Source organism: Streptomyces sp. WMMC1477 (genome assembly GCF_027460245.1).
Classification (GTDB): Bacteria; Actinomycetota; Actinomycetes; order Streptomycetales; family Streptomycetaceae; genus Streptomyces.
In genome coordinates, this window is the sequence record NZ_JAPZBD010000003.1 from 584889 (window position 1) to 814855 (window position 229967).

Here is a 229967-nt window from a genome sequence, read left to right on the forward strand (position 1 = left end):
GAACCGGTAGGCCCCCATCTCCAGGTTCTCCTTGACCGTCATCCGCGCGAAGACCCGACGGCCCTCGGGCACATGGCCGATCCCGAACTGCACCAAGTCGTGCGACTTGATGCCGTCCACCCGCTCGCCGTGCAGCAGCACCTGCCCCGAACGCGGCGACAACATCCCCGACGCCGTCCGCAGCGTTGTCGACTTCCCGGCGCCGTTGGCGCCGAGCAGCGCCACGACCTCACCCTCGTGCACCGTCAGGTCGATGCCCTTCAGCGCCTCGATCGCGCCGTAGAACACCCGCAGGTCACGCAGCTCCAGCACGGGACTGCCGTCCGGCACGTCCTGCACCGGTTCCTTGGTCAACTCCGTCGTGCCGCTCATTCGTCATCCTTCCGCGGCCGCTCGTCGGCCTTCCGCAACCGGCCGTCGGCCTCCTCGCCGTCACGCGCCCGGGGAACCTCCGCGGAGCCCTCCGGCTCTCCGCCGTCCTCCTCGGACGCCGGGCCCGAACCGGTCTCCGGCTCCGCGTCCGGCTCCGCGTCCGCGTCCGGCTCCGCCGGAGCACCGAGATAAGCCTCCACCACCGCCGGGTCACGCTGCACGTCGGACGGCGTCCCCTCGGCGATCTTCTTGCCGAAGTTCAGCACCATCACCCGGTCCGCCACCGACATCACCAGGCGCATGTCGTGCTCGATCAGCAGCACGCTCACCCCCAGCTCCCGGTTGATCTGCCGGATCAGCTCCTCCAGCTCCAGCTTCTCCGTCGGGTTCGTTCCCGCCGCCGGCTCGTCCAGCAGCAGCACCTGCGGGTCCGTCGCCAACGCCCGGGCGATCTCCAGCCGCCGCTGGTCGCCGTAGCTCAGCGACCCCGCCAGCTCGTTGATCTTCCCCAGCAGGCCCACGAACTCCAGCACCTCGTGTGCCCTGCGGTCGCTGGCCCGCTCGGCCCGCCGAGCGTTCGGCAACCCCAGCATGATCGACACCGGATCAGCCTTCAGCCGCGTCTCCGCCGCGATCTTGACGTTCTCCAGCGCCGTCAGCGCCCCGAACAGCCGGATGTTCTGGAACGTCCGCGCCAGCCCCAGATGGTTCACCAGATGCGGCTTACGCCCCCGCAACTCGTGCTCGCCACCGGCCGCGGGCCGGTACGTGATCCGGCCCTCCTGCGGAACATACGCACCCGTCAGCGAGTTGAACAGCGACGTCTTCCCGGCACCGTTCGGCCCGATCACCGCCAGGATCTCGCCCCGGCGCATGATCACCTCAACCCCGTCCAGGCTCGTCACACCGCCGAACCGCAGCGTGACACCACTCGCGTCCAGCACCAGGTCCCCGGCATCCGGCTCCGGCCGGCCCCCGGGCCCACGGTCCTTGATCACCTCGGTCGTCATGACTGCTCGCCTCCCACCGGCTTCAGCGCCGGCGCCGCGTCCGCGTCGCCGCTCTGCGCCAGCTTCAACTCACGCGAACGACGCCGCGACGGAATCACACCCTGCGGCCGGTAGATCATCATGATCACCAACAGCACGCCCAGGTACATGTACCGGTCCTTCGGGTCCACGACGTCCCGCAGCGCCTCCGGCAGCCACACCAGGAACGCCGCACCGAACAACACACCGACCAGCGAACCCATACCGCCGAAGATGACGTACGCGAGCACCAGCACGGACAACAGGATGATGAAGTTCTCCGAGTTGATGTAACCCACCTTCGAGGCATAGGCCACACCCGCCACACCCGACGTCGACGCGCCGATCGCGAACGCCATCAGCTTGTAGCGCACCGTGTCCACACCGGTCGACGCCGCCGCGATCTCGTCCTCACGAATCGCCGTCCACGCCCGGCCGACCTTCGAGTGCTCCAGCCGGACGAAGAAGTACACCGTGACCGCGATGAACCCCAGCAACAGGTAGTAGTACGGCATCGGATCGATGACGCCCCACTCATACGACCAGAAACCCAGGTCCAGCGAGAAACGCTCCACCTTCGCGCCACCGGTACCACCCGTGACGTCGTCCAGGTTCTTCGCCGTCAGATACACGATCTCGTGGAAGCCCAGCGTCACGATCGCCAGATAGTCACCGCGCAGCCGCAACGTCGGCGCACCCAGCAGCACACCCGCCACCAGACACGTCACGATCGCCACCGGAATCACCGCGAAGTTGTTCAACTCCATCGGCGGCGCCACCGGCAACGCACCCGTCCAGTACGCGGCGCTGTACGCCCCGATCGCGAAGAACGCGATGAAGCCCAGGTCCAGCATCCCCGCCCAGCCGATGACGACGTTCAAACCGATCGCCACCAGCACGTAGATCGCGATCTGGTCCACCAGCACCGTCTGCCAGTACCGGTCCAGACCCGACGGCACGAACACCGCCAGCGCCGCCAGACCACCCAGCACGCCCCAGCGCACCCGCCGGTCGCGCCAGTACCGCTGCACCCACGCCCGCGGACCCTGCCCCGCGGCCTTCGCTCCCTCGGTCGCCGCCTTCACCTGCGGCGCCGCGAACTCGCGGACCGCCCACACACCGACCGTCACCGCCAGCCAGATCCACGGCGCCGGACCCGTGAAGTCCTCCTCCAGCGCATAGAACAGATCACGCTGACTGCCCTGCACCCCGGTGACCATCGTCGCCAGCAGCGCCAACGCGATCATCGCGCCCAAGCGCTTCCACCGCGGCTGCTGGTACCAACGCACCGTACGCAACCGCTCCGCGACACCGCCGCGGACCATCGCCTCCGCGCTCATGCGGTCCTCCCAAGACGCTCACCCAGCAGACCCGTCGGCCGGAACATCAACACCACGACCAGCACGGCGAAGCCCGCCACATAGCGCCACTCCTCGCCCCAGAAGTACACGGTGAGCGTCTCCACGATGCCCAGCACCATGCCACCGAGCATCGCCCCGCGCACATTGCCGATACCACCGAGAACCGCCGCCGCGAACGCCGTGATACCCGGAAGAAAGCCCATCGTGTACACGACCTTGTTGTTCACCCCGAAGAGGAACCCCGCCGCACCACCGAGCAGACCGCCGATCACGAACGTGCGCGACACCACCTTGTCGATGTCGACACCCATCAACGAGGCCACCTCCGGGTCCTGCGCCACCGCGCGGATACCCGACCCCAGCTTCGTCCGGTTCACCACGTAGTCCAGACCGATCATCATGCCCACAGCGGACACCACGATCAGGACCATCGTCACACTCAGATCCGCACCGAACAGCGAGAACACCGTGTCGTTCTCGTACAGCTTCGGCATGGCCAGCGAATTGCGGCCGAACAGCTTCCCCGCAAGGTTGTAGAGGAAGAACGACGCACCGATCGCCGTGATCAGGAACACCAGCCGCGGCGCTTTGTGCCGTCGGAGCGGCCGGTAGGCGACCTTCTCCAGGCCATAGGCCACCACGCCACCGAACGCCGCACCCGCGAGCATTCCGACCACGACGTACAGCACGGACGTCGCACCCGACGGGTCCGCGGGCGGAGCCCACACCGTCAGCGCCAGCAGACCACCGAAACCACCGAACATGAACACTTCGCTGTGCGCGAAGTTCAGAAGCTGAAGCACGCCGTAGACCAGCGTGTAACCAATGGCGATGACGGCATAAAGACAGCCGAGCACCACCCCTAGGACCAGGAAGTCCCAGAACTCGTTGAGGGACATCGAACGACTTCCTTATGGGAACGAGCCACCGCCCCGCACGTTCAGCACGGCCCCGGCAGCAGCGGAAGAAAAACGCGGACGGGCGAAACCCACACCCGAACCGTGGAACACCGGTCGGCGCAATGCTCGAGCGCATCGCGCCGACCGGATACCGGCCGAGAGACCGGCACAGAACGCGAACCCGTCATCGGGCCCGCAGCCGAGGACTTACTCAGCGCCCAGCTCGTCGATGTTCCCGACGTACCCGATCTTCTGGTCCTTGACCTCGTACAGGTAGATCGTCTGGTTCTTGAACTCGCCCTTGTCGTCGAACGAGAACGTCTTCGTCAGACCCTTGTACTCCACACCGCGCAGCGCCTCCATCAGCTTCTCGCTGTCGGAGTCCGCACCGCCCGTCTTCGCGACCTGCTCGATGATCATCTTGGCGACGTCATACGACTCGGCCGAGTAGGTGCCCGGAGCCTGCTTGAACTTCTTCTCGTAGTCGGTGGCGAACTTCTTCGTCGCCTCCTCCTGCGTCGGGTCCGTGCAGGGGCAGGTCAGCTTCCAGTCGTTGGCGGCCTCACCGGCCAGCTTCACGAAGCCCATGTCGTTCGAGCCGTCACCCGACATCGCGATGCCGTCGAAGCCCTCGCTGGCCAGCTTCTTCGCGAACGGACCCGCGTCCTCGTAGTAGCCCGCGTAGATCAGACCGTCGGCCTTCTGGCCCACCACGCTCTTCGCCGCGGCCGTGTAGTCCGGAGCCTTCTGCGGAACCGACTGGCGGACGACGTCGATCCCGACCGCCTTCAGTTCCTTCTCGGCCACATCCGCCAGGCCCACGCCGTAGTCGGTCTTGTCGTCCACGACGACGACCTTCTCGGCATCCGTGGCCTGGTCGAAGTACTTCGCCATACCCGCGCCCTGCGCCGAGTCGTTCGGCACCGCGCGCAGGAAGGTCCCATAACCCTTCGTGGTCAGGTCCGGACGCGTCGCCGACGAGGAAACCGCCGGAATACCCGCCTCCGCGTAGACCTCACCAGCCGTGTCGGCTGCACCGGAGAACGCCGGGCCGATCACCGCGATGGCACCCTCGGATATCGCCTTCTGCGCGGCGGCCGTCGCCTTGTCCGGCTTACCCTGGTCATCCGCCGGCAGGTACTCGACCTCGAAGTCGTAGTCACCCGAGGCATTCGCCTCCTCGATGGCCAGCTTGATGCCGTTCTCCATGTTGGTACCAAGCTGGACATTGTCACCAGAAAGCGGACCCTGGAAGGCAATCCGGACGGTGTCACCGCCACCGCCGCCGCCACTGTCACTCCCGCAGCCCGTCAGGGCGAGAGCACCAACCGCCAGCGGCGCGGCAAGCTTCAGAAAAGTCTTGTTGAGCACGTGTGGGAACCCCCTGGATCCGGCCCAGAACAGTTGGCAACCGCCGGAACACGCCCGGCGGGAGCAAGACCGCACGAACGTACGGCTGGCCCGGAATCTATGCCTCGCAGACGCAACCAAACAGAGAACCGCCACAGATGTGATGCGGCTGTGACCTGTGCCATGCGCCGAATTCAGGACGGTCCTTACCGCTCACCGAACGAACCAGGAAGATCTTTTCAACGCACACCCGAAGGGTGAAAGAGAAGAAAGGGGCAAAACGGACGAGCCATCGCCGCTCCGCACCCTCTCCGCCACCGCTACTGCTCCTGCTACTGCTACTGCTTCTTCGCCTGCCGCTGCGCCTGCTTCTCCGCCGCATCCTCGATCACGGCCTCCGCCACCTGACGCATCGACAGCCGACGATCCATCGACGTCTTCTGAATCCACCGGAACGCCGCCGGCTCCGTCAGCCCGTACTCCGTCTGCAACAGCGACTTCGCCCGGTCCACCAGCTTCCGCGTCTCCAGCCGCTGGGTCAGATCCGAGACCTCCGACTCCAACTGCCTCAACTGCGCGAACCGCGACACCGCCATCTCGATCGCCGGCACCACGTCGCTCTTGCTGAACGGCTTCACCAGATACGCCATCGCACCCGCGTCCCGCGCCCGCTCCACCAGCTCACGCTGCGAGAACGCCGTCAGCATCAGCACCGGCGCGATGCTGTCCTCCGCGATCTTCTCCGCCGCCGTGATGCCGTCCATCTCCGGCATCTTCACGTCCAGGATCACCAGATCCGGGCGGTGCTCCCGCGCCAGCTCCACCGCGGTCCGGCCGTCCCCGGCCTCCCCCACCACGGTGTAGCCCTCCTCCTCCAGCATCTCCTTCAGATCCATCCGGATCAGCGCCTCGTCCTCCGCGATCACCACACGGGTCGTCGCAGGGGGCACATGCGCGTCCGCACCCTCGGGGGTGTCAGCCGGTGTGGGGTTCTCCGGGGCGTCAGCGGCGCTCACTGGTGCTCCTCGCATATCGAGCAGGTCGGGCCCCACGAGACTACCTAGGTCATGTAGTTTTGAGTCACAGCGGGTATCCGCTAACCTTCCTTTCGAAGGAAAGCCCCGGTAGCCCAGCGGTAGAGGCAATGGTCTCAAACACCATCCAGCGTGGGTTCGAATCCCACCCGGGGTACTTCACCTAAGAATCGAAGGTTTTCAAGGGTTGGAGATCTTCACGCTTTCGAGGGTGTCGACAGCCAACTCGCCTCCAAGCAGGCATCTGGTGGAGCAGCGTCGCTCGCGTGTACGACATCGAATCGCGGCGGGCTGCTCTCGAACTCTGCGCAGCAGGCCACAGCCTCAACTCGGTCAGCAGACACACTGGCATCTCCCGGTCAACACTTCGGGCGTGGCGCGCTCGTCCACAGCCCCTCACGCCCCGGACCGGATGCTGGCGCTGCGCACGTGATGCGGCTCCCCATGCTTCTGCCTACTCGTACCTCCTGGGCCTGTACCTCGGCGACGGCTGTATCAGCGCCCAGCCAAACGGTGTACACAGGCTACGGATCTTCTGTTCGGACGCCTGGCCCGGGCTTGTCAACGCTTGTGAGTCCGCGCTCCGCGCCACGATGCCGTCCTGCTCCGTGAGCCGCGTACACAAGCAGGGCTGTCAGGAGGTCGCCAGCTACAGCAAGCACTGGACGTGCCTCTTCCCGCAGCATGGGCCAGGCAGGAAGCACGAGCGGCGGATCGCACTGGAGCCGTGGCAGCGGGACATCGTCGACGCACACCCGTGGGAGCTGATCCGCGGGCTCATCCACTCGGACGGGTGCCGGATCACCAACTGGGCGACGCGCCAGGTGGGCGGCGTCCGGAAGCGGTACGAGTATCCGCGGTACTTCTTCACCAACACCTCGGCGGACATCATCCGCATCTACACGGACACGCTCACGCGCGTCGGGGTGGAGTGGCGTGCGTCTGCTCGCCATGGAGGGAGTGGCGGCAACGTCTCCGTCGCACGTAAGGCGTCCGTCGCGTTGATGGACGCGCACGTGGGGCCGAAGTACTGAGCGTCGGCCTGGGCCGGGCGGCCGGAGCCTCAGTCCTCCCCGATGTGGTGGACGCGGACGAGGTTGCTGGTACCGGGGACGCCGGGCGGGGAGCCCGCGGTGATGACGACCATGTCCCCGCGCTCGCAGCGGCCGAGCTTGAGGAGCTGCTCGTCGACCTGGTCGACCATCTCGTCGGTCGTGGCGACGGTGGGGCCCAGGAAGGTCTCGACGCCCCAGCTGAGGCAGAGCTGGGCGCGGGTGACGGGGTCGGGGGTGAAGGCGAGGAGGGGGATGGGTGAGCGGTAGCGGGAGAGGCGGCGTGCGGTGTCGCCGCTCTGGGTGAAGGCGACGAGGAACCTGGCGCCGAGGAAGTCGCCGATGTCGGCGGCGGCGCGGGCGACGGAGCCGCCTTGGGTGCGGGGCTTGGTGCTGGGGCTGATGGGTGGGAGTCCGCGGGCGAGGATGTCCTGTTCGGCGGCGGTGATGATGCGGGAGGCGGTGCGCAGGGTCTCGACGGGGTGTTTGCCGATGCTGGTCTCGCCGCTGAGCATGATGGCGTCGGTTCCGTCGATGACGGCGTTGGCGACGTCGGAGGCCTCGGCGCGGGTGGGGCGGGAGTTCTCGATCATGCTGTCCAGCATCTGGGTGGCGACGATGACCGGTTTGGCGTTGCGCTTGGCGAGCTTGATGGCGCGCTTCTGCACCATGGGGACGTTTTCGAGGGGCATTTCGACGCCGAGGTCGCCGCGGGCGAGCATGAGGCCGTCGAAGGCGTGGACGATGTCCTGGAGGTTGTCGACGGCCTGGGGTTTTTCGATCTTGGCGATGACGGGGCGGTGGATGCCTTCGTCGCGCATGATGCGGTGGACGGGGCGGAGGTCGTCGGCGGTGCGGACGAAGGAGAGGGCGATGAGGTCGGCGCCGTGGTGGAGGGCCCAGCGGAGGTCTTCTTCGTCTTTGCCGCTGAGGGCGGGGACGGCGACGGCGACGCCGGGGAGGTTGAGGGTCTTGTGGTCGGAGACGAGGCCGCCCTGGATGACGGTGGTGTGGACGCGGGGGCCGTCGATGGCGGTGACGTGGAGGGTGACACGTCCGTCGTCGATGAGGATGGTGTCGCCGGGGTTGGTGTCGGTGGCGAGGCCGGGGTAGGTGGTGCCGCAGAGGGTGTGGTCGCCGAGGGTGTCGTCGGTGGTGATGGTGAAGGGGTCGCCGCGTTCGAGGAGGACGGGGCCGTGGTGGAAGGCGCCGAGGCGGATTCTGGGGCCTTGGAGGTCGACGAGGATGCCGATGCTGCGTCCGGCGTGTTCGGCTGCTTCGCGGGCGTGGTTGATGAGTTGTTCGTGGTGTGCGTGGGTTCCGTGGCTGAGGTTGAGGCGGGCGATGTCCATGCCGCTCTCGACGAGGGAGCTGATCTGCTCGTAGGAGTCGGTGGCCGGTCCCAGGGTGCAGACGATTTTCGCTCGGCGCATGCGGGTGAGCCTATGGCTTACCGGCTGGTAGCCCGCGGGGGCCGGGTGGCGTGTGAATGGCGTTGGGGGTAAGGCTTGTTGACTTTTCCGGGTGGGGCGGGGGGTGGTCAGAGGCGTTCGAATCCGCGTCGGCGTTCCCAGTCGGTGATGGCGCGTTCGAAGGTGGTGAGTTCGGTGCGGGCGGCTTGGGCGTAGTGGGTGGTGATGGTGTCGCCGAAGGTCTTGGTGACGAGTTCGCTGGTTTCCCAGTGGTGGAGGGATTCGGTGAGAGTGGAGGGGAGTCGGGGGACGGTGGGGTCGGCGAGGGCGTTGTCGGGGTGGGGTTCAGGGAGGGGGAGCTGGTTTTCGATGCCGTGGAGGCCGGCGGCGATGAGGGCGGCGAGGGCGAGGTAGGGGTTGGCGTCTCCGCCGGGGACGCGGTGTTCGATGCGGAGGGAGTGGCCGCTGCCGATGACGCGGATGGGGCAGGTGCGGTTGTCGGTGCCCCAGGTGATGCCGGTGGGGGCGAAGGCGCCGGGCTGGAGTCGTTTGTAGCTGTTGATGTTGGGGGCGAGGAGGAGGGTGAAGTCGGGGAGGGCTGCGAGTTGTCCGGCGATGAAGTGGCGCATGAGCGCTGACATGCCGTCGGGGGCGGTGGGGTCGGCGAGGACGGGGGTGCCGTCGGTGCCGCGGAGGGAGAGGTGGATGTGGCAGGAGTTGCCTTCGCCTTCGTCGTATTTGGGCATGAAGGTGATGGCGTGGCCCTCTTGGGCGGCGATGGTCTTGGTGCCGTGTTTGAAGAGGGTGTGGTGGTCGGCGGTGGTCATCGCCTCGTCGTAGCGGAAGACGATTTCGTACTGGCCGGGGTGGACTTCGGCGCGGGCGGTTTCGAGGGTGAGGCCGGCCTGGACCATTTCGCGGCGGATGCGCCGGAGCATGGGTTCGAGGTGGGTGGTGCCCTGGAGTGCGTAGTCGACGTTGTGCCGGGTGGCGGGGCGGAGCCGGTGGTAGTCGGCTTCGTGGGCCTCGGCGTAGGTGTCGTGGAAGGCGAGGAACTCGAGTTCGGTGCCGGCGTGGGCGGTGAGGCCGTGGGCGGCGAGGCGGTCGAGTTGCCGGCGGAGGATGTGGCGGGGGGCGATGGGGACGGGGGTGCCGTCGGGCCAGGTGGCGTCGGCGATGACGAGGGCGGTGGCTTCGTCCCAGGGGAGGGTGGTGTAGGTGGTTGCGTCGGGGTGGAGGAGGAAGTCGCCGAAGCCGGTGTTCCAGGCGTCGATGGCGTAGCCGGGGCCGGTGTTCATGTCGACGTCGGTGGCGAGGAGGTAGGTGCAGGCGCTGAAGCCGTGGGTGGCGGCTTCGTCGAGGAAGTGGGGGACGGCGAGGCGGCTGCCCTGGAGGCGTCCTTGGAGGTCGGGGAGGGCGACGATGACGTTGTCGATCTTCCCGGCTGCGTGGTCGGTGCGGAGCTGTTCGTAGGTCATGCCTGGTCCTGGGCGGTGGCGAGGGGGTTGGGGATGCGGCCGTGGGTGACGTCGAAGCCTTCGTCGCGTTCGGCGCGGTCGTGGAAGGCGCCGCCGAGCAGTTGTTCGCGGTTGAGGGCGACGCGGTCGAAGTCGGGGGCGAGGAGGCCGTAGGCGTCGGCGTTCTGGGTGTGCTGGGGGAAGCGCTGGTGGTAGTGCTCGATTTCGTTGCGGACGAGGGTCCAGAAGCGGGTTTCGGGGATGTGGAGGTGGTGTTCGAGGAGGGGGGCGAAGTAGCGGAAGTGGCCGGCGAAGACGGCGCCGAGGAGGGAGTGGGCGAGTTCGCCGGCGGGCCAGCGGAGGAGGACCTTGTCGGCGCGTTCGGTGAGGGTGGCGTAGGCGGGGTGGGGTTCGGGGAGGAGGTTGACGTCTTCGGCGAAGTCCTTGACGGCGATGCCGATGGGGGTGTCGGTGTGGTCGTAGAGGATGACGGTGTTCTCGCCGTGGGGGCAGAAGGCGACGCCGTAGGCGTAGAGGTGGTGGAGGAGGCCGGGGAGGAGGGCGTGCAGGAGGTGGCGGAGCCAGTCCTCGGGGTGGCGGCCTGAGCGGTGGACGAGTTCGGTGACGAGGGCGCGGTCGTCGCTGCCGGTGGTGAGGAGGGCGGCCATGGTGCGGGCGCGTTCGCCGTCGTTCAGGTGGGTGTGGACGGGTTCGCGCCAGACGGCGCCGAGGAGTTCGTGGTAGCGGTAGGGGGCGTCGTGGACGGCGTGGTAGAGGGGGTGGTGGACGGAGACGGCGGCGACTTCGCCGAGGGGGTGGAAGCGGAGTTCTTCGCTGAGGTAGGGGTCGTCGGCGCGGAGGGTGTGGAGCCAGTGGCTGATGTCGGGGGCGGCGTGGGTGGGTTCGGTTGAGAGGCCGCGCCAGACGAGGGTGTTGCGGATGAGGAGGGGGACTTTGACGTTGCGGCGGTGGGGGTGGTCGAGGTTGGCGAGGGTGCGGATGGACTGGAGGGGGCGGTAGCGGTCGGGGCTTTCGCCGAGGCGGACGATGCGGCCGTCGGCGCGGTAGGGGGCGAAGAGGGTTTCGACGGCTTCGTCCCAGTGGAAGGGGTGGACGGGGAGCCAGGTGTAGTCGGCGGGGTCGTGGCCGGTGGCGGTGCAGGCGTTCTCGAGGGTGGCGGTGTACCGGCTGCGGGTGTGGGGGTCGAGTTCTTCGGTGAGGAGGGTGTCGGCGTCGAGGCCCGGGGTGCCGCTGTAGGCGGCGAGGCTGGTGTGGATGGCGGCCCAGACGAGGCGTATCTCGCCGGCGGCTTCGGGGGTGTAGGTGGCGGCGTCGTGGGCGGAGAAGCCGAGGCGTCCCTTGTTGAGGAGCATGCAGGGGTGGCCGTCTTGGTGGGCTTCGAGGTCGAGGTGGTCGAGGTCGGCGAGGTGGGCGGCGGTGTGGCGGCGGGTGAGGGCGGTGGCGTCGGCCTGGCGGGTGGCGGTGAGTTCGCGGAGGATCTCGGCGGTGGTGGGGCCGTCCCAGCCGAGGGTGGGGCGGGCGTCGAGGAGGAGTTGTTCGGGGCCGGTTTCGCCGTCGGGCTGGGGGTGGCGGGTGGGGGTGCTGGTGAGGTGCCAGGTGCCGAAGGTGCCGCGGGTGGCGGTGAAGGTCCAGTGGATGCCGTCGTCGAAGGTGAGGCGGTAGGTGTCGGGCTGTTCGCCGACGGGGTGGGGGGTGAGGAGTTCTTCGTAGGCGAATTCCTCGATGGCCTTGGTGAGCAGCCTCTGTCCTGCCTGTGCCCAGGTGGCGGGGGTGGGGCGGTTCATGCGTGGGTGTCCTTCGGCTCGTGGGTGGTGGTGCGGCTGCGGGTGAGGAGGGTGAGGAGGGCGGCGGCGGCGAGGGCTGCGGCGGCGATGCCGAGGGGGAGGGCGAGGTCGTGGCTTGCGGCGGTCGCGGCGGTGAGGGGGGCGGCGATGAGGGCGGCGGAGCGGAAGGTCTCGACGGCGGTGAAGGCGGGGCCTGCGGTGCCGGTGGCGCGGAACATGCGCAGTTCGACGGCGATTTGGGCGAGGCCGAGGCCGAGGCCGAAGAGGATGCGTCCGGCGGCGAGGGTGGCCAGGCCGGGGGCGAGGTATTGGACGGCGAGGCCGGCGGCGGTGACGGCGAGGGCGGCGGGGAGGAGGTGGGGGCCGTAGCGGCCGAGGCAGTGGCGGGCTGCGGGGAGGGTGGCGAGAGCGGCGAGGGAGGGGAGGAGGAAGAGGGCGGCGGCGATGGTGGTGCTGGTGCCGAGTTGGGTGGCGTGGGTGGTGAAGAAGGGGCGGGAGACGCTGATGGCGAAGTCGAAGGCGATGCCGATGAGGGCGGCGGTGGCCAGGAGGAGGAGCCAGGCGCGGCGGGGGGTGTCGCGGTGGGCGCGTTCGCCGGGTTCTGGGTCGGGTAGGTGGCGCAGGGTGCGCAGGAGGAGGGCGAAGAGGAGGAGGTCGAGGAGGGCGAAGGCGGATATGCCGAGGCGGGGTTCGGGGAGGGCGAGGACGGCGGCGCCGGTGGCGGTGGCGGCGATGGAGGCGAGGTGGAAGACGGCGACGATGGCGCGGATTCCGGCGAGGCGGGCGGTGTCGCTGTCGGGTTGGCCTTCGGTGGCGTGGCGGCTGTATTCGCTGATGAGGGCGGGGTAGGCGAGGAGAAGGGAGCAGTTGGCGGCGACGGAGGCGGCGGAGAGTGCGGTGAAGGCGGTGTAGGTGGGGGCGAGGCCGAGGGCGAGGTCGCAGGCGGCGGAGGCGAGGAGGCCGATGAGGACGAGGCGTTGGGGTGGCCAGCGGCGGGCGGCGAGGCCCCACAGGGGGAGGGCGGCGAGGCCGATGATGCGGCAGATCCACAGGTAGTAGCCGGTGGCGCTGGTGTCGGTGATGTCGTAGAGGCGGGTGAAGAGTTGGGGGAGGAAGGGGGCGAGGGCGGTTTCGGCGACGAGGTAGAGGGCGATGACGGCGATGAGGATGCCGCGGAGGTGCCGTGCCGGGGCGGCGGGTGCGGGTTTCCCGGTGGGTGCGCCGGTGGATATGGGGGCGGCCCCCGCCGCGTGGGCGGCGGGGGCGGTGGGTGCGGGGTCGGCGGAGGGGGTGGGGGCGCCGCTGGTGTCGATGCTCATGGGCGGGTGGTGGTGACGGGGGCCGTCGGGGTGGTGGGGGTGTGGGGGGTGGTGGGGGCGCCGAAGGTGGTCCAGGAGGTTTGCCGGGGTACGGGCAGGGTGGGGCGGCCGGTGGCGGCGTTGAGGATGGTGGCGGCCCGCCAGGCGCCGAGGGTGAGGTCGGGGGCGCCGACGCCGTGGGTGTGCATTTCGGCGTTCTGGACGTAGAGGGCGCCGGTGACGCGGGGGTCGAGGGCGACGCGGTAGTCGCCGTCGATCTGGTAGCGGCCCTGGGTGTCGAGGTCGATGAGGTCGAGGAGGGGGTCGAGGAGGGCGGGGCGCTGGGGGGTGTAGCCGGTGGCGGCGACGATGGCGTCGGTGTGGATGGTGAAGTCGCGCTGCTGTTCGGTGTGGTGGCAGGTGATGGTGTAGCGCTTGCCGTCGTGGTGGGCGGCGGTGATCTCGACGCCGGGGTGGAGGTCGGCGCGGGGGCGGCCGCCGCCGATGGTGCGTTCGTAGAGTTCGTCGTGGATCTCGCCGAGGGTTTCTTCGCTGACGCCCTTGTAGAGCTGCCACTGCTGGCGGGTGAGGCGCTTGCGGGTGGCGTCGGGCAGGGCGCGGAAGTAGTCGATGTAGTCGGGGGTGAAGTGCTCCAGGCCGATCTTGGAGTACTCCATGGGGGCGAAGGCGGGGGTGCGGGCGAGCCAGCGGGTGTGGGGGCCGCCGTGGCCGTTGCCGTCCTGGTGGCGGATGAGGTCGAGGGTGACCTCGGCTCCGGACTGGCCCGCTCCGATGACGGTGACGTCGTCGAGGGTGGCGAGGGTGGTGCGGTGGGTGCGGTAGTCGGCGCTGTGGAGGACGCGGCCGGTGTGTTCGGGGGTGGCCAGGTGCTGGAGGGCGGGGGGCAGGGTGGGCTGGGTGCCGGTGCCCAGGACGAGCTGGCGGGCGGAGACGTGGCTGGTGGTGCCGTCGGCGGCCTGGTGGGTGACGGTGAAGGTGTGGTCGGTCTCGTTCCAGGTGACGGCGGTGACGTGGGCGTCGAAGCGGGTGTTGGGGAGGTTGTCGGCGACCCAGCGGCAGTAGTGGTCGTATTCGCGGCGCGGGATGTGGAAGCGCTCGGAGAAGAAGAAGGGGAACATCCGCTGGTGGTGGCGGAGGTAGTTGAGGTAGGACCAGGGGTTGGTGGGGTCGGCCATGGTCACGAGGTCGGCGAGGAAGGGCACTTGGAGGGTGGTGCCTTCCATGAGCAGGCCGGGGTGCCAGGAGAAGGCGGGCTTGCTGTCGAGGAAGAGGGCGCTGAGGGTGGGGACGCGGTCGGCGAGGGCGGCCAGTGACAGGTTGAACGGGCCGATGCCGATGCCGACCAGGTCGTGGGTGGGGTGTTGGGCTGTCACGGCTGGGCCTCCGCGAAGGGGTTGGGTAGGTCGATGTAGACGGACTGGGTGTGGACGTCGCCGACGAGTTCGTCGAGGCCGTCCACGCAGGTGAGGTAGTTGCCCTTGCAGCGCAGGGTGGGGGCGTCGAGGAGGAGGCCGAGGAGGCCTTCGGCGCCGGGGTGGGCGCGGCGCAGAGCGGTGAGGCGGGTGCGGAGGGTGGTGAGGAGGTCGGTTTCGTCGGCGAGGCCGAGGGCGCCGAAGGCGCCGACGAGGCCGAGGAGGTTGTTGATGCCGAGGTAGTAGGCGACGCGTTCGTCGACGAAGGCGTCGTCGAAGACGAGGTCGACGTCCCGGGTGGCACCGGGCAGGAGGCGCTCGATGGTGTCCGTGTGGGAGGCGGCGAGGTAGTAGCCCTGGCTGTCGCGGGTACCAGCCGGCGCGGGGCAGGCCGGTGTCGTCGAGGGCGACGAGGGTGTTCTGGTGGTGGGGTTCGAGGGCGATGCCGTAGTGGGCGTGGAGGGCGATGAGGGGGACGGCGAGGACGTCGAGGTAGCGGGTGAGCCACAGGTCGGCGGCGCGGGCGGTGGTGAGGTGGTGGGCGCGGGCGGCGCGGTGGACGGCTTCGGCGAGCTGGGCACGGTGGGCGGGCGGGGTGCCGTCGCCGGGGCCGGTGCGTTCGGCGAGGAGGCCGGCGACGCAGAGGGCGTCGTCCCGGCCGCCGTCGAAGGGGTTGTCGCGCAGGGCGGTTTCGAGGCCGGTTTCGGTGTCGCCGGTGCCGGCGGAGATCCAGCCGTGGTCGCGGAGGATGCCGAAGGCGGGGTGGTGGGCGGTGAGCCAGTCGGTGGGCCCGGCGGCCAGGAGGCGGGCGGCGCGGACGCCGAGGCGCATCTCGGCGCGCAGGTTGTTGCGGCGCGAGTTGGTGATGCGCATGCCGAGGGAGAGTTTGAGCTGGTAGGGGGCCTCGGGGCGGTGGACGGTGCGCACGGAGGAGGTGGGGTGCCAGGGGTCGCCGTGGGGGCCGAGGGGGGTGAGGAGGCCGGCGTCGATGAGCCGGCGGACGTCCGGGCGGTCGAGGATGTCGCGGGCCTGCCAGGGGTGGGCGGGGACGGGGAGGGTCCCGGCGGGGAGCTTCAGGCCGTGGGTGAGGGGGCGCAGGAGTTCGGCGGGGTGGGTGCCGTCGAGGGTTTCGCCGGTGACGATGTCGGGATGGGCGGCGAACCAGTGGAGGGGGAAGGCGCCGCGCAGTTCGGGTGAGTAGACGGCGAGTTCGGCGTCGGAGGCTTCTTCGCGGCTCTTGGGCGCCGGGTGGAAGGGGTGGCCGAGGAGGAGGGCTTGTTCGGCGTCGAGGAAGGGGGTGGGGCCGGTGGTGCCGGCGGGTTCGGCGCGCCGGGCGGTGAGGTGGGCGGCGGTGCGCCGGGCGGAGCCGAGGACGCGGGCGGCGGCGTCGGCGCCGAGGTGGGGTGGCAGGCCGCGGCCGAGGGTGGTTTCGCGGATGGCGGCCGCGGCGACGAGGGCGGCGTCGGCGGGGAGCGCCGCGGTGCCGTCGGCGTGGGTGCCCTCGGTGCCGGTGCCGTCGGTGGTGTCACCGTCGGCGAGGGTGGCGGGGCCGAAGCGGTGCCAGCCGGTGGCGGAGTGGTGGCGGACGGGCACGGTGAGGGTGATGCCGGTGGCGGGCAGCGGCAGGCGGAGTTCGTGCCCGGTGGGGGGCACGGAGGTGCCGGTTTCGCGGACGTAGGCGCGCAGGAGGGTCTCTGTGGCGGCGTGGTCGGCGGCCTGCTGGGCGTCCGGGTGGTCGAGGGGGTCGGGGGTGCCGGGGGTGTCGCGGGTTTCCGGGGCGTTCGGGGTGGGCGGCATGGCGGGCTCCTGGGGGTCGGGGTGCGGCCTGGTCACAGGACGTGGCGTTCGGCCGCGGGGTGCCCGAGGAAGTTGGGCATGGCGAATTCCCAGCCGTAGGAGCCGGAGTTGGGGAAGACGACGAGGTCGCCGGCGCGGATACGGTCGACGCGGACGTCGCGCAGGAGGGTGTCCTCGGGGGTGCACAGTTCGCCGACGACGGTGAGGGAGGCGTTCTCGGCGGTGGGGCGGGGAAGGCCGGCCGGCCAGGTGTCGACGGGCAGGACGGTGATGTTGTGGACGATGCCCCAGGAGGTGGGGAGCTGGAAGTGGTTGATGCCGCCGCGGAGCATGGCGAACCAGTGGCCGTAGGAGTTCTTGAGGTCGGTGACCTCGGCGGCGTACCAGCCGCAGTCGGCGGCGAGGTAGCGGCCGGGTTCGAGGATGACGCGGGCGCCGGCGGGGGGCGGGGTGTCGGCGATGAGGGCGCCGAAGCGTTCGACGTCGAAGGGCTTCTCGTCCTCGAAGGCGACGCCGATGCCGCCGCCGGTGTCGATCTGGCGGAGGTCGATGCCCGCGGTGCGGGCGGTGTCGGTGGCCCAGTTGACGCACCAGCGCACGTAGGCGGCGTGGGTGTCGGCGTCGAGGTTGCCGGAGGCGGCATGGATGTGAAAGCCGACGATGTCCAGGGCGGGGAGGGTGGCTGCCTGGGCGAGGACGTCGGGGACGTCGGGTTCGGGGACGCCGAAGGCGGAGGGTGCGCCGCCCATCTGGAGGGAACCGGTGATGGGTATGTGGGCGGGGTTGACGCGCAGGGCGACGCGTGCGGTGGTGCCGAGCCGGGCGGCGATGGCGTTGATGCGGTGGAGCTCGAGGAGGCTTTCGGCGTTGATGGACTCGGCGTCGGCGCGTATGAGTTCGGTGAGGACGGCGGTGGTCTTGGCTGGTCCGGCGGCGAGGACGGGGGTGGGCGTGCCGTCGGTGTGGTCCGGGCGCGCGGGGGGCGGCGCCGTCGAGGGCGGTGCGGGCGAGGGCGAGTTCGCTGACGGAGGCGACCTCGAAGCCGTCGACGTGCTGGGCGAGTGCGGCCAGGACGGCGGGGTGGGAGTTGGCCTTGACGGCGTAGTAGACGGCGGCCCAGTCGGGCAGGGCGCCGCGCAGGTCGCGGGCGCGGGCGGCCGCGGTGTCCGGGTCGTAGAGGTAGCCGGACAGGGGCGCGTGCTGGTGGGCGAGTTCCGTGAGCCGGGCGCGGACGCGCTCGGGGAGCGTGGTGAGGGGGTAGGCGGCGCGGTGCTCGGCTGAGGGCGGGAGCTCGATGGACACGAATCTGCCTTGACTGGGTCGGGGGCGGGGCGGGCGGGGCCGCACGGTGGGCGGTGCCCGGCGGTGTGGCCGGGGGCCGGGTCCGCGCACGGCTGTGTGGCCCGGACACGGTGGTGTGGCCGGGCGGGGTGGTGTGGCCGGGCGGGGTGGTGCGTTCGTTCAGCGCAGGTCGGCGACGACCATGGTGTGGGGCCGCCAGCCGGGGTAGGGCTCGAGGGTGCCGACGCGGTGGAAGCCGTGGTCGGCGTAGCGGTCGAGGACGACGTCGTTGCCGTCGGCTATGAGCGCGGCGGCGCGTTCCTCGGTGCGTTCGGCGAGGAACGCGGCGACGAGCGAGATCCCGATGTGGCCGCGGCGCCAGCGGGGTGCGACGAGGAGTTCGCACAGACCGACGGTGCGGCCGGGGTGTTCGCGGGTGAACTCGGGGCTGGGCTCGGGGGTGAGGCCCTCCCACCAGAGGCTGTCGGTGGGGAGGGTGTAGCCGTAGAGGTAGCCGGCGATCTCGTCGTCGGCCCGGGCTGCGACGAGGGCGAAGCCGGGGCGGCCGGCGTGCCGGGTGAGGCGTTCGGCGATCGGCGGGTCGCAGTGGTCGCTGAGGTCGATGGCGTGGGCGTAGACCTCCTCGTAGACGCGGGCCCAGGAGTGGGGGTCGGCGGCGACGGCGGCCCCGGTGTGGTGTTCGAGGCGCAGGCCGTCGGGGAGCCGGGGGTGCTCGGGTCTGGTCCTCGTCGGGGTGGCTGCGTGGGCGCTCATGCTGCCTCCTGGCTGCTGTCGGTGGGTGCACCACGGAACGAATAAGTTAGGCGAGCCTAAGCTAATTCATAGTGCGGTGCTTTCCAAGCGGGTCTGCTGCGCGGGCAGCGTCACGACCTCTGCGGTGGGGGCGGGTTCGGCGCGTTCGGCGACGAGCTTGAGCAGGTCCTCCAGGTCGGTGGCGGCCGTCTGCGGGTGCAGGAGGGTGGCCTTGAGCCACAGCTTCGCCGTGCCGTCGTGGTCGGGGGCCTGGGCGCGGCCGAGGACGGCCAGGCCCTCGTTCAGGAGCTGGCGGCGGATGTCGGCGACGAGGGCGTCGCCCTCGTCGCCGGGCAGGCCGTCGGCGGCCAGCGGCCGGAACAGGACGGTGGAGATGCCCACGGGGCCGGGGCGGCGGCGCAGCGCCGGGTGGGCGTCGATCGTCTCGCCGAGCTGCCGCGCGGTGCGCACGCAGTGCTCGACGATGCCGCCCATTCCGGTGCGCCCCAGGGCGCGCAGGGTGACGGCGATCTTCAGGGCGTCCGGGCGGCGGGAGGTGCGCAGGGAGCGGCCGAGGAGGTCGGGCAGGCCGGCCTCGGTGTCGTCGTCGGCGTTGAGGTAGTCGGCGCGCAGGGACAGGGCGTTCAGGAGCTCGGCGTCGGGGACGGCGAGGACGCCGGCGGCGACGGGCTGCCAGCCCATCTTGTGCAGGTCGAAGGTGACGGAGACGGCGTGCTCGATGCCGCGCAGCGCTCCGGCGAGCTGCTCGCTGAAGAGGAGGGGGCCGCCGTAGGCCGCGTCGACGTGGAGTTCGGCGCCGTGGCGGCGGGCGGCGAGGGCGAGTTCGGGCAGCGGGTCGATGAGCCCGGCGTCGGTGGTGCCGGCGGTGGCGACGACGAGGGCGTTTCCGGCGCGCTCCCCCAGCTCGGCCAGGGCCACCTCGACGGCGTCGGGGTCCATGCGGCCGCCGGGGCAGGAGATGTGACGGGGGGCGGGCAGGCCGAGGATCCAGGCGGCCCGGTGGACGCTGTGGTGGGCGTTCTCCCCGCACAGGACGTGCAGGGTGCCGGTGCCGCCGGTGGCGGCGCGGACCCGTTCGCGGGCGAGGAGGAGGGCGACGAGGTTGGACTCGGTACCGCCGCTGGTGATGAGGGCGTCGGGCCGCTGCTCGGCCGGGTACATGAGGGTGGCGAGGGCGCCGGTGACCTCCTCCTCGATGACGGCGGCGGCCGGTGCCTGGTCCCAGGAGTCCATCGAGGGGTTGAGGGCGGAGGCGGCGAGGTCGGCGGCGGCGGCGACGGCCAGCGGCGGGCAGTGCAGGTGGGCGACGCAGTGGGTCTCGCCGGGGTCGGCGGCGCCCTGGGCGGTGGCGCGGACGGTGTCGTAGAGCGCGTCGGGGGCGCCGACGCCGTGCTCGGGCAGGACGGGGGCGAGGAGGCCGCGGGTGCGGGCGGTGACGGCGTCGGGGCCGCCGTCGGGCAGCGGGCCGCCGCGGGCGGCGGCGCCGTCGGCGAGGGCGTCGAGCGCGACGGCGGTCAGGGCCCGCAGGGCGCGCGGCTCGCCGGGGCCGGCGGCGATGGCGGTGTCGGGGTACTGGCTCATGCGGCGGGCTCCACGTCGGTGAGGGCGTCGGCGAGGCGGGTCAGAACGGTGTCGGCCTGGCTGTCGGTGAGGACGAGCGGGGGCAGGAGGCGCAGCACGCAGCCGTCCCGGCCGCCGAGTTCGAGCATCAGGCCGCGGTCGAGGCAGGCTTTCTGCAGCGCGCGGGCGAAGTGGGGGTGGCCGGGGCGGGCGCCGAGGGCGTCGGGTTCGGCGTCGGGTTGGACGAGTTCGACGCCGATCATCAGGCCGCGTCCGCGGACGTCGCCGATGACGGGGTGGCGGTCGGCGAGGTCGCGCAGAGCGCTGCGGACGCGGGAGCCCAGCTTCTCGGCGTGGTCGGCGAGTTGCTCCTCGGCGATGGTGCGCAGGGTGATCTCGCCCGCGACCATGGCGAGGGTGTTGCCGCGGAAGGTGCCGGTGTGGTCACCGGGCTGCCAGGTGTCCAGCTCGGGGCGGTAGGCGATGAGGGCGAGGGGCAGTCCCCCGCCGACGGCCTTGGAGGTGACGAGGACGTCGGGGGTGATGCCGGCGTGCTCGCAGGCCCACAGCCGCCCGGTGCGGCCGACCCCGGTCTGGACCTCGTCGACGATGAGCACGATGCCGTGTTCGGCGGTGACGCGGCGGAGTTCGCGCAGCCAGGGGTCGGGGGCGGGGATGACGCCGCCCTCGCCCTGGACGACTTCGAGGATGACGGCGGCGGGGGTGGCGGTGCCGCTGCCGGGGTCGGTGAGGTGGTGCTCCAGCAGCCTGGTCGTCAGGGCGGCGCCCGCGTCCCCGCCGACGCCGAAGGGGCAGCGGTAGGCGTGGGGGTAGGGCAGGCGGGTGACGGGCTGGGAGGCGGCGGGGCCCTGGCCGTCGGCGCCGCGCATGCGCAGCGGCCCGGAGACGGAGGCGGCGCCGAGGGTCATGCCGTGGTAGGCGCCGGTGAAGGCGATGACGCCGCTGCGGCCGGTGGCGGTGCGGGCGAGCTTGAGCGCGGCCTCGACGGCGTCGGTTCCGGCGGGGCTGCAGAAGTGCAGCTTGGCGGTGTCGCGCAGGTCTCCCGGGAGGCGGCTGAGGAGTTCGGTGCTGAAGGCGTCCTTCTGCGGAGTGATCATGTCGAGGGTGTGCAGGGGGGCGCCGGAACCGAGCGCGCCCTGGAGGGCGGCGACGACGGCGGGGTGGTTGTGGCCGAGTGCGAGGGTGCCCGCGCCGGAGAGGCAGTCGAGGTAGGTGCGTCCGTCCGCTCCGGTGACTTCGGCGCCCGCGGCGGTGACGGGGGCGACGGGCAGGGTGCGGGCGTAGGTACGAGCGGCTGACTCACGTCGCGCTTGGCGGTCGAGGAGTTGAGCACGCAGCATCGGGCAGGCCCTTCGGTCACAGGGTGTGGGGTGCCGGTTCGGCGCGGAGATCGCGCAGGCAGGACTTAGGTTAGCCTAACCTTGCAGATGTCGGGTACCGGGCCCCGGTGAAATCCCCTCTGCCGCGCACCGGCTGGCAACGGCTTCTCCCCGGCAGGGAAACGGCCGTCCACGGCTGGTGGTTACGCCCCGGCGGGCGTCCTCAGCGGGCTCCGGGGCGCGGCTCGTCCAGCAGCCGGCGGGCGGCCACCGCGAAGGCGCCGCGGGTGGCGGAGGCGAGCAGGGAGAAGTCGATCAGCCCCCGCTCGTGCAGGCCCTGGTCGAAGGGCACCCGGACCACGGCCCGCACGAGCGGCGCGAGCCGCCGCTCGGCCGCGGCGAAGCGGCCTTCGGCGCCCTCGGCGCCCTCGGCGCTCCCCGCGTGCTCGGCACCCACCGCGCCGTCCGCGCCCTCCAGGTCGCTCACGACGACGACGGCCCGGGTCACCGCTCCGGACCGGCCGCGCCCGGCCATCCACTCCAGCCGGTCCGCCGTGGCCGCCACGTGTGCGGGGCTCGTCCCCGTGGCCACCACGAGATGGTCCACCGCGCCGAGCGCCACTTCCGGGGGCCGCTCCCCCGGGCCGAAGGACTCCGCGCAGTCGAGGACGACGTCACCGATCGAGCCCAGCCCGCCGATGACGCTGCGGTGCAGCCGCTCCGGCACGGGCGGCGTGTCCACCGGGCCGCGCCGGTGGACGAAGTCCGCACCGGTGGAGTCCCGCAGGGAGAGCCAGGCGTACCCCGTGCCGTCGCTGGTGGGCGCCTCGGGTTGCGAGGTGTAGGTCGAGCTCGGGGGGTTGAGGTCGATGAAGGCCCGGTTGGCGGGCCGAGGGCCGTTCAGCAGGGCGCGGAACTCCTCCGGCGGGACCGTGCTGTTCCCCAGCAGGCGGTACCCGACCACGCCGGTGGCCGGGGCGAAGGGCAGCATGAGGACGGGCGGGCGGCGGGACGCCGGGATCGAGGCCGCCAGCGCGGAGGCGAGCTGCACGGCGACGGACGAGCATCCGCTGCCCGGAACCGCCCCGAACACGGCGATCAGCGAGCCGACCGGCAGCTCCCGCCCGTACGACGGGCGGGGCCGGAGCAGCGCACCGTCACCGGAGTGGCCACCCCGCCGCAGTCGCCGGGCGAACCAGGACGGCGGCTTCGCGGTCCCGCCGGGCAGGGTGAACCACTTGGTGCGCGGAGGTTCCCGGTGCGGTGCCCAGCGTTCGGCGGTGATGCTCGGATCCTCGTCCTCGTGCGGAACCTCCGGGGTGAAGGGGACCTGCGGGCCCGGCGGCTCGGGCCACTGGACCGGCTGGACGACCCGGCTGTGGCCGCCCGGACGGTACACATGGGTGCCCTCGACCCAGGCGAAGGCCCGGTGGGGAAGCCACTCACGCGGCGGCAGGTCGAAGGCGCCGCGTGCGGTGCCGTCGCGCAGCGCCGCGAGCAGGGCGTCGGCCGACATCACCGGTGCCGCGTCGGTGACGAACGGGCCCAGCACGGCCGCCAGCTGGGGGAGGTCCTCGACATCGGCCAGCGGCTCGGTGACCCAGAGCCCGGTGTGGGTCTGGCACAGCAGCTGGGCGAGCCGCCGGACGTCGTCGGCGGCCGTGGGCGTGCCCGGCCCCCCGTCCAGCACGGCGCGGTGCCAGCCGGTGATCAGCGGGCCGTCCTCGGTCAGGAGCACGTGACGCGGCATCAGGCGCCCGTGCACGACACCCGCGCGGTGGGCGTGGTCCAGCGCGGACGCGAGCCGCTGCCCGAGCACCAGCACGGCCGCGGCGGGCAGCCGTGCGTACCGCAGGGCCTCCCTCAGCTCGGGGGCCGGGCGGCCGTTCGGGCTCATGGCCCCGCTGACCGCCACCCACGGCCAGGCCCTGCTGAGGTTTCCGTCCAGCAGCGCGGGCAGGCAGGGGTGGTCGAAGCGCAGCGTCGCCATGGTCTCGGTGTGGACGAACGGGTAGGCGGTGGAGTGGATCGAGCGCGCCGTGCGGATCAGGGCGGCGCGGCGGCCGTCGACTCCGCTGTGGACGGACTCCCCGGTACGGCTCTGCCAGGTCCCCAGCAGCGTGAAGGGCCCGATGGGCTCCGAGCGCCTGACCGGCAGCCCGTCGTCGAACAGCCCCGGCTCCCCGTCGTCGCTCTCGAACACGTCGGTGTAGGGGTTCGCCGCGCCCGGCCCCGTCTCCTCGGGCAGGTCCGGTTCGGGTTCCCAGGCGCGCTGTCCCGACCGGGCCGCGTAGGTGCGGGCGGACAGCCCGGCCAGGCCGAGGCGCTGCTGGAGCGCGGGGCTGAGCCAGGCGAAGGCCGAGCCCGTCGAGGGGAGTTCGTCGGTGCCGTCCGGGCGGCTGAGCCAGGCGGGGAAGTCCGGGGAGCGGCCGGCCAGGTGCGCGATGTGCTCGGAGACGAGGCGGGTGGACCGGATCACCTCGGCCGTCGGGACCACGTCGAGCAGCACGTCCCGGGTGGCCGGGGCGAAGGCGAACACGCGCTGCTGGGGCGGGACGTGCCGCCCCCGGGGAGCGCTGGAGGCCGCCTCGGCCGGGCGGAGCAGCCCGCTGAGGAAGACCTCGGCGAGATGCGCCGTCGTCACCGGCCGGGCCAGTGACCGGGCCACGAGCCGCATGACGGGGACGGTCAGCGGTGAGACGGCGGCGAGGTGGGCGGCCAGCCGGTAGGCGTCCGGGGACACGGTGCGGCGGAAGTGCCGGACCTCCGCGTCCGCGCGCCCCGGGTCCCCGGCGTCGTCCGCCGTGTCGTCCGCCGCCGCCGACCGGGCCGGGCGGCGGCCGCGGACCGGCCGGCGCTCGGCGGCCTCGGTGTCCCACAGGGACAGCGCGCCCGCTCCGCCGGAGGCCGTCAGCCGCGCCCAGTCGGCCAGCGCCGGACCGGAGGGCTCCAGGACCGGAACGGGCACCCCGTCCGCGAGACGGCGGCCCGGCTCCTCCCCCGGCAGCCCGGCCAGCGCGTCGGGACGGTGGACGCGCCAGGTCGCGTTGGCCGCCCCCGGGCCGGGCAGCCGCACCCGGCGGGTCACCACGGGCAGGCCGGAGCCGCGCCACATGCGGGGCGGCAGCGCGTGCACGACGGCGGTGGGTCCGTGGAGGGCCCAGCGGGAGAGCACGGCGCGCATCCCTCCGGTGCGCCACCCCGGCCCCGCGCCGTCCGAGACGACGAGCGTCATGCTCCGCCCCGTGGGGTCGGTGACGACGTCCGGGCGCACGGGCGCCGCGGAGGGGTCGAAGGGCCGGGTGGTGAGCGCCGGCGGGGTGCCGGGCCGCAGCCGCAGCCCGAACAGGCGGATCTGCCGGAACGCCCCGAGCCGCACCGTCAGGGCGCCGAGCTCGGCGCAGAGCTGCTGCCACAGCAGCATGGACACGCCGTCGTCGATGACCAGGTTGAGGTCGAGCCACCGGCTGCGGACCGGCCGCGTCACGACGTCCGGCACCCGCGAGTCGGCGGTGCGCGCCGCCGTCTCCTCCTCGTCGAGCTCCTCGGCGGCCGGGTCGGCGGAGGCCCGCTTCAGCGGGCGCAGCGCGCGGGCCGCCGCCAACGGCGAGGCGAGGGCGCGGGGATGGGGGATGCGGACGGGCAGCGCCCGGGCCGCCCCCCGGCCTCGCGGTGCGGTCCCCTCCGCCGACGGCTCCGCGGACGGCTCGGGCGGCTCGGGCGCGGGGGGATCCTGCTCCCCGGCCGGGTTCCCGGCGTCCCCGGCCCGGGCCCGCGGGCCCGGCAGGGAGTACAGCGCGGCCCGGCCCCCGGCCTCCCCGGCATCGGCGTCCGCCGGGTCTTTGCCGCCGTGGGGGTCTTGGGGGTCTCGGGCGTCGGCGTCCGGGCCGTCGCCGTCTCCCGCGCCGTCGGCGTCTCCCAGCGCCCGCGGAACCTGCGGTGACGGGGCCGACGCGTGCGGGGACGGGCCCGTCCCCGCACCGGCGGCGCCGGCGAGCGAGGCGTCGTCGAGCCCCAGCGCGCGGGCCAGCGGCAGGGACCGGGCCTCGGCCGGCAGCCGCTCGGCGAGCCACAGCACGTCCGCGAGCTCCTCGGCGGTCACCTCCGCACCGAGTTCGCCCAGCAGGCGCAAGAGACGGTGCGGCACGGTTACAGCGCTCCGCCGAGCCGGTGGAGGACGGCGTCGAGCAGGCCCTCGGCGTCCAGGTCCACGCCGCCCAGCCGCAGGAAGGCCGCGTTCAGCAGCTGGTCGGTGGCGAGTTCGCCCGGGGCCCGGCGGGCGAGGAAGGTGCGCACGAGGTCGTCGACGCGCGGCAGGGCCTCCTCCCCCAGGTGCGCGGCGACGATGGCGCGCAGCCGCCGCTCGTCCGGGTCGGGCAGGTCCAGCCGCAGGCAGCGGCGCAGGAACGCGGGCGGGAACTCCCGCTCCCCGTTGCTGGTGATGACGACGACGGGGAACTCGCGGCAGCGCACCACCCCGCGACGCACGGGCACCGTGTCGCTGCCGCGTGCCGCGTACACCCGGACCTCGTCCTCGCCCTCGGGCAGCCGGGCGAGTTCCGGGATCTCGAACCGGCCCTCCTCGAACACGGTCAGCAGGTCGTTCGGCAGGTCGACGTCGCCCTTGTCCAGTTCGTCGACGAGCAGGACGCGCGGATGGTCACCGGGGACGAGCGCCGTGCCCAGCGGGCCGAGCCGGACGAAGCGGCCGATGCCCGGGTCGGAGCCGCCCTGGTGCTGGGAGAGGTTGGCCTCGCGCAGGCGGCCGACGGCGTCGTAGCGGTAGAGCGCGTCGGTCAGCCGGGAGCGGCTGTTGACGGACCAGCGCAGCACGGGACCGAGGCTGAGCTCGTGGGCGAGGGCGTCGGCGAGCGAGGACTTGCCGGTGCCCGGGTGGCCGGTCACGAGGAGCGGTCGGCGCAGGTGGAGCGCGGCGTTGACGACGTCGCGCTCGGCGGGCCCGATGAGGTAGGGGCGGTGCTCGGGCCCCTCGTCGGCGTCCCGCGCGCCGTCGGGCGCGGCGTCGGGCGCGGCGTCCCCGAAGGTCCGCCAGGGCGGTGCGGGCGGCATCGGCACACGGCGGGGCCTGCCGTCGCCGCGGAAGAGCCGCCAGCCGTCGGGTTCCCGGGCGGGGGCCCGAGTGACGTCCTGGGCGGGGGTCCCGGGCAGGGCCCTGGGCGGGGTCCTCGGCTGTGGTCATGAGACGGGTTCCTCCCAGGAGGGGTCGCTCCAGTAGGGCTCGGGCGGCGTGCGGGAGGCGTCGTCCCACACCAGGACGGGGGCGACGGCGTCCTCCGGGGGACGTCCGAGGGTGTCCGCCCGGTGGACACGGATCCGCTCGGGCAGGTTGCGGGGACTGCCGTTGAGCATCAGTCCGGTGAGCACGTCGGTCCGGCGCGGCGAGTCGTTGCGGTCCCACAGGACGACGGGGATGCCCTGGGTGAGGCACACGGTCTGGAGCCGGACGCGGTGTTCGGCGGCGCAGCCGACGGTGATCCTGCCGATGCGCTGGTCCCGGTGGAGCAGGGTGTAGACGTCCGCGGCCTCGCTGTGCTCGGCGGTGACGCGGGCGAAGCCGCCCTGGGGGAAGTCGAGCGAGCGGGCCTCCCAGGCGCGGCGGCGCTTGAGCGTGGCCGTGCGCAGTTCCGGGCAGCTCACGACGGCGCGGTACTCGACGCCCAGCACGGCTGGGACGCCGCCGTCGGGGTCGCCGTCGTCCCAGCGGTCCACGGGCAGGTCGAGGTCCTCGGGTTCGAGCTGGAACTCGATCAGGGGCCTGCCGCGCCCCGCGGCCGGGGACAGCTCGCGCAGCAGGACGTCCTGCACGAGGCGGGCGATGTCCCGCGGGGTGCGGGGTTCGTCTTCCGCCACGACCTGGCGCAGGCCCGCGTTCCCGGCCGTGCCCGGGTCGAACCACAGGGTGCAGCGGTGCCCGCCCTGGGGGGCGCGGTCGAGCAGCACCGTCAACCGGGGTTCGGACGGGCCCAGCCGGAAGCGCCGGGCGCGGGCCCAGTCCTCGGCGTCCGCGCGGCGGCTCAGCAGGACGCTCTCGTGCACGCCGAGGCGCTGGGCCACGGACTCCGCCCACTGGCGCAGTTCCTCCATACGGTTCGCCGGACACAGGGCGGCGACGTGTTCCACGGCGGTGAGCAGGGCCGGGACGCGGTGGGTGGTGTCCGTGGAGCCGCTGTCGCCCCAGTAGTTCTCCAGGGCCACGACGAGGTGCTCGACGGACTCGGCCGCGGTGGCGCCGGGGGCGGCCGGGGTGCGCTCGTCCCAGAACGTGGTGTTGCCCAGGGCGTCGCGGGCCGCCTCCTCCAGCAGTCCTTCGGGCTCGCCGTCGAGGTGTTCGAGGAGGGAGGCGAGTTCGAGGGGCGTGAGGATGCCGGGCACCAGCGCGCCGCGGCACAGGGCGAGCAGCCGCAGCGTCTCCGCACGGGACTCGGGCGTCAGGACGTCGCTGAGGACGGCGGCGGCCCGGTGCCGGGTGAGGACGAGCTCGACGACGTCGGCGACCGTGGGCCGGTCCGTGGCGGCGGGCGGGAGGCCGAGTTCGTCGAGGACGTAGGCGATGTGGTGGGCGCGCTCCTCGGGGCTGGGCAGGAGCGCCTGCACGCACGTGCGCAGCCGCAGCCGCACCGAGGGGGCGACGGGGCGCGGCGGCAGCAGCGTGGGGTCGGCGCGGGGCGGGGTCGCGTCCGCGCCGTCCGCGGCGAAGGGCTCGATCGCCTGCCAGGGCGCGACGATGGCGCGCCGCAGGACGTTCTCGCCGCGGAACGAGCCCGGGGGCGGGGACATCATCCCGAGGACGAGGCCGACGACGGCCCCCTCCGTCTCGCACCACAGCGGACCGCCGCTGTAGCCGTGGCCGATGGCGGCGCCGCGCAGCTCGCCGTCGACGAAGGCGTGGTCGTCCTGGAGGGAGCCGACGAGGCTGTCGGCGTAGCTGTAGGCGGCGCCGTCCCCGTACCAGGCGCGCACGCGCTGGCCCGGGGTCATGGGCCGCCACGGGGGCGGCTGGAGGCCCGGGTCCTCGGCGAGTTCGAGCAGGGCGAGATCGCCAGCCCAGACGAGGTCACCCGGTGCGGCCGGGTCGCCGGGGGCGCCGACGCGGTGGGCGGCGCGCCAGCGCAGCAGGGACGCGGTGAACCCGGGCCGCTGCGGCAGGCAGGGGAACTCCACCCGCAGCGGGGAGCCGTCCGGCGTGCTCTGCTCGAACATCTCCCGGCCGAGTGCCTCGTTGACGACGTGGGCGCAGGTCAGCACGTGCCGGCCGCCCAGGTGCAGGCCGCTGCCCGCCAGTTCGCCGGAGGCGTGGCTCAGCACCGAGACCAGGGAGGGCCGGAGCGCGTCGGCCGGCGGCCGGGGGCACGGGACCGGCCGTCGGCTACTGGGCGGCGTCATCGTCAGCGGACTGGTCCTCCTCACGGCGCGGCGGGCCGGGCTCCCGGCCGAGCTGCCAGGTCGCCGTGACGCTGAGCGTGGCCTCGCCCTTGGCGCCGACGACGGCGAGCTTGAGGTCCTGGCCGATCCTGACGCCGAAGCTCACCGAGAGCTCGTCGGGCCGGTCCGGCACCGTGGCCGCCGTGTCGCGGACCTGCTGGAGCAGGGGCACCAACGGTGAGAGCATGGTGCGCAGGGCGCTGCCGGCGGCCGTCGCGGCGCGGGAGCGTCGGCGGGCCACTGGCACGGAGCCGCCGAAGCCGGGGGCCGCGCCTTCGGCGCCCGGCTTCGGCTGTCCGCCGTCGCTCACGGGTGCGAAGACCTGCAGGGCGAGAGCCGAACCGTCGTCGAACTCGAACTCGATGAAGTCAGACACGGGTCCATTGTGTCCCAACCCGCCTGGTGGAGCAGCTGACTTGGGCAAGCCTCCTCAGTGGTTTCCGGCGGGGGCGGTGGGGCGCTCCTCGCCCCGCCGGGGCGCGTCGTGGCGGCTGAGGGGGACGACGAGGGGGGCGCCGGTCTCGTCGTCGGTGCGGATGCGGGCCCGCAGCCCGAAGACGTCGGCGAGGAGTTTCTCCGTCAGCACCTCGCCCGGCTCCCCGAGGGCGGCGACGCGGCCGTCCTTCATGGCCACGAGCCGGTCCGCGTAGCGGGCGGCGAGCGACAGGTCGTGCAGCACGAGGACGACGGTGCGCCCGGTGTCGCGGTGGAGTTCGCGCACGAGGTCCAGCACCTCGATCTGGTGCGCCAGGTCGAGGTGGTTGGTGGGTTCGTCCAGGAGCAGCAGCTCGGTCTCCTGGGCGAGGGCCATGGCGATCCAGGCGCGCTGCCGCTGGCCGCCGGAGAGTTCGTCGAGGGTGCGCTCGGCCAGGTCGAGGGTTCCGGTGGCGCGCAGCGCGTGCTCGACGGCGTGCTCGTCCTCGCTGGACCAGCGGCGGTACCAGCTCTGGTGCGGGTGGCGGCCGCGGGCGACGAGGTCGGCGACGCTCAGCCCCTCGGGCGCCTGCGGAGTCTGCGGCAGCAGCCCGACGAGGGAGGCGACGCGGCGGGTGGGCATGGCGTGGACCGGCGTTCCGTCCAGCAGCACCCGCCCGGAGCGGGGCTTCATCAGCCGCCCGAAGGCGCGCAGGAGCGTGGACTTGCCGCAGCCGTTGGGGCCGATGACGGCAGTCACCGTGCCGTCGGGGATGTCGAGGGACAGGTCGTGGACGACGGGCCGGTCGCCGTAGCCGAGGGTCAGCTTCTCGGCGCGCAGCCGCACGGGGCGGGACGGGTCCTTGGCCGTGCGGGCGGGGGCCGGGGCGGGGACGGTGCCGGTTCCGGTGTCGGTCATGAGCGGGCCTTTCCGCTGCGGACGAGCAGATAGAGCAGGTAGGGCGCGCCGAGGGCCGCGGTGAGGATGCCCACCGGAAGCTCCACGTCGCTGATGAGGGTGCGGCCGAGGACGTCGGCCCACACGGTGACGGCCGCGCCCAGCAGGGCGGATGCCAGCAGCGGGGGGTGGCCGGTGCGCATGAGGCGCAGTGCGAGCTGGGGACAGGCCAGCGCCACGAAGGCGATGGGCCCGGTGGCGGCCGTGGCGACGGCGGTGAGCAGGACGGCGGTGAGCAGCAGGGCCACCCGGGCGCCGGTCATCCGGACGCCGAGGCCGCGGGCGGTGTCGTCGTCGAAGGCGAGCGCCCCGAACTGGTGGGAGAGCAGCAGGGCCGCGGGCAGCAGTACCGCGAGCGCCCAGGCGGCGGGTCCCGCGATGTCCCAGTTGGTGCCGTTGAGGCTGCCGTTGAGCCAGATCAGCGCGCGTCCGGCGTCGACGATGTCGGCCTTGGCCAGCAGCCAGGACAGCACGCTGGTGAGGGCGGCGTTGACGCCGACGCCGACGAGCAGGACGCGGTAGCCGCTGATGCCCTGGCGGACGGCGAGGAGGTAGACGAGGACGGCGGCGGTGAGACCGCCGCCGATGGCCGCGGTGGGTACGCCCACCTCTCCGGCGAAGCCGCCGACGGCGCCGTTGGCTCCGCTGAACACGATGACGGTGACGGCGCCGACCCCCGCGCCGGCCGTGATGCCGAGGATGTCGGGGCTGGCCAGCGGGTTGCGGGCGATGCCCTGGAGGATCGCCCCGGCCAGGCCGAGGGAGGCGCCGACGAGGAGCCCGACCACGGAGCGGGGCAGCCGCAGCTCCCAGACGACGAGCTCGGAGATGTGGTCGCCGCCGCCGAAGAGTGCCCGGATCACCTCGGCCGCCGGGAGCGGGTAGTCGCCGCGTCCGGTGTTGAGGACGACGGCGGCGAACAGGGCGAGCGTGATGAGGACGGGGACGAGGACCGTGCGCGGGCGCCACACCGTCGAGACGGGGCCGAGGCGCACGGGTGTGCGACCGGGGACGCTGGACACTCTGTTCCCTTCGCTCGGGCGGGGTTTCGCCGAGTCGGGTCCGCCGTCGGGCGCGCTGTCGGGGGTGGCGCCGGAGGCGGTGCCTGGGGTGGTGCCGGAGGCGGTGCCGGTCGCGCCGTCGGGTGCTGCCGCCGCTCGGGCGGCGGGCCTCGCGCTCACAGCCGCACCGGCTTGCGGCGGCGGACGAGCTGGATGAAGACGGGCGCGCCGATGAGGGCGAGCATGATGCCGACCTGGAGTTCACCGGGCCGGGCCACCACGCGGCCCAGGACGTCGGCGACGAGGACGAGCGTCCCGCCGATCAGCGCGGCGTAGGCGAGCACCCAGCGGTAGTCGGGGCCGGTGAGGTGGCGGCCGATATGGGTGGCGACGAGGCCGACGAACCCGATGGGCCCGCAGGCGGCGACGGCCGCGCCGGTGAGGAGCGTGATGGCGGCCATGCCGACGGTGCGGGTGAGCCCGAGCCGGACGCCGAGGGTGCGGGCCACGTCCTCGCCGAGGGAGAGGGCGTTCAGGCCGGGCGCGTTGAGGGCGGCGAGGACGAGGCCGAGCAGGATGAAGGGCAGGAGCTGGACGGTGAAGTCGAGGGGCCGGCCGTTGACGGCGCCGACCGTCCAGAAGCGGTAGGTGTCCAGGGCCTGCCGGTCGAAGATGACCATCCCGGCCGTGAGCGCGGTGAACAGGGCGTGGGCGGCGGCTCCGGCCAGCGCCAGGGTGACGGGCGTCGCACCGCCGCGGGCCAGGGACCCGACGGAGTGGACGAGGAGGGCGGCCATGAGCGTCCCGGCGAAGGCGAACCACACGTACCCGTAGAGGGTGGTGACGCCGAGCAGGAAGACGGCGCCGACGACCCACATGCCGGCTCCGGCGCTGAGCCCGAGCAGGACGGGGTCGGCGATGGGGTTGCGGGTGTGGCCCTGCATCAGGGCCCCGGCGACGCCGAGCGCGACCCCGGCCGCGAGGGCGAGGACCGTGCGGGGCAGCCGCAGGGAGTGCACGATCACCTCGGCCTCGCCCGTACCGCCCGGGTTCCACAGCCCGTGCCAGACCTGGCCCGGCGTCAGGGGCTTGGAGCCGAAGGCGATGCTGGCCAGCAGGGCGAGCCCGAGCAGGGCGACGAGGGCGAGCAGGCCCGCCCACCGGGTGTGGGCGCGCTGCGCGGCGACCTCTCGCCGTCTCCGTTTCCGGAGTGGTGCAGATAGCGCTTCGATCACGATCTCCTCCGCCGCCGCCATGTTGTAGGTTAGGCGAGCCTATCCTTACGGCGCACCCCCCGTGAACGAAGGGACCCCTTTGATGAGAGCCCGCTGGCTCACGCGCATCGGCCGCTCAGCCGGTGCCGTCACCGTCGCACTCGGCCTGTTCGCCACCGCCGCCTGCAGCAGCGACTCGGACAAGAATACGGACGACAAGGGCGGCGAGAAGAAGCCCGCCGCCTCGGGCGCCGCCTTCCCGCGGACCGTCGACCACGCCATGGGCGAGACGGACATCGAGGAGGCCCCCAAGCGCATCGTCGCCCTGGACATGACCTTCGTGGACGCCGCGTTCGCGCTCGAGGGCAACGTCGTCGGCTACACCACCTTCACCGGCCCGGACGAGAAGCTCCCGCCCTACTTCGGCGAGGACGGCGAGAAGTACGGCGCCGAGGCGGTCGAGGTCGGCACGCTCGACGAGCCGAGCACGGAGAAGATCCTGGCTCTGAAGCCGGACCTCATCCTCTCGGCCAAGGTGCGTCACGAGAAGCTGTACAAGGACCTCTCCGGCATCGCCCCGACCGTCTTCACCGAGACCACGGGCGCGACCTGGAAGGACAACCTCCGCCTCGTCGGCGAGGCCCTCGGCAAGGAGGACCTCGCCGAGCAGAAGATCACCGCCTTCGAGAAGCGCGCCAAGACGGTCGGCGACAGCGTCCGCCAGCAGGAGGGCGGCAACCCGACCGTCTCCGTCGTGCGGTTCGTCGACGGCCCGACCCGGCTGTACAAGGAGGACACCTACGTCGGTGTCATCCTGAACGACCTCGGCTTCGGCTTCCCCAAGGACGCCCAGGGCACCGGCTTCAACGCCGACATCTCCGAGGAGCAGATCGCCAAGGTCGACGCGGACGACATCTTCGTCACCGCCTACCCGGACCCCTCGGGCACCGGTGAGAAGAACAAGCAGAAGTTCATGGCCAACCCGCTGTGGAAGCAGCTGGAGGGCGACGTCCACGAGGTGAGTGACATCACCTGGATGATCGCGGTGGGCCTCTACGGCGCCGAGAGCGTGCTGGACGACGTCGCCGACACCTACGGCGTGGACGCGGCCCGCGCCTGACGCCAGGGGGCCGAGCCGACTTCGCGGGGCGGGGGCCGGACACCACACGGGTGTCCGGCCCCCGCCGCGAGTCGGCCCCGGAGGGGCGGATCACGCGTGGCCAGCACGCGGCCTGGTGCGCGCCCGCGCTGCCCAGGATCGCGCCGGGTCGCGGAGGACCTCGCGCGCTCAGCGCTCCGGGCGGTAGGTCGCGATGATCACCCCGCTGCTGGTCGGCTGGGCGCTGACCAGCCGAAGCCTCTTCAGCGCCGCGTCGTCGGCGAACAGCTTCCCGCGGCCCTCGCCGGCCACGACCGGGTGGATCAGGAGCACCAGCTCGTCCAGGAGGTCCAGCTCCAGCAGCGAGCGCACCAGCGACGGGCTGCCGGCGACGGTGACGTCCTTGCCCCCGCCCGCCTTGAGCTCGTTGACCGCGGTCACGAGATCGCCCTTGATCAGCGTGCTGTTCGCCCAGTCCCCGACGCTCTCGAGGGTCGAGGAGACGACGTACTTGGGCGATTCGTTGATCCACTTGGCGAAACCGGCGTCCTCACCGCTGGTCACCGTCGGCCAGTATCCGGCCCACTCGGTGAACGTCCTGCGGCCCAGCAGGATGGTGTCGGCCGTCTCCAGGGTGTCGGCCAGCGCGGCACCCATCTCCTCGTCGAACGCGAACTGCCACGCGTCCGGTGACTGGACGACACCGTCGAGCGAGACGAACAGACCGGAAACGAGCTTGCGCATGACTCCTCCATGATGAGTCCGGGGTTCTCCGCCCACGCGGGCCGGGGCGGGCCGACCGGCTCCGTCAGGAACACTAGGCAGGCGCCGGGGATCAGGTCTTGTACAGAAGCGACAGCGGCTCCGCCGTGTCCGGTGCGCTCAGCTGAGTGGCGGTCCGCCCGGCGTACCGCTTGAGGGACCGCGCCAGATGTGGCTGGTCGAAGTACCCCAGCCGGTGCACGACCTGCTGGGCCGGCACCCCCTCCTGAACCAGCAGCACCGCCCGTCGGGCGCGGTGGATCTGCCGGATGGCGCCCCGGGTCAGGCCGGTCGCCGCGACGAAGTGCCGCTGCAGGGTGCGATCGGAGACGTCCGGGCAGGCGCCACGGAGCACAGCGGGCACGACGGGGTCCACGTCGACGATGCCCTCGCGCACCATCCGCCGCACGAAGGCCTCGGCGTTGTCGTAGCCGGGAACGTGCCAGGCGGACCCCTTCAGCCACAGCGAACGCCGCGTCACGTCCGGGATCGCCGCGTTGCCCCCCACCAGCCGGCTGACCGGGACATGGGGCATCGACGTCCCCAGCGCGAAACTGATCCCGAAGAAGGCGGCGTCCTCAGGGACCGGCGCGCGGGACGCCTTCGCCTCCGGACCCAGCACAGCCGCCTCCGCCCGGCCCTGGTGCTCCCAGAACACCAGCTCCCAGTGCGACGTCGCGACCGACGTCATCCGGCTGACGCCCTCGCTGCGGCTGCGCCACACCCGCTCGATGTGCGGCAGCTCCGACGGTCGGCTCTCGATCTCCAGGCCCAAACCGGTCTCCCTCGCCCGGCCGGGAACCCGGCCTCGGACCGCGAGTCTGACACCCCACAGGCCCGCACGGCCCGGCTCCCGTGCGACGTCACCCCCGAATCGGATACTCCGCGATCGGGGATCACCAACCCGGCGGAACCAGTACGGTGTTCCCCACCGGTCAGCCACGTCCGCAGACCCCACCACGCGAAGTGACCCTCACGGTAGAACCTCACGCCCACCGGCTCGAAACGCTGCGGAGCGAACCCATGGAACCTCGCGGTTACCGCATGGTGTTGTCCACGCTGAAGGACTTCGTCTCGACCTCGGCCGTAACGGAACGACAGCTCTACGCGTGGCTCGACGGCAAGAGGTACGACACCTCCGCCCTCGACGAGGGCCGTAACGAGATAGCACGGGGTGTCACGCTCGACCGCGACTCGGCCTCCGGGCGCAAGGGGGCCTACACCCGGTGGCGCCTGCGTGAGGCCCGGCCGGGCAACGAGGGCACCTGGCAGTCCACGCTCGTCGTCCGCGCCGACCACCGCGACGGCGACCGGAACACCTGGATACAGGTCGACGTCGAGCACCGGCCGGCCGCGCCCGAGCTCGCCCCGAAGCGGGCGAAGACGCCCAGGGTCGCCGGGATGCTGCTGGAGGCCCTGGACTGGCACGACGGTCTGGCGGAGGTCGCACGGTCGCCGAAGTTCATCGAACCGGAGGACGTCGACGAGGTCATCGAGGAACTGTGCGACCAGGACCGACGGCTTCCCATCGTCGTCGCGAGCATCCCCTACGACGTCGGCCTGACCCCGTGGGCGGACGACGTCGTCGAGGAGGCCTACAGGTCCCTCCCGGGGCTGGCCATCATGTACGTCCTCACGCCCCGGGCCCAGTCGGCCTTCAACAGCGCGCTGGAGTACCACCCGGTGTTCGGCGGGGGCATCCGCACCTACCTGCCCGGCATCGATCCGGCCTGGCAGCCCGACGCCCAGCGGCACCCCGTCATGTCCGGGGCCACGCTCCGGGCCGACCCGCGCAAGGCCGCCTCCACCCTCGTCTCGCTCCCCCAGCGGCTCGCCCTCCGCCAGCCCCTCCCCCCGGCCCTCGACAGCCTTCCCGTCCAGCGGACCCGCCCCCGCCCGGCGCTGCACCTCTCGGACTTCCAGCGGCTGAGAACCGAGAACGAGACGCTCCACGCCATGCTCTCGGAGGCGGAACAGACCGAGGCCGCCAACGCCGACGAGATCCGGGACCTGCGGCTCGACCGACAGCAGGCGCTGCGCCGCGCGACGGACGCCGAGGGCGAGAACGACGAACTGTACGCGCAGCTCCAGCGGATGAGGCGACGGGTGCGGGCGCTGGAGTCCCGGCTCGTGGAGGCCGGCGCCTACGACCTCGCCTTCGCGCCGGTGGAAGAGCCGACGGACTACCCGTCCACGTTCTCCGCCCTGCTGAGCCGCCTGCCCGAGCTGCCGAACGTGGCGTTCACCGGAAACCGGAAGACGACGCAACAGCTGGACGAGCAGACGGTCAGCAACTGGGTCGAGACCGCCTGGGACGCCCTTCTGGCCCTCCAGGACTACGCGGTCGCCTCGGCGGCCGGGACGGCCGGGGGCGACTTCCGCTCCTGGTGCGCACGGTCGTCGTCCACCGACGCCCACCCCTTCTCCGCCGGCAAGGTGAAGATGAAGGAGTCCGACACCGTGGGCAACCGGGCAGCGTGGCGGAGACAGCGCACCTTCCCCGTCCCCAGGGAAGTGCACCAGGACGAGCGGGTCTACATGGAGGCCCACGTCCGCATCGGCGGGGGCAACACCATCGCACCGAGGCTGCACTTCTACGACGACGGCCCCGGGACGGGACGGGTCTACGTCGGCTACCTCGGACCGCACCTGACGAACACCCGCACGTGAACCGCGGTGGCGGGAACCCCTCGGGCCCCCGCCACCGGGCGCACCCCTCAGGCCCGGCGGACGAACGGCCGTGAGCCCACCGTCACGACGAGCGAGAGCGCGGCCAGGACCGTGATCGCGACGCCCGGCGTGAGCCACTGGGCCAGTCCGCCGGCGATCGCCGCGCCGATGCCCTGCCAGGTCATCCGGCCCGCCGACTCCGCCCCCTGGACCTGGCCGCGCACCGCCTCGGGCGTGAGCGCCAGCAGCCGTTCCTGGAGTGGCAGGGTCGCCGCGAACCCGGCACCGGCGAGGAACACCGTGAGCGTGAGCACCGGGAGCGGCGGGTGCGCCGCGAACGGCAGGAACGGGCCGGCGAGGAGCAGCCGCAGGCCGAAGGCGCACCGCCGCCGCCCCTCGGGGCCGAGCAGCCGCCCGACGGCGAGGTCCCCCAGGAGCAGCCCCGCCGACCCGGCGGCCAGCAGCACCCCCGCGTACCGCGGGGCGTAGGAGATGAACAGGGCCTCACAGCCGACGATCAGCCCGCCCGGCACCCACAGGTTCAGCAGCAGCACCCGTCGGCCGGGATGGGAGAAGAGCTCGGCGTTCGTCCGCCAGGTGGTGGCCAGCCCGGGGCGTCGGGTGAGCCGCACGGAGCGCTCCCGCACGGTCGCCGCGACGGCGACCAGCCCGCCCGCCGCCAGCGCCGCGGCCACCAGGAAGACCTGCTGGGGGCTCAGGAATCGCAGCAACAACGCGCCGAAGGCGTAGCCGAGCACGGCCATGCCGCCCGCGGTGATGTTCAGCAGCGACCGCGCGGGCGCGTAGGCGGCCGTCGGCGTGATCTCGGCCAGCAGCCCCAGCCGCGTCCCGGTGGCCAGGGACTGGAAGAACCCGACGACGAGCAGCAGCCCGAACCGGGCGGTGAGCGGCAGCCCGGGTACCGCCTGCGCGGCGACCGCGACCAGGGACAGGCACTGGAGCGCGACGAGGGTACGACGGGGCCGGCCGCCGTCGGCGACCGACATCAGCGTGAGCGCGCCGAGCACCGTGGCGAAGGTGGCCCCGTACATGCTCACCGCCGTCAGGAACGGTGACCGGGTCTGCTGCTCGACGAGCGTGCCGAGCGCGAACCCGGAGACCGGGCCCGCCCCGGACGTCAGCGTGAAGCCGGCGTACAGCCCGGCGAACTCGCGGTCGCGGAGCAGGGCACGGTAGCCGGTGGACGGGGAGGCAGTGGTGTGTGGAGGCATGAAAAAAGCCTCCGCGCGCCGTAATTGGGGGCGGCGAAGGCCGACGCCCCCAATTTTACCAGCCTCGAACAGCCCTACAATCCACAGCCGTTCAGCGCAGCCGCGGGCAACTCGCGCACAGCCGTGCGGCCGGGAACGTGTAGTAGAGGCAGCAGTTGTGCCGCACGCGGCTGCCGTCGTCCCGGTACCGCGCGGCACCGGAGAACGGCGGAGTGCCGCCGGGCAGGAGGGCGTTGGCGGCGGCTGCGGCCGCCGGCCGGTCGCCCAGCAGGTCCCCGAGATAGCCCAGCCCGTCGGCGAGCTCGTCGGTGGCGACGCCCCACATGCCGCGCGGCCCCCGGCGCAACAAGGGGGTGAACGCGGTGAGCAGCGGCGCCAGATGGGCGGCCACGGCGGCACGCAGCTCGGCGCGCAGCGCCGCCTCGTCCGGCACGGTCCGCGCCCCCGGCAGGGCGGCGGCCGGATCGTCGGGCAGCACGGTGATCCGCGACGGGACGAGGGCGAGGGCGCCCCGCGTCTCGTCGTAGCCGACCCCGTCGAGCTCCAGCCAGGGCACCCGGCGCTCCAGGTACCACGGCGCGCTCATCGCGAGGCAGGCCACGAACGCGTACTGGTGGAGCATCTCCATGGCCACGACGTCGGGGCGGGGCGCCGCGTTCTGCGTGGCCTCCATGGCCTGCGCCTGCCGGGCGAGCACGAGGGCCCGCAGCCCCTCGTCCTCGACCAGCCTGCGGCCGGTCAGCCAGCCCTCCCCCTCGGGCGGTTCGGTCGTGACGCGCAGGATGGGGAACGCCGCCGCGAAGCGGCGGTACGTCTCGGCGGCCAGGTCGGCCACGTCGAAGAAGTCCGGTGGTGCGGTGGTGGTCGGCACGGGCACCCCTCGTTCAGCACATCAGGTAAGCCTCACCTTAGATCCCTGATCGCCGTGCGCGACACCCCCAACGCGCCGAATATGCCGCACCCGACACCCCCTGCACACTCCGAGCGACCGTTCGGTTACCGTACCCGTGATCGGGGGAGTTCTGCGCAGCGTGGGGGACCGTGCACCTGACCGAGCACATCCTCGCCGTCCGCACCGGCGAAGGAGACCCGCGGGCGATGCTGGGCGAGTTCCGCCGCACGGTCTCCGGGGGCCCGCAGGTCGGCGTCGTCTCCGGTGGTCATGCGTCCTCCCGCAGGACCTCGTCCTCGGCCTCACGCACGGCCGCGTGTTCCGGGACGATGCCTGACACCAGCCCCGCAGGCCGCCTGCTGCGCGAGGGTCCGCCCGCGCTGCCAGGCCGAGCGGGCCCGCGCCGGCCTCATCGCGTGCTCGGCCGGAGACGGCCGCCCGCCCTTCGCCCTCAACGTCGCGCCGCCGCCGGTCCGCTCTCACATGGCTTCCCGTTCGCTTGGTTCGATTCCCAGGACCAGTCACCGGGGGCGTTGGTTTCCGCGCGTCCGTCGTCCGCCCCTGGCGGGCGCGGGCGTGCCCTCCCCCGTGGGGCGCGCCCCTGTCCCGCCCGGCCCGGCAGACTTCTGCTCCGGCAGGAGCCGGCGGCCGGCGGCGATACCGCGGTCGACGGAGGCGAGACGCCGGCGAGGTAGCCGAACTCGTCGCCTGTCCTGGCCGGGACGGCGGTGGCGATGTGCTCGGGGTCCGCGACGGTCCCGAGCCCGTCGGCGTTGAGCTTGCCGACGGCGGCCTTGGCCTGCTCCCAGGTGGCGTCGTCGAGTTCCGGGGACCGGATCATCGCGGTGTCGGTGATGCCCGGGAGGATGGCGTTCACCCGGCTCCCCTGCTGTCCGTACTCCAGGGCCGCGCACTTCACCAGCGCGGGGATCGCCTGCTTGCTCGCCTGGTAGAGCGAGAGCCCCGGGCGGCCGACGAGGGCCCCGACGGGGGAGTTGACGATGATCTGTCCGCCGCCACCGGAGATCAGGTGCGGGATCTGGTGCTTCATGGCGAGGAAGACCCCGCGGGCGTTGGTGTCCATGAGGTCCTCCCAGTCCGCCAACGAGGTCTCGTGCGGGGGCCCCTGGACCTGGACGCCGACGATGTCGAGCCTGCCGTACCGGCGTACGGCCTCATCGGTCGGGGCTACCCGGAACCTGCACCAGGCGGTCGTCGGCAAGATCGACGAGGTGATGGCTGTCCGCGTCCCCGAGCTGGAGCCGGAGCGGCGGCGCACGACGGCGGTGGTGGCCACGCAGATCCTCGGCGCGCTGCTGGGCACGGTCCTCGCCGCCCCGGAGGCCGAGCGGGCACGCTGGGTCGCGGAGGTGAAGCGGGCGCTGGTGGGCTGCCTGCGGTCCGTGCCGGTGGAGTGAGGCGCGCCGCACGAACACGGCCGCGCCCCGCGCGATGAGTTTCGCCCCGCCCGTCCGTCTACCTCGTCGGAGACTCCGCACCATCCGAAGGAGAAACGAGCAGATGCAGGCAGTGCTTGACCTCGGCCCCCTCACCCGGCAGACGGCGGACCTGGCCGCCGCGGTCCGGGACGAACAGCTGGGCGGCCCGACGCCTTGCCCCGACTACGACGTACGGGCGCTGCTCGGCCACATCCGCGGCCTGACGACGGCCTTCGCGGACGCCGGGCGCAAGCGGCTGGGGCCCACCACCGACACCTCTCCCCAGGCGGAGCTTCCCGACCCGGGGGCCGACTGGCGCGAGCGGCTCCCGGCCGAGCTGGCCGCGCTGGCCGAGGTGTGGCGCGATCCGGAGGCATGGACGGGGATGACCCGGGCCGGCGGCGTCGACCTGCCCGGGGAGGTGGCCGGCCTGGTCGCGGTCGACGAACTCGTCATCCACGGCTGGGATCTGGCGGTGGCGACCGGACAGGCGTACGCGCCCGATCCGGCCGCGCTGGACGCGGCCATGGAGTTCCTCCGGCAGTCCACCGAGCCGGAGGACAGGGAGGGCATCTTCGGTCCGGTGGTGGAGCCCAAGCCGGGCGCGGAAGCCTTGGAGCGGGCGGTCGCACTCAGCGGGCGGGACCCCGGCTGGCGCCCGTAACCCGTCGGCCGGCGGCGGAACATCCGCGCTCGTGCGCGGATGTTAGCTTCTCCCCCGTGCCGAAGCACCAGGACGAGACCAGGGCCGCCTACGACGGGATCGTCGAGCTGTACGCCTCGTTGTTCGCCGACCGGCCGGAGGCGCAGCCGTTCACGCGGGCCATGCTCGGCACCTTCGCCGAGCTGGTCCGCGGGACGGGGAACCCTCGGGCGGCCGACGTCGGGTGCGGGCCCGGGCATCTGACGGCCCTGCTGCATGACCTGGGGCTGGACGCCTTCGGGCTCGACCTCTCTCCGGCCATGGTCGCGCACGCCCGGCAGGCCCATCCGGGGCTGCGGTTCGGCGAGGCCCGGATGGAGGCCCTGCCGGTCGCGGACCGGGCGCTCGGCGGCGTGCTGGCGCACTACTCGGTGATCCACACGCCGCCCGGGGAGCTGCCCGCGCTCCTCGCCGAGCAGGTGCGCGTCCTGGCGCCGGGAGGTCTGTTCCTGGTCTCGTTCTTCGCGACGGACGGACCGGAGCCGGTCCGGTTCGACCACAAGGTGACGCCCGCCTACAGCTGGCCGGTGGAACGGTTCGCCGAGTTGCTGGCCAGGGCCGGGCTCGTCACGTTCGCCCGGCTGCTGCACGATCCGGGCTCCGAACGGGGCTTTCTCGACGCCCACCTGCTGGCCAGGCTTCCCCGGCACCCCGCCCCGCCCGATCGCACGTGACCCGCGGCGGAGTGTCCCGCCGAACGGGGCCGTGCCCGCCGTGACGCCGGGACCAGGCCGGCGTTCGGTCACCGCACGCCGAACCAGGCCTCGGCGAGGGCGGGGCGGGTGGGCTCGGCGGGGACCGGAAGTTCCCGTAGTACCAGGGGACATTGCCGTAGACGTGGAGGAGGGTGTGGGCGAGCAGCTCGGCCGGCTCGAAGGTGCGGCCGTACTGCCGGGTGAGGCGGGCCAGGAGGTGCGGGTCGCCCCGGGTGACGAACAGGCCGACGGCGACGACGTCGTAGGCGGGGTCGCCGATCATGGCGGGCTCGAAGTCGAAAAGCCCGGTGAGCCGCCAGCCCTCGGGGTGGAAGTGCTGGCCCATGACCTCGGTGCCGGAGTTTCCGCGGCACGGGCCCGGCCCCGGGCCCGGCACGTCCGGCCCGCCCACTCGCCGCTGGCGAGGGTGGCGGGCCGGAGCCAGGAGCCAGGGGCTACCCGGCGGCCTGTCGGACGCGGAGGGCGCGGGCCAGGTCGTCGAGCTGGTCGGCGAGGGGGCGGCGGAGGGCGGCCGAGGGGTTGCCCTCGGCCAGGCACCGCTCCCCCAGGGCGAGCACCTCAGGCTCGGCGAGGGTGCGGGGGAAGGCCGCGCTCGCCGCGAAGTGGGCGATGGACGCGCCCCGGCGGTCGGCGAGCGCGACGGCTTCGTCGAAGTACCGCTCGGTGTAGGGGCGGACGAGGTCGGCGTGCTCGGCGTGCCAGAAGCCCTGGGCCGTCGCGGTGAACAGGTAGTTGGACAGGGTGTCGGCGGGGCCGAACATGGCGTCCCAGGCGGCGGCCTTGGCCTCGGCCGTGGGGAGGGCGGCCCGGCAGCGGGCGGCGCCCTCGCGGCCGGTTGCGCTGGTGTCCCGTTCGGCCTCGGCGCGGATCTCGTCCTCCCCCACGGCGCCGAGCACGGCGAGCCGGTGGAGGGTCTGCCAGCGCAGCTCGGGGTCGAGCTCGGGGCCGCCGGGGACGGTGCCGTCGGCCATCCAGCGGGCGGGCTCGGCCGGGTCGGCGGCGGTGGCGATGGCGCCGCGGACGGCGGTGAGCCGCAGCCCGGGGTCGGAGCCGTCGGCCGTGCGGTCCAGCAGCTCCCGGCACAGGGCGTGCAGGGTGGCGAGGGCCTTGGGACGGTCGGCGGCGGGCAACAGGCGGTCGGCCACCTCGGCACGGGCGAAGGTGAGGACGGTCTGCACGATGGCGTTGTCCGTCTCGTGCGGCAGGTGAGTGCGGGCCGCCTCCAGGTACTCGCCCGGGGGCAGTTCGCCGTCGCGCACCATGTCGCGGGCGGCGTTCCACACGACGGCGCGGGCGAGCGCGTCGGGCAGGCCGGAGAGCGCGGCGCGCACCGTCTCCCAGGAGCGGGCGTCGAGCCGGATCTTGGCGTAGGTGAGGTCGCCGTCGTTGAGGAGGACGAGGTCGGGGCGGCGGCCCGGCAGGCCGGCGGAGGTGGTGCCGGGTTCCTGCGGGATGTCGAGGTGGGTGCGCTCGCGCAGGGCGAGGCGGCCGGGCTCGTCCTCGGCGCGGTCGTAGACGCCGACGAGGAGCCGGTGGGGACGGGTGCCCTCGTGCCGCACGGCGAGCCGCCAGTGGTCCGGGGCGGTGGCGTCGACCTCGGGGACGAGGGTGTCGACACCGCTCGTGCGCAGCCAGTGCCGGGCCCAGGCGTGGACGTCCTTGGCGGAGGCTCCGGCGAGGGAGTCGAGGAAGTCGGCCAGGGTGGCGTTGGCGAAGCGGTGGGCGGTGAAGTGGGCGTTGATGCCCGCGAGGAACTCGGAGGGGCCGAGCCAGGTGACGAGCTGGCGCAGCGCCGAGGCGCCCTTGGCGTAGGAGATGCCGTCGAAGTTCAAACGGGCGGAGGCGGTGTCGGGCACGGCGTCCGGGTCGGGGGCGACGGGGTGGGTGGAGGGCCGCTGGTCGGCGTCGTAGCCCCAGCTCTTGCGGGCGACGGCGAAGTCCGTCCAGGTGTCCGTCCACCGGGTGGCCTCGGCGAGGACCTGGAAGCCCATGTACTCGGCGAAGGACTCGTTGAGCCAGATGTCGTCCCACCAGCGCAGGGTCACCAGGTCACCGAACCACATGTGGGCCATCTCGTGGGCGATGACCATGCCGCGCGTCTGGCGCTGGCTGTCGGTGACGGCGGAGCGGAAGACGAACTCGTCCCGGAAGGTGACCAGGCCGGGGTTCTCCATGGCCCCGGCGTTGAACTCGGGGACGAAGGCCTGGTCGTAGGAGTCGAACGGGTAGGGCTCGTCGAAGAGCTCGTGGTAGCGGTCGAAGCAGCGGCGCGTGATGGTGAACAGCTCGTCCGCGTCGGCCTCCAGGTAGGGCGCGAGGGACTGGCGCACGTGCAGCCCGAACGGCAGCCCGGCGTGCTCGGTGCGCACGGAGTGGTAGGGCCCGGCGGCGACGGCCATGAGGTAGGTGCTGATGGGCGGCGTCGTGGTGCACGTCCAGCGGTCCGGCCGGCCGGCGTCCCGCGTGGCGATGCCGTTGCCCAGCACCGTCCAGTTCTCGGGGGCGGTGACCGCGACGTCGAACTCGGCCTTGAGATCCGGCTGGTCGAAGCAGGCGAAGACCAGGGGCGCGTCGGACTGGCAGCACTGGGTGTAGAGGTAGCTGCGCCCGTCGGACGGGTCGGTGAAGCGGTGCATGCCCTCGCCGGTGTGTGAGTACGGCATGTCGGCGACGACGCGCAGTTCGTGCTCGCCGGCGCCGAGGCCGGTCAGGGCGATCCGGCCGTCCGCGAACGCCGCCTCCGGCAGCGGCTTTCCGTCCAGCTCCGCGCTGTGCAGCGTGCGGGGACGGATCTCCACGAACGTGTCGCCGCTCGCGCGGGCGGTGAACCGGACGAGCGTGGTGGCGCCGAAGATCTCCTCCCCCCGGGTGACGTCGAGGTCGATCGTGTAGCGGTGGACGTCGAGGAGGGCGGCCCTGGCCTCTGCTTCATCGCGCGTCAGTACGGACATAGCCCACATCGTGCCTTACGGCACCGACGGGGCCCACCGGATTCGGCCGCACCGGGGGCCGACGGCCGGACCCGAGGACCACATCACCGGGTTTCCTCCTGTTTGCCCGGAGGTCCGCGCGCCATCCGTGCGCGCAGACCGCGTTGTGCGAGACGAACCGTCTCGTCTAGTATCACCGCCATGGTCACTTCCCGTCCCGCACACATCGCCATGATCAACATCCCGGCCCCCGGCCACGTCCATCCCAGCCTGGAAGTGCTGCGGGAGCTGGTCGCCCGCGGCCACCGCGTCACCTACGCCGTGCCCGGGGAGTACGCCGACGTCGTCCGCGCCGTCGGCGCCGAGCCCCGGCCGTACGTCTCCACACTGCCCACCGAGGACGACCCCGCGGCCTGGGGAACCGAGCCGGTCGACCACCTCGAGCTGTTCCTCGACGACGCGATCCAGGCCCTGCCCCAGATCGCCGACGCCTACGCGGGCGACGAGCCCGACCTCGTCCTCTACGACATCGGCGCCTACCCGGCGCCCGTCCTCGCCCGCCGCTGGGACGTCCCGGCCGTGCAGCTCTCCCCGTGCGCGGTGGCCTGGGAGGGCCACGAGGAGGACGAGGCCGTCCGAGAACTGCGCACCGCGCTGCGGACCTCACCCCGCGGCATCGCCTACGACGAGCGCTTCCGCGGCTGGCTCAGCGAGCACGGCCTGCCCGGCACCGACCCGGACGTCTTCGTGAGCCGCCCCCGCCGGTCCGTCGTCCTCATCCCCCGCGCGCTCCAGCCCCACGCCGACCGCGTCAACCCGGCCGTCTACACCTTCACCGGCACGTGCCAGGGCGAGCGCGGCCACCAGGGTGACTGGCACCGCCCGGCCGAGGCCGAACGCGTCGTACTCGTCTCCCTCGGCTCCACCTTCACCAACCAGCCCGCCTTCTACCGCACATGCCTCGCCGCCTTCGGCGACCTGCCCGGGTGGCACGTCGTGCTCCAGATCGGCAAGCACGTCGACGAGGCCGAGCTCACCCGTGACGCCCCGCTCCCCGCGAACGTCGAGGTGCACCGCTGGGTGCCGCAGCTCCGCATCCTCCAGCAGGCCGACCTCTTCGTCACCCACGCGGGCATGGGCGGCAGCCAGGAGGGCCTGGCCTGCGGCGTCCCCATGATCGCCGCCCCGCAGGCCGTCGACCAGTTCGCCAACGCCGACGCCCTCGTCGCCCTCGGCGTGGCCCGGCGCGTCGAGGCCGACACCGTCACCCCCGAGGCCCTGCGCCACGCCGCGACCGCCCTCACCACCGACCCCGCCGTGCACGACCACCTCGCCGTACTGCGGGCCGAGGCCGCCCGCGAGGGCGGGGCCCCGCAGGCGGCCGACACCGTGGAAGCCGAACTCCCCCGCTGAGCCCCTGAGCCCCTGAGCCCCTGAGCCCCTGAGCCCCTGAGCCCCTGAGCCCCTGAGCCCCTGAGCCCCTGAGCCCCTGAGCCCCTGAGCCCCTGCCCAGCCTCCTCAGCTCTCCGACGGCTCCGGCTCCGGACCGTCCGCCCCGTTGGCCAGCGTCTCGTGGTGCCGGATCACCTCGGCGATGATGAAGTTGAGCAACTTCTCCGCAAACGCCGGATCGAGCTTCGCGCTCTCCGCGAGCTCCCGCAGCCGGGCGATCTGGCGCGCCTCCCGCGCCGGGTCGGCCGGGGGCAGCTTGTGCGTGGCCTTGAGCCGCCCCACCTGCTGGGTGCACTTGAACCGCTCGGCGAGCATGTGCACCACGGCCGCGTCGATGTTGTCGATGCTCGACCGCAGCTGGTCCAGCTCCGCCCGCACGGCCGGGTCGATCTTGCTGTCGCTCATGGGACCCGACCTTAGACGTCCGGCGAGGGCCCGGAGACGCCCGTTCCGCTCTGTGAACGCGCCCGAACGCGGGAGGCGTGTTCAGCGGTGCGGACGAGCCTGCCCGCGATCGTCGGGGCGGCCCGGCACGGCCGGAGTCCCCTGCGCGGGTGAGATCACGGGTCCGGGCGGGACACCCCGTAGCCCCGCGCTTCATCCATGGCGCGCCCGGAGGCGGGGTGGTTGGCTCCACCACCGTGACCGAGCTCGACGATCCCGCGTTCTTCGACCGCTACGCCCACGCATACGACCTGCGCGACGCCTACGAACCGACACCGGCCGTCGACTTCCTGGCCGAGCTGGCCCCGGCCGGCGGTCGCGCCCCGGAGCTCGCGATCGGCACGGGGCGCGTGGCTCTCCCCCCGGCCGCGCGGGGGATCTCCGTCGAGGGGATCGACGGCTCCCCCGCCATGGTCGAGCGGCTGCGCGCCAAGCCCGGCGGCCCGGACATCCCCGTGACGATCGGCGACATGGCGGAGGTCGCCGTGGACGGCCCCTTCGCGTTCTCCTACCTGGTCTTCAACACCCTCTTCAACCTCCCCGACCAGGCGCGTCAGGTCGACTGCTTCCACAACGTCGCCCGCGTCCTAGAACCCGGCGGCGTCTTCGTCGTCGAGTGCTTCGTCCAAGACGTCACGGAGTTCGACCGCCACCAGCAAGTCGCCACCCGCGCGCTGTCCGAGACCGAGGTGAACATGGAGTTCCTCCTGCACGACCCCGTCGGGCAGACGGTCACCTACCAGCGCGTCACGTTCGACGCCGAGGGCACCACGCTGCGCCCGCTACGGCTCCGCTACTGCTGGCCGAGCGAGCTGGACCTGATGGCCCGGCTCGCCGGGATGCGGCTGCGCGAGCGCTACACCGACTGGGACCGCAGCCCGTTCACGGCCACCAGCCGCCGCCACGTCTCGGTCTACGAGAAGCCCTGACCCGACGTTCCAGCCGGCTCTCCGCTGTGCTCCGGCACGGCTGAGCGCTTGGCCCCCACCGGCCCGTGCACGCTCAGGTGTCGCAGGCCAGGAGGGAGCCGCAGAGGGTGCAGCGGGCCTGGAGGGGGCCGCGGGCGGCGGGGAGGCGGAGGCGCTGGAAGCAGGTGGGGCAGGGGAAGGCCACCTTGCCGGGGGTGAGGGTGTAGGGGGCGGAGGGGGACGCGGTACCGCGGCGGCGGTCGTGGGCGTAGCGGCGGCGGGCGGCCCAGCCGGCGGCGGCGAGCGGGGGGCGGCGGGTGTCGGCCGCGGCCTCCTTGCGGCCTGCCATGTAGGCCTCGTAGGCCTGGGGGCTGGTGAACCACGCGGCGGGGTCCTCGGCGAAGGCGTCGGCGCGCTTGGCGAGGACGTAGCCGAACTCCTCGGGGGTGAGGTAGCCGAGCTTCTGGGAGGTGAGGGCGTCCTGGCGGAAGGCGTCGAGGAGGAGCCAGCCGGCGCCGAGGTAGGTCGTCACGGTGTCGGTGAGGACCTCGTTGGCGGGGGTGCCGGTGAAGGCGAGGTCGAGCCGGTGCAGGGCGACGTGCGTGATCTCGTGGGCCAGGGCGGCGCCGATGTCGCGGCGGTGCTGTTTGAAGCGGGCGTTGAGTTCGATGAAGTACTCGGGGCCGGCTTCGAGTTCGACGGTGGCGGCGTGCCCCATGTCGCGGAAGCCGACGATCACGCGCGCCTCGGGGAGGTGCAGGTGACGGACGAGGGCGGCGGCGGTGCGCTGGACGGCGGAGTAGAGCTCCTCGTCGTCGTCGATGGCGACGTCGGCGGGGAGGACGCTGGCGCCGAACTGGGCGATGCCGTCGGCGGACAGGCGGCGGTGGAGCGCGGTGATGGCTTCCCGCACGGTGCCGAGGTGGGGGAAGCCGCGTTCGACTCGGTCGTCGGCCGTCACGCCGTCAACTGTAGTAGGCGGTTCACCCCTTGACCGCGCCGGTGGTGAGGCCGGTGGCCAGGCGGCGCTGGGCGAGGACGAAGAAGACGAGCACGGGCAGGGTGATGAGGGTGGAGCCGGCCATGACGGGGCCCCAGTCGTTGCCGTGCTGGCCGAAGAAGCGGTGGAGCCCGACGGCGGCGGTGAACGTGGACTCGTCCTGGAGGAAGGTGAAGGCGAAGACGAACTCGTTCCAGGCGACGATGAACGAGAAGACGCTGGTGGCGACGAGGCCGGGGGCGACGAGGGGCAGCAGCACGGAGCGGAACATGCGGGGCCAGGAGCAGCCGTCGAGGTAGGCGGCCTCCTCCACCTCCCTGGGTACGGCGGCGACGAAGCCGCGCAGCATCCAGATGGCGAAGGGGAGGGAGAAGGCGAGGTAGACGACGGTCAGGCCGATGAGGCTGTCGAGCATGCGCAGGTTGCGCATCTGCACGAACAGGGGGATGACGAGGGCCTCCAGCGGCACCATCTGGACGACGAGCACCATGACGAGGACGGTGGTGCGCAGCCGGAAGGTGTGGCGGGCGACGGCGACGGCGGCGAGGAGGGCGAGGAGCCCGGCGAGGAGGACCGTCCCGAGGCCGACGAGGGCGGAGTTGAGGAGGAAGCGGCCGAAGCCCCCGGCGTCGAGGACGAAGCGGAAGTGGTCCCAGGTGAGGCCGGAGGGCAGGAGGGCGGCGCCCCGGGTGTCGGCACGCGGGTCGAGCGCGGAGGTCACCATCCAGTACACGGGCAGGACGGTGAAGGCGAGCAGCGCGGCCGTGGCGAGGGCGGTGCCGCAGCGCGCGGCGCGGCCGGGGCGCAGGGGGCGTGCCGCGGGGGCCGGGCGCGGGGGGCCGGTTGCGGGGGCGGGGCGCAGGGCACGCGGGGCGGGGCTGGGGCTCACGGGTTGCGGCCTCCCTCGGGGGCGTCGTCCGCGAACAGGGCCCGCACGTAGCCGACGGTGATGGCGAGGAGCAGGAGGGTGAGGAGGACGGCGATGGCGGCGCCCATGCCGTACTGGCGCTGGGCGAAGGACTCGACGTAGGACCACACGCCGAGGTTGAGGACGTCGGGGTTGGCGCCGTTGCCGCCGGGCATCAGGTAGAGCTGCACGAAGACCTTGAAGTCCCAGATGGTGGAGAGGATGACGACGACGAGGAAGACGGGCTTGATGGAGGGCTCGGTGATCGTCCAGAACCGCTGCCAGGCGCTGGCCCCGTCGACGATGCCGGCCTCGGTGAGTTCGCGCGGGATGGTGAGGAGCCCGGCGAAGACGGTGACGGCGACGAAGGGGAAGCCGTGGTGGACGACGTTGAGGGTGGCGATGGCGTAGAAGGTGAGGCGCCCGGTGAACCAGTTGGTCTCGGCGGGGTCGATGAGGCCGAGGCCGCCGAGGAGCCCGGCGACGGCGCCGTCGAGGGGGGCGAAGAGCCAGATCCAGACGTAGGTGCCGGTGACGGCGGGCATGGCCCAGGCCATCATGATCGTGCTGGCGGTGATGTTGCGCCACAGGGGGCCGAGGCGCTGGAGGAGCAGGGCGACGAGGGTGCCGAGGGCGACGGTGAGGGTGACGCAGACGGCGGCGAAGACGACAGTGTTGGGCAGGACCGTGGTCCACAGGTAGGAGGTGCCGAGGATCTCGGTGTAGTTGTCGGCGCCGTTGAAGTTCGTGCGGCCCGAGACGATCTCCCGGAGGCCGTAGTCCTGGAAGGACATCCACACGACGCGCCCGAGGGGCCACAGCAGGAGGGCCCCGACGGCCACGAGCGCGGGGGCGAGCAGGATCCAGGGCCGGGCGCGGGCGCGGCGGCGGGCGGCCCGGGCGCTGCGGGCGGCGGCGCGGGCGGCGACCCGGGGGCCGGGGCGCCGGCCCCCGGGCGGGGCGGGCGCGCTCCCGTCCGCCGTGGGGGTGGGGGGCGCGGCTTCGGGGATCTCAGTTGCCAAAGGACCGGTCCATGTCGTCGGCGGCGGCCTGGGCCGCCTCGCTCACGCTCTGCTTGCCGTTGAGGACGGACTGCACCATCTGGGCGAAGACCTTCTTGCCCTGGATCTCTCCGTAGGCGGGGGTGGTGGGGACGGTGCGTCCCGCCTGGATCATCTGGCGGGCGAAGGGGGCGACGAGGGGACCGCCGTCCTGTTCGGTGCGGGCGACGAGGGAGGTGCGCCCCGCGAAGTAGCCGGACTGCTCGGCCCACTGGGCGGCGTACTCCTCCGAGGTCATGAGCTCGACGAACTCCCAGGCCAGGTCCTGGTCGGGGGCGGTGGTGAAGATGCCGAGGTGGGAGCCGCCCAGGAAGGAGGGGCTGATGCCGCCGTCGGGGCCGGGGATGGTGGCGGCGGCGAGTTTGCCGTTGAGTCCGGGGTTGTCGGCGAGGATGGTGGCCGGGGTCCAGCTTCCGGCGACGGCCATGGCGACCTTGCCGTCGGTGACGGCGGCGACGAGGTCGGCCTCGTTCCAGGTGGTGGCGGCCTTGGCGGAGGTGCCGTACTCGGTGGCGAGCGAGGTATAGAAGTCCACGCCGCGCAGGGCGTCGGGGCGGTCGATGGTGGCGGTCCAGTGTCCGTCGCTCTGGGTGGCGAGGTTGCCGCCGGCGCCCCAGACGAAGGCGTCCAGGGTGCACTCGCTGTCGCCGAGGACGGGGAAGGCGAGCATGTCCGGCTCCGCCTCCTTCAGGGCTACGGCGGTCTCGCGCAGTTCGTCCCAGTCGGCGGGGGCGCGCAGGCCGTGCTGGTCGAAGACGTCCTGGCGGTAGAGGAGGGCGCGGACGCCCGCGTACCAGGGGACGCCGTAGAGCTCGTCGTCGTAGGTGCCCGCGGTGCGCAGGGCGGGGATCATGTCGTCGTCGAGCCCGGCGTCCCGGCTGCGTTCGCCGAGGCCGACGAGGGCTCCGGCGTCGGCGAACTCGGAGGTCCACGTGGAGCCGATCTCGGCGACGTCGGGGGTGGTGCCGCCGGCCATCGCCTTGGTGAACTTGTCGTGCGCGTCGGGCCAGGGGACGTACTGGACGTCGAGTTCGGCGCCGGTGCGTTCGGCGAACTCCCGGGAGACGTCCTCGAAGAACGGATCGGGGTCCGGGTTGGTGCCCTCCATGATCCACACGGTGAGCGTTCCGGAGTCGGCCGCGCCGTTGCCGCAGCCGGCCAGGGCCGGGAGGGTGAGGGACAGGGCGGTGGCCAAGGCGGCGGCGCCGCGCCGGACACGGTTCGTCATGGGCCGGGCTCCTCACGCCGTGCACTGCGCGTGGTGCCGCGGGGACACCACTGGTGACAGTGCCACCTTGCGTCATCGAGCCCGGTACATCACGGACCGCCGCCGTCATTCACCCGACCGCCGGTCGCCCCAACGCCGGTCGCCCGACCGGCCGGGCCGGGGCGTGCGTCACGCCGGGGAGGGGCGGGCAGGGCCCGACGAGGGGCCCCGCCCGCCCCCGGCGGCTCACTCCAGGGTGAGGGTGGCGTTGACGAGGGTCTCGCCCGTGGCGGCGTCGACGACGGCGCGGTCGCCCAGGGGCGCGTCGAGGGTGATCTTCACCGTGTCGGTGAGGAGCTGCTCGGTGCAGGCGTCGGCGGTGCCCTCCTCGCGCCAGCCGCCGAGGACGACGAGGTTCTCGGACTGCGCGACGTGGACGCCGTGGTCGGCGTCGCAGGCCCCGTAGCCGACGGTGACGGTGAGCACCTTGCTGTCCTTGGCCTTCTTGGCCGCGGGCACGGGCTGGAGGCCCTCGGCCTTTCCGGCCTGCTCGACGTTGGGCCAGAAGTGTTCGAGGGCGTCCGCGCGCTTCTCGAAGGGGCTGTCGCCGGAGGGCTTGAAGGGCTTGTCCTCCTTCTTCGGGCCCTTGGGCGTCTCCCCGTCCGGGCCCTGGAGGCCGTCCTTCCCGGCCTCGGAGGGGCCGTCCTCGCCCTTGTCGTCACCCTGGGGGCCCTCGTCCGGCTGCTTCGGCTGCTCGGACTGCTCCGAGACCTTCACGGAGTCGCTGCCGTTCTGCGCCGAGCCGTCGTCTCCACAGCCGGCCGCCGTCAGTGCGGCGGTGACCGCCAGGGCCAGGGCCGCGGCCGTGCGTCGGGTCCTGTTTCGGGTGTGTCGCATGTTCTCCTCCTCGCCGGGTGCATCTCTGACGCGGCACGGCGCGTTCCGGTTCCGGACCGGCCGCCCGGGAGGGAGAAAAGGGTGGTGGCCGCCCTCGGTCGGGGGTGAGGGCGGCCACCGGTGTCCGCACGCCGTTGTACGGGACAACGGGCGCCGGGGAGCGGGCTCAGACGGTGAGGGCCCGGTCCGTCGGCTTGACCGGAGCCGGCAGTGCGCTGTTGCCGGTCAGGTAGCGGTCCACGCCGCGCGCCGCGGAGCGGCCCTCGGCGATGGCCCAGACGATGAGGGACTGGCCGCGGCCCGCGTCACCGGCGACGAAGACGCCGTCGATGTTGGTGGCGTAGTCGGCGTCGCGGTTGATGTTGCCGCGCTCGTCCATGGCCAGCCCGAACTGCCGGGTCAGACCGTTGTCCTGGTCCGTTCCGGTGAAGCCCATGGCGAGGGTCACCAGTTCGGCCGGGATCTTCCGCTCGGTGCCGGGCTTCTGGGTGAGCTTGCCGTCGACGAACTCCACCTCGATCAGGTGCAGCCACTTCACGTCGCCGTTCTCGTCGCCCTCGAAGTGGGTCGTCGAGACGGAGTAGACCCGCTCGCCCCCCTCCTCGTGGGCCGAGGTGACCTTGTACAGCATCGGGAAGGTCGGCCACGGCTGGTGCGGGGGGCGCTCCTCGCCGGGCTGGGGCATGATCTCCAGCTGGGTGACGGACGCGGCGCCCTGGCGGTGGGCGGTACCGACGCAGTCGGCACCGGTGTCACCGCCGCCGATGACGACGACGTGCTTGCCCTCGGCGGTGATCGGCGGGGAGACGAAGTCGCCCTCCTGCACCTTGTTGGCGAGCGGCAGGTACTCCATCGCCTGGTGGATGCCGTTCAGCTCGCGGCCCGGCACGGGCAGGTCGCGGGCCGTCGTCGCGCCGGCGGCGATGACGACGGCGTCGTAGCGGCGGCGCAGGTCGGTGGCGCTCATGTCGCGGCCGACCTCGACCCCGGTGCGGAACTTGGTGCCCTCCGCGCGCATCTGCTCGATGCGGCGGTTGATGTGCCGCTTCTCCATCTTGAACTCGGGGATGCCGTAGCGCAGGAGCCCGCCGATGCGGTCGGCGCGCTCGTAGACGGCGACGGTGTGCCCGGCGCGGGTGAGCTGCTGGGCGGCGGCGAGGCCCGCCGGTCCGGAGCCGATGACGGCGACCGTCTTGCCCGAGAGCCGCTCCGGGGGCTGAGGGGTGACGTCACCGTTGTCCCACGCCTTGTCGATGATGCTGACTTCGACGTTCTTGATGGTCACGGCGGGCTGGTTGATGCCCAGGACGCAGGCGGACTCGCACGGCGCGGGGCACAGCCGCCCGGTGAACTCCGGGAAGTTGTTCGTCGCGTGCAGCCGCTCGCTGGCGGCCTCCCAGTCCTCGCGGTAGGCGTAGTCGTTCCACTCGGGGATCAGGTTCCCCAGCGGGCAGCCGTTGTGGCAGAACGGGATGCCGCAGTCCATGCACCGGCCGGCCTGCTTGCTGATGATCGGCAGCAGGGAGCCGGGGACGTAGACCTCGTTCCAGTCCTTGACCCGCTCTGCGACCGGACGCGTCGTGGCGACCTCGCGGTCGGTGGTCAGGAAGCCCTTGGGGTCAGCCATTGATCGCCGCCTCCATCATCTTCTCGTGGGTCTCGGACTCGCTGAGTCCGGCCCGCTCGGCGGCGTCCTTGGCGGCGAGCACGGCCTTGTAGGTGGGCGGGAGAACCTTGCGGAAGCGCGGCAGCGTCTCGGCCCAGTTGGCGAGGAGCTTCTCGGCCACGGTGGAGCCGGTCTCCTCCTGGTGCCGGCGCACGACGTCGTGCAGCCACTGCTGGTCCTCGGCGTCGAGCTCCTCGACGGAGGCGGCCAGCTCCCGGTTGACGTTGTCGGTGTCCAGATCGAGGACGTAGGCGACGCCGCCGGACATGCCGGCCGCGAAGTTGCGGCCCGTCTCGCCCAGGACGACGGCCCGGCCGCCGGTCATGTACTCGCAGCCGTGGTCGCCCACTCCCTCGGAGACGACCGTCGCGCCGGAGTTGCGGACGCAGAACCGTTCGCCGACCTTGCCGCGCAGGAACATCTCGCCGCCGGTGGCGCCGTAGGCGAGGGTGTTGCCGGCGATGACCGAGTACTCGGCCAGGTGGTCGGCGCCGCGGTCGGGGCGGACGACGAGCCGCCCGCCGGACAGGCCCTTGCCGACGTAGTCGTTGGCGTCGCCCTCCAGCCGCAGCGTCACGCCCCGGGGCACGAAGGCGCCGAAGGACTGGCCGGCCGAGCCGGTGAAGGTGATGTCGATGGTGTCGTCGGGCAGCCCGGCGCCGCCGAACTTCTTCGTCACCTCGTGACCGAGCATGGTGCCGACGGTGCGGTTGACGTTGCGGATGGCGAGCTGGGCGCGCACCGGCTGGGCGGCCTCGGCGCTGTCCGCGTTCAGGGCGTCGGCGGAGAGCTTGATCAGCTCGTTGTCCAGCGCCTTCTCCAGACCGTGGTCCTGCTCGACGATCTGGTGCCGCACGGCGCCCTCGGGCAGCTCGGGCACGTACATGAGCGGTGCCAGGTCCAGGCCCTGGGCCTTCCAGTGGTTCACGGCGCGGCTGGTGTCCAGCAGCTCGGCGTGGCCGATGGCCTCGTCCAGCGTGCGGAAGCCCAGCTCGGCCAGCAGCTCACGGACCTCCTCGGCGATGAACTCGAAGAAGTTCACGACGAAGTCGGCCTTGCCGCTGTAGCGCGAGCGCAGCACCGGGTTCTGGGTGGCGATGCCGACCGGGCAGGTGTCCAGGTGGCACACGCGCATCATGACGCATCCGGAGACGACGAGCGGCGCGGTGGCGAAGCCGAACTCCTCGGCGCCGAGGAGCGCGGCGATGACGACGTCGCGGCCGGTCTTGAGCTGGCCGTCGGTCTGCACGACGATGCGGTCGCGCAGGCCGTTGAGCAGCAGCGTCTGCTGCGTCTCGGCCAGGCCCAGCTCCCAGGGGCCGCCCGCGTGCTTGAGCGAGGTCAGCGGGGAGGCGCCGGTGCCGCCGTCGTGGCCGGAGATGAGCACGACGTCGGCGTGGGCCTTGGACACTCCGGCGGCGACGGTGCCGACGCCGACCTCGGAGACCAGCTTCACGTGAACGCGCGCCTTCGGGTTGGCGTTCTTCAGGTCGTGGATGAGCTGGGCGAGGTCCTCGATGGAGTAGATGTCGTGGTGCGGCGGCGGCGAGATGAGGCCGACGCCGGGCGTGGAGTGCCGCGTCTTCGCCACCCACGGGTACACCTTGTGACCGGGCAGCTGACCGCCCTCGCCGGGCTTGGCACCCTGCGCCATCTTGATCTGGATGTCGTCGGAGTTGACGAGGTACTCGCTGGTCACGCCGAAGCGGCCGGAGGCCACCTGCTTGATGGACGAGCGCCGGGCCGGGTCGTAGAGCCGCTCCGGGTCCTCGCCGCCCTCACCGGTGTTGGACTTTCCGCCCAGCCGGTTCATGGCGATGGCCAGCGTCTCGTGCGCCTCCTGCGAGATGGAGCCGTAGGACATGGCTCCGGTGGAGAAGCGCTTGACGATCTCCGAGACGGGCTCGACCTCGTCGATGGAGACGGGCTCGCGGCCGGACGTGAACTGGAACAGGCCGCGCAGCGTCATCAGCCGCTCGGACTGCTCGTCCACGCGCTGCGTGTACTGCTTGAAGATGTCGTACCGGCGCTCGCGCGTGGAGTGCTGGAGCCGGAAGACGGTGTCGGGGTCGAACAGGTGCGGCTCGCCCTCGCGGCGCCACTGGTACTCGCCGCCGATCTCCAGGTCGCGGTGGGTCGCGGAGATCCCGGAGACGGGGTACGCCTTCGCGTGCCGGGCCGCGACCTCCTTCGCGACGACGTCGAGCCCCGCGCCGCCGATCTTGGTGGCGGTGCCGTTGAAGTACCGCTCGGTGAACTCCTCGTCCAGGCCGACGGCCTCGAAGACCTGGGCACCGCGGTAGGAGGCGACCGTCGAGATGCCCATCTTGGACATCACCTTCAGCACGCCCTTGCCGAGAGCCTTGATGAGGTTGCGGATCGCGGACTCGGCCCCGACGCCCTCCAGGAAGGTGCCGGCGCGGACGAGGTCCTCGACCGACTCCATGGCCAGGTAGGGGTTGACGGCGGCGGCGCCGTAGCCGATCAGCAGCGCCACGTGGTGCACCTCGCGGACGTCACCGGCCTCCACCAGCAGGCCCACCTGGGTGCGCTGCTTGGTGCGGATGAGGTGGTGGTGGACGGCGGAGGTGAGCAGCAGCGAGGGGATCGGGGCGTGCTCGGCGTCGGAGTGCCGGTCGGAGAGGACGATGATGCGGGCGCCGCCGGCGATGGCCGCGTCGGTCTCCCGGCAGATCTCCTCCAGCCGGTCGGCCAGCGAACGGCCGCCGCCGCTCACCCGGTAGAGGCCGGAGAGGGTGGTGGCCTTCATGCCGGGGCGGTCGCCGTCGGCGTTGATGTGGATGAGCTTGGCCAGCTCGTCGTTGTCGATCACCGGGAACGGCAGCGTCACGCTGCGGCAGGACGCGGCGTTCGGCTCCAGCAGGTTGCCCTGCGGGCCGAGCGAGGAGATCAGCGAGGTGACGAGCTCCTCGCGGATGGCGTCCAGCGGCGGGTTGGTGACCTGCGCGAACAACTGGGTGAAGTAGTCGAACAGCAGCCGCGGCCGGTCGGAGAGGGCGGCGATGGGCGAGTCGGTGCCCATCGAGCCGATGGGCTCGGCGCCGGTGCGGGCCATCGGGGCCAGCAGGACGCGCAGCTCCTCCTCGGTGTAGCCGAAGGTCTGCTGGCGGCGGGTGACCGAGGCGTGGGTGTGCACGATGTGCTCACGCTCGGGCAGCTCGGCCAGCTCGGTGATGCCGGACTCCAGCCAGGCCTGGTAGGGGTGCTCGGCGGCGAGGGCGGCCTTGATCTCGTCGTCCTCGATGATGCGGTGCTCGGCGGTGTCGACGAGGAACATGCGGCCGGGCTGGAGACGGCCCTTGCGGACGACCTTGCCGGGGTCGATGTCCAGGACGCCGACCTCGGAGCCGAGGACGACGAGGCCGTCGTCGGTCACCCAGTAGCGGCCCGGGCGCAGACCGTTGCGGTCGAGAACGGCGCCCACCTGGGTGCCGTCGGTGAAGGTGACGCAGGCGGGGCCGTCCCAGGGCTCCATCATCGTGGAGTGGAACTGGTAGAAGGCCCGGCGGGCGGGGTCCATCGAGTCGTGGTTCTCCCACGCCTCGGGGACCATCATCAGCACCGAGTGCGGCAGCGAACGGCCGCCGAGGTGCAGCAGCTCCAGCACCTCGTCGAAGGAGGCCGAGTCGGAGGCGTCCGGGGTGCAGATCGGGAAGATCCGCTCCAGGTCCTTGGACGAGTCGCCGAACAGGTCGGAGACGAGCTGGGACTCGCGCGCCCGCATCCAGTTGCGGTTGCCCTTGACGGTGTTGATCTCGCCGTTGTGCGCGATGAACCGGTAGGGGTGGGCCAGCGGCCAGCTCGGGAAGGTGTTCGTGGAGAACCGCGAGTGCACCAGGGCGATCGCCGAGCCGAAGCGGCGGTCCGAGAGGTCCGGGAAGAAGGGCTCGAGCTGACCGGTGGTGAGCATGCCCTTGTAGACGACGGTGCGGGCCGACAGCGAGGCGAAATAGGCCCCGGCCTCCCGCTCGGCGCGCTTGCGCAGGACGAAGGCGAGCCGGTCGAGCGCGAGGCCGGTGCGGGCGTCGCCCTCGGCTGCGTCGGCCACGAAGAGCTGGCGGAAGCTCGGCATGGTGGCGCGCGCGCCGTTGCCCAGCAGGTTCGGCGCCACGGGGACCTCGCGCCAGCCGAGGACCTTCAGGCCCTCCGCGGCGGCGATGGTCTCGATGCGCGCGGCGGCGGCGTCGGCCTCGGCCGCGTCGGCGGGGAGGAACCCGATGCCGACGGCGTAGGCGCCGGCCTCGGGCAGCTCGAAGGAGACGGTCTCGCGCAGGAACGCGTCCGGGACCTGCACCAGGATGCCGGCACCGTCGCCGGAGTCCGGTTCGGAACCGGTGGCGCCACGGTGCTCCAGGTTGCGCAGAACGGTCAGCGCCTGCTCCACGAGCTGGTGGCTCGCTTCGCCGGTGAGGGTGGCCACGAAGCCGACGCCACAGGCGTCGTGCTCGTATCGGGGGTCGTACAACCCCTGCTTGGCAGGGTGGGCCGCCATAGACGCTGCACGCATCGGCTCTCCCGTCGTCGTCGTGGCATGAACAGTGCCGAGGGACGACGTTGGCCCTCTGCGATCAAAATTTTCGTGCAGATTACATGATGGTCATGATCCCGAAAAGCGGAAAGTCGAGTCCACCATACGGACGACATCGGAGTCGTCCACGCTCTGCCGGGGAAGTGTTGTCCCTGCTCACGCAGGGGGCGGCGCGGGCTTCATTGCTCGCGGCGCTTACCGCTTCTGCCCGGTGCTCACGATCCTGAAACCGCCGGGAAACGAGATCACCCAGCGCTGTCATCCGATCGCGGCTCCCAGGAGCGACCCCAGGACATACGTCACCGCGGCGGCGGCACCTCCCAGGATGAACTGTCGGAGCCCGGTGTACCACCAGGGACGGGCGGTGACCTTCGACACGGCCGCCCCGCACAGGAACAGCCCGGACAGCGCCAGCACGGCCGCCGGCCACACCTGCGTCGCCCCCAGCAGGTACGGCAGGACGGGCAGAAAGGCACCGATCGCGAAGGCGCCGAACGAGGAGACGGCGGCCACCAGCGGCGACGGCAGGCTCCGCGGATCCACGCCCAGCTCGTCCCGAGCGTGGATCTCCAGGGCCAGCTCGGGGTCCCGGGACAACTGCTCGGCGACGCTCTCGGCCAGTGACGCCGTCACGCCGCGGGCCCGGAAGCGGTCCGCGAGCTCCGCCCGCTCGCCCTCCGGGTCCTCCGCCAGCTCGCGCCGCTCCACGGCCAGCTCCGCGAGCACCAGGTCCCGCTGCGAGGCGACGGAGGTGTACTCACCGGCCGCCATGGAGAAGGCGCCGGAGGCCAGGCCCGCGAGCCCGGTGATCACGATGGTCTGCGGAGCGACCGCGCCGCCGGCGACACCCGTGATGAGCGCCGTGTTCGAGACGAGGCCGTCCATCGCCCCGAACACGGCGGGCCGCAGCCAGCCGCCGTTGACGTCGCGGTGGGAATGGCGCCGGTGTACCTGCACAGCTCCGACGGTAGGCACCCGCCGGGTGCGCCGCCAGCGAGGAAGGCCGTACTTACCCGGCCCCCGCGGCCCCGGGTGAGCCCTCGCGTCGGGTGCCCGGGACCGGAGCGGCCGCCTGGCGCGCGGCGACGTCCGCTACTTCCGCGCGGAGTCCGCCCCGGCGTCCGACGCCCCGGCCTCGTCCCGGGGCGCGTCGCCCGCGTCCTCGGCCGCGTCGCTCCCGGACGCCCCGTCCTGCGGCGCGTCGGCCCGCGCGGGCTCGTCCCCGTCCCGGCGCGGCTCGACCACCGTCTCCCGGCCCGGGCGCAGCTTCGCCGAAACGACGAGGTAGGTCACCGCAGCCAGGAAGACCAGGAGCGACGTCCAGTTGTTCAGCCGCAGCCCGAGGATCTCGTTCGCGGGGTCGATCCGCAGGTACTCGATCCAGAACCGGCCCGCCGTGTACCCGGCGACGTAGAGCGCGAAGGCCCGGCCGTGGCCGAGGCGGAAGCGGCGGTCGGCCCAGATGACCAGCGCCGCGAGGCCCAGGCACCACAGCGACTCGTAGAGGAACGTCGGGTGGAAGGTGCCCTCGTGCTTGCCGTTGTCGATCTCGACGGCCCAGGGCAGGTCGGTCGCACGCCCGTACAGCTCCTGGTTGAACCAGTTGCCCCAGCGGCCGATCGCCTGGGCGACCGCGAGGGCGGGCGCGACGGCGTCGGCGTACGCGGGCAGCGGGATGCCCCGGCGGCGGCAGGCGATCCAGGCGCCCAGCGCGCCGAAGGCGACGGCGCCCCAGATGCCGAGCCCGCCCTCCCAGATCTTGAGGGCGTCGAGAGGTCTGCGCCCCTCGCCGAAGTAGAGCTGGTAGTCGGTGACGACGTGGTACAGCCGGCCGCCGACGAGGCCGAAGGGCACGGCCCAGACGGCGATGTCGGCCACGGTGCCGGGCCGGCCGCCGCGTGCGACCCAGCGCCTGCCGCCGAGCCAGACGGCGACGAACACGCCGATGATGATGCAGACGGCGTAGCCGCGCAGCGGGAACGGGCCGAGTTCGAGCTCACCGCTCGACGGGCTGGGGATTGACGCGAGGATGTCCATGGCCCCTCAGACGCTACCTTGCCGCGCCCCGCACCGGGTAACCCCGGGTGGCCCTGGGGGGTGCGCGGCCCGAGGGTCCGCCCGGACACGGGCGGACCCTCGGGCTCCGCCCGGTTCCGGGCGGCGGGCGCGCGGCGTCACCACGCCCGCATCGGCTGCCCGGCGACCGCTTCCGAGACGAACCCGTCCGGCCCCTTCGCGGGCTCGCCGAGGACCGTCACCCGGTGCATCACCCGGTCGACGTCGAGGTGGGCGAAGTCGGTGGGGGCGAAGTGACAGGTGCTGCGGTTGTCCCAGAACGCGATGCTGTCGGGCTCCCAGCGGAAGCGGACGGTGTACTCGGCGCTCGTCAGATGCTGGAACAGCAGGTCCAGCAGGTGGCGGCTCTCCAGCTCGGAGAACCCGCGGATCCGGGTCGTCGATCCGGGGCTGACGAACAGGCCCTTCTCCCCCGTCTCGGGGTGGACGCGGACCACCGGGTGCACGGCGACCTGGGGCTCCGCGCAGAACAGCTTGAGGATCTCGCGATCCCGTTCGTCGGAGTGGCGCAGGGTGACGGCGTTGAAGAACGCGTGCTCGGCCGTCAGCCCGTCGACGAGTGCGCGCAGCGGCGCGGACAGGCCCTCGTAGGCGGCCACGGTGTTGGTCCACTGGGTGTCACCGCCGAACTCGGGGGTCTTCTCGGCGCGCAGGATGGACATGTCGGGCGGGTTGACGAACTGGGTGAGGTCGCTGTGCCAGCCCGCCAGCGGGGAGACCCACTTGCGGCGGTAGTGCTCCTCGAAGTCCGCGCCGTACCGCTCGACGTCCGCCTTCGGGTCGACGGTCAGGATCTCCGGGTGGCCCTCGGGGTGTACGCCGTGCTTCTTGCCCTCGCGACGGGTGAGCGCACCGAAGCGGCGGCCGAAGGCCACGTGCCGGGCGTGGTCGATGTGCTGGTCGCGGAAGAAGACGACCCGATGGGTGAGGACGGCCTGACGTATCCCGGCCACGGTGGCGTCGTCGAGTTCCCCGCGCAGGTCGACACCGAGGATCTCGGCCCCGATCCGGCCGGCCGCGGGTCGGACGGTGATGCGGGCGGGCTGTGCGGTCTGGGTCACGGTCGTGCCTTTCGTCGGGAGGTTGCGCTGCGGGTTCCTCGCGGGCCGGTCAGCTCGGCCGCCCCGCCCACTGCACCCACAGGGGCAGCAGGAGCAGGGCGACGACGGAGCTCTTGACGACGAGCGCCGCGGACATGTCGACACCGTGGTCGTAGCGCTGCGCGAAGATGAAGAGGTTCTGCGGGGAGGGCATGGCGGCGATCAGGACGAGGTACTTCAGCCAGTCCCCGTCGACGTGGAAGCCGTAGCGGCACACGACGAGGACCAGCAGGGGGAAGGCCACGCACTTGAAGGCGATCAGCCGAAGCTCCTCCGCGGTGGTGCCGCGGACGCCGAGGCGCATGCCGCCGAGGTGGAGGCCGAGGGCGAACAGCGCGACGGGCGCCGCGCTGTCGCCGACGAATGCGAGGCTGTCGAGCGCCACCTCGGGGACCCGCACGGACAGCAGGTTGAACAGGATGCCCGCGTTGCAGGCGATGACGACGGGGGTGAGGAGCGAGGCCGTCACGGCGCCGGCAAGCCGCCGGCCCGGCGCGGGCCTGCCCGGCCCGGCCGCACGGTCGGTGCGGCCGAGCTCCAGGATCGAGATGACGACGAGCGACAGCACGCAGACCTGGAAGAGCAGCACCGGGAAGATGGGCGCCGCGTCGCCGAACAGCATGATGAACACCGGTACGGCGAAGTAGGCGGAGTTCACCTGGACGGCGGCCATGATCCGCAACGCGATGCCGCGCGGGTCCCGCTCCCCCAGCGTCCAGGCGAGCAGACCGATCAGCACGGAGCCCAGACCGGCGGCCGTCGCGTAGCCGGCGATCGCCCGCCAGTCGAACAGGACCCCCAGGTCGCTTCGGTAGATGTTGCCGAAGAGGAAGCACGGTACGGCGAAGAGGAAGGCGTAGTCGGCGAAGACCTTGGAGCTCCCGGCGGGTACCACCCGTCGTCTGGCGAGCAGGACCCCGCAGCCGAACGCGAGCACCACGGGTGCCAGTTTCTCCAGAGCCGCTACCGCTCCCATGCGCCGTACTCCTGCTGTTGCGGCTCCCCCACAGGGGTGAGCCTGCTTCCCTTGATCGCCCGGCTCCTACCGGGCGGCCCACACGTTGGGCACCGTCACGTGGCCGTGACCGCGGACCAGCTCCCGGTAGCCGGTGATCAACTCACGGGTCACATCATTGCCGCCCGCGAGCTCGTACCGGTGTTCGTCGATCCGGGCGACCGGAAGCAGCTCGCATGCGGTGCCGCAGATGAACGCTCCGTCGGCCGCCCGGACGAACGAGGGATCCAGGTCCCCGACCACACACTCGATCCCGGCCCGCTCGGCCAGAGCGATGACGCAGGCCCGGGTGATGCCGTCGATCGTGCTGCGGGTCGTCGGCGTGTGGAGCACGCCGCCCTCGGTGAAGAACACGTGGGCGCCGGTGGCCTCGACGATGTAGCCGCGGTCGTCCAGCAGGAGCGCGTCGTCGTATCCGGCGCGCAGGGCCTCGTTCTTGCAGACGGTGCCGATCATGTAGTTCCCGGCCGCCTTGCTCCGGACCGGCGCACAGTCGGGCCCCGGTCGGCGGTACCGGCCGGTGACCAGGGAGATCCCCGTCTCCAGGGCGTCGGTCGCGGCGTAGTACCCCGCGGGCAGCTCCCACGCGGCCACGGAGGTGTGCACGGACGTCTTCGGTGCCGCCGTCTGGAGCATCTCCGAGCCGCGCCACGCGTTGATGCGGATGTAGCCCTCGGTGATGTCTTCCGCGGCCACGACGTCGAGCGTCGCGGCGTGCAACCTCTCGTCGTCGTGTTCGAGGTCGAAGTCGAGGATGCGGGCGGAGCCGCGCAACCGCGCGATGTGCTCGGCCAGCATGAACGGCGCGCCGCCGTAGACGCGGACGCCCTCGAAGACGCTCGACGCGTAGTGCAGGCCGTGGCTGAGCACGTGCAGCCTGGCGTCACCCCAGTCCACGAGGCCGCCGTCGTACCAGATCTTTCCGGTGCGCTGGTCAAAGGGGATCACGGCGTCCTCCTTCAGAGCGCGAGGTCGAAGAGGTGGTGTTCGAGGTCGCCCACGAGCGCGACGAAGCGACGCTGGTGGTGGGTGAGCCCGCGCACCGAGACACCGTGGAGAGCGAACCGGTTGATGGGGTACATCACCAGGGTGTTGCTCTCGTAGGGGATCGTGGTCACCTCCTCGACGTACTCGGGGTCGATGTCGAAGCGCTGGTCGCCGTACTCGGAGGCGCTGGTGTAGAACGTGTGCGCCTCGGTCCGGTACCGGTACAGGACGAGGTCGCCGCCGGGGGTGTCGTCCTCGGGCAGCCGCATGTAGAACAGGCCGCCGTAGAGCTTGTACGGCTTGTCGACGTGCGGGCCCCGGTAGGAGGAGGGCTTGCCGGTCACGGCCGAGTTGATGACGGCCGTGCAGTCCAGCAGGATGTCGTGCGACTGGAAGTCGTCCCGGTGGCGGCGACCGACCCGCAGGTCGCAAAGCGGGCCGGTCCGCTCCTCGGTCTTCGGCAGGTTGGCCAGCAGGTCCTCCCGGAAGAGGTCGAGGAACTGCGCGTAGAAGGCCGGTGAGGCGTGGTAGGTGACGAAGTCCTTCCAGACGCGGCTCATCGTCGCGTCTCCGAGGATCAGTTCGGACATGTAGTTGTAGCGCTCGTTCGAGGTGATCGGCTTGCCGACCTTCTCCCCGATGTACTCGGCGGTCGGCATCGACTTCGCCAGCGCGTCGTACAGCTCCCGGGGCAGCGCGTCACGGACGACGATGTGCGGGAACGGGTCCCGGCGTATGTCCTCCTTGGTGACGTTGGCCAGGAGTGAGGTGATGGCGGGCGTGTCGTCGTGCGCTGTCGTCATGCGTGTCTCCGGTGGTGGTGGTTGAGAGGGCGTCAGGGGGTACGCGGGCCTGCGTGGTGCGCGGAGAGCCAGGTCTCCAGCACCAGCAGCGACCACAGCGTCTCGGCCGGGTACGCCCCCGGGCTTTCGGTCAGCAGGCGGAAGAGGTCGCGGACGGTGTCCTGCCGGATGTAGTCGCGGCAGCGGGCGCCCCGGGCCAGGAGGGAGTCGCCGACCATGTCGTACAGCGCCTCGCCCGGCTTGATCATGGCGGCGACGGGCAGGGTGAAGGGCTGTTTGGGACGGTTGACGACGGAGGCCGGCACCCAGCGGCGGGCCGCCTCGGCGACGGGCGCCTTCACCGTGTCCCCGGCGACCTTGACGGAGGCGGGCAAGGCGTGGGCCAGCCGCATCACGGACGGCTGGAGGAAGGGGATGCGGGCCTCGACGGAGTGGGCCATGCTCAGGTGGTCGACGCGTCGCAGGATGTAGTAGGGGAAGCGTTCCGACTGGTCGTAACGCAGCAGCGTCTCCAGCTTGCTTTGCTCCGCCCGGCGCACCCGCGCGGCGAGCGCGTCGCCGCTGCGGTCCGCGAAGTAGCCCCCGGCGGCGCGCACGTGCGCCAGGTAGTCCGCGGTGTACAGCCGCTCCAGGCCCGCGGTGGGCACGGCGGCCATGGTCGACTGGTAGGCGCGGTGCCAGGAGGCGGAGCCGTCCCGGTCGGCTTTGACGAAGCGGCCGTACCCGGCGAAGAGCTCGTCCGCTCCGTCACCGGTCAGCGCCACCTTGAAGCCCGCTTCGTGGACGGCCTCGAACAGGGCGAACGTGCTGAGGCTGTGCGGGGCGTTGTTGGGCTGGTCGAGGTGGCGGACGAACCGTTCGACGAGGCCGGGGAAGTCGGCCGGATCGAGGAGCACCTGGTGGTGCCGGCTGCCGCAGTGCCGGGCGACCTCGGCGGCGAAGTGCCGTTCGTCGGCGGGCCAGTCGCCGCGGTAGGCGATGTTGAACGAGGCCACGTCGGGCACCCGGCGTGCGGCCAGCGCGGTGGTGTAGCTGGAGTCCAGGCCACCGCTGGTGATGACGCACACCGGGACGTCCGCGTCCAGCATGCGGTCCATCTCCTCGCCCAGCAGCGCGTCGAGCATCGCCCCGGCCGCCGCGACCGTGGGGTGCCCTTCCGGCCAGTCCGGCTCCGCGGGGGCCAGCGTGGTGTGGGAGACCGACGGTGTGCCGCCGGTGAAGCGGAGGACGGAGCCCGGTTCGAGGGTGCGCACCCGGGTGTGCGCGGTTGCGGGGCCCCACACCGCCTTGCCCCCCAGATAGCGGTCGACGGCGAGCGGGTCCAGCTCGGCGGGGAAGTCGGGGAAGCGGCTGAGCGCCCGCAGTTCGGAGGCGAAGCACAGGCGTTGCCCGTCGGCGGAGATGTAGTAGTACAGCGACTTCATGCCCGCGTGGTCGGTGAAGAGCCGCAGGGACGGCTCCCCTCGGCGGTCGGCGACGGCGATCGCGTACATGCCCTCCAGCCGGGAGACGAACGCCTCGCCGTACAGCTCGTACAGCGGCAGCAGGACGTCACCGTCGCAGTCCCCCTCGAAGGCGTAGCCCTGGGCGGAGAGTTCGGCACGCAGCCGCCGGTGGTTGTAGATCTCGCCGTTGAAGACACAGGACAGCGCGCCGCGTTCGAAGGGCTGCTCGCCGTGGTCGACGCCCTGGATGGCGAGGCGGTTGGTGCCGAGGGACCAGCCGTCGCCGCGCCGGAGCGACTGCGCGTCCGGCCCGCCCGGCCGCATCGCGTCCGCGACGCGTTCCAGGACCTCGGGCCCGGGGGTCGGGCCGCCGAAGGAACCGTAGATCCGGCACATGGTTCACGCCCCTTCCGTGCGGGTGCCCGCACCGGCCGGTTCCAGCAGGCGTTCGGTGGGCGCGTGGTCGTCGGTGGCGCCCTGCCGGGCCGTTGGGCTCTGCCGGGCGGCGGGGTAGTGACGGCCCAGGAACTCGACGACGATCTCGACCTGCCGCAGGATGTCGTCGAGCTGGGCCGACGAGGGGCTGGTGCCGTGGCCGTCCAGCGCGCTGTTGCCGGTCTTGAGGTAGACGGGCGCGGCGACGCGGACGATGTCCGACGCCTCGTAGGTGCGGATGAACCCTCCGGACGATCGGGGGTTGTCCACGTGGCAGTCCAGGGGGATCGACACCGCCTGGCGCAGCGCCGCGATCATGGGGAGGGTGAGGTCGCGTACGGGGTTGAAACTGTCGGCTCCGAGGGTCTCCAGCAGCCGCGCGGCGGCGGGGTTGCCCTGCCCGCAGTGGGCGGAGACCTTCAGGTGGATACCGGCCGGCAGGTCGCCCTCGGCGCGGAGCCGTCCGAGCGCCCAGAGCAGCCCCTCGTCGTAGACGACGAAACCGCGCACGCCCAGCTCGATGCCCCGTTTGACGTCCTCGATGGCACGGATGAGCTGCTCCTGGCCACGCAGGCGGTAGCCGATCCGCATGCCCTCAGGTGTCTGGACCCCGGCGCCGATGTCGTAGCCCGCCCGGGGTCCCACCGACATGAGGATCTCGGAGCCGTACTCCGTTCCCAGGGCTGTGTAGGCGGCGATCTCCCTGGCGGTGTGCCGGTACATGCCACGGGTCTCGGTGATCCGGTTGATGGTGAAGCCGCGGCGGCGGCTCTCGGCGAGGAGCGTCTCGGCAGCGTGCAGCGAGTTGACGGTCGGCACCTCGACCCGGAAGTGGCCGCCGTCCGGGAAGGACTGGCCGGAGACGCCCGTGGTGGCCGGCGGGTCGGCGTCCGGCAGGCCCAGCCGGGCCAGTTGCCGGCGGGTCTGCTCGTAGAAGACGGCCTCGCGGGTCATCGGGTCACCTCGATACCGAGCCGCTCTGCCGCGCGGCAGACGATCTCCTCGGCGATGCGGATGGACGTCGCGCGGTCGGTGTGCACGACCTGCACCTCACCGAAGTTGCCCAGGTTGCCCCGGCAGGGCAGCAGCATGTCGCCTTCGGGGAACCGGAGTGTGAAGGAGTGCACGCTGTCGCCGTACTCGGCGGTGCCGCCCGGGTCGGGTGGTATGCGCTCGGGTTTGGGGGTCAGCTCCGCGGCCCCGAACCAGCGGACCGTCGCGTAGTGCGTGAACCGGGCGGGGGCGGCTTCGACCGCCTGGCCCAGGTGGACGCGGACGAGGAGTTCGAAGATGTCGCCGCCGCCGGCCAGGCGGAAGAGGTTCGGCAGGCAGGACCCCATGAGGCGCGGGTTGACCTCGATGAGCCGGGGCACGCCGTCGGCGCCGAGCATGACCTCGATGTGGAAGACGCCCAGCCGCAGCCCCAGCGCCGTCACCACGGACTCCGCGAACTCCATGACCCGCTGGTGCTCGGCGGCGCTGATCCCGGCCGGGATGGTGGTCCCGGTCTCCAGTGCCTCGTGCCGGTGCCAGGTGGAGCGTTCGCTCACGGCCAGCCGCAGGAACCTGTCCTGGGCGAGGCCGATCTCGGCGGAGAGGAAGCGCCCCGTCAGATACTCCTCGACGAGGACGCCGTCCGCGTACGGCGCCTCGCCCACCGCCTGGGCGACCACCTCCCGAAGGTGTGGCTCGTCCCGGACGACGTGGGCTCCCTCGCTGCCCGAGCCCCTGACGGGTTTGACGACGACGGGGTAGCCGGTGCGGGACGCGAAGGCGGCGGCCTCCTCGGCGTCGGCCACGGTGGCGTGGCGCGTGGTGTCGATGCCCGCCGCCCGGAGTGTCTCGCGGCAGCGGTGCTTGTCCTTGGCCGTCTCGGCCGCGCGCGCGTGGGTGAACGGCACGCCGATCTCCTCGGCGATCCGGGCCACCGGGACGACGAGCGCGTCGACGGTGGCGACGAACCCGTCGATCGGCCGCTCCCGGTGGATCGCGGTGACGCAGTCGCGCAGGGCGTCGGTGTCGGTGGCGTCCTTGAGCAGATACACCGTGTCGACGTGGCGGGCGTACGGCGAGGTGTCCAGGTCGAGGTTCTGGGCCTGCTCCATCCGGCGCGACCGGATGAGGGTCACGTGCAGGCCGAGTCGTCGGGCGGCTTCGAACGCCGGAGCGTTTCCGGCCTTCCAGGTCACGAAGACCACGTGCCCTGGACCGCTGGAGGAGGTACCGGTGGGGGCCTGTTCGTCTGTCATCGCGTCCTCCTCGCGAATCGCTGGCCGATCCGGACGTAGCCGGGGAGGTCGGTGCCGGGTGCGGGGATGAAGGAGATGGAACCGGCGAGCACGTTCTCCTCGGACATGGAGGTGAACCCGCCCGCGCCGGAGAGCACCAGGTCGCCCTCGTCCAACCGCAGCCACGAGCCGTCCGGTCGGCGTTCGGCGTACGTGTACCTCAGGTGTTCCGTCCCGCGCCGGACCTCCAGCCGGTGGCCGTCGGACGCGTAGGTGCCCGTGCAGGCGTCGAGCTCCAGCTCGAAGGGCAGCCCGGTACGGATCAGCCCCTCGCCCGTGAGGGATCGCAGCAGGTCCTCGTAGAGCCCGAACGTCGGGTAGGCGTTGGCGAGGAGAAGCAGGAAGGAGCGCTCCTCGGGGAAGATCTGGATGAAGTTGTGGTGTCCGCTGCCGTTGGAGTTGAAGCCGAAGGCCGACGGCCCGAACATCAGCCAGCCCAGCCCCCAGGCGTGCATGAAGTGATGTCCGGGGATCGGGATCTGCGGGGTGCGCATCTGCCGCGCGAGCTCGGCGGACAGCAGCCGCTCGCCGTCGGGGGTGACGCCTTCGTTCAGCGCGAGCAGGGCGATCTGTGCCAGTTCCCGGAGGGTGAGGCAGACGGAGAACGAGCCGGGGGCGTCCTCGGCGATCGTCTGGCGGGGCGGCTCGTGCGGCACATAGCCCTTGGCCTGTTCGCTCCACAGGTGCCCGGTGCACACCGTGCCCCGGTAGTGACCGCCTTCGACCAGGGACTCGGGGATGTCCCTGATCCTGAGCGGGGCGAGCAGGAGCTCGTTGACCGCCCGGCGCCAGGGCATTCCCAGGAGCCGCTCGATGACCGCGGCGACGATGGACGTGCCCACCGCCGAGTACGCGAACACCTCCCCCGGTTCGAAGAGCTGTCCGTAGCGGTCGAGGGTGCCGATGTACGTCTCCAGGTCGGGCAGGTCGGTGTCGTGCCAGACCTCGTAGGAGTCGTCGATGCCGCTGGTGTGGGACAGGAGCTGGCGCAGCGTCACCCGCACCGTGCCCTCACGGCGCCGGAAGGCCCGCGGAAGCAGCTCGTCGAGAGGCTGGTCGAGGCCGAGCAGCCCGCGGTCGACGAGGCGCAGCGCGACGAAGGCCAGCATGGGCTTCGTGATGCAGGTGACCCGGTGCCGGGTGTCAGGCCCGTAGGGCTCGTCGCTCCTCGTGTCCGTGACCCCGTGGTAAGTGAACTCCAGGGCGCCGTCGAGGTACACGGCGGCGCCGGCGCCGGGGACTTTGTGGCCCCGGGCCGAGACGTGCAGCGTCTCGGCGACGGCGCGCCGCCGTGCCGCCGCGCTGCTCCCTTCCGGAGCGGCGGGGCGTTCCTCGCGTTTGCGGCGCACCAGCGCGGCCTGCTCCGCGAGGGTGTGGTGCTCGTAGACCTCGGCGACGCGCACGGCCTGTCCCGCGATGTCGGACAACCGGGCGGCAAGGAGGTTGGCCAGCAGCGAGTGGCCGCCGACGGAGAAGAAGTCCAGCTCGGCAGAGATGGACGGCAGGCCGAGCAGCTCGGACCACGCCGCCGCGACCGCGGCCTGGTCGGGGTCGTCGCAGCTGAGGGACGCGGCGGAGCCCGGGCCCCAGTCGACGGGGCGGGCGGCGAGCGCCTTGCGGTCGACCTTGCCGTTGGGGAGCTGCGGGAGCCGGTCCTCGATGACGATCCTGGCCGGCTGCATGTAGAGGGGCAGCTTGGCCCGCAGGTGCCGGCCGAGGTCCTGAGCGGTGACGGCGTCACCCTCCAGGCCGGCGTAACAGATCAGGCGCGTGTCACCGGCGGCGGGCACGGCGAGGGCGGCGACGTCGCGGAGGCCGACGAGCTCCCGGAGCACGGACTCGATCTCGCCCAGCTCGATCCGGAACCCTCGTACCTTCACCTGGTTGTCCCGGCGGCCCAGGAAGCGCAGCTCGCCGTCCTCCGTCCAGCGGGCGAGGTCACCGGTGCGGTAGAGCCGCGTTCCCGGGGGCGCGTCCAGCCAGGCCGGGGCGGGGACGAACACGGCCCGGGTGCGTGCGGCGTCCCCGATGTAGCCCGCCGACACACCGGCGCCGCCCAGGTGGAGTTCGCCGGAGGCCCCGTGCGGCACCGGCCGGCCGCGGGTGTCCAGCAGGTAGGCCACCGTGTTGTGGATGGGCACACCGATCGTGGGCGGGGTGCCGGTGGGGCCGGTGAAGCACTTCCAGGTCGAGTAGGTGGTGTCCTCGGAGGGCCCGTACAGGTTGTAGAGGCGCTCGATGCCCGTGTCCGCGAAAGCCGCGTTCACGAGTTCCCTGGGCAGCGGCTCACCGGCCACGTTCAGCACCCGGGTGCCGGCCGGTACCGCCGAGCGCTTAAGGAGCACGCCGAGTGCGCTGGGCACGGTGTTGATCAGGGTGGGGCACAGCGTGGCGTCCTCCGTGAGCGCGAGGACGTTGTCGACGACGACGACACAGCCGCCGCGGGTCAGCGGTGCCCACAGCTCGAAGACGGACAGGTCGAAGTTGAGCGAGGTCGAGAAGAGAACGCGGGCCAGCTCGGCGGGAGCGTAGGTCTCCTCGGCCCAGGCGAGCAGGGCGGTCACGTTGCGATGGCTGATCACCACGCCCTTGGGCAGCCCCGTGGAGCCCGAGGTGTAGATGAGGTGGGTCGCCGCCGTGGGTTCGACGGTGACCTCGGGCGGCTCCGGCCGCTCGGCCGACGCCTTCTCCCAGAGCGTCGTCAGGGGGAGCGCGGTGCCCGGCGTGCCGGAGAGCCACGCGGGAGCGCTGTCGCCGTCATGGACGACCGCGGTCATGTCGGCGGTGGCGGCGACCGCGCGGAGCCGGTCGGCGGGGTAGGCGGGGTCGAGCGACACGTAGGCGCAGCCCGCCTTGTGCACGGCGAGCAGGAGGACGACGGTGCGGTCCGTCCGGGCCGTGGAGACCCCGACACGCTCGCCCGGCCCGATTCCGCAGGCCCCCAGGGCACGCGCCAGCCGGTTCGCCTGCTCGTCGAGCTGACGGTAGGACAACCGGGTGTCCCGCCAGACGACGGCCGGGGCGTTCGGGGTGCGTGCCGCCTGCCGCGCCACGAGGGCGTGCAGCACGGTGTCCGCGTCGTAGGGGTGCGCGGTGTCGTTCAGCACGGTCAGCAGGTGCCGCAGCTCGGTTTCCGAGAGCAGCCCGAGTTCGGCCACGGGGGTGTCGGGGCGCCGGTCGGCGTCGCGCAGGAGGGTCACCAGGTTGGCGGACATCCGGGCGACCAGGGCGCCGTCGAGCAACGTCTCGTCGAAGCGGAGGGTGAACCGGGCACCGTCGCGGGTGGGCCGGGCCACGAGAAGCAGCGCGAAGCCCTCCGGCAGGGTCCCGGTACCGTCGTGTTCGACGGAGCCGACGCGCAGCCCCGCACCCAGGTCGAGGGGGCCGGAGCCCGCGGTGCGCGCGGCCGCCCGGTGGCGCATGGCCAGGGTGGCGGCCAGTTCGAGGAGGGTGGGTTCCTCGGCCGCGTGGGACCGCACGGCCACGGGCCGGTGCGACGGGGCGCCGTCGCCTCCTCCCCCTCGGGCCAGGACGATCTCGTCCTGGCCGCTGTAGCGGTGCACGAGCACCGTGAAGGCGGCGTGGACCAGGTCCGACAGGGTGAGCTGCGCGGACGCGGCGCGGCGTATCAGCCCGTCCAGGCCGCCGACCGCGCCCGGGCGGCCGGTGCCGTCGGCGGGCTGGACGCCTCCCGGTTCCCGCAGCGGCAATTGCAGGGCCGGAACGGAGTCCGTCGGCAGCGCGGCGGAACGCATTTCGTCCACAGGGATACCTTTCTTGTGCCTCGGGCGCGCAGGCCGGATTTACCGACGGTTCGATCGGCGTCCGGCACGCTGATAACGGAGCGCAGGCCGCGGTCGGCCGTCGCAACCGAAAAAATGTCGACTCGACCGAATCCCGAGTCGGACCGGATCGCCTAGCGCATCACGAAAAAGTGTCACATCAGTTCTGGCAAGGGAATGAATGACGGGATTCAGTTCCGGAATCAACCGGGCCCGGCGGGAACGGTGGAACGGGACGCGGTCGGACCGTCAGACCTTGACCGGCTCCGCCGACCGGTCCCCGCTCCGGCGGGCCCACTCGGCGACCAGCGGCATCGCGGAGCCGACGAGCACGAACCCGACCGCCATGACCATCCATCCCGTCGTGCCGTGTTCGATCGCCAGCCAGGTCAGCACGGCGGGAGCGATCATCTTGCCCAGGTCGGCACCCATCGCGTGGGTGCCCTGGTACTGCCCCTGCGCGTGCTCGGGTGCCAGACCGAAGGCCAGCCCCCAGCTCCCGGCCGACTGCCTGATCTCACCGACGACGTGTACGAGGGCGCCGACGAGCAGCAGTACACAGGCGACGGTCGACGAGGCGTTCTCCGTCAGCGCGAAGACCACGCAGGCGAGCGCGACGCAGACCGAGGCCGATCGGGAAGCCCGGGCGGCCGCGGAGGGCTCGTCGGTTCCACGCGCCGCTCTGACCTGGAACAACACCACGGCAACCGTGTTGGTCAGCAGGATCGCGGCGATCACCCAGCGCGGAGCATCGGTGCGGTGGAGGACCCACAGCGGCAGCACGACGTCCAGAAGGAAGTTGTGCATGAACAACAAGCCGTCGAGCACCACGAAGGTCAGGTAGGGCCGGTCTCGGAGCACGGTCAGCGCGGGTCCCGGCCGGGCCGGCTGGGCCGCGACGGCGGGCAGCAGCAGGGTGAGCAGCCCGGTGATCAGATAGGTCGACGCGTTCAGTACGACGGCGAGCTTGTAGGCCCACACCTCGTCGACCACGAGCAGCAGGCCGGCCAGGAGCGCACCGGCCGAGACGCTCACGTTGGTGGTCGCCCGCAGATAGGCACGGACCGAGACTCGCTGATCAGGCGGGATCAGCCCGGCGACCATCGCCATGCGGGCGCTGCGGCTGGCGCTGTACGCGACCGCCTGAAGGCTCAGCACGAGCACGTACTGGGCGAAGCCGTGCACGGAGAGCAGTGCCGCGGTGAGGGGGCCGAGGGCGAGGAAGGACCAGATCTGCACCTGCCGCGGCCCCACCCGGTCGGCCAGGTGGCCCGTGGGTGTGCTGACGGCGAGGGCCACGCCGGCCGCGACTCCGACACCGATGCCGAACTGCCCGGCCGAGAGGTTCAGGACCACCGTCGCGTAGATGGCGTGGAGCGCCATCCAGAGGCCCTGTCCCAGGGTGTGAACCAGGGTGATCCCCGTGAGGGTACGGGCTGGACCGCTCGGCGGAAGGGCACGACTCAGCATGCTCGGCAAGGCCAGCAGCCCGCGCCGAGCACAACCGGAATACGTTTGTTTGATCGCATCATCTTCTGCGCGCGTCAGAACCCTGACGCGCTTCCCCCCTCGTTCGGCGCCATTGCCAGCACAAGATTTCGGGAATCCCCCGTCACCCGAGATCAAAAATCAAGATCTCGCAAGAGCATCCAATTGCACGGAGTCGCTCCTGTCCAGGGGAAATCAGAGTGACGCTCGTCACACTCGAATTCTCTATTTGCCCACCGTAAGAAACCCCCGGAATTTCTTCGGGATGTCTCCGATATCCCATCTACTCAACGGTAGGAAGGCGGCGGTGGCGGACCTTCCGGATTCTTCCGGCCCGGGAGCCGGGCAGCGGCAGCCCGGGCCACGTGCTTCGACCCCGCCGGGCCGGCGTGCCCGGCCCGGCGTGCCGTCCGTCAGGCGCCCTCCGCCGCGGCGGCCACCTTGGCGCGCAGGCTCTGCGGGGTGAGGGGGGCGTTCGGATCGCCGTAGACGTTCTCGCCGTCCAGCAGGACGGTGGGGGTCGCGTTGTACTCGGAGCCGAGGAAGGCGTCGTTGGTCCGCCGCACCCGTGCCTCGTGGGTGCCCTCGCGCACGCAGGACCGGAAGGCGGGGGTGTCCAGGCCCTCGACCTTCCCGGCCAGCTCGATCAGGTGGCCCTCGTCGCCGAAGGCGTCCTTCTGCTCGGGCGGCTGCTCGGTGTAGAGGAGGTCGTGGTACGGGGTGAACCTGCCCGCGTCCGCGGCGCAGTGGGCGGCGTTGGCCGCCTTCGTCGAGCCGGTCCCGCCCATGTTGCCGTCGATGATCGTCACCAGGTGGTACTCGACCTGGATCCTCCCCTCCTCCGTCAGCTCGTGGACGGTGTCCTTGAAGGCCTGCTCGAACTGCGCGCAGCCGGGGCAGCGGAAGTCCTCGTACACCGTGAGCGTGACGGGTGCCGCCCCCTTGCCCTCCGTGATCGGCGCCGCGGCCTGTCCGTCGCCCTTCTCCGGCGAACCGCCGGTCGCCGCGTAGCCGGCCACGCCGACCGCGGCGAGGACGGCCGCGACCAGCACGGCGGCCTTCACCCCGCGCTTGCGCTTCTCGGTCGCCTGCTCGCGCTCGCGCTCCTCGCGCAGCCGCGCGACGGCGGGGCGCTGACGGGGCGTGCGCCCCTGCTGTCCCTGCTGCCTGTTGTCGCTCATCACATCCGGGCCAACGACCCATCCGCCCCCGCGCCCGCGCCGCGTGCCGCATTTCGCCCGAAGGGGCGAGGGCCAAGGGCGTATTGACGACCGCTGGGCGTGGTTTTCCGACCGGTCGTCGCACGGAGGTGTACCGCTTGTCGCGCACCCAGCGCGCTCACCGCACGTGTCGGAGTACGGCTTCCCCCGCGATGTGACGCTGCTTACCTTCCCCCCATTCCCCGTGCCGAGGAGGCGTCCATGTCCCCAGATCTCCCACCTCAGTCCCGCTCCCCGGAGGCGGCGGAGGAGGACCGGACGGTGGCGATGCACACCGATCCCCGCTTCGTCGAGCTGAAGCGGCGGCTGGTGGTCTTCGTCTTCCCGATGAGCGTCGCCTTCCTCGTCTGGTACCTGCTGTACGTGCTGATGTCGGCGTACGCCCGCGGTGTGATGTCCACGGTGGTGTTCGGCACCGTCAACGTGGCCCTGGTCTTCGGGGTGCTGCAGTTCGTCAGCACCTTCGGCATCGCCGTCCTCTACTCCCGCTACGCGAACCGGCGGCTCGACGCCCTGGCCGACAGCCTGCGCGGTGAGCTGGGCGGCCCGGACGCCGCCGCCTCCGCCGCCCACCCCGTCCCCCAGGATTCGGAGCGTCCCGCATGACCATCGCCGCTGAGGTCAGTGATTCCAGCCGCGCCCTCACCCTGCTGCTGTTCCTCTCGATGATCGCCGTGACCCTGGGCATCACGGTCAGGGCGAGCCGGCAGACGCGGTCCGCGGCCGACTTCCACTCCGGGGGCCGGGGCTTCACCGGGTTGCAGAACGGCTTCGCCATCGGCAGCGACTACATGTCCGCCGCCTCCTTCCTCGGCATCGCCGGGATGATCGCCCTGTACGGATACGACGGTTTCCTCTACTCCATCGGCTTCCTCGTGGCCTGGCTCGTGGCGCTGCTCCTCGTCGCGGAGCTGCTGCGCAACTCCGGTCGGTTCACGATGGCCGACGTGCTGTCCTACCGGATGCGGCAGCGCCCGGTGCGCACCGCGGCCGCGGTCTCCACGATCACGGTGTCGATCTTCTACCTGCTGGCCCAGATGGTCGGGGCGGGCGCCCTCATCGCGCTGCTCCTGGGCATCGAGCCGGGCGAGACGTATCTCGGGATGGACGCCGACACGGCCAAGATCGCGGGCATCGTCGTCGTCGGCATCCTGATGATCGTCTACGTCACCTTCGGCGGGATGAAGGGCACCACGTGGGTGCAGATCATCAAGGCCGGGATGCTCATGGGCGGGGCGTTCCTGCTCACCGTGATGGTGCTCGCCGTCTACGACTTCAACCTCGGCTCGCTCATGAACGACGCCGCCGACGCCAGCGGCTCCGGGCAGGCGTTCCTCGAACCCGGGCTGCGGTTCGGCACCGAGGTCCCGGGCGACGCGCTCCAGACGCTGTGGAACAAGCTCGACATGATCAGCCTGGGCCTCGCCCTGGTGCTCGGGACGGCCGGACTGCCGCACATCCTCATCCGCTTCTACACCGTGCCCGACTCCAAGACGGCCCGGAAGTCCGTCAACTGGGGCATCGGCCTCATCGGCACCTTCTACCTGATGACGCTGGTCCTCGGCTTCGGCGCGGCGGCCCTCGTCGGCAAGGAGGCCATCACCGCCCAGAACGCGGCCGGCAACACCGCGGCGCCCCAGCTCGCCGAGGCGGCGGGCGACCACTTCGGCGGCTCGGGGCTGGCCGCCGTGATGCTCGCCATCATCGCGGCCGTGGCCTTCGCCGCCATCCTCTCCACCGTGGCCGGGCTGACCATCGCCTCCTCCTCGTCGCTGGCGCACGACTTCTACAACAGCGTGCTCCGCAAGGGGAAGGCGACCGAGGCCGACGAGGTCCGGGTGGCCCGGTGGTCGGCCTTCGGCGTGGGTGCCGTGGCGATCGTGCTGGCCATCTTCGCGCAGAGCCTCAACGTGGCCTTCCTGGTGGCTCTCGCCTTCGCGATCGCGGCCTCCGCGAACCTGCCCACGCTGCTGCTCAGCCTGTTCTGGAAGCGGTTCAACACCCAGGGAGCGGTGGCCGGCATCTACGGCGGCCTGATCAGCGCGGTGGGGCTGGTGATCTTCTCCCCGGTCGTCTCGGGCTCGGAGAAGGCGCTGGTCACCGGGGCGGACTTCTCCTGGTTCCCGCTGGCCAACCCCGGCATCGTCTCCATCCCGCTGGGTCTGCTGTGCGCGGTGGTCGGCACGCTGATGTCCGACGAGAACGACCCCCGCCGGTTCGCCGAACTCCAGGTCCGGGCGCTGACGGGGGCCGGGGCGGAGCCCGCCGCCAAGCACTGACCCGAAGGTTTCCGTCCCGGGTGGCCTCCTCCCCCGCCGCCCGGGACGGTCAGCCGGAGAACCCCCGCGTGAGCGGGGGTTCTCCGCCGTGTGGCCGCGGGTTACGGTTCGGCCGTGGGTTGGACGATCAGGGGCCGGTGGCGCCGCCCGGACACGGACGTGCCGGCGACCATCGGGGCGCTGCGCGAGGCCCGCCTGCTCAGCGCGGACCTGCGGCGCGGGCTCGGCCACGGTGGTTCGTCCGCCGCCCAGCGCGTCCGCCGGCTCCTGGGCGCCGACGCCGTCCTCCTCGCCGATCTGGACGGTCCCGTGGCCCGGCACGGCACCCTGCCCCCGGGCGGCGACCCGGCGGCCCTGCTCACGGAGGTCTACGAACACGGCTCCCCCGTCCGCCGTCCCCCCTGGTGCGCGGCGCCGCTGATCGTCGCGGGCGATCTGGCGGGCTGCGTCGTGGCCGCCGGGGACGTCGGCGAGGAGGACCTGAGCGAGGTCGCCCGGCTGATGGCCGAGCAGCTCGACCACGCGGAGCTGCGCACCGCCCGCACCCGGATCGCCGCGGCCGACCTGCGGACCCTGCGGGCCCAGATCTCACCGCACTTCCTGCACAACGCGCTCGCCGTCATCGCCGCGCACATCCGCACCGACCCCGACCGGGCCCGGCAGCTGCTCACGGACTTCGCGGACTACCTGCGCTACTCCTTCTCCACCCAGGGCGACTACGCCACCGTGGCCGCCGAGCTCCAGGCCACGCAGACGTATCTGGAGCTCCAGCGGGCCCGCTTCGACGACCGCCTGGACATCACGGTGCGCATGGCCCCGGAGATTCTGCCGGTTGCCATCCCCTTCCTGGTGGTGCAGCCCATCGTGGAGAATGCCGTGCGGCACGGGCTGGAACGCAAGGCGGGGCGCGGCCACATCAGCGTCTCCGGCTTCGGCGAGGGCCCGTTCGTCGTCATCGAGATCGAGGACGACGGCGTCGGCATGGAACCCGCCCTCGCGCGGACGATCCTCGCCGGCGGCGGGCCGCCCGCCAAGGGCGTGGGGCTGGCCAACGTGGACCAGCGGCTGCGTGCGGTGTACGGACCGGAGCACGGCCTCCTCATCGAGACCGCGCCCGACAGCGGTACCAAGGTGGTCATCCGGGTGCCGCGCTTCATGCGAGGAGTGGTGGCCGAATGACGTTGCGGGTCCTGGTCGTCGAGGACGAGCCCTCCACCCGTGCGGAGCTGGACGGCTTCCTCGCCGAGATGCCGGAGATCGCCGAGGTGCTGGCCGCGGAGAGCGGTGAGGCCGCGGTGCGCATGCTCGGGACGACGGCGCTCGACGCCGTCTTCCTGGACATCTCCATGCCGGGTCTCGACGGCATGGCGGTCGCGCGGGTGATCAGCATGCTCTCCCGGCCGCCGGCGATCGTGTTCGTCACCGCCTCGGAGTCGCACGCGATCGAGGCGTTCGGCATCGGCGCCGTCGACTACCTGCTCAAGCCCGTCCGCCCGGAGCGGCTGGCGGACTCCGTGGCCCGCGTCGTCCGGCAGCGGCGGGCCGCCCCGGAGGGCGCGCCGCCCGCCGACGAGCTGGCCGTCGTGCAGATCGAGCACAGCAGGCGCACGGTGTTCGTGCGGCGGGACGACATCCAGTTCGCCGAGGCGCACGGGGACTACGTGCGCCTGCACACCGCCGACGGCAGGCATCTGATCCGGCTGTCCCTGTCGTATCTGGAGGAGGTGTGGGCCGCGGCGGGCTTCGTCCGGGTCCACCGCGGCTACCTGGTGGCGGTCGGCTGGGTGCACGACCTGCGGGTCACCAGCTCGGCCGGGCTGGTGGCCTGCACCCCGGCGGGCGACGTCCCGGTGAGCCGCCGGCACGCGCGCGGGCTGAAGGAGCGGCTGATGGAGGCCGCCCGCAGCGGCCAGCTGGGGCGGGCGGCGCGATGAGCACGGCGCGGCGGGAGCGGGTCACCAGTCCGCAGACCAGGATCGCGCTGGCCCGCGGCGTGCGCGGGGTGCGGCGGCCGCTGCCGCTGCCCGGGCCGCCCGATCCCGAGCTGGCCCGGCGCGTGTTCGCGGCCCAGCGCCGTGCCCTGACCCGGACGCTCGGGCTGCTGGCGCTGGTGCTCTTCGGCACCAGCGGGCTCATCGCGGCGCTGCCCGCCCTGGACCGCGTCACCTTGGGCGAGGTGCCCGTCTCCTGGCTGGTGCTGGCCACGGCGACGTACCCGGTGCTGCTGCTCATCGCGGTTCTGCACGTGCGGACGGCCGAACGCACGGAACACGCCGAACGCGCCCGGCGCACCCGGCGCGCCGAGGGCACCGGGTGGGCGGGGTGGGCCGTGCCCGGCGCGGACGGCGACGGGCCCGGCCCCGCGCGGCCGTGGACGCCGGAGGGCGGGGGCTCGTGACGGGGCTGCTGGCGATCGGCTTCCTGCTCGCCGCCAGCCTGACCATCGGGGTGTACGGCGTGCGGGCGGCGCGCACGACATCGGACTTCCTCGTCGCCTCGCGCCGGGTGGGCAGCGGCTGGAACGCCATGGCCATCGCCGGGGAGTACGTGTCGGCCGCCTCGGTGCTGGGGCTGGCCGGGCTGCTGCTGAAGGACGGCATCGGCACGATGTGGTACGCCGTCGGGTTCACGGCGGGCTATGTGGCGGTGGCGGCCCTGGTCGCCGGGCCGATGCGGCGCTCCGGGGCGTTCACCGTGCCCGACTTCGCCGAGTACCGGCTCGGCTCGCCCGCGGTGCGGCGGCTGTGCGGGCTGATCGTGCTCGTCATCATGTGGCTCTATCTGGTGCCGCAGTTCAAGGGCGCCGGCGTGGTGCTGCACCTGGTGAGCGGTACCCCGTACTGGGTCGGCGTGGTGCTGGCGGGGCTCGTCGTCAGCGGGTCGATCGCGATGGGCGGCATGCGCTCGGCGACCTATGTGCAGGCCTTCCACTATCTGGTGAAGCTCGTGTTCATCGCCGTCCCCGCGGTGTTCCTCGTGGTGCGGGCGGGGGCCGACACCCGGGCGCGGGCGCTGGCCCCGGTGGCCGTCCCGGAGGGGTGGAGCCGTCCGCTGCTGGACATCGGGGACGCCGGGTACCCGCTGCTGGGCACCTGGTCGGTGCTGCTGGCGACGACTCTGGGCGCCGTGGGGCTGCCGCACGTCATCATGCGGTTCCACACCAGCGCCAGTGCCCGTGCCGCCCGTCGCGTGGCGGTCATGGTCATCGCCCTGCTCGGGGTCTTCTATCTCTTTCCGGTGGTGTACGGGCTGCTGGGCCGGGTGCTGACGCCGCATCTGGTCCGGGAGGGGACGACCGACACCGTCGCCGTCGCCCTGCCGGGCGAGGTGGCCACCGGGCTCCTGGGCTCGCTGCTGACGGCACTGGTCGCGGCCGGGGCCTTCGCCGCGTTCCTGTCCACCTCCTCCGGGCTGCTGCTGGCGCTGGCCGGCGGGCTGTCGCACGACCTGTTCGGCAGCGGGCTGTCCCGGCTGCGGCTGGCCGTCGCCGTGGGTGCCTTCGTCGCGGTGCTGCTCTCGCTCCCGGCCGCGCACGTGGACATCAACGTCATGGTCGGCTGGGCCTTCGCGGTGGCGGCGTCCACGTTCTGCCCGCTGCTGGTGCTGGGGATCTGGTGGCCCAGGCTGACGCTGCCGGGCGCGGTCAGCGGGCTCGTGGTCGGCGGCGTCTCCGCGACCGGCGGGGCGCTCGCCTCGGCGCTGGGCACCTACGAGTCCGGGCTGCTGACGGTGCTGCTGGCGCAGCCCGCGTCGTGGACGGTACCGCTCGCGTTCGCCGTGATGATCGCCGTCTCCCTGCGCTGGGGCGCGCCTCCGGAGGGCGCGGAGCGGGCGGTGTTGCGCCTCCACGCCCCCTGAGCCCGCGTCCCGCCCGGCGCCGGGGGCCTGCGCCGGCCGGTCCCGCGCGAGGGCGCGGGACCGGCCGGCGCAGGCCGCCGGGAGGGCCCTATCCGCGGCGGACGCCGGTCGCGAGCTCGCCGGCCAGACGGCGGACGCCGGCGAGTCCGGCCTCCAGGTCCTCCGGGTGGGCGAGCAGCTCCTTGACGAACGCCGAGCCGACGATGACCCCGTCGGCGAATTCCGCGACCTCGGCGGCCTGCTCCGGGGTGGAGACGCCGAGGCCGACGCACACCGGCAGCTCGGTCGTCGCCCTCGTGCGGGCGACCAGGTCCGCGGCCTCCCGGCCCACGGACTCGCGCGTCCCGGTGACACCCATCAGCGAGGCCGCGTACACGAAGCCGCTGCCGGCCGCGGTGATGGTGGCCAGCCGCTCGTCGCGGCTGCTGGGCGCCACGACGAAGACGGTGGCGAGCCCGTGGTGAGCCGCCGACTTCCGCCAGCCGTCGGACTCCTCCACCGGCAGGTCGGGCAGGATGCAGCCCGCCCCGCCCGCGGCGGCCAGCTCGGCGGCGAACCGCTCGGGGCCGTAGCGGTCCACCGGGTTCCAGTACGTCATGCACAGCACCGGCTTGCCGGTGGCGGCGTGGGCCTCGCGCACCGTGCGCAGGACGTCGGCGATGCGGACGCCGCCGCGCAGCGCGATGTCGTCGGCGGTCTGGATGACCGGGCCGTCCAGCACCGGGTCGCTGTGCGGAAGTCCGACCTCGACGACGTCGCAGCCGCTCTCCAGCAGGGCGGTGCAGGCGGCGATGCCGCCGTCGACGGTCGGGAAGCCCGCGGGCAGGTAGCCCACCAGGGCGGCGCGGTTCTCGGCCCGGGCCGCGGCCAGGGCGGAGGTGAGGAGTTCCAGGTTGCCGCGCGCGTCACCGGGGACGGGCGGCAGGTCGGCCGCGTCGTGGTGGGCGGCCGGGGCCGGGGTGCCGTGGACGTGTGCGGTACCGGCCATCACTCGGCCTCCTTCGGCTGCGCGGCGGACGGCGTGGCGGAGTGCCCGGCGCCTTGGTCGTCGGGCTCGTCGTAGTACCCGAAGTAGCGGGCGGCGGTGTCCATGTCCTTGTCCCCGCGGCCGGAGAGGTTGACCAGGACCAGCCCCTCGGAGCCGAGCTCGCGGCCCAGGTCCAGGGCTCCGGCCAGCGCGTGCGCGCTCTCGATGGCCGGGATGATGCCCTCGGTCTGGGAGAGCAGCCGCAGCGCCCGCATCGCCTCGTCGTCGGTGACGGGGCGGTACTCGGCGCGGCCCGCGTCCTTCAGGTAGGAGTGCTCGGGGCCGATGCCCGGGTAGTCCAGGCCCGCGGAGATGGAGTAGGGCTCGGTGATCTGCCCCTCGTCGTCCTGGAGGACGTAGGAGCGGGAGCCGTGCAGGATGCCCGGCTCGCCCGCGGTGAGCGTGGCGGCGTGCTCGCCGGAGTCCACACCGTGTCCGGCGGCCTCCAGGCCCACCAGGCGGACGCGCTCGTCGCCGATGAAGGCGTGGAAGAGGCCGATGGCGTTGGAGCCGCCGCCGACGCAGGCGGCGACGGCGTCCGGCAGCCGGCCGGCGCGCGCCTGGATCTGGCGGCGCGCCTCGACGCCGATGACCCGGTGGAAGTCGCGGACGAGCGCGGGGAAGGGGTGCGGTCCGGCGACGGTGCCGAAGAGGTAGTGCGTGTGGTCGACGTTGGCGACCCAGTCGCGAAACGCCTCGTTGATGGCGTCCTTGAGGGTGCGGCTGCCGGAGGTCACGGGGACGACCTCGGCGCCCAGCATCCGCATCCGGGCGACGTTGAGCGCCTGGCGCCGGGTGTCGACCTCGCCCATGTAGATGGTGCACTCCAGGCCGAAGAGCGCGCAGGCGGTGGCCGTGGCGACGCCGTGCTGGCCGGCGCCGGTCTCGGCGATGACCCGGGTCTTGCCCATGCGCCGGGTGAGCAGGGCCTGCCCGAGCACGTTGTTGATCTTGTGTGAGCCGGTGTGGTTGAGGTCCTCGCGCTTGAGGAACACCCGGGCGCCGCCCGCGTGCTCGGCGAAACGCGGCACCTCGGTCAGGGCGCTGGGCCGGCCGGTGTAGTTGACGAGCAGGTCGTTCAGCTCGGCGGTGAAGGCCGGGTCGGCCTTGGCCTTGGCGTACTCGGCGGCGACCTCGTCCACGGCGGCGACGAGGGCCTCCGGGATGAACTTGCCACCGAACGCGCCGAAGTAGCCGGACGCGCTGGGCACCCGGCCTTCGGGGTCGGGAAGGAAGGAATCGAGGGATTCGACGGACATCGGAGCACTCCACGAAGGTGACACGAAGAGACACGAAGAGCGGGGCGGGCGGCGGCGCCGCGTCGCCCGGAGGGCACGGTGCGGCCGCCTCCCGGCGTCAGCGACGGGGTAGCGGCCTGCCCGGGCGCCATCGCCGCCCGTTGATCTGCCCCGGCTCGGCTCCGATGTGGTACCGCACCCGCCGCCCGCGCACGCGCCGCGCGGGGGCGCGGCAGCCTCGCGGCCGGCAGCCGCGGGCGAGTCGGGCGTGGGTGGCGTTCATGGCGGGCTCGTGCTCGGCTTTCCTGCTCAGCGTCCGTGGCGGAGGGCGGGGTGGGCGCCGGCGGCGACGAGGTCGGCCACCGCGGCCTTCGGGTCCTTGCCGGTGACCAGCGACTCGCCGACGAGCACGGCGTCCGCGCCGTCGTTGGCGTAGGCGATGAGATCGTGCGGCCCGCGGACGCCGGACTCGGCGATCTTGACGACGGTGTCCGGGATCTCGGGGGCGACGCGGGCGAAGTTGCCGCGGTCGACCTCCAGGGTCTTGAGGTTGCGCGCGTTGACGCCGATGATCCGGGCGCCCGCGTCGAGGGCCCGGGCGACCTCCTCCTCGTCGTGCACCTCGACGAGCGGGGTGAGGCCGATGGACTCGGCCCGCTCGATCAGCGAGACCAGGGCGTCCTGCTCCAGGGCCGCGACGATGAGCAGGGCGAGGTCGGCGCCGTGGGCACGGGCCTCCCACAGCTGGTAGGCGGTGACGATGAAGTCCTTGCGCAGGACGGGGATGCCGACGCGGCCCCGGACGGCCTCCAGGTCGGCGAGCGAACCGCCGAAGCGGCGCTGCTCGGTGAGCACGGAGATGACCGCGGCGCCGCCCGTCTCGTAGTCGGCCGCGAGCCCGGCCGGGTCGGCGATGGCCGCGAGCGCGCCCTTGGAGGGGCTGGAGCGTTTGACCTCGCAGATGACCTTGATGTCCTCGCCCTTCAGGGCGGCCACGCCGTCCTGGGCCGGCGGCGCCTTCGCGACGCGTTCCTTGAGGTCGTCGAGGCTGACGCGCTGCTGGCGCTCGGCGAGGTCCGCGCGGACTCCGTCGATGATCTCGGCGAGCACACTCACGCGAGCGGCCCCTTTCTGCTGAGTTACGGAACGTCGCGGTCAATCCCTGCGATGGTATCCGGCCAGCGTCGGAGGACTGGCATCCGATTGACCGTGGTCTCACATTTCGGACAAATCACCCGGTCGCGCCCGCGTTCCGCCGACCCGTGGACAAGCACTACGGCGAGAGGGCGGCCCCGAAGGGGAGGTTGCGGACGACGGTGAAGCCGACGGCCACGGCGAGGACCGCACCGGCGTGCCAGGCCCGCACCCGCGGCGGGCGCTGCGGCCGCAGCCACCACGCCAGCCACAGCACGGCCAGCGCCGCCGCCCCCAGGACGACGAGCGCGTTCGCGCCGAGCGCCACGCCGAACTCGCCACCCGCCAGGGCGTGGACGGCACGGAGCCCGCCGCAGCCGGGGCAGAGCAGCCCCGTCAGGCGCGGCACCGGGCAGGGCGGGAAGAGACCGGACCCGGCCGGGTCGACGGCGCGGAGCCAGGCCGTACCGGCCGCGGTGACGGCGAGAGCGGCGAGCGGCGCCGGACGGCCTGCCGGGGCCGGGCGCGACGGAGCGGTGCGGGCCATCGCTCCAGCCTCCCGTCCCGGCCGCCGCGCCGCAGCCGGGAGACCCCCGAGCGGGGGTCCCCGACGGCCGGCGGGGGCTCAGCCCTGGAGGCCGGCGGCCTTCTCGCGGCGGGCGAGGAGCTCCGGGTTCTCCTTGGGCATGCCCATCCCCATCGAGCTCATCACGCCGCCGACGACACCGCCCAGCGCGACCAGGACCAGCCCGGCCCAGAAACCCACCGGCTCGGCCATGACCATGAACACACCGGCGATGCAGAAGCCGATGAAGACGATGCTGACGCCGGTCCAGGCTGCGGGGGTGTGTCCGTGGCTGCTGTCCGCCATGATGTGCTCCTCGTCGATCTGCGAATCGGGCGAGCCGACCGCCGCGGGGGCGCCGGGGCTCACCGGATCATTCTGTCAGGGCGCCTCCGGGCGCTCGCCCCCGGCTGCCCCACCGGCGGCCGGGGCCTCCCGCGGCTCGGAGGAACCCGTCGGGTCCTCGCCCCGGTCGAGCGCCTGCCAGAGGTCCTCGGGCCGTTCCGCGGCGTCGGACGGCGCGCGACGGGCGCGCCGCGGGGCCTCGCCGCGCTCGTACCGGCTCCCCATGGCCGGCCAGTGGCGTCCGTACCGCAGCGCCAGCAGACCGGCCAGGAGCAGCAGCACTCCCCCGGCCGCCGCGCCGTAGGGCCACCCGGTGCGGCTCACCTGCTCAAGCGAGACGCTGGTGACCCCGGCCGCGGAGACGGCCGTCTCGCGCAGGGCGTCGTCGCCGGCGGAAGCCGCGAGGGCCGCGAGGGCCGCGCCCGCACCGCACAGGGCGAGCACCCCGGCCACCAGCGTCCGGGGCACGCCCCGGACGGCGAAGACGGCGACGAGCCCGGCCAGCCCGACCAGCGCCAGAGCGCTGGGCAGCCCGGTGACGTCACTGCCGCTCGCCTCCACCGGCATCCGCGTCAGGCCGCCCCTCGCGAACCCGCTCGCCCAGGTCTGCCCGGCCGCCACCAGGGCGAGCGCGGCGCCCAGCGCGCCGAGGAAGAGGGCGGCGCCGAGGGCGCGGCGCGCGTGCGCGGCGGGCCCGGCCGGTTCCGGGTCCGGTCCGGCCACCGGCGCGGGCGCGGCGTCGGCGGGCTCGGCCGGCTCGACGACCGGCTCGGCCACGGGCCCGGACGGCTCGGGCGCGGCGTCGGGCGGGGAGGAGTCTGGGCGGGAACTGGTCACCCGGCCACGCTACCTCCGAGCCGTCCGGCCGCGTGGACCGCCCGGAGCACGGCCGAGGCCTTGTTCCGGCACTCGGTGTCCTCCGCCACGGGGTCGGAGTCGGCCACGACTCCCGCGCCCGCCTGGACGTAGGCGGTGCCGTCCCGCAGGAGGGCCGTGCGGATGGCGATGGCCGTGTCGGCGTCCCCGGCGAAGTCCAGGTAGCCCACGCAGCCGCCGTACAGGCCGCGCCGGACGGGCTCCAGCTCCTCGATGATCTGCAGGGCCCGGGGCTTGGGGGCACCGGACAGCGTCCCGGCGGGGAAGCAGGCCAGCAGGGCGTCGAAGGCCGTCCGGTCCTCGGCGATCCGGCCGGTCACGGTCGAGACGATGTGCATGACGTGGCTGTAGCGCTCGATCGTCATGAACTCGACGACCTCGACGCTGCCCGGCGCGCACACACGGCCGAGGTCGTTGCGGCCCAGGTCGACGAGCATGAGGTGCTCGGCACGCTCCTTGGGGTCGGCGAGGAGCTCCTCGCCGAGGGCGTTGTCGCGCTGCGGCGTCTCGCCGCGCGGCCGGGTGCCGGCGATGGGGTGCACCATCGCCCGCCCGTCCTCCACCTTGACCAGGGCCTCGGGGCTGGAGCCGACGACGTCGAACGCCGTCTCGCCGTCGGAGGCGCCGCCCGCGCCCGAGGGGTCGCCGAAGCGGAACAGGTACATGTACGGGCTGGGGTTGGTCGCGCGCAGCACCCGGTAGACGTCCAGTGCACTGGCGTCGGACGGCGTCTCGAAGCGCTGGGAGGGCACCACCTGGAAGGCCTCCCCGGCCCGGATGCGCTCCTTAATGTCCGCCACGGCCGCCTGGTAGTTCTCCCCGCCCCACAGCCCGGCGTACGCGGGCACGGCGGGCCGTGGGAGGACGGCCGCCCCGGATCCCGGGGCCGGACGGCCGAGGTCGGACGTCATGGCGTCCAGCCGGGCGACGGCGTCGGCGTACGCGTCGTCGACGCCGGTGTCCAGGTCGTTGTGGTTGATGGCGTTGGCGATGAGGAGCACGGTGCCGTCGCGGTGGTCAAGGACCGCGAGGTCGGAGGCGAGCAGCATCGTCAGCTCCGGCAGCCGCAGGTCGTCCTCGGCGCTGTCGCCGATGCGCTCCAGGCGGCGGACGACGTCGTAGCCGAGGTAGCCGACCATGCCTCCGGTGAACGGCGGCAGCCCGGGATCGCGCGGGGTGTGCAGCGTCTCCAGCGTGGCGCGCAGGGCGGCGAGCGGATCGCCTCCGGTGGGGACGCCGACGGGCGGGGTGCCGATCCAGTGCGCCTCGCCGTCGCGCACGGTGAGCGCCGCGGCGCTGCGGACCCCGACGAACGAGTAGCGCGACCAGGTGTGGCCGTTCTCCGCGGACTCCAGCAGGAAGGTGCCGGGGCGTTCCGCGGCGAGCTTGCGGTACAGGGCGATCGGGGTGTCGGCGTCGGCCAGGAGGCGGCGGGTCACCGGGATGACCCGGCGGTCCTTGGCCAGGGTGCGGAAGGTCTCGAGGTCGGGGGCTGCGGTCATGGGGTGGCTCAGCGCTCCTGTTCCGGCGTTCCGGCCCACTGGTCGGCCGCGGCGTCGATCCCGGCGCCGGCGAACGGCAGCCGGCCGGCGTCGAAGCAGGTCCGGTCGCCGGTGTGGCAGGCGGCGCCCACCTGGTCGACCTGGACGAGCACGGTGTCGCCGTCGCAGTCCAGCGCGACGGACCTGACGTGCTGAACATGCCCCGAGGTGTCGCCCTTCACCCAGTACTCGCGGCGGCTGCGGCTCCAGTAGGTGCACCGGCCGGTCGTGAGCGTGCGGTGCAGGGCCTCGTCGTCCATCCAGCCGAGCATGAGGACTTCACCGGTGTCGTACTGCTGGGCGATGGCGGGCAGCAGGCCGTCGGCGTTCCGCTTGAGGCGGGCGGCGATGGCGGGATCGAGCGCTGATGCGGGCATGGGGCCATTCTGCCGTCGTCACGGCCGAAACGAGAAAGCCGACATAACACGCTTATCCGGATGGGGTGTTCGACAACGCCCCCTGTTCCAGAGCTGTGACGGGGCCGGGACACGCCATGTCGGCGCCATGGGGCATGCTTTCGGACATGAGTTATCCTCCGCCGCCGAACAACCAGTCCGGGTCCGGCGCCGGCGGCGGCTTCGGTCCGCCGCAGGGTTTCGGTCCCGCAGAACAGCCCGGTCCGCCCGCGGGCGGCTACGGCTACCCCCAGCAGCCCGGCCAGCCCGGGGGCTACGGCTATCCGGGCGCGCCCGGTGGCCCGCCCGGTGGTCACCCCGGCCAGCCGCCCTACGGCGGCGGCCCGGGCATACCCGGCGGCCCCCCCGGTGGCCCGGGCGGCTATCCGCCACCGCCGCCGCCGAGCGGGGGCAACGGGCCGAAAGTCGCCGCCATCGTCATCGCCGCCGTCCTGGTGGCCGCACTCGCCGTGGGCGGCATCCTGATCGCCACCTCCGGCGGGGACGACGACGAGCCGAACCAGGCCGACAGCAGCGCGACGCCGACCGCCGACGAGACGCCGGGCCCCGACGGTCCTTCGGAGGACCCCTCCGAGGAGCCGTCCGAGGACCCGCACGAGTTCGAGACGCCGACGACGGACCCGGCGGAGCCCGAGGTCCTGGACTACGTCATCCTCAAGCCGGGCACCTGCTTCGACCACCCGTCCCTGAGCAGCGATGTCGACGACATCGAGAAGAAGCCCTGCTCGGGGCCGCACGACGCCGAGGTCATCACGAACATCACCCTCACCGGTGACTTCGCGGACGACAACGCCATCGGGGACAAGTCGATCTCCCTGTGCGAGACCGACGCCCAGGGCCGGGTGAACAAGATGCCCGCCGACGGGAAGACGTACTACCCGTTCGCCCTCTACCCGCTGGCGTCGACGTACGAGATCCAGGGCGAGGACCAGGTCTCGTGCGCGCTCACCCTGAGCAACGTCCAGGACGGTCCGGAGCTCACGGGCACCCTGCCCTGACCCCGGCAGCCGTAGGTCCACAGGGCCTACTCTGGGCGTATGTCGACTCATGCCAAGCGTGAACGTCTACTCCTCGCCGACCTGTTGGAGGCCGCGGGCCCGGACGCCCCGACACTGTGCGGGGCGTGGCGGGCCCGCGACCTCGCCGCCCATCTCGTCGTCCGCGAGCACCGGCCGGACGCGGCGGGCGGCGTTCTGATCAAGCCCCTCGCCGCCCGGCTGGAACGGGTGCAGGCCGAGTACGCGGCGAAGCCCTACGAGGAACTCGTCCGGCTGCTGCGCGGCGGCCCGCCCCGGCACTCGCCGTTCTCCCTCAAGCAGGTCGACGAGGCGGCGAACACCGTCGAGTTCTACGTCCACACCGAGGACGTGCGCCGGGCACAGCCGGAGTGGAGCCCGCGCATCATGGACCCCGTCTTCGCGGACGTGCTGTGGCGGCGCCTGGAGACGGCCGCCCGGCTGCTGGGGCGCAGGTGCCCGGTGGGCCTCGTCCTGCGCCGCCCCGACGGCCGCACCGTCGTGGCCCGCAAGGGCGCCCCGGTCGTCACGGTCACCGGCGAACCGGGCGAGCTGTTGCTGTTCACCTACGGCCGGCAGAGCGTCGCGAAGGTCGAGCTGGACGGCGAGGACGCGGCGGTGGAGCAGGCCCGCACCGCCGACCTGGGCATCTGAGCCGCCCGGCGGCGGGACCGAAGCCGGGCCGGGCGTCCGCCGAGTACGAGGCGCCCGGCCCCGGGCTCAGCGGACGGGATGGCCCGCGCCGCGCAGCGCCTCCTTGACCTGCGCGATGCGCAGATCGCCGAAGTGGAAGACGGAGGCGGCCAGCACCGCGTCCGCGCCGGCGGTGACCGCAGCCGGGAAGTCGGCCACCCGGCCCGCGCCGCCGGAGGCGATGACCGGCACCGAGACGTGCCGGCGCACGGCCGCGATCATCTCCGTGTCATAGCCGTCCTTCGTGCCGTCGGCGTCCATGGAGTTCAGCAGGATCTCCCCGGCCCCCAGCTCGGCGGCGCGGTGCGCCCACTCCACGGCGTCGATGCCGGCGCCCTTGCGCCCGCCGTGCGTCGTCACCTCGAAGGAGCCGGACGGCGTGCGGCGGGCGTCCACCGACAGGACGAGCACCTGACGGCCGAACCGCTCGGCGATCTCCCGAATGAGCTCCGGGCGGGCGATGGCCGCGGTGTTGACGCCGACCTTGTCGGCGCCGGCGCGCAGCAGCCGGTCCACGTCCTCGGCCGTGCGCACGCCGCCGCCGACCGTGAGCGGGATGAAGACCTGCTCGGCGGTGCGCCGCACGACGTCGTAGGTCGTCTCCCGGTTCCCGGAGGAGGCGGTGATGTCGAGGAAGGTCAGCTCGTCGGCGCCCTCGGCGTCGTAGACCTTCGCCATCTCCACGGGGTCGCCGGCGTCGCGCAGGTTCTGGAAGTTGACGCCCTTGACGACCCGGCCCGCGTCCACGTCCAGGCAGGGGATGACTCGTACGGCCAGGGTCACGAACGTTCTCCCGATACTTCTCGCTGTGCTTCCACTTCGACCTCCACCAGAATCCGGGAGTCGGCGAAGCCCGACACCACGACGAGCGTGGCGACGGGCCGCACCGCGCCGAAGATCTCCTGATGGGCCCGGCCCACCTCGTCCACGTCACGCGCGTGGGCCAGATACATGCGGGTGCGGAAGACGGACTCGACGCCCGTGCCGAACTCGGCCAGGGCTTCCAGCGCGAGGGTGAAGGCGGCCCGTGCCTGCTCGTACGGATCGCCCTCGCCCAACACCATGCCGTCGGTGAACGGCATCGTCCCCGCCACGACCAGGTCGCCCGCGGCGACCGCGCGTGCGGAACCGATCGTCTCCTCCCAGAAACTGCGGCCAGGCACGCGCTCGATGGTCATCCCGACACCGCCTCCAGAGCCTCTTCCAGGGTGAACGCCTTCGCGTAGAGAGCCTTGCCCACGATGGCGCCCTCCACGCCCCGCGGCACCAGCGAGGCGATGGCCCGCAGGTCCTCCAGGGAGGAGACGCCGCCGGAGGCCACCACGGGGCGGTCGGTCGCGGCACAGACGTTGGCCAGCAGCTCCAGGTTGGGGCCCTGCAGTGTGCCGTCCTTGTTGATGTCGGTGACGACGTAGCGGGCGCACCCCTCGGAGTTGAGGCGCTCCAGCGTCTCGTACAGGTCACCGCCGTCGCGCGTCCAGCCGCGTCCGCGCAGCGTGGTGCCCCGCACGTCGAGGCCGACGGCGATCCGGTCGCCGTGCTCGGCGATGGCCTTGGCCACCCACTCGGGCGACTCCAGCGCGGCCGTGCCCAGGTTGACGCGGGTGCAGCCGGTGGCCAGCGCGGCGGCGAGGGAGGCGTCGTCGCGGATGCCGCCGGACAGCTCGACCTTGAGCTCCATCCGGCGGACGACCTCGGCGATCTGCTCCCGGTTGTCCCCGGTGCCGAAGGCGGCGTCCAGGTCGACCAGGTGCAGCCACTCGGCTCCGGCCGCCTGCCAGGCGAGGGCCGCCTGCAACGGGTCGCCGTAGGACGTCTCGGAGCCGGACTCGCCGTGCACGAGGCGCACGGCCTGGCCGTCGCGGACGTCGACGGCGGGAAGCAGTTCGAGCTGCTGGGTGGTCATCACAGGGTCTCGATCCAGTTGGTGAGGAGCTGCGCGCCGGCGTCGCCGGACTTCTCGGGGTGGAACTGGGTGGCCCACAACGGCCCGTTCTCCACGGCCGCGACGAAGCGCTCGCCGTGCGTGGACCAGGTCACCTTGGCCGCCTTGAGCGCGGGGTTGTGGGTCTCCAGTTCCCAGGTGTGGGCGGCGTAGGAGTGCACGAAGTAGAAGCGGGCGTCGGCGTCCAGCCCCGCGAACAGCGCTGAGTCGGCGGGCGCGGTGACGGTGTTCCAGCCCATGTGCGGGACGACGTCGGCCTTGAGCGGGCCGACGGTGCCGGGCCACTCGTCCAGGCCCTCGGCCTCCACGCCGTGCTCGACGCCGCGGGCGAAGAGGATCTGCATGCCGACGCAGATGCCCATGACCGGGCGGCCCCCGGCCAGGCGGCGGCCGACGACCCAGTCGCCCCGGGCCGCCCTGAGCCCCTCGATGCAGGCCGCGAACGCGCCGACGCCGGGGACGAGCAGCCCGTCGGCGTTCATGGCAGCGTCGAAGTCACGGGTGATCTCCACGTCGGCGCCGACGCGGGCGAGTGCGCGCTCGGCGGAGCGCACGTTGCCGAAGCCGTAGTCGAAGACGACGACCTTCTTGGCGGTCACTGCCACACCTCCAGACGCAGGACGCCGGCCAGCAGCGCGAGAGCGGAGCCGATGCCGAGCAGGACGACGACGCCCCGGGGCAGGCCCTGCCGCCAGAACGAGACGGCCCCGCCCAGCAGGAACAGGCCGACGAAGATCAGAACAGCTGACAACCCTGTCACAGCGCGCCCTTGGTGGAGGGGATGCCCGTCTGCCGGGGGTCGATCTCGCTGGCGTAGCGCAGGGCCCGGGCCAGGGCCTTGAACTGGCACTCCACGATGTGGTGCGCGTTGCGCCCGTAGGGCACGTGGACGTGGAGGGCGACCTGTGCCTGGGCGACGAAGGACTCCAGGATGTGCCGGGTCATCGTCGTGTCGTAGTCGGGCCCGATCATCGGGGCCATGTTCTCCGGCTCGGTGTGCACCAGGTAGGGGCGCCCGGAGAGGTCCACGGTCACCTGGGCGAGGGACTCGTCCAGCGGCACCGAGGCGTTCGCGAAGCGCACGATGCCGCGCTTGTCGCCCAGGGCCTGGCGGAAGGCGGCGCCCAGGGCCAGCGAGGTGTCCTCGATGGTGTGGTGGCTGTCGATGTGCAGGTCGCCGTCGGTCTTGACGGTGAGGTCGAACAGACCGTGCCGGCCCAGCTGGTCGAGCATGTGGTCGAAGAAGCCGACGCCCGTGGCCACATCGACCCTGCCCGTGCCGTCGAGGTTGATCTCGACGACGACGGATGTCTCCTTGGTGGTGCGTTCCACCCGGCCCACGCGGCTCATCGGTTGCTCTCCTTCATCACTGCGCGTACTGCGTCCAGGAACGCGTCGTTCTCCTCGGGGGTGCCGGCCGTGACGCGCAGCCAGCCGGGCACGCCGTTGTCGCGCACCAGGACCCCCTGCTCCAGCAGCGCCTGCCAGACGGCGTGCGCGCCGCCCTCGCCCTCGAACCGGCCGAACTGCACGAAGTTCGCGTCGGACGCGGTGACCTCGCAGCCCGCCGCCCGCAGCTCCGTGACCAGCCGGTCGCGTTCGGCCTTGAGCTGCTCGACGTAGCCGAGCAGGGTGTCGGTGTGCTCCAGCGCGGCGAGCGCCGTGGCCTGGGTGACGGCCGACAGGTGGTAGGGCAGCCGCACGAGCTGCACGGCGTCGACGACGGCCGGGTCGCCGGCCAGATAACCGAGCCGCAGCCCGGCGGCGCCGAAGGCCTTCGACATCGTACGGGAGAGCACCAGGTTGGGGCGGCCCTCCAGCAGCGGCAGCAGGGAGGGATGGTGGCTGAACTCGCCGTACGCCTCGTCGACGACGACGAGGGCGCCCCTGCCGGCTGCCGCGCTCTGGGCTGCCTCGTACAGGGCCAGCACGGTGTCGGCGTCGACGGCCGTGCCGGTCGGGTTGTTGGGCGAGCAGACGAAGACGACGTGCGGGCGGTGCCGGGCGATCGCCTCCCGGGCGGCCTCGACGTCGATGGTGAAGTCGGCGCGGCGGGGGGCGGAGACCCAGTCGGTGCCGGTGCCGCGGGCGATCAGCGCGTGCATCGAGTACGACGGGTCGAAGCCGAGGGCGGTGCGCCCGGGGCCGCCGAAGGCCTGGAGGAGCTGCTGGAGGATCTCGTTGGAGCCGTTGGCGGCCCAGACGCCCCCAGCCTCGACAGGGTGCCCGCAGGTGCGGGTGAGGTAGGCGGCGAGGCGGGCGCGCAGCTCGACGGCGTCGCGGTCGGGGTAGCGGTTGAGGCCGCGGGCGGCCTCGCTCACCCGCTCGGCGATCCGGGCCACCAGGGCCTCGGGCAGCGGGTACGGGTTCTCGTTGGTGTTGAGCCGGACGGGGACGTCGAGCTGGGGCGCCCCGTAGGGGGACTTGCCGCGCAGCTCGTCCCGGATCGGCAGGTCTTCCAGGGCGGTCACGCGCCGGGCACCTTCCAGTCGAACCGGGCCTTGAGCGCCGCGCCGTGGGCGGGGAGGTCCTCCGCCTCGGCGAGGTTGACCACGTGGTGGGTGACCTCGGCGAGGGCGTCGCGGGAGTAGTCGACGACGTGGATGCCGCGCAGGAAGCTCTGCACGGACAGGCCGGAGGAGTGGCAGGCGCAGCCGCCGGTGGGCAGGACGTGGTTGGACCCGGCGCAGTAGTCGCCCAGCGAGACCGGGGCGTACGGACCGACGAAGACGGCGCCCGCGTTGCGCACCCGGGCGGCGACGGCGGTGGCGTCGGCCGTCTGGATCTCCAGGTGCTCGGCCGCGTAGGCGTCCACGACCCGCAGCCCGTGCTCGACGTCGTCGACGAGGACGACGCCGGACTGCCGGCCGCCGAGCGCCTCGGTGATGCGTTCGGCGTGCTTGGTCGCGGCGACCTGGGTGGCGAGCTCGGCGTCGACGGCCTTCGCCAGCTCCTCGGAGTCGGTGACGAGGACGGCGGCGGCCAGGGTGTCGTGCTCGGCCTGGCTGACCAGGTCGGCGGCGACGTGCGCGGGGTCGGCGGTGGCGTCGGCGAGGATGGCGATCTCGGTGGGCCCGGCCTCGGCGTCGATGCCGATGCGCCCCTTGAGCAGCCGCTTGGCCGCCGCGACCCAGATGTTGCCGGGGCCGGTGACGAGCTGGGCGGGGCGGCACTCCTCGGTGCCGTAGGCGAACATCGCGATGGCCTGGGCGCCGCCGGCGGCGTAGACCTCGTCGACGCCGAGCAGGGCGCAGGCGGCCAGAATCGTCGGGTGCGGCAGACCGCCGAACTCGGCCTGCGGTGGCGAGGACACCGCGAGGGAGGCCACTCCGGCCTCCTGCGCGGGCACGACGTTCATCACGACCGAGGAGGGGTAGACGGCCCGGCCGCCGGGCACGTAGAGGCCCACGCGCTCGACGGGCACCCAGCGCTCGGTGACGGTGCCGCCGGGGACGACGTTCACGGTGTGGTCGGTGCGCCGCTGGGCGCGGTGGACGGTCCGGGCGCGGCGGACGGACTCCTCCAGGGCGGCGCGCACGGCCGGGTCCAGCTCGTCCAGCGCCCGGGTGAGGGCCTCGGCGGGGACCCGGACGCGCTCCAGGGTGACGCCGTCGAACCGCTGGGCGTAGTCGACGAGGGCGGCGGTGCCGCGATGCTGCACGTCCTCACAGATGGGCCGCACCTTCTCCAGGGCGGCTTCGACGTCGAGCTCGGCGCGGGGCAGCACATCGCGATCGATCCCGTGGGCGCCGTCGGTGTCGGCGGTTCCGCGCAGATCGATGCGGGTCAGGGAAATGGTTCGCAGCACCCGTCCAGTTTCGCAGACGGCTCGGGGTGACCTCGCGTCGTATCAGTGCGTGATACGGGTGTCCGTTGTCGGTACTGACCGTTAGCGTTGACTCCGTCACTCACTGGTACGGGCGCGGCGCCGGGTGCGGCCGGGCCCCGAGAGGACGAGGGGGACGGGTGTGAGCGAGCCGCTGACCGACGGCGAGCCACCTGCCGAGCTGCGGCTGACGACCGCGGAGTGGGGCCTGTGGCAGGCGTTCCGCAACGGCAGTCCGCACGACCTGCGCACGGGCGATCCGGCGCTGGACGATCCACGGGCGGAGGGCTCGTGGGGGCCGCAGCGCACGGTGCGCGCCCGCGTCATCGCGCTGCTCCTGCTGCACGGGCCGCCGCCGCTGCTCGGCCGCGTCGCGTCCCTGCACCTCACGGGCGCGCGGGTCACCGGCCGGCTCGACCTCTCCGGCGGGCGGGTGCAGCCGTACGTGGAGCTGACGCAGTGCCGGTTCGACGAGGCGGTGCTGCTGACCGAATGCCGGATGGGTACCGTCCGGCTGCTGGACTGCCTGCTGCCGCGGCTGGAGGCCGCCCGCTCCGCCACCGACGGGGATCTCCACCTCGCACGCTGCACCGTGCCCGAGGGGATTCGGCTGACGGACGCCTCGATCGGCACCGACCTGCTGCTGAACGAGGCGACGGTCGGCAGCGGGCACCGGAGCCGGGCCGTCGCGGCCGACGGACTCAACGTCGGGCAGGACCTCCAGGCGAGCCTGCTGCGGTGCGAGGGCGAGCTGAGTCTGCGCGGCGCGCAGATCGGGGGGTCGCTGTATCTGTACGGCAGCGTGCTGCGCAGCCACGGCGGCCGGTACGCGCTGCACGCGCCCGAGATGCACGTCGCCCGGTTCATGCACTGTGCGACGTCGGGCCCGGGCACCCTTCACTACACCCAGGGCCTCACCCCGCCCGCGGGCGCCGGGTACCGGCTCGACCACCGCCCGCTCCCGGGAGCGCGGACGAGCCCGGAGGCCCCCGCGGAGGCGGCGGCGGGCGGGGCCCCGGGGGAGGCTGCGGGCGAAGCACCGGGGGTGAGGCGGTTCCGGTGCACGGGCGGGCTGAAGCTGGACGACGGCCGTTTCGGCGACTCTCTCGTACTGGACCAGGCGCTGTTCACCCTCCGGCGCGGCCAGGAGATCTCCCTGCGCCGGGTGCAGACCCCCGAGCTGTGCTTCACCCCGGAGCGGCCGTCGGGCGGCCGGGTCGTGCTCTCCGGGGCGACGGTGGGGAACCTCGTGGACCGCATGGAGAGCTGGCCCGTGCGGGACGGGCTGTGGATGGCCGGTTTCTCCTACGACCAGCTCATACCCGTCGGCGCCTTCCCGCTCTCCCAGCGGCTGGCCTGGCTGGCGACGGCGACCCCCGAGTACAGCCCGGGCCCCTACGAGCACCTCGCCGCCGTCCTGCGCGACGACGGGGAGGACGCCGAGGCCCGGCTCGTGCTGCTGGCCAAGCAGCGGCGCCGGCGGGAGACGCTCTCCCCGGCCGGGAAGCTGTGGGGCTATCTGCAGGACTGGACGGTCGCCTACGGCTACCGGCCGGGCCTGGCCGCCCTGTGGATGGCCGTGCTCTGGCTGGCGGGGGCGCTGTTCTTCGCCGGCCGTCCCCCGGCCCCGCTGGAGCAGGACAAGGCCCCGCACTGGAACGCGGCCGTCTTCGCGCTCGACCTGCTGCTGCCCGTCATCGACCTCGGTCACGACCGGTCCTGGAAGCCGGCGGGGCTGGCCCAGTGGGTCGCCGTCGCCCTCATCCTGGCCGGCTGGATCCTCGCCACGACCGCCGCGGCCGGGGCGACGCGGCTGCTGCGCCGCCAGTGAGAGGGGCGACGGGGCCGAGCGCCGGGGCACGGAGCGACGGAGCACGGCGGCGCCGTAAGGTGGCCGACTGTGACGATCGCACTGCCGCTGTTCCCGCTCAACACCGTGCTGTTTCCTGGGCTGGTGCTGCCGCTGAACGTCTTCGAACCGCGCTACCGCGCCCTGATGCGGGATCTGCAGGAGATCCCGGAGGACGAGCCGCGTCCCTTCGGCGTCGTGGCGATCCGGGACGGATTCGAGGTGGCGCCCACCGCCGTCGGGCTCCCGGGCGACGACACCGCGGACCCCGGGCCCGCCGCGGGCTTCGGCCCCGACCCGGCCGCCTCCTTCCACAGCGTGGGCTGCGTCGCGGACGCCTCCACGATCCGGGAGCGCGAGGGGACCGACGGCTACGAGGTGCTGGCGACCGGCACCTCGCGGTTCCGGCTGCTGTCCGTCGACGCCTCGGGCCCCTACCTCGTCGGCGAGGTGGAGGAGCTGGAGGAGGACAGCGGGGAGTGCGCGGGCGCGCTGGCCGCCGGAGTCCTGCGGGCCTTCGGCGAGTACCGCAAGCGGCTGGCCGGGGCGCAGCAGCTCACCCTCACCACGGGGCAGGAGCTGCCCGAGGAGCCCTCGGTCGTCTCGTACCTGGTCGCCGCCGCGACGGTCCTGGACACCGTCACCAAGCAGCGGCTGCTCCAGGCGCCGGACACGGCCTCGCGGCTGGCCGAGGAGCTGCGGCTGCTGCGTCGGGAGACGGCGGTCCTCGGCGAGCTGCCCTCGCTGCCCGCCGTGGACCTCACGCACCGGCCGACCAGCCCGAACTGAGGGGAAGGCCCGATGGGGAAGGCCAGGAAGCGGTCGGCCGGCGGCTCGAGGGGCTCCGGCGGCACCCCGGCGACGGTGGCGCTGACGGCCGCGGGCGTGGCGTTCACCGTCCACGCCTACGAGCACGACCCGGCCGCCGCGTCCTTCGGCCGGGAGGCCGCCGCGGCGCTCGGGGTCGAGGCGGCACGGGTCTTCAAGACACTGGTCGCCGAGGTGGACGGGGCGCTGACGGTCGCCGTCGTCCCGGTGTCGGGTTCGCTGGACCTGAAGGCGCTGGCGGCGGCGGTCGGCGGCAAGCGCGCCACGATGGCCGACCAGGCGGCCGCCGAGCGGTCGAGCGGGTACGTGCGGGGCGGCATCTCCCCGCTCGGCCAGCGCCGGGCGCTGCCCACGGTGGTGGACGCCTCGGCGCGGCAGCACGCCACGGTGTGCGTGTCGGCGGGCCGCCGGGGGCTGGAGATCGAGCTCGCCCCGGCGGATCTCATCGCCCTGACCGGCGCCCGCACGGCCGCCATCGGCGGCTGAGTCCGAGAACGGGCGGTCGGGGCGGCGGCCCCTCACGCTCCGGGCGGGCTGTGGGCCGCGCCCGCGTCAGCCCCGGTCGCGCCCCGACGGGCGCGTTCCCGGCGGTGGCGACGACGCGCCGGGCCGCGGGGCCTCGTGCTGGGGCGCACCGGGCCGGGACGCGTCCGGTTGCGGAGCACCCGGCTCCGGCGATGTGGGCCGGGACGGCGGCTGCCCCCAGCCCTGCGGTACGGGGAGCGGCTGCGGCTCCCGCGGCCCCAGGGCCGCGAGCAGCAGCAGCTGCGTGGTGAGCGCGGCCAGCGGCCACAGCAGCAGCAGCGTCCAGCTGCTCAGCTCCAGCGGGCCGTCGAAGACTCCGCCCCGCCCGGCCTCGACGGCCCGCGCGTCCAGGTCGCCGTCGGGGCCCAGCAGCCCGCCGAACCACGCGGCCACCCAGGAGCCGAGCGTCGCACCGGAGGCCAGGCCCAGCACCATGCCGACGCCGCCACGCCGGCGGAGGACGAAGGCCAGCGCACCGCACAGCACGCCGACGCCGATGGCGAGCAGGACGAAGGTGCCCTGGACCCCGAAGGACGCCTCGCTCTCGCTGTTGCGCAGGAAGGCGTTCCGGCCGTCGGAGATGTAGCCGACGGTGGGCGCGAGCCACCACCACAGCAGGCCCAGCAGCAGGCCGCCCGCCGTGAGCACCGCCGTCGTCGCCAGCCCGTCCCACAGGTCGCGGCGCCCCATCGCCGGCCCGACGGGCCGGGACGGTGCCCGGTGCTCCCCCTCGGGACCCGGAGGACGGCCGCCCCACGGGTCGTAGGGCTGCTGCCCGGCGCCCTGCTCGGGCTGGGAGGGGCGTCCTGGCTGCGGGGAGGCGGGTGTCGGTGCGGTCACACCGCCATCGTGCCAGGTCCGCGCCCGCACCCGGGAACGGGGCGGCGGGCCGGGCAGGTCAGCGGACGGCCGCCCGGCGGTAGGCCCAGGTGGCGGCGGTGAGCGCCAGGGCGCCGACCGCGGCGCAGACGCCGAGGTCCACCGCGACGCGCGGCCAGTTCGGGGCGGGCCCGAAGGTGGCGGCGAGCGCCTCGACGCCGTAGGTGGACGGGAGCAGCTCGCGGGCCCAGCGCACCGGGACGGGCAGCGCGGTGGCCGGCAGCACGCCCAGGAGCAGGGCCGCCGACATGCCCAGCTGTCCGCAGAGTGTGGCCAGCTCGGGCCGCGGGGCGAGGAGCCCGAGGGCGGCCCCGAGGCCCGCCAGCGCCGCTCCGGCCAGCGGGATGACCCCGGCCAGCACCCACAGCCCGGTCAGCGGCAGCTCGTAGAGCACGCTGCCGGTCACGGCCGTGACGAGGACGCCCGGCACGGTGAACGAGGCGTAGGCGCCCGCCGCGCCGAGCACGACGGCGGCCGGGGGCACGGGCAGCGTCGCGTAGTGGTCGAGGCCGCCGGAGGCCCGCAGGGAGCCGAAGTACTGGGCGAGGAGGTTCAACGCGACGAAGGCGACGACGAGCACGCTCGACCCGGCGACCACCGCCCGTGCCTCCGGCCCCGGGCCCGGCTCCACGACACCGCGCAGCAGCACCATGATGCCGATGGACTGGAAGGTGGCCACGAAGAGCAGCGGGATGCGCGCGACCCTGGCGCGGGAGAGCTGGGCGCGGTAGACGGCGCCCAGGGCGGGCCACAGCCCCACACGGGGGGCCAGGGGCGCACGGTCCGCCCGCTCGGCCGGCCGGCCGGTGGCGGCCGCCGCGGGGGCGGCGTGTTCGACGGATGCGGCGCTCACGCCTTCACCAGACCTTCCGTTCGGCCGCCGAGGGCCAGGTACACGTCCTCCAGGCTCGGCGTGGCCAGGGAGAAGTCGTCGAGTGCCGCGAAGGCGGGGCCGCCGGTGACGGTGGCGACGGCGGCCCGCGCGGCGTCCGGGGGGAGCCGCAGCGTCCAGCGCCGCCCGGAGCGCCGTGCCGTGGCCTTGAGGGCGGCGACCTCGGGCAGATGCAGGGGCGGCTCGTCCCGCCAGACGAGGTCGAGGCGTACGTCCTCGCCGACGAGGGCCTTGAGCCCGCCGGGCGTGTCGCAGGCGATGACGCGGCCGCGGTCGAGCACGGCCACCCGGTCGAGCACGGACTCGGCCTCGATGACGTTGTGGGTGACCAGGACGACGGTGACGCCCCGCTCGGAGCGCCGCCGGTCGATCGCCGCCCACACCGACCTGCGGGCCACCGGGTCCATGCCGGTGGTCGGCTCGTCCAGGACGAGGAGGGGCCGCTCGCCGACGAGGGCGGCGGCCACGCAGGCCAGCCGGCGCTGGCCGCCGGAGAGCTTCTTGAGGGGACGGCCGGCCAGCGGGGCGAGCCCCAGCTCCTCCAGGACGTCCCCGGTGGCCTGCCGGGCCTCGGCGGCGGGCAGCCCGCGCAGCCGGGCCGTCGTCTCGGCGGCGAGCGCGACGGTCAGCTCGTCCAGCGCCGCGGACTCCTGACCCAGGTAGGCCAGCAGCCGGGAGGCCCGGCCGGGGTGCCGGACGAGATCGTGGCCGAGGACGTCGATGCGCCCGGAGTCGGGCCGCAGCAGCCCGGTGAGCTGGCGCACCAGGGTGGACTTCCCGGCGCCGTTGGGGCCGAGGATGCCGAAGAGCTCGCCGCGCCGCACGGTGAGGCTGACTCCGTCGCAGGCGCGCACGGCCGGCGCGGCGGGGGCCTTGCGCCGGGGCCGCTGCGCCGGGTACGTCTTCACCAGGTCCCGTACGGCGCACACCGGCCCGGCGAGGGTGTCGTCCTGTCGTGCGCCCGTCTCCACGAGCTACGAGGGTACGCGCCCGCGGCGGCCGCTCTGTCACCCACCCGGGTTCACCGGGCCGAACCGTGCCCCGGGCGGCGGGCGGGCGACGCCTCAGCCGTCGGCCGGAACGCGTTCTTCCCCGGTGTGTCCGCCCACCTCGCGCCAGAAGCCCGCCCGGATGGCGTAGCGGTCGTGCTCGTCGATCTGGTCGTCCTTGTGCGCGAGGAGGCCGAAGCGGGCGGCGTAGCGCAGCAGCTCCCCGTCGATGCGGTGCGGGATGCGCGGGTACTGGCTGGAGAGGTGGCCCAGGTGCGCGGAGGCGCCGAGGCGGGCCGTCCAGCGGCGGGCGAAGACCTGGCCGACCTCGAAGGGGTCGCCGCTGACGGTGGTGATGTCCTCTTCGCGGTCGGCCCAGCGCTGCTCGGCGGTGGTGAGCTGGGCCAGCGTCGGCAGCGCGGCCACCTCCGGCGGCTCGGCCGGTGCGCCGCCGCGGTCCACCCAGCCCTTCTCGGACGACCAGCGCAGGGTCGCGCCGGCGGGCGCGCTGTTCGGCGTGACCGTGGGACGGCCGAGGCTCGCCAGGTCCTTCGGGGTGGGCACGCCCCGCGCGGCGGGGGTGTCCGCGGTGCCGCCGGCCGCGGCCTGGGCGCCGCGCCCGTTCTCGCTGGGGACCCCGTTGCGGGAGCCGGTGGACTCCTTGGACGGGGTGCCGGGCCGCTCGGGCAGCGGGGCGGAGAGGATGGCTGCGATGTCCGGGCGCGTGGGCGTCTGCGGTGCGCACACGCCGGTGGGCTCCTTGGCCCGGACGGCACGGGTGATCCAGGTGCGGTCCAGCACGCGGCGCTCGTCCGCCTCGGCCACCAGGTCCTCGGACTGGTTGTAGTCCCCGTCGGCGGCCTGGACGGCCCACAGGTGGACGGCGACTCCGTGCTCCTTGGCCGACATCAGCCCCGGCAGCAGGTCGCCGTCCCCCGTGACCAGCACGATGTCCGAGCACGCCCGGTTGCGGGCCAGTTCGGTCAGCTCGGCGTGCATGGCGGCGTCCACGCCCTTCTGGGCCCAGCGGCCGTCGCTGCGGGTGAGGGCGCCCAGCCGGACGGTGACCCGGGGCATGACGCGGAGCCTGCGGTGCTCGGGCTGCGGGACGCGGTCGGGCGCGCCGTCGAACCAGTAGATGCGCAGCAGGGCGCAGCCCGTGTCCTGCTCGGCGCGCTCGCGCAGGCCCTGGATGAGCACGGAGTGGTCGACGCTGATGCGGGACCGGGTGGGCTCCCCCGCCAGCAGACTCGCCGCCGCCCCCAGCAGATACCCGGCGTCCACCAGGACGACGCAGCGGTCCACGGTTCACCCACTCTCGTCGACGGCAACGGCAGCCGCAGCGGCCGGTTTCCTTCGAGTCTGCCCGACCGTACCCGGGGTTATCAGCCGGAACTCGATCTTCGGCGTGGCGAATCGGCCGGTGGCGCGCGTAGACCCGCACGTGGACGACCGCGCACACGAGGGGTATTGCCCGAAATGCGAAGAGTGTCCGCCCATGCGAATCTGATTCCGGCCGAGTTCCACGGACCACGTGTCCACGGATCCAGAGGAGGTTCACCCATGGCCAAGAACAAGAACCGAGATCGCAACAAGCAGCGGAACCGTCCGGCACCGGGCGGGGACGTGCAGAACCCGGGCACCGACCGCCCCGTGGAGGCGGAGGAACCCGAGACGTCGGCACAGCGCAAGAACCGGCGGCTCGGTCACAACTGACCGCGCACGCCAACCGGTTCCCCTTCGCACGCGGCACCGGTGAGTGAGGGCGCCCCGGACCACCCGGGTCGCCCTCACTCCCACGTCGGCCGTGCCCCGAGGAGGCGCGGGGAACCGCGCGGACCACCACCGCGCGCCCACAGCCTGCGAGGCGACACACAGGTTGGAACGGCCCCGCCCAGGCCCGGGGCCCGGCACAGGGGGGGGCGGAGCGGGACGACGGCCCTCAGCCGGCCAGGCAGGACGGCCCGAGCAGCTCCTTGAGATCACCGAAGAGCGCCGGATCGGCCGTGACGCGGTGGCGGTCGAGCCGCAGGACCGTGGTCCTGCGGGCTCCCTCCAGCCGCACCCGCACCTCGGAGGAGCCCCGGTGGTGGGTGAGCACCTCACCCAGCTTCGCCACCAGCGGCGGGGTGACCTTGACCGACGGAATCGTGATCGTCACGGGGGCGTTGGCGGACGCCTCGCTCAGGTCCGGGACCATCAGCTCCATCGCGACCAGCCGCGGCACGTCCTCCCGTTTGTCCAGCCGTCCCTTGACGAACACCACGGCGTCCTCGACGAGCTGGGTGGAGACCAGCTGGTAGGTGGCGGGGAAGAACATGCAGTCGATCGAGCCCGCCAGATCCTCCACGGTGGCGATGGCCCAGGCGTTGCCCTGCTTGGTCATCTTGCGCTGGAGGCCGGAGATGATGCCGCCGATGGTGACCGTCGAGCCGTCGCTGTACTCCCCGCCCGTGAGCTGCGAGATGCCCGCGTCGGCGCGTTCGTTGAGGACGTGCTCGATACCGAAGAGCGGGTGGTCGGAGACGTAGAGGCCCAGCATCTCCCGCTCCTGGGCGAGCAGGTACGTCTTCTCCCACTCCTCCGGGGAGAACTCGACGTCGAGGCCGAAACCGGGGCCGTCGGAGCCGTCGTCGGCGCCGAGGTCGCCGAAGAGGTCGAACTGCCCCTCGGCCTCCTTCCGTTTGACCTGCACCACGTTGTCGATCATCGGCTCGAACTGCGCGGTGAGCCCCTTGCGGGTGTGGCCCAGCTCGTCGAACGCGCCGGCCTTGATCAGGGACTCGACCGTCCGCTTGTTGCAGACGACGGCCTCCACCTTGTCCAGGAAGTCGGGGAAGGACTCGTAGGCGCCCTTGGCCTTCCGGCAGCGGACGATGGCGTCCACCACGTTCTGGCCGACGTTGCGCACGGCCGTGAGGCCGAAGACGATCGTGTCGTCACCGCGCGGCGTGAAGTTGGCGTCGGACTCGTTGACATCCGGGGGCAGCACCTTGATGCCCATGCGACGGCACTCGTTGAGGTACACCGCCGACTTGTCCTTGTCGTCCCGCACGGAGGTGAGCAGCGCGGACATGTACTCGGCCGGGTAGTTGGCCTTGAGGTAGGCCGTCCAGTAGGTGACCAGGCCGTACGCCGAGGAGTGCGCCTTGTTGAACGCGTACCCGGCGAACGGCACCAGGACGTCCCACACGGCCTGGATGGCCTCGTCCGAGAAGCCCTTCTCCCGGGCGCCCTTCTGGAAGTTGGCGAACTCCTTCTCCAGGACCTCCAGCTTCTTCTTGCCCATGGCCCGGCGCAGCAGGTCGGCCTGGCCGAGGCTGTACCCGGCGAGCACCTGGGCGGCCTTCTGCACCTGCTCCTGGTACACGATGAGGCCGTAGGTGATGTCCAGGACCTCCCGGAGCGGCTCCTCCAGCTCCGGGTGGATCGGGGTGATCTCCTGCTGGCCGTTCTTGCGCAGGGCGTAGTTGATGTGCGAGTTCATACCCATCGGGCCCGGCCGGTACAGGGCCGAGACGGCGGAGATGTCCTCGAAGTTGTCGGGCTTCATCATGCGCAGCAGGGAGCGCATGGGGCCGCCGTCGAACTGGAAGACGCCGAGGGTGTCGCCGCGCTGGAGCAGCTCGTAGGTCTTCGGGTCGTCCAGGGGCAGGTCGAGCAGCTTGATGTCGACGCCCTTGTTCTTCTTGATGGCCTTCTGGGCGTCGTCCATGATCGTCAGGTTGCGCAGACCCAGGAAGTCCATCTTCAGCAGGCCGAGCGACTCACAGCTCGGGTAGTCCCACTGGGTGACGACCACGCCGTCGTTCTTCGGGGAGAAGACCGGGACGTGGTCGATCAGCGGTTCGCTGGACATGATCACGCCGGCCGCGTGCACGCCCATCTGCCGCACCAGGCCCTCGATGCCTCGGGCGGCGTCGATGACCTTGGTGACGTCCGGCTCGTTCTCGTACATCGAGCGGATCTCGCCCGCCTCGCTGTAGCGCGGGTGGTCCTTGTCCGTGATGCCCGACAGCGGCAGGCCCTTACCCAGGACGTCGGCTGGCATGGCCTTGGTGATGCGGTCCCCCACGGCGTACGGATAGCCCAGCACCCGCGCGGAGTCCTTGATGGCGTTCTTCGCCTTGATGGTGCCGTACGTGCCGATCATGGCGACCTTGTCGGCGCCGTACTTCTCGGTGACGTAGCGGATCACCTCACCGCGCCTGCGCTCGTCGAAGTCGATGTCGACGTCGGGCATGGAGACGCGCTCGGGGTTGAGGAACCGCTCGAAGATCAGACCGTGGTCGATCGGGTCGAGGTCGGTGATGCCCATGGCGTAGGCGACGATCGAGCCGGCCGCCGAGCCGCGGCCCGGGCCGACGGCGATGCCGTTGTTCTTGGCCCACATGATGAAGTCGGCCACGACGAGGAAGTAGCCGGGGAACCCCATCTCGATGATGACGCCCATCTCGTAGGCCGCCTGCCGCTGGCGGTCCTCCGGGACGCCGCCGGGGTAGCGGCGGGCCATCCCCCGCTTGACCTCCTCCTGGAACCAGCTCACCTCGTCGAAGCCCTCGGGCACGTCGAACCTGGGCATGAGGTTGCGCGGCTTGAACATGCCCGTCGTGTCCACGCGGTCCGCGATGAGGAGCTGGGTGTTGCGGCAGCCCTCCTGCCAGGCGTCCGAGTTGTCGATCGCGTACATCTCGGCCGCGGACTTCAGGTAGTAGCCGGAACCGTCGAACTTGAAGCGGTCGGGATCGGAGAGGTTGCTGCCGGTCTGGATGCACAGCAGCGTGTCGTGCGCGGACGACTCGTGCTCGTAGGTGTAGTGCGAGTCGTTCGTCACGACGAAGGGGGCCCCGAGCTTGCGGGCGATCTCCTCCAGGCCGGCCCGGGCCCGCCGGTCGATGTCGATGTTGTGGTCCATCAACTCGACGAAGAAGTTGTCCTTGCCGAAGATGTCCTGGAACTCCCCCGCGGCCTTCAGGGCCTCGTCCATCTGCCCCAGCCTGATGCGGGTGGACACCTCGCCCGACGGGCAGCCCGTCGTCGCCATGAGGCCCTCGGAGTACTCGGCCAGCAGCTCGCGGTCCATGCGGGGCTTGCGGAAGAAGCCCTCCAGGCTGGCCCGGGACTGCGCGCGGTAGAGGTTGTGCAGGCCGGTGAGATCCCGCGCCCACATCGTCATGTGGGTGTAGGCGCCGGCGCCCGCCACGTCGTCCCGCTTCTGGTGCGGCGCGCCCCACTTCACGGGCCGCGTGTACCGCCGCGACTCCGGTGCGACGTACGCCTCGATGCCGACGATGGGGGTGATCCCGGAGCCCTCGGCCTGGTGGAAGAAGTCGTAGGCGCCGTGGAGGTTGCCGTGGTCCGTCATCGCGATGTGGGACATCTCCATGTCGCCACACGCCTTGAACATGTCCTTCAGCCGTGCCGCTCCGTCCAGCAGCGAGTACTGAGTGTGCACGTGCAGATGCGTGAACGGCTGGTCTGTCACGGGTGGGGCTCCTCCGGCACGGGGTTTTCCTGTGGCTCTGGACGTCTCGCGCGACGTCCTGTGGCGGTGTCGAAGTCTACGACCGGGGTGTGACAGCGGCCGCATCACGCGTCCCTCCGCGCCTCCCGGGTCACGGGAAGATTCCGGTCCCCGGTCTTCACCTGACGCTTACGGCCCGGCGTGGCACACTCGGCCCCGATGGGCGCAGCACCGAGTACCGGCATCCGGACAGCACGCGCCGCGGTCTTCACCGCGGTGTGCGTCGCGCTGTCCGCGGGCACGCATGTGCTGCTGTCGGCCAGCCCGGTGCCGCTGCCCACCCTGCTCGCCGTCACCGCTGCCGTCTTCCTGTGCGCGCTCCTCCTCGCGGACCGGCGCCGCGGCCTCGGCACCATCGCCGCGGCCCTGATACCGCTGGAGCTGGCCGCCGACACCGTCTTCACCTCGGGCCAGGCCGCCTGCTACGGCACGGCCGGCGGTCCCGTGACGGGCCCGCTGCGCTCGATGGGCGTGGACCTGGTGTGCGCGGGCGGCGGCTTCGGCACACCGCTGGCCCGCATGGCCGCCGACACGCCCGTCCCCGAGCTCGCGCACCCGCTGGCCCCCTGGATGCTGCTCGGCGCCCACGTCACCGTCGGGCTGGCCGCCTCGCTGTGGCTGTGGCGCGGCGAGGAGGCCCTGGCCCGGCTGCTGCGGGCCGCCGCCACCCACGCCTACGCGCTGCTGTGGCCGCCCTCCGCCGCCGCCCTGGCCGCCGGGCTCCCCGCGACCCCCGGGCGCCCCCGGCTCCGCCCCGAGGACCGGGCCCGCGCGCCCCGCGCGCTCCCCCTGCTGACGCACTCCGTCGTACGGCGCGGGCCGCCCCGCCCCGCCGCCGGCTGACCCGCCGGCCGTCACCGCCCGCCCCGCCGGGGCCCGGGCGCCGTACTCCCCCGTACCGAACACCACGGAGCATGACGTCATGAGCAAGCGCAACAGCCAGGAAGCCAAGAGGGCCGCCCGCGAGCGGCTGCGCGTCGAGCGCGAGCAGCAGGCCAAGAAGGAGAGGATGCGGCGCCAGCTGGGCGTCGCCGGGGCCGTCGTCGCCGTCCTGGCCATCGCCGCCGGCATCGGCGTGGCGATCACCAACATGACCGGTGGCGACGGCGAGGACAACAGCGACTGGTCGGCCGCGTCCCAGGTCGCCGAGGGCAAGGAGAAGGCCGCGGGCGGCTACAAGAGCTACCTCGCCCCCGCCAACACCGAGGGCGAGGACGGCACCGACATCATCGTCGGCGAGGCCGGCTCCGAGAACACCGTCACGATCTACGAGGACATGCGCTGCCCGGTCTGCTCCTCCTTCGAGGAGAGCGTGGGCGGGGAGGTGCTCAAGGACATCGAGGACGGCTCCTACAAGGTGGAGTTCGTCTTCGGGACCTTCCTCGACAAGGGCCTGGGCGGCAGCGGTTCGAAGAACGCCCTCAGCGCGCTGGGCGCCGCGCTGAACGAGAGCCCCGAGGCGTTCCTGGAGTACAAGAAGCTGCTGTACTCGAAGGAGCACCACCCCGAGGAGAGCGGCCCGGACAAGTTCGGCGACGACGCCCACCTCATCGAGCTGGCCCAGAAGGTGGACGCGCTCAAGGACAACGCCGAGTTCGAGAAGAACGTCACCAACGGCACCTACGACCCGTGGGCGCTGAAGGTGTCGAAGAAGTTCGACAACGCCGAGGACGTTCAGGGCACGCCGACGGTCAAGCTGAACGGCGAGAAGGTCGCCACGCCGCGCGGCACGGCGCCGATGACGCCCCCGGAGTACAAGTCCCTCGTCCAGGACAAGCTGGAGAAGTGACCGGACTTCCCGGGCGGCGGGCGGTGTCCTTCGGGGCGCCGCCCGCCGGCGTGTGCGGCCCCGGGGGGGGGACGCACGGCCGGACGGGCGTGTGTGGCGGGCGGTGGGCGATCGCGTGAACAGCCGGAAGTCACTCTTGCGTTGACGCCGGGTTGTCCTACCCTGCGGTAACGTGACGCAACTTGACGCTGACACCTCAACCACCGCCGCGCCGTCCGACAGAACCGCGCGGCCCGCGACCGCCCCCCGGCGCCGCACCGTCCTCGCCGCCGCCGCGACCACCGCCGCCCTGGTGCCGCTCGGCGCGGGCACCACGGCCGGCGCCGCCGAGACCGGCCCCGCCTTCCTGCACGGCGTCGCCTCCGGCGACCCGCTGCCCGACGGCGTCCTGCTGTGGACCCGCGTGACCCCCGAGCCCGGCGCCACCCCCGGCTCGGGGCGCGGCGCGGCCCTGGACGTGGCGTGGGAGGTGGCCGAGGACGCCGCCTTCAGCCGCGTCACCGCCCGCGGCACCGTCCGGACCGGCCCCGGCGCGGACCACACGGTCAAGGCGGACGTGCGCGGGCTGCGGCCCGACACCGCCTACCACTACCGCTTCACCGCGGGCGGCACCCGCTCCCCCGCCGGGCGCACGCGCACGGCACCGGCCGCCGACGCGACCCCGGACAACCTGCGCCTGGGCACCGTCTCCTGCTCCAACTGGGAGGCGGGCTACTTCTCCGTCTACCGGCACCTCGCGGCCCGCGACGACCTGCACGCCGTCCTGCACCTGGGTGACTACCTCTACGAGTACGCGACGGGCGCCTACGGCACCCGCGGCACGACGGTCCGCCCGCACGAACCGGCCCACGAGATGACCACCCTGGCCGACTACCGCACCCGGCACGGCCAGTACAAGAGCGACCCCGACCTGCGCGCCCTGCACGCCGCCCACCCGGTCATCGCCATGTGGGACGACCACGAGTTCGCCAACAACGCCTGGTCGGGCGGGGCCGAGAACCACACCCCGGGCGAGGAGGGCTCCTGGCCGGCCCGCGTGGCCGCCGCGAAGCAGGCCTATTTCGAGTGGATGCCCGTCCGGCCCTCCACCGCCGGCACCACCTACCGCCGCCTGCGCTTCGGCACCCTGGCCGACCTGCACCTGCTGGACCTGCGCTCGTTCCGCAGCCAGCAGTCCGGCTTCGGTGACGGCGCCGTCGACGACCCCGAGCGCACCGTCACCGGCCGTGCCCAGCTCGACTGGCTGAAGTCCGGGCTTGCCGCCTCCTCCTCGCGCTGGCGGCTCGTCGGCACCTCGGTGATGATCTCGCCGATGGCGTTCGGCTCACTGCCCGCCTACCTGCTGCGGCCCGTCGCCGAGCTGCTGGGGACGCCCGCCGAGGGCCTGGCCCTCAACACCGACCAGTGGGACGGCTACACCGACGACCGCCGCGAACTCCTCTCCCACCTGCGCTCGCGCGGCATCGGCAACACCGTCTTCCTGACCGGCGACATCCACATGTCCTGGGCCAACGACGTCCCCGTGGAGGCGGCGACGTACCCGCACTCCGGCACGGCGGCGACCGAGTTCGTGGTCACCTCCGTCACCTCGGACAACATCGACGACTACGTGCGGCTCCCGGAGGGCTGGACGAGCCCGGTCGTCTCGGGGGCGCTGCGGGCGGCCAACCGGCACGCCCGGTGGATCGACTCGGACATCCACGGCTACGGCGTCCTGGACGTGACCGCCGAGCGGACGCAGATGGACTTCTACCGCGTCTCCGACAAGACCGAGCGGGGCGCCGACAGCCACCACGTGCGCTCCTACCTGACGCTCTCCGGCACCCAGCGGGTGGCCGAGGCGGACGGTCCGGTGCGCTGAGCTCGCCCGTCCGGTCCCGGGGCTCGCGGAACGGACCCCGGGACCGGGCGCGTCAGACGGCCTCGGCGGCCGCGGCGGCGTCGGCCTCGGCGAGGAAGTCCAGGGCGACGCGCCACGTCCGCCCCGCGGCCTCGGCGTCGTGGTCCTCCAGGTCCGGGTCGGTGTAGAGGTGCCCGGCTCCGGCGTAGCGGTGGACCTCGACATCGGCTCCGGCCCGTTCCATGCGGAGGTACCAGGCGTTCAGCCAGTCGTCCGGCTCGAAGGGGTCGGGCTCGGCGACGTGGAGCTGCACGGGCAGGCCGTCCACGGCGGCTCCCTCGGGCACGTTGGAGGTGCCGTGCAGGAGCAGCAGGGCGCGGGCCTTCTCGTCGCCCAGCGCCACGCTCTGCGCGATGGCGGCCCCCAGCGAGAACCCGGCGTACACCACGCCGCGCTCGGAGAGCGGGGCCGCCACGGCCACGGCGCGGCGCAGGAGTTCGTCCCGGCCGAGCTCGTCCATGACGGCACGGCCCTCCTCGACGGTCTCCAGGACCCGGCCGTCGTAGAGGTCGGGCACGTGCACCTCGTGCCCGGCGGCCCGCAGCCGTTCGGCCGCGGCCTCCACGGCGGGCCTGCGGCCGTAGACCGAGTGGAACAGCACCACGGTGGCCAACGCGTCACTTCCTTCCGTTCCGTCCCCGCCCCCGACGGTCCCGTGGGCAGGGGTCCTCATCGTGACAGGTACGGTCGAGTGAGCCCCTCACCCCTCAAGGAGTTCGAAGCGTCATGGAGAACGTGCTGCGACCGGTCATCGTGTTCGGTGGTGCCCTCGTCGTCGCCTGGATCGTCGCCTGGATCGTGGACCGGCTGCTCGTGCGGATCGACGCCCGGCACCCGGAGACCCCGATGTGGGGCCTGCTGCGTCAGGGACGTACCCCGTTCACGGCGGTGCTGTTCGTCGCCCTGGTACGCGGCTTCTTCGGCAGCACGCACCTCGCGGTGGACAGGCGGGGGACGGTCGAGCTGTGGCTGACGATCATAATGATCGCCGCCTCCGCCTGGCTCGCCCTGCGCGTGGCGGCGGCGGTGATGGAGACGACCTCCGCCCGTTACACCGGCGCCGCCCACGACCCGGCGCGCGCCCGCCGCGTGCGGACGCAGCTGACGCTGATCCAGCGCCTGGTGACGACCGTGGTCATCGTGGTCGCGGCGGCGGCCATCCTGCTGCAGTTCGACGGCATGAAGGCCGTCGGCACCTCGATGCTGGCGTCGGCCGGCGTTCTCGGCATCGTCGCGGGCATCGCGGCGCAGTCCACGCTGAGCAACCTGTTCGCCGGGCTGTCGATCGCCTTCGGTGACATGGTGCGCATCGGCGACACCGTCGTCGTGGACGGCGAGTACGGCGTCGTGGACGAGATCACCGTGTCCTACCTCGTCCTGCTGACCTGGGACGAGCGGCGCATCACGATGCCGGTGTCCTACTTCACCAGCAAGCCCTTCGAGAACTGGTCGCGCGGCGGCTCGCAGGTCGTCGGCACGGTGTACCTGCACCTGGACCACAACGCGCCCGTGGCCGCGCTGCGCGCCAGGACGGAGGAGGTCGTGCGGGCCAGCGACGCCTGGGACGGCCGCAGCTGGAGCCTGGTCGTGACGGACACCACGCCCAGCACGATCGAGGTGCGCGCGGCCATGTCCGCCCGGTCCGCGGACGACATCTGGACGCTGCGCTGCGAGGTGCGCGAACAGCTCCTCGCGTGGCTGCGCGACGAGCACCCCGACGCGCTGCCGCGCCTCCGCACCACCCGCGAGGCCGGCGGCTCCTGAGCCGCCCGGCGCAGCGGACGGGCTGAGCTCGCCGGCTCCGCGCCCAGGCGCGGGCCGGCGGTCTCGGGGCACGGGGACCCGCGCCACCGGCGAGTCGGCTCGGCCCCGCACGCGCTATTCGCGCACCCGGTCCAGCGCCGACCGGAGGTCCTCCGGGTACGCGCTCTCGAACGCGACCCAGGCCCCGTCGGACGGGTGCTCGAAACCCAGGCGCATGGCGTGCAGCCACTGCCGGGTGAGCCCCAGCCGGCGGGCCAGCGTCGGATCGGCGCCGTAGGTGAGGTCGCCCGCGCACGGGTGCCGGTGGGCCGCCATGTGGACCCGGATCTGGTGGGTGCGGCCCGTCTCCAGCTTGATGTCCAGCAGGCTGGCCGCACGGAACGCCTCGATGAGGTCGTAGTGGGTGACCGACGGCTTGCCGTCCGCGACGACCGCCCACTTGTAGTCGTGCTGCGGGTGCCGGCCGATCGGTGCGTCGATGGTGCCGCTGAGCGGGTCGGGATGGCCCTGGACGAGGGCGTGGTAGCGCTTGTCGACCACCCGGTCCCGGAACTGCTGCTTGAGCCGACTGTAGGCGCGCTCCGACTTGGCGACGACCATCAGCCCCGACGTGCCCACGTCCAGCCGGTGCACGATGCCCTGGCGCTCGGCGGCGCCCGAGGTGGCGATCGTGTACCCGGCCGCGGCCAGGCCGCCGATGACGGTGGGCCCGCTCCACCCGGGGCTGGGGTGCGCCGCGACCCCGACCGGCTTCATGACGACGACGAGGTCCTCGTCGTCGTGCACGATCTCCATGCCCTCGACGGGCTCGGCGACCACCCGCACCGGGGCGGGGGGCGCGGGCATCTCGACCTCCAGCCAGGCCCCGCCCCGGACGCGGTCCGACTTGCCGGCCTCCGCGCCGTCCACCCGCACCTTGCCGTCGGCGGCCAGCTCGGCGGCCTTCGTCCGGGAGAAGCCGAACATCCTGGCCAGGGCGGCGTCGACGCGTTCGCCCTCCAGGCCGTCGGGCACGGGAAGGGTACGGACCTCGGGGGATGGTGGGATGCTCACCCCGTCGAGTATGCCGGACTCCCGCCACCCGTTCGGACCAGCCCCGCGTGCACCGGGCCCGCGGAGGACGTGACAGTGCCACTACCCGCGGTCCCGCCCCCTCGTCGGCACGGGTCGGCACGGTCGACGCGGGGAGAGGAGCCCGCCGTGTTCCCCCGCACCGCCGGCCGTCTCCGCGTCCGCGGCCCCCGCGGCGCCGGCCGCCGTCCCCCGCGTCCGTTCCCTGCCGCCGTCCTCGCGCTCGCCGTCGCGGCCGTGACGCTCGCCCCCGCGCCGGAGCGGGCCGCCGCGGCCCAGCGCGCCGACATCACGGGACCGTGCGCGATCGCCCCGGAGCCGCGCGGCTGGGTGGGCGAAGGCCCGTACACCGGCCGTCATCTGCAACCGCTCGGCGAGCAGACGGCCACCGTCCTGATGGTCGACTTCCCCGACATCCCCGCCCGCGGCGCGGCGGCCGAGCGTGCCGCGTTCTTCACCGGCCACGCCGCCGACTTCCTCGCCCGCTCCTCCTACGGCCGCTACCGCCCGCGCTTCGCACCGACCGACGGCTGGGTGCGGATGCCGCGCCCCTGGAGCACGTACGGCATCGGGCGGCGCGTCCCCACGGCCACGATGAAGCGTTACGTCCAGGACGCGGTCGACGCGGCGCTCGACCGCGGGACCACCTTCGCCGAGACCGACCTGCTGCTCGTCGTCGCGGACGACAACGTGCCCGCCTCCCCCGCCGTCTCCCAGGCCCGGACGTTCGCGGAGCTGGACGCGGGCGGACGGTCCGTCACCGCCGCCGCGCTGGTCTTCGGGCGCGAACAGGACGGCGCGGACTGGCAGCGCGGCAACTTCACCCACGAGACGCTGCACCTGTTCGGCCTGCCCGACCTCTACAACGCGGCCCGCGGCGCCTCGGTGGAGTTCGCCGGCGCCTGGGACCCGATGAGCGTGGCGGCGCGCAGCGACCTGCTCGGCTGGCACAAGTGGAAGTTCGGCTGGCTGCGCGAGGCCGACGTCGGCTGCCTGCCGGACGGCGGCACCCGGCTGCTGCGGCCCGTCGGCTCCGCGGAAGGAGGCAGCATCGCCGTGGTGCGGACGGGCGAGAGCACGGCGCTGGTCGCCGAGGCCCGCACCCGCACCGGGCCGGACTCCGGGATCTGCACCGAGGGAGTGCTGCTCTACACCGTCGACTCCAGCGTGCGCACGGGTTACGGACCGGTCCGGGTGCTGGACGCCACTCCCGGCAGCGGCGGCGGCAGCCGGTGCGGGGCGTGGCGGCCGCCCGCCCTGGCCGAGCTGTGGGACGCGCCGGTGCTGCCGGGCGGCAGCCACCGGCACGAGGCCGACGGCGTCACGGTGACCGTCGAGACGCGCACCGAGGACGGCTACCGCGTCCGGATCAGCCGGTGACGTCCGCCGGGCTCAGTCCCGATGCACCCTGCCGTCCGGGTCGAGGCCCCGGAAGGACAGGATGACGATGAGGAAACCGCCGCAGACGATGGCCGCGTCCGCCAGGTTGAAGACGGCGAAGTGGGCCGGGGCGATGAAGTCGACCACCGCCCCCTGGAAGACGCCGGGGGAACGGAAGACGCGGTCAGTCAGGTTGCCGAAGGCCCCGCCGAGCAGCAGCCCCAGGGCGATGGCCCACGGCGTGCTGTAGAGCTTGCGGGCGATCCGGAAGATCACCACGATCACGGCCGCCGCGATGGCCGTGAACACGATGGTCAACGCCTCCCCCATGCCGAAGGCGGCCCCGGGGTTGCGTACGGCGTGGAAGCGCAGCAGCTCGCCGACGACCTCAATGGAGGGCTCGCCCTCCAGATACTCGACGACGACGATCTTGGAGATCAGGTCCAGCGCGTAGGCCACCGCCGCCACCCAGAGGAGCACGGCCACACGCCGCCCGCCGCGTGGCGCCTCGTCAGCGCCCCCGGACTCGTCCCTGGCCTGCTCCGGCACGTCTTCGATGGCCTGCTCCACCTCTGCTGTCACGTGACGAGCGTACGACACCGGCCGTCCCCCGCCCTCAGTGCCGCTCCTGCTTCTGCTTGCACTCCACACACAGCGTGGCCCGGGGAAACGCCTGCATCCGCGCCTTGCCGATCGGGTTGCCGCAGTTCTCGCACAGACCGTAGGTGCCCGCCGCGATGCGTTCGAGGGCACGCTCGCTCTGGTACATCATCTCGCGGGCGTTCTCGGCCACGGCCATCTCGTGCTCACGCGTGATGTTCTTGGTCCCGGTGTCGGCCTGGTCGTCGCCGGCCCCGTCCCCCGGGTCCCGCATGAGGCCCGCCAGCGCCCGCTCGGCCGCCTCGATCTCGGTGCGCAGGCGTTCCACCTCGGCCGCCAGCTCGCTCCGCGCCTCGGCGACCTCGGTGTCCGTCCAGGGCTCCTCGCCCACCCGGACGGCCAGCTCCTCCGGTGCCGCAGCGATGCGGGCCTGGGGCACGGCCGTCTGGGTACCCGTCGTCTTCTTCGCAGCCACCGCTCCGGCTCCCGTCTTCCCTCGGGCCGCTTCCCGGCCCAGCGTGTCCTTCTCGGGTCGGTCCGGCTTCCGTGCCGGGGCCTTCCCGGCCGCCGTCTTCCCGGCCGCCGCCTTCTTCGCGGCCGTCTTCTTCCCGGCCGCCGTCTTCTTCCCGGCCGCCGTCTTCTTCCCGGCCGCCGTCTTCTTCCCGGCCGCCGTCTTCTTCGTGGTGGTCTTCTTCGTGGTGGTCGTCTTCTTCGCGGCCTTCTTGGCGGCGGGCTGCTGAGCAGGGGCCCCGCCGGTCGCCTTCTTCCCGGGCGCCTTTCCCGCCGCGGCCTTCCCCTCCGGGGGCTCGGCACCGCCCGGGGCCGCCTCGGTGCCGGCGGGCTCGGCCGGTGCCTTCTTCGCCGCCGCCCTCCCGGCCCGGGGGCCGCCCTTGGCTGGCGTCTTCCTGGCGGCTGCCTTCTTCGCCACGCCTGCCATCGCCGCGACCCCTTCACATAGTGTGATCTTGCTCGCGAATCGTGCCGGAACGATAAATCGACTCGAAGCACGCGGCAACGGGACGCGCCGTTCGGTACGTGATCTCCGCGGGAGCCGCCCGGCGCCCGCGAAGGCGTTGTGCCCCAGCCCCGCGCCGCGGAAACCGCTCGGCGGCGCTTCCGCACGGCCCGTACACTGGTCGGCAGCGAAAGGCGTGGATGGGGACGAGTAGCGTCCGTACGCAGCCGAGAGCGACCCGGGGACGGTGGGAGCCCGGGGGCGAGCGCGACGTGAAGATCACCCCGGAGCCGCCGGAAGAAAGCCGCACCCTCCGGGTGGGTGAGTAGAGCCGGCACCGCAGGGGCCGCCCCCGGGCGTCGCCCCGGCCCAATGAGCGGGCGGTGGGTCACGAGAACCACCGCCAAGGAGGGTGGTACCGCGGGAAGCGCCGCTCGGGCGCGTCTCGTCCCTCCGACGGAAGCTGCCCTGTCCGCCGGAGGAACCATCCGATGAGTCCGACCCCGCAATACCGCCAGGTGCCCGCGCAGGTGGACCTGCCCGCGCTGGAGCACGCCGTGCTCGATTTCTGGCAGGAGCAGAAGATCTTCGCCCGGACGCTGGAGGCGTCCGAGGGCCGCCCCGAGTGGGTGTTCTACGAGGGCCCCCCGACCGGCAACGGCATGCCCGGCGCGCACCACATCGAGGCCCGGGTGTTCAAGGACGTGTTCCCGCGCTTTCGCACGATGCAGGGCTACCACGTGTCCCGCAAGGCCGGGTGGGACTGCCACGGGCTGCCGGTCGAGCTGGCCGTGGAGAAGGAGCTGGGGTTCAACGGCAAGCAGGATATCGAGGCGTACGGCATCGCCGAGTTCAACGCCAGGTGCCGGGAGTCGGTGACGCGCTACACCGACGCCTTCGCCGAGCTCACCCGGCGCATGGGCTACTGGGTGGACTTGGACGACGCCTACCGCACGATGGACCCGCAGTACATCGAGAGCGTGTGGTGGTCGCTGAAGGAGATCTTCGGCAAGGGCCTGCTGAAGCAGGACCACCGCGTCGCCCCCTGGTGCCCGCGCTGCGGCACCGGCCTGTCCGACCACGAGCTGGCGCAGGGCTACGAGACGGTCGTCGACCCCTCGGTCTACGTCCGGCTGCCACTCACCTCCGGGCCGCTGGCCGGGGAGGCGTCGCTGCTGGTGTGGACGACGACGCCGTGGACGCTGGTGTCGAACACCGCCGTGGCCGCGCACCCGGAGGTGACCTACGTGGTCGCCACCGACGGGAACGAGAAGCTGGTCGTCGCCGAGCCGCTGCTGGCGAAGGCGCTCGGCGAGGGCTGGACGGCGACGGGGCAGAGCTTCACCGGAGCGGAGATGGAGCGCTGGGCCTACCGGAGGCCGTTCGAGCTGGTCGAGCTGGAGGGCGCCAACTTCGTCGTGGGCGCCGAGTACGTGACGACGGACGACGGCACCGGCCTCGTCCACCAGGCCCCCGCCTTCGGTGAGGACGACCTGCGGGTCTGCCGCGCCTACGGGCTGCCGGTGGTGAACCCGGTGCTGCCCGACGGCACCTTCGAGCCCGAGCTCGGCCTCGTGGGCGGCCAGTTCTTCAAGAAGGCCGACGAGGCGCTCGTCGCCGACCTGGACGCCCGCGGGCTGCTGTTCCGCCACCTGGCGTACGAGCACAGCTACCCGCACTGCTGGCGCTGCCACACCGCGCTGCTCTACTACGCGCAGCCGTCCTGGTACATCCGCACCACGCAGGTCAAGGAGCAGCTGCTCCAGGAGAACGAGAAGACCAACTGGTACCCCGACTCGGTCAAGCACGGCCGCTTCGGCGACTGGCTGAGCAACAACATCGACTGGGCGCTGTCCCGCAACCGCTACTGGGGCACCCCGCTGCCCATCTGGCGCTGCGCCGAGGGACATCTGACGTGCGTCGGCTCGCTGACGGAGCTGAGCGAACTGAGCGGTACGGACCAGAGCGAGCTCGACCCCCACCGGCCGTTCATCGACGCGGTGACGTTCCCCTGCACCGCCGAGGGCTGCGGGCTGGAGGCCACCCGCGTCCCGGAAGTGATCGACGCCTGGTACGACTCCGGCTCGATGCCCTTCGCGCAGTGGGGCTACCCGTACCGGAACAAGGAGGTCTTCGAGCAGCGCTACCCGGCGCAGTTCATCTCCGAGGCCATCGACCAGACCCGCGGCTGGTTCTACACGCTGATGGCGGTCGGCACCCTGGTGTTCGGCCGGTCCAGCTACGAGAACGTGGTGTGCCTGGGACACATCCTGGCCGAGGACGGCCGCAAGATGTCCAAGCACCTGGGCAACATCCTGGAGCCCGTCCCGCTGATGGAGCAGCACGGCGCGGACGCGGTGCGCTGGTTCATGGCGGCGGGCGGCTCCCCGTGGGCGGCGCGCCGCGTGGGGCACGGCACGATCCAGGAGGTCGTGCGCAAGACCCTGCTGACGTACTGGAACACGGTGGCCTTCCAGGCCCTCTACGCCCGGACGAGCGGCTGGGCCCCGGGGGACGCCGACCCGGCTCCGCACGAGCGCCCGCTGCTGGACCGCTGGCTGCTGAGCGAGCTGCACGCGCTGGTCGACCTGGTCACGCGGGCCATGGAGAACTTCGACACGCAGCGCGCGGGCAAGCTGCTGTCGACCTTCGTCGACGACCTGTCCAACTGGTACGTGCGCCGCTCCCGGCGCCGGTTCTGGCAGGGGGACGCCGCGGCGCTGCGGACCCTGCACGACGTCCTGGAGACGGTGACGCGGCTGATGGCGCCGCTGGTCCCGTTCGTCACCGAGCGGGTCTGGCAGGACCTCGTGGTGCCGGTGACGCCGGGCGCGCCGGAGTCGGTGCACCTGGCCAACTGGCCGGTCGCCACCCCGGAGGCCATCGACGAGCGGCTCTCGGTCGACATGCTGCTGGTGCGCCGGCTCGTGGAGCTGGGCCGGGCGACGCGGGCGGAGTCGGGGGTGAAGACGCGTCAGCCGCTGTCCCGGGCGCTGATCGCGGCGCAGGGCTTCGAGTTGCTGGACGACGACCTGCGCGCCCAGATCGCCGAGGAGCTGAACGTCAGCCGCCTCGCGTCGCTCGGCGAGGTCGGCGGTTCGCTGGTGGACACCACGGCGAAGGCCAACTTCCGGGCGCTGGGCCGCCGCTTCGGCAAGCGCACGCAGCCGGTCGCCGCGGCGATCGCCGCGGCCGACGCCGCCGAGCTCTCGGCGGCGCTGCGGGCGGGGACGGCCGCGGTGACGGTCGACGGCGAGCGCATCGCCCTGACCCCGGAGGAGGTCATCATCACCGAGACGCCTCGCGAGGGGTGGTCGGTGGCCTCCGACTCGGGCGCGACGGTCGCGCTGGACCTGGAGATCACGCCCGAGCTGCGCCGGGCCGGTCTGGCCCGGGACGCCATCCGGCTGGTCCAGGAGGCGCGCAAGAACAGCGGGCTCGATGTGGCGGACAAGATCCACCTGCGGTGGACGTCCGACGACGAGGAGCTCGCCGCCGCGCTGACCGAGCACGCGGAGCTGATCGCCGGCGAGGTGCTGGCGGACTCGCTGTCCGCCGAGCCGGCGGACGACGCGTTCGGGCCCGAGTTCTCGGACGAGTCGCTGTCCCTGACGTTCCGCCTCCGCAAGGCGTGACCCCCCGTTCCCCGCGCCCCGTCAGGGGCGCGGGGAACCGCGCGACCCACGCGACCGCGACCACCACGCACCCGCCGGCCGGGGACCCACCAGCAGGGGCGCCCCGGTCGGGCCGTCCCCGGAGCCGAGGGCCGCGCTCGCCAGCCCGGCGCCTTCGCCCAGACCTCCCCAGCGCAGAAGCCGCGCGCAACGACGAACGGGCCGGTCCCCCGGAGGGGTCGGCCCGTTCGTCGTCGGCTTCGGAGCAGCGCCCAGCGGTCAGTTGTCGTCCTCGTCGATGAGGAAGCCCCGCATCGGCGACGGCGCCTGCTGCTGCATCGGCTGCTGCCCCTGCGGGCGGACCGGTGCCATCGGCTGCGTCATGGCCGGAGACATCTGCTGCTGACCGCCGTAGGTCTGGCCGCCGCCCTGGCTGTGCCCACCGCCGGGGTTGCCGCCCTGCGTGTGCCCACCGCCCATGGGCTGGCCGCCCATGGTCTGGTGGCCGCCCATCGTGCCGCCCGAGGGGGCACCGGCGGAGGCCATCGACGGCGAGGCCGGCAGCGAGGGGGCGGCCGGGGTGCGCGGCGGCGCGAGCGAGTCGTCGGACTGGTTCTCCAGCTGGCGCAGCTGGCTCTCCAGGTAGGACTTCAGCCGCGTGCGGTACTCCCGCTCGAAGCCGCGCAGGTCCTCGACCTTGCGCTCCAGCGTGGCGCGGGCGGATTCCAGGGAGCCCATCGCGACGCGGTGCTTCTCCTGGGCGTCCCGCTCCAGCGCGTCGGCCTTGGCGCGGGCGTCGCGCTCCAGACCCTCGGCGCGGCTGCGGGCCTCACCGACGATCTTGTTCGCCTCGGAGCGCGCCTCGGCGATCGCCTGGTCGGCGGTCTGCTGGGCCAGCGAGAGCACGCGGGCGGCGCTGTCGTTGCCACCACCCTGCTGCATCTGCGGAGGACCGCCGTGACCGCCCATCGGGCCCGGGCCGCCACCCATCGGGCCGGGACCGTGCTGCTGGTGCTGGCCGTGCTGCTGGTGCTGGCCGTGCTGGCCGGGACCGGGCTGGCCGGGACCGGGCTGGCCGGGACCGGGCTGGCCGCCCTGGGGGCCGCCGGGACCTGCGGGCAGCTGGGGTGCGCCGGGGAGCTGGGGCGGACCGCCCATCTGCTGCTGACCCGGGGGCACCGGCTGCGGACCGGATATGGCCGGCGGCACCGGACCCTGCTGGGTTCGGTCCTCCGGGGGTTTGCGCATGCCCTGTTGTTGCTGCTGCTGGTTCTGCGCGGCGGCCCGCGTGGCGGCGGCCAGCTTGGCGCGCAGGTCCTCGTTCTCCCGCAGCAGCCTGGTCAGCTCTGCTTCGACCTCGTCGAGGAAGGCATCGACCTCGTCCTCGTCATAGCCTTCTCGGAGGCGGACGGTCGTGAACTGCTTGTTCCGCACGTCCTCGGGGGTCAGCGGCATCTCTTCACCTCAACGTAGGTCATCGGCATATCGGCAAGACCGTACTCGTTCACAGCCCGCCCACGATCCGGATCAGGATGAAAACGATGATCATCAATACGAAGAAGGACAGGTCTAGCGCCACGCCCCCGAAGCGCAGCGGCGGAATGAACCGCCGCAGAAGCTTCAGCGGCGGATCGGTGACAGTGTAGGTCCCCTCCAGAACGACCACCATCGCCTTGCCGGGTTGCCATGAGCGGGCGAACATGAAGACGTAGTCCATGATCAGTCGGAAGATCAGCACGTACAGGAAAACGTTCAGCGCCACGAGGACCACTTGTTGTGCGATGCCCATCGTGCGCTTCCCTCTCCCCTGGGACATGCCCGGCCGCCGACCGGCCGGGGCTGTTTCCGGTGTTGCGTCTCAGCTCTGGTTGAAGAACCCGCCCTCTGCGATGCGGGCCTTGTCCTCCGCCGTTACATCGACGTTAGCAGGAGACAGCAGGAACACCTTCTGCGTCACCCGTTCGATGCTCCCGTGCAGGCCGAAGACGAGGCCGGCGGCAAAGTCGACAAGTCGCTTCGCGTCCGTGTCGTCCATCTCGGTGAGGTTCATGATCACCGGAGTGCCCTCACGGAAGTGTTCCCCGATGGTACGGGCTTCGTTGTACGTCCGCGGGTGCAACGTGGTGATCCGGTAGGGCTCCCGCTCGGACACGACCTTGGGCATGATCACCGGTGCGCTCTTCTCCAGGTTCGGACGTTCGGATGTGATGGAGGACACGGGGGCGATTCTGCTCACCCGCCCGCCGTCACCCACCAGCGCCGGCGACTGCTCCCGCTCCCGCTGGGCGGGCGGCTGGACGACGCGGACCGGGTCCTCCGGCGGCGTGTCGTGGGGCGCGTGCGCCGGCTGGCGCCTGCGCTCCCGCTCGGGTTCCGGTTCGGGCTCGAACTCGTCGTCGGGGTCGTACCCCCGGCCGTCATAACCATCGTCCTCCACGAGGCCGAGGTAGACCGCCATCTTGCGCATCGCGCCGGCCATGCTCCGCATCCTCCGCTCTGTGGTGGATCGGCTCCGTCCGGTGGCCCCGAATCCACGTAGTCTGCCCGTTCAGCCGGAAATGACCATATTTTCGTCTGTAGTCCGACTTTCTTGGCGACGTTACCCGAGCCGGGGACGGACTCCGAGTACCGCGGTGCCGACGCGTACATGTGTCGCTCCCGCCGCCACCGCTTCCTCGAGGTCCGAACTCATCCCTGCCGACACCATGTTTGCAGCAGGATCGTTCCGTCGCAGCCCGCTTGAGATTTCCCCCAACCGCTGGAACGCCTCGGCGGGGCGGCCCGCGTAGCGTCCCTCCAGCGGAGCCACGGTCATCACCCCGGCCAGCGAGAGGGCGGGAGCGGAGCGGACCGCCTCGGCGAGTTCCGGCACGTCGGCCGGCGCGACACCGCCGCGGCCGCCGGTGTCCGCCTCCCCGGACTCCTCCTTGTCCAGGGCCACCTGGAGGAGGCAGCGCAGCTCGCGCCCCTGCCGCTCGGCCGCGGCGGACAGTGCGTTCACCAGCCGGATACGGTCCACGGAGTGCACGTAATCACAGAACTCAGCGACAAAACGTGCCTTGTTGGTCTGCAGCTGCCCCACGAAGTGCCACACGAGCGGCAGGTCCGCACACGCGGCCGCCTTCGGCGCCGCCTCCTGGTGACGGTTCTCCGCGACGTGCCGCACCCCGAGTTCGGCCAGCAGCCGCACGTCGCTCGCCGGGTACGTCTTGGTGACGACGATCAGCGTCACCTCGTCGCGGGAGCGACCGGCCGCGGCACAGGCACGGGTCAGCCGCTCCTCCACCCGGGCGAGGTTCGCCGCCAGCTCCGCCGCCCGCTCGCCCGGGTCACCCGGTGTCCGCGCTTCCTGCGCCATCGTTCAGTCCTCCAGCCAGACGTAGCTCGCCAACCGCCCGGTCGTCCGTTCACGGCGGTAGGAGAAGTGGTCGTCCGACTCCAGAGTGCACACCTCACTGCCGACGACGTCGCCGACCCCCAGCTCGGCGAGCTGGGCCCGCACCCCCGCGGCCACGTCCACGGACGGCGTCCCCCACCGGGTGGTGGCGTGCGCGGCGGGAGCGACGGACGCCACCGCCGCCCGCATCGCCTCGGGTACCTCGTAGCAGCCTCCGCAGACAGCGGGCCCGGTGCGGGCGGTGACGCGGGACGGTTCGGCGCCCAGCGCGACCATGGCCCGCACGGTGGCGGGCACCACCCCGGCCACCAGCCCCGGGCGTCCGGCGTGCGCGGCGCCCGCGACCCCGGCCACGGGGTCCGTCAGCAGAACGGGTGTGCAGTCCGCGGTGAGGACGGCCAGGGCCAGCCCGCGGCGGGCTGTCACCACCGCGTCGACGGCGGGCACGGCCTCCCCCCAGGGCCCGTCCACCTCGGCCACCTCGGCGCCGTGCACCTGGTTCATCCAGACGACCGCCGCCGGGTCCAGCCCGAGGCCCGCTGCGGCCAGCGAGCGGTTGGTCCGCACCGACCGGGCGTCGTCGCCCACCGCACCGCCCAGGTTGAGGGTGCCATAAGGAGCGGCGCTCACCCCGCCCCACCGGTCGGTGAAGGCGAAGTGGGCGCCGCTGACGGAGTCGTGCTGGCGTATCACGTCGTGCTGTACCCGGTTCGTCAGGAGGTCGTCGGCTACTTGAGGAAGTCCGGGACGTCCAGCTCCTCGGCCTGGCTGTCCTGGTAGTCCCGGGCCGGGGGGACGTGCGGCGGCGTGACCGGCGCGGACTCGGCCGTCGGCGCCGGGTCCACCGGAGCGGCGGGCTCGGGCTCCTCCTCGCGGGCGGGGACGCTGCCCAGGCCGCCGAAGGAGGGGCGCTCGTCCGGCACCGGCGGAGCGGACCGCGGCGCGCTGCCCGGCGCGTCCTCCCTGCCGTAGGAACCGAGCGCCTTCTCCCGGTTCTTGGCGGGCGGCTGGCCCCCGTCGAACCCGGCCGCGATGACCGTCACGCGGACCTCGTCGCCCAGGGCGTCGTCGATGACGGCACCGAAGATGATGTTGGCCTCCGGGTGCGCCGCCTCGCTGACGAGCTGCGCGGCCTCGTTGATCTCGAAGAGGCCGAGATCCGAGCCGCCGGAGATGGAGAGCAGGACGCCGCGGGCGCCGTCGATGGACGCCTCCAGCAACGGCGAGGAGATGGCCATCTCGGCGGCGGCGACCGCGCGGTCGTCGCCGCGGGCCGAGCCGATGCCCATGAGGGCCGAACCCGCCTCGGACATGACGGACTTGACGTCCGCGAAGTCCAGGTTGATGAGGCCCGGCGTCGTGATGAGGTCGGTGATGCCCTGCACACCGGACAGCAGGACCTGGTCGGCCGACTTGAAGGCGTCCAGCACGCTGACCTGGCGGTCCGAGATGGACAGCAGCCGGTCGTTCGGAATGACGATGAGGGTGTCGACCTCGTCCCGCAGGGCGGCGATGCCGTCCTCCGCCTGGTTCGCCCGGCGACGGCCCTCGAAGGTGAACGGCCGCGTGACGACGCCGATCGTCAGCGCGCCGAGCGAGCGCGCGATGTTCGCGACCACGGGGGCGCCGCCGGTACCGGTGCCGCCGCCCTCGCCCGCGGTCACGAAGACCATGTCGGCCCCCTTGAGGACCTCCTCGATCTCCTCACGGTGGTCCTCGGCGGCCTTCCGGCCGACGTCCGGGTTGGCCCCGGCGCCGAGGCCGCGGGTGAGCTCGCGGCCGACGTCGAGCTTGACGTCGGCATCGCTCATCAACAGCGCCTGTGCGTCGGTGTTGATCGCGATGAACTCGACGCCCTTGAGACCGACCTCGATCATCCGGTTGATGGCGTTGACGCCACCGCCGCCGATGCCGACGACCTTGATGACTGCGAGGTAGTTCTGCGGTGCTGCCACGTCGAAGGCCTCTCGCCTCGAGTTACCTGTCGCCGCGCCACAGTGGGTGTGGCCGCCGACCTATGCCGATTGGGGACGGTTCGAACGCCGACCCCCAACCCTAACGCTGAAGTTTAGGGTTAACAGTGCCAGTCATTCCTTGGAGTCTCCGGAACGGACACTAAGTCGACACGTACTGCGCGTTCAACGAACACGCCGAACCTCCCGTTTTTCTTTTCACCCTATGTGATCACTCTGGGTGTAACACTCCCGGGTCCTGGTCAGGGCGAACACCCGTCAACCAGGTTCCCCGCAGTCACCGGGAGGAGTGCCCCGGAAGGGGGCGGGGAAACAGCGCGAGGTGCCACAGCGGACCCGCGGCCCGCGACGGCGGGGCGACGGCTGCCGGGGCAGCGGACCGGCACCGCGGCGTGCGCGGCGCGCCGGCAACGGGGTGACGCGGTGGCGGGTGGCGCGGCGTCAGCCGCCGGAGGCGGCGGGGGCGCTGGGGACGCTGACGTTGTAGTGCTCGGCGTCCTTCTCCGCCTTCATCAGCGCGGTGAGCACCTTCGCCTTGGCCGCGCCGTCCTCGCCGCTGCCCCACAGCACCGTGCGGTCCCCCGTCAGTTCCAGCGTGACGGAGTCGAACGACCGCACGCGCACGGTCCGGGTGTCCTCGCGGACGGCCTTCGGAAGGGCGACGGCCACGCGCACCGCCTCGGCGCGCAGCCGCCCGGGGCCGAAGAACGCGTCGCTGCGCGAGCCGTCGAGGTCGAACACCAGCAGCGGTACCCCGGCGGGACGCTCGCGGACCTCCGCGTACCGCACGCCCTCGGCGTCGATCTCGACGTAGGTGCCCTCCTCGCCCGGCTTGGCGACAACGAGCCGGGGGGTGCGCTCGGTCAGTTCGAGGGTGATCCCGTCCGGCCAGTCGCGCACGGCCTTCGCCTCGGCGACCCGCCCGAGCGCCTCCTCGATCCGGCGCTCGATGGCACCGGTGTCCACCCCGGCCAGCGGCTCGCCCAGCGGCACGCCCGCCGCCGCGCGCACCTGGTCCGGCGTCAGCTCGCGGGTGCCCGCGACGCGGACGTGTTCCGCCCGCAGCCAGCTGGAGCCGTACAGCACCCACACGCCGAAGCCCGCCACGGCCGCGGTCGCGGCGGCGGCGAGGAGGAGGGCGGTCCGGCGCGAGAGCCCGGAGGGCAGCCGGGGCGGACGCAGCCGACGCGGCCAGCGGGGCAGCCGCGGGCGGCGCGGCGCCGCCGGTTCCTCACCGGAACCGGCCTGCTCGCCGCCCTCGCCCCGGGTGTCCTCCGCGGTGACCGGTCCGGCTGCGCCGCCCACTGCTCCCTGCCTTCTGCGCCCCGTCGCCTGCGGCTAGGCCGCCGGTCGGGCCGCGATCGCTTCGTGCACCATGCCGACCAGCAGCTCGTCGGCATCCCGGCGGCCGAACTCCGCCGCGCAGCGCGCCATGTCGTACAGCCGGTGCGGATCGGTGAGGACGGGGAGCACGTTGTCCTGGATCCACTCGGCGCTCAGCTCGGCGTCGTCGACGAGGAGTCCGCCGCCCGCCTTCACCACCGGCTGGGCGTTCAGCCGCTGTTCACCGTTGCCGATCGGCAGGGGGACGTAGGCGGCGGGCAGCCCGACGGCGGACAGCTCCGCGACGGTCATCGCGCCCGCGCGGCAGAGCATCATGTCCGCCGCGGCGTACGCGAGGTCCATCCGGTCCAGATACGGTACCGGCACATAGGGCGGCATTCCCGGCATGTTGTCCGGTTGCGGCAGTTCGTTCTTCGGCCCGACCGCGTGCAGGATCTGGACGCCGGAGCGCTGGAGCGTCGGCGCGATGGCCTGGACGACCTCGTTCAGCCGCCGGGCCCCCTGCGAGCCGCCCGTGACGAGCAGTGTGGGCAGGTTGGCGTCGAGCCCGAACGTGGCCCGCGCCTCGGCACGCATCGCCTGCCGGTCGAGGGTGGCGATGGAGCGGCGCAGCGGGATGCCGACGTAGCGGGCGTGCCGCAGCTTGCTGTCGGGCGTGGAGACGGCGACGTGCCGCGTGTAGCGGGAGCCGATCTTGTTCGCCAGACCGGGGCGGGCGTTGGCCTCGTGGACGACGATGGGCACCCCGAGCCGCTTGGCGGCCAGGTAGCCGGGAAGGGCGACGTAGCCGCCGAAGCCGACGACGCAGTCCGCCTTGGTGCGCTCCAGCACCTGCTCGGCCGCCTTGATGGTGCCGCGCAGCCGCCCGGGGACCGTGATCAGCTCCGCGGTCGGTTTACGGGGCAGCGGGACGGCCGGGATGAGGGCCAGCTCGTAGCCGCGTTCGGGGACGAGCCGGGTCTCCAGCCCGCGTTCCGTGCCCAGGGCCGTGATCCCCACGGTCGGGTCCTGCCTGCGCAGGGCGTCCGCGAGGGCGAGCGCGGGCTCGATGTGGCCGGCGGTCCCCCCACCGGCGAGTACGACATGCACCGAAATTCACCGCTCTCCGGACGACCGTTTCCTGCTGGGTCGTCGCATCGTCTTCCATCTCGCGCCAGCCGGCGTCCTTGGCACACCAGGCTGCCGCATGGCCAGCGCCGCGCGTGCCGCGGGGTCGCTGCGGGCGAACGCGATCAGCAACCCGACGGCACACATCGTCGGAAGCAGCGCGGAGCCTCCGTAGGAGAACAGCGGCAGGGGGACGCCGGCGATGGGCAGCAGCCCGAGTACCGCACCGACGTTGATGGCCACCTGGCTGAGGATCCAGATGGTCACACCCCCCGCGGCATATCTCACGAAGGGCTCCTCCGTGCGTCCGGCCACGCGGATACCCGCATAGCCTAGAGCCGCGTAGAGCGTGAGGACGGACAGCGTCCCCGCCAGGCCCAGTTCCTCACCGGTGATGGCGAAGATGAAGTCCGTGTGGGGCTCTGGCAGTTCACCCCATTTCTCCACACTCGCCCCGAGGCCGGAGCCGAACCAGCCGCCGGAGGCGAGGGCGTAGATGCCGTGCAGGGCCTGCCAACAGCGGTCGTCGGGCCCGGGGTCGGAGGCGCCGAGACAGGCGAGCCGGTTCATGCGGTGGGGCGCGACGGCGATGAGGACGACGGTGGCCCCGGCCGCGCACACGAGCGCGGAGCCGAACATGCGCGCGGGGGCGCCGACGAGCCAGAGCAGGCCGAAGAGGATCGCCATGATGATCATCACGGTGCCCATGTCGCCGCCCAGCATGACGAGCGCGCAGATCAGCAGGGCTCCGGGCAGCAGCGGGACCAGCAGGTGCTTCCACTGCGTGAGCAGCTCGCGCTCCCCCTTGCGCGCCAGCAGGTCGGCTCCCCACAGCACGAGGGCGAGCTTGGCGAACTCGCTGGGCTGGAGCATGAACGGCCCGCCGACGCTGAGCCAGTTGGTGCTGCCGTTCACCTCCACGCCGACGCCCGGAACCTGGACGAGGACGAGCAGGAGGACGGTGATCACGAGAACGGGGTACGCGAGCGCACGCAGCAGCTTGACGGGCAGCCGGGAGCCGATGAGCAGGGCGGCCGTGCCCAGGACGGCGGCGACGAGCTGCTTCTTGAAGTAGTAGGTGGCGGGCAGGTCGTAGCGCAGGGCCTGGATCTGCGAGGAGGAGAAGACCATGACCAGGCCCAGCGAGGTGATCAGGAGGCTGCCGCCCAGGATCAGGTAGTAGGCGGTGAGCGGCCGGTCCCAGGCCCGCAGGGCACGGCCGTGCAGCCGCGTCACCCGGTCGAGCAGGGTGCGGGCGCGGGCCGGCAGCACGGAGTCCGCCGTCCGGGCGGCACGGGGCGCCTGCTCGCGTGCAGCCCTGCCACGCGCGGACGGCCGCGGTTTCGCGGAGCGGTCGGGGCGCCCGCCGCGGCCGGTGCGCCCGCGGCCCGGACGGCCGGTGGACGCGAGGGAACCGCTGGAGGACGACGGGCCGCCGGCGGACGCCGGGGAGCGGCCGCCGGACGCCGCCGCGCCGCCCGCTGAGCCGCCCGAGGACGCCGCCGAGGAGCGGCGGCCCGAGCGGGCGGGCGCGGGCCGCGCCGGCCCGCCGCGCGGTGCTTCCCGGGTGGGCCGCTTGTCCGCCGTCATCTCGCTCTCCCCTTCCGCCGGGCCGCGGCCGACGGCCCGGAGATCCGGTGGACGGCCGGCCCCGTGGGCCGGGGGCGGCACCGTGCGGGCCTCAGGCCTCCCGGCTCTCCGGCCGCGCGCCACCCGGCTCCGTGCTCAGCAGGCCGACGGCTTCGGCGAACGCCTCGCCACGCCGGACGTAGTTGGTGAACATGTCCATCGAGGCGCACGCGGGGGCCATCAGGACGGTGTCACCGGGACGGGCCATGCCGGCCGCCGCGTCGACGGCCGCCTTCATGGCCCCAGTGTCGGTGCGGTCGAGGTCCACCACGGGGACCTCGGGGGCGTGTCGGGCCAGCGCTTCGGCGATCAGGTGCCGTTCGGCGCCGATCAGGACGACGCCGCGCAGCCGGCCGACGGCGGAGGCCACCAGTTCGTCGAACGTGGCGCCCTTGGCCAGCCCGCCGGCGATCCACACCACGTCCGGGTAGGCGGCGAGCGAGGCCTGGGCCGCGTGCGGGTTGGTGGCCTTGGAGTCGTCGACGTACGTGACGCCGTCCACCTCCGCGACCCGGGCGATGCGGTGGGCCTCCGGTGAGAAGGCCCGCAGCCCCTCGCGGACGGCGGCCGGGGGTACGCCGAAGGCGCGGGCCAGCGCGGCGGCCGCGAGGGCGTTGGCGATGTTGTGCGGCGCGGCCGGGCCCGCGGCGGGGGCGATGTCGGCCACCTCCGCGAGCTCCTGGGCCTGCTTCCGCCGGTCCGGCACGAAGGCGCGGTCGACGAGGAGGCCCTCCACCACGCCCAGTTCGGACGGGCCCGGGGTGCCGAGGGTGAAGCCGATGGCCCGGCAGCCCTCCACGACGTCGGCCTCGCGGACGAGCCGCTCGGTGGCGGGGTCGGCGGCGTTGTAGACGCAGGCGACCTCGTTGCCGGTGTAGACGCGGCCCTTGTCGGCGGCGTAGGCGTCCATGGAGCCGTGCCAGTCGAGGTGGTCGGGGGCCAGGTTGAGGACGGCCGCGGAGTGGGCGCGCAGGGAGGGCGCCCAGTGGAGCTGGTAGCTGGACAGCTCGACGGCCAGGACGTCGAACTCCTCACCGCCGAGCACGACGTCGACGATGGGGGTGCCGATGTTGCCGACGGCGGCCGTGCGCAGACCCGCCGCGCCGAGGATGGAGGCGAGCATGCGCACGGTGGTGGTCTTGCCGTTGGTGCCGGTGACGGCGAGCCAGGGCGCGCTGCTCGCGCCCGGGGTCCCGCGCAGCCGCCAGGCCAGCTCGACGTCGCCCCACACCGGGACGCCGGCGGCCGCGGCGGCGGCGAACAGCGGGCTGTCCGGCCGCCAGCCGGGCGAGGTGACGACCAGCTCGGTGCCGGGCGGCAGGGTGTCGCCGTCGCCGAGCCGGGCGGCGACGGCCTCTGGGCCCGCGGCCGCCAGCTCCTCGGCGCGGGCGCGCTGGGCCTCGCCCGAGCCGCCGTCGACCACGGTGACGGCAGCCCCGAGCCGGGCCAGGGCGCGGGCGGCGCTGACGCCGCTCACCCCGAGCCCGGCCACGGTGACGGTGCGCCCGGCGACGTCGAGCGGCTTGCCCGACTCGACGGGGAGGGCGGGCGCGGCGCTCACTTCTGCGCCGCCCATGCCGCGTAGAAGATGCCGACGCCGACGATGGCGCACATGCCCTGGATGATCCAGAACCGGACGACGACGAGCACCTCGCTCCAGCCCTTGAGCTCGAAGTGGTGCTGGAGTGGCGCCATCTTGAACACCCGCTTGCCGGTGAGGCGGAAGGAGCCGACCTGGATCACCACGGAGAGGGTGATGAGGACGAACAGGCCGCCGAGGATGGCGAGCAGCAGCTCGGTGCGGGAGACGATCGCCAGGCCGGCGAGCGCGCCGCCGAGGGCGAGCGAGCCGGTGTCACCCATGAAGATCTTGGCCGGTGAGGTGTTCCACCACAGGAAGCCGAAGCAGGCGCCCATGAGTCCGGCGGCGACGACGGCCAGGTCGAGGGGGTCGCGTACCTCGAAGCAGGACGGGCTGCCGGTGATGGCACAGGAGTCCTGGTACTGCCAGACGCCGATGAACGTGTAGGCGCCGAAGACCATGACGGACGCGCCGGTGGCCAGGCCGTCCAGGCCGTCGGTCAGGTTGACGCCGTTGGACATGGCCAGCGTCATGAACAGCGCCCAGATGACGAACAGCACCGGGCCGATCTGCCAGCCGAAGTCCTGGGTGAAGGAGAGCCGGTCGGAGGCGGGCGAGTTGCCGCGCAGGTCCTCGAAGTTGAGGGCGAGGACGGCGAAGGTGATGCCGACGATGAGCTGGCCGAGCATCTTCGCCTTGGCCCGCAGACCGAGCGAGCGCTGCTTGACGATCTTGATGTAGTCGTCCAGGAAGCCGACCAGCCCCATGCCCGCCATCAGGAAGAGCACCAGCACGCCGGAGATCGTCGGCTCACTGCCGGTGAGCAGCTTGGTCAGGCCGTAGGCGACGAGCGTCGCCAGGATGAAGGCGATGCCGCCCATCGTCGGCGTGCCGCGCTTGCTGTGGTGGTCCCGAGGGCCGTCGTCCCGGATGTACTGGCCGTAGCCCTTGCGGGCGAGGAGTTTGATCAGCAGCGGGGTACCGATCAGGGTCAGGAACAGACCGATGACCCCGGAGAAGAGGATCTGCCTCATCGCCCGGCGACCCCACCCTCGGTCTCGGCCAGCAGCTCCGCGGCGACCTTCTCGAGCCCCACCGAACGGGACGCCTTCACCAGTACGACGTCCCCCGGGCGCAGCTCACTGCGCAACAGGTCGATCGCCGCCCGTGCGTCGGACACGTGCACCGACTCCTCACCCCACGAACCCTCGTTCTTGGCGCCCATGTCCAGCCAGGCGGCCTCCCGGCCGCCGACCGCCACGAGCCTGCTGACGTTGAGCCGGACGGCGAGCCGTCCGACCGCGTCGTGCTCAGCGAGCGCCGCGTCACCGAGTTCGGCCATCTCACCGAGCACCGCCCACGTGCGACGCGGCACCCCGTCCGCCCCGCTGCCTGCCATCGAGGCCAGTGCGCGCAGAGCGGCCCGCATGGAGTCGGGGTTCGCGTTGTACGCGTCATTGACGACGGTGACACCGTCCGCGCGCTCGGTGACGTCCATCCGCCACTTGGAGAGACCGCGGGCATGGTTCAGCGCCTGTGCGATGGCGTCGGCGGGCATGCCCAGTTCATGGGCGACGGCTGCCGCGGCGAGCGCGTTCGACACGTGATGCTCACCGTACAGCCGCAAGGTCACGTGGCTGCACCCGGAGGGTGTGTGAAGGGTGAAAGAAGGGCGCCCGTCGGTACCGAGTGAGACGTTTTCCGCCCGTACGTCGGCGTCGCGCCCCTCGCCGAAGAGCACGACGCGGGCCCGGGTGCGCGAGGCCATGGCCCGCACCCGCGGGTCGTCGGCGTTGAGGACGGCGATGCCGCCCTCCTGCGCCGGGGGCAGGCTCTCCACCAGCTCGCCCTTGGCCTGGGCGATCTGTTCGACACCGCCGAACTCCCCCAGGTGCGCGGTGCCGACGTTGAGCACGAGGCCGATGTGCGGCGGGGTCAGCCCGGTCAGGTAGGCGATGTGGCCGATGCCGCGGGCGCCCATCTCCAGCACGAGGTGACGGGTCGTCGCATCGGCCCGCAGTGCCGTGACGGGCAGCCCGATCTCGTTGTTGAGCGAGCCGGGCGTCCACACCGTGGGCGCGTGGGCGTCCAGCAGCTGGGCGATCAGGTCCTTGGTGCTGGTCTTGCCCGAGGAGCCGGTGAGGGCGACGACGGTCGTGCCGAGGGCGGCCACGACGTGCCGCGCCAGGGCTCCGAGGGCGGCGGTGACGTCGTCCACGACGATCGCGGGCACCCCGACCGGGCGGGTGGCCAGCACCGCGACGGCGCCGTCCGCCACGGCCCGGGCCGCGAAGTCGTGGCCGTCCACGCGCTCGCCCGCGTAGGCGGCGAAGAGGCCGCCGGGGGCGCACTCGCGGGAGTCGTACACCACCGGACCGACCACCTTGACCTGCGGGTCCGGTATATCGTGCGGCCGGCCGGAGACGACGGTGGCGATTTCGGCGAGGGTCAGCGGAATCATCGGGCGGGCTGCTCCTCGGTGGTGGCCCGGTGCGGAACGCCCTGCGAGCCGTCGCCCGGGGCGTCGGCGGGGCCGTCCGGCACGGCGAGCGGCTCGCGGGCCAGGCGGTCCTCGATGGTGTCGCGCAGCACCTCGCGGTCGTCGAACGCGCGCACGACGCCGGCGATGTCCTGGCCGACCTCGTGCCCCTTCCCGGCGACGATCACGACGTCCCCTGGCTCCGCGCGGGCGACGGCCGCGGCGATGGCGGCTGCGCGGTCCTCTTCCAGCAGGACGGTGCCGCGCTCGTAGGAGGGCACCTCGGCGGCTCCGGCGAGCATGGCGGCGAGGATCGCCAGGGGGTCCTCGGAGCGCGGGTTGTCGGAGGTCAGTACGGCGGTGTCGGACAGCCTGGCCAGGGCGGCACCCATGGAACCGCGCTTGTGCGGGTCCCGGTCGCCGCCGCAGCCGAGGACGGCGTGGATGCGCCCGTCGGTGACGCGGCGCAGCGCGCGCAGCACGGACTCGACGGCGTCCGGCTTGTGGGCGTAGTCCACGACGGCCAGATAGGGCTGGCCCGCGTCCACCCGCTCCAGGCGGCCCGGCACGCCGGGGATGGCGGCGACGCCGTCGGCGGCCGTCTGGACGTCGACGCCCGCGACGACGAGGGCCGTGACCGCCCCGAGCGCGTTGGAGACGTTGAACGGGCCCGGCATGGGCGCCGCCGCCCGCGCCCGCAGCCCCTGCGGCCCGACGATGGTGAACACCGAGCCGAGCGGCCCGACCTCGACGTCCTCGGCGCGCCAGTCGGCGTCCGGGTGGCCCTCGGCGGAGTAGGTGGTGACCGGCACCCCGGCCTCGCGGGCGAGCCGCTGCCCGTACTCGTCGTCGAGGTTCACCACACCGGCCCGGGAGCGCGCCGTGGTGAAGAGCTGCGCCTTGGCCGCGAAGTAGTCCTCCATGTCGGTGTGGAAGTCCAGGTGCTCCGGGCTCAGGTTGGTGAACACCGCGACGTCGAAGACGCAGCCGTCCACCCGGCCCATGACCAGGGCGTGGCTGGAGACCTCCATCGCCACCGAGGTGACGCCTCGCTCCCTCATGACGCCGAAGAGCGCCTGAAGCTCGGTGGCCTCGGGGGTGGTGCGCTGGGCCTTGAGCCGTTCGTCGCCGATGCGGGACTCGACGGTGCCGATGAGCCCGGTCAGTTCCCCCTCCTTGGCGGCGGCCCGCAGCCCGCCCTCCACCAGGTAGGCCGTGGTGGTCTTGCCGGAGGTGCCGGTGATCCCGATCTGCAGGAGGTCGCGGCCCGGCTCGCCGTAGACGGCGGCGGCCAGCTTGCCCATGTGGCGGCGCGGGTCCGGCACGACGAGCACGGCCAGCCCGGCGTCGGCGCAGCGCTGCGCTCCGGCCGGGTCGGTCAGGGTCGCGACGGCACCGCGGGAGACGGCCTGGGCGACGAAGTCCGCGCCGTGGAACCGGGCGCCGGGCAGGGCCGCGTAGACGTCACCCGGCTGGACGGCACGGGAGTCGTGCGTGACTCCGGTGACGGCGATGGCCTCCGGCCCGGCGGGGGCGTCGTCGTCGCCGGCCACCGCGGGCCGCACGTCCGCGATCCCCAGTGACCGGGCCAGCTCCGTCAGCTCGACGGGGCGTACCCCGGAGGGGCGCGGCGGGGAGGTAGGGGTCTGATCAGCTTGTGGCACGGCGGTGACACTACCCGGCGCCGCGCTCTCGCCGCGAAGCGAGGGCCGGGGCCGGGTGGAGGGGGTGGCGGTGGTCCGCCGCCGCTCAGCGTCGTCGGTGAGGGTGCTCACGTGGGGGTCTTCCGTTCAGTCGCCCGGGGTGAAGGTGGTGGGCAGGTCCGGTGCCTTCGCGCCGGTCGGCGGCGCCTGGAGGGTCTTGAGGGAGAACTGCATGACGTGCCGGAAGACCGGCCCGCACACCGAGCTCCCGTGGTAGCTGCCCTTGGTGGGGTTCTGTACCGCGCAGTAGACGGTCACCCGCGGCTCGTCGGCGGGGGCGAACCCGGCGAAGGACGCGGTGTAGCCGTTGTAGCGGCCGGTCTGGGGGTCGACGCGGTTGGACGTCCCGGTCTTGCCCGCCACCCGGTAGCCGGGGATCGCGGCGGGCGCTCCGGTGCCCTCGTCGTCGGTGACGACCTCCTCCAGCATGAGGCTCAGGATGTCGGCCGTCTCCTCGCTGACGACCCGGTCGCGCCGCGGGTCGGGCGCGGGTTCGTAGCGTCCGTCGGGCTTGAGGGTGCCGCGCACCAGGCTGGGCGTCACGCGGACACCGCCGTTCGCGATGGTGGAGTAGACCGAGGCGGCCTGGAGGGCGTTGACGGACAGGCCCTGGCCGAAGGGGATCGTGTACTGCTGGGAGCCGTTCCAGTCTCCCGGGGCGGCCAGGATGCCGGGGCTCTCGCCGGGGAAGCCGAGGCCGGTGGGGCGGCCGATGCCGAATTCGGTCAGATAGCGGTGCAGGACCTCGTTCGCCTCCGCCTGGGAGTCGCCGAGGCGTTCGGCGGCCAGGATGGTGCCGATGTTGCTGGACTTGGCGAGGACGCCGGTCAGCGTGAGGTGGTAGGTCTCGTGGTCGTGGTCGTCGGCGAACAGGCGGTTCGCGCGGTCCAGCCGGTTGGGCACGGTCACGTGGGTGCCGGGCAGGGCGACGCCCTCCTCCAGCACGGCGGCCATGGTCATCAGCTTGGCCGTGGAGCCCGGCTCGTAGACGTCCTCCAGCGCCCGGTTGCGCAGCGCCCCGGAGGTGGCCGTCGAGAGGTCGTTGGGGTCGAACCCGGGGGCGTTGGCCATCGCCAGGATCTCGCCGCTGCGCACGTCCTGGACGATGACGTAGCCGCTGTCCGCCTTCGACGCGCGCACCTGGTCGGAGAGGGCCTGCTGGGCGGCCCACTGGATGTCGCGGTCGAGGGTGAGCTCGACGCCCGAGCCCGGGGTGGGCGGCTGCTCACGGCCGCCGGCGGTGGGCACCCGGCGGCCCGCCGACTGGGCGTAGGTGATCTTGCCGTCGGCGCCGGCGAGGACCGTGTCGAGCCGGGCCTCCAGACCGCCGCCGCCCTGGCCGTTCGCGGTGACGAAGCCGAGGACGCCGGAGGCGAGCTCGTGGTTCGGGTAGACGCGCTTGGCGCGCGGCTGCGCGTAGACGCCGGCGAGGACGTTGGCGCCCCCGCCGGCGCCCTTCTTCTCGGCCAGCTCCTTCTGGAGGTCCTGGATCTGCCGCCAGACCTGCGGCGTCTGCTGCCGGGCCAGCCGCACGTAGCGGGGGGCGGGCGGGTCGGTCAGCCGACGCTCCAGCTCCGCCGGGTCCTCGCCCAGGATCGGGCCGAGCAGGGCGGCGGCCCGGGCGGGGGCGTCGGCGACCCCGGCCTGCTCGGGCTCGAAGAGGTAGGGGTCGGCGGTGATGTCGTAGGCGTCGACGGTCGTGGCCAGCTCGCGGCCCTCCCGGTCGGTGACCGTCCCGCGCTCGGCCGCGAGCGGGACGGTGACGTACCGGTTGACGTCGGCGGCCGCCGCGTAGCTGTCCGCGTCCACGGCCTGCACCTGGAGGAGCCGCAGCCCGAAGACCAGCAGGACGAGGGTGACGGCCACGCTGAGCAGCCGCAGCCGGCCACGCGCCGGAACGAGGCGCAGGTCCTTGGCCGGGCGGGACGCGCCCCGGGGCGCCGACCGGGGGCCGGGCCGGGCCGGGCGGCCGGACCGGGGACGGGGCGGCCGCCGCGGGGTGGTGCGCCGCCCGTCACCGCGCCGCCCGTCACCGCGCCGCCCGTCACCGCGCCGCCCGTCACCGCGACGGTCACCGCCGCGCGCGTCACTGCCGCGACCGCCACCACCGCGACGGTCACCGCCGCCGGGGTTGCCCCCGCGCGGACTGCCACCGCGTCCGCCGTCCCCCCGCCGCTCGCCGCCGCGAGGGTTACCGCCCCGCCGCTCGCCGCCGCGCTGGTCGCCCTCGCGCCGCCGCTCACCGCCGCGTCCGCCGTCGCCCCGTCCGCCGTCGCCGCGCCGGTCGCCGCCCCTGGGCCGGGCCGGGCGGGGGACGCGGCGGCGGGGCGGTTCCTGCGGGCTCATCGAGCGTCCGGCGCGGGTGAGGGCTCGCCCAGGACCGTGCCGTCCGGTTTCAGGAACACGGGGACGTCGCCGGGGACCATGCCCAGCTCCCGCGCCCTGCGGTCCAGCGCCCCCGGGGCGGAGAAGGAGTCGACGTCCTGCTGGAGCCCCTGCTCCTCGTCGGTCAGCTCCTTCGTCTCCTGCCGGAGCTTGCCCAGTTCGAACGAGCCCTCGTTGACGGCGGCGTTGAGCAGCAGCAGGGCGAGCAGCCCGCCGCCCAGCAGGACGACGACGAGCAGGACGAAGGGGGCGCGGGCGGCGGTGGAGCCGCCCGCGGGGACCAGCCGGGCGAGTGCGGGCACCCAGGGACGCGCGGAACGTCCGGTCGAACCGGTCATGCTGGGGCTACCTCCCGGATGCGTCGCGCCCCGCGCAGCCGGGCCGGAGCGGCGCGGCGGTTGCGGGCGACCTCTTCCTCGGTGGGCAGTTCGGCTCCCCGCGTCAGCAGCTCCAGCCGGGGCTGGTACTGCTCGGGAACCACGGGCAGGCCGGGTGGCGCGGTGTTGGCGGCGCCGGCGGCGAACACCTGCTTGACCAGGCGGTCCTCCAGGGAGTGGTAGGACAGCACGGCGATCCGCCCGTCCACGGCGAGGGCGTCCACGGCCGCCGGCAGGGCCCGCTCCAGGACGGCGAGTTCGCCGTTGACCTCGATGCGCAGGGCCTGGAACGTGCGCTTGGCGGGGTTGCCTCCGGTGCGCTTGACCGCCTGCGGCAGCGCGGCGCGGATCAGCTCGACCAGCCGGGCGCTGGTGGTGAAGGGCTCCCGCTCGCGTTCCCGGACCACGGCCTCCACGATGCGGCGCGCCTGCTTCTCCTCGCCGTAGGCGCGCAGGACCCGGACCAGTTCGCCCGGCGGGTAGGTGTTCAGGACCTCGGCGGCGGAGACGCCGCGGCTCTGGTCCATGCGCATGTCCAGCGGCGCGTCCTGGGCGTAGGCGAAGCCGCGGTCCGCCTCGTCGAGCTGCATGGAGGAGACGCCGAGGTCGAACAGGACGCCCTGCACGCGCGGAGTGCCCGTCTCGGCGAGGACGCGGGGCAGCTCGTCGTAGACGGCGTGCACCAGGGTGGCCCGGTCGCCGTGGCGGGCCAGGCGCTCCCCGGCGAGCTTCAGCGCGTCGGGGTCGCGGTCGAGCGCGATGAGGCGGGCCTCGGGGAAGGCGTCGAGCAGCGCCTCGCTGTGCCCGCCGAGGCCGAGGGTGCAGTCGACGACGACGGCTCCGGGCCGTTCCAGCGCGGGGGCCAGAAGCTCCAGACACCGCTGGAGCATGACCGGAACGTGCCGCTCTTCGCTGTCGGTCATGTGCCCTCTCAGTCCCGGCTCTGCTCCGGCCCGGACCCGGCGAGGCGGGCGGCGGACGCCGGCCCGGCTCCGCGGCCCGGCCGTTCCGCCGCTGGGTGCGGGCAGGCGCGGGGCGTGCCGGTGAGGGCCGGGAAGGTGCGGGAGTGGCCGGTCGACCGCCCGCTCTGCTCCCGTTCGCGTCAACTCTAGTCCAGTCGTCCGCTCGGTCAATCAACCGGTCGGGCGCGTCCCGCGCCGTCGTGACCGGTCCCGCGTGGCGCCGACCGCCTGTGGAGTGCCTCACAAGACCGCGCGCTCACCCCGATATCTCCCCTACGTCCGATCTCACGACGAGCCGATTCCGAGCGGCGCCGCTACGGTCGGACCATGTCGACCTCCCCGAACTCGCGTACGGTCACGGACCGCCTCGTCGAAGCCAACGCCGAGTACGCAGAAGCCTTCACGAACCCGGGCATGGGGGCCGCCCCCGTGCTGAACGTCGCCGTGGTGGCGTGCATGGACGCCCGTATCGACCTGCACGCCTCCCTCGGCCTGCGGCTCGGCGACTGCCACACCATCCGCAACGCGGGCGGCGTCGTCACCGACGACGTGATCCGCTCGCTGACGATCAGCCAGCGTGCGCTGGGCACCCGGGCCGTGGTACTCATCCACCACACCGACTGCGGGCTGATGAAGCTCACCGAGGACTTCCGGCACGATCTGGAGCTGGAGGTGGGCCAGCGGCCGTCGTGGGCCGTCGAGTCCTTCCGGGACGTCGATCAGGACGTGCGCCAGTCGATCGAGCGCGTCCGCACGTCCCCGTTCCTGCCGCACACCGACGACGTGCGCGGGTTCGTCTTCGACGTGACCACGGGTCTGCTGCGCGAGATCGAGCCCGGGGGATCCCCCGCGAAGTGACGTTTGGCACGGTGTACGTGAACAATGTGCTGTCCACGGCACCGTGCCGCCGGGTCTCTCCGCATTCCTGAGCCGGCCGGTCCCGCGGACGCTTCAGGGGTGAGCCGGCCTCGTGACCCGTGAGGTCCGGCCATGGGAACGGGCCTAGGAGGGCCGGGTGGCGACGTATGACGCACGAGAGAACCTCAGCGATCTGACGGCGACGGCGGACGAGGTACGTCGTTCGGTCGAGAGCGTGATCGAGGGCAAACCGGAGGCCGTCCGGCTGGCCCTGACCGTGCTGCTCGCCGAGGGGCACCTGCTCGTCGAGGACGTGCCGGGCGTGGGCAAGACGATGCTCGCGAAGGCACTGGCCAGGTCGATCGACTGCTCGGTGCGCCGGATCCAGTTCACGCCGGATCTGCTGCCCTCCGACATCACCGGCGTCAGCGTGTACGACCAGGAGCGCCGCGAGTTCGAGTTCAAGCCGGGGGCGATCTTCGCCCAGATCGTCATCGGCGACGAGATCAACCGCGCCTCGCCCAAGACGCAGTCCGCGCTGCTGGAGTCCATGGAGGAGCGGCAGGTCACCATCGACGGCCAGACCTACCCGCTGCCGGACCCGTTCATGGTGGTCGCCACCCAGAACCCGGTGGAGATGGAGGGCACCTACACGCTGCCCGAGGCCCAGCGGGACCGCTTCATGGCGCGGCTGTCCATCGGCTACCCGAGCACGGCGGCCGAGCTGGAGATGCTCGACGTCCACGGCGGCGTCTCCCCGCTGGCGGGCCTGCGCCCGGTCGCGCACGCCGACGCCATCTCCAAGCTCATCGCGGCGGTGCGCGGCGTGCACGTCGCCGAGCCGGTCAAGCGGTACGCCGTCGACCTCGTCACGGCCACCCGCAACCACCCCGAGCTGCGGCTCGGCGCCTCACCGCGGGCCACCCTCCAGCTGCTGCGGGCCGCCCGGGCCGCCGCGGCCCTGAACGGGCGCGACTTCACCCTGCCGGACGACGTCCAGTTCCTCGCCATGCCCGTCCTGGCGCACCGGCTGCTGCCCACCGCGCAGGCCCAGCTCAACCGGCGGACGGCGGAGCACATCGTCTACGACATCGTGCAGCGCACCCCGCTGCCCAGCCCCGCGCCCGCCCCGGGTGGGGCCCAGGCCCCGGCTCCGGTGCAGGCCCGGGGGTACTGATGGCCCCCGCCCGCGAGCACGGCTCCGCACGGGGTTCGCTGCGCGTCTCGTTCGGCGGGCTCACCACCCGCGGCCGGTCCTTCCTGGCCGCGGGGATCGCGGCGGCCGTGAGCGCCTACATCCTGGGCCAGCCCGAGCTGCTGCGCGTCGGGGTGCTGCTCGGCGTCCTGCCCCTGGTGTGCGTCGCCGTCCTGCACCGCACCCGGCACCGGGTGACCGGCGCCCGGCGGCTGAGCCCGGCCCGGGTGCCGGTGCGCAGCGAGGCCCGGGTGCAGCTGCGCGTCGAGAACGTCTCCCGGGTCCCCACCGGCATGCTCATGCTCCAGGACCAGGTGCCCTACGTGCTGGGCCCGCGGCCCCGCTTCGTCCTGGACCGGATCGAGGGCGGCGGGCGCCGCGAGGTGTCCTACCGCGTCCGCTCCGACCTGCGGGGACGCTATCCGCTGGGCCCGCTCCAGCTCCGGGTGACCGATCCGTTCGGGATGGTCGAGCTGACGCGCTCGTTCAGCACCCGCGACACCCTGACCGTGATCCCGGCCGTGCAGGCCCTCCCTCCGGTCAGGCTGCTCGGCGAGGCCTCCGGGTACGGCGAGAGCCGGCGGCGCGCGATCGCCGTCACCGGTGACGACGACGTCATCCCGCGCGCCTACCGGCACGGCGACGACGTCCGGCGCGTCCACTGGCGCTCCACGGCCCGCCGCGGCGAGCTGATGGTGCGCCGCGAGGAGCAGCCGGAGCGGGCCCGGGCCACCGTGCTGCTCGACACACGGCGGCTCGCCTGGGCCGGTTCGGGTCCGGACTCGCCGTTCGAGTGGGCGGTCACCGGCGCCGCCTCCGTCGCGATACACCTGCTGGAACGCGACTACCAGGTGCGGCTGCTCACCGACGCCGGCACCCTGGCCCCGGGCCCGGAGGGCCTGCTGACCGGCGGGGACGGCCCGGACACGGCCGGCCTGCTGCTGGACGCCCTCGCCGTCGTCGGCCACTCCCACGAGACCGGCCTGCAACGCGCCCACGACAGACTGCGGGAGGGCGGCTGCGGCCTGCTGGTCGCCTTCCTCGGCCACCTCGACCCGCCCCAGGCCACGCTGACGGCCCGGATCCGGCAGCGGGCGGGCGGCGCGGTCGCGCTCGTCCCCCGGGGCCAGCAGGCGCCGCAGACGGAGGAGGAACAGATGCGCGCCCTGCGCGAGGCGGGCTGGACGGTCGTGCCGTTCACCCCGTGGGACGCGCTGCCGCAGGTGTGGCAGCTGGCCGACCGGACGAACGCGGCCGGCGGCGGACCGATGACGACGACGGGGGGCGTCCGATGAGCGGACAGGCACGGCTCGCGGTGTGCGGGTGGCTCGCCACCGTCGCGGCGGCCACCGCCCTGCTGCCCCTGGTGCGCGACGCCTCCTGGCTGTTCCAGGCGGCCCTGGTGCTCGCCCTGGTCAGCGCCCTGGGCGCCGGGCTGCGGCGCGTCCCGCTGCCGCGCGGGCTGACGATCACGGCCCAGCTGGTGCTGGCGCTGCTCGCGCTCACCTTCCTGTTCGTGCGGGAGTCGGCCGTCGCCGGGTTCATCCCGGGGCCGGACGCCTTCACGCGCTTCGGCGACCTGTTCGCCCAGGGCGGCCAGGACGTGAGCGAGTACGTGATACCGGCGCCGCTGACGGACGGCATCCGGCTGATGCTCGTCGCCGGCGTGCTGCTCATCGGCCTGATGATGGACGTCCTCGCCGCCACCTACCGCACGGCGGCCCCGGCCGGGCTGCCGCTGCTCGCGCTCTACTCCGTCGCCTCCGGGCTGGCCGGTGAGGACGGCGGGCGCTGGCTGTGGTTCCTGTGTGCGGCGGCCGGCTACCTGCTTCTGCTCCTCGCCGAGAGCCGCCACCGCCTCGTGCAGTGGGGTCAGGTGTTCGGCGCCGCGCTGCCGGGCGGCGGCCCGGGCGCCCGGGTGCGCTCGGCCTCGCCGGTGCGCACGGGACGGCGGATCGGGTTCGCCGCTCTCGGGTTCGCGCTGCTCGTGCCGCTGGCGCTGCCCGCGCTCGGCACCGGCCTGCTGACGAACGACGGCGAGGGCGGCGGGGGCGGCCCCGGCGACGGCAACACGGTCACCGCCGTCAACCCGCTGGTCGAACTGCAGAACAGTCTCAACCAGCCGGAGAACCGGACCGTCCTCACGTACGAGACCGACGCCGAGGACGTCAGCGGGCTGTACATGCGGATCGTGGCGCTCGACGAGTTCGACGGCACGTCGTGGCGCCCCTCCCAGCGGCGCATCACGGACGTGCCGTCGGACCGCTTCCCCACGCCGCCGGGCCTGTCCCCCGGGGTCGATCGGGAGACCGTCACGACCCGCATCGCCGCGGCCGACTGGTACAAGCAGAGCTGGCTGCCCATGCCCTACCCCGCCGACGAAGTGAACATCGACGGACGCTGGCGCTTCGAGCCCATCGGCCGCACCCTCGTCGGCGATCAGGGGCAGACGACGGCGGGCGCCCAATACGAGGTGCGGAGCCTGCTGGTCAAGCCCACCGCCGAGCAGCTGGCCAACGCGCCGCGGGCGCCCATGGACATCCGCCGGGAGCAGACCTCGGTGCCGGACGGCCTGCCCGCCGTGGTGGAGGAGACGGCCCGCACCGTGACCAGCACGGCGCGCAACGACTACGAACGCGCCGTCGCCCTCCAGGACTGGTTCGCCGTCCAGGGCGGCTTCACCTACGACACGGAGGTCGCCGCGGGCAGCGGCAGCGAGGCCATAGCGCGCTTCCTGGAGCAGAAGGAGGGATTCTGCGTCCACTTCGCCTTCTCCATGGCGGCGATGGCCCGGACGCTGGACATCCCGGCACGGGTGGCGATCGGCTTCACCCCCGGCACCAGCTCCTCCGGCGGCACGCGCGAGGTCGGGCTCCAGGACGCGCACGCCTGGCCCGAGCTGTACTTCCAGGGCGTCGGCTGGACCCGCTTCGAGCCCACTCCCTCGCGGGGCACCACCCCGGAGTACGCGATGCCCGTCCTGCCCGACCCCGGCGGCTCGGACGAGCCCGACCTGCCGCGGCCCGGGACGACGGACGAGCCGTCCACCGCGCCGCAGGCACCGGAGGACGCGTGCCCGCCCGGCGTCGGGGGCTGCGAGAACGACGCGGACGCCGCGGGCTCCTCCGACGACGGCTCCTTCTGGAAGACGGCGGGAACCGTCGCCCTCTTCGTCGGCCTCGGCCTGGGCGGCGTCCTGCTCGTGGCGGCGCTCGTCCTGTCCCCGCTGCTGTGGCGGCTGACCGTACGGCGCCGGCGGACCGGCGGCGGCCCCCTCACCTGCTGGCAGGAGGCCCTCGACGCGGGCTGGGACTTCGGCATCCCGCCGGACGAGTCGGACACACCCCGGCAGGCGGCGGTCCGCCTGGCCGAGGCCGGGCGGCTCAGCACACCGGCCGCCGCGGCGCTCCACCGGCTCGCCGACGCGGTCGAGCGCGCCCTGTACGCGCCGCGGCCCGCCCCTCCCGGCCCCTACGCGGCCGACGTGCTGGCGGTGCGGGCCGGGCTGCGGGCCTCGGCGTCCCGGTGGACCCGGATGCGGGCCGTCATCCTGCCCCGCTCCTCCGTCCGGGTGCTCTGGGCCGCCTCGGAGCGGGGGCGCGCCCTCATGGACGCCCACCGCGCGTTCTGGGCCCGGGTGGCGGTCTCCCTGCGGGCCCGGCTGAGCCGCGGCTGAGCCGGGTCGGTGGCCGGGCCCGGGGGCCCGGCCACCGGCCCGTCGCCCGCCCCGCGGCCGGCCCGTCCGCTCTCAAGGCCGGGCGAGGACGGACGAGGACGGCGGCGGCCGGCTGCGGACGGCCGGAGGCCCTGGGACAGGCGTCAAGGAACGCAAAAAGAAGAGGCCACCCTTCGGGTGGCCTCGGTGAGGCGGTGTACCGCCCTGTTTACTGCTGTTCGTCTCGGCGGCGCTGCCAGCGATCCTCGATGCGGTTCATCATCGACCGCCTGGGCGGCTTCTGGCGGCGGCCCCGGCCGTGCTCCCGGCCGCGGCGGCCCTCACCTGACCTGCCCTGACCTTCGCCCTCACCTTCGCCCTCGGAGCCGGGCTGCGGCCCCCTGCGCCAGCCGGTCACGGCCAGCACGGCGCATCCGAGCATCACGAGGAAACCGACCACGCCCAGCCAGACCACCTGGTAGACCATGCCGGCCATGAGAAGCGCGATACCGACCAGAAAGCCCGCTACCGCCTGGTAGATCCGGCGGCGGGTCGGCGCCCGCAGGTCGCTACCCTCGAGCGCTGTCGCGAACTTGGGATCTTCTGCGTACAGCGCTCGCTCCATCTGCTCGAGCATGCGCTGCTCGTGCTCAGAGAGCGGCACGGAGTCCTCCTACTCGTCGGTCGCGGGGGCGACCGGATGCGACCCTTCAAGGATAGGCAGGGAATCGCCCCCGTGAAACCCGCCCCTCTGCGCCTGTTCCTCCCATCGGGTCAGGTACGACGGGCCGCTGCGGTGGCCTGTTCATTCCCCTGCATGCCGCACGTCATGCCCCGGTGGTTCTCTCCGAATCATACGGCGACATTGCGCTGATCGGGCGGTGTGCGGGGTTCTGTAACCGAGGGCACGCCCTCAGCCCATCACGAAAGGCTCGGTCAGCGCTCGGACGGATCCCGCCGGCCCCGCGCGCCCCACGGGACGTCATCCGCCTCAGCCGAGCTCGGCGAGGACGTGCAGCTGGGAGGCCACGGCGTGGAAGGCGGGCAGCTCGGCCGCCGCCGCCTCCAGCTGGGCCAGCGCCTCCAGGGCGCCCGGCTCCGCGTCGACCAGGGAGCCGGGAACGAGGTCGCTGAAGACGCGCACGCCGTGCACGGCGGCGACCGTCAGCCCCGTCCCGGACACCAGGGCGGAGAGCTGCTCGGCGGTGAAGCGGCGCGGCATCGGGTCGGACTCCCCGTAGCGGCCCTGCGGGTCTCCCAGGGCGTGGCGGGCCTCCGTGAAGTGACCGGCGAGGGCCCGGGCCAGCACGGCGCCGCCGAGCCCCGCCGCCAGCACGCTGAGGACCCCGCCGCCGGGACGCAGGGCCGCCACGGCGTTGCGCAGGCCCTCCGCCGCGTCGTCCACGTACTCCAGGACGCCGTGGCAGAGCACGGCGTCGTACCCGGCGCGCTCGGCCACGTCGAGCAGGCCGTGCGCGTCCCCCTGGACGCCGCGCACCCGGTCGGCCACGCCCTCCTCGGCGGCGCGGCGCTCCAGGGCGAAGAGCGCGTTGGGGCTCGGGTCCACCACGGTGACGCGGTGGCCCAGCCGGGCGAGCGGCACGGCGAAGTGCCCCGAGCCGCCCCCGGCGTCGAGCACGTCGAGCGCGGGCCGGCCGACCGCCTCGCTCCGGCGGTGCAGGGCTTCGCTCAGCACCTCCCAGACCACGGCGGTACGGAGGGCGGCGCGCGGGCGGGACATGGCGTGTGGCTCCTCGGCGGCGGAACGTACGTGGGCTGGCAGCCCCCACCCTATTGCCTCGCCACCACCGCCGGTTCCGTCTGCGCGCGGGCACGGGGAAACGCGGGCTGGGAGACCAGCATGCGCTCCACGAGGTGCAGGAACATGCCGACGTCGCGCAGGAGGTCGTCGGCCTCACGGGCCGTCACCGCGCCGCGTATGCCCGCTTCGGCCCGGGCGCGGCGCTCGGCGCCGGCGGCGAAGAAGGCACTCCACTCGGCGAGCTCGGGCGCCACCTCCGGCAGCACCTCCCAGGCACTGCGGATGCGCCGGCGGGCCCGGGGTTGCTTCTCGGGGCGTCCGCGCACGGCCAGGACGGCCGCCGCGGTGCGCAGGGCGGCCAGATGGGCGGTCGCGTAGCGCTCGTTGGGCTGCTCGTGCGCCACCGCCTCGTCCAGCCCGTGCTGGGCCTGGGACAGCAGGCCCAGCACGGCGGGCGGTACCACGGCCGGGCGCGGCACGGGGTGGATGTCGCTCGGAGGGACGTTCAGCTGCGTCATGACTGGTGCCTCCTTCGCTTCCTGGGCCTCCCGGCCGCTTCGGCCAGGACGGCCGGTCGACCGGTCAGCCGGACACGGGCCGTCTTCCGGCCCTGTGCGGAGTCCGTACCCCCACATCGTGGGGTGCCCCACTGACAATCGGCCCTGACCTGCGCGTTCTCTGGAGCGCGAGCGCGGGGGTGCGCCGCTCGCGCACCCCCGCGCGGTGCACGGCTGCCGCTGCCCTACACTTTTGAACTGACCAGTCAGTTCAAATAACGTCTTCGGGGAGGACGGCATGGAAGGGGCGGAGGTCAGCGCCGAGAGGCTGGGGCTGACGGGTTCCAAGGGGACGGTGTTCGAGGCGGTGGACGTGGACGCCCCGCCGGGCGCACTCATCGCGGTCACCGGCCCCTCGGGCTCGGGCAGGACGTGTCTGCTGCTCACCCTCACCGGCCGGATGCGCCCCACCACCGGACACGCCAGCGTCGGCGGCCACCGGATCCCGTCCCGGATGGGCTCGGTCCGGCGCATCGCGGCTCTCGGCCCGGTGCCCGGCGTCACGGATCTGGAGCCCTCGTGGACGGTCACCGAGCAACTGCGCGAACGGGCCCTGCTGCGCCGCCGTCTCGGCTTCGGCCGCCGGGAACGCGCCGCCGAGCGCCGGGCCCGGGTGGACCGGGCCCTGGAGCGGGCCGGGCTGGACCCGGACACGCTGCCGAAGGGCCCGCGCACCGCCGTCCGGGATCTGGAGCGGCTTGAAGCGCTGCGGCTGGGCACGGCCCTGGCCCTGCTCGACGAACCGCGGCTGCTCGCCGTGGACGACGCCGACCTCAAGCTCGCCGACGAGGAGCGGGAGCAGCTGTGGGAGCTGCTGCGGTCGGTGAGCGGCGCGGGCACGACGGTGCTCGCGGTGTGCAGCGAACCGCCCCCCGACGCGCTGGTGCTCGGCACCGCGCGCGGCGGAGGCGACACGGACGAAGAAGGCATCGGGGAGGGAGAGGCGCAGGATGCGCTCACCGAGACTGGCCGCGCTTGAGCTGAGGCGCTTCGGGCGGGGGCGGCTGCCCCGGGCGGCGCTCGTCACGGTCATGCTGCTGCCGCTGCTCTACGGCGCCCTGTACCTGTGGTCCTTCTGGGACCCCTACGAGCGGCTGGACCGCATACCGGTGGCCCTGGTCAACGAGGACGCGGGCACCACCGTCGAGAGCCCGGCGGACGGCGGGGCGCGTGAGATCACCGCCGGCGACGACCTCAGCCGGGCCCTGCACGACAGCGAGACCTTCGACTGGCGCGAGACGACGGCCGAGGACGCCGCCGAGGGGGTGGAGGAGGGCCGGTACTTCCTCTCCCTGACGATTCCCGAGGAGTTCAGCACCAAGGTGACCTCCAGCTCCGGCGACCGTCCGGAGACGGGTGCGCTGCGGGTCCGGACGAACGACGCCAACAACTACATCGTCGGCCAGATCGCCCGCACGGTGTTCTCCGAGGTGCGCGCCGCCGCGTCCAGCAGGACGTCCCGCGGCTTCTACGACAACATCTTCATCGCGTTCTCCGCCATCCACGACGCCACCCAGGACGCGGCCGACGGAGCGGGCGACCTCAAGGACGGGATCGACGAGGCCAAGGACGGCTCGGGCGACCTCAAGGACGGCGCCTCCCGGGCCGAGGACGGCGGCGAGGACCTGGCCGACGGCGTGGGCCGGCTGGACCGGGTCGCGGGGCGGCTGGAGGACGGCGCCGAGAAGGTCGCCGACGGCACCCGGAAGCTCGCGGACAAGGTGAACGGGATCGCCGACGCCGTCGTGCCCTTCACCGAGGAGCGCGGCGAGGACATCGCGAAGGCGGCGGGGACGGTGGCCGAGGGCGCCGAGGCGGCCAGGAAGCACCTCGACAGCCTGCCGGGGGACGCGGCCCGGGCCGCCCGGCTCGCCGACGCGGCGGCCGACGGTACGGAGGGGCTGCACCGGCTGCTGTGCGTGCCGGGCACGCCCGAGGGCCCGGACGGCGGCGGCCTGCCCGACCTGCTGCCCGGGGAGCCGTCTCTGCCGCAGTGGCCGGGCCTGCCGCAGCCCGGCACGTCCGAAGACGCCGACGGCGGCACCGAAGGCGGCCCTGACGGCGGCACCGGGGGCCCCTCGCCGGGGGCCGCGACCGCGCCCGCGCTGAGCGATGAGCACTGCGCCGACCTGGGCCGGTACGCCGAGTACAGCCGCGGCGCCGCCGACGCGGCCGACGACGTGAAGGAGCGCATCGACGGCTACGAGAGCCTCGACGACCTCGGCGACGATCTCGACAAGCTGCGCGACGTCGCGCTGAAGGTGCAGAAGCGGGCGCCACACCTCGACGACGACCTGCGGCTCGCCGTCAAGCAGGTCAACGCCCTCAACGACGGGGCGAAGAAGGTCCACGACGGCTCCGAGGAGCTGCACGACGGGCTGACGAAGGCCGCCGGCGGAGCGGGCCGGCTGGAGAGCGGCCTGGTCGAGCTGAGCGACGGCGCGGACCTGCTGGACGGCGGCATGATCAAGCTCGCCGACGGCTCACTGCGGCTGGCCGACGGCCTGCGCGACGGCGTGAAGCAGATCCCGGACTACGGGGACGAGGAGCGGGCCGACCGCAGCGCGGTCATGGCCGACCCGGTGGAGCTCGCCTCGCGCAACCTCCACGCGGCGCCCAACTACGGCACGGGGTTCGCCCCGTACTTCATCCCCCTCGCCCTGTGGGTGGGCGCGATGGTGGCCTACATGCTGCTGCCGGCCCTCAACCGGCGGGCGCTGGCCGCCGGCGCCCCGGCAGTGCGCACGGCCCTGGCGGCCTGGCTGCCGGTGGCCGCGGTGGGCGCCGTGCAGGCGTCGGTGCTGCTGGCCGTCCTGCGCTGGGCGCCGGGGCTGGGGCTGGAGCTGGCCCGTCCGGCCGGGACGCTGGCCTTCCTGCTGCTCGTGTCGGCCTGCTTCACCGCCATCGTCCAGTGGCTCAACGCGCAGTTCGGCCCGTCGGGGCGGATCATGGTGCTCGTCCTGCTGATGCTCCAGCTCACCTCGGCCGGGGGCACCTATCCGGTGCAGACGAGCCCGGGCTTCTTCAACGCCGTCCACCCCTTCCTGCCCATGACGTACGTCGTCGAGGGGCTGCGGCACCTGGTCACCGGGGGCGGGCTCGGGCCCGTCTGGCAGGGTGTCGCGGTGCTGCTCGGCTTCACCGCCGCGGCACTGGCCGCCACGGCCTGGACGGCGCGGCGCGGCTCGGTGTGGACGCTCAAGCGGCTGCACCCGGAGCTCACCCTGTGAGACGGGTACGCGCCGGGGAGGCCGGTCGGACGGCCGGACACGGCCCCGGAGGACAATCGTGGGCATGAAGAGCGGTACCAAGGGGCCCGGGAGCCCGGCAGGCGCGAGCGCGCGTCGTGCCGCCACCCGGCAGAAGTTGTACGAGGCGGCGGTCCACCTCATCGCCGAGCAGGGGTTCTCGGCCACGACGGTGGACGAGATCGCCGAGGCCGCGGGCGTGGCCAAGGGGACCGTCTACTACAACTTCGCCAGCAAGAACGAGCTGTTCGAGGAGTTGCTGCGGCACGGTGTCGAACTGCTCGCGCAGCGCTTGCGGGAGGCGGCGGCCGGGGCCCGGGAGCGTTCGGGGACGCGCGTGGACGCCCTGGACGCGATGGTGCGCGCGGGGCTGGTGTTCATCGACCGCTACCCGGCCCTCACCCAGCTGTTCGTGGCCGAGCTGTGGCGGCGGAACCGCACCTGGCAGTCGACGCTGATGGTCGTGCGGGCCGAGGCGGTCGCCGTGGTGGAGGAGCAACTGCGGCTCGGCGTCGAGGAGGGCGAGCTGAGCGACGAGATCGACGTGCCGCTCACCGCGGCCGCGCTCTTCGGCATGGTGCTGGTCGCCGCGCTGGACTGGAAGGCCTTCCAGCCCGACCGCTCGCTGGACGAGGTGCACGCCTCGCTGTCCCTGCTGCTCCAGGGCCGCGTCGCCGGACGTCCCTGACCGGACGTCGGCCGGACCCGGCCCGGCTCCGACGCGGCGGGCGGGGTCCGGCGGACCACGGGCGGCCCCGGCCGCGCGAAGACCGAAGCCGCCCGTTCGCCCCCGTGTTCCCCCGGGGCCCCGGACTCGTCCCCCGTGTTCCCCCCGCGTCCGGGCTTCCCCTTCGCCGGAGGCGCCGCGCCGTTCCGCCGCCCCGTGCCGGCGGTGCGGTGCGGCGTCCTCCGTTGCCCACCACTCTGCCGTCCTCGCAGGTCATCGCCCATCCGCGCGGCTACTCAACCGACGGCCTAGGTACCGGTACTCACGCCTGAGGAGCTCGCCCCACCGCGCTCCGGTGTCCGGTGCCCACGCTCGGGGTGCGCCGGACACGGCGTAGAGTCGCTGGCCATGGCACGGATTGTGGTGATCGGGGCCGGTCTCGGCGCGCTGGCCGGAGCGGCCCGGCTGGCGACGGCGGGGCACCGGGTCACGGTGTACGAGCGCTCGGAGACCCACGGCGGCGGGGTGCGGCGGTTCGAGCGCGAGGGGTTCGCCTTCGACACCGGCCCCGCGCTGCTGCACCTGCCGGCCGTCTGGCGGGACCTGTTCCTCAAGACGGGCCGCGCGTCCCTGGAGTCCGTGGTGACGACGCGGCAGCTCGACCCGGCCGCCCTGCACCGGTTCGCCGACGGCACCGAGGTGACGCTGCCCCTCTCCCGCTCCGGCCTGATCGGCGCGCTGGACTCGGCCCTCGGCGCGGGCGCGGGCCGCCGCTGGACGGATCTCCTGGTGCGGGCCCGCACGGCCTGGGACGCCACGCGGCGCCCGCTCCTGGAGGAGCCCCTCGTGGACGCGCCGGCTCCGCCCGACCCCTATCCGGCGCTGCGCCGGCGGGGGCTGCTGCGGCGCCGTCCGCCCACGCTGGCCGAGGTCGCGGCGCACGAGCTGGGCGATCCCCGGGCCGTCGCCCTCCTGGAGTCCTGTGCGGTGGGGTACGGGCTGGACCCGCGTACCGCCCCGGCGAGTGCCACGGTGCTGCCGTACGTCGAGCACACCTTCGGATCCTGGTACGTCACGGGCGGTCTGCGGGCGCTGGCCGACGCCGTGTACCGGCGCTGCGCCGAACGCGGCGTGGAGGTGGTGCTCGGCACCGAAGTGGCCGGCGTCGTCGAGCGGGACGGGCGCGCGACCGGCGTGGTGCTGGGCGACGGCACCGAGGTGGCGGCCGACTCCGTCGTCGACGGCCGCTGCCCGCACACCGGGGCGGCCCCGGGGCGGGGCCGGCTGACGGTGCTGCTGGCCCTGCGCGGGCCGCGCCCGGCCGGAGCGGTGCACCGCAGCGTGGTGCACGCCGACGACCGGGACGCCGCCCTGGCCGCGCTTTTCGACGGGGCCGGGCCGCCGGCCGCCCCCACGGTCACCGTGCTGCGCCCCAACGACCCGGGCGCGGTGCCGGACGCGGACCACGAGGCGGTGACGCTGACGGCCACGGTGCCGCCGCACGCCGCGGCGCCGGGCGGGTCCGGCCGCGGCCCCGCGCGCGACCGGGCGGGGGCCCGCGTGGACTGGTCGGACGGCGCGTACACCGCGGCCGCCGCGGAGCGGCTGGTCAGCGCCGCCGAGACCGTCGTGCCGGGGCTGCGGGACCGGCTGCTGTGGCAAGCCGTCCACACACCCGAGGACGCCGAGCGGGAGACGGGGGCGCCGGGCGGGGCGGTGCCGGTGCCGGCCCTGGCCGGGGCGCCCGGCGCCAGCCGTCCCGCTCCGAACCTGGGGCCCGTGCCGGGGCGTTACGCGCTCGGCGGCTGGGCCCACCCCGGGGGCGGGCTGGCGCACGCGGGCATGTCCGGCGCCCTGGTGTCCGGCCTCGTGACGGAGGGCCGCGACTGGCGCGGTTCGAGCTGAGCCCCGGCCCCGCGCGGCTCAGTTGCGCGGCTGCCCGGGGGCGGGGTAGCCGAACTCGTCCTGGTACGCGGGGTAGGCCTCCTGCTGCGGGGGGTCCTCGCGCTGCTGTGGCACCCAGACGCCGTCCGGTGGGGTCTGCGGGTAGCCCCCGTGGCCGGGCGCCTGCCCGGCCGTCGGGTAGCCGTAGGAGTCGTAGCCGGGCGTGCCGGTGGCCGGCGGGTAGCCGCCCGGCTCGCCTCCCGGGTAGCCCGGGTAGGCCGCGTAGCCGCCGTCCCCGTAGCCCCCGGCACCGCCGTACCCCGCGTCGTGCCCGTAGCCGCCGTAGTGGCCGGCGTCGCCGCCCTGGCTCCCGTAACCGGGGGCCTCTCCCTGGGCGCCGTAGCCGGGGTCGGCCGCGTAGCCGCCGAGCGGATCCGCGGCGGGGCCCCCGCCCGGAGGCGTCGCGTAGCCGTACAGCCCGCCGCCGTCCGCCGGGTAGTCGGCGGACGGCGGCTGATAGGCGTCGGAGGAACCGTACGTCGCGTACGAGGCGTAGGCGCCGGTGTCGGCGGCGGGCGTCCCGTAACCGCCGTACTGCGGCGTCGGCTCCGGCCCGGGGTAGCCGCCCGCCGCGCCGCCGTCGTATCCGGCCGCGGCGTAGCCGTGCTGGTCCGGCTCGCCCGCCGGGCCGGGATGGGGCGCGTAGGGCGTGGCGTAGCCCGCGTCGGCGTACTGGCCGGCGTAGGGGTCGGCGTACGGGTCCGCGTTCTGGGGTGCGTGACCGCCCTGCTCGGGGCCCGCGCCTCCGGCCGGGTACGGTGCCCCCTGCTCCGGCCCGTCGCCCCGGCCCGGCCCGCTCTCGGCGTCCCGCTCGTACACGCCGTACTCGCCGGTGTCCTCGGGCAGCGGCTCCATCTGGTAGGCGGCCGTCTGCTCCAGCCCCGAGACCTCCAGGACCGGTGGTGCGTCCACGGGCCCGGGGGGCTCGCCGTCGGCGCCCTCCTCCTCGCCCGGCTCGCCGGAGCGGCGCCGCCGGCTGCCGGGGACGTTCTCCAGGGCCCAGCCCTTCTCGAAGCCGCGGCGGAAGGAGAGCGTGACCAGCAACTGCCCGACCCCGAACCCGGCGGTGCCCAGGGCGATGACGGGCACGGAACGCATCAGCACGCCGACGACGACGGCGAGGAAGCCGAAGAAGGCGACGAGGCGCCAGCGCAGCCGGGCCTTGTACTGGAGCAGCACCTCACCGAGCAGCCACAGGGCGACCAGCCCGAACAGGATGTAGAGGACCGTCCAGCCCATGTACGCCCCTCTCGCGGAACCTTATGAGCGCCGGTGCAGCCCCAGGTTCTCGTAGATTTCCAGCGTCGCCGTGGAGTGGTTGAGCGTGATGAAGTGAAGGCCGGGGATGCCCTCGGCCATCAGGGTCGCGCTCAGCTCCGTGGCGTACTCGATCCCGACCGAGCGTACAGCCACCGGATCGTCCTCGACGGCAAGGATCCTATCGGCCAACTCCGGCGGGAAGGCGGCGTTGCTCAGCTTTGCGAAACGTTCGATCTGCCGGGCGTTGGTGACGGGCATGATCTCCGGGATGATCGGGGTGTCGCAGCCGGCCGCGGCGACCCGGTCCCGCAGCCGCAGGTAGTCCTCCGGGTAGAAGAACATCTGGGTGATCGCGTAGTCCGCCCCGGCCCGGCACTTGTTCACGAAGTGGCGGACGTCGGTGTCCCAGTCCGTGGAGCGCGGGTGCATCTCGGGGTAGGCGGCGACGCCGACGCAGAAGTCCCCGGACTCCCTGATGAGCTCGACCAGCTCGTACGCGTAGGAGACGCCCTCGGGGTGGGCGAGCCACTCCCCCATCGGGTCACCCGGCGGGTCGCCCCGGAGGGCGAGCATGTTGCGGATGCCCGCGTCCGCGTACTGGCCGATGACGTTGCGCAGCTCGGTCACGGAGTGGTTGACGGCGGTGAGGTGGGCGACGGGCGTCAGCGTCGTGTCGGTGGCGATGCGCTCGGTGGCACGCACCGTCCCCTCGCGGGAGGAGCCGCCCGCCCCGTAGGTCACCGAGACGAAGGTGGGGCCGACGGCCTCGATGCGGCGGATGGCGTTCCACAGGGTCCGTTCGCCCTTGGCCGTCTTGGGGGCCATGAACTCGAACGAGTAGGAGCACTCGCCGGAGGCGAGCAGCTCGCGGATCGTCAGTGCGCGGTCTGTCCTGGTTGAGGGGGTGCCGTGGGCCATAGGACGAAGGTTAACCGTCGGTAGTGGCATGCCGGAGGCATGTCCGGCAACTGGACGCCTCCCTGGCGGGAAACCGCCGGAGTCCGCCGGTGGCCCCGGGTCAGCGGGCTCGCAGCCGCTCGGCGAGAGCTCTGGCGGCGGCCCGCGGGTCGGCGGCCTCCGTCAGTGCGCGGACGACGACCACGCGCCGGGCGCCGGCGTCCAGCACGGCGTCCAGGTTGGTCGCGTCGATGCCGCCGATGGCGAACCAGGGGCGCTCGCTGCCGAGCGCGTCGACGCGTTCGGCGGCGTGGCGCACGAGCGACAGCCCGGGAGCGTGCCGCCCGGGCTTGGTGGGGGTGGGCCAGCAGGGGCCGGTGCAGAAGTAGTCCACGCCCTCGTCGGTGAGGGCGGCGTCGACCTCGGCCTCGGCGTGGGTGGAGCGGCCGACGAGCACGTCGTCGGGGGTCGGGCCGAGGATGGCGCGGGCCGCGGGGACGGGCAGGTCCCGCTGCCCCAGATGCAGCACGTCGGCGCCGACGGCGTGCGCGACGTCGGCCCGGTCGTTGACGGCGAGGAGCTTGCCGTGGCGGCGGCAGGCCTCCGCGAAGACGGCCAGGTGCCGCAGCTCCTCCCCCGCCTCCATGCCCTTGTCGCGGAGCTGGACGATGTCCACGCCGCCGGCGAGCACGGCGTCGAGGAACTCCGGCAGGTCCCCCTGCCGGGTGCGGGCGTCGGTGCACAGGTACAGCCGGGCGTCGGCGAGCCGCCGGGCGGCGGAGCCGGGGCCGGCCGCCGTGGCGGTACCACCGGACGCGGTGGCGGACGGTGCGGACGACGCGGGCATGAGGAGTTCCCCCCTGGTGGGACGGCGGGCCCGGGGTGCCGGCGCCCGTGGGCGTGGGCTACCCGGGCCCGCCGTCGGACGGTCTTCGGTTCGTTGCGGCGGCCGGCCGCCGCAGGACCGCGGTCGGCCCGGCCACCGGTCTCAGGGCGTGGGGCGCCCTAGACGGCGAGCGCCTGCGCGCGGCGCTTCACCTCGGTGCCGCGGTTCTCCCGCAGCGCCTGCGTCGGGGTGCCGGGCAGGCTGTCGTCCGGGGTGAAGAGCCACTCCAGCATCTCCTCGTCGCTGAAGCCGTCGTCCCTCAGCAGGGTCAGCGTGCCGGCCAGGCCCTTGACGATACGCCCCTCGCCGATGAAGTCGGCGGGGACCATCAGGACCCGGTTCTCGCCGCGGCGCACCGCGAGGAGCTGCCCTTCCTTGACCAGCTGCCGAACCCGCGTCACCTCGACGTCCAGCTTCTCCGCCACGTCGGGGAGGTTGAACCAGGCGGGGACGAGAGCATCAATCTTCGCGTCAATCTCGGTCACGCCCCCTAGCCTGCCATCCGCCGACGACATCCGGCACCGCGACGGCCGCCCGCGTGGGCGGGCCGCCGTCAGCCGAGCACCGCCTTCTTCAGCGGCACGGAGGGGTCGGCGGCCAGCTTCGGGTCGAGCGCGGTCCGGCGTTCGATGAGCCGCCGCCCCTGGGCCAGGTCACGCGGGCGGCCCACGGCGAGCAGGGCGTTGAGCACGCCCTGCTCCAGCCAGCACACCGCCCACGAGGCGCCGTCCGGATCCCCGCGCCACAGCACCTCGTCGGTGGCGCTGTGGTACCCGGCGTACTGCACGAACCGGCCGAACTGCTCCGACCAGAAGTACGGCACCGGGTCGTAGAGGGCGACGGGCGGGAACGCCGCGATGGCCTGGGCCACCTCGCCCACGATGCCCGCGGCGACGGTCCGCGGGCCGTTGAGCGCGTTGTCCCAGTGGTGGACGAGCAGCCTGCGGCCGTAGCGGGCGGACGGGAAGGAGGCGCAGTCGCCCACGGCGTAGACGTCCGGCACCGAGGTGCGCAGCCGCTCGTCGGCGAGGACCGAGCCGTCCGCCGCGCGGTCGACCCCGGACCGGGCCAGCCAGTCGGTGGCGGGGCGGGCGCCGATGCCGACGACGACGGCGTCGGCCGGCAGCGTCCGTCCGTCGGCCAGCTCCACCTTGCGCTCGGCCTCGGGGTGGACCCGGGCGACCGCCACCCCCGTGATCAGCTCCGCCCCGCTCTCCGCGTACCAGCCGCGCATCCGGTCGGCGACCCCGCCGGGCAGCGCCCCCGCCAGGGGATGCGGTGCCGCCTCGACGACGGTGACCGGGCACCCGGCCTCCCGGGCGGCGGTGGCGAACTCGGCCCCGATCCAGCCGGCGCCGACGATGACCACGCGCCGCCGCTCGCGCAGGACGGGGCGCAGCCGCTCGGCGTCGTCCAGGGTGCGCAGCAGGTGCAGCCCCGGCACGTCCTCGCTGCCGGGCAGCGGCACCGGCTCGGCGCCGCTGGCGATGACGAGGCGGTCGTAACCGACCGGCCCCTGCTCGGTGTCGGCCTCGTGCGCCTCCGGCCGCAGCCGGGTGACCCGGCGGCCCAGCTCCAGCCCGACGCCCAGCGCGCCGAAGTCCACGTCGAACGCGGAGCCCTCGGCCTTGCCGCTGAGCACCGCCTTGGACAGGGGCGGCCGGTCGTACGGGGGATGCGGTTCGGCCCCGAGCAGGGTGACGGCACCGGGCCAGCCCTGCTCGCGGAGTTGCACCGCGGTCTGTACCCCGGCCATTCCGGCGCCGACGATCACGACGCGCTGGCGGGTCTGCTGGCTGCGTGAGGTCACACGATCACTCTAGAACTCCCGCTTCGGTGCCCGCAGGCCCCCGCAGTAGGGTGTTCGTCGCAACGCACACGCGGGAGCCCGGCGGGCCGGGCTGAGAGGGAGGCGGAGGCCTCCGACCGTAGGAACCTGATCCGGGTCATGCCGGCGAAGGGAGGAGCTGGACACCCATGCACGTGGTGATCGTGGGCGGCGGCGTGATCGGGCTGGTGACGGCCTGGCGGGCGGCCCAACGCGGAATGCGGGTGAGCGTCGTGGACCCGGCACCGGGCGGCGGAGCCGCCCGGGTGGCTGCCGGGATGCTCGCCGCGGTGACCGAACTGCACTACGGCGAGGAGGGACTGCTCGCCCTCAACCTCGCCTCGGCCGAGCGCTACGCCACGTTCGCCGAGGAGCTGGCCGAGGCCGCCGGCCAGGACGTGGGCTACCGCGCCTGCGGCACCCTCGCCGTCGCCCTGGACTCCGACGACCGCGCGCACCTGCGGGAGCTGCACGCGCTCCAGCAGCGCTGCGGGCTGGACACCCAGTGGCTCTCCGGGCGGGAGTGCCGACGGCTGGAGCCGATGCTCGCCCCCGGCGTCCGCGGCGGGCTGCGGGTGGACGGCGACCACCAGGTCGACCCGAGGCGGCTGGCCTCCGCGCTGCTGACGGCCGGCGGGCGGGCCGGGGTCGCGTTCCGCCGGGCGCGGGCCGAGCGGCTGCTGCTCGCGGGGGACGGCGGCGGCCGCGCGGTGGGCGTACGGCTCGACGACGGCGCCGAGCTGACCGGGGACACGGTCGTGCTGGCCGGGGGCAGCGAGAGCGTCCGGCTGCCCGGCGTGCCCGAGGACGTCGTGCCGCCGGTACGGCCGGTCAAGGGGCAGGTGCTGCGGCTGCGGATGCCGAAGGCGCCCGGCCCGCCGTTCCTCTCCCGTACCGTGCGGGCGGTGGTCCGCGGCGGGCAGGTGTACCTGGTGCCACGGGAGAGCGGGGAACTGGTCCTCGGCGCCACCAGCGAGGAACTGGGCTGGGACACCACCGTCACGGCCGGGGGCGTGTACGAGCTGCTGCGGGACGCGCACGAACTGGTGCCGGGGCTCACCGAGCTGCCGCTGGTGGAGACGTGCGCCGGGCTGCGCCCGGGCTCCCCCGACAACGCTCCGCTGCTCGGGCCGAGCGCCCTCCCGGGGCTCCAGCTCGCCACCGGCCACTACCGCAACGGGGTGCTGCTCGCCCCCGTGACGGGCGACGCGCTGGCGGAGTCGCTGGCCACCGGGCTGCTGCCGGAGGTGGCCCGGCCGTTCGGCCCGGCCCGGTTCGCGCCCGCCGGCGTCGCGGCTCCCCGCGGCACCGCCGCGTCCTCGTCCACCCCCCGTTCCAGGCAGGAGCTGCCAGCATGAGCCGTGTGACCATCCGCGTCAACGGCGAGGAGCGCTCGGAGCCCGCCGGGCTGACGCTGGACGCCCTCGTCTCCGCTCTGACCACCGCACCCTCCGGCGTCGCCGCCGCCGTCAACGAGACGGTCGTGCCGCGGGGCCGCTGGGCCGCCACCCGGCTCGCCGACGGCGACCGCGTGGAGGTCCTCACCGCCGTCCAGGGAGGCTGACCATGACCGCGGACACCACCGCCCCCGATCCGGCGGCCGCCCGGGGCGCCGCGGCCCCGGGAGCCGACGATCCGCTGACCATCGGCGGCCTCACCCTCTCCTCGCGGCTCATCATGGGCACCGGCGGCGCCCCGAGCCTGGAGGTCATGGAGCGCGCCCTCACCGCCTCCGGCACCGAGCTGACCACGGTGGCCATGCGCCGGGTCGACCCCGGCGTCCAGGGCTCGGTGCTCTCCGTCCTCGACCGCCTGGGCATCCGCGTCCTGCCCAACACGGCGGGCTGCTTCACCGCGGGCGAGGCCGTGCTCACCGCCCGGCTGGCCCGGGAGGCGCTCGGCACCGACCTGGTGAAGCTGGAGGTCATCGCCGACGAGCGCACCCTCCTGCCGGACCCGGTGGAGACCCTGGACGCGGCCGAGACCCTCGTCGACGACGGCTTCACCGTCCTCCCCTACACCAACGACGACCCCGTCCTCGCCCGCAGGCTGGAGGACGTGGGCTGCGCCGCGGTGATGCCACTGGGCTCCCCCATCGGCTCGGGCCTCGGCATCCGCAACCCGCACAACTTCGAGCTCATCGCGGAGCGCGCCGGCGTCCCCGTCATCCTCGACGCGGGCGCGGGAACGGCGTCCGACGTGGCGCTGGCGATGGAGCTGGGCTGCGCCGCGGTGATGCTGGCCTCCGCCGTGACCCGCGCCCAGGAGCCCGTGCTCATGGCCACCGCCATGCGGCACGCCGCCGAGGCCGGGCGCCTCGCCCACCGGGCGGGCCGCATCCCCCGGCGCCACTTCGCCCGCGCCTCGTCCCCGGAGGAGGGCGTCGCCGCCCTGGACCCGGAGCGTCCTGCGTTCTAGGACACCCGTACGATCTTCGGCGCCCACCCGACGGACCGCCGAACAGGACACGACGCGCTCTATGAGACCCAGCCCGCCGCAGCAGGACACCGCACCGCACGAGCAGCCCGCCGACCCCCGGCCGGGGTGGGCGTCGGCCCCGCCACCGTCGGGGCCCAACGGTCCGGCCATCGGCGCGTTGGACCTCCCCGAGCCCGGCGGATACGAGGACGCCGGGCCCTGGGCGTCGACGGGCTGCCTGGAGCACTACGGATACCCGGCCGGTGACGCGGCGCCCGGGGATCTGACCCACTGCCTCCTGCTGCCCTCGCCCGAGGGCTGGGAGCTCAGCGGCCAGCGCGGAGTGCTGTGCGCCTACATGCGCGAGGGCGGCGGCATGCTCGAAGGGTCCCTCGTCGACTGAGGGCGTTCCCGCCACCGGGCGGGCGAGCCACGGGACGGGATCGGGTTCGTCACCGTTCCGCTGCAGTGCGGCGCGGTCACCGGCCGTCCGGCTCCGGTGCCGGTACCGGCTCGTAGACTCGCCCTGTGGATGCGACCCTTCAGGACCCGATGATCGGCCAGGTGCTGGACGGGCGGTACCGCGTCGAGGCGCGGATCGCGGCCGGGGGCATGGCGACCGTCTACCGGGCGGTGGACACCCGGCTGGAGCGCGTCCTCGCCCTGAAGGTGATGCACCCCTCCCTCGTGCACGACGGTTCCTTCGTGGAGCGGTTCATCCGGGAGGCCAAGGCCGTCGCGCGACTGGACCACCCCAACGTCGTGAACGTCTTCGACCAGGGCATGGACGGCTCCTGCGTCTACCTGGCGATGGAGTACGTCGCCGGGTGCACGCTGCGGGACGTGCTGGCGCGGCGCGGGGCGCTCCAGCCCCGTGCGGCGCTGGACATCCTGGAACCGATACTGGCCGCGCTGGGCGCCGCCCACCGGGCCGGGCTGGTGCACCGGGACATGAAGCCGGAGAACGTCCTCATCGGCGACGACGGCCGGGTGAAGGTCGCGGACTTCGGTCTCGTCCGCGCCGTCGACGCGCAGACCGCGCTCTCCACGACGTCGGTCATGGGCACGGTGTCCTACCTCGCCCCCGAGCACATCGAGCACGGCCTCGCGGACCCGGGCGCCGACGTGTACGCCTGCGGCGTGATGCTCTACGAGATGCTGACCGGAACCAAGCCGCACACCGGCGACACCCCGGCGCAGGTGCTCTACCTGCACCTGCGGCAGGACGTGCCGCCGCCGTCGGCGGTCGTGCCGGGCCTGGCGGGGGCCCTGGACGAGCTGGTGGCGCGGGGCACCGCGCGGGACCGGGCGGCCCGCCCGGCCGACGCGGCCGCCATGCTGGCCGAGCTGCGGGCCGTCACGGCCCGGCTCGCCGACGCCGAGCTCGATCTGCTGCCCCCGGCGGCCCGGACGTGCGGCACCGAACCCGGGGAGGACTCGGCGACGACGGTCCTGCCCCGGGTCGGGCGGACCGGCGCGGCACCGGAGCACACCAGCGTGCTGCCGCCCGTCCCGCTGCTGCCGCGCCTGGAGGAGCCGGAGCCGACATCGGGCCACGGCGGCCCGCGGCGCCGCTCCCCCTTCCTCCTCGCCGCGCTGGTGCTGCTCCTGATCGCCGGGGTCGGCGCCGGGGTCTGGTACATCAACTCCGGGCAGTTCACGCAGACGCCCAGCGTGCTGCGGATGCCCAGCGCCGAGGCGAAGCGCACGCTCGCCGACGCGGGCCTGCGGGTACGGGTGGAGGAGGTGCACAGCGCCTCGGTCGACCGCGGTCTGGTGGTCGGCAGCGATCCGGCGCCCGGCACCCGCGTCCGGGACGACGGCACGGTGACGATCAGCGTCTCGCTGGGCCCCGAGGTCGTGGCCGTCCCGGAGCTCCGGGACGTGCGGCTGACGGAGGCCCGGCGGGCCCTCGAGGACGCCGGACTGGAGCCGACGACGGTGACCCGGGAGTTCAGCACCTCCGTCGAGCGCGGTGCCGTGATCCGCACGAAGCCGCCGGCCGGGACGGAGAGGCGGCCGGGCACGGCGATCGAGCTCGTCGTGTCCAAGGGCGAGCGGATCCCGGTGCCGGAGGTCACCGGAGCGGACCGGGGCGACGCCCGGGACGCCCTGGAGAAGGCCGGGTTCACGGTGACCTTCGCCGAGGAGCAGGAGCACTCGGACCACGAGGCGGGCTCTGTGGCCGCGCAGTCCCCCGAGGCGGGAGCCGTCGGGGCCCATGGCGACACCGTGACGCTGACGATCTCCAAGGGCCCCGAGATGGTGACCGTGCCGGACGTGACCGGCCGCGGCGAGGGCGACGCGGTCGCCGCGCTGGAGGAGGCCGGGTTCGAGGTCACCGTGCGGAAGATCTTGTTCACCGGTGAGGTCTTCAGCCAGTCCGTGGACGGGGGCGACAAGGCCCCCAAGGGCTCGACCATCACCCTCTGGGTCCGCTAGGGCATGGCCGGCGGCTTGGCCGACCCCCGCGGGGCGGGGTCGGCCCCGGCCGCGCCCGCCGGGCGGAGGGCAGCCCCGGACCGCGCATCGCGGGCCGCGCCGTGTGCGTCCCTGACGGGGCGCGAAACCGGTCAGCGGAGAGTGCGGAAGCAACTTCAGCGCGTTCCTCGCGACCCTCGCCGCTGTGATCCGCCGCATAGGGCCCACGTCACGTACGACCGGGCTTAGTGGACATGTCGCCCGCATCTATGGGTTAAATGGGACAAAGTAGCCCCGCTTCACTACGACGCCGGATCGTACGTCACACCTTTGCCAGCCGGATTTCCGGTCGCTAACAATCGTCCTCGTCGCATGGCGCCGTAGACGTGAACGGTTCCGCGCCGCTCAGGCCTGCGACTCAGCGATCGGAAGGTTCGACCCCGCATGCCCAGCATCAAGCCGGAATCCAGGATTTCGACCGAGCTCCGCATGATCCCGGAGCACCTCCGCAACGAGCTCCCCGGCTACCTCCAGGAGCTCAAGGCGAACATCAAGGCCGTCCCCGCGCAGCTCCGCGAGGTGCCCGAGCGCCTGCGCGAGACGCCCGCCCACCTTCGCGACCTCCCGGGCTTCGCCCGCAACCTCACCCGCGACCAGCGCCACTCCGCGGTCGCCATATCCGGCGCCGCCGCCGCGGCCGTCGCCCTGGCGCTCGTCCCGTCCACCAGCACCGCCCAGGAGAACACCGTCGTGGCCGAGGGGCCCGCGGGCGTCACGCTGAACCACGGCGCGGGCAACCAGCTGGGGAGCATCGAGAGCCAGCAGAAGGCCGCCGCGGAGAAGGCGGCCGAGCAGGCCGAGAAGCAGGCCGCCGCGGAGAAGGCCAAGAAGGAGGCCGCCGCGGCCAAGGCCGAGAAGGAGCGCGAGTCCAGGGCCGCCGCCGACCGCAGCAAGCGGGAGGCCAAGCCCGCCGCGAAGCCGGAGAAGCAGTACCCGGACAACCTCGACGGCTGGATCCGCGAGGCCATGGACATCATGGACAAGCACGACATCCCGGGCAGTTACGACCGCATCAAGTGGAACATCATGCGGGAGTCCAGCGGTGACCCGAACGCCATCAACGACTGGGACATCAACGCCCGCAACGGCGTGCCCTCCAAGGGCCTGCTCCAGGTGATCAAGCCCACGTTCGACGCCTACTGGGTGCCCGGCACCGCCAAGGACCAGTACGACCCGGTGGCCAACATCGTCGCGGCCTGCAACTACGCCGCCGACCGCTACGGCTCCATCGACAACGTGTGGAAGGCGTACTGAGCCGCCGGAAGCGGCCGGAAGCGGGGATGACACCCTGAGCGGGTGAGCATCTCCCGACAACAGCACGACGACCGCGCGGCGTCCGGCCCGGCCGGGCGCCGCGCGCGCAATCCCATCGGCGGTCATGTCCCCGTTGCCGGCGGACTGGCCGCCACCGGTCTGTCCTACGCCCGGGAGCTGGGCGCCGAGGCGGTGCAGGTCTTCGTGGCCAACCCGCGCGGCTGGGCGACGCCCTCCGGCGACCCCGAGCAGGACGAGCGGTTCCGCGCGGCGTGCGCGGCCGGGGACGTCCCGGTGTACGTCCATGCGCCGTACCTGATCAACTTCGGTTCGCACACCCCGGCGACGGCCGAGCGCTCGGTGGCGTCACTGCGCCACTCACTGCGGCGGGGACGGGCGATCGGGGCGCGTGGCGTCGTCGTCCACACCGGGTCGGCGACGGGGGGCCGGGAGCGGTCCGTGGCGCTGGCCCAGGTGCGGGAGCTGGTGCGGCCACTGCTGGCGGAGCTGACGCACGACGACGACCCGTGGCTGCTGCTGGAACCCACGGCCGGCCAGGGGTCCTCGCTGTGCTCGCTGATGGCGGACCTGGGGCCGTACCTGGACGCCCTGGACGGGCATCCGCGGGTCGGGGTGTGCCTGGACACCTGCCACGCGTTCGCGGCCGGGCACGACCTGGCCGCACCGGGCGGCGCGAAGGAGCTGCTGGACGAGCTCGTCGACGTGGCCGGGGAGGGGCGGCTCCGGCTGGTCCACGCCAACGACTCCAAGGACGTCGTCGGGGCGCACAAGGACCGGCACGAGAACATCGGCGCGGGTCACGTCGGTGCCGAGGCGTTCGGGGAGCTGCTGCGCCACCCCGCCACGGCGGGGGTGCCGTTCGTGATCGAGACGCCGGGCGGGAAGGACGGGCACCGGGCCGACGTGGAGCGGCTCAAGGCCCTGCGCTCCTGATCGGGGCGCCGACGGGCGGGGCGGCCGGGGCCGCGGCCGGGCCGCGCGGGCGGACCCCCGCGCGGCGGCTCACAGCTCGGGGCCCTCCCCCGGCTCCTCCTGATAGGAGTAGCGCTGCTCGCGCCAGGGGTCCCCGAGGTTGTGGTAGCCGCGCTCCTCCCAGAAGCCGCGCCGGTCGGCGGTCATGTACTCCACACCCCGCACCCACTTGGGCCCCTTCCAGGCGTACAGCTGCGGCACGACGAGGCGGACGGGGAACCCGTGCTCGGCGGTGAGGAGTTCGCCCGCCCGGTGGGTGGCGAAGACGGCGTGCTCGGCGGAGAAGTCGGCGAGCCGCAGGTTGGCGCTGTAGCCGTACTCCGCCCACACCATGACGTGGGTGACGTCGCCGGCGGGCGGCGCGAGGTCGAGGACGGTACGGGCCAGCACCCCGCCCCACTCCACTCCGCGCATGCTGAACTTCGTCACGCAGTGCAGGTCGGCGGTGACCGTGTCGTAGGGGAGGGCGGTGAACTCCTCGTGCGTCCAGGCGCGCTTGTCGCCGTCCGCCGTGGCGCCGAAGACCCGGAAGTCCCAGCGCTCCGGCTTGAACTTCGGGACGGGTCCGTAGTGCGTCACCGGCCAGCCGCGCTGGACTCGCTGACCCGGCGGGAGCTCTGCGTTCTCCGCTGCGCGGCTCTCCGGCTGACCCATGTCCCCATGGTGACAGACCCGCTCCGGCGACCGGACGCCGAGCCCCCGTCCGGCCCCTGGAATCAGGGCATTTCGGTAAGCCTTCACTTACTGGACGTGGTCGGCGCGGGGTGCAAGGATGCGCGCACCGCCTACCGATCTTCGCTGTTGGAAGGAGCTCGCGTCATGCAGGGCGACCCCGAGGTCATCGAATTCCTGAACGAGCAGCTCACCGCCGAGCTGACCGCGATCAACCAGTACTTCCTGCACTCCAAGATGCAGGAGAACTTCGGTTGGACGAAGCTCGCGAAGTACACGCGCGCCGAGTCGTTCGACGAGATGAAGCACGCCGAGCGGCTCACGGACCGCATCCTGTTCCTGGACGCTCTGCCCAACTACCAGCGGCTGTTCCACGTGCGGGTCGGGCAGACCGTCACGGAGATGTTCCAGGCGGACCGGCAGGTGGAGGTCGAGGCCATCGACCGGCTGCGGCGCGGCATCGAGGTGATGCGCGCCAAGGGCGACATCACCTCGGCGAACATCTTCGAGGACATCCTCGAGGACGAGGAGCACCACATCGACTACCTGGACACCCAGCTCGAACTGATCGAGAAGCTCGGCGAACCCCTCTACATCGCCCAGCTCATCGAGCAGCCGAGCGAGTAGCCCTCCCTCTCCCGGGAACTCCGCGGATCAGGCCGCCTCGACGACCCGTTCGGCGGACTGCGGCTGGGGCTCCGCGGCCAGAGCCGGAAGCCCGTTGTCCACGCGCTCGCGCCGGGGGCAGGCGCCTCGGCCGAGGATGCCCTGGATGCGGCGGACGCACGAGCCGCAGTCGGTGCCGGCCTTGCAGGCCGAGGCGATCTGCCGGGGCGTACACGCCCCGGCGTCGGCGTGCTCACGCACCTGCTGCTCGGTGATGCCGAAGCACGAGCAGACGAACACGTGAACACCTCCCTGGCCGCTCGTCGGGCCCGGAACGAGCGAGCCGCATGATCAATAAGGTTAACCTAACCTTACCCTGTCGAGGGCGGCTCCAAAAGACGCCTGGGGCGTGGATCGATGTGACCCACGCCCCAGTGACGTCGTACCCGGTTTCGGCGGAACCGGCCGCGGGCGGCCGGGTGCCCGGCCGCCTACTGGTGCCGGTACATCTCGGCGACCAGGAAGGCCAGGTCCAGCGACTGGCTCCGGTTGAGCCGCGGGTCGCAGGCCGTCTCGTAGCGCTGGTGCAGGTCGTCGACGAAGATCTCGTCGCCGCCGCCCACGCACTCGGTGACGTCGTCACCGGTCAACTCCACGTGAATGCCGCCCGGGTGCGTGCCGAGGCTCTTGTGCACCTCGAAGAAGCCCTTGACCTCGTCGAGCACGTCGTCGAAGCGGCGCGTCTTGTGGCCGGAGGCCGCCTCGAAGGTGTTGCCGTGCATGGGGTCGGACACCCACGCCACCTGCGCCCCGGAGGCGGTGACCTTCTCCACCAGCGTGGGGAGGCGGTCGCGTACCTTGTCGGCGCCCATCCGCGCGATGAACGTGAGCCGGCCGGGCTCGCGGTCCGGGTCGAGCTTGTCGATCAGCGCCAACGCCTCCTCGGGCGTCGTCGTCGGACCGAGCTTGACGCCGATCGGGTTGCGGATCCGCGAACAGAACTCCACGTGCGCGTGGTCGAGCTGACGGGTGCGCTCCCCGATCCAGACCATGTGCCCGGAGACGTCGTAGAGCTTGCCGCTGCGCGAGTCGACCCGGGTGAGCGCCGCCTCGTAGTCCAGGAGGAGCGCTTCGTGGGAGGCGAAGAACTCGACGGTCTTGAACTCCTCCGGGTCCACCCCGCAGGCGTTCATGAAGTTCAGCGCCCGGTCGATCTCGCGGGCCAGGGCCTCGTAGCGCTGACCCGACGGCGAGTTCCTGACGAAGTCCTGGTTCCAGGCGTGCACCTGGCGCAGGTCCGCGTAGCCGCCGGTGGTGAACGCGCGCACCAGGTTCAGCGTGGAGGCCGAGGCCTGGTACATGCGCTTGAGCCGCTCCGGGTCGGGGCGGCGCGCCTCGGCGGTGAACTCGAAGCCGTTGACGGAGTCGCCCCGGTAGGTGGGCAGCGTCTCCCCGTCCCGCGTCTCGGTCGGCTTGGAACGGGGCTTGCTGTACTGGCCCGCGATGCGCCCCACCTTCACGACCGGGACCGACCCGGCGTAGGTGAGGACGGCGCCCATCTGGAGAAGGGTCTTCAGCTTGTTGCGGATGTGCTCGGCGGAGACCGCGTCGAAGGCCTCCGCGCAGTCACCGCCCTGGAGCAGGAACGCCTCGCCCCGGGCGACGGCAGCCAGGCGGTCCTTGAGCTGGTCGCACTCGCCGGCGAAGACCAGCGGCGGATAGGACTCGAGGTCCGCGATCACATCGCGCAGAGCCTTCGGGTCCGGGTAGTCAGGCTGCTGCGCCGCGGGAAGGTCTCGCCAGGTGGCGGTCGAGGTGCTGCTCTCAGCGTTCACGGTCACGGACACCAGATTACGGTGTCGTCGCGAGCGATTTGTCGCGCGACCGCCTGATGAGACGCCTGTCCCACGAAGCGCCCGAAAGGCCCGCCCCGCCCCGCCCCGCCTCGGGGCGCAGGTCAGGCGCCGCCGCCCAGGGCCGCGCCCGGACCGGACCCGCCGGCGCCGAGCCGCGGGTGTAACCGGGATCACCGTCAGGACAGGGGCCCGCGTCACGGCGGCGCCGTGCCGGGCCGATCCGCCTCCTCCTGGAGCAGGGTGTCGACGTCGGACAGGCGCCCGAGCTGGTGCACGGCCCGGGCGGTGCGGTGGTTGTGGGCGAGCAGGTCGCGGTGCCGGTGCACGAAGGCCCAGTACCCGGCGGTGTAGGGGCAGGCCCGCTGCCCGGTCCGGTCACCCGGGCGGTAGGCACAGGGGCCGCACAGGTCGCTCATCCGGTTGATGTAGGCGCCCCCGGCCGCGTAGGGCTTGGTGGTGATCTGGCCGCCGTCGGCGTACTGGGACATGCCGATGACGTTGGTGAGCATCACCCAGTCGTAGCCGTCGACGAAGCAGCGGTGGAACCAGTCCGTGACCCGGGCCGGGTGCCAGCCCCGCTGGAGGGCCCAGTTGCCGAGCACCATCAGGCGCGGGATGTGGTGGACCCAGCCCCGGTCGCGGACCTGCGCCAGCACCGTGGACAGGCACCGGGCCTCCACGGCGTCGGCGTCCAGCTCGGTGAACCACTCCGGCAGGTCGCCGTGGTGGCCGAGGGCGTTGCTGTCCCGGTAGGCGGGGCCGAGGTGCCAGTACAGGTGCCACATGTACTCGCGCCAGCCGGCGACCTGGCGGACGTAGCCCTCGACGGAGTTCAGCGGGGCCCGGTCCTCGCGGTAGGCGCGCTCGGCCGCCTCGACGCACTCGGCCGGGTCGAGCAGGCCGAGGTTGAGGGGGGCGGAGAGCAGGCTGTGGCTCATGGCCCAGTCCCCGGCGAGCATGGCGTCCTCCCACCGGCCGAAGGTGGGCAGCCGGCGTTCGACGAACGCGCGCAGGGCCCGGCGCGCCTCGGCCCGGCTGGCCGGGAAGAGGCGCGGGCCGTCGCGGCCGACGCAGCGGATCAGTCCCTCCTCCTCCCACCGGTCGAGGTCCGCGCGGACCTCGTCGTCGATGGCGTCCTCGCGGGGCAGGTAGGGCCCGGGCACCGGCAGCCCGGGCTCTCGCCGGGGCGGGGGCTCCCGGTTGTCGGCGTCCAGGTTCCACCGGCCTCCGGCGGGCTCGTCGCCGTCCATGAGGAGGTCGTGGTCCCGGCGGACGCGGCGGTAGAAGTCCTCCATCCGCAGCCGCTTCCCGCCGCTGGACTCCGTCCAGCGCCCGAAGTCCTCGAAGGGCACCAGGAACCCGCGCGGGGGCAGTACCCGGACGCCCGGCAGCGACCGCACCAGGCGCAGCGCGGCGTGGGAGGTGGGGTGGTGGACGGTGACGGGCGCGTCGCCGACCGCCCGGGAGAGCCCCTCGCGGTAGGTGTCGGCGCGGACGTAGCGGACGCGGTCGCCGAGTTCGGCCGCGCGGTGGCGCATGGCGGACAGCACGAGGTGGGCCTTGGCGCGGTGGAAGCGCCTGCGCCGCAGGACGGACGTGGCCTCGATGATGACGGCGGTGGCGCCCGGGCGCAGGAAGTGCGGGCCCAGCTGATCGCCGAACAGCCAGTGGAAGGGCGCCTGGTCCGCGGCGTCGGCGCTCATGTGGCCGCCTCCTTACCTGCTCGGTGGTCACCGGTCAGTGTGGAGCGTCGGCCCCGGCGGGCGGCGGTGCCGCGCCGGTCGGCCGCGAGCCGGGTCGGGCGCTTGTCGGCCGGCCGCTAGTCGGCCGGGGCCTCGTCCGTCCGCTCGTCCAGCGCGGCGTTCAGCTCACCGAGGAAGCGCAGGACGACGGCCATGTCCTCGGGGGCGAAGCGACGGCGCACGGCGTCGGTGTGCCGGGCGAGCGGGAGGAACGCCTCGCGGGCGATGGCGCGGCCCGCGGGGGCGTAGTGGAGGTGTACGACGCGGCCGTCGGCGGCGTCGCGGACCCGGGTGACGTGCCCGCCTCGTTCGAGGCGGTCCAGGCACGCGCTGACGGCCCCCGAGGTGAGGTTGAGGTGTTCGCGCAGGCGGCCGGGGGTCAGCGGGCCGCCGTGCCCGTCGCCGTCCAGGATCGCGATGAGGGCGAGGAGGTCGGTGTGGTGCAGGTCGTGGTCGCGGGCGAACTCCTGCCCGGCCCGGGTGACGCTTCCGGTGATGCCTCGCAGCAGCACCGCCAGAGTGTGCAGTTCACCGTCGGGCGGCCCGTCCACGCCGCCGGTGGACCGGGGTTCGTGTGCTCTCACCACTCCACCCTACGAGATCTCTCAATGATTGAGATAACCTGCTCCCGGCCGCGTCCGGCGGTCACGTTCGACCGAGAGGTGTGCCGTGCGCCCTTCACCGCGCGTTCTGCGCTGGTTCCTGCCCGCCGTACTACTCGTGGCCTGGCTGGCTCTCGGCGGGGTGGTCGGTCCCGCAGCGGGCAAGCTGGGCGAGGTCGCGACCAACGACCAGACCTCCTTCCTGCCGCGCAGCGCCGAGTCCACCCGTGTGCTGGAGGAACAGGAGGCGTTCCGGCAGGACGACACGGTCCCGGCGATCGTGGTGTGGACCGCCGACGACGGCACCGTGTCCGCGGACCAGCGCCGGGAGGCCCAGGCCGCCCTGGCGTCCGTCGCCGAGATCGAGGGCGTGACGGGACCGGCGTCGCCGGCGCTGCCCTCCGACGACGGCGAGGCGCTCCGCGGCCTCGTCCAGCTCCGCGGTGACCTGGGCGAGGAGACCGGAACCGCCGTGGACGCGGTGCGGGAAGCGGCCGACGCCGTGTCCGGCGCCACCGTGTACATCGCCGGACCGGCCGCCACCCAGGCCGACCTCGGCGAGGCCTTCGCGGGGATCGACGGACTGCTGCTGGGCGTCGCGCTCAGCGTGGTCCTGCTGATCCTCCTGCTGGTGTACCGCAGCGTGCTGCTGCCACTGGTCGTCATGGCCAGCGCCGTCCTCGCGCTGTCGACGGCCTCGGCGATCGTCTACCGGCTCGCCGAGAACGACGTCGTGCGGGTGGACGGCCAGGTGCAGGGCATCCTGTTCATCCTCGTCATCGGGGCCGCCACCGACTACGCCCTGCTGCTGTCGGCCCGGGCCCGCGAGGAACTGGCCGCCGGCCGGCCGAGGCTGGCGGCCATGGCCGCGGCGACGCGCCGGTCGGCGGGGGCGATCGTGGCCAGTGCCGCGACCGTCGCGCTCGGGCTGCTCGCACTGCTCCTCAGCGACCTCACCAACAACCGGGCGCTCGGCCCCGTCGGGGCGATCGGGGTCGCCTGCGCCGTCCTCACGACGCTCACGTTCCTGCCCGCGGCGCTCGCCCTGCTGGGCCGGGCCGCCTACTGGCCGGCGCGCCCCAAGCAGCCGGGTGACCCCACGTCCCCGGGCGGCGGGTCGCACAGTGTGTGGGAGCGCGTGGCCTCGCTCGTGGACCGGCGCCCCCGCCGCCTCGTGGCGCTCACCACGGTGGCGCTGTGCCTCTGCGCCGCCTTCGCCGGTCAGCTGCGCACCGACGGGGTACCGCTGAGCGAGACCTTCGTCAACGACGCGCCCTCGGTGGCCGCCCAGGAGGTGCTGAGCGAGCACTACCCCGGGGGCTCCGGCAGCCCGGCGGTCATCATCGCCGACGCCGACACCCTGGACGAGGTGACCGCGGCGGCCCGGGAGACCGAGGGCGTCTCCGAGGCCGGGCCGCTCACCGAGGGGCCGCGTCCCGGGGCCGGCGAGCCGCTCGTCGTCGACGGCCGGGTCCTGGTCAACGCGACGCTGACCGACCCCGCCGACAGCGACGCGGCCCAGGAGACGGTGGAGCGCCTGCGCGAGTCCGTCGACGTACCGGAGGCCGAGGCCCTGGTCGGCGGCTACACCGCCCAGACCTACGACACCCGCACGACCGCCGAGCGCGACCGCGCGGTGATCACCCCCGTGGTGCTGGCGATCATCCTGCTGATCCTCGTCCTCCTGCTGCGTTCCCTGCTCATGCCGGTGCTGCTGGTGGCGACGGTCGCGCTGAACTTCTTCGCCACACTCGGCGTCTCCGCCCTCGTCTTCGAGCACCTCTTCGGCTTCTCCGGCACCGATCCGTCCGTCGCGCTCTACGGTTTCGTCTTCCTCGTCGCGCTCGGCGTGGACTACAACATCTTCCTCATGACCCGCGTCCGCGAGGAGACCCTCCGCTCCGGCACCCGCGCCGGGGTCCTGAAGGGGCTCACCGCGACCGGCGGCGTCATCACCTCCGCGGGCGTCGTCCTGGCCGCGACCTTCGCGGCCCTGGCCGTCATCCCGCTCTCGTTCCTCGTGCAGATCGCGTTCATCGTCGCCTTCGGGGTGCTCCTGGACACCCTCGTCGTCCGCTCTCTGCTCGTCCCCGCCCTCGTCCGCTGGATCGGGCCCACCGTGTGGTGGCCCAGCTCCCTGCGCTCCCGCTGAAAGCCCGTCGGGGGGCTTCCGGCGGGATCCCGCCGGAAGCCCCCCGACGGGTTCAGGAGCGCGAGGCGGTGGCCGCCGCCCGGACGGCGTCCTCGGTGGTGGGGTGCGCGAACGTGAAACCGGAGGCGAGCAGCCGGCTCGGGAGCACACGCGTGCTGGCGAGCAGCTCCTCGGCGAAGTCGCCCAGGGCGAGCCGCAGAGCGGGTGCGGGGGCCGTGAACAGCGTGGGACGGCGCAGCACCCGGCCCATGGCGGCCGTCACCTCCCGGTTGGTCACCGGGTTCGGGCCGGTCACGTTGACGGGCCCGTCCAGGTCCGGGTGGTCCAGCAGATGGCGGAGCGCGGCGACGTGGTCGTGCAGGGAGACACAGCTCCAGTACTGCCGGCCATGGCTGACGCGGCCGCCGAGACCGGCCCGGAACAGCGGCATCAGGCGACGGCCCCACGCCCCGCCGTCCCCGGACACCACCAGGCCGGTGCGGGTGAACACCGTGCGCACCCCGGCCCGTCGCGCCGGTTCCGCGGCCGCCTCCCAGTCCCGGCACACCGAGGCCAGGAAGCCGTCGCCGCTCGGTGCCGTCTCGTCCACCGCCTGGCTTCCGGTGTCGCCGTAGTAGCTGATCCCGCTGGCGGACAGCAGCACGCGCGGCGGCTGCTCCAGGGAGGCCAGCGCCTCCGCGAGGGTGGCCGTGCCGCGCACCCGGCTGTCGCGGATCAGCCGCTTGTACGCGGCCGTCCACCGGCGGTCCCCCACGCCCGCCCCGGCCAGGTGCACCACGGCGTCGGCACCGAGGAGCCCGGCGCGGTCCACCGTGCCGCGCTCCGGGTCCCAGCGCGCCTCGTCGGCCGCCGTCGGCGCACGCCGCACGAGACGCACGACCTCGTGGCCGTCGCCGCGCAACGAGCGCGTCAGCGCCGTCCCGATGAGGCCGCCGGCTCCGGTGATCACTACCCGCACAGTTACCTCCGTGTCATGCGCTCGGACCGCCGTCGGGGCGAGGGCCGCCGTCCGGCAGGGCGGTGCGGTTTCCCAGGCTTCCCGCCCGTCTCGCCCGGGGCAAGGCGCGTCGCTTGCGCGTCGCTTGTCCGTCCGGCCCCGGGCCCGCTCCGGGACGCCGAAACGGCTCCACCCCGGCGGGATGCCCGCCGGGGTGGAGCCGCGTGTGCGCCCGGCGTCAGCCGAGGACGGTCAGCGCCTGGTTGAGGGTCTTCGACGGCCGCATCACGGCCGACGTCTTCGCCTCGTCGGGCTGGTAGTAGCCGCCGATGTCCGCCGGGGAACCCTGGACGGCGACCAGCTCGTCGACGATCGCCTGCTCCTGCTCGGTCAGCGTCCGGGCCAGAGCGCCGAACGCCTCGGCGAGCTCGGCGTCCTGCGTCTGCTTCGCCAGCTCCTGGGCCCAGTACAGGGCCAGGTAGAAGTGGCTGCCGCGGTTGTCGATCCCGCCGAGCCTGCGGCTGGGCGACTTGTTCTCGCCCAGGAACGTCGCCGTCGCCCGGTCGAGCGTGTCGGCCAGGACCTGGGCGCGGGCGTTGTCCGTCGACTGTGCGAGGTGCTCGAAGCTGACGGCCAGCGCCAGGAACTCACCCAGGCTGTCCCAGCGCAGGTAGTTCTCCTTGACGAGCTGCTGCACGTGCTTCGGCGCGGAGCCGCCGGCGCCCGTCTCGAACAAGCCGCCGCCGTTGATGAGCGGGACGACCGAGAGCATCTTCGCGCTCGTACCCAGCTCCAGGATCGGGAACAGGTCGGTCAGGTAGTCGCGCAGGACGTTGCCGGTGACCGAGATCGTGTTCTCGCCGCGGCGGATGCGCTCCAGGGAGAACGCGATCGCGTCGACCGGCTTCATGATCTCGATGCGCAGGCCCTCGGTGTCGTGCTCCGGCAGGTACTGCCGGACCTTCGCGATGAGGTTCGCGTCGTGCGCGCGGCCCTCGTCCAGCCAGAACACGGCCGGGTCGCCGGTGGCGCGGGCGCGCGTGACGGCCAGCTTGACCCAGTCGCGCACGGGCACGTCCTTCGTCTGGCACATGCGCCAGATGTCGCCCTCGCTGACCGTGTGCTCCAGGACAACGCCACCGTCCTCGTCCAGGACGCGCACGGTGCCGGTGACCGGGATCTCGAACGTCTTGTCGTGGCTGCCGTACTCCTCGGCCTTCTGCGCCATCAGACCGACGTTCGGCACGGAGCCCATCGTCGACGGGTCGTAGGCGCCGTTGGCGCGGCAGTCGTCGACGACGACCTGGTAGATGCCCGCGTAGCTGCTGTCCGGGATGACGGCCAGCGTGTCGTGCTCCTCGCCGTCCGGGCCCCACATGTGGCCGGAGGTGCGGATCATCGCGGGCATGGACGCGTCCACGATGACGTCGCTGGGCACGTGCAGGTTGGTGATGCCGCGGTCCGAGTCGACCATGGCCAGCTCCGGGCCCTCGGCCAGCTCGGCGTCGAAGGACGCCTTGATCTCGGCGCCCTCGGGCAGCGCCTCCAGACCCTTCAGGATGCCGCCCAGGCCGTCGTTCGGGGTCAGCCCCGCCTTGGCCAGGGTCTCGCCGTACCGGGCGAACGTCTTCGGGAAGAAGGCCCGCACGACGTGGCCGAAGATGATCGGGTCCGAGACCTTCATCATCGTGGCCTTCAGGTGCACGGAGAACAGCACGCCCTCGGCCTTCGCCCGGGCCACCTGTTCCTTGAGGAACTCGCGCAGCACGGCGACGCGCATGACGGCCGAGTCGACGATCTCGCCCTCCTGCACCGGTACCGACTCGCGCAGCACGGTGGTGGAGCCGTCGTCCCCGCTCAGCTCGATCCACAGCGAGCCCGCCTTGGCGATCACGGCCGACTTCTCGGTGGAGCGGAAGTCGTCACCGGTCATGTGGACGACGTTCGTCCTGGAGTCGGCCGTCCAGGCACCCATGCGGTGCGGGTGCGCCTTGGCGTAGTTCTTGACGGAGGCGGGGGCCCGGCGGTCCGAGTTGCCCTCGCGCAGCACCGGGTTCACGGCGCTGCCCTTGACCTTGTCGTACCGGGCGCGGATGTCGCGCTCCTCGTCCGTCTTCGGCTCGTCCGGGTAGTCCGGCAGCGCGTAGCCCTGCTCCTGAAGCTCCGCGATGGCCGCCTTGAGCTGCGGGATCGAGGCCGAGATGTTCGGCAGCTTGATGATGTTGGCCTGCGGCGTCTTCGCCAGCTCGCCCAGGGCGGCCAGCGCGTCCTCGATCCGCTGCGACTCCTCAAGGCGCTCGGGGAAGGAGGCGATGATCCGGCCCGCGAGCGAGATGTCACGCGTCTCCACGCGAACCCCGGCCGTCTTGGCGTACGCCTGGACCACCGGCAGGAACGAGTACGTCGCCAGGGCCGGCGCCTCATCGGTGTGCGTGTAGATGATGGTCGAGTCTGTCACCGGGTGCTCCGCTCCACGTCTGCAACATTGCTCGACATCAAGATATCTCCCTCGCCGCCCGCACCACGACCGGGCCGCCCCCTTACTTCTCCGGGCCCCCGCCCGAGCCCGCCCGCACCCTCCCCACCGCACTCGAACCACACCGCCTTGCCCTCCGCCGTCGCCCCGCAACCGTGCCGGTCGGCGACCAGGCCCAGCAGCGTGAGCCCGCGCCCGTCCTCCTCGTCCGGCCCGGCCTCCCTCGGCGCCGGCAGCCCCGGCCCCCGGTCCTCCACCTCCACCCGCACCCCGTCCCGCAGCCGCACCACGGTCACCCGGCACCACCGGTCCGGCACGTGCCGGTGCACGTTGGTCAGCAGTTCGCTGACCCCGAGCTGTACCGCGTCCCGCAAGCCCGTCAGCCCCCACAGGCCCAGATAGCTGCCGACGATGCGCCGGACGCAGCCCGGCGAGTGGTCCCCCACGGTCAGCTCCATGCGGTACCGCTGCGGGGCCAGGTCGAAGTGCTCAACAATCAGATTCACGGGACGAGTGTCGGCGGCGCCGACTACCGTGGGCTACGACGTGAACACAACCCACAACGGGGTGAGCCCGTATGCCCAACATCAAGCGCCTCGACCCCGGCGCGTCCCCTCTCCACTACTTCGGCGCCGAGCTGCGCCGCCTCCGCGAGGCCGCGGGCCTCACCCTCGACCAGCTCGGCGGCATCGTCTTCGTCACCGGCTCCATGATCGGCCAGGTGGAGACGGCCGCGAAGACGCCCCGCGAGGAACACGTCCCCCGCCTCGACGCGGCCCTCGGCGCCGACGGCTCCCTGATCCGCCTGTGGCAGCTGGTCAAGCGTCACCGGCTGCCCGACTGGTACCGGCACATCGCCGAGCACGAGGCCACGGCCACGGAGATCCGCGTCTTCCAGGCCCAGCTCGTCCACGGCCTGCTCCAGACCGACGAGTACGCGGAGGCCGTACTCGGCGTCATGGAGCGGGAGGGCCTGGAGATGAAGGTCGAAGCCCGGCTGGACCGCCAACGCATCCTGGACCGCAAAGAACCGCCCATCCTTTGGGCCATCTTCGACGAGGCCGTTCTCCGCCGCGAGATCGGTGGGAAGCGGGTGATGCGGAACCAACTGGCCCACCTGTTGAGTTTCCGCCACACGAACGAGGTACAGATCCAGATCCTGCCGTTCAGCGCAGGAGCCCACGCCGGGCTTCCGGGCTCGTTCGAAATCTTCTCGTTCGATGACCAGGACGACATCGCCTACATGGAGGGATACGAAGAGGGTTGGGCCACCGCCAATCCGCAACAAGTCAGGGCACGTTCACTCCGTTACGATCTTCTACGGGCCGAAGCCCTCTCCCCACGAGACTCGGCCAAGTTGATCGCCCGTGTGATGGAGGACTGCTATGGAGATGAACCCTGAGCTGGCCAGCGCACGTTGGCGAAAGTCGAGCTACAGCGCCGACACTGGGGGTTCCTGCGTCGAGTGCGCCACGCTCAACGGCGCGACGTGGCGGAAGTCGAGCTACAGCGGTGACACCGGAGGGTCCTGCGTCGAGACGGCGGCGTTGCCGCATGCCGTCGCGGTGCGGGACAGCAAGCGGCCGGACGGGCCCGCGCTCACCCTCTCCCCCGCCGCGTTCACCGCCTTCGTCCGCGCCGCGACTGCCGCTGACCTCCGCCCGCACGTAGTCTGAGGACATGAGTGTCGAACCGCTCCCTTCCTGGGCCATCCCGCCCCCTGGCGGCTTTACGGCCGAGGACCTGCTGCGGCTGCCCGGCCTCCCCCCGCACACCGAGCTCATCGACGGAAGCCTGGTCTTCGTGAGCCCGCAGACCAGGTGGCACAGTCGGCTCATCGGCCGACTGTGGGCAGAACTGGACAGGCAGGCTCCGGAGCACCTCAGAGCCGAACGGGAGATGACGGTCAAGCTCGGTCCGCGCCAGGCCCCCGAACCCGATGTCATCGTCGTCTACGCGGAAGCCTTTGACCAGGAGAATCCGGCCACGTACTACGTGGCGGAGGACGTGCTGCTCGCGGTGGAGGCGGTGTCGCCGGAGAGCGAGGAGCGCGACCGGGACACCAAGCCCCGCAAGTACGCCCAGGCCGGCATCCGGCACTACTGGCGCTTCGAGCGGGCCGAAGGCCGTACCGTCGCCTACCTGTACGAGCTGGATCCGGCCTCGCGCTGCTACGGGCTGACCGGCATCCACCACGAGCAGCTCAAGACGTCCGTCCCGTTCCCGTTCGCGATGGACCTGACCTCGGTGAACGCGCGGCTCGGGTGACGTGCGGGCCGTGCTGGTAGCGCCGGGCGGGGTGCGGGTCAGGGGCCGCACGGACGCGGATCTCGACGTCTGCGTCAGCGTGCTCGCCGACGTCCACGCCCGGGATGGTTACCCGGTCAACTGGCCGGATCGGCCCGGCACGTGGCTCGGCCCTGCCGGGCAGCTCGGGGCCTGGGTCGCGGAGTTGAGCGGTCGGGTCGTCGGCCATGTCGCCCTCTCCCGCGGCGCGCCCGACGACGTGGCTCCCGGCCTGTGGGCCGCCCGCCACGGGGCGCCCGGCGACGCGACGGCCGTCGTCAACCGGCTCTACGTCGCGCCCGGTGCGCGGGGCCACCGGATCGGCGCCGTGCTGCTGGGCCACGTCACGGCGGAGGCACGGAGGCACAGTCTGCACCCCGTACTGGACGTCGTCGCCTCCGACACCTCGGCCGTGGCCCTGTACGAGCGCCGGGGCTGGGAACCGCTGGGCGTGACCGAGCAGGCGTGGAGCCCGGGCGGCACCGTCACCGTCCGCTCCTACGCCGCCCCGACGGCCGACGCGGCAGACGGGCGCTGAATCGCTCCTTTCCTGAGCCCCCGTTCGCCGCATGGCCGAGGGTCCGCCGAGGCCGCCGCCCTCTGCCTTCGTCTGCTACTCCGCCTCGCCGTACGGACGGCCTCAGCCGTCCCGGGGCATAGGGGCGGGCTCAGCCTCGGCCATGCGCTCCTGCGTCCAGTACCGCTCGACGTCGGACGGGCCCGGCTGAACCTCGGACGTGGAGGTGCCGCCGGGGCTGACGGGCGTGGACTCGGGCGGGCCGAGGCCGGCGGCGCGTACCGCGAGCACGGTCGCCGCCGCCGCACCGGTGGCTCCGGCCGCCAGAACGAGCTTGCGGAGTGGTGAACGCTTCACGAGCGGGCCTCCCGGGCGGCGTGAGGTCGTGAGGGCGTGGCGCCCACACGGGCGCGGGGGCCGCCGGGCGGCCCGGCGAACCCCGCGCCCGCGTCCAGGCTAGAACCGGCCGCGGTTGAGCGCGAGTTGGAGGGCCTCCGTCGTCGCGGTGCCCCAGACGCCGTCCATGGCGAGGTCGAAGCCGTTGGACTTTCGCAGGTGGCCCTGGAGGGCCGTCACGGACGCCGTTCCGAAGTCACCGTCCACCACGAGGCTGGACCCGTACCAGCGGTTGAGGTGGCGCTGGAGGGCCGCGGCGGTCTGGGGGCCCCAGACTCCGTCGGCGGGGAACACCCCGATCTGGCTCTGGAGGGCCGCGTAGGTCTTCGGGCCGAGCTGACCGTCCACCACCAGATCGCCGGTGCCGTCGATGTAGCCGAAGTACGCGGACTCGGTGGCGGGTCCCCAGAGGCCGTCGGCGGTCACGCCGACCCGGTCCTGGAGCCAGCGCACGCCCGCGTCGGTGTTCGGCCCCCACACGCCGTCGATGACCAGCGGCGGGGAGTAGCCCAGCTCGTTCACCGCCTTCTGCTGCGCGGCCACGCTGCGGACCGTCGTCATGCCGCCACCGCCGCCCGCGACGTACGCCCGGTACGCGTCCTCCGTGGCCGGGCCCCACAGGCCGTCGGCGGTCACGCCGACGAGGTTCTGGAGCCAGCGCACCCCCGCGTCGGTGTTCGGCCCCCACACGCCGTCGATGACCAGCGGCGGGGAGTAGCCCAGCTCGTTCACCGCCTTCTGCTGCGCGGCGATCTGGCGTACGGCGGTCATTCCGCCTCCGTCACCGCCGCCGCTGTGCCCGTCGCCTCCGCCGCCGATCGGGATGTCGAGGCCGTCCATCCCGCCGAGCACCCACTCCCGCAGGTTCGCGCCGGGACAGCTCGTGGAGTTGCCCGGAAGACCGCCGTGATAGGTCGCGGTCAGCGTCTTGCCCGCCAGGCCGTTCGCGTGCAGGTACAGCCCCCGGATGACGTTCTTGGCGGCACCGGTGACATCGCCGTTGTAGCCGATGAAGCACACCCCGATGTGGCTGGTGTTGTAACCGGTGGCGTGTGCCCCGACGGTGAGCCAGCCGCGGCCCTCGTAGATCCGGCCCTGGTCGTCGACCAGGAAGTTGTAGCCGATGTCGTCCCAGCCGTTGGAGTCCATGTGGTAGTTCTGGATCGACCGGGGAGTCGTCGTCGCGGGGCTGTAGGAGTAGTGCACGGTGAAGCCCGTGCGTTCCGCCCACGTGGTGCGGGTGACACTCCGCGGCGCACGCGCGCCCCACTCCCCACGGGTGATGATCCCCGTGGGCTCCGGGCTCGGTTCGGGCTCGGGTTCCGGCGACGGCTTCAGCTCGTCCATGTAGGCGAAGAGGTTCCCCGGGCACTCCTCGCTCGTGCCGAACTGCTTGTGCCCCATGAGCATGTGGCCCGCCCTCCAGGAGGAACGGCTGCGCAGTGAGGCGATCAGCTCACGGATCTTGTCCCGCATGAGGATGGTCGGCTGCTGGTCCGATTTGACGAGGCCGCAGATCGTGTAGAAGCCCTCGTTGGCCCCGACGGCCTCGCCATCGCCGTTGAGGACGTAGGCGTTCCCGTTGGCCTCCGGACGTCGCGCCCCACGCCCCTCGAAGATCTCACCGTGCTGGCAGACGAGGTAGTTGTAGCCGATGTCGTCATAGCCGTGCCCGTACGGCGGGAGGGAGCTCGTGTGCTTCTGGTAGATGTCGAGGATGATGTCGAGACAGTCTTGTCTGGTCTCGTGCGGAACCGTGCCGCTGCCGGCGTGATGGATGGCGACGCCGCCCTTCCACGGCCGCCAGGGAAGGTCGGTGGTGCCCGCGGGAGCCTCGTCGCCCGCCCAGGCGCTCCGCGGTGTGATGGAAACCATGGCCACTCCACTCGTCGTCCTGCCAATGACGTGTCGGCGTCGCAGCAGCTCGCGGCGGGAAGCGGGGGCCCGTAGGGATACGAGAGGCCCGCGTCAGTAGATCACGCACGATGTTCGCAGATCAACGGGCCTCACTGGGTTGACCTTTGACAGATCTCTGTGCCTTCAATGGGAAGGTCGGCTCGGCAGCGCGCAACACCCTGGAGGCGGAAACTCCTCGGTTAGGTCATGCATTGATGAATTCTCCTCAGGGCGCGGAGAGCGCCGAAGCCGGCGTCTCCCGCAGAGACGTGCTCGCCGGCGGCGCCGCCCTGGCGGCCGCGTTCGTCGCCGCCTCCGCCTCCGGAGCCGCGGCTCTCACCTCCGCCCCCGGCACCACGGGCGCGGCGGGACGCCCCGGCGCCGGAGCACCGCTCGGCTTCACCCCGGTGCCCGTCAGCGAGGCCGACGCGATCACCGTCCCCGACGCCTACACGGCCGAGGTCCTCGCTCCCTGGGGACGTCCCGTCCGGCCCGGCGGGCCCGCCTGGCGGGAGGACGGCGGCAACCCGGCCGCCGAGCAGGCGGTCCAGGTCGGCAGCCACCACCACGGCGTACGCTTCCTGCCGCTCGCCAAGGGCGGGCGTGGCGCCCGGCACGGGATGCTGATGATCAGTCACGAGGCGGTCGACCGGGCCCTGCTCGGCGGCGACACCGCCAAGGCCCTGGCGGCCCAGGGCGTCACGGCGGTGGAGGTCCGCGACACCGGCGGCGGCTGGCGGGTCGTGGACTCCGCCCGCAACCGGCGCGTCACCGGCACGACCCAGGTGGCCTTCTCCGGCCCCTTCGACCCGGGCACCGGCCCCCACCTCGGCGTCCTGGCCTGTGGCGGGGACGGCGTCACCCCCTGGGGCACCTATCTGGCCTGCGAGGAGAACGCAAACGCGCACTTCGGCACCGACGAGCGGGGCTGGCGCCCCACAGAGACCCAGCGCCGCTACGGCCTGAGCCACTCCGGCTACGGCGACCCCTGGCACCGGGAGGAGCCCCGGTTCGACCTCGCCGCGGACGCGGACGGCGTCCCCGAGGCCCAGCGGTTCGGCTGGGTGATCGAGATCGACCCGCGGGACCCGGACTCCACGCCCGTCAAGCGCACGGCCCTGGGTCGCTACCCGCACGCGGGAGCGGCCGTCACCGAGTCCGGGGGCCGGGTCGTCGTCTACAGCGCGGACGCCGAGGACGGCGAGTACCTGTACAAGTTCACCGGCTCGGCCGACTGGCGGACGCAGCGCACCGCGGGCGAGAACCCCCTGGACCACGGCACGCTCCACGTCGCCCGCCTCGACGCGGACGGCACCGGCACCTGGCTGCCCCTGCGGCACGGCGTCCACCCGCTGACCGAGCGGCTCGGCTGGCGCGACCAGGGCGACGTCCTCCTCCGCGCCCGCCAGGCCGCCGACGCGCTGGGCGCGACGCCGCTGGAGCGCCCCGAGCGGGTGACGGTCAACCCGCGCAACGGCGACGTCTACGCGGCCCTCGCCGGCGGCCCCGGCGGCCTCTGCTGCGAGGCCGGCCATGCCGGGGACACCCGGCGGGCCGCGCCGCACGGCCGGATCCTGCGCTGGCGCGAGGACGGCGGCGACCCGGCCGCCACCACCTTCCACTGGGAGGAGTTCGTCTCCGACCCGCTGTCCGGCTCCGACGAGGCCGCGGCGTTCGCCGCTCCGAAGGGCGTGTGGTTCGACGCCGACGGGCTGCTGTGGATCTCCACCGGCATCCCGGGCCGGGACCTCAACCAGGAGGGCACCGAGCACGCCGTCGCGGGCAACAACGCCCTGCTGGCCGCCGATCCGAAGTCGGGCGAGATCCGGCGCTTCCTGACCGGGCCCCGGGGCGCCGAGATCACCGGGGTCTGCGCCACCCCGGACGGCCGCACCCTGTTCGTCAACGTCCAGCACCCCGGGCAGCGCACCGCCCGCTGGGGAGCTCCGGACGTCGACAGCCCCGGTGCCGTCAGCACCTGGCCGGACGGCCGCCCCGGCGGCCGCGCCCGCTCCGCCACCGTCGCCATCCGGCGCCGCGACGGCGGCCCCATCGGCACCTGAACGACGCGCAGTCCCGGCTCCGGGCTCGTCCGTCCGCTGGCCCGGGCCGGAACGCGCCACCAGCACCCGGCGTCGCCCGTGGGCGGCCGAGCGCCCGCTCGGGATCCTGCCGGTCCCGTCGGCCCTGCCGCCGTCGACCTGTACGCGGTCGGCGTCCACTGGGCGCTCGGCGACGCGGGAGCCGCCCTGGAAGCAGGAAAGGACCTGCGCGCCAACCAGTTCCCCACAGCCGAGCGAAGGGCCCGCATGGGAACCGACATGGCACGAGCCTGGTGGGCATGGAACCGCCCCGAACAGACCGCACATGCGCTGCTCGACGCCTACCGCGCCAGCCCCGGAGAGGTCCGGGACCGCAGGGGCGGCGAGGTCACCAGTGCCGCCGGGCTACGCGCTGCGCAGGAGCTGGATCAGGTTGCCGCAGGTGTCGTCGAGGACGGCGGTGGTGACGCCGCCCATCTCCAACGGCTCCTGGGTGAAGCCCACCCCGAGGGCGCGCAGCCGGTCGAACTCGGCCTGGACGTCGTCGACGGCGAACGAGGCCGCCGGGATACCGTCCCGGACCAGCGCCGCCCTGTACGGCCCGACCGCGGGATGACCGGAGGGCTCCAGCAGCAGTTCGGTGCCGTCCGGGTCGTCCGGCGACACCACGGTCAGCCACCGGTCCTCCCCCAGCGGGACGTCGTGCTTGGCCACGAAGCCCAGCACGTCGGTGTAGAAGCGCAGCGCCTTCTCCTGGTCGTCGACGAAGACGCTGGTCAGGTGGATCCTCATGGGGTGCTCTCCGGTGCGTCGGGCGGCCTGAGCCATCGGGTCACGATGTGCTCGAGCGGGGCGGTGTCGAGGTCGTGGAACTTGTAGCGGCCCTGGCGCCGCGGGACGACCAGCCCCGCGGACTCCAGTACGGCCAGATGCTGGCTGACCGCCTGGCGGGACATCCGCAGGCCGTGCTTGCCCACCAGGCGGGCGCATATCTCGAACAGTGTCTGGCCGTCTCGCTCCACCAGCTCGTCGAGGATGCGCCGACGGGTGGGGTCGGCCAGCGCCTTGAAGACGTCGTCAGCCATACCTCCACCATAGGCAAGTAAACACTTGCCTATCAAGTCGACGCCACCGGCAGCCGCTCACCCGCGCCCCGCACGCCATCCGACGCGCCCCGTCAGCCGCGACGGGGCCCGTGAACGTCACCCTCGCCGACGACCGGGCCCAGGCGACTCCCGCCGCCGGGCTCGCGCGCTGGCGCGTAGCGGGCCCGCGGTCACCAGTGGACGATGAGCGGGGTGTCCGGCTCCTGCCGGCGCCAGGCGTCGGCCAGGCGGACGAGTCGGGCGGGGGCGCCGATGCCGCGCACGGTGGCGATCCTGCCGCCCTCGATGTCGAACGTCGCCGCGCCGATGACCTGGCCGTCGACGACGAAGAGGAGGGCGGGGGCGCCGTTGACGAACGCGAAGTGGACGGCGGGCGAGCCGCCGACGAAGCGCCGCTTCGCGGGAGTGGGCTTGAGACCGGCCCGCACGACGGCGGCGATGCGCCGGGGGGTGTCGTACCGCAGCAGCGTCTTGGCCAGGCCGCCCGCGCCGTCGGAGACCGCGGTCGCGTCGTCGGTGAGCATGGCCACGAGCCGTTCCGTGCGCCCCGAGGAGGCGGCGGTGAGGAACTCCTCGACGATCCTGCGGGCTGCCGCCGGGTCGGCCTCACCGCCGCGTCGGCGGGCGGCGGCGACGCGGCGGCGGGCCCGGTGCAGGTGCTGCTGGCTCGCCGACTCGGAGACGTCGAGGATCTCGGCGATCTCGGCGTGGCTGTGGGAGAACGCCTCCCGCAGGAGGTAGACGGCGCGCTCGACGGGCGAGAGGCGCTCCATGAGCATCAGCACGGCCAGGGAGACCGACTCGCGCTGCTCGAAGGTGTCGGCCGGACCGAGCATCGGGTCGCCGTCGAGCAGCGGCTCGGGCAGCCAGGCGCCGACCGCGCGTTCGCGGCGGGCCTGGGCCGAGCGGAGCCGGTCGAGGCACAGGTTGGTGACGACCTTGGTCAGCCAGGCCTCCGGCACCCTGATCCGCTGCCGGTCGGCGGCCTGCCACTGCAGGAACGCGTCCTGCACGGCGTCCTCGGCGTCGGCGGCCGAGCCCAGCATGCGGTACGCCAGCGAGGCCAGCCGGCTCCTGCTGGCCTCGAAGCGGCCGGTGTCGAAGCGATCGGTGGCGGTGCGGTCCACGCGGAACACCCTAGGCGGCGACGCGGCTCGTCCGCTCGGCGGACGCGTCGGGCACGGCGGTCAGGCGGCGCTTGCGCTTGGGCAGGCCGAAGGTCGGGTGCGCGATGGTCCACCGCGCACCCCTGAGGATGCCCGCCTTGACCCGCGCGGCCTTCCGGCCGCCCACGTACGCCGGCTTCGCCCGCGCCTCGGCGTCGACCAGTTGCAGGATGCCGTCCCGCCGCCCCAGGCTGATGTGATTGCCGTGATAGGCCATCCTGACGTTCGCGATCCTGCGGCCGGTCAGGCGCCCGACGATCGCCTCCACGGCCTGCATTCCGGTGGAGCCGGCCGAGGCGCAGGACATCGGCAGCGGCCGGCCGTTGTCCCCGACGGCGTGCACGCTGTCCCCGGCGGCGTAGACGTCCGGGTGCGAGACCGACCGCATGGTGCGGTCGACGACGATCAGACCGCTCTCCGTGACCTCCAGCCCGCAGGCGGCCGCCATCGGCTGGACCGCGAACCCGGCCGTCCACACGGTCGCGTCGGAGGCCAGGACGGTGCCGTCGGCGCAGAGCGCCCGCCTCGCCTCCACGGCTTCGACGGTGGCGTGCTCCAGGACGGTGATGCCCAGCCGCTCGCAGGCCCGGCGCAGGTGGCCGCGGGCACCGGTCGAGAGCGGGGCGCCCAGCTCGGCGCGGGCGATCAGCGTCACCGACAGGCCCGGCCGGGACTCGGCGATCTCGGTGGCGGTCTCGATGCCGGTCAGCCCGTCGCCGACGACCAGCACGCTCCCTCCTTCGCTCCGCCCGCCCAGACCGTCCAGCCGTTCGCGCAGGCGCAGCGCCGAGGGCCGGGCGGCGACGTCGAAGGCGTGCTCGGCGACGCCGGGGACGCCGTGGTCGGCGACATGGCTGCCGAGCGCGTAGAGAAGCGTGTCGTAGCCGAGCTCGCCCCCGCCGTCGGGGTCGGCCACGGCGACGGTCCGGCGCTCGGGATCGAGCGCGGTGACGCGGGCCACGCGCAGCCGTACGTCCGTGCCCGCGAAGACGTCGGCGAGCTTGCGCACCCCGACCTCCTGCCCGGCCGCGAGCTGGTGCAGCCGCAGCCGCTCGACGAAGTGGGGCTCGGCGTTGACCACGGTGATCTCGGTGTCCGACGGGGACAGCCTGCGCGCCAGGTTCCCGGCCGCGTAGGCACCGGCGTATCCGGCGCCGAGGACGACGATGCGGTGCTTCATGGGGTGCTCCTGTCGGTCGGCCTGCTCTCGGTGACTTGAGCGGGGCAGCTCTCCGATTGCTGACAGAAACAACATGTGACGTGGGTCACATGTGCGGCAGGAAGCGGGCGGCGGCGCCCGTCGGCCGCGGCGGCCTGGGCGGAGGCGGCGATGTCCGCCCAGGCCGCCGGCTGGCCCGGCCGCAGGCCGACCGCCCGGGCGCGGCCCGGCGAGTCCACCGCGTGGTCCACGGCGTCGGGTGCCACGTGGACGACGACGTCCAGGTCGGGCACGGCCGTGTCGTACCGCCGCGCGAGGGGGGTGCGGGAGCCGTTGACCACGGATGGCCGCTCCCTCATCGCGACTCCGGGTCAGCGGCGGGCGGCGGCGGAGAAGGTCAGGAGCTGTGCGTCGAGGAGGGTGAGGTCTCCCTGACGGCCGGCCGCCGCGTAGGCGTTGAGCAGGGCCTTGGTGGTGCGCAGCGCCGTCGGGGAGCGGCGGAGCAGCGGTTTCGTCCACTGGGCGACGGCCTGGTCCAGCTCTGCCTCGGGGACGACACGGTGGGCGACGCCGATCCGTTCGGCCTCGGCGGCGTCGAACACCCGGGCGGTGAGGATGAGTTCCCGCATCCGGGCGGCGCCGACCTCGTGCAGGAGCCGCTGCAGGGCGCCGCCCCAGGTGGTGGGGAGGCCGAGGCCCAGTTCGGGGAGCCGGAAGGTGGCGGTGTCGGCGGCGGCGCGCAGGTCGCAGTGCAGGGCGAGGCCGAGACCGGCGCCGACGGCCTTGCCGTGCACCCGGGCGATGGTGGCGGCGGGCAGGGAGGCGAGGGCGTCGCAGACGCGGCGGGCCTTGTTGGCGACGTTGTGCAGGCCGGCGCCGGTGGCGTCCTCGGCGAGGAGGGTGCCGAACTCCTCGCGGGCGCCGCCGAGGCAGAAGTCCTGGCCTGCGCCGGACAGGACGAGGACGCGGAGGTCGGGGCGGTCGTGGACGGCGGAGAGCACGGCGAGGAGTTCGTCGAGCATGGGCTCGTCGACGGCGTTGCCGGCTTCCGGGGTGTCGAGCCGGAGGGTGAGGACGGCGCCCTCTTCGTCGATGTGCAGGGTCTTGAAGTCGGCGGTGGGTATGGGCTCTCGGTCCACGGTGTTTCCTTCGGTGGTGCGGGTGGGAACGGGCTGAGCAGGAGGGGCTCAGCGGGTGGCGACGCGCAGCGAGGCCAGGTAGCGGAAGGCGGCGCGGGGGGCCACCCAGGTGGGCGTCTCGGTGACGCGGAGGGTGGGGAAGCGCCGCAGCACGGTGGCCAGCAGGGCGCCTGCCTCCATCCGGGCGAGGGGCGCGCCGAGGCAGTAGTGGATTCCGCCGCCGAACGCGAGGTGGGAGCCGCCCCGGCGGAGGTCGAAGGTGCCCGGGTCCGGGTACTGCTCCGGGTCGTGGTGGGCGGCTCCGATCATGACGTGCACCATCTCGTCCCTGCCGATGGGGACGCCGCCGAGCAGCGTGTCCTCGGCGGCCGTCCGGCCGTGGACGTGGACGGGGGCGTCGTAGCGGAGGGTCTCCTCGACGGCACCGGGCACGTCCTCGGGGTGGGTGAGCAGCCAGGCGCGCTGTTCGGGGTTCTGGTCGAGCAGCCAGATCATGGTGGACAGGACGGAGGAGGTCGTCTCCAGGGCCGCCATGAGGACGAACCGGGTGAGGTAGTGGACGTTCCGGTCGGCCTGTTCCCGGTCGGGCTCGGCCGCGTCCCACAGGCGTATCCAGTCCGAGACGGCGTCGTGGCCCGGGTTGCGGCGGCGTTCCCGGACGAGTTCGACGACGTACTCGTCCAGCCGGTGGGCGGAGCGGTCGGCCTGGCTGAGCTGACTCTTCGTCGGGACGAGTTCCTGGGGCAGCGCCTGGTCGTGGGTGACCTCGATCAGCAGGTCGAAGTCCTTCGGGGACAGGTTCAGCCAGTGACCGAGGACCGATATCGGCAGCCGCTCGCCGACGAGGAGGGCGAAGTCGGCCTCGCCGTGCTCGGTCAGCTCCTCCTCCAGCCGGTCGAGCAGCCCGTCCACGATCCGCTGGATCGGGGCCTGCAGGGCTTCGAGTGCGCCCCTGCCGAAGTACCCGGCAGGGACGCTGCGTTGCACGGTGTGTTCAGGAGGATTGAGTCCGGGGAGACTGCGGCTCCACTCCACGGAGCCGTGGTTCTCCCACCGTTCGGAGGCGTTGCCCTGGCGGTTGCGCCAGGCCGTGTCCGGGGTCAGCCAGTGGCGGGAGCGCCGCAGCACCTCGTCGCACACGTCGTAGGACGTGATCAGGTGCCCGCCCCAGGGGGCGGGCACCACGGGTCCGAGGGCGCGCAGTTGGGCGTAGACGGGCAGGGGGTTCGTCTGCCCGGTCGCGGACCGCAGCCGCGAGATCAGGGCGGCGACGGTCCGGCGGTCCGGGCGGGTGGCGAGCGCGGTTCGCTCCACGGGGGCTCCTCATCAGGGGCTTGCTGAAACCGCGGAGCGACCTACCCTCCTACTCGAACGTTCATCCAGATCCCGAATGTATTTCGAATCGTTGCCAATCTCACACCCTCTGCGACCGATTGATCACTGCCTGCGCCAGGACAGGAAGGTGCTCCACCAGCTAGTCTTCGCAGGCTTGGCCACGGGCTCCGGCGGGGCCGCCGCGGCCGCCGACCGGCCGCCGACCGCCCAGGGGGAGTTGAGCGGAGCGCGCTCGGGACGTACGGGGGCGAAGCGGGCGGGCAGGCTCTCCAGCGCCCGCTGGAAAGCCCCCTGGCGCCAGGTCAGGTGCGCAGCCGGTACGGCGAGTTCGACGTCCGGCAGGTGGTTGAGCAGCTTCTCGATGGCCGTGATCGCGATGAGCTGGGCCGGGTCCTTGGCCGGGCACGCGTGGGGCCCCGCCCCCCAGGCGAGGTGCGCCCGCTTGCTGAAGGTGTAGCGGGACGCGGAGAGGGCCGGGTCCGTGTTGGCCGCCGCGAAGCTGACCATGACGAGGTCCCCGGTGCGCAGCGGGACGCCGGACAGCTCGACGTCGCGCGTCGGGTAGTGCGCGGCGTAGTTGGCCAGCGGCGGGCTGTTCCACAGCACCTCGTTGATGGCGTCCTCGACGAGGAGCCCGGCCCCGTGCTGGCCGCCGGAGTACCGCTCGTCGCTGAGCAGCAGTTGCAGGGAGTTGGCGATGAGGTTCTGGACCGGCTCGCTGCCGCCGCCCAGCAGGGTGACGAGCTGGTGGACCATCTCCTCGTCGGTGAGCCCCGCGTGGTGCTGCATCAGCCAGGACGTCACGTCGGCGTCGGGGCGCCGGCGCTTGAGCGCGACCAGGTTCAGCAGGCTCTGCGTCAGCTGCGCGTTGGCCTGCTCGGCGTTGACGCCGTCGTACAGGTCGGACATGGCCGAGACCAGCCGGTCGCCGATCTCCGCCGGGCAGCCGAACAGCTCATTGAAGACGAGCAGCGAGACGAGCTTCGCGTACTCGGCCAGAAGGTCGGCCGAGCCCCGGTCGCAGAACTGGTTGGCCAGGTAGGTCGAGACGTGCTCGACGTGCCGGCCGAGCCGGTGCGAGTCCACCTTCGCCAGGCTGTCCGTCACGGCCTGCCGGAGCCGCATGTGGTCGGCACCGTCGGAGAACAGGCAGTTCGGGCGGTAGGCGAGCATGGGCAGCACCGGGGAGTCCGCCGGTACCTCGCCCTCGTTGAGGGCGCGCCAGCGCCGCGAGTCGCGGGCGAACAGATCGGTGTTCTGGAGGACCTTGAGCGCGGCCGCGTACTCGGTGACGAGCGTGGCCCGCACGCCCGGGGCGAGCTCGACGTCACCCGCCGGGCCCTGCTTGCGGAGGTACTCGTAGAAGGCCTGAGGGTCGGCGGCGAACTCGGGCCCGTGCAGCGGTATGACGCCGCCGTCGTCACCGCCGCCGTCGGCGCCGTGTGCGGGGCAGCCGGGTGGCGGGCTCTGCGGGTGTGAGTGGGGGTGCATGAGGGCTCCTAGCCGATACGGGTCTGGAGGTAGCGGATGAGGACCATGAGGGACTGCGCCGAGGACTTGGGGTCCCGTGCGTCGCAGGCGACCACGGGCGTCTCCGGCAGCAGGTCGAGCGCCTCGCGCAGCTCCGCCTCGGGGCGGTCGGGGCTGCCGTCGAAGTGGTTGACGGCGATGGCGTACGGCAGTCCGTACTGCTCGACCAGGTCCATGATCGGGAAGGACTCCTCCAGGCGTTCGGGGTCCACAAGGATCAGGGCGCCCAGGGCGCCCCGGCTCATGTCCTCCCACACCTGGACGAAGCGCTGCTGCCCGGGGGTGCCGAACAGGTACAGGACGAGGCGGTCGTTGAGGGTCAGCCGCCCGAAGTCCATCGCCACGGTGGTCGTCGTCTTGCCACGGACCCCGCGCAGGTCGTCGACTCCGGCTCCGGCCTGCGTCATCGTCTCCTCGGTGCGCAGGGGAGGGATCTCGGACATCGTTCCGATGAAGGTGGTCTTGCCCACCGCGAAGTGCCCGACGACGAGGATCTTCGCCGAGGTCTGCACCTCCGAGCGCACGTAGGCGCCGTCATCCAAAACGAGCCTGGAGTCCATCCAGTACCTCCTGAAGGAGCTGTCTGTCGACGAGCTGGGCGCGCGGGGCGGGCGCACGGCTGACGAGGTGTCCGCCCTCGGCGAGATCGACGAGCAGGATCTTGACGACACCGAGGGGCAGCCGCATGTGGCCCGCGATCTCGGCCACCGAGAGGTAGCCGCCCGAGCAGAGCTCCAGCACCGCCCGCTTCTCCGGGTCGAGCCGGGCCATGCGCCGCTCATGGTCGACGGCGGCGGTCACCAGGGTGATCAGGCTGAACTGATCGTCCTCCGGGAGACCCCGACCGTTGGTGATGACGTACGGACGCACTAAATCCGCGGAGTCCGGCTCCTGCTCGTCGGGAGCGATCATGAGCGGGGCCCGGCGTTTTCGCGCGGCGGGGTGGTCATCGCCTTGCCGAGCTGGCCGACGAGCTGCTGCATCCGGAAGGTGATGTCGGCCATGTCGACGTCGGGGGCGGCGGACACGGCCAGGTAGGCGCCCTCACCGGCGGAGATGAGGAAGACCCAGCCGCCGTCGAACTCGACGACCGTCTGCCGCCAGCGCAGGTGGGGGCTGCTGTCACAGAAGCTCGCCACCGTCCGGCTGAGCGACTGCATGCCGCTCATGGCGGCGGCGACGGTGTCCGCGTGGTCCTTGTCGACGTCTCTGGACCGGGCCATCAGCAGGCCGTCGGCCGAGACCAGGATCGCGTGACGGGCTCCGGGAACCTCCAGAGCGCTGTCGAGCATCCACGAGATGTCGTTGTTCACTGAACGCCATGCCCTTCGCTGTTCGCGTGGCCGGGATTGCCTGAGTCGGTCGCGTCGCGGGTGGGGAACGCGCGACCGGATTGGGTGCCGCGTTGGAAGGCGCCCATGATCGAGGCCGTCTCCTCGTCGGAGCGGGCGGGGGTGGCACCCTCGTCCGCACCGGTGTCCGGGACGATCGCCATCGCGCCGCGGCGACGGCGCTTGGGCAACCCTCCGGCCGTGGTGACGGCGGGTGCGGCGGCTTCCGGTCCCCTCGGGCGGGGCCCGGGAGCCGGTGACGGTGCGGCGGCCACGGGCGGCTCCTTCGGCTCGGGCATGCTCGTCAACAGGTCGTCGGACAGGAGCACCACGGCCCGGACACCACCGTACGGCGAGGTGGAGTCGACCGAGACGCTGAACCCGTACTGGGCCGCGAGCACGCCGATGACGGCGAAGCCGAACTGGGGCGGGTTCCCGAGCCCCGCCACACCGGAGGACCGCTGGTTGGCCAGCAGCCGGGTGGCGCGGTCCTTCTCCTCCTCGTTCATGCCGACGCCCGCGTCGTCGATGATGATGCAGACGCCCTTCGGCACCGCGCGGATGTTGATCTCGATCATCGTCTCCGGCGCCGAGTAGCTGGTCGCGTTGTCCAGCAGTTCGGCGAGCGCGACGGCGACGGGTTCCACCGCACGGCTGACGATCGCGAAGTTGGTCTGGGAGCGGATCTCCACCCGGGTGTAGTGGCGGATGCGGCCCTTGGCGCTGCGGACGACGTCGTACACGGACGCCACGGCCCGCTGCCGGCCGAGCCAGCCGTCACAGAGGACGGCGATGGACTGCGCTCGCCGACCGAACTGTGAATTCATGTGGTCGATTTCCATCAGGTCCTGGAGAATGCTCGACTCTCCGTATTTGTCCTGAAGCTTGGAAATGACCAACTGCTGTTCGCCCGCGAGCCCCTGAAGGGTCCGCATGGCCGCTTTGAGTGCGCTTTTCGTTTCCTCTTCGGCGCGGAGTCTGGCCTCCTCCACCGACTCCGCGTACTGGTTCTCCAGCCCGGCGTAGTGTGCGCGAAGCTCGTCCTGTTCCCTCCGCAACCGCTTGGCCGTCTTCCGCCCGCGGACGATGGCGGTTGCGGCGAGCGGAGCACCGACGACGAGGCCCCACACGGCGGGGTCCTGTATGTATTGCGTCATAAGACTCTCTTCAAGCGACTGGACCGCCAGGTGTGCTGGACCCGTCGAGCGGGAGCGGCGCACCGAGTCCAGCGCCCGAACGGTGCCCCCTTGGTCCGGAGGCGTTCACTCGTCTTGCCGACGGCGGCACGCAGGGGAGTGCTGCGCTCCAACGCTCCCTCAGGCAGGTCGACAAAGTTCGCTGATCGTATCACCCGGCGCGGAGCCCAAGACTCCAACTGGATCCCTGTGTACCGCTCTTGACGATACGTATGGAAATCCGTCACGAACCCGCTCACATCCTGCACATGGATGTCCGGTTCTGTCGCCGAGTTCATCGACGTGATTCCGCGAACCCGCCCCCACGTACGCCCGCCGGGGCGCACCACCCGTTCAGGGCAGCAGGCGCAGCTCCTTGGCCACCGCGACCGCGCCCGCCCGGGTCTCCACGCCGAGCTTGGCGTAGATACGCCCCAGATGCGTCTTGACCGTCGCCTCGCTGATGAACAGGGCCCGCGCGATGTCCCGGTTGCCGAGCCCGCGCCCGAGCTGACCCAGGATGTCCTGCTCGCGCTCGGTCAGGGACGGGCCGGCCGCGCCCCGCATCCGGTCCATGACCCGCCCGGCGACCGGTGCCGACAGCGCCGTACGTCCGGCCGCCGCCGCGTGGATGGCCGCGAACAGCTCCTCCGGCCGCTCCGCCTTGAGCAGGTACCCGGTGGCCCCCGCCCCGATGGCGCGGGTGATGTCGGCGTCCGTGTCGTAGGTGGTCAGCACCAGGACCCGGACGTCCGGCGAGGCGATCCGCCGGATCGCCTCCACACCGTCCATGCCGCCGCCGAGCTGGAGGTCCATCAGGACGACGTCCGGCGCGAGCTTGGCCGCCATCGCCACAGCCTCCTCCCCGCCGCCCGCCTCGCCGACGACCTCGACGCCGACCGCGCTGCCGAGCAGGGCCAGCAGCCCGGCCCGCACCACGGCATGGTCGTCGCAGAGCAGGACGCGGACGGGCCCGCGCGGGGCGGGGTCCGGCACGGGGGGCGGGGTCAGGGCTCATCGCTCGGCTCCACTCGGCTCCAGGGGGATCGCGGCGGACAGCACCGTGCCCTCGCCCGGCGCCGACTCGACGGTGAGCGTGCCGCCGAGCTGCTCGACGCGGGCCCGGATCGCCGGCAGCCCGTGGCCGCGGGTCCCCGGCCGGACGGCCGCCGCCGGGGTGAAGCCCCGGCCGTCGTCGGCGACGTCCAGGACGACCTGGTCACCGAGGTAGCTGAGGGTCAGCGCGGTGCTGGTCGCCCCCGCGTGCTCGCGGACGTTCGCCAGCGCGCCCTGCGCGATGCGCAGCAGCGCCGACTGGACGCGGTCCGGGAGCAAAGCCGCCGCGCCGTCAATGCGGAAGCCCGCCCCCTCCCGGGCGGCGAGCGTGCGCAGGGCGGTCTCCAGCCCTCCGCCGTCGGCGAGATCGGCCGGGGCGAGGTCCTGCACGAAGCGGCGCGCCTCGGCGAGGCTGTGCTCGGCGACGGACTGCGCCGTGCGCAGATGGCGGCGTGCCGTGGCCGGATCGCTCTCCCAGGTCCGGTCGGCCGCCTGCAGCAGCATCTGCTGGCTGGACAGCCCCTGGGCGACGGTGTCGTGCAGCTCCATCGCCAGCCGCTGGCGCTCGGCGAGGGTGCCCTCGCGCCGCTCGGTGGCGGCCAGCTCCCGCCGCGTCCGCAGCAGGTCGTCGATCAGGGCGCGCTGGCGGCTCGTCAGGCGCTGGGCGTGGACGAAGACGGCGGTGGCCGCGAGGTCCGCCGACGCCGAGGACGCCCACCTGCGGGAGAGCACCCACCTGACCGTCGACGCCGCGACCCGCGCCGCCGAGGCGACGCTGAAGGCCGCCGAGAAGGAGAACCAGCGGATCACCGTGGCGGTCGTCGACCGGAACGGCAACACGATCGTCACCCTGCGCGGCGACGGGGCGGGCCCGCAGTCGTACGCGTCCGCCGAGCGCAAGGCGTTCACGGCCGTCGCCTGGAACGCCCCGACCTGCGAGCTCGTCGAGCGGCTGGAGCAGGCACCCAACCTGGAGGACATCCCCGGCACCCTGTTCCTCTCCGGCGGCGTCCCGGTGACGGACGAGGGCGCCCCGATCGCCGGGATCGGCGTGGCGGGCGCGCCCAGCGGCGCCCTGGACGAGACGTTCGCCCGGGCGGGCGTGGACGCGCTCACCCGCTGACGCCCGCCCGCGGACGCCCGCCCGCCGACTCTCGCCGTGCCCGGTATGTGGATGCTCCCCGTGCACCGCGTACGGGGCCGGTAGGGTGCGGATCATGTTCGCGCACGTGCACAGCGACTGGTGGTGGCCCGCTCATCCGGCGGCCCACTGACTGCGCGTACATCCACCACGAAACGCGAAGGCCGCCCGGACGGGGCGGCCTTCCGCGTGTGCGCGGGTCACCTCCCTCCGGCGGCCGGAAGGACGAGGACCTGATGGTGATCGAGAGTCTGCTCGACGACGACCGCCCCTTCGCGCTGCTGCGCCGCCGCACCCCGGGCCGGGACCAGGACACGGTGGAGGTGCTGGTCGGCGACGTCCGGGAGGTGGAGCGGCTGGCGGAGCTGCCCGAGGAGCCGCTGGGCGCGCTGGCGCTCGTGCCGTTCCGGCAGATCCGCGAGCGCGGCTTCAGCGTCGCCGACGACAAGACGCCGCTGGCCGTGCTGGTTCCGCGGGAGCGGCACGAGGTGGGGGTCGCACAGGCGCTGGCCGCGCTGCCCGCGCACCCGGTGCGGGTGCGGGACGGGGCCTTCGACGTGGCCGACGCCGCCTACGAGGACGTGGTGCGGCGCGTGGTGGAGGACGAGATCGGCACCGGGGAGGGCGCCAACTTCGTCGTCCGCCGGACCTTCGGGGGCGTCGTCGACGGCTACGGCCGCCGCGACGCCCTCGCGCTGTTCGGGCGGCTGCTCCGGGAGGAGCGGGGCGCCTACTGGACGTTCGTCGTGCACACCGGCGGGCGGACGCTGGTCGGGGCGAGCCCCGAGGTCCACGTGCGGATGACCGGCGGCACCGTGGTGATGAACCCGATCAGCGGCACCTACCGCTATCCGGCCGAGGGACCGAGCACCGCGGGGCTGCTGACGTTCCTCGGGGACGCCAAGGAGACGGCGGAGCTGTCGATGGTCGTCGACGAGGAGCTGAAGATGATGTGCACCGTCGGGGACGTGGGCGGTGTCGTCGTCGGGCCGCGGCTGCGGGAGATGGCCCATCTGGCCCACACCGAGTACGAGTTGCGCGGACGCAGCACGCTGGACGTGCGGGAGGTGCTGCGGGAGACGATGTTCGCCGCCACCGTCACCGGCAGCCCGGTGGAGAACGCCTGCCGGGTGATCCGGCGCTACGAGGAGGGCGGCCGGGGCTACTACGCCGGGGCGCTGGCGCTGCTGGGCCGGGACGCGGGCGGGGCGCAGACGCTGGACTCCCCCATCCTCATCCGCACCGCCGACATCGACGCCGCCACCGGCCGACTGCGGGTCTCCGTCGGCGCGACGCTGGTGCGCGACTCGGACCCGGCGAGCGAGGTGGCCGAGACCCACGCCAAGGCCGCCGGGGTGCTGACGGCCCTGGGGGTGCGGGAGGGACGGCGGCCGGAGGGCGAGCCGGCCCCCGGCCTGGCGGCGGACCCCGCTGTGCGCGAGGCCCTGGCCGCCCGGCGGGCGGACCTCGCGCCGTTCTGGCTGCGGATGCGCGCGGAGGACGAGCGCGGGCCGCTGCGCGGGCAGGCGCTGGTGGTGGACGCCGAAGACACCTTCACCTCGATGCTGGCCCACGTGCTGCGCTCGACGGGGCTGGCGGTCACCGTGCGGCGGTACGACGAACCGGGCGTGCGGGAGGCGGCGCTGTCCCACACCGGGCCGGTCGTGCTGGGCCCCGGGCCGGGCGACCCGCGCGACGCGGCGGACCCCAAGATGGGGTTCCTGCACGCGCTGGCCGGCGAGTTGCTGGAGGGGCACCGGCACGGGCTGCTGGGCGTGTGCCTCGGCCACGAGCTGATCGCGGCCCGCCTGGGGCTGCCGCTGGTGCGCAAGGACGTCCCGCAGCAGGGGGCGCAGGAGCGGATCGAGCTGTTCGGACGGGAGCGCACCGTCGGGTTCTACAACTCCTTCACCGCGCGGTGTGACGACGCGGCGGCCCGGGGGCCGGCGCTGGACGGCGTCGAGCTGAGCCGGGACCCGCGCACCGGGGACGTCCACGCGCTGCGCGGCACGGGGTACGCGGGGGTGCAGTTCCACCCCGAGTCGGTGCTGACGCTGGAGGGTTCGGAGATCGTGGCCGAACTCCTCGCGGCGGTCCGCGTGTAGCGCGGGACGTGACCCTGCGTTCGGGAGGTCTGCGCGAAGGCGCGGGGCCGGCAAGCGCAGCCCCCGGCACCGGGGCCACCCGGTGCCGGGGGCCCCTTCCCACGCGCCGCGGTCTGCGCGTGCGCTGTGGCTGGTCGCGCAGTTCCCCGCGCGCCCCTGGGGCGCGGCCCAGGGGCGCGCGGGGAACCCGCCGCCGGCCGTCAGCCGAAGAAGACCTCGTTCTCCGCGTACCGTTCGCGGTCGACCGTCTTCACCGCGGCGACGGCGTCGGCGAGCCGCACCCGGGTGACGTCGGTGCCGTGCAGGGCGACCATCTCGCCCCAGGCACCGGCGTGCACCGCGTCGACGGCGTGCAGGCCGAAGCGGGTGGCCAGCCAGCGGTCGAACGGGCTCGGGGTGCCGCCGCGCTGGATGTGGCCGAGCACCGTGGCGCGGGCCTCGTGGCCGGTGCGGCGTTCGATCTCCCGGCCGAGCCACTCCCCGATGCCGGACAGCCCGCCCAGCCGGACCTCGGTGTCGGCGGGGCGGGCGTTGTCCGCGACGACGACGATGGGCGCGTAGCTGGCCCCGAACCGGGACTGCACCCAGCCGCACACCCGGTCCAGGTCGAAGGGGTACTCGGGGATGAGAACGCCGTTGGCGCCCCCGGCCAGGCCCGCGTGGGTGGCGATCCAGCCGCTGTTGCGGCCCATCACCTCGACCACCAGGACCCGTTTGTGGGACTCGGCCGTGGTGTGCAGGCGGTCGATGGTCTCGGTGGCGACGGTGACCGCCGTGTCGAAGCCGACCGTGTAGTCGGTGCCGGAGATGTCGTTGTCGATCGTCTTGGGCACGCCGACGCAGGGCAGCCCGTGCTCGTCGGCCAACGCCGCGGCGGCGGCGAGGGTGTGGATGCCGCCGATGACGACGAGCGCGTCGAGCCGGTGCGCGCTCAGCGTGGCCCGCACCCGGGCGGGGCCGTCGGTGCCGGTGAGCGGATCGGACCGGGAGGAGCCGAGGATGGTGCCGCCGCGCGGGAGGGTGCCGCGGACCTCGGTGATGCCCAGTTCCATGGCGTCGTCGGTGAGCACGCCGCGCCAGCCGTCCCGGAAACCGAGGAAGGTGTCGCCGTGCTCCTGCACGCCCTTGCGCACGATCGCCCGGATGACCGCGTTGAGGCCGGGGCAGTCGCTGCCTCCGGTGAGCAGGCCGACGCGCATGTCCGTCCCCTTCCCTCGGCGTTGCCCGGGCTCTCCCTCGGCTCCCGCCTTCGCGACGGTAGGCTACCGGGTGATCACCCGTCGTCCAGACCGGCTTCTATGGCGTAGCGCACCAATTCCACCCGATTGTGGAGCTGGAGCTTGCCGAGGGTGTTCTGCACGTGGTTCTGCACCGTGCGGTGGCTGATGACCAGCCGCTCCGCGATCTGCTTGTACGACAGCCCCTTGGCGACGAGCCGCAGCACCTCCGTCTCCCGCTCGGTCAGCCGGGGGGCGTCGGGGCGGTCCGCGTCCCGGGACGTACCGACCGCGGCCTCGCCGGCGAGCCGCCGGTACTCCCCCAGCACCAGACCCGCCAGGCCGGGGGTGAAGACCGGGTCCCCGGCGGCGGTACGGCGCACGGCCTCGATCAGTTCCGCGGGCCCGGCCGACTTCACCAGATAGCCGGTGGCGCCCGACTTCACCGCCTCCAGCACGTCCGCGTGCTCGCCGCTGGCCGAGAGGACGAGCACCTTGGGGCCCGTGCCCTCGCCCACCACCCTGCGGCAGACCTCGACGCCGGGGAGGCCGGGGAGGTTCAGATCGAGCACGAGCACGTCGGGAGCGGCGGCCTCGGCGCGGCGCACGGCCTGCGGGCCGTCCCCCGCCGTCGCGACGACGTCGAACCCGGCCGCGGCCAGATCGCGGGCGACCGCGTCGCGCCACATCGGGTGGTCGTCGACGACCATCACGCTCACGCCCGCTTCGGCGGTCCTCGCGGTGGAGTCGGTCATGGCTTCGGCACCTTCAGCTCGACCTCCGTACCCTGGCCGGGAACCGACACGACGTCAGCGCTGCCTCCCAGCTCTCGCAGCCTGCCCCGGATCGAGAGTGACACACCCATCCGGCCCTCCGCCTCCGCGGCCTCCAGTCGTCCCGGGGCGATGCCGGGACCGTCGTCCCGGACGGTGACGAGGACGGCGTCGGGCTCGTCTTCCAGCAGGATCCACGCGTGCGCCCCCTCCCCGGCGTGCCGCCGCACGTTGTCCAGGGCGGCGCCCACGGCCGCGGCGACGGCCCGCGCGGCCGGGGGCGGCAGCGGCACCGGGGCGCCCGGCTCCGCGAGGGTGACGCGGCCGCCCGCGCGCAGCGCCAGCAGCGAGCGCAGGTCCACCGGGTCCGCCGGACCGTCCGACGCGCCCGGCGGCTCCGGCCCGTCCGACGCGTCCCGGCCGGGAGCCGTCCCGCGCCGGTCGGCCGTGGGGACGGCCGGCGCGGGCACACCCACCCCGCTGGAGACGAGCGTGCGCAGGGCCACCTCCTGCTCACCGGCCAGCCGCCCCAGCTCCGCCGCCTCGCCGCCGATCGCGGAGCCCCGGCGCTGCACCATGGCCAGCACCTGGAGCACGCTGTCGTGGATGTCGCGGGCGAGCCGCTCGCGCTCCCGCGTCGCCGCCTCGATGCGCAGCGCCTCGGCGAGGGTGCGCTCGGAGACCCGGGCGACCTCCACCACGTAGCCGATGCCGATGCTCGCCACCGTGACGAGGACGATGTTGTGGACCGTGTCCCGGGACAGCTCACCGCGTTCGACGATGTTGGCGGCGCCGATGACGAGCGAAGTGGCGGCCGCCCACCGCCAGCCACCCTTGATCGCGAAGGCCAGCACGGAACCGGCCACCCAGATCGAGGGCAGCGTCGGACCGACGAGGGCCCGGGTGTCGGCGAGCGGGGTGACGAGGATGCCCGTGAGCGCGAGGAGGAGGTCCACGGCGAGGAAGCGCGGCGTGCAGCGCTCGGCGGACGACACCCGGCCCAGCGTGCCGACCGTCCACAGGGCCAGCACGGCCAGATAGCCCGCCCCCAGCAGCGGACGGGCGTAGGCCTCGCTGTTGTACGCGAAGACGGCGACGGCGTAGCCGCAGGTCAGGACCCGGTACCCGGCGAGGGCGCGCCACAGCGGCGCCTCGACGGACATGCGCCCCGCGACCCGTGGAAGCCACCGCGGGCGGCGCCGCGGCCCACCGGTTCCGCGCACCCGCGCGACGTCCGTGCCCGTCATCGGTCATCCCCCCGGAGCGAAGATCAGGCCGTGTGGCCGTCCTGGCCGCCGTCCTGCTGCCTGGCCTGCTCCTTGGCCGCCTCCCTGGCGGCGGCCTTGGCTGCCTTCTCCGCCGCCTTCTCCTCCTCGGCCTCCCTCTTGGCGGCCTCGGCGATCTGGCGCTTGGCGGCGGTGGCGTACATGTCCACGTACTCCTGGCCGGAGAGCTTCATGATCTCGTACATGACCTCGTCGGTCAGCGAGCGCTGGATGAAGCGGTCCCCCTCCATGCCCTCGTAGCGGCTGAAGTCCAGCGGGGCGCCGATCCGGATTCCGGGCCGCATCAGTTTAGGGACGACCTTGCCGGGCGGCTGGATCTTCTCCGTGTCGATCATCGCGACGGGGATCACCGGCGCTCCGGTGGCCAGCGCGATCCGGGCCAGGCCGCCGGGCTTGCCCCGGTACAGCCGCCCGTCGGGCGAGCGGGTGCCCTCCGGGTAGATGCCGAACAGGCCGCCGCCCTCCAGGACGTCGATGCCGCTCTTGATGGCGGCCTCGGCCGCGCCCCGCGCGCCGGAGCGGTCCACCGGGAGCTGTCCGACCCCCTTGAAGAACGCGGCCGTCAGCCTGCCCTTGACTCCGGGGGTGGTGAAGTACTCGGCCTTGGCCACGAAGGTGACCTTGCGGTCGAGCACGGCCGGCAGGAAGAACGAGTCCGAGAACGACAGGTGGTTGCTGGCGAGAATCGCCGGGCCCTCGGCCGGGACATGTTCAAGGCCCTCCACCCAGGGGCGGAAGCCGAGCTTCAGCGCACCTCCGATGGAGACCTTCATCGCTCCGTACAACAACCGGGGAACCTCCTGTGTCCGTCGTGAGCACCATATCCCGGCGCGCCGGGGCGTCGGCCGGGCGTACCGGGCTACCCGGTGGCCACGCGTACGCGTAGGGTGGCAGGACCTCCCTTGTCCTCGCGCCGCGAAGGAGAACCCCGTGCCGTTGCTTCCCGGGAGCGAGCCGATGCGTCACGAAGGCTCCGACGAGATCGGCGTCCTCATCAGCCACGGTTTCACCGGCACCCCGCAGTCGGTGCGCCCCTGGGGGCGCTACCTGGCCGAGCGTGGGCTCACCGTCTCCGTTCCCCTGCTGCCCGGTCACGGCACCCGCTGGGAGGACATGGCCGTCACCGGCTGGCAGGACTGGTACGCGGCGGTCGAGCACGAGCTGCTCGACCTGCGCAAGCGCTGCCGTCAGGTCTTCGTCGCCGGGCTGTCCATGGGCGGTGCGATGGCGCTGCGGCTGGCGGCCCGGCACGGGGACGCGGTCAGCGGCGTCGCCGTCGTCAACCCGGCCATCAGCTTCCCCCGCCGGCAGGGGTACGCCCTGCCCGTCATGCGGTACCTGGTCCGCTCGGCTCCGGGCATCACCAGCGACATCCGCAAGGAGGGCGTCACGGAGACGGGCTACGACCGCGTCTCCCTGCACGCGGCGTACGCGCTGCGGAACTTCCTGCGGCTCACCCACCGGGAGCTGCCGCAGGTCACCCAGCCGCTGCTGGTCATGCACAGCCGGGTGGACCACGTGGTGCCGCCGGGCGACTCGGCAACGATCCTGGGCGCCGTCTCCTCCGCCGACGTGACCGAGACCGTGCTGGAGAACAGCTACCACGTGGCCACGCTGGACAACGACGCCGAGCAGATCTTCGCCGACTCCCACGCCTTCATCACCCGCCTGGCAGCGAGGAAGACCGCACGTGACGGATCGTGATCGGGGCTCCGGCGAGGGCCGGGAGCCGCTGGATGAGGAAGCCGCCTGGGCGCAGATCGTCGCGGGCTACGGGGCCGAGCCGCCGGACCCGCCCGGCGTCTGGGCCAAGGCGGAGCTGACCGAGGGCCGGGAGGCCTCGGAGCCGGGCGACGGCGTCGAGGACGGCCGGGAGGACGGCGAGGCGGCCTCCCCGGGTCCGTCGTCGCCCGGCGCACCGGGCTCCCCGGCCAACCCGGCCTCCCCGGGCGCGACGAGCTCCCCGGGCGCACCGGACTCCGCGGGTTCCGCCGGCTCTCCCGGCTCCACCGGCTCTCCCGGCTCCACCACCGGCTCTCCCGGCTCCACCGAGGACGCGCCGCTGCGCGGCTTCACCGTCTACTCGGCCGGCTCGATGAACACGGCGGGCCAGGGCCCGCGGGACTGGGAGGCCGCCGACCCCCCGGAGGAGGACGACCACTTCGTCCCGCCCGAGCCGCCGCCGCTGCCGCAGGCCGACACGACGACGAAGTTCGCCTGGCTGGCCGTGCTCGGCGGCCCGGCCCTGCTGCTGGCCGCCGTCCTGTTCCGGTGGGACCTGAGCTGGTGGATGACGTTCCTCGGCGTCGGAGGCTTCGTCGGCGGCTTCGGCACGCTGGTCACCCGGCTGCGCGACGAGCGCGAGGACGACGACTGGGACGACCCGGGCCGCGGCGCCGTCGTCTGAGCGCGCCCGGCCCCGGGGCAGCGCACCCGGTCAGGGCAGCCGCAGCGCCGCGAGCACCGGGCGGTGGTCCGAGGCGGCGCCCAGCAGCTCCGGGGTCACGCCGGGCAGCCCGGCCGGTACCCCGCACCCCAGCACCTCCGCTCCGGGGCCCGCCAGGACCGCGTCGATCCGCTGGTGGGGCCGCCGGGCGGTGGAGGTGTACTCCTCCCCCCAGGGCGCCACGGCCCAGCCGTCCCGCAGGCGTCCGGCCAGCCGCGTGAACGCGGGCCCGTCGGGCCGCTCGTTGAGGTCCCCGGCGGCCACCACGGGTCCCGGCATGCGCGCGAGCCGGTCCAGCAGCAGCTCGGCCTGCTCGGTGCGCTCCCACCCGGCCAGGCTCAGGTGACAGCTCACCACCGACAGCCGCGCGCGCTCCCCGAACCGCAGCACCGCCGTCGCCAGCCCCCGCCGGTGCAGCCCGGGAGTGCGCGGCAGCAGCACGTCCTCGGCCTCCTCCACCGTCGCGCGCAGCGAGGAGAGGATCATCGGACCGCAGGCCGTGGCGCCGCCGGTGACGTGGACCAGCTCCGTGCGGCGGGCGAGCCGCCTCGCGTACGTGCGCCAGCGGAAGAAGCGCGGTGCCTCCTGAACGCAGACGACGTCGGGCGCGCAGGCCCGGATGACCCGGACGAGCGCCCCGACGTCGTCCCGCATGGCGCGGATGTTGTAGCTGAGCAGGCGGACGACGGCCGAGCCGTCGGCTCCGGTACGGGACTCGGGCAGGTCCGCGAGCGGCGTCATGCCCTCACCGTACGGCGCGGGCTGACACCGCGTCGGCCCGGCGCGGCGCGCCGGCGCCGCTCAGCCCGCCCGTACGCGGTGTTCAGCCCTGCCGGGCGGGGTGTTCAGCCCTGCCGGGCGAGGTCGGCGGCGCCCACCAGCCCGGCCTTGCCGCCGAGCTGGGCGGCCAGTACCTCGGCCTGGGGCCGCCACCGCGCACCCACCAGCCAGCGGCGGTAGGACTTGCGGATCGGCCCCAGTACCAGCTCCCCCTCGTCGGAGACGCCACCGCCGACGATGAAGGCCCCGGGGTCGAAGAGGGTGGCGAGGTCCGCGAGCCCGGCGCCCGCCCAGCGGGCCAGCTCGCGGAAGGAGTCGATGGCCACCGGGCAGCCCGCGCGGGCCGCCTCGCTGACGTGCCGGCCCTGGACGCCCTCCGGTGTGCCGTCCCCGAGGCCGAGCAGGATGCCGGCGTTCTCCGGGGTGGCCGCCGCGCGCTGGCGGGCGTAGCGGACGAGGGCGCTGCCGGAGGCGTACTGCTCCCAGCAGCCCTGGTTGCCGCAGCCGCACAGCAGGCCGTCGGGCACCATGCGGATGTGTCCGAACTCGGCCGCGACCCCGTACCGGCCGCGGTGCAGCCTGCCGCCGATCACGATGCCGCCGCCCAGCCCCGTGCCCAGGGTGATGCAGACGACGTCGTCGTGGCCCTGGCCCGCGCCGTAGCGGTACTCGCCCCAGGCCGCCGCGTTGGCGTCGTTCTCGATGACGACGGGGAGGCCGACGCGCTGCTCGACCCGGTCCTTCAGCGGTTCGTGCCGCCAGGTGAGGTTGGGGGTGAACAGGACGGTGGCCCGCTTGTCGTCCACGTATCCGGGCGCGCCGATGCCGACCGCCTCCACGGGGTGCTCGGCGCTCGCCGCGCGGACGGCGTCGGCGATGCCCTCGATCACGCCCTCTGCGGTCTGCGGGGTGGGTACCGTGCTGGTCTCCAGGATGTTCCCGGCCTCGTCGACGACACCGGCCGCGACCTTGGTACCGCCGATGTCGACGCCAATGGTGAGTCCCATATGTCCCTCAGCTATCAGTAGAGCCCCGCTGAACTCAACGTTACCGGAGGGCGGCGGGCCGAAGCGCAGGTGCTCGGCCCGTGGAACGGGCGGGCTCAGTCCAGGTCGATGCGCTCGGTGCCGGGCGGCTCCTCGCCGCCGTCCCCCTCCGCGCCCTTCCCGGCCTCCCCCGGGGGCCGCTGCCCGTCGGGGCGCCGCGTCCAGCGCTGCTCGGCGTCGGTCACCGCGGAACGGTAGGCGGCCAGCAGCTCGTTGCCCGCAGCGGCCAGGTGCTCGAAGACCTGCGGATTGCGCTCGACGACCGGCTCGACGGCCGAGCGGGCGCCCTCCACGAGCTGCCGCGCCCAGCGCTCGCCCTGCCCCGCCGCGCCGAAGGCCTGCCCGGCCAGCGGTGCGGTGATCTCGGCGAGCCGGCCGGCCACGCTCTCCGCCAGGCGGCGCAGCTCCTCGGCCGCGCTGCCCGGCTGGGGGCCGTACTTCTCGCGGCGGCGCTCCCGCTCGGCCGCCAGGTCCTCCGCGCAGGCGCCCGCCCAGGCGTCCCCGGCGGGCTCGCAGGGCTCGTCGGACTCGCGCCGGGCATCGGCGTCACGCTCGGTGGCATCGCTCATCGCGGACTCCTGGGACAGCGACGTGGGGCGGCTTCCGGCTCGCCGCCCCGTTCGGCCCTTCCGACAGTACCGGTCACGCACCCCGTGGCCACAGTGCGGGGTCGGGCCGGAACCTGACGGCCAGTTCGCCGTCCGCGAGCCGGGCCCCGGCGACCGTGCAGCGGACGAGGGCGCCCGGAAGGGGCAGCACCCTGCGGTAGGGGCCCGCCGTGACGATCGCCTCGGCCCCGCGCCGCACCAGCTCGACCCGTTCGCGGACGGCGCCGGGCAGCGGCAGCCGCCACACCAGCTCGCCCGAGTCCGCCAGCCGGTCCTCCACCCGGGGTGCCGGGCCCGGCCCCGGGGCGGTTCCCGGCGCGGGCACGCCCAGTTCCGCCAGCTCCCCGGGGGTGCACGGCGCCTCCGGCAGCCAGGGCAGCTCCCACACCGGCACCGGGTCCAGCGCGGTGCGCAGCGCCCCGGTGGTCTCCCGCTGCCCGGTGTGGAGGGCGGCCACGAACGGGTCGGGCGAACCGGCCGGCAGCAGCCGGTTGACGGCGACGGCCTCCAGCGGCAGCCCGTGCAGGGCGAGCCCGGCGCGGGCCTCGGCGACCGCCCGGGGCGCCCCGGCCTCCGGGGCCACCACGAGGCGCACCGAGACGCCGGGGCCCGAGAGCAGTTCCCGCACCGCGGCCAGGGCCGTTTGCCAGCGGGCCGCGGTCGCGTACAGGCGCTCGGCGGGCATCGGGACGCCGACGAGCTGAGCCAGCAGGGGGTGGAGGGCCCGGGCGGCCTGCCGTTCCGGCGGCAGCAGCCGGGCGAGCAGGCGGGCGAGGTTCTCGGGGAGGGCGAGGTGGCCGAGCGCCTCCCGGACGGGGGCGAGGTCGGCGACGACGACGTCCCAGCCCGCGCCGTCGGGATCGGCCGTGGCTTCGGCGTGGAGGGAGTGGAGGGTGCGCAGGAGGGCGAGCGGCTCGGCGGCGGGCAGCTCGGGCAGCTCGTCCCCCTCCAGGGGCTGGGCGCCGAGGAAGTCGAGCACGCCCTTGCCCTGCCGCTGGAAGTCGAGCGCAGCCGAGCGGAAGCCCGCGGCCGGGTCCAGCCGCAGGTGCCGCAGCCCCTCGGTGGCGGCCACGGCGGCGGGAAGGGGTCCGGGCGTGAGCATCACCGTGCGCAGGCCGTCCCCGGCGGCGGCCAGGGCGGTGGCGGCGGCCACCGTGCTGCGGCCGGCGCCGCCGGCACCGGTGACCAGGACGGTGCGGCGCACGTCAGTCCCGGCCGCCGGCCTCGGACTCGACGCGCTGCTTCAGGCCGGCGAGGGCGCGGTCGATGATGACCTTCTCCGCCTTGCGCTTGATCATGCCGAGCATGGGGATCTTGACGTCGACGGTGAGCTGGTAGGTCACCTCGGTGCGCTCGGGCCCGGCCGGGTGGAGGAGGTAGGAGCCGTCGAGCGAGCGCAGCATCTGCGACTTCACCAGCGACCAGCTCACCTCGTGCGCCGAGCGCCAGGTGTAGGCGAGGGTGTGCTCGTCCCGGATGGCGCCCGCGTCCAGCAGGAGGCGCACCTCCTCGGCGCGGCCCTGCTCGTCGGTGCGCAGGATCTCGGCCTCCTTGACCTCGCCGGTCCACTCCGGGTAGCGGGCGAAGTCGGCGATCACGCCCATGACTTCGGCCGGTGCCGCGTCGATGGTGATGCTCGACCTGGTGTGTTCCGCCATCGCTGTGGTCCTCCGCGTGACCGTTCGAACTGCTGGAGCCGGTGCCGCTGAAGGCTATCGCGCCCGGGTCCCGGCGGCGTCACCACTCCAGGACGAAGGGCCTGCCCGTCGCGTTGAAGTGACCGACGTTGACGCACTCGGTGGCGCCGATGCGCATGCGCTGGGCCAGGGGCTGGTGCACGTGCCCGAACAGCGCGTACCGGGGGCGGATGGCGTGGATGGCCTCCAGCAGCGCGACGCTGCCGTGTTCGAAGCGGCGCGCCACGGTGTCGTAGCACAGCTCCGGCACCTCCGGCGGGATGTGCGAGCAGAGGACGTCCACCGGGCCGAGCGCGGCGACCTTCTCCGCGTAGGTCTCCGGGTCCACCTCGTAGGGGGTGTTCATGGGGGTGCGCAGGCCGCCGCCGACGAAGCCGACGGTCAGGCCCCCGATCTCGGCGGTCTCGCCGTCCAGGACGGTCGTCCCGGCCCCGGCGTACTCGGGCCACAGCCGCGGTATGTCCACGTTGCCGTAGGTGGCGAACGTGGGGCTGGGCAGCGCGGCGAAGAGTTCGGCGTACTGGCGGCGCACGGCGCTCTCGATGGCGCTGGCGCGGTCGACGCCGTCCCAGAGCCGGCCGGCGTAGGCGCGGGCCTCGGCGTAGCGGCGGGCGGTGCGCAGCTCCACGAAGCGGTCGGTCGCCTCCTTCCCGAACAGGTCGGGGAAGATGCCGCGGGTGTGGTCCGCGTAGTCGAGGAACAGGATGAGGTCGCCGAGGCAGAGCGTGACATCGGCCCCGTCCCCCGCCTGGGCGAGCGCCTCGGCGTTGCCGTGCACGTCGCTGACCACGTGTACCCGCGTACGTCGCATGAGGCCCAGCCTAAGCGGCGTGCTGATCTCCGCCCGGGCCACCCGGACGGCCCGGAGGTTACTAACGGTTCGAGGAACGCGTGGTCTAGGGTCGGGCGGGCGGCCTGCCGCGTGACGCGCACGATGTGACACAGGGAACATCTGCGGCCCCCCTCTGTACCGGCGCCCGTACCGATGGGTAACGTCCGGGCCGTCCAGCACGCGAGACTCCTCCAGGTCTCGCGGCGAACGGCCACATCCGGCGCCGACGAGGAGCAGCAGTCTTGCGCGAGTTCAGCCTTCCGGCCCTGTACGAGGTCCCCGCAGACGGCAACCTGACCGACCTGATCCGTCGGAACGCCGCGCAGTACCCCGACCTGCCCGTGATGGCCCGCAAGGACCCACGGGACCCGGCCCGCTGGCAGGACCTCTCGGCGACCGCCTTCCTCACCGAGGTGGAGGCCGCCGCGGCCGGTCTCGTCGCGGCCGGCGTCGAGCCGGGCGACCGCGTCGCGCTCATGTCGCGCACCCGCTACGAGTGGACGCTCCTGGACTTCGCCATCTGGTGCGCCGGTGGCGTCACGGTCCCGGTGTACGAGACGAGCTCCCCCGAGCAGATCGCCTGGATCCTCGGTGACTCCGGTGCCGTCGGCATCGTCGTGGAGAGCGCCGCGCACGCCGAGGCCGTCGCCGGGCTGCGGGAGCGGCTGCCGGAGCTGCGCGAGGTCTGGACGATCGACGAGGACGCCGTCGCCGGTCTGGTCCGCGCCGGCGAGGAGGCCGGGATCTCCGCGGAGACCGTCGCCGAGCGCAGCGCCGTCGCGAAGGCCGACTCGCCCGCGACGATCGTCTACACCTCCGGCACCACGGGCCGCCCCAAGGGCTGCGTGCTGACCCACCGCGCCTTCTTCGCCGAGTGCGGCAACGTCGTCGAGCGGCTGAAACCGCTGTTCCGCCCCGGCGAGGGCTCCGTGCTGCTCTTCCTGCCCACCGCGCACGTCTTCGCGCGCATGGTGCAGATCGCCGCCGTGATGGCGCCCATCCGCCTCGGGCTGGTGCCGGACATCAAGACGCTCACCGACGACCTGGCCTCCTTCCAGCCGACGATCGTGCTCGGCGTGCCCCGGGTGTTCGAGAAGGTCTTCAACTCGGCGCGGGCCAAGGCCGAGGGCGACGGCAAGGGCGGGATCTTCGACAAGGCCGCGGCCACGGCCATCGCCTACAGCGAGGCGCTGGACACCCCCGGCGGCCCGTCGCTCGCGCTCCGGCTCAGGCACAAGGTGTTCGACCGGCTCGTCTTCGGCAAGCTGCGCGCCGTCCTCGGCGGCCGGGCGTCCCACGCGATCTCCGGCGGTGCCGCCCTGGGCACCCGGCTCGGCCACTTCTACCGGGGCATCGGCTTCACCGTGCTGGAGGGCTACGGGCTCACCGAGTCCTGTGCGGCGACGGCGTTCAACCCCTGGGACCGGCAGAAGATCGGCACCGTCGGCCAGCCGCTGCCCGGCACGGTCGTGCGGATCGCCGACGACGGCGAGGTCATGCTCCACGGTGAGCACCTGTTCTCCGGCTACTGGAACAACGAGGCGGCCACCGGCGAGGTCCTCTCCCAGGGCTGGTTCCACACCGGGGACGTCGGCACGCTGGACGAGGACGGCTACCTCACGATCACCGGGCGGAAGAAGGAGATCCTCGTGACGGCGGGCGGCAAGAACGTCGCCCCGGCCGTCATCGAGGACCGCATCCGCGCCCACGCGCTGGTGGCCGAGTGCATGGTCGTCGGCGACGCCCGCCCCTACGTGGCCGCGCTCATCACCCTGGACGAGGAGTTCCTGCCGCGCTGGGCCGAGGAGAACGGCAAGGCGGGGCTGAGCCGCGACGACCTGCTGGCCGACCCGGAGCTGACGGCCGCCGTGCAGCAGGCGGTGGACGACGGCAACGCCGCCGTATCGCGCGCGGAGTCGGTGCGCAGGTTCCGCGTCCTCCCCTCCCAGTTCACCGAGGAGTCCGGGCACATCACACCCTCGCTCAAGCTCAAGCGCAACGTCGTGGCGAAGGACTTCGCGCAGGAGATCGAGTCCCTCTACTCCTGAGGGCCCCCGGTCCCACACGCCCCGCTCCCCGCCTATCGCTGGTGGGTCCACTCCAGGAGCGCGTCGGCGTCCCAGGTGTTGACGACGTCGCGGGCCGGCACGCCGCACGCCGCGGCCCGCACACAGCCCCCGAGCTGCCAGTCGAGCTGCCCGGGGGCGTGGGCGTCCGTGTCGATCGCGAAGAGCGTCCCGGCCGCGACCGCGGCGCCGAGCAGCCGACGGGGCGGATCGCGGCGCTCCGGACGGCAGTTGATCTCGACGGCCGTTCCGGCGCGGGCGCAGGCGGCGAAGACCGCCTCGGCGTCGAACTCGGACTCCGGCCGCGGGCGCCGGCCGCCGAGCAGCCGCCCCGTGCAGTGCCCGAGCACGTCCACGCGCGGGTTGGTCACGGCCTCGATCATGCGCCGCGTCATCGCGGGTGCGGGCATCCGCAGCTCGGAGTGGACGGAGGCGACGACGACGTCCAGCCGGTCGAGCAGCTCCTCCTCCTGGTCCAGCGAGCCGTCGGGGAGGATGTCGCACTCGATGCCGGTGAGCAGCCGGAACGGTGCCAGCTCGCGGCCCAGCCGCTCGACGACGTCGAGCTGCTCGCGCAGCCGCTCGGCGGAGAGCCCACGGGCCACCGTCAGCCGGGGCGAGTGGTCGGTGAGGGCCGTCCAGCGGTGGCCGAGCGCGGCGGCGGTGCGGGCCATGACGTCGATGGGGCTGCCGCCGTCGGACCAGTCGGAGTGCACGTGGCAGTCGCCGGTGAGGGCCGCCCGCAGGGCCCGGGCGGCCTCCGGCGCCGGCTGTTCGTCCCCGGACTCCGCCTCCAGCCTCGCCAGGTAGTCGGGCCGGTTCCCGGCCAGGGCCTCGCGCACGACCCGGGCGGTGGTGTCCCCGATGCCGGCGAGCGCCGTGAGCGAGCCGTCGCCGGCGCGCTGTTCGGCCTCACCGGGCGGCAGGCCCGCCACCACGGCGGCGGCTCTGCGGAAGGCCTGGACGCGGTAGGTGGGCGCCTGGGACCGCTCCAGCAGGAACGCGATCCGGTCCAGCGCTGCGACGGGGTCCATGGCACCCCAGCCTCGTGTGCCGCACCGCGCCGCGCAAACGCTGCCGACTCCGGGTGGGAGGACCGGGGCCCTCGCCGGGCTCCGCGCAGCCCCTACAGGAGCGCCTTGAGCCGTTCCGCGAGCAGGTCCCAGCGCCAGCGCTCCTCGACCCAGGCCCGGCCCCGCTCCCCCATACGCCGCCGCAGCTCGGGGTCCTTCAGCAGCACCGTGACGCGCTCGGCGGTCTCCTCCGCGCTCTCGCCGCGCACCACCCAGCCCGTCTCCCCGTGCAGGACGGCGTCGGGCGCGCCGCCGGAGTCACCGGCGACGACGGGCAGCCCGGTGGCGGAGGCCTCCAGGTAGACGATGCCCAGGCCCTCGACGTCGAGCCCGCCGCGCCGGGTGCGGCAGGGCATCGCGAAGACGTCCCCGGCGCCGTAGTGGGCGGGCAGCTCCTCCCAGGGGACGGCGCCGGTGAACCGTACGGAGCCGGCGATCCCGGTCTCGCCCGCGAGCCGCCGCAGGTCCTTCTCGTACGGGCCACCCCCGACGATCAGCAGCACCGCGTCCGGCACCTCGGCCAGCACCCGGGGCAGCGCGCGGATCAGCGTGTCCTGGCCCTTGCGCGGCACCAGCCGGGACACGCACACCACGACCGGGCGGTCGCTGAGCCCCAGCCGCTCGCGGATCTCGTCCCCGCCCGAGCCGGGGTGGAACGTCTTCTCGTCCACCCCCGGCGGGAGCTGGGTCATGCGCCCGGCCGCCTGGGGCGTCAGCGCCCCGGCGATGCGGGAGCGGGTGTACTCGCCCAGGTACGTGAGCGTGTCCGTGGACTCGCCGACGCGCCGCAGCAGGCTCCGGGCACCCGGCAGCTGCGCCCAGCCCGCCTCGTGCCCGTGGGTCGTCGCCACCAGCCGCTCGGCCCCGGCCGCCCGCAGCGCGCCGCCCATGAGCCCCAGCGGCGCGGCGGCCCCGAACCACACCGACGTGCAGCCGTGCTCGCGCAGCAGCTCGGCGGCCCGGCGCGTCACCCGGGGCGTCGGCAGCAGCATCGTGGTGCGGTCGCGCACGACGGTGAAGGGCTGCTCCGCGTCGAACCGGGCCGTGGCCTCCCGTCCCTCCGCCGTACGGTTCCAGGTGGAGGCGTAGACCACGACCTCCGCCGGGTCCAGCCGGAGCGCCATGCTGTGCAGGAACGCCTGGATGCCGCCGGGCCGGGGCGGGAAGTCGTTGGTGACGATCAGCGTCTTGTGCATCGCCGACGACAGTACCGCTTTCCCGCGACACCCCTGCCGTCGGTACCGGGGCCCGGCGGCGCCGCGTACGGTCGGTGCCATGCGCCTGCCCCCGTCCGCCCGGGTCCTGCTCTGCTGGCTGTTGACCCGCTCCGCCCTGCTCCTGTGCGTCTTCGGCGTGCTGACTCTGCGCGGCCCCGACGTCACCACCGACGTCTCGGTGATCTACCAGGGGTGGGCCGAGATCCTGCGCTCGGGCAGCTTTCCGCGCGACGACGTGACGTGGCAGTACCCGCCCGGTGCCGCCCTGCCCGTCCTTGCCCCCGATCTGCTGCCGTTCCTCCGCTACGAGGCCGCGTTCTTCGTGCTGGCCTGCGTGGCCGACGCCGTCGTCCTCGGGCTGCTGCTGCGGCGCCCGGCCTCCCGGGCCGGCGCGTGGACGTGGGTGGCCGGAGTGCCGCTGCTGGGACCGACGGTGTACGCCCGCTACGACCTGATGGTCACGGCGGTCGCGGTGGCGGCGGTCCTCGCCGTCGCGCGGCACCCGCGGACCGCGGGCGCGCTCATCGCCCTCGGCGCCCTCGTCAAGGTGTGGCCCGCGCTGCTGCTGGCCGGCGTGCGCCCCGGGCGCGGCGGACGCCGGCTGGCGGCGAGCGCGCTCGTGACCGCGGGCCTCCTGGCGGCCGTGCTCACCCTCGCCGCGCCGCACGGGTGGGACTTCCTCTTCGCCCAGCGCGACCGCGGCCTGGAGGTCGAGTCCGTGGGCGCCCTCGTGTTCCACCTCGGCCGGTACGCCGGCTGGGAGGGGTACGTGAGCCTGCACTACGGGTCGATGGAGTTCCTCGGCCCGCACGTGTCGACCGTGGCCACCGCCTCGCTCCTGTGCACCGTCGCCGCCCTGGGCTGGCTGGTCCGCTGGCGGCTGCGCGTCGTCACCTGGCAGCGCTCGACGGCAGCCGACGCCGCCCTGGCCGCCGTCCTGCTGTTCACCGTCACCAGCCGGGTCATCAGCCCCCAGTACCTGGTGTGGCTCGTCGGGCTGGCCGCGGCCGCGCTCGCCCTCGGCTCCGCGCGGCAGCGGGTGCCCGCCGGGCTGATCCTGGGGGCGACCGCCCTGACCGTGCTGGAGTTCCCGCTCTACTTCGACGCCGTCGTCGCCAGCGAGCCGCTCGGCGTCACGCTGCTCGTCCTGCGCAACGGCCTCCTGCTGGCCGCCGCCGCGCTCTCCTGCGCCGCGCTGTGGCGCTCGACCGCCGCCCGCCCCGGGGCACTGGACGCCGTGGCCACGGAGCCGGTCAGGGCCGGGTCACCCCGCTGACGGGCATCATCCCCACCGGGTCGTAGCGCACCCGCGCCCCGGGATAGGGGGCGTGGATGACCTGCCCGCCGCCCGCGTACATCGCCACGTGGCTGGCGTCACCGCGGTAGATGACGAGATCGCCGGGACGGGCCTCAGAGAGCGGCACCCGCCGCCCCGCGTACGCCTGCCCCTGCGAGGTACGCGGGATGGACACCCCCGCCTGCCGGTAGGCCCACTGCGTCAGCCCCGCGCAGTCGAAGGCGCCCGGGCCGGACTGCCCCCAGGCGTAGGGGCGCCCCAGCGCGCTGCGGGCGGCCGTGAGGGCGGCGCCCCACCGGCCGGTACCGGCGGCCGTGGGAGCGGCTCCGGAGCGGGTGCCGGAGCGTGCGGCGCGCGCCTCGCGCTCGCGCCGCTCGGCCGCCGAGAGGGAGTTGAGCAGCCGCCGCGCCGCGCCGAGCTTGCTCTGCACCGACCGCTGGTGCCGGCGCAGCCGCTCGTTCTCCTTCTCCAGCCGCTCCAGCTGCCCGCGCGCCCGCTCCCGCTTGGCGTCCAGCAACCGCTGGGCACCGCGCAGCTCCCGCAGCTCCCCGAGCTTGCGGCTGCTGACGCGCTCCATGGCGGCGGCCTTCCCCAGATACCCGTCGGGGTCGCTGGAGAGCAGCAGCGCGACGGTCGGGTCGAGCGCGCCGGAGCGGTACTGGGCACCGGCCAGCGCGCCCAGCGCGTTGCGCAGCCGGTTGACCCGGGCCTGGCCGCGGGCGACCTCGTCCTGCGTGTTGGCCACGCGTCGGCGCAGGTCGGTCACTTCGGCCTGGGACGCGTTGTACTTCTCGGTGGCCCGCTCGGCCTCGGCGTAGAGCCGCTCGACCTTCGCGTCGACCGAGGCGGCCATCGGCCCGTCCGGGTCCGCCCCGGCGGGAGCGGCGGTCATCGCCGCGGCCGAGGCGGCGGCGGCCGTGAGAACAGTGACCCGGGCAGCCCTGCCGGCTCCCGGCGGCGCGTTGTGTCGATGCGAGCCCACGGCTGGCCGCGCTCCTTCCGCTGACGCTCCCCTCCCTCCTTGCGAGGGCGCCCGGCACAGTAGCCGCCGTGGGACGGCGGCTCCAAGCATCCGAGGGGACGCCGGTCAGCGCGGAGTTGACCCTTCCGCCCGGGGACGCCGGTGTTCTGCGCGGTGGGTGCGCCGGAGCACGGTATGCGCGCCCCTCCGTGGAATCACTCGCACGGGTGAGACGGCGCGTCGTACGGTGCCGGGAACGCGGCCCGGCGCCCGGGTCAGATGCGCACGCCCCACATGAAGGGCATGCCGGAGCGGGCGATCGACTCGTAGCGCACCTGGGCACCCGGCTTGGGGGCGTGCAGCATCTGGCCGTTGCCGGCGTAGAAGCCCACGTGGCCCAGGTCGGTGCGCAGGATCACCAGGTCGCCGACCTTGAGGTCGCTCATCGAGTTGATCCGCATGCCCGCATTGGCCTGCGCCTGCGAGGTCCGCGGGATGGATATGCCCGCCTGCCGGTAGGCCCACATCGTCAACCCGGAGCAGTCGAAGGAGTTCGGCCCCTCCGCGCCCCACGCGTAGGGCAGGCCCACACGGGTCTTGGCGGCCTCGTAGGCGGACGCGGCCCGGCCGGACGCCGTGCCCTCGTTGCCCATCTCGACGCGCTCGCCGGCGGCGCGGCTCGCCCGCTCCTCCTCGGCGCGCATCTCCGCGCGCTCCTCCGCGGTGAGCTTGTTGAGCAGCTTCTGCGCCTCGGCGAGCTTGCCCTGGACCTTCTTCTTGTGATCGCCCAGGTCCTTGCGCGTCTTGGCCAGGTCCTTGAGCTTGTCGGCGGCGTCGTCCCGCTGCTGCTCGAGCTGGCGCTGCTTGCCCTGGATCTTCTTCAGGGAGCCGAGCTGCTTGAGGCTGAGCTGGTCCAGCGTGGAGGCGCGGGAGAGATAGTCGTCCGGGTCGGCGGACAGGAGCAGCTGCATCGAGGGGTCGATGCCGCCGCTGCGGTACTGCGCGGTGGCCATCGAGCCCAGGCCGTTGCGCAGGTCGTTCAGCTCGCCCTGGCCGCGGGCCACGGAGTCCTGGAGCCGGTCGACGTCCTTCTGGAGCTTGTCGGCCTTCTCCTTGGCCCCGTTGTACTTCTCGGTGGCCGCCGCCGCGTCCTCACGCAGCTTGTCCACCTTGGCCTTGACACTGCGCTTCGTCGGTTCCGGCTCGGCCACGGCCGAGTTCGCGGAGAGGGCGACCGCCGCGGCGGCGGTCGCCGTGAGCACGGTCGCGCGGGTTCGGCCCGGCTGCTTGGGACGACGGTGGGACGCCACTGGGGCGAGCTCCTTCTTCCTCAGCCGCCTGCCGGACCGTCGGACCGAACGACCGTGGCCCTGCGGACCGGTTCCGCGCGCGCTGCGGACTCGGCGGTTCCTCCACGGTCACCCCGGATGGGCGATCAACCGCGCGGAGGTTCGAGGGCCGACAGTAGCCAGGTCGCGATGACCGCTTCAAATCCCTGCGGCCAAAATCTCACCGTCGACGGTCATCCTTTACCAACATCACACGGGCAGCAACGGCCACTTGACACACCGTAGGCACCGGCCGCATCACAGACCGGACGCATGATGACAGGAGCGAGAAAACGGACTCCGCACTCAGGAGCGGGCAAGTCGCCTCAGGAGCAGCGCCGACGCGACCGGCCGCGCCCCCGCCTCGGCCACCCCGTCGGCGACCTCCCGGTCCGTCGAGACCACGACCACCGGACGGCCCTCGGGCTCGGCCCGCACCAGCCGACGGATCAGCTCGTCGGCCGTCTGCCCGGGCTTGCTGAACAGCACCCGCACCCCGCGCGGCGGAGCCAGCAGCACCGGAGCGGCCAACTCCGCGCCGTCGAACACGCAGGTGACCTCCGCCCCCGACTGCGCGGCCAGCCCCGCGAGCCCGCCCAGCAGCCGCAGCCGCTGCTTCTCCAGCGGCAGCGTCGGATAGCCCGTCTTCGTCACGTTGTAGCCGTCTACCAGCAGATGCACCTGCGGCAGCGCCAGCAACTGGTCCAGCAGCGCCGGGTCCTCCTCCGACAGCGCCCGGTGCGCCACGTCCTTCGGGCTCATCCGCCCCGGCTCGACGGCCTCCACCGTGTCCGCCGGGTGCTGGGACGCGGGCGGCAGCGCCAGCTCGCGGCGCAGCCCCTGGGCGGCGTCCAGCACGGTGTCGAGCAGCAGCCGCACCCGCATGTCGGCCACGCCGCGACCCTCCCGCACCGCCCGGCGCCCGGCCTCCAGCGCCGACTCCGCCTCGGCGGCCCGGGCCCGCAGCCGCCGCGCCTCGCTGTCGGCCGCCGCCTTCTGCGCCTGCGCCCGCGCCCGGACCTCGTCCAACTCCGCCTGGAGCTTGCGCAGAGCGGCCTCGCCTCGCTTGATGTCGGCCTGCGCGCTGCGCAGCCTGCGGTGCAGCCCGTCCATCTCCCGGCGGGCCGCCTCCAGCTCCGCGCGCAGCCTGCCGCCGTCCTCCCGGCTCGCGCTGCGGGCCTGGGCCAACTCCGCCCGCAGGCGCTCCAGTTCTCGCTCGGCCTCCGCACCGGCCCGCTCCGCCTGCGCCCGCTGCGCCTCCTCCCCCGCCGCCGTCACCAGCTTCGGCCAGCCGTCGGGGCGCAGGACGTAGGCGAGCGCCGCGACGTCCACCGGGTCGGCCGCGGCCGGAGGCGAGCCCTCCGCGATGGCCTCGGCCAGCTCGGGCAGCAGCTCGCGCAACCGGGCCCCGATGCGCTGGCGGAACAGCGCGTCCGTCTCCAGCGCGGCGGCCATAGCGTTGCCGCCGAACTTGGCCCGGCGCGCCGGGGTGAACCGCGCGTACTGGCGCACCGGGGCGGGCAGCTCGGCGACCGTCAGGGCACCGATGGCGTCCCCGGTGAGCGCCACGACCCGGCGGCGCACCCGCTCGGGCAACGGGCGGTCCAGCGCCTCGGCGGCACGCGGCCGCTCCTCGGCACCGGATCGCCGCTCCCGGTGCGGCTCACCGCCCGTCGTCTCCTGCACGCCTCAGCACCCGTCCGTCTCTGCTCAGTCCTCGCCGCCCGGCCGGTCCACGAGTTCCACCTGGTCGACCGCGTTGCACCAGCGGCAGCGCACGGACTCCAGCGCCTCGCTCAGCACCTCGCTCTCCTCCACCTTCGGCTCACCGGCCAGATCGAGGTGTACGTATTCGACGACCCTGCTGCTGCGCGTCACGTCGAAGCGGGTCAGGTTCCCGCACAGGGTGCAGCGCCAGCGCGTGTCGGCCGTCGGCTGAGGGACCGGCATGGTTCGTCCTCGACTTTCCCAGTTCGTCCGTTGGCTGCTCGCGGGCACGTCCTTGTGCGGGGCAGGTTCTCACCCGCAACCCTACGGCCTGCGAGCCACCGCGTGTGCGGAGTGGTCACGCCGTGGCCGAGCCGTCATCCGCGCGTGGGGCTAGAGTGAGCGGGCCCGCCCAGGCCACCGAGGGAGAGACGACGCCGTGATCACATCGATCGTGCTCATCAAGACCAGCACCGACGCGATCCCCGAGGTCGCCGAGCAGATCGCCGCGCTGGACGGCGTCAGCGAGGTCTACTCCGTGACCGGCGCGCACAACCTCATCGCCATGGTGCGGGTGGCACGGCACGACGACCTGGCCGACGTCATCCCCGGGCGGATCAGCAAGATTCCCGGGGTGCTCTCCACCGAAACCCACATCGCGTTCCGCACCTACTCCCAGCACGACCTGGAAGCGGCCTTCGCCATCGGCCTGGACGCCTGAGCCCGCGCCCCGGGAAGGGCGCGGGGAGCCGCGCGACCGACCGCTACGCGGCCGATACGCCGGACGAGCCCCGGCGCAGCAGCTCCGCGGCGGCCGTGAGGAACCGCTCGATGTGCTCCTGTGGCGTCCCCACACCGAAGCTCACCCGGACGGCCCCCAGCTCCCGTCCCCCCGCGCCCGGCTCGCCCCCCACTCCCCCGGCGCCGCGTCCCCGGCCCCGAGCAGGGCGCGCAGCAGCGGGTGCGCGCAGAACAGCCCGTCGCGCACCCCGATCCCGTACACGGAAGCGAGCGCGGCGGCGAAGTCGCGGCAGCTCCAGCCGTCGACGGTGAACGACACGACGCCCACGCGCTCGGCCCCGGGCCCGAAGAGCGAAAGCACCCGGATGCCCGGCAGCTCGGCCAGCCCGGCGCGCAGGCGCGCCAGGAGCCGCCGCTCCCGCTCCACGAGCCGGTCGAACCCCGCCTCCGTGAGCGCCCGGCACGCCGAGGCGATGGCGTACGCCCCGATGACGTTGGGCGAGCCCGCCTCGTGCCGGGCCGCCGTCGTGTGCCACTGCGCCGAGACGGAGCCGTCCGCAGCGCGCGCCACGGCACGGCTCGCCCCGCCGCCGGCCAGATACGGCTCGGCCGCGCGCAGCCAGTCCGCGCGCCCGGCCAGGACGCCGGCACCGAAGGGCGCGTAGAGCTTGTGGCCGGAGAAGGCCACGTAGTCGACGTCGAGCGCTCCGATGTCCACGGGGTGGTGCGGGGCGAGCTGGGCGGCGTCCAGGACGACGCGAGCGCCGTACCGGTGGGCGACGGCGGACAGCTCCGCGACGGGCCACAGCTCCCCCGTCACGTTGGACGCCCCCGTCACGCACACCAGCGCCGGCCCCGGCCCGGCACCGCGCAGCGCCTCCGCCAGGAGCCCCACCGCCTCCCGGGGGCTGCGCGGAACGTCCAGCCAGTGCGTGTCCCGGCCGCGCCAGGGCAGCAGCGCCGCATGGTGCTCGGAGGCGAAGACGAACACCCGGGTTCCCTCCGGCAGCGCGCCGGCCAGCAGGTTGAGGGAGTCCGTCGTGGAACGGGTGAACACGACCGCGTCGTCGGGGCGGCAGCCGAGGAACGCGCCCACGGTGGCACGGCTCTGCTCGAACAGCTCGGTGGAGAGCCGGGAGAGGTAGCCGGCGCCCCGGTGCACGCTGCCGTAGTAGGGGGCGTAGGAGGCGACGTCGTCCCAGACGCGCCGGAGGACGGGCGCGCTGGCCGCGTAGTCGAGGGCCGCGTAGGTGACCTGCTCGGCGCCGGGCACCCGGACGTCGGCGCCGAGCACGGGCAGCGGTGCGTCGCCCGGGGTGTCTCCACCGGTACGGAACGTGACGGAGGCAGGGGTGGCGAGGGACATGGGGATCTCCCAGGAAGGACGGGGTGGAGTAGGTTCCGGGCGCGGCCGGCCGACGTCGTGTGGACGGGCGTCGCGGGGGCCGGGGTCAGGGGACGCCCGACGAGCCCGACGCGGGACGCGTACCGTGCGGCTGTCGCTGCGGGGCCCGTGCGGACCCGGGGCACAACGGCCCTAACGCATTCGCTTGCTCATGGGGAACTCCCTCGACCGCGCTTGCCGCAGACCTTGCTGTCGTGCGGCCCGGTCATCACCCGGGGCACCCCGCCACGGTTGGAGGGTTGCCGGACAGCGGGCCGGGGCCTTCGTCGCTGTCACTCGTGACCTGCGCCGAGTATGCCACAGCCCCCGGGCCCGGCAGAGCCCTCCCCTCGGCCTCAGGCGCGGGTGGCCGCGGCCCAGCGGTGCAGGGCGGCCTGGGCGGCACCGGAGTCGATCGACTCCGCCGCCCGTGCCATCGCGCCGGGAAGCTGCTCGGCCAACGGGGCCTCACCCGGCGTCAGGGCCACCAGGGCGGCGGCGGAGTTGAGCACCACCGCGTCCCGCACGGGCCCGCGCTCGCCGTCCAGCAGCCTGCGCGCGACCTCCGCGTTGTGCGCCGCGTCCCCGCCCCGCAGCGCCTCCACCGGGACGAGGTCGAGCCCGACGTCCCGGGGGTCGAAGCTCTCCCGGCGCACCACGCCGTCGCGCACGACGTAGACGGCGGAGGTCGCCGTCACCGTCAGCTCGTCCAGGCCGTCGTCACCCCGGAACACCAGGGCCGAGGTGCCGCGCTCGGCGAGCACACCGGCGAGGATGGGCGCCATCCTGGCATCGGCCACGCCGGTCGCCTGCGCCCCCACCCGGGCCGGGTTGGTGAGCGGGCCGAGGAAGTTGAACGGCGTCGGCACGCCGAGCTCCCGGCGCGCGTTGGCGACGTGCCGCAGCGCGGGGTGGAACTTCACCGCGAAGCAGAAGGTGATCCCGGCCTCCTCCGCCACCTCGGCGACGCGTTCGGGGCTCAGGTCCAGGTTCACGCCCAGCTTCTCCAGGACGTCGGACGCCCCGCTGGCCGAGGAGGAGGCCCGGTTGCCGTGCTTGACGACCTTCGTGCCGGTGCCCGCCACCACGATGGCCGACATGGTGGAGATGTTGACCGTCTTCGCCTGGTCGCCCCCGGTGCCGACGATGTCCACCGTGGGGCCGGGTACGTCGATCGTCCTGGCGTGCTCGTACATCGTCCGGACCAGGCCCGCCACCTCGGCCACCGTCTCGCCCTTGGCCCGCAGGGCCACGGCGAAACCGGCGATCTGGGCGTCCGTCGCCTCCCCGCGCATGATCCGGTCCATCGCCCACGCCGTGTCCTCGGCGGTGAGGTCCTGGCCGGCGATCAGGGCGTTCAGGACGTTCCGCCACGAGCGGTCCGCCACGGTGTCGCCTGCGGCGGGGGTCACAGCGCTCATGGGCACGCTCCTGTCGAGTTCCGCGAGCGGCGTGCGGTGCGCGACGCCGCGATCACCCACACTAGCGGCCCGCGGGAAGGCCACAGGGCCCCGTCCACCGTCCGGACGAGGACGGCGAGCGGGGCCCTGCTGTGGCCGCTGCTGAGATCAGTGGTGCCCGTGTCCGGACATGATCTCCTGGTACTCCTTGGGCGTCGGCTTGGGGATCTGCGCGTGGGGGCCGAAGTAGCCCCGGCTGACGCGGATCCGCAGCCGCTCGACCGGACCGATCTTGCGCTTGACGCCGTTCTCGTCGACGGGCGGCGGCAGCTCGGCCGGCTTCATCTGCTCGTGCTGGGTGAGCAGGTGGAGCTGCTCCTGCGAGAGCGGCTCGTGCACCTCGACGAACTCACCGTGCGGCAGGCGCTTGATGATGCCGGTCTCGCGGCCGTGGAGCACCTTGTCCCGGTCCCGGCGCTGCAGGCCGAGACAGATGCGGCGCGTCGCGATGAACACCAGGACCGGCACCACGAAGAAGCCGATGCGGACGAACCAGGTGATCGAGTTGATCGACAGGTCGAAGAAGATCGCCCACAGGTCGTTGCCACCGCCGACCAGCATGACGAAGTACCAGCTGATCCAGGCGACGCCGAACGCGGTACGCGTCGGAGCGTTGCGCGGACGGTCCAGCAGGTGGTGTTCGCGCTTGTCCTTGGTGACCCAGGACTCGAAGAACGGGTACAGGGCGAGGCTGACCAGGACCAGCGGGAAGATCATCAACGGTACGAACACACCGAAGTTGATGGTGTGGCCCGTCGGGATGACCCACTCCCAGCCTGGCATCACGCGGATGAGGCCCTCGGAGAAGCCCATGTACCAGTCGGGTTGGGCGTTGGTGGACACCTGGTCCGGCCGGTAGGGCCCGATCACCCACACGGGGTTGATCTGGAACAGCGCGGAGATGAGCGCGATGATGCCGAAGACCAGGAAGAAGAAGCCGCCGGCCTTGGCGATGTACACCGGCATGAAGGGGAACCCGACGACGTTGGAGTTCGTGCGGCCGGGGCCGGGGTAATGGGTGTGCTTGTGGTAGACGAGCAGCAGGATGTGGGCCACGACGAGGCCCAGCATGATGCCCGGCAGCAGCAGCACGTGGATCGCGAAGAACCTCGGGATGATGTCCGTGCCCGGGAACTCGCCGCCGTAGAGGAACATCGCCAGGTAGGTGCCGACGACCGGGACGGCGAGGATGGCGCCGCTCATGAAGCGGATGCCGGTACCGGAGAGCAGGTCGTCCGGGAGCGAGTAGCCGGTGAAACCGGTGAACATGCCCAGGACGAACAGGAGGAAGCCGAACAGCCAGTTCAGCTCGCGCGGCTTGCGGAACGCTCCGGTGAAGAACACCCGCATCATGTGCACGAACATGGCGACGAGGAAGATCAGCGCCGCCCAGTGGTGGATCTGCCGGACGAGCAGACCACCGCGGACGTCGAAGCTGATCTCCAGTGTGGAGGCGAAGGCCTCCGACATCAGCACGCCCTGCATCGGCACGTAGGAGCCCTCGTAGTGGACCTCGGCCATGGAGGGCTTGAAGAACAGCGTCAGGTAGACGCCGGTCAGGATGATGATGATGAACGAGTAGAGCGCGATCTCGCCCAGGAGGAACGACCAGTGGTCCGGGAAGACCTTCCGGACGTTCTTCTTGGCGGCACCGTAGATGCCGAGTCGGCCGTCGGCCCAGTCCGCGATGCGCTCGCCCCGTGGGGCCTCCGGCCGGGGCCGGACGTTGTCGGCTGCGTTACTCATCCGCGCTCCCAGAAGCTCGGTCCGACGGGCTCGGCGAAGTCGTCCAGCGCCGTCAGGAATCCCTCGTCGTCCACCCCGATGCGCAGCTGCGGCAGCGGGTGGCCGGCGGGCCCGAAGATGACGCGCGCGCCGTCGGCGAGGTCGAACGTGGACTGGTGACAGGGGCACAGCACGTGGTGCGTCTGCTGCTCGTAGAGGCTGACCGGGCAGCCCACGTGGGTGCAGATCTTGGAGTACGCGACCACGCCCTCATAGGACCACTCGAGTTCCTGCTGGTCCTTGATGTCCTCCGGCTCCAGCCGGACGAGCATGAGCGCCGCCTTGGCGATCTCCCTCTGGAACTCGTGCGAGTCGTGCTCCAGCCCCTCGGGCATGGCGAAGGTCAGCGAGCCCACGGTGATGTCCTCGGGGCGCAGCGGCTCCGAGGTGTTCTCGTTGACGAGACGCTTGCCGCGCTGCCAGGCGGTGTGCCGCAGCTTGGTGCCCGGCGCCGGGCCGAGGCTGCCGAGCAGCACGACGCCGGAGAGCGGCACGAGGGCCAGCGCGCCGAACATGGTGTTGCGGAGCAGCCTGCGACGGCCGAACTGCGAGTCCTTGACGCCGACGGCGAGGTCGGCGAGGGCCGACTGCTTGACGGTGTCGTCCGCGCCGATCGGGTAGCGGTCCTGCACGATCTCGGCGCCGCTCATCAGCGTCCGGGACCAGTGCACGGTGGCGGCGCCGATGGCGAACAGCGCCACGCCCAGCGTCGTGCCCAGCGCGAAGTTCAGCGCGTTGATGTGGCCCAGCGGGAAGATGTAGACGAGCTTGTCGACCGGGATCATCGCGTAGGAGACGATGAAGCCGACCGTCGCCAGCATCGACAGGGTGAACAGCAGGGCCACGGTGCGCTCGGAGCGCTTGGCCGCGCGCTCGTCGATGTCCTGGATGCGCTCGTCGTGCGGCGGCAGTCCGGGGTCGGCGAACGGGTTGGTGTGTGCCGGCTCCGTCTCGGCCCCGTGGGGGTCCCGCGCGGAGGGCAGGTTCTTGTCGTCTGACACGTTCTCGTGTGGTCCAGTCTCGCTACTCATGACTTCCTGGCCTTAGCGTTCCGGGCCGCGATCCAGACGGTGATACCGACCAGGACGGGCAGACCGACGGCCCAGGCGAACAGACCCTCGGCGACGGGGCCGAAGCCACCGAGCTTGTACCCGCCCGGGGTCGCGGCCTCGGAGGAGTTGACCTTGGCCAGGTAGGCGATGATCTCCTTCTTCTCCTCGGTCGGGAGGACCGTGTCCGGGAAGGAGGGCATGTTCTGCGGGCCGGTCTGCATGGCCTCGTAGAGGTACTTCGGCTCGACGTCCGTGAGGTCCGGAGCGTACTTGCCGTCCGTCAGGGCGCCGCCCTCGCCGGTGAAGTTGTGGCACTGCGCGCAGTTCGTGCGGAACAGGACACCGCCGTTGGCGATCTCCTCGGCACTGAGCCCGGCGGGGTCGTACTGCTCCTTGGTCGGAACGGCGGGGCCGGGGCCGAGCGAGGCGACGTAGGCCGCGAGCTGGTCGATCTGGGCCTGCGTGTACATCACCGGCTTCGGGGGCGCCTGCTCACCCGGGGCCTGCATGGGCATGCGGCCGGTGCCGACCTGGAAGTCGACCGCGGCGGCGCCGACGCCGACGAGGCTCGGGCCGTCGCTGGTGCCCTGGCCACCGGTGCCGTGGCAGCTTGCGCAGCCGACGGCGTAGAGCTTCTCGCCCTCCTCGATGGCGAGGGACTGGGCGGCGGCCGTCTCATCGGCCTTCGCCTCGCCGGCGGGAGCGAACGCGGCGTACAGCCCCCCGGTGGCCGCCAGCGCGAAGAGTAGAACGACGATCGCCGCCAGCGGATGGCGCCGTCGTGCGGAGAGCTTTTTCACGGATTACCCCGGTGTCAGGATCTTCTGCGTCGATGTCTTTGGCTCTGCTGTGCCAGGCCCGCGGCCCGACTACTTGATCAGGTAGATCGTGGCGAAGAGGCCGATCCAGACGACGTCGACGAAGTGCCAGTAGTAGGACACGACGATGGCCGCGGTCGCCTGGTGGTGGGTGAACCGCCGCGCCATGTACGTCCTGCCGAGGACGAACAGGAACGCGATCAGGCCACCGGTGACATGGAGCCCGTGGAAGCCGGTGGTCATGTAGAACACCGAGCCGTAGGGGTCGGAGGAGAGGGACAGGCCCTCGTGCTTGACGAGCTCCACGTACTCCACGATCTGGCCGCCGATGAAGACGGCGCCCATCACGAACGTGATCACGAACCACGAACGGAGCTTCTTCACGTCCCCGCGCTCGGCCGCGAACACACCCATCTGACAGGTGAGTGAGGAGAGCACCAGGATGGTGGTGTTGGCCGCCGCGAAGGGGAGATTGAGCGCATCCGCCTTCTCCGTCCAGAACTCCGCGCCCATCACCGAACGAGCGGTGAAGTACATCGCGAAGAGCGCCGCGAAGAACATCAGCTCGGAGCTGAGCCAGATGATCGTTCCGACACTGGTGAGGTTCGGCCGGTTGACCGACGGGTGCGCGTGCCCGGTTTCTACTGCTGTTGCTGTCGCCACGACCGACATTATGTCGGTCGCTTATTCCGTCCTCACTTCGGGGGGTCCAGTTCGGTGTGTCCGCCCCCGTGGGCAGGACGAACCCGGGGAACGCGCCGGTTCCCGGGGCCGTCCGAAGTGGTGCCCGCCGCGTGGGTGAGGGAGTAGCATCCCGGGCACGCACGCAGTACACGCGACGTACCGAGCACCACCTCTTCAGCCCTGTCCACACGACCCGCCTCAGCCTGTCACGGCGGATACGAACGCGGAGGAACGATGCAGCCGACGGCCACGGTGCTGGTCTACAGCGATGACGTGAGCACCCGCGAGCAGGTGCGGCTGGCGGCCGGGCGACGGCCCGCGGCGGACGCGCCTTCGGTGGAGTACCTCGAGTGCGCCACGCTGCCGGCCGTGATCAGCGCTCTCGACGCGGGCGGTGTCGACGTCTGCATCCTGGACGGCGAGGCCACCCCCGCGGGCGGCATGGGCGTGTGCCGGCAGATCAAGGACGAGATCTTCGACTGCCCGCCCGTGCTGCTGCTGATCGGGCGGCGGCAGGACGCCTGGCTGGCCTCCTGGAGCCGCGCCGACGCCGTCACCGCCCATCCGGTGGACCCGGTGGCGCTGGCCGACGCGCTGGCCGGTCTGCTGCGCGGCCAGAAGGCCGGCAACGCCGCCTGACGCGTGCGATGCGCGGGGCACCGGGCGCCCCCTTCGCAGGCGGAGCCCGGTGCCGGGGGCTGCGCTCGCCGGCCCGGCGCCTTCGCGCAGAACCTCCCCGGCGGAGGCCCTGCGGTTCCCCGCGCCCCTGTGCGGCACGGGGAACCCGGGGCGGCGTCACACCCGGGGGCGCAGGCGGCCCGCGCCGCCGCTGGTGTCCGGCCCCGCCTCCTGGACGGCACGGTGGAGGGAGCTGCCCTTCCGCCACTCCTCCCAGGTGAGGTTCCAGTCCCCGAAGCCGTTGCCGAAGGCGGGCATGTCGGTGCCCTCGGTGTTGACGTGGGTGACCAGGTCTCCCTGGCGGACGTTGTTGAAGAACCAGCGGGCGTTGGCGGTGCTCATCCCGGTGCAGCCGTGGCTGACGTTGGCGGAGCCGTGCGAGCCGGCCGACCAGGGCGCCGCGTGGACGTACTCACCACTCCAGGTCAGCCGGGTGGCCCAGTGGACGGGCATGTCGTAGTACTCGGAGCTGCCGGGGCCGATGCCGATGCTGGTGCTGGTCATCCGGACGAAGGACTGGCGGGCGAGGATGACCTTGGTGCCGTTGCGGGTGCGGAAGCCGGCCTTGCCGGTGGTGATGGGGAAGGTCTTCACCACCTCGCCGTTGCGCTTGACCGTCATCTGGAGTGACTGGGCGTCGGCGACGGCCTCCACCCGGTCTCCCGTCCTGAGGGCGAGCGGCTCGCTCTCGCCGCCGTAGAGGCCCTTGCGGACCTGGATGCCCTCCAGCCGGCTCTCCACGGATATTCTGGCGTTCGTCGGCCAGTACTCCTTGGGCCGGTAGTGCAGCTTCTTGTCGTCGACCCAGTGCCAGGAGCCGGTGACCTCGGGCGTGGAGGTGACCCGCAGGGCCCGTTCGACGATCCGCCGCTGTTCGGCCTTCCCGACCTTCCTGCTCAGCTCCGCGGTGATCGGCTGGCCGACGCCGTAGGTGCCGGCCTCCGGGCCGAGGGTCACCTCCAGGCGCTTGTCCTCGGGCGCCTCGCGGGTGCGGAAGGCGGAGGTGGTGCGGCCGGGATGGCCGTCCTCGTTCTCCGTGCCGACCTTCACCGTGTACGTCGCACCGGCGGCGAGCGGGGTGGTGTTGCGCCAGCGGGTGCCGTCGGCCGACAGTTCCCCGCGGACGTGGCGGCCCTCGTCGTCGACGACGACGACGTCGGTTATCCGGCCCTCGTCACCGGTGGCGGAGACCTCCAGTGGCTTGTCGGCGTCGATCGTGCGCCGGGTCTTCCCGCCCGCGGCCGTCACCGCCGTGGCCTTTCCGCCCGCGCTGACGGCGACCTGGTCCGCGGCGTCGTACGGCTTCCCGCCGAGCGGGTGCGAGGAGTCCCCGCAGGCCGTCAGTACCACCGCCGAGGCCAGCAGTACCGCGCCGCTTCGGATGATTCGTTGCGATCCATGCGTCCCGTGCCTCATGGCTTAGAACGTATGAAGACTGGGCAGAACGGGCGCGTTCAGCGCGTACAAACGGGTCACCCCCGGAGAACACTCCGGGGGTGACCCTTGACTTTCACGCGGCCGCGCTCACGTGTTCGGCGCACCGAGCACGGCCTCACGGTGTCTCACTGGTTCTGGTTCTCACCGTGGTAGTACTCGAACACCCAGCCGAACAGGCCCACGAGGATGACCGGTGCGGAGATCCACATGAGCCACCAGCCGAAGACGAGGCTCAGGAAGGCGAACGCGCTGCCGAGCCCGAGGGCGAGCGGCTGCCAGCTGTGCGGGCTGAAGAAGCCCAGCTCGCCCGCGTCGTCCGCGACGTCCGCGTCCTCCCGGTCCCCGGCACCCGTGTCCACCCGCCGGGCGGTGAACGCCAGGTAGTAGCCCACCATGATGCTCAGGCCGAAGGCCATGAACAGCGCGGTGGTGCCGACCGGCTCCTTCGACCACATGCCGTAGATGATGGCCATGGCCAGGATGAAGAGGGCCAGCCAGATGAACATCTTGCCCTGGATCTTCACTTGCCGGTCTCCTTCGCACCCGATGCGCCGCCGGCGATGGAGGCCGGGGCCTCCTCGGCGATGTGGTTCTGCAACTGGTCGAGCGCCGCGATCTCCGGGTGGTGCAGATCGAACGCAGGCGACTCCGAGCGCACCCGCGGCAGGGTGAGGAAGTTGTGCCGCGGCGGCGGGCAGGACGTCGCCCACTCAAGCGAACGGCCGTAGCCCCACGGGTCGTCGACTCCGACCTTCTCGCCGTACTTCGCCGTCTTCCAGACGTTGTAGAAGAACGGCAGCATCGACGCGCCGAGCAGGAACGAACTGATCGTCGAGATGGTGTTCAGCGCGGTGAAGCCGTCGGCCGCGAGGTAGTCGGCGTACCGGCGGGGCATGCCCTCGGCGCCGAGCCAGTGCTGCACCAGGAAGGTGCCGTGGAAGCCGACGAACAGCGTCCAGAACGTCATCTTGCCGAGCCGCTCGTCCAGCATCTTGCCGGTGAACTTCGGCCACCAGAAGTGGAAGCCGGCGAACATCGCGAAGACCACGGTGCCGAACACCACGTAGTGGAAGTGGGCCACCACGAAGTAGGAGTCGGAGACGTGGAAGTCCATCGGCGGCGAGGCCAGGATGACGCCGGTCAGACCACCGAAGAGGAAGGTGATCAGGAAGCCGACGGTCCACAGCATCGGGGTCTCGAAGCTGAGCGAGCCCTTCCACATGGTGCCGATCCAGTTGAAGAACTTCACACCGGTCGGAACCGCGATGAGGAAGGTCATGAAGGAGAAGAACGGCAGCAGCACACCGCCGGTGACGTACATGTGGTGGGCCCACACCGTCACCGAGAGGCCGGCGATCGCGATCGTGGCGCCGATGAGGCCGATGTAGCCGAAGAGCGGCTTGCGGGAGAAGACCGGCACGATCTCCGAGACGATGCCGAAGAACGGCAGCGCGATGATGTACACCTCGGGGTGACCGAAGAACCAGAACAGGTGCTGCCACAGCAGCGCCCCGCCGTTGGCCGGGTCGAAGATGTGCGCCCCGAAGGTGCGGTCC

General features: G+C 73.1%; 202 protein-coding genes, 1 tRNA gene, 6 pseudogenes and 2 riboswitches (2 of these 211 cut by a window edge). Of the genes and pseudogenes, 58 read left to right on the forward strand and 151 right to left on the reverse strand.

Features of this window, described 5'->3' with window-relative positions; translation table 11 throughout:
• The 6 genes from O7609_RS02995 to O7609_RS03020 form a co-directional block, all read right to left on the reverse strand.
• Window positions 1-372, reverse strand: partial view of an ABC transporter ATP-binding protein gene (locus tag O7609_RS02995; RefSeq protein ID WP_269733343.1) — the 5' portion only. The gene continues 396 nt to the left of window position 1, outside the view; 372 of the gene's 768 nt are visible here — the first part of the coding sequence; the start codon lies at window positions 370-372; the stop codon falls past the left edge of the window.
• Window positions 369-1382 (reverse strand): ABC transporter ATP-binding protein, encoded by a 1014-nt coding sequence (locus O7609_RS03000; protein ID WP_269733344.1) that lies wholly within the window; start codon window positions 1380-1382, stop codon window positions 369-371. The genes O7609_RS02995 and O7609_RS03000 overlap by 4 nt, the downstream gene beginning before the upstream one ends.
• Window positions 1379-2740, reverse strand: coding sequence for a branched-chain amino acid ABC transporter permease (locus O7609_RS03005; protein WP_269733345.1), 1362 nt, complete (start codon window positions 2738-2740; stop codon window positions 1379-1381). Before O7609_RS03005 ends, O7609_RS03000 begins: the two co-directional genes overlap by 4 nt.
• Entirely contained in the window at window positions 2737-3660 is a 924-nt protein-coding gene (locus O7609_RS03010) for a branched-chain amino acid ABC transporter permease (protein ID WP_269733346.1), read from the reverse strand. Before O7609_RS03010 ends, O7609_RS03005 begins: the two co-directional genes overlap by 4 nt.
• 207 nt (window positions 3661-3867) lie before the next feature.
• Complete coding sequence (locus tag O7609_RS03015; protein WP_332328017.1) at window positions 3868-5106, reverse strand: branched-chain amino acid ABC transporter substrate-binding protein; 1239 nt, start codon at window positions 5104-5106, stop codon at window positions 3868-3870.
• Between the two features lie 242 nt (window positions 5107-5348).
• The gene (locus O7609_RS03020; protein ID WP_269733348.1) at window positions 5349-6026 is read right to left on the reverse strand and encodes an ANTAR domain-containing response regulator; all 678 of its coding nucleotides are present in this window, start codon (window positions 6024-6026) and stop codon (window positions 5349-5351) included.
• Window positions 6027-6128: 102 nt separating this feature from the next.
• Between O7609_RS03020 and O7609_RS03025 the strand changes: the two genes are divergently transcribed.
• A tRNA-Leu gene (locus tag O7609_RS03025) sits at window positions 6129-6201 on the forward strand.
• Window positions 6202-6310: 109 nt separating this feature from the next.
• Window positions 6311-7078: a helix-turn-helix domain-containing protein gene (locus O7609_RS03030; protein ID WP_269743039.1), complete on the forward strand. Its 768-nt coding sequence runs from the start codon at window positions 6311-6313 to the stop codon at window positions 7076-7078.
• Window positions 7079-7107: 29 nt separating this feature from the next.
• On the opposite strand, the gene pyk is transcribed toward O7609_RS03030, so the two are convergent.
• The 19 genes and pseudogenes from pyk to O7609_RS03130 form a co-directional block, all read right to left on the reverse strand.
• Window positions 7108-8529 carry a pyruvate kinase gene (gene pyk, locus O7609_RS03035; RefSeq protein WP_269743040.1) on the reverse strand — a complete coding sequence of 474 codons (1422 nt, stop codon included), beginning with the start codon at window positions 8527-8529 and terminating at the stop codon, window positions 7108-7110.
• A 107-nt stretch (window positions 8530-8636) separates the two neighbouring features.
• Window positions 8637-9986 (reverse strand): glutamine synthetase family protein, encoded by a 1350-nt coding sequence (locus O7609_RS03040; protein WP_269733351.1) that lies wholly within the window; start codon window positions 9984-9986, stop codon window positions 8637-8639.
• Window positions 9983-11770, reverse strand: coding sequence for an IucA/IucC family protein (locus tag O7609_RS03045; RefSeq protein ID WP_269743041.1), 1788 nt, complete (start codon window positions 11768-11770; stop codon window positions 9983-9985). Before O7609_RS03045 ends, O7609_RS03040 begins: the two co-directional genes overlap by 4 nt.
• Entirely contained in the window at window positions 11767-13089 is a 1323-nt protein-coding gene (locus tag O7609_RS03050) for an MFS transporter (RefSeq protein WP_269743042.1), read from the reverse strand. Before O7609_RS03050 ends, O7609_RS03045 begins: the two co-directional genes overlap by 4 nt.
• Window positions 13086-14462, reverse strand: coding sequence for a lysine N(6)-hydroxylase/L-ornithine N(5)-oxygenase family protein (locus O7609_RS03055; protein WP_269733354.1), 1377 nt, complete (start codon window positions 14460-14462; stop codon window positions 13086-13088). Before O7609_RS03055 ends, O7609_RS03050 begins: the two co-directional genes overlap by 4 nt.
• A pseudogene (locus O7609_RS03065) lies at window positions 14459-16298 on the reverse strand (IucA/IucC family protein). Before O7609_RS03065 ends, O7609_RS03055 begins: the two are co-directional and overlap by 4 nt.
• Before the next feature lie 32 nt (window positions 16299-16330).
• Window positions 16331-16759, reverse strand: a complete 429-nt coding sequence (locus O7609_RS03070) for a hypothetical protein (RefSeq protein ID WP_269744305.1) — start codon at window positions 16757-16759, stop codon at window positions 16331-16333.
• Window positions 16754-17197 (reverse strand): annotated as a pseudogene (locus tag O7609_RS03075) (hypothetical protein); the annotation flags it as partial. The gene O7609_RS03070 and the pseudogene O7609_RS03075, both read right to left, overlap by 6 nt.
• A gap of 160 nt (window positions 17198-17357) precedes the next feature.
• Window positions 17358-17690 (reverse strand): annotated as a pseudogene (locus tag O7609_RS24680) (hypothetical protein); the annotation flags it as partial.
• A 69-nt stretch (window positions 17691-17759) separates the two neighbouring features.
• Window positions 17760-18353, reverse strand: coding sequence for a GNAT family N-acetyltransferase (locus O7609_RS03085; protein ID WP_269733357.1), 594 nt, complete (start codon window positions 18351-18353; stop codon window positions 17760-17762).
• A gap of 66 nt (window positions 18354-18419) precedes the next feature.
• Entirely contained in the window at window positions 18420-19934 is a 1515-nt protein-coding gene (locus O7609_RS03090) for a pyridoxal phosphate-dependent decarboxylase family protein (RefSeq protein ID WP_269733358.1), read from the reverse strand.
• Complete coding sequence (locus tag O7609_RS03095) at window positions 19931-21274, reverse strand: diaminobutyrate--2-oxoglutarate transaminase family protein (protein WP_269743044.1); 1344 nt, start codon at window positions 21272-21274, stop codon at window positions 19931-19933. Before O7609_RS03095 ends, O7609_RS03090 begins: the two co-directional genes overlap by 4 nt.
• A 202-nt stretch (window positions 21275-21476) precedes the next feature.
• A complete protein-coding gene (locus O7609_RS03100; protein WP_269733360.1) occupies window positions 21477-25400 on the reverse strand; it encodes an SAV_2336 N-terminal domain-related protein in 3924 nt (1307 codons plus the stop codon).
• Window positions 25401-25402: 2 nt separating this feature from the next.
• On the reverse strand, window positions 25403-26323 hold the full coding sequence (locus O7609_RS03105; RefSeq protein ID WP_269736996.1) for an AAA family ATPase: 921 nt from the start codon (window positions 26321-26323) through the stop codon (window positions 25403-25405).
• A 126-nt stretch (window positions 26324-26449) separates the two neighbouring features.
• Window positions 26450-28579 (reverse strand): VMAP-C domain-containing protein, encoded by a 2130-nt coding sequence (locus tag O7609_RS03110; protein WP_269733361.1) that lies wholly within the window; start codon window positions 28577-28579, stop codon window positions 26450-26452.
• Between the two features lie 61 nt (window positions 28580-28640).
• Window positions 28641-29072: a CU044_2847 family protein gene (locus O7609_RS03115; protein WP_269733362.1), complete on the reverse strand. Its 432-nt coding sequence runs from the start codon at window positions 29070-29072 to the stop codon at window positions 28641-28643.
• A 54-nt stretch (window positions 29073-29126) separates the two neighbouring features.
• Complete coding sequence (locus O7609_RS03120; protein ID WP_269733363.1) at window positions 29127-30029, reverse strand: ABC transporter ATP-binding protein; 903 nt, start codon at window positions 30027-30029, stop codon at window positions 29127-29129.
• Window positions 30026-31090: a FecCD family ABC transporter permease gene (locus O7609_RS03125; protein WP_269733364.1), complete on the reverse strand. Its 1065-nt coding sequence runs from the start codon at window positions 31088-31090 to the stop codon at window positions 30026-30028. Before O7609_RS03125 ends, O7609_RS03120 begins: the two co-directional genes overlap by 4 nt.
• A 155-nt stretch (window positions 31091-31245) precedes the next feature.
• Entirely contained in the window at window positions 31246-32325 is a 1080-nt protein-coding gene (locus tag O7609_RS03130) for a FecCD family ABC transporter permease (protein WP_269733365.1), read from the reverse strand.
• 61 nt (window positions 32326-32386) lie between these two features.
• On the opposite strand from O7609_RS03130, the gene O7609_RS03135 reads away from it, so the two are divergent.
• Window positions 32387-33403, forward strand: a complete 1017-nt coding sequence (locus tag O7609_RS03135; RefSeq protein ID WP_269733366.1) for an ABC transporter substrate-binding protein — start codon at window positions 32387-32389, stop codon at window positions 33401-33403.
• Window positions 33404-33571: 168 nt separating this feature from the next.
• Here the strand turns inward: O7609_RS03135 and O7609_RS03140 are convergent, their stop codons facing one another.
• Window positions 33572-34126 carry a dihydrofolate reductase family protein gene (locus O7609_RS03140; protein WP_269733367.1) on the reverse strand — a complete coding sequence of 185 codons (555 nt, stop codon included), beginning with the start codon at window positions 34124-34126 and terminating at the stop codon, window positions 33572-33574.
• A 91-nt stretch (window positions 34127-34217) separates the two neighbouring features.
• Entirely contained in the window at window positions 34218-34919 is a 702-nt protein-coding gene (locus tag O7609_RS03145; RefSeq protein ID WP_269733368.1) for a helix-turn-helix domain-containing protein, read from the reverse strand.
• Window positions 34920-35167: 248 nt separating this feature from the next.
• Here O7609_RS03145 and O7609_RS03150 point away from each other — a divergent pair, with 248 nt between their 5' ends.
• Complete coding sequence (locus O7609_RS03150) at window positions 35168-36814, forward strand: hypothetical protein (protein WP_269733369.1); 1647 nt, start codon at window positions 35168-35170, stop codon at window positions 36812-36814.
• 47 nt (window positions 36815-36861) lie between these two features.
• Here the strand turns inward: O7609_RS03150 and O7609_RS03155 are convergent, their stop codons facing one another.
• From O7609_RS03155 to O7609_RS03165, 3 genes are all read right to left on the reverse strand, one after another.
• Window positions 36862-38046: a hypothetical protein gene (locus O7609_RS03155; RefSeq protein ID WP_269743045.1), complete on the reverse strand. Its 1185-nt coding sequence runs from the start codon at window positions 38044-38046 to the stop codon at window positions 36862-36864.
• 91 nt (window positions 38047-38137) lie between these two features.
• Window positions 38138-38917: a (2Fe-2S)-binding protein gene (locus O7609_RS03160; RefSeq protein ID WP_269733371.1), complete on the reverse strand. Its 780-nt coding sequence runs from the start codon at window positions 38915-38917 to the stop codon at window positions 38138-38140.
• Between the two features lie 472 nt (window positions 38918-39389).
• Window positions 39390-40160 (reverse strand): SDR family NAD(P)-dependent oxidoreductase, encoded by a 771-nt coding sequence (locus O7609_RS03165; RefSeq protein WP_269733372.1) that lies wholly within the window; start codon window positions 40158-40160, stop codon window positions 39390-39392.
• 13 nt (window positions 40161-40173) lie between these two features.
• Between O7609_RS03165 and O7609_RS03170 the strand changes: the two genes are divergently transcribed.
• From O7609_RS03170 to O7609_RS03180, 3 genes are all read left to right on the forward strand, one after another.
• Complete coding sequence (locus O7609_RS03170) at window positions 40174-40356, forward strand: hypothetical protein (protein ID WP_269733373.1); 183 nt, start codon at window positions 40174-40176, stop codon at window positions 40354-40356.
• Between the two features lie 103 nt (window positions 40357-40459).
• On the forward strand, window positions 40460-41041 hold the full coding sequence (locus O7609_RS03175; RefSeq protein ID WP_269733374.1) for a TIGR03086 family metal-binding protein: 582 nt from the start codon (window positions 40460-40462) through the stop codon (window positions 41039-41041).
• 56 nt (window positions 41042-41097) lie between these two features.
• Window positions 41098-41754 (forward strand): class I SAM-dependent methyltransferase, encoded by a 657-nt coding sequence (locus O7609_RS03180; RefSeq protein ID WP_269743046.1) that lies wholly within the window; start codon window positions 41098-41100, stop codon window positions 41752-41754.
• Here the strand turns inward: O7609_RS03180 and O7609_RS03185 are convergent.
• Window positions 41648-42121 (reverse strand): phosphotransferase, encoded by a 474-nt coding sequence (locus O7609_RS03185; protein WP_332330033.1) that lies wholly within the window; start codon window positions 42119-42121, stop codon window positions 41648-41650. The two genes, O7609_RS03180 and O7609_RS03185, sit on opposite strands and share 107 nt — an antisense overlap.
• A gap of 109 nt (window positions 42122-42230) precedes the next feature.
• Complete coding sequence (pepN, locus tag O7609_RS03190; RefSeq protein ID WP_269743047.1) at window positions 42231-44747, reverse strand: aminopeptidase N; 2517 nt, start codon at window positions 44745-44747, stop codon at window positions 42231-42233.
• A 180-nt stretch (window positions 44748-44927) separates the two neighbouring features.
• On the opposite strand from pepN, the gene O7609_RS03195 reads away from it, so the two are divergent.
• Entirely contained in the window at window positions 44928-46139 is a 1212-nt protein-coding gene (locus O7609_RS03195; RefSeq protein ID WP_269733377.1) for a macrolide family glycosyltransferase, read from the forward strand.
• Window positions 46140-46244: 105 nt separating this feature from the next.
• On the opposite strand, the gene O7609_RS03200 is transcribed toward O7609_RS03195, so the two are convergent.
• Entirely contained in the window at window positions 46245-46583 is a 339-nt protein-coding gene (locus O7609_RS03200; RefSeq protein WP_269733378.1) for a chorismate mutase, read from the reverse strand.
• A gap of 236 nt (window positions 46584-46819) precedes the next feature.
• Between O7609_RS03200 and O7609_RS03205 the strand changes: the two genes are divergently transcribed.
• Window positions 46820-47551, forward strand: a complete 732-nt coding sequence (locus O7609_RS03205) for a class I SAM-dependent DNA methyltransferase (RefSeq protein WP_269733379.1) — start codon at window positions 46820-46822, stop codon at window positions 47549-47551.
• Between the two features lie 73 nt (window positions 47552-47624).
• Here the strand turns inward: O7609_RS03205 and O7609_RS03210 are convergent, their stop codons facing one another.
• The 19 genes from O7609_RS03210 to O7609_RS03300 all read right to left on the reverse strand — a co-directional run bounded on the left by O7609_RS03210 (window position 47625) and on the right by O7609_RS03300 (window position 75417).
• The gene (locus tag O7609_RS03210) at window positions 47625-48491 is read right to left on the reverse strand and encodes a hypothetical protein (RefSeq protein ID WP_269743048.1); all 867 of its coding nucleotides are present in this window, start codon (window positions 48489-48491) and stop codon (window positions 47625-47627) included.
• Between the two features lie 22 nt (window positions 48492-48513).
• The gene (locus O7609_RS03215) at window positions 48514-49338 is read right to left on the reverse strand and encodes a carbohydrate ABC transporter permease (protein WP_269736997.1); all 825 of its coding nucleotides are present in this window, start codon (window positions 49336-49338) and stop codon (window positions 48514-48516) included.
• A 77-nt stretch (window positions 49339-49415) separates the two neighbouring features.
• Entirely contained in the window at window positions 49416-50459 is a 1044-nt protein-coding gene (locus O7609_RS03220) for a carbohydrate ABC transporter permease (protein WP_269733381.1), read from the reverse strand.
• On the reverse strand, window positions 50449-51726 hold the full coding sequence (locus O7609_RS03225; protein WP_269743049.1) for a sugar ABC transporter substrate-binding protein: 1278 nt from the start codon (window positions 51724-51726) through the stop codon (window positions 50449-50451). The genes O7609_RS03220 and O7609_RS03225 overlap by 11 nt, the downstream gene beginning before the upstream one ends.
• 225 nt (window positions 51727-51951) lie before the next feature.
• On the reverse strand, window positions 51952-52602 hold the full coding sequence (locus O7609_RS03230) for a hypothetical protein (RefSeq protein WP_269733383.1): 651 nt from the start codon (window positions 52600-52602) through the stop codon (window positions 51952-51954).
• A 166-nt stretch (window positions 52603-52768) separates the two neighbouring features.
• Window positions 52769-54229 carry a glutamate synthase subunit beta gene (locus tag O7609_RS03235; RefSeq protein WP_269733384.1) on the reverse strand — a complete coding sequence of 487 codons (1461 nt, stop codon included), beginning with the start codon at window positions 54227-54229 and terminating at the stop codon, window positions 52769-52771.
• On the reverse strand, window positions 54222-58781 hold the full coding sequence (gene gltB, locus O7609_RS03240) for a glutamate synthase large subunit (RefSeq protein WP_269744307.1): 4560 nt from the start codon (window positions 58779-58781) through the stop codon (window positions 54222-54224). Before gltB ends, O7609_RS03235 begins: the two co-directional genes overlap by 8 nt.
• Window positions 58782-59075: 294 nt before the next feature.
• Entirely contained in the window at window positions 59076-59774 is a 699-nt protein-coding gene (locus O7609_RS03245; RefSeq protein WP_443072047.1) for a VIT1/CCC1 transporter family protein, read from the reverse strand.
• Window positions 59775-59909: 135 nt separating this feature from the next.
• The gene (gene lgt, locus O7609_RS03250) at window positions 59910-60854 is read right to left on the reverse strand and encodes a prolipoprotein diacylglyceryl transferase (RefSeq protein ID WP_269743050.1); all 945 of its coding nucleotides are present in this window, start codon (window positions 60852-60854) and stop codon (window positions 59910-59912) included.
• Between the two features lie 137 nt (window positions 60855-60991).
• Window positions 60992-61954 carry a TauD/TfdA dioxygenase family protein gene (locus O7609_RS03255; protein WP_269733387.1) on the reverse strand — a complete coding sequence of 321 codons (963 nt, stop codon included), beginning with the start codon at window positions 61952-61954 and terminating at the stop codon, window positions 60992-60994.
• Between the two features lie 49 nt (window positions 61955-62003).
• Window positions 62004-62969, reverse strand: coding sequence for an AEC family transporter (locus O7609_RS03260; RefSeq protein ID WP_269733388.1), 966 nt, complete (start codon window positions 62967-62969; stop codon window positions 62004-62006).
• Between the two features lie 66 nt (window positions 62970-63035).
• A complete protein-coding gene (locus tag O7609_RS03265) occupies window positions 63036-63956 on the reverse strand; it encodes an aminotransferase class IV (protein WP_269733389.1) in 921 nt (306 codons plus the stop codon).
• 11 nt (window positions 63957-63967) lie between these two features.
• Window positions 63968-64798, reverse strand: a complete 831-nt coding sequence (locus tag O7609_RS03270; protein ID WP_269743051.1) for a hypothetical protein — start codon at window positions 64796-64798, stop codon at window positions 63968-63970.
• A 32-nt stretch (window positions 64799-64830) separates the two neighbouring features.
• Window positions 64831-66639 (reverse strand): asparagine synthase (glutamine-hydrolyzing), encoded by a 1809-nt coding sequence (gene asnB, locus O7609_RS03275; protein ID WP_269743052.1) that lies wholly within the window; start codon window positions 66637-66639, stop codon window positions 64831-64833.
• A 3-nt stretch (window positions 66640-66642) separates the two neighbouring features.
• Complete coding sequence (locus O7609_RS03280; RefSeq protein WP_269743053.1) at window positions 66643-67632, reverse strand: peptidase; 990 nt, start codon at window positions 67630-67632, stop codon at window positions 66643-66645.
• Complete coding sequence (locus O7609_RS03285; protein ID WP_269743054.1) at window positions 67629-68927, reverse strand: ATP-binding protein; 1299 nt, start codon at window positions 68925-68927, stop codon at window positions 67629-67631. Before O7609_RS03285 ends, O7609_RS03280 begins: the two co-directional genes overlap by 4 nt.
• Window positions 68924-72721 carry a non-ribosomal peptide synthetase gene (locus tag O7609_RS03290; RefSeq protein WP_269744308.1) on the reverse strand — a complete coding sequence of 1266 codons (3798 nt, stop codon included), beginning with the start codon at window positions 72719-72721 and terminating at the stop codon, window positions 68924-68926. The genes O7609_RS03285 and O7609_RS03290 overlap by 4 nt, the downstream gene beginning before the upstream one ends.
• A gap of 276 nt (window positions 72722-72997) precedes the next feature.
• Entirely contained in the window at window positions 72998-74218 is a 1221-nt protein-coding gene (locus O7609_RS03295; protein ID WP_269743055.1) for an MFS transporter, read from the reverse strand.
• Between the two features lie 431 nt (window positions 74219-74649).
• Entirely contained in the window at window positions 74650-75417 is a 768-nt protein-coding gene (locus O7609_RS03300) for a DsbA family protein (protein ID WP_269743056.1), read from the reverse strand.
• A 240-nt stretch (window positions 75418-75657) separates the two neighbouring features.
• On the opposite strand from O7609_RS03300, the gene O7609_RS03305 reads away from it, so the two are divergent.
• From O7609_RS03305 to O7609_RS03330, 6 genes are all read left to right on the forward strand, one after another.
• Window positions 75658-76062, forward strand: coding sequence for a DUF485 domain-containing protein (locus O7609_RS03305; protein ID WP_269733398.1), 405 nt, complete (start codon window positions 75658-75660; stop codon window positions 76060-76062).
• Window positions 76059-77735, forward strand: a complete 1677-nt coding sequence (locus tag O7609_RS03310) for a solute symporter family protein (protein ID WP_269733399.1) — start codon at window positions 76059-76061, stop codon at window positions 77733-77735. Before O7609_RS03305 ends, O7609_RS03310 begins: the two co-directional genes overlap by 4 nt.
• 114 nt (window positions 77736-77849) lie before the next feature.
• Window positions 77850-78914 (forward strand): sensor histidine kinase, encoded by a 1065-nt coding sequence (locus O7609_RS03315; protein WP_269743057.1) that lies wholly within the window; start codon window positions 77850-77852, stop codon window positions 78912-78914.
• Window positions 78911-79669 carry a LytR/AlgR family response regulator transcription factor gene (locus O7609_RS03320; RefSeq protein ID WP_269733400.1) on the forward strand — a complete coding sequence of 253 codons (759 nt, stop codon included), beginning with the start codon at window positions 78911-78913 and terminating at the stop codon, window positions 79667-79669. Before O7609_RS03315 ends, O7609_RS03320 begins: the two co-directional genes overlap by 4 nt.
• The gene (locus O7609_RS03325; RefSeq protein WP_269733401.1) at window positions 79666-80133 is read left to right on the forward strand and encodes a hypothetical protein; all 468 of its coding nucleotides are present in this window, start codon (window positions 79666-79668) and stop codon (window positions 80131-80133) included. Before O7609_RS03320 ends, O7609_RS03325 begins: the two co-directional genes overlap by 4 nt.
• Window positions 80130-81593 carry a sodium/solute symporter gene (locus O7609_RS03330; protein ID WP_269733402.1) on the forward strand — a complete coding sequence of 488 codons (1464 nt, stop codon included), beginning with the start codon at window positions 80130-80132 and terminating at the stop codon, window positions 81591-81593. The genes O7609_RS03325 and O7609_RS03330 overlap by 4 nt, the downstream gene beginning before the upstream one ends.
• A gap of 88 nt (window positions 81594-81681) precedes the next feature.
• Here the strand turns inward: O7609_RS03330 and trpA are convergent, their stop codons facing one another.
• The 9 genes from trpA to hisI form a co-directional block, all read right to left on the reverse strand.
• Window positions 81682-82581 carry a tryptophan synthase subunit alpha gene (gene trpA / locus O7609_RS03335; protein WP_269733403.1) on the reverse strand — a complete coding sequence of 300 codons (900 nt, stop codon included), beginning with the start codon at window positions 82579-82581 and terminating at the stop codon, window positions 81682-81684.
• Window positions 82581-83879, reverse strand: a complete 1299-nt coding sequence (trpB, locus tag O7609_RS03340) for a tryptophan synthase subunit beta (RefSeq protein WP_269743058.1) — start codon at window positions 83877-83879, stop codon at window positions 82581-82583. Before trpB ends, trpA begins: the two co-directional genes overlap by 1 nt.
• 97 nt (window positions 83880-83976) lie before the next feature.
• The gene (gene trpM / locus O7609_RS24685; protein ID WP_443072048.1) at window positions 83977-84141 is read right to left on the reverse strand and encodes a tryptophan biosynthesis modulator TrpM; all 165 of its coding nucleotides are present in this window, start codon (window positions 84139-84141) and stop codon (window positions 83977-83979) included.
• A 26-nt stretch (window positions 84142-84167) separates the two neighbouring features.
• The gene (gene trpC, locus O7609_RS03345; RefSeq protein WP_269733405.1) at window positions 84168-84974 is read right to left on the reverse strand and encodes an indole-3-glycerol phosphate synthase TrpC; all 807 of its coding nucleotides are present in this window, start codon (window positions 84972-84974) and stop codon (window positions 84168-84170) included.
• A gap of 157 nt (window positions 84975-85131) precedes the next feature.
• Window positions 85132-85539, reverse strand: a complete 408-nt coding sequence (locus O7609_RS03350) for a DUF2752 domain-containing protein (protein WP_269743059.1) — start codon at window positions 85537-85539, stop codon at window positions 85132-85134.
• A 78-nt stretch (window positions 85540-85617) separates the two neighbouring features.
• Window positions 85618-85863, reverse strand: a complete 246-nt coding sequence (locus O7609_RS03355) for an HGxxPAAW family protein (RefSeq protein WP_269737000.1) — start codon at window positions 85861-85863, stop codon at window positions 85618-85620.
• A 75-nt stretch (window positions 85864-85938) separates the two neighbouring features.
• Window positions 85939-86739, reverse strand: a complete 801-nt coding sequence (locus tag O7609_RS03360; RefSeq protein WP_443072049.1) for a TIGR02234 family membrane protein — start codon at window positions 86737-86739, stop codon at window positions 85939-85941.
• Window positions 86736-88280 carry an anthranilate synthase component I gene (locus tag O7609_RS03365; RefSeq protein ID WP_269743060.1) on the reverse strand — a complete coding sequence of 515 codons (1545 nt, stop codon included), beginning with the start codon at window positions 88278-88280 and terminating at the stop codon, window positions 86736-86738. The genes O7609_RS03360 and O7609_RS03365 overlap by 4 nt, the downstream gene beginning before the upstream one ends.
• Window positions 88281-88288: 8 nt before the next feature.
• Window positions 88289-88696, reverse strand: a complete 408-nt coding sequence (hisI, locus tag O7609_RS03370; RefSeq protein WP_269733408.1) for a phosphoribosyl-AMP cyclohydrolase — start codon at window positions 88694-88696, stop codon at window positions 88289-88291.
• Between the two features lie 146 nt (window positions 88697-88842).
• Between hisI and O7609_RS03375 the strand changes: the two genes are divergently transcribed.
• Together O7609_RS03375 and O7609_RS03380 are read left to right on the forward strand one after the other, a co-directional pair.
• Window positions 88843-89733 (forward strand): hypothetical protein, encoded by an 891-nt coding sequence (locus tag O7609_RS03375; RefSeq protein ID WP_269733409.1) that lies wholly within the window; start codon window positions 88843-88845, stop codon window positions 89731-89733.
• A 39-nt stretch (window positions 89734-89772) separates the two neighbouring features.
• On the forward strand, window positions 89773-90405 hold the full coding sequence (locus O7609_RS03380) for a TIGR03085 family metal-binding protein (protein ID WP_269743061.1): 633 nt from the start codon (window positions 89773-89775) through the stop codon (window positions 90403-90405).
• A gap of 66 nt (window positions 90406-90471) precedes the next feature.
• Here the strand turns inward: O7609_RS03380 and hisF are convergent, their stop codons facing one another.
• The 8 genes from hisF to hisD are packed head-to-tail and all read right to left on the reverse strand — an operon-like array spanning window position 90472 to window position 96194.
• The gene (hisF, locus tag O7609_RS03385; protein ID WP_269743062.1) at window positions 90472-91227 is read right to left on the reverse strand and encodes an imidazole glycerol phosphate synthase subunit HisF; all 756 of its coding nucleotides are present in this window, start codon (window positions 91225-91227) and stop codon (window positions 90472-90474) included.
• A complete protein-coding gene (locus tag O7609_RS03390) occupies window positions 91224-91622 on the reverse strand; it encodes a Rid family hydrolase (protein ID WP_269733412.1) in 399 nt (132 codons plus the stop codon). Before O7609_RS03390 ends, hisF begins: the two co-directional genes overlap by 4 nt.
• A complete protein-coding gene (gene priA, locus O7609_RS03395) occupies window positions 91619-92350 on the reverse strand; it encodes a bifunctional 1-(5-phosphoribosyl)-5-((5-phosphoribosylamino)methylideneamino)imidazole-4-carboxamide isomerase/phosphoribosylanthranilate isomerase PriA (RefSeq protein WP_269733413.1) in 732 nt (243 codons plus the stop codon). The genes O7609_RS03390 and priA overlap by 4 nt, the downstream gene beginning before the upstream one ends.
• Window positions 92350-92994 carry an imidazole glycerol phosphate synthase subunit HisH gene (hisH, locus tag O7609_RS03400; protein WP_269743063.1) on the reverse strand — a complete coding sequence of 215 codons (645 nt, stop codon included), beginning with the start codon at window positions 92992-92994 and terminating at the stop codon, window positions 92350-92352. The genes priA and hisH overlap by 1 nt, the downstream gene beginning before the upstream one ends.
• Window positions 92985-93140, reverse strand: a complete 156-nt coding sequence (locus O7609_RS03405; protein WP_269737301.1) for a hypothetical protein — start codon at window positions 93138-93140, stop codon at window positions 92985-92987. Before O7609_RS03405 ends, hisH begins: the two co-directional genes overlap by 10 nt.
• A gap of 5 nt (window positions 93141-93145) precedes the next feature.
• On the reverse strand, window positions 93146-93739 hold the full coding sequence (hisB, locus tag O7609_RS03410) for an imidazoleglycerol-phosphate dehydratase HisB (RefSeq protein ID WP_219092605.1): 594 nt from the start codon (window positions 93737-93739) through the stop codon (window positions 93146-93148).
• Window positions 93736-94860: a histidinol-phosphate transaminase gene (locus O7609_RS03415; protein WP_269733415.1), complete on the reverse strand. Its 1125-nt coding sequence runs from the start codon at window positions 94858-94860 to the stop codon at window positions 93736-93738. Before O7609_RS03415 ends, hisB begins: the two co-directional genes overlap by 4 nt.
• Window positions 94857-96194, reverse strand: a complete 1338-nt coding sequence (gene hisD / locus O7609_RS03420) for a histidinol dehydrogenase (RefSeq protein ID WP_443072226.1) — start codon at window positions 96192-96194, stop codon at window positions 94857-94859. Before hisD ends, O7609_RS03415 begins: the two co-directional genes overlap by 4 nt.
• A gap of 163 nt (window positions 96195-96357) precedes the next feature.
• On the opposite strand from hisD, the gene O7609_RS03425 reads away from it, so the two are divergent.
• From O7609_RS03425 to ybaK, 3 genes are all read left to right on the forward strand, one after another.
• Complete coding sequence (locus O7609_RS03425) at window positions 96358-98046, forward strand: oxidoreductase (RefSeq protein ID WP_269733417.1); 1689 nt, start codon at window positions 96358-96360, stop codon at window positions 98044-98046.
• A gap of 69 nt (window positions 98047-98115) precedes the next feature.
• Window positions 98116-98853: an LON peptidase substrate-binding domain-containing protein gene (locus tag O7609_RS03430; protein ID WP_269743064.1), complete on the forward strand. Its 738-nt coding sequence runs from the start codon at window positions 98116-98118 to the stop codon at window positions 98851-98853.
• A 12-nt stretch (window positions 98854-98865) separates the two neighbouring features.
• The gene (gene ybaK, locus O7609_RS03435; protein WP_269743065.1) at window positions 98866-99378 is read left to right on the forward strand and encodes a Cys-tRNA(Pro) deacylase; all 513 of its coding nucleotides are present in this window, start codon (window positions 98866-98868) and stop codon (window positions 99376-99378) included.
• A gap of 66 nt (window positions 99379-99444) precedes the next feature.
• Here ybaK and O7609_RS03440 read toward each other — a convergent pair whose 3' ends face one another.
• The 4 genes from O7609_RS03440 to O7609_RS03455 all read right to left on the reverse strand — a co-directional run bounded on the left by O7609_RS03440 (window position 99445) and on the right by O7609_RS03455 (window position 103482).
• Window positions 99445-100257: a hypothetical protein gene (locus tag O7609_RS03440; protein ID WP_269733420.1), complete on the reverse strand. Its 813-nt coding sequence runs from the start codon at window positions 100255-100257 to the stop codon at window positions 99445-99447.
• A 58-nt stretch (window positions 100258-100315) separates the two neighbouring features.
• Complete coding sequence (locus tag O7609_RS03445; RefSeq protein WP_269733421.1) at window positions 100316-101149, reverse strand: ABC transporter permease; 834 nt, start codon at window positions 101147-101149, stop codon at window positions 100316-100318.
• Window positions 101146-102159 (reverse strand): ABC transporter ATP-binding protein, encoded by a 1014-nt coding sequence (locus O7609_RS03450; protein ID WP_269733422.1) that lies wholly within the window; start codon window positions 102157-102159, stop codon window positions 101146-101148. The genes O7609_RS03445 and O7609_RS03450 overlap by 4 nt, the downstream gene beginning before the upstream one ends.
• A gap of 93 nt (window positions 102160-102252) precedes the next feature.
• Window positions 102253-103482: an NYN domain-containing protein gene (locus O7609_RS03455; protein ID WP_269733423.1), complete on the reverse strand. Its 1230-nt coding sequence runs from the start codon at window positions 103480-103482 to the stop codon at window positions 102253-102255.
• Window positions 103483-103740: 258 nt separating this feature from the next.
• Here O7609_RS03455 and O7609_RS03460 point away from each other — a divergent pair, with 258 nt between their 5' ends.
• On the forward strand, window positions 103741-103893 hold the full coding sequence (locus tag O7609_RS03460) for a hypothetical protein (protein ID WP_269733424.1): 153 nt from the start codon (window positions 103741-103743) through the stop codon (window positions 103891-103893).
• 226 nt (window positions 103894-104119) lie between these two features.
• On the opposite strand, the gene dnaE is transcribed toward O7609_RS03460, so the two are convergent.
• Window positions 104120-107662, reverse strand: coding sequence for a DNA polymerase III subunit alpha (dnaE, locus tag O7609_RS03465; RefSeq protein WP_269743066.1), 3543 nt, complete (start codon window positions 107660-107662; stop codon window positions 104120-104122).
• A 198-nt stretch (window positions 107663-107860) separates the two neighbouring features.
• Between dnaE and O7609_RS03470 the strand changes: the two genes are divergently transcribed.
• From O7609_RS03470 to O7609_RS03480, 3 genes are all read left to right on the forward strand, one after another.
• Window positions 107861-108544 carry a hypothetical protein gene (locus O7609_RS03470; RefSeq protein ID WP_269733426.1) on the forward strand — a complete coding sequence of 228 codons (684 nt, stop codon included), beginning with the start codon at window positions 107861-107863 and terminating at the stop codon, window positions 108542-108544.
• A gap of 79 nt (window positions 108545-108623) precedes the next feature.
• Entirely contained in the window at window positions 108624-109490 is an 867-nt protein-coding gene (locus tag O7609_RS03475) for a thioredoxin domain-containing protein (protein WP_269733427.1), read from the forward strand.
• Window positions 109491-109662: 172 nt separating this feature from the next.
• The gene (locus O7609_RS03480; RefSeq protein ID WP_269733428.1) at window positions 109663-111351 is read left to right on the forward strand and encodes an alkaline phosphatase D family protein; all 1689 of its coding nucleotides are present in this window, start codon (window positions 109663-109665) and stop codon (window positions 111349-111351) included.
• Between the two features lie 52 nt (window positions 111352-111403).
• On the opposite strand, the gene O7609_RS03485 is transcribed toward O7609_RS03480, so the two are convergent.
• The gene (locus O7609_RS03485; RefSeq protein WP_443072050.1) at window positions 111404-112063 is read right to left on the reverse strand and encodes a dienelactone hydrolase family protein; all 660 of its coding nucleotides are present in this window, start codon (window positions 112061-112063) and stop codon (window positions 111404-111406) included.
• A gap of 53 nt (window positions 112064-112116) precedes the next feature.
• Here O7609_RS03485 and O7609_RS03490 point away from each other — a divergent pair, with 53 nt between their 5' ends.
• Window positions 112117-113154 (forward strand): mechanosensitive ion channel family protein, encoded by a 1038-nt coding sequence (locus O7609_RS03490; RefSeq protein WP_269733430.1) that lies wholly within the window; start codon window positions 112117-112119, stop codon window positions 113152-113154.
• 114 nt (window positions 113155-113268) lie between these two features.
• Here the strand turns inward: O7609_RS03490 and O7609_RS03495 are convergent, their stop codons facing one another.
• Window positions 113269-114201, reverse strand: a complete 933-nt coding sequence (locus tag O7609_RS03495; RefSeq protein ID WP_269737002.1) for an RluA family pseudouridine synthase — start codon at window positions 114199-114201, stop codon at window positions 113269-113271.
• Between the two features lie 153 nt (window positions 114202-114354).
• Here O7609_RS03495 and O7609_RS03500 point away from each other — a divergent pair, with 153 nt between their 5' ends.
• On the forward strand, window positions 114355-115605 hold the full coding sequence (locus O7609_RS03500) for a peptidase M6 (RefSeq protein WP_269733431.1): 1251 nt from the start codon (window positions 114355-114357) through the stop codon (window positions 115603-115605).
• Between the two features lie 12 nt (window positions 115606-115617).
• On the opposite strand, the gene lspA is transcribed toward O7609_RS03500, so the two are convergent.
• Both lspA and O7609_RS03510 read right to left on the reverse strand, forming a co-directional pair.
• The gene (gene lspA, locus O7609_RS03505) at window positions 115618-116175 is read right to left on the reverse strand and encodes a signal peptidase II (protein WP_443072227.1); all 558 of its coding nucleotides are present in this window, start codon (window positions 116173-116175) and stop codon (window positions 115618-115620) included.
• 46 nt (window positions 116176-116221) lie between these two features.
• Window positions 116222-117142 (reverse strand): TraR/DksA family transcriptional regulator, encoded by a 921-nt coding sequence (locus O7609_RS03510; RefSeq protein WP_269743068.1) that lies wholly within the window; start codon window positions 117140-117142, stop codon window positions 116222-116224.
• A 509-nt stretch (window positions 117143-117651) separates the two neighbouring features.
• Between O7609_RS03510 and ileS the strand changes: the two genes are divergently transcribed.
• Window positions 117652-120795, forward strand: a complete 3144-nt coding sequence (gene ileS, locus O7609_RS03515; RefSeq protein WP_269743069.1) for an isoleucine--tRNA ligase — start codon at window positions 117652-117654, stop codon at window positions 120793-120795.
• Window positions 120796-121053: 258 nt separating this feature from the next.
• On the opposite strand, the gene O7609_RS03520 is transcribed toward ileS, so the two are convergent.
• The 16 genes from O7609_RS03520 to rsmH all read right to left on the reverse strand — a co-directional run bounded on the left by O7609_RS03520 (window position 121054) and on the right by rsmH (window position 139673).
• Window positions 121054-122229 carry a DivIVA domain-containing protein gene (locus O7609_RS03520; protein ID WP_269743070.1) on the reverse strand — a complete coding sequence of 392 codons (1176 nt, stop codon included), beginning with the start codon at window positions 122227-122229 and terminating at the stop codon, window positions 121054-121056.
• Window positions 122230-122278: 49 nt separating this feature from the next.
• Window positions 122279-122563, reverse strand: a complete 285-nt coding sequence (locus O7609_RS03525; protein WP_269733435.1) for a YggT family protein — start codon at window positions 122561-122563, stop codon at window positions 122279-122281.
• Window positions 122564-122632: 69 nt separating this feature from the next.
• Entirely contained in the window at window positions 122633-123253 is a 621-nt protein-coding gene (locus O7609_RS03530) for a cell division protein SepF (RefSeq protein ID WP_269733436.1), read from the reverse strand.
• 120 nt (window positions 123254-123373) lie between these two features.
• Complete coding sequence (locus O7609_RS03535) at window positions 123374-124132, reverse strand: YggS family pyridoxal phosphate-dependent enzyme (protein WP_269743071.1); 759 nt, start codon at window positions 124130-124132, stop codon at window positions 123374-123376.
• Window positions 124133-124135: 3 nt separating this feature from the next.
• Window positions 124136-124864, reverse strand: coding sequence for a peptidoglycan editing factor PgeF (pgeF, locus tag O7609_RS03540; RefSeq protein ID WP_269733438.1), 729 nt, complete (start codon window positions 124862-124864; stop codon window positions 124136-124138).
• 35 nt (window positions 124865-124899) lie between these two features.
• Entirely contained in the window at window positions 124900-126126 is a 1227-nt protein-coding gene (gene ftsZ / locus O7609_RS03545; RefSeq protein WP_269733439.1) for a cell division protein FtsZ, read from the reverse strand.
• A 459-nt stretch (window positions 126127-126585) separates the two neighbouring features.
• The gene (locus O7609_RS03550; protein ID WP_269743072.1) at window positions 126586-127449 is read right to left on the reverse strand and encodes a cell division protein FtsQ/DivIB; all 864 of its coding nucleotides are present in this window, start codon (window positions 127447-127449) and stop codon (window positions 126586-126588) included.
• A gap of 33 nt (window positions 127450-127482) precedes the next feature.
• Complete coding sequence (gene murG / locus O7609_RS03555) at window positions 127483-128577, reverse strand: undecaprenyldiphospho-muramoylpentapeptide beta-N-acetylglucosaminyltransferase (protein ID WP_269733441.1); 1095 nt, start codon at window positions 128575-128577, stop codon at window positions 127483-127485.
• Between the two features lie 6 nt (window positions 128578-128583).
• Window positions 128584-129867, reverse strand: a complete 1284-nt coding sequence (gene ftsW, locus O7609_RS03560; protein WP_443072051.1) for a putative lipid II flippase FtsW — start codon at window positions 129865-129867, stop codon at window positions 128584-128586.
• Between the two features lie 409 nt (window positions 129868-130276).
• Entirely contained in the window at window positions 130277-131800 is a 1524-nt protein-coding gene (murD, locus tag O7609_RS03565; RefSeq protein ID WP_269733443.1) for a UDP-N-acetylmuramoyl-L-alanine--D-glutamate ligase, read from the reverse strand.
• Window positions 131782-132840 (reverse strand): phospho-N-acetylmuramoyl-pentapeptide-transferase, encoded by a 1059-nt coding sequence (mraY, locus tag O7609_RS03570; RefSeq protein ID WP_219094421.1) that lies wholly within the window; start codon window positions 132838-132840, stop codon window positions 131782-131784. Before mraY ends, murD begins: the two co-directional genes overlap by 19 nt.
• Window positions 132837-134267, reverse strand: coding sequence for a UDP-N-acetylmuramoyl-tripeptide--D-alanyl-D-alanine ligase (locus O7609_RS03575; protein WP_269733444.1), 1431 nt, complete (start codon window positions 134265-134267; stop codon window positions 132837-132839). Before O7609_RS03575 ends, mraY begins: the two co-directional genes overlap by 4 nt.
• The gene (locus tag O7609_RS03580; protein ID WP_443072052.1) at window positions 134264-136060 is read right to left on the reverse strand and encodes a UDP-N-acetylmuramoyl-L-alanyl-D-glutamate--2,6-diaminopimelate ligase; all 1797 of its coding nucleotides are present in this window, start codon (window positions 136058-136060) and stop codon (window positions 134264-134266) included. The genes O7609_RS03575 and O7609_RS03580 overlap by 4 nt, the downstream gene beginning before the upstream one ends.
• A gap of 15 nt (window positions 136061-136075) precedes the next feature.
• Window positions 136076-138334, reverse strand: coding sequence for a peptidoglycan D,D-transpeptidase FtsI family protein (locus O7609_RS03585; RefSeq protein ID WP_269733446.1), 2259 nt, complete (start codon window positions 138332-138334; stop codon window positions 136076-136078).
• Window positions 138331-138711, reverse strand: a complete 381-nt coding sequence (locus O7609_RS03590) for a septum formation initiator family protein (RefSeq protein ID WP_443072053.1) — start codon at window positions 138709-138711, stop codon at window positions 138331-138333. Before O7609_RS03590 ends, O7609_RS03585 begins: the two co-directional genes overlap by 4 nt.
• Window positions 138708-139673 carry a 16S rRNA (cytosine(1402)-N(4))-methyltransferase RsmH gene (rsmH, locus tag O7609_RS03595; RefSeq protein WP_269733447.1) on the reverse strand — a complete coding sequence of 322 codons (966 nt, stop codon included), beginning with the start codon at window positions 139671-139673 and terminating at the stop codon, window positions 138708-138710. Before rsmH ends, O7609_RS03590 begins: the two co-directional genes overlap by 4 nt.
• Before the next feature lie 366 nt (window positions 139674-140039).
• On the opposite strand from rsmH, the gene O7609_RS03600 reads away from it, so the two are divergent.
• The 4 genes from O7609_RS03600 to O7609_RS03615 all read left to right on the forward strand — a co-directional run bounded on the left by O7609_RS03600 (window position 140040) and on the right by O7609_RS03615 (window position 145441).
• Window positions 140040-140570 (forward strand): beta-class carbonic anhydrase, encoded by a 531-nt coding sequence (locus O7609_RS03600; protein ID WP_269733448.1) that lies wholly within the window; start codon window positions 140040-140042, stop codon window positions 140568-140570.
• A 157-nt stretch (window positions 140571-140727) separates the two neighbouring features.
• Window positions 140728-141747, forward strand: coding sequence for an AAA family ATPase (locus O7609_RS03605; RefSeq protein WP_269733449.1), 1020 nt, complete (start codon window positions 140728-140730; stop codon window positions 141745-141747).
• On the forward strand, window positions 141747-143060 hold the full coding sequence (locus O7609_RS03610) for a DUF58 domain-containing protein (RefSeq protein WP_269733450.1): 1314 nt from the start codon (window positions 141747-141749) through the stop codon (window positions 143058-143060). The genes O7609_RS03605 and O7609_RS03610 overlap by 1 nt, the downstream gene beginning before the upstream one ends.
• Window positions 143057-145441 (forward strand): transglutaminase TgpA family protein, encoded by a 2385-nt coding sequence (locus O7609_RS03615; RefSeq protein ID WP_269743073.1) that lies wholly within the window; start codon window positions 143057-143059, stop codon window positions 145439-145441. The genes O7609_RS03610 and O7609_RS03615 overlap by 4 nt, the downstream gene beginning before the upstream one ends.
• Window positions 145442-145649: 208 nt before the next feature.
• On the opposite strand, the gene O7609_RS03620 is transcribed toward O7609_RS03615, so the two are convergent.
• From O7609_RS03620 to O7609_RS03630, 3 genes are all read right to left on the reverse strand, one after another.
• Window positions 145650-146084: a DUF3040 domain-containing protein gene (locus tag O7609_RS03620; RefSeq protein WP_269733452.1), complete on the reverse strand. Its 435-nt coding sequence runs from the start codon at window positions 146082-146084 to the stop codon at window positions 145650-145652.
• A gap of 327 nt (window positions 146085-146411) precedes the next feature.
• Window positions 146412-147161: a methyltransferase gene (locus tag O7609_RS03625; protein ID WP_269733453.1), complete on the reverse strand. Its 750-nt coding sequence runs from the start codon at window positions 147159-147161 to the stop codon at window positions 146412-146414.
• A 50-nt stretch (window positions 147162-147211) separates the two neighbouring features.
• The gene (locus O7609_RS03630; protein WP_269733454.1) at window positions 147212-147700 is read right to left on the reverse strand and encodes an SAV_6107 family HEPN domain-containing protein; all 489 of its coding nucleotides are present in this window, start codon (window positions 147698-147700) and stop codon (window positions 147212-147214) included.
• Between the two features lie 277 nt (window positions 147701-147977).
• Between O7609_RS03630 and O7609_RS03635 the strand changes: the two genes are divergently transcribed.
• From O7609_RS03635 to O7609_RS03650, 4 genes are all read left to right on the forward strand, one after another.
• The gene (locus O7609_RS03635; RefSeq protein ID WP_269733455.1) at window positions 147978-148718 is read left to right on the forward strand and encodes an ATP-binding cassette domain-containing protein; all 741 of its coding nucleotides are present in this window, start codon (window positions 147978-147980) and stop codon (window positions 148716-148718) included.
• Complete coding sequence (locus O7609_RS03640; protein WP_269743074.1) at window positions 148690-150969, forward strand: YhgE/Pip domain-containing protein; 2280 nt, start codon at window positions 148690-148692, stop codon at window positions 150967-150969. Before O7609_RS03635 ends, O7609_RS03640 begins: the two co-directional genes overlap by 29 nt.
• 64 nt (window positions 150970-151033) lie before the next feature.
• Window positions 151034-151675 carry a TetR/AcrR family transcriptional regulator gene (locus O7609_RS03645; protein WP_269733457.1) on the forward strand — a complete coding sequence of 214 codons (642 nt, stop codon included), beginning with the start codon at window positions 151034-151036 and terminating at the stop codon, window positions 151673-151675.
• A gap of 387 nt (window positions 151676-152062) precedes the next feature.
• A complete protein-coding gene (locus O7609_RS03650; protein WP_269733458.1) occupies window positions 152063-153559 on the forward strand; it encodes a phytoene desaturase family protein in 1497 nt (498 codons plus the stop codon).
• An 18-nt stretch (window positions 153560-153577) separates the two neighbouring features.
• Here the strand turns inward: O7609_RS03650 and O7609_RS24690 are convergent, their stop codons facing one another.
• The 5 genes from O7609_RS24690 to O7609_RS03675 form a co-directional block, all read right to left on the reverse strand.
• Window positions 153578-154837 (reverse strand): hypothetical protein, encoded by a 1260-nt coding sequence (locus O7609_RS24690; protein ID WP_443072054.1) that lies wholly within the window; start codon window positions 154835-154837, stop codon window positions 153578-153580.
• Between the two features lie 21 nt (window positions 154838-154858).
• The gene (gene metF / locus O7609_RS03660) at window positions 154859-155776 is read right to left on the reverse strand and encodes a methylenetetrahydrofolate reductase [NAD(P)H] (protein ID WP_269733459.1); all 918 of its coding nucleotides are present in this window, start codon (window positions 155774-155776) and stop codon (window positions 154859-154861) included.
• A 100-nt stretch (window positions 155777-155876) separates the two neighbouring features.
• Entirely contained in the window at window positions 155877-156602 is a 726-nt protein-coding gene (gene thiE, locus O7609_RS03665; RefSeq protein ID WP_269733460.1) for a thiamine phosphate synthase, read from the reverse strand.
• Window positions 156603-156760: 158 nt separating this feature from the next.
• A complete protein-coding gene (locus tag O7609_RS03670) occupies window positions 156761-157126 on the reverse strand; it encodes an Rv2175c family DNA-binding protein (RefSeq protein ID WP_269733461.1) in 366 nt (121 codons plus the stop codon).
• 68 nt (window positions 157127-157194) lie between these two features.
• Window positions 157195-158397: an NAD(P)/FAD-dependent oxidoreductase gene (locus O7609_RS03675; protein ID WP_269737004.1), complete on the reverse strand. Its 1203-nt coding sequence runs from the start codon at window positions 158395-158397 to the stop codon at window positions 157195-157197.
• A 113-nt stretch (window positions 158398-158510) separates the two neighbouring features.
• A riboswitch (TPP riboswitch) is annotated at window positions 158511-158621 on the forward strand.
• Here O7609_RS03675 and thiO point away from each other — a divergent pair.
• The 7 genes from thiO to O7609_RS03710 all read left to right on the forward strand — a co-directional run bounded on the left by thiO (window position 158619) and on the right by O7609_RS03710 (window position 165576).
• Window positions 158619-159827: a glycine oxidase ThiO gene (gene thiO / locus O7609_RS03680; protein WP_269733462.1), complete on the forward strand. Its 1209-nt coding sequence runs from the start codon at window positions 158619-158621 to the stop codon at window positions 159825-159827. It overlaps the preceding riboswitch by 3 nt.
• Window positions 159824-160033 (forward strand): sulfur carrier protein ThiS, encoded by a 210-nt coding sequence (gene thiS, locus O7609_RS03685; protein WP_269733463.1) that lies wholly within the window; start codon window positions 159824-159826, stop codon window positions 160031-160033. The genes thiO and thiS overlap by 4 nt, the downstream gene beginning before the upstream one ends.
• A gap of 2 nt (window positions 160034-160035) precedes the next feature.
• Window positions 160036-160887, forward strand: a complete 852-nt coding sequence (locus O7609_RS03690; protein WP_269733464.1) for a thiazole synthase — start codon at window positions 160036-160038, stop codon at window positions 160885-160887.
• A gap of 61 nt (window positions 160888-160948) precedes the next feature.
• Window positions 160949-161290 (forward strand): hypothetical protein, encoded by a 342-nt coding sequence (locus O7609_RS03695; RefSeq protein WP_269733465.1) that lies wholly within the window; start codon window positions 160949-160951, stop codon window positions 161288-161290.
• 125 nt (window positions 161291-161415) lie between these two features.
• Window positions 161416-163329, forward strand: coding sequence for a Stk1 family PASTA domain-containing Ser/Thr kinase (gene pknB / locus O7609_RS03700; protein ID WP_269733466.1), 1914 nt, complete (start codon window positions 161416-161418; stop codon window positions 163327-163329).
• Window positions 163330-163752: 423 nt separating this feature from the next.
• Window positions 163753-164622: a transglycosylase SLT domain-containing protein gene (locus O7609_RS03705; RefSeq protein WP_269733467.1), complete on the forward strand. Its 870-nt coding sequence runs from the start codon at window positions 163753-163755 to the stop codon at window positions 164620-164622.
• A gap of 48 nt (window positions 164623-164670) precedes the next feature.
• A complete protein-coding gene (locus O7609_RS03710; RefSeq protein WP_269737005.1) occupies window positions 164671-165576 on the forward strand; it encodes a deoxyribonuclease IV in 906 nt (301 codons plus the stop codon).
• Between the two features lie 69 nt (window positions 165577-165645).
• Here O7609_RS03710 and O7609_RS03715 read toward each other — a convergent pair whose 3' ends face one another.
• On the reverse strand, window positions 165646-166269 hold the full coding sequence (locus O7609_RS03715; protein ID WP_269733468.1) for a sulfite oxidase-like oxidoreductase: 624 nt from the start codon (window positions 166267-166269) through the stop codon (window positions 165646-165648).
• 165 nt (window positions 166270-166434) lie between these two features.
• Between O7609_RS03715 and bfr the strand changes: the two genes are divergently transcribed.
• A complete protein-coding gene (gene bfr / locus O7609_RS03720) occupies window positions 166435-166914 on the forward strand; it encodes a bacterioferritin (RefSeq protein ID WP_269733469.1) in 480 nt (159 codons plus the stop codon).
• A 27-nt stretch (window positions 166915-166941) separates the two neighbouring features.
• On the opposite strand, the gene O7609_RS03725 is transcribed toward bfr, so the two are convergent.
• From O7609_RS03725 to O7609_RS03740, 4 genes are all read right to left on the reverse strand, one after another.
• Window positions 166942-167193, reverse strand: coding sequence for a (2Fe-2S)-binding protein (locus O7609_RS03725; RefSeq protein WP_269733470.1), 252 nt, complete (start codon window positions 167191-167193; stop codon window positions 166942-166944).
• Window positions 167194-167384: 191 nt separating this feature from the next.
• Window positions 167385-168734 carry a class II 3-deoxy-7-phosphoheptulonate synthase gene (locus tag O7609_RS03730; RefSeq protein ID WP_269733471.1) on the reverse strand — a complete coding sequence of 450 codons (1350 nt, stop codon included), beginning with the start codon at window positions 168732-168734 and terminating at the stop codon, window positions 167385-167387.
• Between the two features lie 209 nt (window positions 168735-168943).
• On the reverse strand, window positions 168944-170452 hold the full coding sequence (locus O7609_RS03735) for a cryptochrome/photolyase family protein (protein ID WP_269733472.1): 1509 nt from the start codon (window positions 170450-170452) through the stop codon (window positions 168944-168946).
• 116 nt (window positions 170453-170568) lie between these two features.
• A complete protein-coding gene (locus O7609_RS03740; protein WP_443072055.1) occupies window positions 170569-171075 on the reverse strand; it encodes a MarR family winged helix-turn-helix transcriptional regulator in 507 nt (168 codons plus the stop codon).
• A gap of 85 nt (window positions 171076-171160) precedes the next feature.
• On the opposite strand from O7609_RS03740, the gene O7609_RS03745 reads away from it, so the two are divergent.
• Window positions 171161-173245 (forward strand): MMPL family transporter, encoded by a 2085-nt coding sequence (locus tag O7609_RS03745; RefSeq protein ID WP_269733473.1) that lies wholly within the window; start codon window positions 171161-171163, stop codon window positions 173243-173245.
• A 52-nt stretch (window positions 173246-173297) separates the two neighbouring features.
• Here O7609_RS03745 and O7609_RS03750 read toward each other — a convergent pair whose 3' ends face one another.
• The 3 genes from O7609_RS03750 to O7609_RS03760 form a co-directional block, all read right to left on the reverse strand.
• Window positions 173298-174203, reverse strand: coding sequence for a TIGR01777 family oxidoreductase (locus O7609_RS03750; RefSeq protein WP_269733474.1), 906 nt, complete (start codon window positions 174201-174203; stop codon window positions 173298-173300).
• A gap of 217 nt (window positions 174204-174420) precedes the next feature.
• Complete coding sequence (locus tag O7609_RS03755; protein ID WP_269733475.1) at window positions 174421-176640, reverse strand: NADP-dependent isocitrate dehydrogenase; 2220 nt, start codon at window positions 176638-176640, stop codon at window positions 174421-174423.
• Entirely contained in the window at window positions 176637-177164 is a 528-nt protein-coding gene (locus O7609_RS03760) for an ATP-binding protein (RefSeq protein WP_332328021.1), read from the reverse strand. Before O7609_RS03760 ends, O7609_RS03755 begins: the two co-directional genes overlap by 4 nt.
• A gap of 71 nt (window positions 177165-177235) precedes the next feature.
• Between O7609_RS03760 and O7609_RS03765 the strand changes: the two genes are divergently transcribed.
• The 4 genes from O7609_RS03765 to O7609_RS03780 are packed head-to-tail and all read left to right on the forward strand — an operon-like array spanning window position 177236 to window position 179482.
• Window positions 177236-178060 (forward strand): helix-turn-helix domain-containing protein, encoded by an 825-nt coding sequence (locus O7609_RS03765; protein ID WP_269743075.1) that lies wholly within the window; start codon window positions 177236-177238, stop codon window positions 178058-178060.
• Window positions 178044-178334 carry a DUF397 domain-containing protein gene (locus tag O7609_RS03770; protein ID WP_269743077.1) on the forward strand — a complete coding sequence of 97 codons (291 nt, stop codon included), beginning with the start codon at window positions 178044-178046 and terminating at the stop codon, window positions 178332-178334. The genes O7609_RS03765 and O7609_RS03770 overlap by 17 nt, the downstream gene beginning before the upstream one ends.
• Before the next feature lie 4 nt (window positions 178335-178338).
• A complete protein-coding gene (locus tag O7609_RS03775) occupies window positions 178339-178926 on the forward strand; it encodes a Uma2 family endonuclease (protein ID WP_269733478.1) in 588 nt (195 codons plus the stop codon).
• A gap of 10 nt (window positions 178927-178936) precedes the next feature.
• A complete protein-coding gene (locus O7609_RS03780; RefSeq protein ID WP_443072056.1) occupies window positions 178937-179482 on the forward strand; it encodes a GNAT family N-acetyltransferase in 546 nt (181 codons plus the stop codon).
• 102 nt (window positions 179483-179584) lie between these two features.
• Here the strand turns inward: O7609_RS03780 and O7609_RS03785 are convergent, their stop codons facing one another.
• Window positions 179585-179818: a hypothetical protein gene (locus O7609_RS03785; protein ID WP_269733479.1), complete on the reverse strand. Its 234-nt coding sequence runs from the start codon at window positions 179816-179818 to the stop codon at window positions 179585-179587.
• Window positions 179819-179917: 99 nt separating this feature from the next.
• Entirely contained in the window at window positions 179918-181732 is a 1815-nt protein-coding gene (locus O7609_RS03790) for a peptidoglycan-binding domain-containing protein (protein ID WP_269743079.1), read from the reverse strand.
• A gap of 236 nt (window positions 181733-181968) precedes the next feature.
• On the opposite strand from O7609_RS03790, the gene O7609_RS03795 reads away from it, so the two are divergent.
• Both O7609_RS03795 and O7609_RS03800 read left to right on the forward strand, forming a co-directional pair.
• Complete coding sequence (locus O7609_RS03795) at window positions 181969-183816, forward strand: PhoX family protein (protein ID WP_269733481.1); 1848 nt, start codon at window positions 181969-181971, stop codon at window positions 183814-183816.
• A gap of 39 nt (window positions 183817-183855) precedes the next feature.
• Window positions 183856-184170: pseudogene (locus O7609_RS03800) on the forward strand (transcriptional regulator); the annotation flags it as partial.
• Window positions 184171-184200: 30 nt separating this feature from the next.
• On the opposite strand, the gene O7609_RS03805 reads toward O7609_RS03800, so the two are convergent.
• From O7609_RS03805 to O7609_RS03870, 14 genes and pseudogenes are all read right to left on the reverse strand, one after another.
• Window positions 184201-184587, reverse strand: coding sequence for a VOC family protein (locus tag O7609_RS03805; RefSeq protein ID WP_269733482.1), 387 nt, complete (start codon window positions 184585-184587; stop codon window positions 184201-184203).
• Window positions 184584-184880 carry an ArsR/SmtB family transcription factor gene (locus O7609_RS03810; protein ID WP_269733483.1) on the reverse strand — a complete coding sequence of 99 codons (297 nt, stop codon included), beginning with the start codon at window positions 184878-184880 and terminating at the stop codon, window positions 184584-184586. Before O7609_RS03810 ends, O7609_RS03805 begins: the two co-directional genes overlap by 4 nt.
• Window positions 184881-185071: 191 nt before the next feature.
• Window positions 185072-186028: a sigma-70 family RNA polymerase sigma factor gene (locus O7609_RS03815; protein WP_269743080.1), complete on the reverse strand. Its 957-nt coding sequence runs from the start codon at window positions 186026-186028 to the stop codon at window positions 185072-185074.
• Window positions 186029-186038: 10 nt separating this feature from the next.
• Complete coding sequence (locus tag O7609_RS03820; RefSeq protein ID WP_269733485.1) at window positions 186039-187247, reverse strand: NAD(P)/FAD-dependent oxidoreductase; 1209 nt, start codon at window positions 187245-187247, stop codon at window positions 186039-186041.
• Window positions 187244-187567, reverse strand: a complete 324-nt coding sequence (locus tag O7609_RS03825; protein WP_269743081.1) for a hypothetical protein — start codon at window positions 187565-187567, stop codon at window positions 187244-187246. Before O7609_RS03825 ends, O7609_RS03820 begins: the two co-directional genes overlap by 4 nt.
• Window positions 187568-187597: 30 nt before the next feature.
• A complete protein-coding gene (locus O7609_RS03830) occupies window positions 187598-188365 on the reverse strand; it encodes an enoyl-CoA hydratase/isomerase family protein (protein ID WP_269733487.1) in 768 nt (255 codons plus the stop codon).
• A 48-nt stretch (window positions 188366-188413) separates the two neighbouring features.
• Window positions 188414-189679, reverse strand: a complete 1266-nt coding sequence (locus tag O7609_RS03835) for a cytochrome P450 (protein ID WP_269743082.1) — start codon at window positions 189677-189679, stop codon at window positions 188414-188416.
• A gap of 123 nt (window positions 189680-189802) precedes the next feature.
• A complete protein-coding gene (locus O7609_RS03840; protein ID WP_269743083.1) occupies window positions 189803-191191 on the reverse strand; it encodes a cytochrome P450 in 1389 nt (462 codons plus the stop codon).
• A gap of 8 nt (window positions 191192-191199) precedes the next feature.
• Window positions 191200-191790 (reverse strand): GTP-binding protein, encoded by a 591-nt coding sequence (locus tag O7609_RS03845; RefSeq protein ID WP_269733490.1) that lies wholly within the window; start codon window positions 191788-191790, stop codon window positions 191200-191202.
• Window positions 191765-192142: a DUF742 domain-containing protein gene (locus tag O7609_RS03850; RefSeq protein ID WP_269733491.1), complete on the reverse strand. Its 378-nt coding sequence runs from the start codon at window positions 192140-192142 to the stop codon at window positions 191765-191767. Before O7609_RS03850 ends, O7609_RS03845 begins: the two co-directional genes overlap by 26 nt.
• Window positions 192139-192543 (reverse strand): roadblock/LC7 domain-containing protein, encoded by a 405-nt coding sequence (locus tag O7609_RS03855; protein ID WP_219092785.1) that lies wholly within the window; start codon window positions 192541-192543, stop codon window positions 192139-192141. The genes O7609_RS03850 and O7609_RS03855 overlap by 4 nt, the downstream gene beginning before the upstream one ends.
• Entirely contained in the window at window positions 192540-193718 is a 1179-nt protein-coding gene (locus O7609_RS03860; protein WP_269733492.1) for an ATP-binding protein, read from the reverse strand. Before O7609_RS03860 ends, O7609_RS03855 begins: the two co-directional genes overlap by 4 nt.
• 372 nt (window positions 193719-194090) lie before the next feature.
• Entirely contained in the window at window positions 194091-194732 is a 642-nt protein-coding gene (locus O7609_RS03865; RefSeq protein WP_269743084.1) for a response regulator, read from the reverse strand.
• An 18-nt stretch (window positions 194733-194750) separates the two neighbouring features.
• Window positions 194751-195479 (reverse strand): annotated as a pseudogene (locus tag O7609_RS03870) (sensor histidine kinase); the annotation flags it as partial.
• Between O7609_RS03870 and O7609_RS03875 the strand changes: the two are divergent.
• Both O7609_RS03875 and O7609_RS03880 read left to right on the forward strand, forming a co-directional pair.
• The gene (locus O7609_RS03875) at window positions 195424-195915 is read left to right on the forward strand and encodes a GlcG/HbpS family heme-binding protein (protein WP_269744309.1); all 492 of its coding nucleotides are present in this window, start codon (window positions 195424-195426) and stop codon (window positions 195913-195915) included. The pseudogene O7609_RS03870 and the gene O7609_RS03875 sit on opposite strands and share 56 nt — an antisense overlap.
• Window positions 195916-196169: 254 nt before the next feature.
• Window positions 196170-198038 carry an anthranilate synthase family protein gene (locus O7609_RS03880; protein ID WP_269743085.1) on the forward strand — a complete coding sequence of 623 codons (1869 nt, stop codon included), beginning with the start codon at window positions 196170-196172 and terminating at the stop codon, window positions 198036-198038.
• Window positions 198039-198238: 200 nt separating this feature from the next.
• Here the strand turns inward: O7609_RS03880 and O7609_RS03885 are convergent, their stop codons facing one another.
• The 4 genes from O7609_RS03885 to O7609_RS03900 all read right to left on the reverse strand — a co-directional run bounded on the left by O7609_RS03885 (window position 198239) and on the right by O7609_RS03900 (window position 202087).
• Window positions 198239-199237: an ATP-dependent 6-phosphofructokinase gene (locus O7609_RS03885; RefSeq protein WP_269743086.1), complete on the reverse strand. Its 999-nt coding sequence runs from the start codon at window positions 199235-199237 to the stop codon at window positions 198239-198241.
• 74 nt (window positions 199238-199311) lie between these two features.
• Window positions 199312-200010, reverse strand: a complete 699-nt coding sequence (locus O7609_RS03890; RefSeq protein WP_269733497.1) for a response regulator — start codon at window positions 200008-200010, stop codon at window positions 199312-199314.
• A complete protein-coding gene (macS, locus tag O7609_RS03895; protein ID WP_269744310.1) occupies window positions 200007-201191 on the reverse strand; it encodes a MacS family sensor histidine kinase in 1185 nt (394 codons plus the stop codon). Before macS ends, O7609_RS03890 begins: the two co-directional genes overlap by 4 nt.
• Window positions 201192-201298: 107 nt before the next feature.
• Entirely contained in the window at window positions 201299-202087 is a 789-nt protein-coding gene (locus tag O7609_RS03900; protein WP_269733498.1) for a lysophospholipid acyltransferase family protein, read from the reverse strand.
• A gap of 157 nt (window positions 202088-202244) precedes the next feature.
• Between O7609_RS03900 and O7609_RS03905 the strand changes: the two genes are divergently transcribed.
• Together O7609_RS03905 and O7609_RS03910 are read left to right on the forward strand one after the other, a co-directional pair.
• On the forward strand, window positions 202245-203018 hold the full coding sequence (locus O7609_RS03905) for an alpha/beta hydrolase (RefSeq protein WP_269733499.1): 774 nt from the start codon (window positions 202245-202247) through the stop codon (window positions 203016-203018).
• Complete coding sequence (locus O7609_RS03910) at window positions 203005-203721, forward strand: hypothetical protein (protein WP_269743087.1); 717 nt, start codon at window positions 203005-203007, stop codon at window positions 203719-203721. The genes O7609_RS03905 and O7609_RS03910 overlap by 14 nt, the downstream gene beginning before the upstream one ends.
• 30 nt (window positions 203722-203751) lie before the next feature.
• On the opposite strand, the gene O7609_RS03915 is transcribed toward O7609_RS03910, so the two are convergent.
• The 6 genes from O7609_RS03915 to O7609_RS03940 all read right to left on the reverse strand — a co-directional run bounded on the left by O7609_RS03915 (window position 203752) and on the right by O7609_RS03940 (window position 208702).
• On the reverse strand, window positions 203752-204501 hold the full coding sequence (locus O7609_RS03915) for an endonuclease/exonuclease/phosphatase family protein (RefSeq protein ID WP_269743088.1): 750 nt from the start codon (window positions 204499-204501) through the stop codon (window positions 203752-203754).
• Window positions 204502-204605: 104 nt separating this feature from the next.
• On the reverse strand, window positions 204606-205547 hold the full coding sequence (locus O7609_RS03920) for an ROK family glucokinase (RefSeq protein WP_269733502.1): 942 nt from the start codon (window positions 205545-205547) through the stop codon (window positions 204606-204608).
• 95 nt (window positions 205548-205642) lie between these two features.
• A complete protein-coding gene (locus O7609_RS03925; protein WP_269733503.1) occupies window positions 205643-206155 on the reverse strand; it encodes a DUF5304 domain-containing protein in 513 nt (170 codons plus the stop codon).
• Window positions 206156-206228: 73 nt separating this feature from the next.
• Window positions 206229-207398: an ArsA family ATPase gene (locus O7609_RS03930; RefSeq protein WP_269733504.1), complete on the reverse strand. Its 1170-nt coding sequence runs from the start codon at window positions 207396-207398 to the stop codon at window positions 206229-206231.
• A 1-nt stretch (window position 207399) separates the two neighbouring features.
• Window positions 207400-207852 (reverse strand): SRPBCC family protein, encoded by a 453-nt coding sequence (locus O7609_RS03935; protein ID WP_269733505.1) that lies wholly within the window; start codon window positions 207850-207852, stop codon window positions 207400-207402.
• A gap of 79 nt (window positions 207853-207931) precedes the next feature.
• Entirely contained in the window at window positions 207932-208702 is a 771-nt protein-coding gene (locus O7609_RS03940; RefSeq protein ID WP_269733506.1) for a metallophosphoesterase family protein, read from the reverse strand.
• Window positions 208703-208965: 263 nt separating this feature from the next.
• Between O7609_RS03940 and O7609_RS03945 the strand changes: the two genes are divergently transcribed.
• Window positions 208966-210771: an AMP-dependent synthetase/ligase gene (locus tag O7609_RS03945; RefSeq protein WP_269733507.1), complete on the forward strand. Its 1806-nt coding sequence runs from the start codon at window positions 208966-208968 to the stop codon at window positions 210769-210771.
• Window positions 210772-210803: 32 nt separating this feature from the next.
• Here the strand turns inward: O7609_RS03945 and O7609_RS03950 are convergent, their stop codons facing one another.
• Both O7609_RS03950 and O7609_RS03955 read right to left on the reverse strand, forming a co-directional pair.
• Window positions 210804-211823 (reverse strand): PHP domain-containing protein, encoded by a 1020-nt coding sequence (locus O7609_RS03950; RefSeq protein ID WP_269733508.1) that lies wholly within the window; start codon window positions 211821-211823, stop codon window positions 210804-210806.
• 92 nt (window positions 211824-211915) lie between these two features.
• Entirely contained in the window at window positions 211916-213058 is a 1143-nt protein-coding gene (locus O7609_RS03955) for a glycosyltransferase family 4 protein (RefSeq protein ID WP_269733509.1), read from the reverse strand.
• A gap of 79 nt (window positions 213059-213137) precedes the next feature.
• Between O7609_RS03955 and O7609_RS03960 the strand changes: the two genes are divergently transcribed.
• Window positions 213138-214355: a glycosyltransferase family 87 protein gene (locus O7609_RS03960; protein ID WP_269733510.1), complete on the forward strand. Its 1218-nt coding sequence runs from the start codon at window positions 213138-213140 to the stop codon at window positions 214353-214355.
• On the opposite strand, the gene O7609_RS03965 is transcribed toward O7609_RS03960, so the two are convergent.
• The 4 genes from O7609_RS03965 to O7609_RS03980 all read right to left on the reverse strand — a co-directional run bounded on the left by O7609_RS03965 (window position 214333) and on the right by O7609_RS03980 (window position 218615).
• Complete coding sequence (locus O7609_RS03965; RefSeq protein WP_269733511.1) at window positions 214333-215358, reverse strand: C40 family peptidase; 1026 nt, start codon at window positions 215356-215358, stop codon at window positions 214333-214335. The genes O7609_RS03960 and O7609_RS03965 overlap by 23 nt on opposite strands.
• A 254-nt stretch (window positions 215359-215612) precedes the next feature.
• Window positions 215613-216647, reverse strand: coding sequence for a C40 family peptidase (locus O7609_RS03970; RefSeq protein ID WP_269733512.1), 1035 nt, complete (start codon window positions 216645-216647; stop codon window positions 215613-215615).
• A gap of 324 nt (window positions 216648-216971) precedes the next feature.
• Window positions 216972-218351 carry an NYN domain-containing protein gene (locus tag O7609_RS03975; protein ID WP_443072057.1) on the reverse strand — a complete coding sequence of 460 codons (1380 nt, stop codon included), beginning with the start codon at window positions 218349-218351 and terminating at the stop codon, window positions 216972-216974.
• Between the two features lie 24 nt (window positions 218352-218375).
• Window positions 218376-218615, reverse strand: a complete 240-nt coding sequence (locus O7609_RS03980) for a hypothetical protein (protein WP_219092409.1) — start codon at window positions 218613-218615, stop codon at window positions 218376-218378.
• 196 nt (window positions 218616-218811) lie between these two features.
• Here O7609_RS03980 and O7609_RS03985 point away from each other — a divergent pair, with 196 nt between their 5' ends.
• On the forward strand, window positions 218812-219093 hold the full coding sequence (locus tag O7609_RS03985) for an Lrp/AsnC family transcriptional regulator (protein WP_219092410.1): 282 nt from the start codon (window positions 218812-218814) through the stop codon (window positions 219091-219093).
• Between the two features lie 36 nt (window positions 219094-219129).
• Here O7609_RS03985 and O7609_RS03990 read toward each other — a convergent pair.
• The 6 genes and pseudogenes from O7609_RS03990 to ctaE all read right to left on the reverse strand — a co-directional run.
• Window positions 219130-220479 (reverse strand): annotated as a pseudogene (locus O7609_RS03990) (aminotransferase class V-fold PLP-dependent enzyme); the annotation flags it as partial.
• A gap of 204 nt (window positions 220480-220683) precedes the next feature.
• Window positions 220684-220802, reverse strand: a riboswitch (SAM riboswitch).
• A gap of 51 nt (window positions 220803-220853) precedes the next feature.
• A complete protein-coding gene (gene trpD / locus O7609_RS03995) occupies window positions 220854-221918 on the reverse strand; it encodes an anthranilate phosphoribosyltransferase (protein WP_269733513.1) in 1065 nt (354 codons plus the stop codon).
• Window positions 221919-222065: 147 nt separating this feature from the next.
• A complete protein-coding gene (gene qcrB / locus O7609_RS04000) occupies window positions 222066-223703 on the reverse strand; it encodes a cytochrome bc1 complex cytochrome b subunit (RefSeq protein WP_269733514.1) in 1638 nt (545 codons plus the stop codon).
• Entirely contained in the window at window positions 223700-224773 is a 1074-nt protein-coding gene (qcrA, locus tag O7609_RS04005) for a cytochrome bc1 complex Rieske iron-sulfur subunit (RefSeq protein WP_269733515.1), read from the reverse strand. The genes qcrB and qcrA overlap by 4 nt, the downstream gene beginning before the upstream one ends.
• Entirely contained in the window at window positions 224770-225594 is an 825-nt protein-coding gene (qcrC, locus tag O7609_RS04010; protein WP_269733516.1) for a cytochrome bc1 complex diheme cytochrome c subunit, read from the reverse strand. The genes qcrA and qcrC overlap by 4 nt, the downstream gene beginning before the upstream one ends.
• Before the next feature lie 69 nt (window positions 225595-225663).
• Window positions 225664-226284 carry an aa3-type cytochrome oxidase subunit III gene (gene ctaE / locus O7609_RS04015; protein WP_219092416.1) on the reverse strand — a complete coding sequence of 207 codons (621 nt, stop codon included), beginning with the start codon at window positions 226282-226284 and terminating at the stop codon, window positions 225664-225666.
• A 246-nt stretch (window positions 226285-226530) separates the two neighbouring features.
• On the opposite strand from ctaE, the gene O7609_RS04020 reads away from it, so the two are divergent.
• The gene (locus O7609_RS04020) at window positions 226531-226935 is read left to right on the forward strand and encodes a hypothetical protein (RefSeq protein WP_269743089.1); all 405 of its coding nucleotides are present in this window, start codon (window positions 226531-226533) and stop codon (window positions 226933-226935) included.
• 156 nt (window positions 226936-227091) lie between these two features.
• Here O7609_RS04020 and O7609_RS04025 read toward each other — a convergent pair whose 3' ends face one another.
• From O7609_RS04025 to ctaD, 3 genes are all read right to left on the reverse strand, one after another.
• On the reverse strand, window positions 227092-228390 hold the full coding sequence (locus O7609_RS04025) for a L,D-transpeptidase (protein ID WP_269733518.1): 1299 nt from the start codon (window positions 228388-228390) through the stop codon (window positions 227092-227094).
• Between the two features lie 146 nt (window positions 228391-228536).
• Window positions 228537-228935, reverse strand: a complete 399-nt coding sequence (locus O7609_RS04030; RefSeq protein WP_269733519.1) for a cytochrome c oxidase subunit 4 — start codon at window positions 228933-228935, stop codon at window positions 228537-228539.
• Window positions 228932-229967, reverse strand: partial view of an aa3-type cytochrome oxidase subunit I gene (gene ctaD, locus O7609_RS04035; RefSeq protein ID WP_269733520.1) — the 3' portion only. The gene runs 719 nt beyond the window's last position; only the last 1036 of its 1755 coding nucleotides appear in the window; its start codon lies beyond the right edge, outside the window; it ends in the stop codon at window positions 228932-228934. Before ctaD ends, O7609_RS04030 begins: the two co-directional genes overlap by 4 nt.

Coding starts and splice junctions, on each gene's coding strand:
- O7609_RS03000 (WP_269733344.1), bottom strand. CDS start 1,382: ATGACGACCGAGGTGATCAAGGACCGTGGGCCCGGGGGCCGGCCGGAG.
- O7609_RS03005 (WP_269733345.1), bottom strand. CDS start 2,740: ATGAGCGCGGAGGCGATGGTCCGCGGCGGTGTCGCGGAGCGGTTGCGT.
- O7609_RS03010 (WP_269733346.1), bottom strand. CDS start 3,660: ATGTCCCTCAACGAGTTCTGGGACTTCCTGGTCCTAGGGGTGGTGCTC.
- pyk (WP_269743040.1), bottom strand. CDS start 8,529: ATGCGCCGAGCGAAAATCGTCTGCACCCTGGGACCGGCCACCGACTCC.
- O7609_RS03040 (WP_269733351.1), bottom strand. CDS start 9,986: ATGACCTACGAACAGCTCCGCACCGACCACGCAGCCGGGAAGATCGAC.
- O7609_RS03045 (WP_269743041.1), bottom strand. CDS start 11,770: ATGAACCGCCCCACCCCCGCCACCTGGGCACAGGCAGGACAGAGGCTG.
- O7609_RS03050 (WP_269743042.1), bottom strand. CDS start 13,089: ATGAGCATCGACACCAGCGGCGCCCCCACCCCCTCCGCCGACCCCGCA.
- O7609_RS03085 (WP_269733357.1), bottom strand. CDS start 18,353: ATGAGCGCCCACGCAGCCACCCCGACGAGGACCAGACCCGAGCACCCC.
- O7609_RS03090 (WP_269733358.1), bottom strand. CDS start 19,934: ATGAGCCAGTACCCCGACACCGCCATCGCCGCCGGCCCCGGCGAGCCG.
- O7609_RS03095 (WP_269743044.1), bottom strand. CDS start 21,274: ATGCTGCGTGCTCAACTCCTCGACCGCCAAGCGCGACGTGAGTCAGCC.
- O7609_RS03105 (WP_269736996.1), bottom strand. CDS start 26,323: ATGCCGCCCGCACCGCCCTGGCGGACCTTCGGGGACGCCGCGCCCGAC.
- O7609_RS03120 (WP_269733363.1), bottom strand. CDS start 30,029: ATGACCGACACCGGAACCGGCACCGTCCCCGCCCCGGCCCCCGCCCGC.
- O7609_RS03130 (WP_269733365.1), bottom strand. CDS start 32,325: ATGGCGGCGGCGGAGGAGATCGTGATCGAAGCGCTATCTGCACCACTC.
- O7609_RS03135 (WP_269733366.1), top strand. CDS start 32,387: ATGAGAGCCCGCTGGCTCACGCGCATCGGCCGCTCAGCCGGTGCCGTC.
- O7609_RS03140 (WP_269733367.1), bottom strand. CDS start 34,126: ATGCGCAAGCTCGTTTCCGGTCTGTTCGTCTCGCTCGACGGTGTCGTC.
- O7609_RS03150 (WP_269733369.1), top strand. CDS start 35,168: ATGGAACCTCGCGGTTACCGCATGGTGTTGTCCACGCTGAAGGACTTC.
- O7609_RS03155 (WP_269743045.1), bottom strand. CDS start 38,046: ATGCCTCCACACACCACTGCCTCCCCGTCCACCGGCTACCGTGCCCTG.
- O7609_RS03170 (WP_269733373.1), top strand. CDS start 40,174: ATGGCTGTCCGCGTCCCCGAGCTGGAGCCGGAGCGGCGGCGCACGACG.
- O7609_RS03175 (WP_269733374.1), top strand. CDS start 40,460: ATGCAGGCAGTGCTTGACCTCGGCCCCCTCACCCGGCAGACGGCGGAC.
- O7609_RS03185 (WP_332330033.1), bottom strand. CDS start 42,121: ATGGGCCAGCACTTCCACCCCGAGGGCTGGCGGCTCACCGGGCTTTTC.
- pepN (WP_269743047.1), bottom strand. CDS start 44,747: ATGTCCGTACTGACGCGCGATGAAGCAGAGGCCAGGGCCGCCCTCCTC.
- O7609_RS03195 (WP_269733377.1), top strand. CDS start 44,928: ATGGTCACTTCCCGTCCCGCACACATCGCCATGATCAACATCCCGGCC.
- O7609_RS03200 (WP_269733378.1), bottom strand. CDS start 46,583: ATGAGCGACAGCAAGATCGACCCGGCCGTGCGGGCGGAGCTGGACCAG.
- O7609_RS03225 (WP_269743049.1), bottom strand. CDS start 51,726: ATGACGAACCGTGTCCGGCGCGGCGCCGCCGCCTTGGCCACCGCCCTG.
- O7609_RS03230 (WP_269733383.1), bottom strand. CDS start 52,602: ATGCGACACACCCGAAACAGGACCCGACGCACGGCCGCGGCCCTGGCC.
- O7609_RS03235 (WP_269733384.1), bottom strand. CDS start 54,229: ATGGCTGACCCCAAGGGCTTCCTGACCACCGACCGCGAGGTCGCCACG.
- gltB (WP_269744307.1), bottom strand. CDS start 58,781: ATGGCGGCCCACCCTGCCAAGCAGGGGTTGTACGACCCCCGATACGAG.
- lgt (WP_269743050.1), bottom strand. CDS start 60,854: ATGGACATCCTCGCGTCAATCCCCAGCCCGTCGAGCGGTGAGCTCGAA.
- O7609_RS03260 (WP_269733388.1), bottom strand. CDS start 62,969: ATGGGAGCGGTAGCGGCTCTGGAGAAACTGGCACCCGTGGTGCTCGCG.
- O7609_RS03270 (WP_269743051.1), bottom strand. CDS start 64,798: ATGACGACAGCGCACGACGACACGCCCGCCATCACCTCACTCCTGGCC.
- asnB (WP_269743052.1), bottom strand. CDS start 66,639: ATGTGCCGGATCTACGGTTCCTTCGGCGGCCCGACCCCCGGGCCCGAG.
- O7609_RS03280 (WP_269743053.1), bottom strand. CDS start 67,632: ATGACCCGCGAGGCCGTCTTCTACGAGCAGACCCGCCGGCAACTGGCC.
- O7609_RS03285 (WP_269743054.1), bottom strand. CDS start 68,927: ATGACAGACGAACAGGCCCCCACCGGTACCTCCTCCAGCGGTCCAGGG.
- O7609_RS03290 (WP_269744308.1), bottom strand. CDS start 72,721: ATGCGTTCCGCCGCGCTGCCGACGGACTCCGTTCCGGCCCTGCAATTG.
- O7609_RS03295 (WP_269743055.1), bottom strand. CDS start 74,218: ATGCTGAGTCGTGCCCTTCCGCCGAGCGGTCCAGCCCGTACCCTCACG.
- O7609_RS03300 (WP_269743056.1), bottom strand. CDS start 75,417: ATGAGCGACAACAGGCAGCAGGGACAGCAGGGGCGCACGCCCCGTCAG.
- O7609_RS03305 (WP_269733398.1), top strand. CDS start 75,658: ATGTCCCCAGATCTCCCACCTCAGTCCCGCTCCCCGGAGGCGGCGGAG.
- O7609_RS03310 (WP_269733399.1), top strand. CDS start 76,059: ATGACCATCGCCGCTGAGGTCAGTGATTCCAGCCGCGCCCTCACCCTG.
- O7609_RS03320 (WP_269733400.1), top strand. CDS start 78,911: ATGACGTTGCGGGTCCTGGTCGTCGAGGACGAGCCCTCCACCCGTGCG.
- O7609_RS03325 (WP_269733401.1), top strand. CDS start 79,666: ATGAGCACGGCGCGGCGGGAGCGGGTCACCAGTCCGCAGACCAGGATC.
- trpA (WP_269733403.1), bottom strand. CDS start 82,581: ATGGCCGGTACCGCACACGTCCACGGCACCCCGGCCCCGGCCGCCCAC.
- trpB (WP_269743058.1), bottom strand. CDS start 83,879: ATGTCCGTCGAATCCCTCGATTCCTTCCTTCCCGACCCCGAAGGCCGG.
- trpM (WP_443072048.1), bottom strand. CDS start 84,141: ATGAACGCCACCCACGCCCGACTCGCCCGCGGCTGCCGGCCGCGAGGC.
- O7609_RS03350 (WP_269743059.1), bottom strand. CDS start 85,539: ATGGCCCGCACCGCTCCGTCGCGCCCGGCCCCGGCAGGCCGTCCGGCG.
- O7609_RS03355 (WP_269737000.1), bottom strand. CDS start 85,863: ATGGCGGACAGCAGCCACGGACACACCCCCGCAGCCTGGACCGGCGTC.
- O7609_RS03365 (WP_269743060.1), bottom strand. CDS start 88,280: ATGACCGCAGCCCCCGACCTCGAGACCTTCCGCACCCTGGCCAAGGAC.
- hisI (WP_269733408.1), bottom strand. CDS start 88,696: ATGCCCGCATCAGCGCTCGATCCCGCCATCGCCGCCCGCCTCAAGCGG.
- O7609_RS03375 (WP_269733409.1), top strand. CDS start 88,843: ATGAGTTATCCTCCGCCGCCGAACAACCAGTCCGGGTCCGGCGCCGGC.
- O7609_RS03380 (WP_269743061.1), top strand. CDS start 89,773: ATGTCGACTCATGCCAAGCGTGAACGTCTACTCCTCGCCGACCTGTTG.
- O7609_RS03390 (WP_269733412.1), bottom strand. CDS start 91,622: ATGACCATCGAGCGCGTGCCTGGCCGCAGTTTCTGGGAGGAGACGATC.
- priA (WP_269733413.1), bottom strand. CDS start 92,350: ATGACCACCCAGCAGCTCGAACTGCTTCCCGCCGTCGACGTCCGCGAC.
- hisB (WP_219092605.1), bottom strand. CDS start 93,739: ATGAGCCGCGTGGGCCGGGTGGAACGCACCACCAAGGAGACATCCGTC.
- ybaK (WP_269743065.1), top strand. CDS start 98,866: ATGGGGAAGGCCAGGAAGCGGTCGGCCGGCGGCTCGAGGGGCTCCGGC.
- O7609_RS03460 (WP_269733424.1), top strand. CDS start 103,741: ATGGCCAAGAACAAGAACCGAGATCGCAACAAGCAGCGGAACCGTCCG.
- O7609_RS03470 (WP_269733426.1), top strand. CDS start 107,861: ATGGGCGCAGCACCGAGTACCGGCATCCGGACAGCACGCGCCGCGGTC.
- O7609_RS03475 (WP_269733427.1), top strand. CDS start 108,624: ATGAGCAAGCGCAACAGCCAGGAAGCCAAGAGGGCCGCCCGCGAGCGG.
- O7609_RS03485 (WP_443072050.1), bottom strand. CDS start 112,063: ATGAGGACCCCTGCCCACGGGACCGTCGGGGGCGGGGACGGAACGGAA.
- O7609_RS03490 (WP_269733430.1), top strand. CDS start 112,117: ATGGAGAACGTGCTGCGACCGGTCATCGTGTTCGGTGGTGCCCTCGTC.
- O7609_RS03510 (WP_269743068.1), bottom strand. CDS start 117,142: ATGGCAGGCGTGGCGAAGAAGGCAGCCGCCAGGAAGACGCCAGCCAAG.
- ileS (WP_269743069.1), top strand. CDS start 117,652: ATGAGTCCGACCCCGCAATACCGCCAGGTGCCCGCGCAGGTGGACCTG.
- O7609_RS03520 (WP_269743070.1), bottom strand. CDS start 122,229: ATGCCGCTGACCCCCGAGGACGTGCGGAACAAGCAGTTCACGACCGTC.
- O7609_RS03525 (WP_269733435.1), bottom strand. CDS start 122,563: ATGGGCATCGCACAACAAGTGGTCCTCGTGGCGCTGAACGTTTTCCTG.
- O7609_RS03530 (WP_269733436.1), bottom strand. CDS start 123,253: ATGGCCGGCGCGATGCGCAAGATGGCGGTCTACCTCGGCCTCGTGGAG.
- O7609_RS03535 (WP_269743071.1), bottom strand. CDS start 124,132: ATGGCGCAGGAAGCGCGGACACCGGGTGACCCGGGCGAGCGGGCGGCG.
- murD (WP_269733443.1), bottom strand. CDS start 131,800: ATGGGCGGCGCAGAAGTGAGCGCCGCGCCCGCCCTCCCCGTCGAGTCG.
- mraY (WP_219094421.1), bottom strand. CDS start 132,840: ATGAGGCAGATCCTCTTCTCCGGGGTCATCGGTCTGTTCCTGACCCTG.
- O7609_RS03575 (WP_269733444.1), bottom strand. CDS start 134,267: ATGATTCCGCTGACCCTCGCCGAAATCGCCACCGTCGTCTCCGGCCGG.
- O7609_RS03585 (WP_269733446.1), bottom strand. CDS start 138,334: ATGAGCCCGCAGGAACCGCCCCGCCGCCGCGTCCCCCGCCCGGCCCGG.
- O7609_RS03590 (WP_443072053.1), bottom strand. CDS start 138,711: ATGACCGGTTCGACCGGACGTTCCGCGCGTCCCTGGGTGCCCGCACTC.
- rsmH (WP_269733447.1), bottom strand. CDS start 139,673: ATGACCGACAGCGAAGAGCGGCACGTTCCGGTCATGCTCCAGCGGTGT.
- O7609_RS03600 (WP_269733448.1), top strand. CDS start 140,040: ATGTCGACCTCCCCGAACTCGCGTACGGTCACGGACCGCCTCGTCGAA.
- O7609_RS03610 (WP_269733450.1), top strand. CDS start 141,747: ATGGCCCCCGCCCGCGAGCACGGCTCCGCACGGGGTTCGCTGCGCGTC.
- O7609_RS03615 (WP_269743073.1), top strand. CDS start 143,057: ATGAGCGGACAGGCACGGCTCGCGGTGTGCGGGTGGCTCGCCACCGTC.
- O7609_RS03625 (WP_269733453.1), bottom strand. CDS start 147,161: ATGTCCCGCCCGCGCGCCGCCCTCCGTACCGCCGTGGTCTGGGAGGTG.
- O7609_RS03630 (WP_269733454.1), bottom strand. CDS start 147,700: ATGACGCAGCTGAACGTCCCTCCGAGCGACATCCACCCCGTGCCGCGC.
- O7609_RS03635 (WP_269733455.1), top strand. CDS start 147,978: ATGGAAGGGGCGGAGGTCAGCGCCGAGAGGCTGGGGCTGACGGGTTCC.
- O7609_RS03640 (WP_269743074.1), top strand. CDS start 148,690: ATGCGCTCACCGAGACTGGCCGCGCTTGAGCTGAGGCGCTTCGGGCGG.
- O7609_RS03645 (WP_269733457.1), top strand. CDS start 151,034: ATGAAGAGCGGTACCAAGGGGCCCGGGAGCCCGGCAGGCGCGAGCGCG.
- O7609_RS03650 (WP_269733458.1), top strand. CDS start 152,063: ATGGCACGGATTGTGGTGATCGGGGCCGGTCTCGGCGCGCTGGCCGGA.
- O7609_RS24690 (WP_443072054.1), bottom strand. CDS start 154,837: ATGGGCTGGACGGTCCTCTACATCCTGTTCGGGCTGGTCGCCCTGTGG.
- metF (WP_269733459.1), bottom strand. CDS start 155,776: ATGGCCCACGGCACCCCCTCAACCAGGACAGACCGCGCACTGACGATC.
- thiE (WP_269733460.1), bottom strand. CDS start 156,602: ATGCCCGCGTCGTCCGCACCGTCCGCCACCGCGTCCGGTGGTACCGCC.
- O7609_RS03675 (WP_269737004.1), bottom strand. CDS start 158,397: ATGGCCGGGGTACAGACCGCGGTGCAACTCCGCGAGCAGGGCTGGCCC.
- thiO (WP_269733462.1), top strand. CDS start 158,619: ATGCACGTGGTGATCGTGGGCGGCGGCGTGATCGGGCTGGTGACGGCC.
- thiS (WP_269733463.1), top strand. CDS start 159,824: ATGAGCCGTGTGACCATCCGCGTCAACGGCGAGGAGCGCTCGGAGCCC.
- O7609_RS03690 (WP_269733464.1), top strand. CDS start 160,036: ATGACCGCGGACACCACCGCCCCCGATCCGGCGGCCGCCCGGGGCGCC.
- O7609_RS03695 (WP_269733465.1), top strand. CDS start 160,949: ATGAGACCCAGCCCGCCGCAGCAGGACACCGCACCGCACGAGCAGCCC.
- O7609_RS03705 (WP_269733467.1), top strand. CDS start 163,753: ATGCCCAGCATCAAGCCGGAATCCAGGATTTCGACCGAGCTCCGCATG.
- O7609_RS03715 (WP_269733468.1), bottom strand. CDS start 166,269: ATGGGTCAGCCGGAGAGCCGCGCAGCGGAGAACGCAGAGCTCCCGCCG.
- bfr (WP_269733469.1), top strand. CDS start 166,435: ATGCAGGGCGACCCCGAGGTCATCGAATTCCTGAACGAGCAGCTCACC.
- O7609_RS03735 (WP_269733472.1), bottom strand. CDS start 170,452: ATGAGCGCCGACGCCGCGGACCAGGCGCCCTTCCACTGGCTGTTCGGC.
- O7609_RS03765 (WP_269743075.1), top strand. CDS start 177,236: ATGCCCAACATCAAGCGCCTCGACCCCGGCGCGTCCCCTCTCCACTAC.
- O7609_RS03770 (WP_269743077.1), top strand. CDS start 178,044: ATGGAGATGAACCCTGAGCTGGCCAGCGCACGTTGGCGAAAGTCGAGC.
- O7609_RS03775 (WP_269733478.1), top strand. CDS start 178,339: ATGAGTGTCGAACCGCTCCCTTCCTGGGCCATCCCGCCCCCTGGCGGC.
- O7609_RS03790 (WP_269743079.1), bottom strand. CDS start 181,732: ATGGTTTCCATCACACCGCGGAGCGCCTGGGCGGGCGACGAGGCTCCC.
- O7609_RS03795 (WP_269733481.1), top strand. CDS start 181,969: ATGAATTCTCCTCAGGGCGCGGAGAGCGCCGAAGCCGGCGTCTCCCGC.
- O7609_RS03805 (WP_269733482.1), bottom strand. CDS start 184,587: ATGAGGATCCACCTGACCAGCGTCTTCGTCGACGACCAGGAGAAGGCG.
- O7609_RS03810 (WP_269733483.1), bottom strand. CDS start 184,880: ATGGCTGACGACGTCTTCAAGGCGCTGGCCGACCCCACCCGTCGGCGC.
- O7609_RS03820 (WP_269733485.1), bottom strand. CDS start 187,247: ATGAAGCACCGCATCGTCGTCCTCGGCGCCGGATACGCCGGTGCCTAC.
- O7609_RS03840 (WP_269743083.1), bottom strand. CDS start 191,191: ATGCACCCCCACTCACACCCGCAGAGCCCGCCACCCGGCTGCCCCGCA.
- O7609_RS03845 (WP_269733490.1), bottom strand. CDS start 191,790: ATGGACTCCAGGCTCGTTTTGGATGACGGCGCCTACGTGCGCTCGGAG.
- O7609_RS03850 (WP_269733491.1), bottom strand. CDS start 192,142: ATGATCGCTCCCGACGAGCAGGAGCCGGACTCCGCGGATTTAGTGCGT.
- O7609_RS03860 (WP_269733492.1), bottom strand. CDS start 193,718: ATGACGCAATACATACAGGACCCCGCCGTGTGGGGCCTCGTCGTCGGT.
- O7609_RS03880 (WP_269743085.1), top strand. CDS start 196,170: ATGGTGATCGAGAGTCTGCTCGACGACGACCGCCCCTTCGCGCTGCTG.
- O7609_RS03885 (WP_269743086.1), bottom strand. CDS start 199,237: ATGCGCGTCGGCCTGCTCACCGGAGGCAGCGACTGCCCCGGCCTCAAC.
- O7609_RS03890 (WP_269733497.1), bottom strand. CDS start 200,010: ATGACCGACTCCACCGCGAGGACCGCCGAAGCGGGCGTGAGCGTGATG.
- macS (WP_269744310.1), bottom strand. CDS start 201,191: ATGTCCGTCGAGGCGCCGCTGTGGCGCGCCCTCGCCGGGTACCGGGTC.
- O7609_RS03900 (WP_269733498.1), bottom strand. CDS start 202,087: ATGAAGGTCTCCATCGGAGGTGCGCTGAAGCTCGGCTTCCGCCCCTGG.
- O7609_RS03915 (WP_269743088.1), bottom strand. CDS start 204,501: ATGACGCCGCTCGCGGACCTGCCCGAGTCCCGTACCGGAGCCGACGGC.
- O7609_RS03920 (WP_269733502.1), bottom strand. CDS start 205,547: ATGGGACTCACCATTGGCGTCGACATCGGCGGTACCAAGGTCGCGGCC.
- O7609_RS03925 (WP_269733503.1), bottom strand. CDS start 206,155: ATGAGCGATGCCACCGAGCGTGACGCCGATGCCCGGCGCGAGTCCGAC.
- O7609_RS03935 (WP_269733505.1), bottom strand. CDS start 207,852: ATGGCGGAACACACCAGGTCGAGCATCACCATCGACGCGGCACCGGCC.
- O7609_RS03940 (WP_269733506.1), bottom strand. CDS start 208,702: ATGCGACGTACGCGGGTACACGTGGTCAGCGACGTGCACGGCAACGCC.
- O7609_RS03950 (WP_269733508.1), bottom strand. CDS start 211,823: ATGGACCCCGTCGCAGCGCTGGACCGGATCGCGTTCCTGCTGGAGCGG.
- O7609_RS03955 (WP_269733509.1), bottom strand. CDS start 213,058: ATGCACAAGACGCTGATCGTCACCAACGACTTCCCGCCCCGGCCCGGC.
- O7609_RS03960 (WP_269733510.1), top strand. CDS start 213,138: ATGCGCCTGCCCCCGTCCGCCCGGGTCCTGCTCTGCTGGCTGTTGACC.
- O7609_RS03980 (WP_219092409.1), bottom strand. CDS start 218,615: ATGCCGGTCCCTCAGCCGACGGCCGACACGCGCTGGCGCTGCACCCTG.
- trpD (WP_269733513.1), bottom strand. CDS start 221,918: ATGAGCGCTGTGACCCCCGCCGCAGGCGACACCGTGGCGGACCGCTCG.
- qcrB (WP_269733514.1), bottom strand. CDS start 223,703: ATGAGTAACGCAGCCGACAACGTCCGGCCCCGGCCGGAGGCCCCACGG.
- qcrA (WP_269733515.1), bottom strand. CDS start 224,773: ATGAGTAGCGAGACTGGACCACACGAGAACGTGTCAGACGACAAGAAC.
- ctaE (WP_219092416.1), bottom strand. CDS start 226,284: ATGTCGGTCGTGGCGACAGCAACAGCAGTAGAAACCGGGCACGCGCAC.
- O7609_RS04020 (WP_269743089.1), top strand. CDS start 226,531: ATGCAGCCGACGGCCACGGTGCTGGTCTACAGCGATGACGTGAGCACC.
- O7609_RS04025 (WP_269733518.1), bottom strand. CDS start 228,390: ATGAGGCACGGGACGCATGGATCGCAACGAATCATCCGAAGCGGCGCG.